Below are 226,170 nucleotides of genomic sequence, written 5' to 3' on the forward strand. Positions count from 1 at the left end.
CGAGAGGGCACGTGCCGGGCAGCGACGCACCACGGGGTAAGAGCTGAACGCATCTAAGCTCGAAACCCACTTGGAAAAGAGATACCACCGAGGCCACTCGTAGAAGACGAGTTCGATAGACTCGGGATGTACGCACCAAGGCAACGAGGTGTTGAGTCCGCGAGCACTAACTGGCCAAGCCACACACTCATATCGCATCTGGATCAGACCCGGAAACGGGTCCAGGCGCTAACTGGACTACACGTACAATCACGGTCACATACCACCGATATTGGTATTGCGGCGGTTCGATTCCGTCGATCGGCGTTGAGGCGGCCACAGCGGCGGGGTTCCACCCGTACCCATCCCGAACACGGTAGTTAAGCCCGCCTGCGTTTCGGTGAGTACTGGAGTGCGCGAGCCTCTGGGAGACCCGATTCGCCGCCACCCACTCATACTTCATCATCACGCCTCGCACAGCACCGGCTGTGTGGGGCTACTCGTATTTACCCAGTAGCCCTCGGAGAACCAATAGTAGTCTAACGGCGGTTCGATCCCGCCGATTGGTGTTACAGCGGCTCGTATAACAGGACCACTCAGAGTATCCTGAATCCGAGAGCGATCTCGCGTCCGTTTTGGGAGCGGTTAGGAGGGCTAGAGGAAAGCTTCCACGAGCACAATGGATGGCCATAGTCTCCATCACGAAGCTACCAGTCCATTCTCCCCTCGCTTTCAAATATTACTCACAGAGGTTAGAATTGCCGTCAATCGATGATCAACTCCGGTTCGTGAACCTGGTTCGATTCGAGCGAGTAGTCCAACCAATCGTCAGTCAAGCGCTCTAGGACAGAAGCCGTAATCGGACTTCTGAGCGTCGTCTTGACTGGGAAACGCTATTCGCGAGTGCAGTAGTCGCTTCAGCTACCGATCACGACAAGCGGGCACTACACGCACGTTCTTACAAGAGTGCAACTGGCATAGAGCGGTAACTGTGCTTCTCGAGCGGGAATATGGTCGAATGGTACCTGTCCCAGCACAGTCGGTCCGAAATCGACTACTATGGAAGCTGCCACGCTGATAAATATATAACCAGTCCGGTACAATGAGGAACATACTGTTTTTCAAACCACTGTAGCGATACGTGAGGACGAATTCCATCCGCGAGCTCTTCTCGAGTGCACACGACTATTGATCGGAGCTCGTAATGCGAGCAGTAGCTTTGCGTCTCTGCTACGTGACCCAGCTCGCGATGACTGCGAGACTCGAGACGATCGAGGACGAGGAATCGGAATATCGAACCGGCGCTCCGGAAACGTCGCGGATGCGAGAAGCCTCAGTCCGGTAGCGGCGACTCGGTTCCGCGGACGCTATCGATGACGACGTCGCCGTCGGATCGGGACGCGATCCAGAACAGTTTGTGGGCGTCGACCGATTGCTCGAACGAGATTTCCGGCGCGGAGCCGACGGCCACTTTTCGGAGCGTCCACGTGAATACCGTGTCTTGGGCCTTCCCCCGAACCAGTGGGTCGGGAAGCTCGGACGGGACGGCGAGCGCGTCGTTGACCGTTTTTGCGACGGTGTCCGTAGACACGTCGGCCCGAGCGGCGAGCCGACGGGAGCGGTCGGCGCTGATGACGTATTCGACGTCGCGGTTCGGAAGCAGCGGTCGTTCGATCGTCGCGACCGCATCGGAGACTCGAAACGGGTCTGCGACGCCGCCGACGCGTCCGGGGAAGCGACTTCCTCGCGGGCCACCGTCGGTTCGATGACGGTGAGGTCCGCGCGTTCGCGCGGCTCGCCGGTGATCACCGCGGGCTCGCCCGACTCCAACTGTCGACGCGTGTCACTCATTTACTCGTCACCCGTTTTCCAGTAGTCGCTGGCCGTAACGTGTGCGCGGATGTTGTCGGTTTCCGTGGCGGCCTTCGAATCGACGTCCTGGCCGCCGCCGGTCACATAATCGGGGGTGCCCGTCGGATCGTCGCTGCTCGAGAGGGCCGAGAGCGGTTTGTTGAAAGACCCGAAGTGCTCGTCGATGCCCTCCAAGGGCTCCGTGACGAGCGGGATGACGACGAGCGTGATCGTCGAGAAGGTGAACGCGGGGACGAGCCCGTAGACGGTGACGAGTCCCACGAGGAACGCCGACCCCTCGATAGCACTCATGAATCCGACGATTTCGAGGATGCCCGAAAGCTGGATCCAGACGATCACCGTTAGGATTCCAACGATCATACTCGCAACCGAGCCTTTGGTGGTGATGCGCTTCCAGCACAGCGACGCGATGTGCGTCGGGCCGATGGCCGCGCCGAGGCCGCCCCAGGCGTAGTCGAGAACGAGCGTGTAGATCGGTGTGTTCTGTACGAGGAAGGCGACGCTCGCTTCCCCGAGGCCGAGCGTGACGTACTGGTGAATTGCGAAGAGCGTCTCTTGGCTCGCGCCCGGGTGATGTAGCCGTGGTAGACGTCCTCGACGATCGTACTCGGCGCGACGAGCAGTTGCGAGTCGGCGCTAGACAGCATCGCGGCGAGTGCGACCGCTAGGTTGATCCCCGCCCCGCAATCGCGCTGGGTAGAATTCGAGCATGAGCAGCGGCATGGCGTTATTCGGGTCCTCGATGCCGCCCTGGCCGAAGACGGCTAGCGCGTACAGTCCGACGAACCCGGCGCCGATGTAGACGACGAACACTACTAGAACACTCGGAATAGTGGTCGTAATTCGTCGCCTCGAAAACCACCGGCTCGCAATCGTACGGACCAGCCGTCGATCAAGCGGAGTTGCGTGAGCCGATACATTTCCGAGCGTATCTGTCCAGAACTCAGCCGTTCCTGATACTCGTCACGAGTTGCTCACGGCCGTACTCGTCGGTCACATCGTTTCGATGAAACCGGACGTACATTGTCGGTCCACAGAACGACGAAGCGGTGATTGTGCTAGATCCCACTGAAATTCAGGGAATGTACGCGGCAAACGGCGTCAACACGAGTGGGCCGCTCCGGCGAGTGGCCGCTACATCACAGCAGATCGTAGCGCTCTTTTGTCACTCAGGATTGTGCGTGTCAGTCGACGATTCCGTATCGAGTGAGCTCTGCCTGAATCTCTTCGCGTTTCATCAGTGAGAACCCCGCAACTACGAGGAGGAACCCACCAACCATTGAGAACGTGATTGGCTCCCCAAACAGAAGCCACCCGGTAGTTGCAGCAACTACAGGAGACAGATACATCACAAGTGTCACCTCAAACGAGGGGCGACGCTGGAGTAGTGAAAAATAGAGCAGATACGCAACGACTGTCGAGATGATACCGAGATAGGCGACTGCCACGCCAGCAATCAGTGGCACCTCACCACTCCACGTCTCTCCAAATAGTGGGCTCAGGGCGTGTAAAAGGACCGCACCGAGGGCCGCTGACCAAGCTGTTTGCACTGAACTGGAGAGTGACATGTCGGCGTATCGAATCAGCACACTCGCCAGCGCGACGCCACCCGCGCCCCCGAATAGAATTGCCTTGCCCAGCAGGCTCTCGGTGAACGTAATCGCTCCGGACGGAACCAGCATAACCAGCACACCGACGAATCCAATCCCCAAGCCAGCGATCGAGAGAGGGCGAAGGCGCTCTTTGGGAAGGAGCACCCACGAGAACCCGGCTGTTAACACCGGAACGAGACTAGTCATTATGCCCGAGAAAACGCTCGTGGTCAGGGCCTGTCCGATGTACCAGACACCGTTGCCGATTACAGTCCACAACACGCCGCCAGCAACGATCGCAAGCACGTCGCCTCGTGAACGCGGCCTCCAGTCCTCACTCCGAAGGACGACGTACCCGATCATCAGTAGGCTGGCCACGTCGAATCGCAACGCCATCAACAGAAGCGGCGGGAACGTCGAAAGCCCGATTTCGGCGGCCGGAAAGATGGTACCCCATAATAGTGCGAGAAGCCCCAAATCCCGAACGTCTCTAACTGTCGACATTCTATACTCTCCGTGATTTTGTAACTGGATTGACTCTCCAGATGCTGATGATAGACTCCACACTGCGCCATTGTCCCGCGAGTTGTACTCGAGTCGCTAGCGTACTCATTCGATTGACAGCCATCTGTTGTCGTTGTCACACACGGTCTTGAAAATATCGAATTTGGCGAATTCGTTCCGGGATAACACTCGATCAGATGTGCAGTGTCACGTCTGGAGACCTATAACTTCTTCAACCGCTAGCCTTGTTCCCGAAACTCAGCCGAGCCCACGATATGTGTCGGGATGTCGAAACCCGCAGTACCGTCGAGAAGCCACCTTGCCGTCTCTGAGCGTCACCTTGTAGCCGAACCGACCGACGGTTCGATCAGTGCTTCGCATGGGTCCACTCGAACCCATGACTCGGTCTCACCGTCGTGTTCCTCGAGGAATCGACGGTTCGCCGTCGGTGGGTTCTGGGAAGGTGTTCATTGACCTCGGGATACTCCCCGCAGATCGTGCGGTCAGTTCTCATAAACGCGACGGGGAGGCCGCTGCCGGTGGTCTCGTCCATCCGACCACCGCAGTACGGGCAAACCCGGCTCGTGCTCCGACGGCTCCGCTGTACTGCGATTGATCATGACCGAGGATTTCAGTTGTCCGTCCGACGGACGCGAGTCAGCGAACGAGAGCTCGTAGGTGGGGAAGGCCAGCAGCGAAATCAGGACATAGCGGAGAATCCACCGCTACCGCGTGGGACAGTGGATTCGCTCGTTCTCTCGTAACTCGTTCCCCGCGACGCAACCCTCCTGGAGCAGGAAATTTTCGTTCTAGACAACCGAATCCTCTCCGATCCAACCCCTTCGACTTACTGACCCTTCCTAACGCCGTTTACTCCGAATTCCACAGTATTGGTATAATATCGAGTTTAGACACTAAAACATGGGACTGAGTCTTCAGGATCACGTAAGAACTTGTGGGTTGCGACGATATACGCGGATCCAGCAACCTCCGATGTCATTACGCGGATGCCGTCTCTGTCCTCATGGTCTTGGAGTTCCCCTTCGAAACGTGTTCCGATCACGCTTTCGTACTGGTATGCCTCGTTAAGGTCGAGTTCCTCCTTGTCGTGAAGAAGGGTCATTTTGGCACACGTCCCGGATCCGCACGGGGAACGATCGACTTGCCCTTCGCCGAAAATAACGACGTTTCGGTCGGCGTCGTTGTCTGACTCGTAGAACTCCGTGATGTCTACTGTCGTACTTTTTCCAGAAAGTGGGTCTTGAAGGCCGAACTCTCGGTTGATGGTCCTCCGGATTTCAAGGCCTAATTCCACGAATTTGTCCGTATTCTCTGTCGCGACTGCGAGGTCAACTGCGGACGCAGGGACAAGTGCGAATACATTACCAGCGTGGACAACGTCTACCGGAACTACGACCGTTCTGCCGCCAAGCGACAGGGTAACTTCGACGTTATCAACAATATACGAGGTGATGTTCTGGACCGCAACTCGGTCGACCCTCCCGTCCTCACTCATCTCTGGACGCGCTGAGACGACACCTGCTGGCGTTTCGATTCGTACCTGTGATTTCGCTTCTAGTCGTCCTGTTTCTATCAATGCGGTCACGACGCCTATAGTCCCGTGCCCACACATGTCGAGGTACCCCCCATTATCCATGAAGAATAATCCAAGGTCTGCGTCGTCACGAGAGGGTGGGACCGTAATCGCCCCGAACATATCGTCATGGCCCCGTGGCTCCTTCATCAAGAACTCACGTAAGTGGTCGAATTCTTCGGCAAACTTATCGCGTTGCTCTCGAACCGTTCCACCCTCGAACACTTCTCGGTTGAGGCCGCCAGTGATAATGCGAGTCGGCTCGCCACCTGTGTGCGTGTCGATCGACTCAATAAGCACGTCTGACTGCATATCCTACCATCCGCGAGTTCAAGTATAATGATTTCGCTCCAGAGGGGGTTTCAGTGCCACTGAAAAAGACGGTAGTCAGATCCGCAACGGCAACCTATAGTCTCTCTAAGTTGGATATCTGAGAGTCATTCCAATCGTAAAACGACTCGTCGGTCTTTTTCAGAGTCTCAACACACTCGTTGTACCGCTGGACCGCTATCTCACGATATGGGTCGTTAGGGTGGTTCTCGATCCACTCACGGAGTTCGAACAGAGCGCGTGGGGAGTAGCTCTCTATCGCCCCCTGTCGGGTGATTAACTCGGCTTTCTTGTCCTCTTCGGAAAGGGTTTTCCTGAGAGCCACTAGAGAAGCGCACCACAGAGTGATGATCATTGACAGCATGACGACCCAACCGAATGCAGTTAATGTCTCCGCCATTATCAGTCACCTCCTGGCGTCAGAGCAGGTTCATTCGTCTTTCCTCTCCGAATGAACTGCATGAGTAGGATACTCCCGATAGTAAGACCAACCATGAGGGCGAGACCGCTGATTGCCCGCGGGTCCTCGATATTGGTTGCGAAGTAATACCCCATAATGAAGACCATTACGGTCGGAATCACGTATTTGATGATCGGATCCCAATAAGAGCCAATATAGACGTCGCTGTTATGATTTAAGTCGAGGATGCGAGCGCGTTTCGAATCGATCACCCAGCCGACAAGGATGAGTATCATCAACGTCGCGAGCGGGAGTCCGAAGTTGCCGAACATGAAGTCCATCCAGCCGAGGAATTCGGAGGAATATGCGCTCGGAATTCCGAGCAGCCACCAAGCGCCGACAACTGCTATCACGGACTGAGTACGCGTCAGACGCGTCTCTTCTTTGACGGTCGTTACCCCGACCTCTGTGATACCGAGGCCGGACGAGTATGTAGCGAACAGGAAGCCAAGGAAGAACAGAAGGCCCCAGATGTAGCCGCCGGTCATACTCGGGAAGATAGAAACGAGCGAAACGAAGGTCAACTCAGCCCCTGTAGTCGGTTCTAGACCGAACGCGAAGACGGCAGGAAACACGGTAAAGATGGCAAGTAGACCGATGCTCGTGTTCCCAACCGCGGTGATCAGGCCGCCGCCGAGCGGGACGTCGTCGTTCTTTCCGAGGTAGCTACCGTAAGTGAGTGCAATACCCCATCCCAGCCCGGTTGAGAAGAGTGCCTGACCAAGAGCAGCAATCCACGTATTTGCATCGGTCATGTACTTCCACTCAGGATTGAACGCGAACGCGAGCCCTTCCATCGCTCCAGGGAGCGTTAGTCCTTTGATAGCGACTGCGGACAGCGTCACCACCAACGCCGGGATCATCCATTTGACGACTCGTTCAATACCATCCGAGATACCGAAAAGTAAGACGAATCCGACTAGAACTGCAACTAACGTGTGCAGTCCCACGACTAACAGTGGGGATCCGGAGAACGCGGCCCAGAACGCCGTGGGGTCGAATCCGGGTTGGTAGAACGTTCCCAGTACCGCGTGTGCCAGATAGTAGATTGTCCACGCGATTACCGGGGCGTAGTAAGACATCAACCCGATATTGACGATGACGACTACAAGGCCCAACCCTTCGGACCACCCCTCTCCGAGGAAGTTCTTAAACGCACCAATGACTCCCCTCTGCGTGTACCGTCCGAGAAGCGTTTCTGCCATTAATCCAGGGACGGCGATGAGGTACAGTAGGACGAGATATATAACCAGAAACGCCCCACCTCCGTTCATTCCAGCAACATACGGCATTCGCCAGATGTTGCCAGACCCCACCACAGCCCCGACCAGTGCCATAACGAAACCGAACCGTGTTGCCCACTGATCACGGGCGAGTCCTGTATCTTCTTCCATGCTACGAAAAAACATGAATGATACGATTGTATAAACCTTCCTGTTCTCGTATCGTGGACATCGGTACATCAAACCGCCTGCTCGAATGCTGTAACCAGGGTCGATCCTCCAGTAGTTGGTGATTCCAAAAATAGTTGTAGGGGTCGTGTAGACGACCAGCCAGCGCTCTGTGCTGGTCTGACTGTCATGCAATATCTCATGAAACCGTTCGATCCCCATCGTATCGGTCTCAAAATCGGTACATTCGAAGAACCCGTAGGGCAGCGTGGGGTTCTTCGATCTATCAGCGCTTCGCTGAGCAAACAGCAGATCGCGGTACTATACGATTATGCACAGACGTCTATATTGCCGGTGACTGGTGCGTTCAGCGATCAATGACTAAAACTGTGAACCCGTGTAGGCTGGGCGCGCGTACTCGGTGATTCGTGAACCGACAGGAATAGTCTCGTCTCTCGTCTGAAACGGATCTTATGCGCTGTCGTCAGTAGGAGCGGTTCCTCGGCGTTACTGACCTGCACTCGATCAGACGCCGACGACGGCGCGAAGCGCGAACAGCGCGTTCTCCTTCCGTTCGCGGACGCGGCGGTAGAAGTACTGCATCCACTTGTCGCCGTAGGGGACGTACTGGTTGACCTCGTAGCCCTTCTCGGCGAGTTCTCGCTGTGCGTCCTCGCGGACACCCATGAGCATCTGGATCTCGAATGGCGTGCCGTACTCCTTGTGGAGGTCGACCGCGGTCTTGAGCATCTTCGTGTCGTGGCTCCCGACCGCGACACCGTGATCGAACTCGCGGAAGAGGAACTCGAGGTGGTCCTCGTAGGCCTCGTCGACGGCTGCCTTCGAATCGAGCGCGACTGACGAGGGTTCGTCGTAGGCGCCCTTGACCATTCGGACCGCCGCGGGAACGTCGGCAAGTCGCTCGAGGTCATCGCGCGTCCGCTTGAGGTTTGCCTGAATCGCGACGCCGACGCCGTCCGGGTGGTCGCGGGCCGCGGATTCGACGGCGTCGAGCGTCGTGTCGGTCGTCGTGTGGTCTTCCATGTCACACCAGACAAAGACGTCTTCGGCCGCCGCGGCCTCGACGATTCGTTCGAAGTTCGCTGTGAAGACGTCCGGACCGACGTCGATCCCGATCTGGGAGGGTTTGACGGAGATGGTTCCGTTCAGGTCGCGCTCGGCCAGTTGGGAGGCGAGGTGGCAGTATTCGTCGGCGTCCTCGGCCGCGGGTTCGGGTTCGTGGTAGTGTTCGCCGAGGAGGTTCAGGATGCCGCCCACTCCGTCTCGATTACAGTCGGAAACGTGATCCAGTGCTCCGGATGCGGACGTGCCGGCGACGAACCGGCTCGCAATCGGGGGAATCATACCCAATCGCTGGTACGGAACCCCCCTAAATCGATACCCGACCAAAAGATTCTGCAGAGTGTATGTCGGAATAAACAGCGAAGGCGATCAGGCGTCGTCGGGATTGAGCAACTTCGCTTCGGCCTTCCGGAGGTGCTCGAGCAGCGTCGTCTTCGAAACGCCGAGTTCGTCCGCGAGTTCGCGCGTGCTGATCTCGCGGGGCCAGGCGTAGTAGTTCTGCTCGCAGGCGAGTTCGAACGCTTCGCGCTGGCGGGGCGTGAGACGATCCGTCCGGTCGGCGGTCTCGGACGGGCCGCCGTCGGGCGTGGCGACCCGGCTGATCGAGATTTCCGCGTCGGTCTCGGTCCGGATCGACTCGAGTCGGTTCCGGATCTCGTCGCGGCCGCCGGCGACGAAGACCGGCCAGTGTTCGACGCCGCCTTCGACGCGCACCGACGCATCGTGGATGAAGCCGTGGGAGACGAGCGCGTCGCTGATGCTGTGTTCGGGCTCGTACTCGACGAACAGTTCGCGGGTCGCGTTCCCCGGGTTCGGTGCCGTGCTGGTCGGTCGTTGTCCGAGTTCGACCGTCGAGTGGGTCAGCGGCGACTCGTCCGCGAAGGCGACGAACTCGTCGAGTTGGTTCGTCGTATCGGCGTACACGGTGAAGTGGCCTTTGACCGCGTCCTCGACGGTGCGGTGGACGGTGTGGACGAGCAGACCGGCGTCGACCGCCTCGGTCGCCTGCAAGCCCCAGCAATCCGGATGCCAGATCTCGAGTGTGAGTCGTGTGCCGTCCGGAGACCCTGTCGTAGTCGTCGTCGGACTCGTGCTGCTCATGGGTCGGCTCTACTCGCTAGTTCCGTGTGAGCACTATAAACATACTGAATAGCGATAACGCGCGTTAGTTCGCCGTCGATTGGCTCAGTTCCGCCGCGTTGGGGGCCGAAACACCGGTATAGGGGCGTCCCCTCGCACCGATCACCGGGGGAGGCGGGCGTTCCCGACCATGGGAGGCCGTGGTTATTCCGCGATGATCCATCATTCATACCGTATGAGTCAGCAGACGACAGCTCAGCCTGACCAGCACTACATCAACGGCGAGTGGACCGACGGGGACGGCGACGAGACCTTCGAAAGTGAGAACCCGGCGACCGGCGAGACCCTGCGGACCTTCCACCGCGGGACCCAGACCGACGTCGACGCCGCCCTCGAGGCAGCGGAAGAAGCGCAGGACGAGTGGTGCGAACTCTCCCACATCGACCGCGCCGAGTACCTCTGGGACATCTACCACGAGCTCCGCGAGCGGACGGACGAGCTTGGCGAGATCGTCACCAAGGAGTGCGGGAAGGAAATTTCGGAAGGGAAGGCCGACGTCGTCGAGGCCGCCCACATGGTCGAGTGGGCGGCGGGCAACGCCCGCCACCCCCACGGCGACGTCGTCCCGAGCGAGATCGGGAGCAAGGACGCCTACATGCGCCGCAAGCCCCGCGGTGTCATCGGCTGTATTACGCCCTGGAACTTCCCGGTCGCGATCCCGTTCTGGCACATGGCCGTCTCGCTGGTCGAGGGGAACACGGTCGTCTGGAAGCCCGCCGAGCAGACGCCGTGGTGCGCCCAGATCGTCGCCGAGATGTTCGAGGACAGCGGCATCCCGGACGGCGTCTTCAACATGGTCCAAGGCTTCGGCGACGCCGGCGAGGCCATCGTCGAGGACGAGCGCGTCGACACCGTCCTCTTCACCGGTTCGGCCGAGGTCGGCCAACAAGTCGGCCAGACCGTCGCCGAACAGCCCGGAAAGCTCGCAGCCTGCGAGATGGGCGGGAAGAACGCGGTCGTCATCACCGACGAGGCAGACCTCGATACGGCCGTCCACTCGGCTGTGATGAGTTCGTTCAAGACCACCGGACAGCGCTGCGTCTCGGCCGAGCGCCTGATCGTCCACGAGGACGTCTACGACGAGTTCAAGGAACGGTTCGTCGACGTCGCCGAGAACGTCGCCGTCGGCGACCCGCTGGCCGAAGACACCTTCATGGGCCCGCTCGTCGAGGGAGAACACAAGGAGAAGGTCCTCGAGTACAACGAACTCGCCCGCGAGGAGGACGTCGACGTGCTCGTCGACCGCGACGAACTGGGCGACGACGAGATTCCGGACGGCCACGAGGACGGCCACTGGATCGGCCCGTTCGTCTACGAGGCCGATCACGAGGCCGACCTCCGCTGTACCCGGGAGGAGGTCTTCGGCCCTCACGTCGCGCTCATGGAGTACTCCGGTGACATCGAGGACGCCGTCGAGATCCACAACGACACCGAGTACGGGCTCGCGGGAGCGATCATCTCCGAGGACTACCGCGAGGTCAACTACTACCGCGACAACGCCGAGGTCGGACTCGCATACGGCAACCTGCCGTGTATCGGCGCCGAGGTCCACCTGCCCTTCGGCGGCGTCAAGAAATCCGGCAACGGCTACCCGAGCGGCCGCGAAGTGATCGAGGCCGTCACCGAGCGCACCGCCTGGACGCTGAACAACTCGAAGGACATCGAGATGGCCCAGGGACTGTCTGCGGACATCACGACCGACGATGACTGAGCGGACCTGTCCGCTCTGCGGTCAGTCGACCGCCGTCTCGGCGGAGTGGTGTCGACACTGCGGCTGGATGGGACGCTGCGGCGCTGATTAGTCTCGATCGGGCGGCTCCCCGATCGACACTGATCACACTCAGTCGACGCTACCGAACGAACCGGGTCGACGATTCTCAGTTGCGACTCGTTCTCAGCAGTCTGTTTTGAATGTGTGAACGTTCGAGATTGATACTGATCTGTAGCGGATGATGATTCCCCGAACTTGATCGAAACGGTGGCCGGTCGCCACCATCTATTCACACATTTCGAACGCAGTCGCTGTTCAAGCGTCTTTCCGGTCGATAGCTGCTGAAGGGCCGACAGAAGACCTATCAATCGCACGATCGAATGTTAATATACGGACGAAATCAAGTTATTTTCCACCTTTATTAGAGAAATATACGCGAAAATTCGATACAATTTCCCCGACACGACAACGCCCGAATTCACACATTCCGAACGCTTATGTCGGGGCGCTCCCACGGTGGAGGTATGACGGACGACACACCTCGCCCGGTCAAGACGACGAAAACGTCGCTCGCAGTCGTTCGCACGGTTCGCGACAACGACGGCGCCACGTTGAGCGAGCTCGCCGACCAGCTCGAGGTGGCGAAGAGTACCATTCACAACCACCTTCACACGCTGATCGAGGAGGGATTTCTCGTCCGCGAGGGTGACACCTACCACGTCGGCCTCCAGTTTCTCCCGTTCGGCGAACACGCGCGCGATCGAAACCCACTGTACGCGGCGGCCCGGCGGCGAGTCTATTCCCTCGCGGAGAAGTCGGGCAACGAGGCCGACTTCATCGTCGAGGAGAACGGTCGCGCGTACTCCCTCGAGTACGCTATCGGCGAGTCGACCCCCCGGGGACTGTCGGAGTCGGGACCCTTCCGGGCTGGGAACCGGTTTTACATGCACAACTGCGCCTCGGGCAAGGCGATCCTGGCGTCGATGCCCGAAGCGCATGTTCGAGAGATCATCGGTCGCTGGGGACTCCCGGCGACGACAGAGGATACCATCACCGATGAGGCGGCGTTGTTCGACGAACTCGAGGCGGTTCGCGAGCGCGGGTATGCGACCAACAACGAGGAGCTGATCGAGGGGTATCGGTCCATCGGCGCGTCGATAACGAGTCCGGACGGCGAGGTCGTCGGCGCGTTCTCGATCGGCGGCCCGACGTACCGCATGGCGGTCGACGAGTCGACGACCGAGGAGATCGGTCAGCTGCTAGTCGACGAGATCGACGCGCTCGAAACGGAACTATTCTAACAGGACATTACATGCGTATGTGTGTAATAACGAATCGCTACTGGGGAGAACTTATGGCTAACAGCCGACTGAACGGCAGCTACAGGCGGTTCTGAGGAAAAGCAGCGGCTACGGGTGACTCCGTAACCGTCGGAGTCGTCCCCGGCCAGTCACCGCTTCGACGACCGTCGTTACGGTGGCCCGTCGCTGGCCAGCGAATCGAATCGCTCCTGGGGCGACGGCTCCGAAGCGCCCCGTCCGGGTCGTTTCGGGAGTTGCTTCGCCACGAGCAGATCGCCGTCCTTGAAAACGACGCGCAGGATATCGCCCTCTTCGACCGACTCGAGCGTCGATCGGGGCGCGACGTGCTGGTCGACGAGTTCGCCGTCATCCTCGAGCAGGAGAACGACGTGTCTCCCGCCGACGATTCGGTCGACGGCAGCGATATAGCGGTCCACGCCGGCCGATCCGCAATTGGCCGCGGCCGGCCTCGAGCGAGCGCCGTTCGCGGGCGGTGACGGGTCGGCCCCGTTGCTACTGCCGTCGCCGTCGGCACCGGCGGTCGCGGCGGCGGCGACCGATGCCAGTCCGAGCGAGCCGAGCATTCGAAGGACCGTTCGTCGCGTCGAGTGCTGTCGCGTCGACATACCCTCGTTGGCCGCGCGATCACTGATAAAGGTGTGGCGGCGGTGGCGGTCTCGATGTACGATCCATTCGTTCCGTATAGTGAAACCACACGGAGACGAAACCGAACGGCTGGCGGCGTTCCGGCTCGGTTCGGAGTCGCTACTGGCCCGTGCTCAATCGGGCTCTCGACGTAGAAATTCTCGAGGTGGCCGTCGCTTCGACGTCGTTTCGACGCCGCTTCGAACCGATAGCGGTCGGCTCGGTCGGACGCGGGAATCAGCCGTAGGCGAGCGTCACCCGAATCTCGTCGGCCTTGTCTCGGAGTCGGGTCGGCAGTTCCTCGTGGAGGGCCGCGTCTTTGAATCTGCTCGTCGGTCCGAACACGCCCAGCGCGCCCAGCAGGTCGTCGTCGGGCGTGTAGACGGGGACGGCGACCCCGCGGAGGCCGTCCATGTGTTCCTGGTCGTTCACGGCGTAGCCGCGCTCGCGGATCGCCTCGAGTTCGGCGCGGAGTTCGTCGGGGTCGGTGATGGTATTGTCCGTGATCGCCTCGAGGCCCGTCTCGGCGACGAACCGGGCGACGGCGTCGTCGTCCCACTCCGCGAGGATCGCCTTCCCCGAGGCCAGCGTGTGCAGCGGTCGCCGCTCGCCGATCAACGTGTTCGAGCGGCTTCCGTACCGGTGGAGGTAGACGGCCTCGCCGCGCTCTTCGACGGTGAAGACCGCTCGCTCGCCCGTCTCCTGCCCGAGTTCGAACACCGTCCGCTTCGCGGCCGCGTACCCCGTCTCCCGGTTGCGGGCCTGTTCGCTGATCTCGAGCAGTCGGAAGCCGATGTAGTGTTCACCGTCGCGTTCGACGACGTACCCCATGTCGGTCAGCGTCGCGAGGTGGCGGTAGACGGTACTCTTGCTCAGTCCCGTCTGACGGGTGAGTTCCGTGATCGTGAGTCCGTCCGTTTCCGCGAGTGCCTCGAGGATCGCGAACGTCTTCCGCGTGGTCGAGACGCCCGTGTCGGTTTCGTCGTCCTCGTCCGTCTCCATACGCGTATATCCGTCACTAACTAGTTCAATGTTCCGGAGAGTGAAACGCAGTTGCAAAACTGCGGAACGCTCGTCGCCGCTGTTGCGAGATGATTCGCTCTTTTTCGATTCCCGGGACGAATCTCCCGTATTACGGAATATGTATTTCAGATCGTGGGATAAGCGTCGCGAATCGCTCCCTGTTCGTAACGGGGTTTCCGTCTCGGACTCGTCTCGAGACGGGCGTCTCGCGTCGCTACTCGTAGGCGGGAATGCCCGTGAACTCCTCGCCGAGGACGAGCGTGTGGATGTCGTGGGTGCCCTCGTAGGTGTAGACCGTCTCCATGTTGGCCATGTGGCGCATCGGCGAGTAGTCGGTGGTGATGCCGTTGCCGCCGAGCATCTCGCGGGCGATCCGGGCCTGATCGCGAGCCGTCCGGACGTTGTTTCGCTTGGCCATCGAGACGTGCTGTGGTCGCATCTCGTCGCGCTCCTTGAGTTCCGCCAGACGGTAGGCGAGCAGCTGGGCCAGCGTGATCTGGGTCCCCATCTCCGCGAGTTTGCGCTGCTGGAGCTGGAAGCGTCCGATCGGGCCGCCGAACTGATCGCGGTCTTTAGCGTACTGGCGGGCCTCCTCGAAGCAGTCGCGCGCGGCGCCGACGGCACCCCAGGCGATCCCGTAACGGGCCTGCGTGAGACACGAGAGCGGTCCTTTCATCCCCGAAACACCGGGCAGAACGTTCTCCTCGGGGACGAAGACGTCGTTGAGGCTGATCTCGCCCGTGATCGACGCGCGCAGGGAGAGCTTCTCGGTGATCTTGTTGGTCGAGACGCCGTTGCGGTCGGTTTCGACGAGGAATCCGCGAACCGGCGTGTCGGTATCCGACTGGTCGCGCGCCCAGACGACCGCGACGTCCGCAATCGGCGAGTTCGTGATCCAGGTCTTCGAGCCGTTGAGGACGTAGCCGTCCCCATCCCGCTCGGCGCGGGTTTCCATCGCCGACGGATTCGAGCCGTGTTCGGGCTCCGTGAGGCCGAAACAGCCGACGGCCTCGCCCTCGCCGAGTTTCGGCAACCACTCTTCTTTCTGTGCCTCGCTTCCGTAAGCGTGGATCGGATACATGACGAGCGCGCCCTGGACCGACGCCATCGAGCGCAGCCCCGAGTCACACGCCTCGAGTTCCTGCATGAGGAGTCCGTAGGCCGTCTCGGAGACGTTCGGCGAGCCGTAGCCCTCGAGGTTAGGGGCGTAGAAGCCGAGTTCGCCCATCTTCGGGATGATCTCTTTCGGGAACGTCCCGTTCTCGAAGTGCTCGCCGATGTCGGGCCTGACGTGTTCCGTAACGAATTCCCGGGCCGTATCGCGGATCATGCGCTCTTCCTGGTCCAAATCCGCCTCGAGATCGACGAAATCCAGCATACGTGATACTCTACCAATGTCCGGATAGGTATTACGGTACGTTCCGTCCGACGAATGCGTCTCGAGGCGTACGGGAGAGAAGGACCGACAAGTCGCGGGCAGTCCGCTCGCGGGCTCGCCACTTCGCCGAGAGGATTAACAAGATTAGGTACACGACGGAGATACTTTACATCTGTTGAATATACCGAAGCTATTTTGGTTCCCGCAGTCGATCAGTGTGATATGGCATTTACGCTGTCCGACGAACACGAGGCCATTCGCGAGGCCGTCCGCGAGTTCGGGGAAAACGAGATGGCACCGGTCGCGGAGGAGCACGACCGGGAGCACAAGTATCCCGAGGAGCTTCGCAAGAAGGCCGCCGAATACGACTTCGTCGCGCCGAACATCCCGATCGAGTACGGCGGTGCGGGGATGGACAAGCTCTCGACGACGATCGTCACCGAGGAACTCTGGCGCGCGGATCCGGGGATCGGCTCGGCCGTCGGCAGCGCCGGCTTCGGTTCGAACATGATCGTCGAGTACGGCGACGAGTGGATGAAAGAGGAGTGGCTCCCGAAGATCGCCAACGGTGAGATTGCCTCCTGTTCGATGATCTCCGAGCCTGCCCACGGCTCGAACGTCGCCGGCATCGAGACCGTCGCCGAAGCCGATGGGGACGAGTACGTCCTCAACGGCAACAAGATGTGGATCACCAACGGCACCGTCGCCGATGTCGGCGTCCTGATGGCCAAGACCAGTCCCGACGAGGGCCACCGCGGTATCACCGCGTTCCTCGTCGAGATGGACCGCGACGGCATTACGACCGAGAAGATCACCAATAAGCTGGGCATCCGCGCCTCCGACCTCGCGGAGGTCGTCATCGACGACGTCCGCGTCCCCGAGGAGAACGTCATCGGCGAGGTCGACAAGGGCTTCTACCAGTTGATGGAGTTCTTCGCCGCCGGCCGCACCAGCGTCGCCGCCCAGGCCGTCGGCGCCGCACAGGGCGCCCTCGACGCTGCCGTCGAGTACGCCAACGAGCGCGAGCAGTTCGACCAGAAGATCAAGGAGTTCCAGGCCATCCAGCACAAGATCGCCGAGATGGCCACCAAGGTCGAGGCCGCCCGCTCGCTGACCTACCGCGCCGCCAGCCAGGTCGAACAGAATAACCAGGACGTCGCCGCGCAGTACTCGAGCATGGCGAAGCTGTTCGCCTCCGAGATTTCTGTCGAGGTCGCCGACGAGGGCATACAGGTCCACGGCGGCTCGGGCTACGTCACGGACTACCCCGCCGAACGGTACTACCGCGACGCCCGCATCACGAAGATCTACGAGGGCACCAGCGAGATCCAGAAGAATATCATTGCCGATCAGATCTTCTAGATCGTTCGCTCTCATCTGTTTTTCATCCGCCTTGCTGGCGAACAGTGACTGGCCGCCCGTATCTTCGCCGTAGCCGGTCGGTCCCGTCACTCGAGCGTAGCGATCAGGGCCCGATCGCATCCTCAAACAGTCGTTTCTCGCCCGGAAGCGGTCGTTCGAACGGGAACGCTTTTGACAGTTTCCGCTGTGAATTCGTGTATGCAAGTCGCAGTCCTCGGAGCGGGCAGTATGGGGCACGGAATCACACAGGTCTCGGCGATGGCGGGCCACGACGTCTTGCTTCGGGATATCGAGGCGGACCTCGTCGAGGACGGCCTCGAGGGGATCCGAACCAACCTCCAGGGTGGCGTCGATCGGAACAAGCTCACCGCGGAAGAGATGGAGGAGACGCTCGAGCGCATCGAGGGGACGACCGACCTCGAGGAGGCCGTCGAAGACGCAGACCTCGTCGTCGAGGCGGTGCCCGAGGAGATGGACCTGAAACAGGACGTCTTCGCGGACGTCGAGGCGGCGACCGACGAGGAGACGGTCATCGCCTCGAACACCTCCTCGCTCTCCGTGACGGAGATGGCTAGCGCGCTCGAGCACCCCGAGCGCGCGGTGGGACTGCACTTCTTCAACCCGCCCCACATCATGGACCTCGTCGAGATCGTGATCGCCGAGCAGACCGACGAACGCACCGAGTCGTTCGCCGTCGACTACGTGCGGAGTATCGAGAAGGAGGACGTTGTCGTCCGCGACACGGCCGGCTTCGCGACCTCGCGGCTGGGCGTCGCACTCGGCCTCGAGGCGATCCGGATGGTCGAACAGGGCGTCGCCAGCCCGGCCGACATCGACGAGGGGATGGAACTCGGCTACGGTCATCCGATGGGGCCGATCGAACTGACCGACCACGTCGGGCTGGACGTCCGCCTGCACATCGCCGAACACCTTCGAGAGGAACTCGGCGAACGGTTCAAGCCGCCACAGTCCCTGCGCCGGAAGGTCCGGGCTGGCAAGCTCGGCAAGAAGACCGGCGAGGGCTACTACGTCTGGGAGGACGGCGAACGCGTCGGCACGAGCGGCGACTGAGGTACGGACGAATGATCGGATTCACCGCGCTTGACGCCACTCTCAAAGCGGTCTTCTTCCCGGTTGGCGGGCACCCCGAGCGGTGACGACAGTCGCCATCGAACTCCTCGAGATGTCTTCACCAGCGGGTGGGATCGCGCGCGTTCGTTACCGGCGCAGACGTGATCGAGCTCCAAGACCGAGGGTGCCTCTCAGACGAACTCATCGCCGCGGCGGCGAAAGAGAGCAACCTCGTCGACGGAGACGAGCTCAATGGGGCCTACGAATTCGGGAGTTCGGCGGCGGCAGCGACGAATCCGATCGTCTCGAGCCGCGAAGAGCGCTCTGAAGGAGCGTTCGCGGACGGTGTTCGAGTCCGAACCGAACCGTTTGGCCGGTTGCGATCGAAGACGGCAACGAGAGAATCGGGGCGTTCCTCGAGAGCCGCGAACCGGAGTTCACTGGCGAGTAGTGAGACGACATAATATTCTATATAGATTAGAAGATCTCGTTCTATCCTGTTCTATTATTCTTTTAACGCTGTGCTACCGATTCCGATCGAGAACGTTACACATTCGCCGTTTAGGAGTCTGTATACGGGTATTATGGCAAAATTAAAACCGTACATGACTGACTCTGATTGCCAGCAGGATCCGACGATAAGATCGGCTTATTCGCCCATATTCCAACGCTTCATTCGTTTTACGATGTTTCGACGTGCGAAAGCCTCGTTGAAAAATATCTTTGAGAAATATATGACTGTTTTATGGTATTTCGGAAGATAAATTTGAGAGCGACGCCAGCCGCTCGCGGGACGGTCTTCGCGACACGACTCTCGCGGTCCGCCTCCCCAACCGGGTGGCCATCGCTAAATTCAGACAAATAGGTGCTCCCAACTGTTTATTTGCTGTATAATAATCCCAGAACGATTACTACGAACGGTCGATGGATCTGACCGGTCGGTCGTTACTCTCTCCGTTTCAGCGGTCGAACGTACGGCGTCTAGCGCACGCGAACGAGTTCGCCACCGTTTCCATCGACTGCGCGCGTCCGATCATCGCCGGTCGCTTTCGTTTCACCGTCGACGCGTCCAACCCGCAAGTCGGAGTCGGCGAACTCACGCCGGCGCTCGACACGCCGACCGAACCGATTACGCGCGGCACGGACGCCGCCACATCACGACGATTGCATTACGAGGCATGAAACGAAGCATCACGCGCGGTTTTCTCTCGATTGTCAGCATCAAGTTCCTCCTCATCGGTCTCGATTTCCTCTCGTCACCGCTGTTGACCCGGTTTCTGGGAGAGGGGTACGGCGACTACGCGATTCTGATGTCGATCTTTGCGGTCTACATGATCTTCGTCAGTTCGGGTGTCGGCGACGGCGTACGAAAGTACGTCGCGGAGGAACGCGACAGGGCCCACTGGGACGAACACGTTGTCGGCTTCTATCTCCGGATGGCGATCCTACTCGCGGCGATCGGGTGTTTAGGACTCGCTCTCGCGGCGCAAACGGGAATCGTAACGTCCCGGCTCGGGACGTCGTATCGGACGTACTTCTATCTCCTCTCGTTGCTCGTGTTCACCTCCCAGTTCCGCGAGTACACGCGGCGGACGCTCATGGGATTCGGTCTCGAGCGCTACTCCGAACCGCTGCTCTTCCTCGATAAAATCCTGTTCATCGTCGTCGGCGTCGGCCTCGCATTCCGCGGCCACGGCGTTCAGGGTGTACTGATCGGCCACATGACTGGCGCGGTCACAACCTCGATCGTCGGGCTCGCACTGATAAACCGAACGGTGTCGCTGCGAACCGCGCTCGCCAAGATTCCGCCGAAAGACTTTCCGCGCCGCGAACTGTTCACCTTCAATGCGCTCAGCATCATCTTGATCCTCTGTTTGACGTCACTGTACGAACTCGACGTCATGATGCTCGGGGTGCTCGGGACGACGCAGGAAACCGCCTACTACAAGATTTCGCTCACGATCGCGGAGTTCCTCTGGATCGTCCCGCTGGCGTTACAGAACGTGCTCTTGCACTCGACCTCGAATATCTGGTCGAATCGTAACTACGAGCGGATCAACTCGCTCGCCGCTCGCGTCACCCGGTACACACTGTTGTTTACGTTACTGCTCGGAATCGGCATCGGCACGCTCGCCCCGGTTGCGCTCCCGATCGTGTACCCCGACGAGTACATAGCGAGTTACGGTCCGATTCTCCTGTTGCTTCCCGGCTGTGTCGGGTTCGCGCTGGCGCGACCGATTCTCGCGATCGGACAGGGCAAAGGCGATCTTCACGTGCTGATCGCCTCGACCGGTGCAGCGGCGGTTGGCAACATCGTGCTCAACGCGCTGTTGATCCCCCAGTACGGAATGTACGGTGCAGCCGTCGCGACGAGCATCAGCTACGGGACGATGTTCGTGTTTCACGTCTGGAGCGCCAGAAAAATCGGATTCGACCCAGTCACCGGTGCGCGGATTCCGCAGGTCATTTTCGCGGGCGGAGTCGCTGCACTTCCAATCGGCCTACTGGCACGGCTTCTCGGGGATTCGGTCTTCTCACTTGTCATCGTCCCTCCGGTGGGTGCAGCGATCTTTCTCGTGGCCGCGGTCGTCGTCGGTGCGCTTGACGTCGAGGAAATTATCGCCCACCTCGAGACCGCACCGGACCCGATCGGTTCGTTCGGCTCTACCCTCCGTGCTAAATTCGACGGTGTCGACGATGACCGTGGAGCGGATGGCCACGAGTTCCCAGACGATGACGCGTCACCCGTCGGAGAGAGACAGCGACCGAAAGACGGAAACACGGCGGCAAAAAGTAACGCGGGCTCGAGTTCGGACGTTCGCGAGCGACTGGAGACCATCGAAACCAGGATCGAACGGCAGAGAGATCGCCTCGAGAGCCAACAGGAGACGATCGAGCAGTTGATCGACGAACTCCGACGAGGACGGTGACGGGTCGTTCTCGGCCTATCGCTCGGTGATCGAACGTACGAACGCGGTCACCGAAAACGAGGGTTCCTCACCCGCTATCGACCTCGCAGAACGCGAGTCGCCAGTTCGCGCTGTCCGCGAGCTGGGCTCCGGACAGCGTCCAGTCAAGCGGCGGTGTCCCGGCCGGTCTGACGACGTGCGTCGATGGCGAGGTTCCCCACTTCAGGGGCGCTCGCTGGTCGCTGTGAAAGCCCCGCGACCGCAACACTGACCGGGGGACTACCGACCCGGGAGCAGCGATGACGTCCGCATCGCCGGTTTCTCGAAGCACCGCGTCGAGAAGTGCAGCCAGTGTTGCCTGCCGAGACGGGGACGAACTCGTCCCCGCTGCGAGTGGGAGGACGTCGAGGATTCGGACGACCGTCGGACCGCTCGTTCGGTCCCGACGACCGTAGACGACCGCTGCGATGGGCGCTCCGTCCCGCGTTGCAACGATCGTGCGGTACGTCCAGAGCGGATTCGCGAACCGCCACTCGTAGAACGTTTCGTCGCGAGCGACGTGAAATTCCGGGATTGTCTCGGACGAAGCCAGCGTCGCGAGCAGCGAGGACGGCACGCGATCGTACCGCGAAAGTTCGACCGCATTGGTCGAATCGGCAAATCGATCCCGGATCGAGACGTATCCGCTCGCCAGCGATCGAGCGATCGGCTCGACCGGCTCGAGTTGGGGGAGCCACGCGGTCGGGTTTTGGATTCGGTAGTACGTCTCTCGCTCGCTCGCGACCCGCCAGCCGAGTTTGAGATTCCCCGGAAGTGAGCGGTGGTTTGGGAAGTTGAAGAACAGATCCGCGTCGTCGTATCTGTCGATCGCCCGCTCGGTCAGCCGCGTGAATAGTCCCCGACGCTGGTGCTCGGGACGGACCATCGAATCGCACGGCTGGAAAGCGCTGAACTCGTCGTCGCCCGCGGCGAGGCGGAGCGGGAAGAACGCCCGCGCGCCGACGAGTTCGTCGTCTCGCTGTGCAACCAGGATCGGAACGTGGTTGACGTACGGATTCCGTTCGTACTTCCACGTGAACCAGTCGTTGCCCATTTGCCCGCCCAGTACGTCGGCGAACAGGTCGAGAAACGCGTCCCTATCGGCCGATTCGTACTGTCGGATCTCGTACGGGTCCGAATTGGTCATCGATAGACGTTAGTTGTTCTCGAATGTAGATCCCGGTTGACTCTCGTTTCGCACCCTGTCTGCGACCTCGGCCATAGTTTCGACGCGTAGGCCGTCCGTGCTTCGACGACGGTCGATGTATCCCGCAATCGATTGAAGCCGTTGGTAGTGCGCCGGCGTTCGGAGGTTATGGGGGTGAAGCCACATGTGCAACACGCCGTCCGTTTGGGCAACGCGGTCGATCCCGGATTTCACTTGTTTGACTACCGGATCCTCACCGAACGCGGAAAACAGTTTTCTATACTTCGCTTCGAAGTTGAACAGGTAGATCGACGCCGGCACGTTGACCAAGCCGTGGTCGTCGACGTACGGGTTGACGATCGGCGGCGCCGGTTTTCCGACCGCCGCGCTCGATATCTTCGTTATCTGTCGCATCAGCGTACTCTGCGAGTCGCGGAGCGGGTTCGTACCGCGATAACAGTCGAAACCGTGTGCCGCGAGCGTGTCCCGGTGTCGGATCCTGTTGACAGGGAAGACGAACGATGACAGGTCGTGGCCGCGGCGCGACGCGGCATGAGCGCAGTTTTCGATCTCTCGAGTTGCGAACGCTTCGTTCATTCGATCGTGGTCGAAGTGAACGTGCGTGAACCCGTGACCGGCGATTTCGTGGTCGATATCGGCGGTCGCGATTTCGTCGACGAGTTCGGCCCCGTACCAGATATCGGTCGCGGGGAGGTCTTCGATCGATTTCTGGCAGCATCGCTCGCCGGCGGGGTGGTTCCGGTGTCTGTCAGTACACGAGCGCAAGAATAGGTGCCCGGTAACCGCCCATGTCGCCGGAATTTCGAACGCGTCGAATAGCTCTCGGAGGCGACGCCAGTTCTGGCGCGTGTTGCGAAGAAACGTCTCCGACACAGATTCGTCGTGGTGAAATCCCCAGCCGACTTCTGCATCGAGGGAAATGACGACCGATCCCATCTGATTACGTGCGCGATCCGTGCGCGATCGCCGATCGAAACCGAACTTGCGTCGTCTGATTGGAGTCGGACCGGATCCGTCGTGTAATTGATACGGAGTTCTGGCAATTCATGTCAAGTGAGTCATCGAGATTCTCGCCCATATTTTCCCGGATATTAAATTCGGTTGTCGCAGTTACACAGATACTTAGCGTCTAAATTGGATTGCTGTAGAGAAAGTCAACCAGAAGTGATCGAACCGCGTACCGTTTGTCGAACTCATAAACGAGAATCGCGGCCATCGTTCAGACCGCATCGCTCTCGTACGGTTGGGTGGCGGTGACCGGCCGAACGACGGGTTGACGATGCGATGATCACCGTAATCAGCGTCAGTTGCTCGTGGATCAAGTATTCCTGGCGACACCGCGGGCCAACGTTTTGGCTTTGAAACAGTTAACTACCGCAGATATCGCCGCTGATTTCGGACGCTTCGGAACGGACCATTCGAGAGCGGGGTTTTCCCGAGGGATGATCACTTAAGCGCCGCCGGACAATGGTCAACTATGTCACTGGAGTCGAGCGCCGACCCGGCCGCCGATGGACGTGCGAACTACGACTACCGAAGCGACGAGGTCGATCGGCCGGCACTGGTCGACGACCTCGAGCGACTCGTCGACTGTGACGTTCGCGGCGACTCTTACTCCCGAGAACTCTACGCGACCGACGCGAGCGCCTACGAGGTGACGCCGATGGCTGTCGCTTTCCCCGAGTCGACCGCCGACGTCGTCGGGATCGTCGAGTACTGCGCCGAACGGGAGATTCCAGTGCTCCCGCGGGGCGGCGGCACCAGCCTCGCCGGCCAGACGGTCAATCGTGCCGTCGTGTTGGACTTCACGCGACACATGAACGACATCATCGAGATCGATCCCGACGGGCGGACGGCGACGGTCCAGCCCGGGACGATTCTCGGGACGCTGAACGAGGCCCTCGCGCCCCACGACCTCAAGTTCGCGCCCGACCCCGCGTGGGGCGACAAGAGCGCCATCGGCGGCGCGATCGGCAACAACTCGACGGGCTCGCACTCGCTGAAGTACGGGAAAACCGACGCGTACCTTGAGGAAGTCGAGGCGGTTCTCGCCGACGGCACCGTGACGACCTTCGGCGAGGTCACCCTCGATGAGGTCGCCGACCGCGCCGACCCCGAGGGCGATCTCGAGGAGCGCATTTACGCGGAAGTCGGTCGGATCCTCGACGAGGAGGCCGATCTGATCGAGGAGACGTATCCCGACCTGAAGCGCAACGTCTCCGGATACAATCTCGATCGACTCGTTGCGGAGGCTCGCGGGAGCGAACTGCCGGGCGGCGAGGACACCGGCGAGCCCGGCACCGTCAACCTCGCGCGGCTGCTGGCCGGCAGCGAGGGGACGCTGGCGATCGTCACCGAAGCGACCGTCTCGCTCGAGTCCGTCCCCGAGACGAAGGCCGTCACCCTCCTGTGCTATCCGGACCTCCACGAGGCGATGCAAGACGTCGAACCGATCCTCGCACACGACCCCGCCGCGGTCGAGGTGCTCGACGACGTTCTGATCGACCTCGCGCGCGACACCGCGGAGTTCGGGCCGGTCACCGAAATGCTCCCCGAGGGGACCAACGCCGTGTTGCTGGTCGAGTTCTACGCCGAGGACGCCGACCACGGCAAGGAGCAGGTCGCGGGCCTGCTTGCCGATCGCCTGCCGTCGGCGACGCCCGCCGGCGAGCCGGCTTCGGACGCTCCGCGTTCCAACGCGGAGACGCTCGCCCTCGAGGCCCTCGAGGCCTACGAAAAAGAGGAACGCGCCCAGCTCTGGAAGCTCCGCAAGTCCGGGCTCCCGATCTTGCTCTCGCGGACGACCGACGAGAAGCACATCTCCTTCATCGAGGACACCGCGATTCCGCCCGAGAACTTGCCGACCTTCGTCGAGGAGTTCGAGGCGATCCTCGAGGCGCACGACACCTACGCCAGCTTCTACGCCCACGCGGGGCCGGGCGTGCTCCACGTGCGGCCGCTCGTGAACACGAAGACCGAGGTCGGCCTCGAGCAGTTACACGGGATCGCCGACGACGTGACCGATCTCGTCGTCGAGTTAGGGGGATCGGTCTCGGGCGAGCACGGCGACGGTCGCGCTCGCACCCAGTGGAATCACAAACTCTACGGCGACGAACTCTGGCAGACATTCCAGGACCTCAAGACCGCCTTCGATCCCAACTGGCTCCTGAATCCGGGCCAGGTCGTCTTCCGCGACGACGATCCGACCGACCTGCGCGAGCACCTGCGGTTCAACCCCGACTACGAGTTCGAGGCCGGCTTCGAGCCCGCCCTCGAGTGGGAGAACGACAATGGTATACAGGGAATGGTCGAGCTCTGTCACGGCTGCGGCGGCTGTCGGGGCGAACAGGAGACCACCGGCGGCGTGATGTGTCCGACCTACCGGGCGAGTCGCGAGGAGATCACCGCCACCCGTGGCCGGGCGAACGCGCTCCGGCAGGCCATGAGCGGCAACCTAGAGCCAGAGGAGGCCTTCTCCGATGAGTTCGTCGAGGAAGTGATGGGGCTCTGTATCGGCTGCAAGGGCTGTGCCATCGACTGCCCGAGCGAGGTCGACATGGCGAAGCTCAAGGCCGAAGTCACCCACGAGTACCACCAGCGCAACGGCGCGACGCTGCGGGATCGGCTCTTCGCCAACGTCGCCACCCTCTCGAAGTGGGGCTCCCAACTCGCACCGCTCTCGAACGCCCTACCGAAACTGCCGGGCGCCAGGAAAGCCCTCGAGGCGACCGTCGGCATCGCGTCCGATCGCCCGCTGCCGACGTTCCGCGCGACGACGTTTCGGGACTGGTTCGACTGGCGCGGCGGCGCGCGGATCAGCGAGCAGGACGCCGATCGGAGCGTCGTCCTCTATCCCGACACGTACACCAACTACAGCCATCCCGAAGCGGGGAAAGCCGCCGTCCGCGTCCTCGAGGCTGCGAACGTCCACGTGGCGGTTCCCGACGAACTGGGAGATACGGGTCGGCCGGCGTTCTCGAAGGGCTTCCTCGAGAAGGCCCGCGAAACGGCGCGCGAGAACGTCTCGAAGCTCGCGCCGCTCGTGGAGGAGGGACGTGACGTCGTCGTCATCGAACCCTCCGACGCGGTCATGTTCCAGCTGGATTACCTCGATCTGCTCTCCGACGAGCGCGCCGAGCGGGTCGCGGCCGCGACCTACGGCGTCTGCGAGTACATCGATTCGTTCCGGCTGGACGAGACGATCGCGTTCGATTCCGACGGGGCCGACGAGTCGTTGATCTACCACGGCCACTGCCACCAGAAGGCCGTCGCCAAGGACCACCACGCGGTCGGCGTCCTGCGCCGGGCGGGCTACGCCGCCGACCCGCTCGATTCCGGCTGCTGCGGGATGGCCGGCTCGTTCGGCTACGAGGCCGAACACGCCTCGATGAGCGACGGAATCGGCGAAATCCTGTACGAACAGGTCGACGCGAGCAAGGGCGACCGTGTCGTCGCCCCCGGGGCGTCGTGTCGCACGCAACTCGAGCATCGACCCGGCGCCGACGAGAACCCGCCGACGCCGATCGAACTCGTCGCCGAAGCGCTCGAGTAACGACACGCCAGTTTTCTGTTACCCTTCATCTCTCCCTCCACTCCCCTTCCTTACTCCCGTTCTCTCTATTCTTGTCCTCCCGCATTCCTCTTTCACTATCCTCATTCCTATCCCATTCTTGATGATACTCCCACACCCCAGGTGTCGAGTGTAGATGCGCGAAAGCGAGCGCTAGAGTCCGTATCTGGACAGAGTGTGAATAGACGGTGGTGCCAAGATCCTCGTGGTGGCAAATATAGTATATTAGAATAAAAAGTTTTATGTGGAATCAATGAAAACCAGATCCGTACTGGACTATCTAACGGTCGAACTACTGTTCGAACGGACGAACCGTTCGATCTTACTTCTCACCGAAATATCTCGCTCGTTACGCCCTGATTTAGCAATCTATACTGCCTCCTCTATTTCTAACACCCTTCTTTAGATCATTTACCGGTCGTTTTCGGCGATCTACATTCGACACCTGGGGTGTGGGCCTACTCGAGTACGGTCCTCCGTTACACCGAATTCGTCCTCGAACGCCCTTCGCGACTCCGTTCGATACTCCTCTCGTCCGATGGCTGGAACAAGGGGTGAGTTTCGCCGTTTCACGTGTTCCGGTTTCATTCGACGTGAGGACAACCACCATCCGACACAGATCTTCGATAGAATCCCCTTCGCCGCTGATTTCCGACACCTACATCCGACACTCGGTGGCTTCCAATCACTAGTCTATATGTGACCGTCCTCGATAGGTGGTGTGTATGGACGACGGCTCCGGTCACGAAAATGGATCTCTGGAGGATTTCTGGGCGACGGAGGACCCGATCTTTAGCCGCAAGGAACTTCTCGATATCGACCTCGTTCCGAACGAGGACCGGATCATCGGCCGGGACAGCGAAATTCAGAACGTCGCCTCGAGCATTCATCCCGCAGTGAAGGGCCAATCGCCGCGAAACACGCTTATCTACGGGAAAACGGGGACAGGAAAGTCGCTCGTCGCGAAACACGTCACCAGGAGCGCCCAACAGTATTCGGTCGAAAACGGGACCGAGATGGGGCGAGCGTACATCGATTGCACCCAGACGAAGACCGAGACTCGCGTCGTGATCAATCTAGCACAGGAACTGAACGATCCCGAAGAGACCGGCATTAGTATCCCCGTCACCGGACTCTCGACCGACGTCTACTACGAACGCTTCTGGTCGATCCTGGATCAGCTCTACGACGTCGCGATTATCATCCTCGACGAGATCGACAAGCTCCAGGACAACGAGATTCTCATGCAGCTGTCGCGAGCGGGGGAAGCCGGGAAGTTGGACGCCTGTAAGGTAGGGATCATCGCGATCAGTAACAAGATCTCCTTCAAGGAATCGCTCGACGAACGGATTCTCAGCAGTCTCCAGGACCGGGAATTCGTCTTCCCGCCGTACGACGCGAACCAGCTCCGCGAAATCATGTACAACCGGGAGGACGCCTTCAGAGAGGGCGTCCTCTCAGACGACGTCATCCCGCTTTCCGCCGCCTTCGCCGCACAGGAACACGGCGATGCGAGAAAGGCGTTGGACATTCTCCGAAACGCCGGCGAACTGGCGAAGGACGAAGACACCGACGAGGTGACCGAGATCCACGTCCGAAACGCTCGAGAGAAGGCCGATATCGATCGCTTCTCGCAACTCCTCGAGGGACAGCCGACACAGATCAAGGCGTCCGTGTACGCGTTGTCGATACTCGCGGACCGACACAGTGATCGAGAGGAGTTTGCGACCCGCGAAGTATACGAGATGTACAAGTCCATCACCTCGGACAGCGCCCTCGGGATCGAGACGCTCTCGCAGCGCCGAATGAGTGATAAACTCGACGAGCAGGTGTTCCTCGACATTCTCGGACGGACCGAACGAGTCGGCCGCGGATACAGTAGCGGTGTGACTAATTATTACTACCTGCTGGAGGATCCGTCCGTCGTTCAGGCCGTTATCCACAACGACGATCGCTTCTCCGAACTCGAGCAGCAATAGAAACTCGAGCAGCAATAGAAGTAGGTGTCCGATCGGAATTCACTCGACACCTGGGGTCTCGAGTCCGCCGTATACTCGACGTTCGACTCTCCGTGTACTCACCGCTCGACTCTCGGGACCTGATTTCACTCGACACGTGGGGTGTGCGGCAAGTCGGTCCGCGCGGACCGCTGTTCAACGAACGTGTCTCGATACCACATTTCACTCGACACCTGGGGTGGGAGAATTCGAAAATTCCGATGATAGCGTCTCTAGCTCGAGATATAGGGTTATTACACTCGACACCTGGGGTTACTGATTACACTCGACACTTCGGGTTACTGATTACACTCGACACTTCGGGTAGTGACTTCTCCGCGAGCTCGACTTCTCGAATCATGGGATTGCATTTCATTCGACACCTGGGGTGACTACTTCCGATAATTTCACTCGACGCCTGGGGTAGTGGGTTTTACGCACACTCGAGACTCGAGCCCTGAGTCCGACGGAGACGCGATACCCAGAATCTCGAAATCGATTTCACTCGACACTCGGGGTGTCAGATTCCTAAGTGTGTGATAGAAATCCGTTCCACTGCGAAATCGCCCTCGTTTCACTCGACACCTGGGGTGGTGGTACCGCACTGATTTCACTCGACATATGGGGTCGTAGTCCACGACCGGTTTCACTCGACACATGGGGTGGCAGTCCGTGACCGATTTCATTCGACACCTGGGGTGGTAGTCTCGCACTGATTTCACTCGACACCCGGGGTAATAGTCCATGACCGAGACTCGGCTACGAGTCAGGTCATTCGGCGACTGGTCGCCCGTGGATTCGGCGGTCACGCTCGAACGGCTGTTCGCCTCGCTATCGTATTTCATTCGACAGCCGGGGTGTCGAGTTTCGGAGTGGTGACGAGCACTGTTTCTCGCCGTGGAGATATCGGCTGATTTCGATCGATACTCCGGCTGTGAAGGCATAACGGCCGGACATCGTCGATCTCTCGATAGGACGTTTCCGATGAGACGACCGCGTTCGGACGCGACGACTGTCGCTCGTCCGTTCAGTTGATCAGCGAGTACCCCGCCCCGAATGTCGAAGTCGAAGGTTTGTTCGACTCGTTCGAGCGAGTCGCGAATCACGGTGGTCATAACGGGCAGGTGACGGACCCGATCGGGGCCAGTCTCGGCTTCCAGCGTTGCCTCAGGGACCGTTTCAGCCGCTCGACGAGCGGGAGCGACTCGCAGACAATCCTGTCTTCGGCGACGAGTTCCAGACTCGTTCCAACTTGTTGACCCCAAATATTCCGTCCGGCTTCGATCGTCGGATCAGCGAATCCATTCGGCGCACTGAGTCGAGAGTCGGGGACCTCCTCGTATCTCCGATGATACTGATCGTTCGCTTCAACGTCGGTTACTACGGGCGGACGCGCCGCGGTACGGGCGGCGTCGTCGACGAGCGCGACGTCCGGGACCTCGATCCCGCGCTGGCCGTCGTCGGTGTCGTCCTCCGTTGATCGATGGTTGGACTCTACGGCTGGTATGCGGTAAGCGACGCCACCGTTCCGCGGGAGATCGACGGTTTCGCCGCCGTCGGCATCGTCACGGTCTTGTTCGTCCTCGGTGCGACCGAGATTCGTCAGCGTATTTGACGTTCGAGCCCGATACTCGACCGAGCGATGGACAACGAACTCCGGGAACGGCGCGAGGAACACGGCCTCACCCAGCAGGAACTGGCCGACGAAGTCGGCGTGAGTCGCTAGACGATTTACGCGATCGAAAACTCGAAGTACGATCCGTCGCTGACGTTAGCGTTCAAGTTCGCCCGGTGTTTCGACTGTACCGTTGAGGAACTCTTCCATGCGAAGCTAGACGATTGACGGCACCTCGAATCACGAAAACCGTCTTCGTTCGGTCACCGTCCGACCAGATCCTCGTAGCGCGCGCCGGTCTGCTTCAGCGTCTCGGTCGAGTAGAGGCGCTCGTGCTCGACGGGGAGGTACTCCGCGGCCAGTTCGTCGACCTTCGCGTCGACGGCGTCCGAATCGCGGCCGTGGATCATCGTGAACAGGTTGTACGGCCACTCCCACTCGGGCCGACGGGGTCGGTGATAGCAGAGCGTGACGTACGGCAGCCCGCCTGCGCGTTCGCCCCACTCGTCGAGTCGGTCGTCCGGAACGTCCCAGACGACCATGCAGTTCGCGTTGAACCCCGTGATGACGTGGTTGATCACGCAGCCGATCCGCTTGATACAGCCCGTCGAGACGAGCCGTTCGACGCCCTCGAGCACGTCTTCGACGGCGTATCCGATCTCGGCGGCGATGTCGCGGTACGGCGTCGCCGACAGCGGGAACCCGTCCTGGATCGCGAGCAGCAGTTCGGCCTCGAGCGCGGAGAGGTCGCCCGTCGCTTCCTCGCTGATCCGCGTCGCGGAGGAGTCCAGTCGCTCCTCGAGCGATTCTCGCGCGAAGCGATCGCCGTTGACGACGGGGAACTCGAGGTCGATGTAGTAGTCGGTCAGCATCGGCAGGTTGAGCACGGGACAGCCCGTACGCGCCTCGATCTCCGCGAGGATCTCGTCGCGTCGGGCCCGCGAGCCGGCGGTGACGACGAACCACATGTTCCACTCGTGGTCGCGGGCGTAGTTGTGGTTGACCTGCCGGTACTCGTTGATGACGGCCGCGATCTCGTCGAACCGATCCGCGGGCGCCTGCACGGCGGCGAGGGTCGACGAGCCGATTACCGGCGGGTTGAGAACGGCGCCGAACCGCCGGGCGATCCCCGATTCGTGAAGGCGCGTCACGCGTTCGAGCGTCTCGTCCTCGGCGATACCCAGCGCGGCGCCGATAGACCGGAAGGGCCGCTCCTCGACGGGGACGCCGCTCTGGTAGCCGTCGATGATCGCTGCGTCGACGTCGTCGATCCCCTCGCGCCAGTCCCCCGAGAGGGTGCTCATTGCTGTCCCTAGGGAGAACGGCACCGTATTGCTTTCGGGTCCCTGCGGCCGGCGGGAATCAGCCCTCGTATTCGCGAAGATGACTGTCTCTCCTGTGGGACTATTGAAACGGTTATAGCAGTGGTGGACGTTATCATTATCCATGGCACTCACCGAACCGATCGCGATCGAAGGCGACGAGCGAGAACAGATCTACGCGTACGTCGAGACCCACGGCGCGGTCGATCGAGACCGGGCCAGAGAGGCGCTCTTCCCTGAGGATCCGCCGGGTGATCCCCAGTATACGCGAGCGTTCCGCCACAACGTCGCGATCCTGAAACGAGACGGGTATCTCGAGGAGGACGACGACGGAACGTTGCGTATCGCCATCGACGTCGATGACGAGCGCGAGGAGTTCTCGACCGAGGACGTCGACGTCACGATTCGGCCCGCCAGACAGGAGGACCTCTCGGGCATCGTCGGCGCGATGCGACGGCTCGTCGAGGGGATGACCTATATCGAGGCCGAGACCGTCGCCGACGAACTCGACCACGAGAACGTCCTGCTTCGGCACAACGAGTTCGAATCGCGGATGTTCTTCGTCGCGACCGTCGACGACGAGGTCGTCGGCTGGGCCCACCTGCACGTCCCCAACTTAGAGAAGCTTTCTCACACTGCCGAACTCACGGTCGGCGTCTTAGAGGAGTATCGCGGGATGGGGATCGGGAACGAACTGCTCGATCGCGCCCTCGAGTGGGTGCGCTCGCAGGGCCACGAGAAGGTCTATCAGAGCGTCCCCTCGACCAACGAGGCGGCCATCGAGTTCTTCGAGGGCCGAGGGTGGGTCGTCGAGGCCGTCCGGGAGGACCACTACAAACTCGAGGATGAGTACATCGACGAGGTGATGATGGCGATCGAACTGTGATCGCCTGACGGCCGCGGACCGTCGATCCCGCGTCAGACCCGCCCTCGACGGTCCGAGACAGCTTGAAATCGAGACGATTTCGCGGGGGAGCACTACCGGAAACGGGACCCTTTTGCGGGGCCCGTCCGAACGAACGCACATGGCACAGGCATCCCAGGAGTTCGGTGAATGGCCGCTGAAACGCCTGATGACGGACGTCGTCGGCTCCGGTCCCAAGTCCGCCGACGACATGAGTCGCGAGCAAGCCCGCGAGGCGTTCCAGCGGATTCTGGCCGGCGAACCCGACGCGACGACGCTGGGCGCGTTCTGGCTGGCCAACCGCTGGAAGCGCAACAACCCCGAGGAGCTGGCCGGCTACACCGACGTCATGCGCGAGGAGTCGGTCGTCACCGCCGAACCCGAGGCCGATCCGGTCGACTGCGGCGCGAACTACGACGGCAAACACAGTTCGGCCGTCCTCGGCGTCGGCGCCGGCCTCGTGGCCGCCGCCGCGGGCACGCCGGTCGTCGTTCACTCCGGCGACCGCGTCCCGACCCAGAAGGCGACAGCGTACAAACACGTCCTCGACGAACTCGGGATCCGGACCGACCTCGAGCCCGAAGAAAGCGCCAACATGGTCGACGAGACCGGGTTCGGCTTCTACTACCAGCCCGCGTTCAATCCCGGCGTCCACGACCTCTACGACCGGCGCGACCAGATGGGCGTCCGGACGTTCGTCAACACGATCGAAACCGTCGGCAACCCCGCGAACGCCGACGTTCACCTCGGCTCGTTCTACCACCTCGCGTTCGCGAAGAAGCTGACCGATCTCATCCGGGAGAGCGACCACCTCGACTACTCGCGAGCCATCTTCTTCCAGGGAATGGAGGGGTACGACGACATCCGCCCCGGCTACACCAAAGTAGCTGAGTGGAACGACGGTGCGGAGCTCGAGGACTACGAGATCGAGACCGCCGAGTACGGCATGGAGATGGAAAACGAAGACCTCGAGGTCGACGACGTTACCGCTGACTCCGCGACGATCACCGAGGCGGTCCTTGCCGGCGAGCGCGACGACCACTTCGCCGATGCCATCGCCCTCAACGGCGCGTTCCGGATGTACGCCCGCGAGGACGTCGACAGCCTCGAGGACGGCCTCGAGCAGGCCCGCGACGTGATCGCCGACGGCAGCGCCGAAGCGGTGCTCGAGGACCTGCGGGCGTTCTGAGACGCGTCGTCGATTTTGCGACTGACGAGCGCGCGGTCGTCACTGCGTCGGCTGTCAGAGACGCGCTCGTCCGCGAACGAAGCGCCGATTTCCTCGAGTCTCGTTTCCATCAGCGACGCCACCGACTGTTCGATGCCCATACTCTGCAATTACCACTGTTCTAATCTCGGCACATTCTATCGAACACTGGGTCTCTAATCTGCTAAAATAATGAACAAATTTATACCCCCAGCGTCCGATTCCGCGAGTATGCGACTCGAAGACAAAACCGTCGTTATCACGGGTGCGGGCGCGGGGATCGGTCGGGAGACGGCGCTGCGATGCGCCGACGAAGGCGCGCGGGTCATCGTCACTGACGTCGACGTCGAGGGTGGCGAGGAGACCTCCGACCTGATCGCCGAGGCCGGCGGCGAGGCCGAGTTCGCCGAACTCGACGTCACCGACAGCGATCGGTTCCACGACGTCGTCGACACCGTCGCCGAGGACTACGGGCTCGACGTGATGATCAACAACGCCGGCACCGGCCATCCCGGCGGTCCGCTCGAGGACGTCGACGAAGAGGTTCGGGACTTCGTGGTCGACATCAACATCAACGGGGTCTGGAACGGCTGCTCCGCGGCCTTGCCCCACATGAAAGAACAGGGCCAGGGCGCGATCGTCAACGTCGGCTCGCTGGCGAGCGTCCTCGGACTCCCGCATCAGGCCGCCTACGCGACGACCAAGGCCGCCGTGTTGAATCTGACCCGGACCGTCGCGGCGGAGGCCGGCCCCTACGGCGTCCGCGCCAACGCCGTCTGCCCCGGCTTCACGGAGACCCAACTACTCGACGACTATCTGGACCAGCAGGGCGATCCGGAGCAGGCCCGGGAGGCGATGGTCGAGGAATACCCGCTCAAGCGACTCGGCGAACCCGGGGAGATCGCCGACGCGATCCTGTTCCTCGCCAGCGACGAGGCCTCGTTCGTCACCGGCCACGGACTGGTCGTCGACGGCGGCTATTCGGCCTGAGAGACGCTTTCGGATCACCAATCGTACCGAACCGAAACGGCTTTTTCCACCGCGATAACATTTCTCTAGTAACATGTCCGCCCGTCGGACGCGGTCCCCATGACACTCGCTCCAGCACTCGTCGACGTCGGACACGCGCTCGAGGAAGCCACCGGCGTCGGCCGATACCTCCTCGTGTTCGCCCTCGCGATGATTCCGGCGATCGAACCGTTCGTCGTCATCCCGGTCGCGATCGGACTCGGCTTCGATCCGGCCGCCACCGGCGTCGCCGCCTTCGCCGGCAGCGCCACTGCGGTTGGCGCCATCGTGATCGCCCACGAACGACTCACGGCGTGGTGGACCCGCCGCCGAGGCGGCGGCGACCTCGACTCGAGCGATCGGTACGGTCGCGCGCGGCGGCTCTGGAAGCGCTACGGGATCGTCGGGCTCTCGTTCGCCGGTCCGATACTCGCCGGAATCCACCTCACGGCGCTGTTGGCGGTGGTCGTCGGGGAGAACACGCGACTGACCGTCGGTTGGCTCGCAGTCGGCCTCGCGGTCTGGACGGTCGTCCTCGTCGGCGGGTCGACCGCCGGAATCTCGCTGCTGGGGCTCCGCTGAACGGTCATTCCGCGGACTCTGCTAACCGATCACTCCTCGCGGACCAGCGCGACGCTCGCGAGCTGGTCGCCCGCGGTCACGGTCGCCTCTCGGGTGAGCGCGTAGAGAATCCCGTCGCGGTCCGCGACCGCCTCGTGGTGCGGTTCGTACGTCCGCGGATCGTAGACGGTCCCGAGCGGTGTCCCTTCGGTGATAGCCTGTCCGACCTCGAGCCCCGGCTCCGGGCGGAAGAGGCCGGAGCCGTCGGCGGTGACCTGTCCGAGATGGTTGCGCGCGACCGTCTGGTTTCGCTCCGGAACGTCGCCGGGGAGCAACCCCATATACCGGCAGACGCCGAGCAGTCCCTCGACGCCCTCCTCGACGGCGTCCTCGAGGATCTGCTTGTTGTGGGCGAGTTCGGGCGTGACCGAGGGAATCCCCTTCTCGGCGGCGGCGACGCGGAGTTTCCCGGCGAACCCCCGGCGGTGCCACTCCTCGGGGGCCTCGTCGTCGGCCTGCTCGGACAGCAGCAGGTCGGTCCCGAAGGCTTCGGCGAGCGCGCGCGAGCGTTCGTCGCCCTCCCGGTAGACAACGTGGGGGTACATGTCCGGGCTCCCCGTATGGAGGTCGACGATGGCGTCGGCGCGGCTCACCTCCGTCCAGAGCCGCGCGGCCATCTGCTGGTGGAGGCTCCCGTCCTCGTCGCCCGGCCAGATCCGGTTCATGTTCGGGTTGACGCTGTCGAACTCCTCGGGCGTGATGTAGGAGACCAGATCGAAGGTCACCGGGTTCGCGACGGGGACGGCGACGATCGTTCCCGACAGCTCCTCAAGTGGCAGTCGCTCGTGGAACCGCCGGAGCGTCTCGGTCCCGTTGATCTCGCGGCCGTGCTGGGCGGCCTGGACGTACAGTGTCGGTCCGTCTTCGGCGCCACGATACGTGTGGGCCGTCGTCGTCAGTTCGACGCCGGAGGGCATCCTCGCGAGCGTCACCTCCTCGACCGTGTGGGTCCCAGTGGACTGGCTCATGGCCGGCCGTTCCACCTCCGGCGGTATGTAGCTGCGGCCGCCTTTCGCCGACGTCGCTCGAGATGGTGTCTTTGGACTGGTCAGTACAGAAGAAGCAGTTACCCCAGTAGCCGCCGCCATTCGCGGGAACTGTCAAGAGCGGTGTGCTAACTCCAGAGGACACCTACTTCGTGAATTCGTATTCACGAAGCGCTCCAGTCTCGAGATCAACCCGGTATGTCCATCCCCGCCAGTTTCCCGTCCATAGCTCGCCGTCACGCACACGGAGACTCAGATACGGGTTATCTTCGGCGGAACTGTGTAGGCTTTCAGGAATCGTCCACCGTTTAGTTCCTGTCTTGTCGATTCCCACTACGTTTCGATTGTGAGTCTCTTCTGGTGGGATAACAAGTCGAACGACGATTACGCTGTCAAATTCAATAACGTCCCCGATTTCGTAGTCGAAGGCGATCTCAGTAGAGCCAACAGTGAGAATATTATCGTCAACCGACAGGTCTGACATGTATCGTACTTACAATCGACAAACAAAAGATTGCAGTGAAAGAAGACTGCTGGCTGAGACGTTCACTGTGACCCACCGACGGCATCACGGGATCGGTCGGCTGCTCGAGCGATGTAATCGGGCTTTCGACAGCGAAGACTCGCAGTGAGGGGGTGGAGCAACGCAGACCACTACCGTTTTCCGTAGTCCCGCCGTCTCGCTGGACATGGGAGACGTTACTGCCACCCTGCACACGAACCGTGGCGATATCGAAGTCGAACTCTACGACGAGCGCGCGCCGCGGACCGTCGACAACTTCGTCGGTCTCGCGACCGGCGGCAAGACCTGGGAAGACCCCGAGACGGGCGAGGAGGTCGAGGGCGAACCCCTCTACGACGACGTCGCCTTCCACCGCGTCATCGAGGACTTCATGATTCAGGGCGGCGACCCGACCGAGACCGGTCGCGGTGGCCCCGGCTACCAGTTCGACGACGAGTTCCACGACGAACTGCGCCACGACGACGAGGGCATCCTCTCGATGGCAAACTCAGGGCCGAACACCAACGGCTCGCAGTTCTTCATCACGCTCGACGCCCAGCCCCACCTCGACGACCGCCACTCGGTCTTCGGCAAAGTAATCGACGGCATGGACGTCGTCCACGAGATCGGTTCGGTCAACACCGACGCTAACGATCAGCCCCAGGAAGACGTCGTCCTCGAGTCGGTTTCCGTCGACTACGAGTAACCACCGGACTTCGGGGCCGCCACTGACGACGACGGCCATTCGGGTTCCGTCGCCGGCCCCTCAAACGACGGGCGAGCCGAGAACCACCGGACAAAGACGTTTTACCGCCTCCGCCACTGTATACCGGTGAATGGGATCGTCGTCTACCGACGCGGATCACCTCGCGCAGATTCGCCGGCAGGAGGTCGTCGCCGACCTCAGCCAACAGGCCCTCGAGACGGGGGATCTCGACGAGGTACTGGCCGATGCGTCGCTCGCTATCGCGGAGACGCTCAATGTCGAGTACTGCGCCGTCTTCGAACGCCAACGCGATCGAACGGCGGCCGTGTTGCGGGCCGGCGCCGGCTGGCCGACCGACCGACTCGGATCGACCACCGTGTCCGCGGACCGGTCCTCGTGGACGGGATACGCGGCTCACGCTGCCGAGCCGGTCGTCACCGACGATCTTGATACCGAGTCGCGATTTTCCATCCCGGAACAGTTCGCCGATCGCAACGTCGCCAGCGGCGCCGCCGTCCGTATCGGGCCGGACGAGCAGCCGTGGGGCGTCCTCGGCGCGTACGCGACCGAGAGCCACGCCCTTTCGGAGGCCGATATCGACTTCCTCGAGCGCATCGCGGACGTCCTCGGCTCGGCGGTCGAACACGCCCGCACGCGACGTGACCTCGAGCGGACGGAGCGACGGTTCGAAGCGATCTTCGAGGATCCGAACATCCTCGTGGGGCTGCTCGATCCGGACGGCACGGTACGGGACATCAACGGGACGGCGATGGAGTACATCGACGCCGACCTCGAGGACGTGACCGGCGTCCCGTTCTGGGAGACGCCGTGGTGGGGCGAGGGCGACGACGTCCGGGACGATGTCAAGCGGTGGACCGAACAGGCGGCCAGCGGCGAGTACGTGAATTTCGAGGCCGATCTCACCCGGCCCGACGGAGAGCGGTACTCCCTGAACGGCGCCTTCAGGCCGGTCACGGACGACGAGGGCGATGTCGTCTCGGTGATCGTCTCCGACCGCGACGTGACCGAGCGAAAGGAGCGCGAGCGAGAACTCGAGGAGTCCGAACAGCGCTACCGGACGCTGGTCGACCACTTCCCCAACGGCGCCGTCGCCCTCGTCGACGAGGACCTGACCTACCGGACCGTCGGCGGAAGCCCGACGGACACGGCCGACGCCACGGCCGATGAAATCGAGGGCGAACCGGTCGCCGAGGCCGTTCCGCCGTCGCTGGCCGACGAACTCGTCCCGCGCTACGAAGCCGCCCTCGAGGGCGAGTCGCGCGCGTTCGAGTCGCGCGCGAACGATCGCGTCTACGACTTCCGGATCGTGCCGGTCCGGGACGACGACGGCGAGGTGTTCGCCGCGCTCGGCATGTCCCAGGATATCACCGAGCGCAAGGAGCGCGAACGCCGACTCGAGGAGTCCGAGCAGCGCTATCGGACGCTCATGGAGTACTTCCCGAACGGACTCGTGACGCTGTTCGACCCCGATCTCCGGTACGAACTGGCGGCCGGGCAGGGATTCGATCGTATCCCCGTCGATCCCGAGGACTTCGAAGGCAGCCACGTCAGGGAGGTCTGGGACGATGAGGCCGCCGACACCCTGCAGCCGGTGTTCGAGGCCGCGCTGGACGGCGAGGCGCAGTCGATCGAATTCGAGTACAACGATCGGGAGTGGATCCTGCGAGTGGTCCCTATCACGGACGAGCGCGGCGACGTCTTCGCGGGCATGACCATGGCCCAGGACATCACCGAGCGCAAGCGACACGAGCAGTACCTCCGGGAGACGACGGCGCAACTCGAGGCCGCGACCGAGGCGGGCGCGGTCGGCACGTGGGAGTGGGACATTCCGGAGGACGAGATGGTCGTCGGGGCCACGTTCGCCGAGACCTTCGGTATCGATCCCGAGGCGGCGCGCCAGGGGGTATCGCTGGACCGCTTCATCTCGTCGATCCACGAGGACGACCGCGACCGCGTCGTGGCCGAAATCGAGGCGGCCGTCGAATCGGGCGACGAATACGAGGCGGAGTATCGCGTTCGGAACGCCGACGGCGAGATCCGATGGGTCGTCGCACGCGGCCACGTCGAGTGCGACGAGGATGGGAAACCGGTCACATTCCCCGGTGCGCTCACCGACATCACGGAACGCAAGCGCGCCGAGTTACAGCTCGAGCGGACCAACGAGCAACTCGAGACGCTGTTCGACGTCCTCCCCGTCGGTGTCGTCGTCGCCGACGCCGACGGTCGGATCCGCCAGGCCAACGACACCGCACGGGAGATCTGGGGCGGCGACGTGTTCGACACCGACTCCGTCGCGGAGTACGACCGGTATCCGGTGTGGGACGCCGATTCAGGCGAGCGCATCTCGCCGGAGGAGATGACGCTCGCGCGCGTCCTCGAGGGCGAGGAAGTGACCGATCCCGACATCTACGAGATCGAAGCCGACGATGGCGAGCGCCGCATCGTCCGCACCGAGGGCATGCCGGTCCGAAACGAGCGCGGCGAAGTGACTCGCGGCGTCGTCACCATCACGGACATCACCGAACGCCGGGAGTCCCAGCGCCGCCTCGAGGAGTCCGAGCAGCGCTACCGGACGCTGGTCGACCGCTTCCCCAACGGCGGGGTCGGGCTGTTCGACGAGGACCTTAAGTATCAGATCGCCGGCGGCGGGGCCTTCGACGAGATCAGCGCCTCCGCGAACGAGATCATCGGACAGACGCTCTGGGAGCGGTATCCGACGGAGCTGGCGGAGCGCCTCGAACCAAAGTTCAGAGCCGCGCTCGATGGGGAGACCAGTTCGTTCGAGATGGAGTTCCACGACCGGGACTGGATGGCGTACACGGTTCCCGTCACGGACGACGACGACGAGATCTTTGGCGGGATGGTCATGGTCCAGGAGATCACCGAGCGAAAGGAGCGCGAGCGGAAACTCCGCGAGCGCGAGCGCAGCCTCGAGCAGTACAAAGAGTACATCGACGAGATCCTCGACGCCATCGACGACGTGTTCTACATCGTCGGCGAGGACGGCTCGCTACAGCGGTGGAACCGGAGCGTGACCGACGTAACCGGCTACTCGGACGAGGAGATTGCCGCGATGGAACCGACGGATCTGTTTACGGACGACGACCGGGAGGACGCCCTCGGAGCCCTTCAGGAGGGATTCGAGACGGGCTCGTTCAACGTGGAACTGACGGTTCAGACCGACGACGGCGACACCGTCCCCTTCGAGTTCAACGCCTCGCGACTCGAGGACCCCTGGGGGAACACAGTGCTGGCCGGAATCGGACGCGACATCACCGATCGGCTCGAGCGCGAGAAACACCTCGAGCGATACGAGACCATCGTCGAGACGGTCAACGACGGCGTCTACGTCGTCGACGAAGACGGGCGCTTCACAATGGTCAACGAGACGTATGCGTCGATGCTCGGCTATGAGCCGGACGAACTCGTCGGAACCGACGCGTCGCAAATAGTCGACGACGACGTCACCGAACGGGTCGAGGAGCTGACGGCCGACGACGCCGAGCGGCCGACGATCGAATCCGAGGTTCGAACGGCCGACGGCGATCGGCTCCCCGCCGAAGGGACCTTCGCGATGCTGCCCGAGGACGACAGCACGTGGCACCGCGTCAGCATCGTCCGGGACATCAGCGATCGAAAGGAACGGGAACGCCGGCTCGAGGAGTCCGAACGCCGGTACCGGACGCTCGTCGAGAACTTCCCCGGCGGCGCGGTGGGACTGTACGACGAGAACCTTGAGTACATCGTCGTCGGCGGCGAGGCGTTCGACGATCTGGGGATTTCGGAGGACGAGGTCGCCGGCGCGACGCTCTACGAGCGGTATCCGGACGACCTCGTCGACGAGATCGAACCGTACTTCCGGGCCGTCTTCGACGGCGAGGCAAACACGTTCGAGTTCCGAGCCCGTGGACGGGACGTCTGGGCCCACACGATCCCCCTTCGAAACGACGACGACGAGATCTTCGCGGGCATGGTCATGGTTCAGGACGTCACCGAACGCAAGGAGTACCAGCGCAAACTCGAGGAGTCCAACGAGCGCTTAGAGCGGTTCGCCTACGCGGCCTCCCACGACCTCCAGGAACCGCTCCGGATGGTGACGAGCTACCTCATGCTGCTCGAAAACCGCTACGGCGACGCGTTCGACGAGGACGGCAAGGAGTTCCTCGAGTTCGCCGTCGACGGCGCCGATCGGATGCGCGAGATGATCGACGGCCTGCTCGAGTACTCCCGCGTCGAGACGCGGGGCGACCCGTTCGAGCCGATGGATCTCGACGATATCGTCGACGACGTCCGCGAGGATCTCCAGTTCCGGATCGAGGAGACGGACGCCGAGCTCACCGTTGAGGATCTCCCCTGCGTCGAGGGCGACGCCAGCCAGTTGCGGCAGGTGTTCCAGAACCTGTTGTCGAACGCGCTCACCTACAGCGGCGACGAGCCGCCGCGGATTCACGTCGGCGCCGAGCGCCGGGGGGACAAGTGGGTGATCTCGGTCGCGGACGAGGGGATCGGCATCGCCTCCGAGGACCAAGAGCGCGTGTTCACCATCTTCGACCGACTCCACAGTCGCGGCGAGTACGACGGCACGGGCATCGGGCTGGCCCTTTGCGAGCGGATCGTCGAGCGCCACGACGGCGAGATCTGGGTCGAGTCGGAGCCGGGCGAGGGCTCGACGTTTTCCGTCACCCTTCCCGCCTCCCGCGACCCGTAGTCGCCACGACAGAAGCCGGCGAACGCGAGGGGTACCCGACTCGTTTACCCGCAATGTCTCGTAGCGAGCCCATGAGCTGGACTGCCGCCGACATCCCCAATCAGCAGGGTCGAACGGTCGTCATCACGGGCGCCAACAGCGGTATCGGTCTCGAGGCGACGCGCGAACTCGCACGCAACGGCGCGACGGTAATCATGGCCTGCCGGAGCGCGGCGCGGGGTGCGGAGGCCGTCAGCGATATCCGCTCGGACGTCCCTGATGCCGACCTCCGCGTCGAGGAGTGCGACCTCGCGGACCTCGAGTCGATCCGATCGTTTGCCGACCGCCTCGACGGCGAGGACCTCGACGTGTTGATCAACAACGCCGGCGTCATGGCGATCCCGCGCTCGGAGACCGAGGACGGTTTCGAGACCCAGTTCGGCGTCAACCACCTCGGGCACTTCGCGCTGACGGGACTGCTGCTCGAGAACCTGTGGCTGGACGAGGCGAACGACTCGCGGATCGTCACCGTCTCGAGCGGCGTCCACGAGAGCGGCGCGATCGACTTCGACGACCTCCAGGGCGAGGCGTCCTATAATAAGTGGGACGCCTACGCTCAGTCGAAACTGGCCAACGTGCTGTTCGCCTACGAACTCGAGCGCCGGCTGCTGACGACGGACGCGAACGCGAAGAGCAACGTGGTCCACCCGGGCTACGCGAACACGCGCTTGCAGTTCCGCGGCCCGGAACAGAGCGGCAGCCGGGTCCGAAAGGCGGCGATGAAGGTGATGAACACCGTCCTCGCCCAATCGGCCGAGATGGGCGCGCTGCCGACGCTGTACGCCGCGACGGCGCTCGAGGCCGAGGGCGGCGCGTACTACGGCCCCGGCGGGTTCAAGAACATGCGCGGCACGCCCGAGCGCCAGGCCTCCTCGGACCGCTCCTACGACGAGGAGACGGCCCGCCGGCTGTGGGACGTCTCGAGCGAGTTGACCGGCGTGACCTACGACCGACTTCCCGAACCGGCGCAGTCAGCGGAACGGTAGCCCGCGTCCGTCTCAGCTACCGAAACGCGCCGATCGCCCGTGACGGACCTGTTCGAAACGCGTTCAGGCGGACAGTGCCAGCAGCACCCTTAGATACGCCTGATTCGAACACTGTGTGTGAGTACCACCCATGAAAAACGACAACGGCAGATCACTCGTCTCGCGTACCATCGAGGGGGCGGAGACGCTAGTGAGCACGGAACCCGGTGAGATCTTCGTCGACGTCCCCGCGGCGAACGCCCGCTACGTCCGCGTCGAGGAGGGCGATACGGTTCAAGAAGGCGACATCCGATCGCGGTCGGCGGAGGAACTCGCGTCCGAATCGCTGCGGAAATGGCGGATAGAGACGATCGGACCGGAGACGGTCATCGGAACGGATCGGGAGACGGACGAGCGACGCGAGTGGGACCGCGAGGAACTCGAGCAAAAGCTCGCAATCGGCGGGTTCAGCACGAACCTCAGCGGGTTCGAGCGGGCGACGGTCAGCGGACCGGGAGACGAGTCGAACGGGGAGTCCGTCACCGTGACCGTGTACGGAAACGACGGTCGAAAGTTCACTCAGACGTACCGACCCGTCGACGATACCGACCGCGACGAACGCCGGCTCGAACTGGCGGCGACCGACGAGCGCGTCGAGACGTTCGACGACGACGTGCGGGAGCGGTTCGAGAGCACGGTCGCGCTCGCGCTGCGAAACGAAGGCTACGCGGTCTGACCGACCGGCCGGCTCCGCGGCGTTCGAATCGCTTCGCGGACCCGTCGCGTTCCGGTCGGGGTAACCGTAACGCGAAAGGTCGCACGGACTAACGCCTAGCTAATGAGCGACGACGGCATTCAGCGCGCGAGCGACGTCGGCTCGTCGGACGCCCCGCCGGTCGAGGAGAAGCCCTACAAGATCGTCTTCGAGGCCAACAAATGCTTCGGCGCGGGCAAGTGCGCCGAGGTCAGCGACAACTGGGAGATGTCTCTCGCCTCCGGGATGGCCCAACCGAACGAGTACTTCTTCGGCGAGGAGGACCTCGAGCACAACATCCGCGCGGCGGAGATCTGCCCGGCCAAGAAGGACGAGGGCTGCATTCACGTCGTCGATCGGCGAACCGACGAGGAAATCTCGCCCGATCCCCACGGCGACGGGACGCTGAGCGTCGACTGGTAGCGATTCGCGGCGAGGGGCGGCGAGCAGGCCAACAGCGGTGGACATCTCACGTCGGACTCGTTTGCTGCGTTTCGCTCGGAAGCGCTCGCTCCATTTGCAAACTTTCACTCGAGGGTCGAAAAGACGGCTCTATATGCGTCCCGTTAGAACACACCCAGCACTCCGGCTCTTTTATCACGCGATAGGAATAAAATAAGTGAGTATCGGAAATATGGAAGACAGAACAAAACGAATCGTTGCAAGCGGAGTAGCACTTTCCGTCGTTGGATATGTGATTTGGCCGATGGAGGGAGTTCTGGGGCAGAACATGTGGCTTCCACTCGTTCCTGAATCGCTAGGCGACTACCAGATTACGCTCTTGGTCTTGGCCGTAACTGGCGTACTCGGTTTCGGGATAACGATAGCGAGTAGTATTCGTCTTTCTGAGCTCGCTATTGGTGGCGTTCTCGCCTACGTTTTCTGGATGGTGGTACTGTCTCTCGCGTTCTCCGAAATGCTGCTAGCGTATCTTGCATATGGATTGGTGCTCGTTGGCGTTCTCCTTGGGGCTCTTATCGGGACAGTAATCGCTCGCCAACCGAAGGTAAAGAGTCTAATTCTCTCATCCTGATCCGCTATTCTCCACTGGGACCGCTCTTGTCTCTCGTATTGTTCTGCTCACCAGACCCTTCTGTTCGAGGGTAGCCAAGCAGGCCAACAGCGGTTGGCTTCTCATACCGGGACCGTTTGCTTCGTTTCGCTCGCGAGCGCTCGCTCCACTTGCAAACTTTCACTCAAGGGTATCATCGACGATCGCAATGAGGACGGGCACACAGCGCGAGAAGATCCGTTATGAGGAGGTCGATTTCGCCACTCCCCAGATGAACAGACACGCCCCTATGATCACATAACCGTACCAAGGGACCTTGTATGTGGCAATACCCAGCGATCGAGCGATCCCATATCCGAGGAGGAGAACCCCGATTCCCAATTGAAGACCGACTGTAATACGATCGCTATTTTCGCCCTTAAAATCACTCATTGTAGGCGTAATAGCAGAACGAGAAATGTAGTTCTATTTATTGACAAACCGGTTCTCTACCGGGACCTCATCTTGTAGGGTCGAGGTCGCTTACGGCCGCACACCGAAACGCACATCCCGGCCCCGGGACAACGGACGAGTGCCTTCTGTGCGAGGGTAGCCAAGCAGGCCAACGGCGGTGGGCTTAAGACCCGCTCCCGTAGGGGTCCTTGGGTTCAAATCCCAACCCTCGCATGCCGACCCGAATGCCCTTGAGAGTCGTGTCTGCGAGACACGGAAATTTGAATCAGAGAGGTCACAGTCTCGCGAACAGGGTGAGCGGGAACGTCTAACCGTGGTTCAAATCCCTACCCTTTCCTGTCTCTTCGAATACATTGTGAACAGTGACTGTGTTGATGGAATGGAATCACGAAAGACACAGTCCTGTGAACGAAGTGAGCGAGAACCTTCGACCACGACCTGACCCGTCTCCCGAACGAATGATATCTGTGCCGAATCCGAGCATAGAAGGGACGGATGGTAAAATGAGGTCAGGACTAATACAAACACGGCCAATGGTTCGTGGTGCGGTCGACGATTGCACGGTGTTATCCGCCGGTATTTGCGATAATTGGCACCTTGTCCTCGTTGAGCACGTCGCCAAATAACTGGCCATAGGGCTGATCGGTCATCCTCTCGTCGTTGTACCGCCCAAGGTCTGTCTAATAATCTAATTTGAAGAACTGAAACTAAATTTAGGATAAGACTATGAAGCGTCTCTAGAGCTGTTGTTATTGAACGAAGCGACGGAGCTACAGAAGCCACACTACTGTTGTCGGATGGTTCGGACTCCTCTGAAAATGGTATATATTGGCGCAGCCGTCAAGATCTGCCAGATGAGTATCGAGATATCCCCACGAATTCTACTGTCAGCTACGTCGCTGGTAAGGGTGGGGACGCTCTCTTTCGAGCAGTGACCGAGAAAGAAAGGACTGCAATCGCTGAAGCAGTCGGTGCAAATACTGACTTGATCTTTGCCTGGACGTTCGACAAGGCACCTGGAATCCAAGTTATTGTCGGAGACAATGACGGTGATGAGGGAATCTCAAATTCAAAATATCAAATTCAGCCGGCTGGCGGTTCGACGGTTTGACTGCTTCCAGGCCGACTACTCCAAAAGCGGTAACAGAGACACTTGACCTAGATCAAATAACGAACGGTAAAGTGAACCAAGTCGGAAAAGGTGGCGCTACTACAGAAGGCGTCACGACTGCTGGACAATGGAACTTGAGTGATTGTGTAAAGACGTGTAGCTCATGTGTAGCCACTGCCTCATTAGGCTGCTACAAGTGCTACGGATTCTGTGCTTCCGGTGTCAGCGGAATTGGTGCCGTCGCTTGTGCAGTCTGTCTTGTCGGCTCTTGCAGTGCTACAGCAGCTAGCTGCGTTCTCTGCGCCGATAATGTTCTCATCATGTTCCGTATGTTTAAGACGCAAAATTAATTATTCTATAATTTAAAGATTTATATAAATGAATTTATTACTAAGGCCATTTTTCGTTTGGATATGAATCGGCGTTGGTTCGCTGTTCTCGGCGCAGGATTTCTCATTGTTCCAGTAAGCATCATTGTAGCACTTGGGACAGTTCCGACGAAGAATGCTATTGTTACTGCAGGTTTTGTTCTTGTCCCGCTTTCCGGTATCCTATCTGTTCTGGGGGGTCTCGGCGTCTCGAGGGGAAATTTCGAGTGGTACCAATTTGTCGGCCTATCTAACGATATGTTCGGTTTCTGGTTCGTTGCATATGCTATTTCGTCAATTCTGGCAGACCCATCCGAATTCAGTAGCGTCTTCTCTCTCGCCACCGTTGGACTGGGATGCCTCTCACTCGCTTTGATCGGCATTGACTGGCTTATCGGCGCACCCCACTTTGATATTGAAACCTATGAGGGCTGACCAATCTTTGGAAAATGGGCGTCATATTACGCTGAACTCTCCTCAGTGCGATTCACTGCAATCTGTTTCATCCCGCTGAAGGGGACGTGGGGTTCGTCGTCGATCGGCTGATCGGTAATGTGGATCATGCCGGTGTCGATCCTGCCCTCGATCCGACAGGCCTGCGCTCTGTCCTTACTGTGGACCGAGCCTGAGAAGCCGTAGATCGCGTCTCGTTTGCCAGTTCGAACGCTACTGTATCGCTCGAGTAGGATGTGATGGGCGCGATGGGCCCGAAGTGTTTGTTTGCCGCCGCGTCCATGGCGTTGCCGGCGTTCAAGAGCACGTCGGTTCGACGACGAGGTCGTCGTGTCGCCGCGCGTCTCGAGGTCGCGCCCTCGTCGATAATCGAGCCGATAATCGTGTCGTCGGCTGTCGGATCGCCAGTCGGCAGCGAGGCGGTCCGATCGGGGAGCACCTCCACGTAGTCGTCGTACAGCGACTCGTGGACGAGATAGTGGTTGATCGAAATGAAGGACTGGCCCTGTAGAGGAGCGAGCCAAAGACGCCGCTATCGGCGGTGCGATCCAGATTCGCGTTCTCCACGACGATGTAACCGTTGTTTCCCCCGATCTCGAGCCCGGATAATCGCAGTACCCTAACGGTAGCCACAGGACACGCAAGTACCAATTGCTTTAGGAAGAGGTGCTTTCCGGGTCGGTCCGCTTGCTCGAGGTAGGAACCGTTATGGAACAAACAGAGGCATTCCGCGTGCTCGCGAGCGCCGACCGTCAGCTCGTGCTCCACGAGCTACTCGAACACGACGGGGCGGCCGATATCGACGATATCTCGCGGCAGGTGGCCGCTCGGCGACACCGCCTCTCATCCGGCAAGATCGACGACGGGATGATCGAGCGCGCGCACGTCCGGCTCGTCCACGCTCACTTCCCGCACCTGCAGGCGCGGAATCTGATCGATATCGACTGGGATGACGAAGCGGTCGCGCTGACCGACGACGAGTGCGTCGACCAGCTCCTCGAGGCCGCCGACGAGCTGGACAGTTGGCCGCCGACCGATCTCCTCGAACAGCCGTCGCGCAGCCGGTGACGGAGTAGTTCGCGACAGGCAGGAATAGTGAACCGTACGGACTGCCTGAGAGTTGCAATTTTACCCTTGCAGCCGCATGCTCAGGTATGGCGTCAGCAGACGAGGCGGACGAGACCGATCTGGGGGAGCGGATTGATATTCTGTTGGTCGAACCCAACCCCGGCGACACCCGCCTCTTCGAAGAAAACTTTCGAGACGCGAAACTCATGAACGCCGTCCACGCCGTCACGGACGGCGAGGAGGCGCTCGACTTTCTCCACCAGCGCGGCGAGTACGCGGACGCGCCGCGACCGGACCTGATCCTGCTCGAGCCCCAGCTCCCGGGAACCAGCGGGATGGCGGTGCTCTCCGAACTGAAAAACGAGCCGCCGCTGGACGAGACCCGCGTCATCGTGCTCACGAGTTCGGAGACGGGCGAGGAGATCGTCCGGTCCCACGACATCGAGGCCGACGAGTACATCCGCAAGCCCGTCGAGACCGAGGAGTTCATCGCGTTCGTTCAGGAGGTCGAGGACTTCTGGTTCGCGATCGTCAAAAACGAGTCCGACGACTGAGCGGCGCGGCGCCGCTCAGAAGGGGTACTCCCGCGACTCGCGCTGGATAGAGATCACTTTCGTCGTCGTCAGTTCCTCGAGGATCGACTCGCCGTTGTACCGCCCCATGCCGGACTGTTTCATCCCGCCGAATGGGACGTGGGGTTCATCGTTGATCGGCTGATCGTTGATGTGAATCATGCCGGTGTCGATCCCGTCGGCGATCGTCTGCGCCTGCGCTCTGTCCTCGCTGTGGACCGAGCCCGACAGACCGTGGATCGTGTCGTTGGCCATCTCGATCGCCTCCTCGTCGCTCGAGTAGGGGATCACCGGCGCGACGGGGCCGAAGTGTTCGTTCGCCGCGGCGGCCATGTCGTTGTCGGCATCGGAGAGGACCGTCGGCTCGAGAACGAGGCCGTCGTGGTCGCCGCCGGTCTCGAGGGTCGCGCCCTGGTCGACCGAGGTCTCGATGTACTCGACGATCTGGTCGCGCTGGCCCTCGTCGATAATCGGACCGATAACCGTGTCGTCGTCGCGCGGATCGCCGGTCGGGAGGTTCGCCGCGCGGTCGGCGAGCATCCCGACGTAATCGTCGTAGACGCTCTCGTGGACGAGGTGACGGTTGATCGATATACAGGCCTGTCCCTGGTGGAGAAACGAGCCGAAGACGCCGCCGTCGACCGCGCGCTCGACGTCGGCCTCATCGGTGACGACGTGGACGTTGTTGCCGCCCAGCTCGAGGGCCGGGAGCGCGCAGTTGCTCGCCGCGTTTGCGGCGACGCGCTGGCCGATCTCCGTCGACCCGGTGAAGGCGAGCACGCGGGGCGTTTCGTGGTCGGAGATCGCGTCGCCGATCTCGGAGCCCCGTCCCGGGATGACGCTTAGCAGTCCCTCCGGGACGCCGGCGGCCTCGAAGATCCGCGCGAGCAGCAGTCCGCCGGTGATCGGCGTGCTCGAGGCGGGCTTGAGCACGACGCCGTTGCCGGCGGCGAGCGCCGGCGCGACCGCCCGCATCGAGAGGTGCAGCGGGAAGTTCCACGGCGAGATGACGCCGACGACGCCGACGGGCCGGCGTTCGGCGACGTTCTCCTTGCCCGGCGTGATCGAGTCCATCTGTTGGCCCGACATCCGGAAGGGGTAGCTCGCGGCCTGTTGCATCATGCCGCGGGCGGTCTGGATCTCGGCCTCGCACTTGACCCGCGTGCTGCCGGACTCGACGGCCAGCAGGTCGGCGATCTCCTCGCGGTTGTCGCCGACGAACTGGATGGCCGCCTCGATCATGCCCGCCCGCGCCTGCGGCGGTTGCTGGGCCCACGACTCCTGGGCCGCCGCCGCGGCCTCGTAGGCCCGATCGACGTCCGCCTCGGTTCCCGCCGGGACGGTCGCGATCTCCTCGCGCGTGTAGGGGTTTTCGACCGACATCGCGTCCCGGTCGCCGCCCTCGGTCCACTCGCCGGCGAGGTAAAGCGCGTTCCAGCCGTCGTCGGGCGCCAGTGGCAAGTCCGTCATAGCGAGTGGTAACCGTCGTGTGCGCAAAAGAAGCACACTCGCAGGCGCAACGTGCGAGCGTTCGCTCGAGTGAGCGCAGCCGAATTAGCTTCGGAGCTGTGCGTTCGGCATCGCGAAGCCGGCGACGAGATAGACGCCGACGGCCGCGACGATCGCCGCCGGAATACCGACGAGCGTGTCCAACTCACCGAACCCCGTCGCGAACACCACGATGCCCGCGGCCGAGAGCGCGAACCCTGCGGCGACTCGGTGGAAACCGCGCAGCGGCGCGGCATCGTCGGCGGGCATCAGGTCCTCGAGGTCACTGCCCTCTCCGGGCTGCATGAACACCGGGAGGAAACAGAAGACGCCGAGTCCGACCAGCAGGCCGGCGACGGCGCCGATCGCGACGTTGCCGAATGCGATATAGCCCATTACCGTGAAGGCGATGACGTCCATCATCCCCGCCGCTGCGCCGATACGCGTCGGCGTCAGCGGTCCGTCTCCAAACGGGTTCGACTCGGTTTCGCGTGCGGGTTACATACCCAAATAATATTACTGAATTAATTTACATCTGGATATAACTTATCGTCGAGAATAGCCCTTCGACGCCGTTCTCGCCGTACGACTAGTCTGACGGACCGAACGACGCCATCGCGATCCGCGCGAAACGGCGGCTCTATGCGCTCGCCGGGATCGCCGCGTACCTCGGCGTCGTGGTCTGGCTCTCACCGCTCGCGCCGTAGTCACGACTCCGTCGCGGGGATGTCAATGTACTCGGGCGCCACCGCGTCGGTCGTGTACGTCTCCCGGCCACGTTTGGTGATGCGCTGGCCGTCCGCGAGCATCGCCGCGGCGTCGACGACGAGCACGACGGGATCGTTCGCGTGGCGCTGCCCGACGCGGCGGGCCGCCTCGCGGCTCCCCGAGAGGTGGACCTGCTGGCGGGACATCGGTCGGAGTCCGTCCTCACGGATCGACGCTAGGTTCGCCGGCGCCGTGCCGTGATACAGTTCGTCGGGTACCGGCGCGTCGGTCGGCTCCGTCTCGTGGGTCGCTGCGCTCCCCACTCGACTGTCCGAGGCGTAAAGCGCCTCGCTCTCAAGCTCGACGTCGACAGAGTGACCGTACGACGCCCGAACGAGCCCGTTCCCGGGTCCGTCGTCGATCCCGCCGGCGCCCGTCCGCTCGAACCGCCCCTTCGGATCGGTCGCGATCACCGCCGGCACGTGGCGCGGTTCGGCCCAGTCGTACTTCCGTTCGACCGCGTCGGTGAGGGCCTCGTAGTCGGTCCAGCCGCGCTTGTCGAGTTCGAGACCGACGTCCTCAGGAAAGTGCCGGAGTGCACCGCTGACGAACTTCGAAAGCCGGCGGCGTTGCTCGCCGGAAAGCACCGTCTCTCCGCGGGCGTCGCAGACCGGACACCGCCCGTTGGCGCTCGAGTACGGCCCGTGCGCCGCGCAGGTTCTAATCGGCTCCGTCACGGGCGCCCGTACTCGCTCGAGCGAAACCAATCGCTCGGTCTACCGGCCGTCAGTCGCCCGTCCGGAACGAGAGATCCAGCGACGGCGCCGAGTGGGTCAGCGACCCCATCGAGATGACGTCGACGCCAGTTGCCGCGTAGTCGGCGACGGTCTCGAGGGCGATCCCACCGCTGGCCTCGGCGAGTGCGTCGTAATCGGCGAGTAGATCGACGGCCTCGCGCGTCTCCGCGGGACTCATGTTGTCCAGCAGGACGATATCGGCGCCCGCGTCGGCGGCCCGCGGCGCGTCCTCGACCGTCTCCACCTCGACGTCGAGTTTCGTCGCGAACGACGTCCGCGCCCGGAAGTGCTCGATCGCGCCCTCGAGGCCCATCTCGGCGACGTGGTTGTCCTTGACCATGACCATGTGGGAGAGGTCGAGTCGATGGGTGTCACCGCCGCCCGCGACGACGGCGCGCTTCTCAAGGCCGCGCAGGCCGGGCGTGGTCTTGCGGGTCGCGGCGATCCGAACGTCGTCGGACTCGGTGCGGGCGCGTTCGACGACGTCGTTCGTCCGCGTCGCGATTCCGGAGGCGTGGCCCGCGAGGTTGACGGCAACGCGCTCGCCCCGCAGGACCTCGCGTGCGGCCCCCTCGACGCGGAGCAGTTCGTCGCCCGGGTCGACGGCGGCGCCGTCCTCGAGTCGATCGGTCACAGCGATGTCGAGATACTCGAAGACGGCCGCTGCGGCCTCGAGGCCCGCGGCAACGCCCGACTCCTTGTCGACGAGTCGTCCGGTGGTCTCGCCGGGTACCTGATTGGTCACGTCGTGGTGGCCGACGTCTTCGCGGAGCCAGCGTTCGACCTGTGCGTTCGTAATCATCGGTGGTCAGTCGTCCGCCGGGGATTCGGGTTCTGCCGTCGCCTCGTCGCCGTCGCTCACGACGTAGTGACAGCCTACCGACTCGTCGTTCTCGCCGGCCGCCCGCGCGATCAGCAGCGCCACGACGCAGGCGTTTCGGAGTTCGTAGAGGTCCCGCGCCGTCCGCGTTCGGATGTAGGCGTCGACCTCGCCTTTGAGCCGCCGGAGGACGGCGCTCGCGCGAGCGATCTCCTCGGGGTCGCGCTCGAGGCCGAGATACTCGTCCATCGTCCGCTTCAGCCGGATGGATTTCTCGGCGGCGAACCGCTCGGGCAGGTCGGGATCGCTGTTGCGGAGGTCCGGCGCTTCGACGATTTCGGGTTCGGCGCCGGAGTCCACGGCGTCCTTGCCGGCCCGCAGCCCCCAGACGAGTCCCTCGAGCAGGCTCGTACTCGCCAGTCGGTTCGCACCGTGGACGCCCGTGCGGGCGCACTCGCCGACGGCGTAGAGCCGATCGAGCGACGTTTGCCCGTTCTCGTCGACTGCGATCCCACCACACAGGAAGTGCTCGCAGGGCGCGACCGGAATCACGTCACCCTCGATCCCGCGGTCGTGACACTTCTCGGCGATGGCGGGGTACTCCGCCTCGAACTCGGCCTCGAGCGTACTCACGTCCAGCACGACCTCGCCGGTTTCTTCGCGCTCCGTTTCGACGGCGCGGGCGACGACGTCCCGCGGAGCGAGTTCGGCGTCGGGGTGGTAGTCGCCCATGAACCGCTCGCCGTGTCCGTTCCGCAGTACTGCCCCTTCGCCGCGCAGGGCTTCCGAGAGCAAAAATGGATTCTCGCCAGCGTAGGCGGTCGGGTGGAACTGCACGTACTCCATGTCCTCGACCTCGGCGCCCGCGAGCGCGGCCATGGCGATCCCGTCGCTGGTCGCGTCGTCGGGGTTGGTCGAACGCGTGTAGAGCGCGCCGATCCCGCCGGTCGCGAGGACTGTCGTCCCGGCGAAGACGGGGTGGCCGTCAGACACCTCGTCGGTCAGCGCGCCGTGGACCCGCCCCTCGTGCGTGATCAGATCGAGCGCGGCGGTGTCCTGGCGGACCTCGATCCGGTCGTGAGCGTCGATATGATTCAGGAACGGCCGGAGGATGTGCGTGCCCGTCGCGGCGTCGACGTGGAGGATGCGATGGTCGGAGTGGGCGGCCTCCCGGGTATAGTCGAACTCGCCGTCGCCCGTCTCGTCGAACTCGATTCCGAGAGTCTCGAGCAGCACGTCTTCGACGGCGTCATCGGCGTGATCGACTAACACGTCGATCGCGTCGGGATCCGCGGTTTCGTCGCTGGCCGCGAGGATGTCGGCTTTCAGGCTCTCGGGATCGCCCCGCGTCGTCGAGATGCCGCCCTGGGCCCAGTCGGTGCTGGCGCCGTCGGGTTTCGCGGCTTTCGTCACCAGGAGGACCTCGGCGCCCTCCTGAGCGGCCGCGAGCGCGGCCGCACAGCCCGCGATCCCGCTGCCGACGACCAGGACGTCCGCGGTCTCCGTCGTTGCATCCTGCGTTGGGAGTTGTGTGTCGGTCATGGCTTCGGATTAGATCTCGAGCATGCGATCGAGCGCGACTTCGGCGAGTTCCTTCTCCTCGGGCGCGACTTCGATCACGTTGCGTTCCCGACCCTCGACGAGTTCCTCGAGCACCCAGGTGAGGTAGTTAGGGTCGATCTGGCGCATGGCGTTGCAGTCCATGCAGGCGTCGCCGCAGAGCGGCAGGACGTTCACCTCGGGATGCCAGCGCTGGAGGTGCTCGGTGAGGTGGATCTCGGTGCCAATGGCCCACGTCTCGCCGGGATCGGCGTTCTCGATCGTCTCGCAGATCGTCGCCGTCGAGCCTGCTTTGTCGGCAGCTTCAACGACCTCGCGGCGGCATTCGGGGTGGACGATGACGTTCGCCTCGGGGTGTTCCGCCCGGATGTCTTCGATGTGGTCCTCGCGGAACCGCTCGTGGACCTGGCAGTAGCCGTCCCAGAGGATGATGTCGCTCTCGGCGACCTCGTCGGCGTCCTTTCCTTCGGGATCCCACGGGTCCCACTCCGCGATCTCGTCTTCCATGTCCAGTCGGTGGGACGTGTTCTCCCCGAGGTGCTTGTCGGGGAGGAAGAGGACCTTGTCGCCCTTATCGAAGGCGTACTCGAACGCCTTGTGCGCGTTCGAGGAGGTACAGACGAGCCCGCCCTGGCTCGCGCAGAACGCCTTCAGGTCCGCGTAGGAGTTCATGTAGGTGATCGGGATGATGTCGGCGTCGGGCGCGGCCGCGGTGATCTCGGCCCACGCGCTGTCGACCTGCAGGGCTTCGGCCATCCCGGCCATGGGACACGAGGCCTCCATGCTCGGGAGGATCACCGTCTGCTCGTCGTCGGTGATGATGTCCGCGCTCTCGGCCATGAACGTCACGCCGCCAAAGATCACGTACTCGGCGTCCGCGTTCGCGGCCTCCTTCGAGAGTTGGTAGGAATCGCCGATGAAGTCGGCGTGTTCGACGATCTCCCGGCGCTGATAGTTGTGACCTAGGATCACGACGTCGTCGCCGAGTTCCTCGAGCGCCGCCTCGATTCGCTCCGTGCGCTCGTCTTCTTCGAGATCGCGGTATCGAGGCGGTAGTTGTTCGAGATTATCGTATTTGAACAGACTCAAATCGGTATCCAGCTCCGCCGTTTCCATTTTGACCATTTCACGTCACCTGTGGGTAACTCCACGTCACACCGCCCTGTTGAAGAAGTTTTTCCTTCGATACTGCACACCGGCGGAATACCATCGAGGGATATACGAGCCGAAAGCGGATCACCGGAGGTTCGATCTGATCTATAGGTTGCTTCCGCTGACAGTCACCGCTCCGTGCAGTGGTGCCTTTCCGCTTGCGTCCCTAGAGACAGTATGGCACTCGAGGAGGTCTTTTCCCACTTCACCCGGCGGGACTGGGAGGAGGAATCGCCCGACGGAACGGTTCGCCTCGCCGTCGTCGGCGTCGGGGGCTTCGCCCGGCAGCGCGCGCTCCCGGCGATCGCGGAGGGGCGGTACTGCGAGACGACGGCGCTGGTCTCCGGCTCGCCCGATCGCACGCGGACCGTCGCCGAGTCGTTCGACGTTCCCCACGTCCTCGATTACGACGGGTTCCTGGCCGGCGACCACGCCGACACCTACGACGCGGTCTACGTCGCGACGCCGAACGCCATCCACGGCGAGTACGCCGTCGCCGCCGCGGAGCGGGGCGCCCACGTCATCTGCGAGAAGCCCCTCGAGACGACCCGCGAGCGGGCCGCCGGCATCGTCGACGCCTGCGAGGCGGCCGACGTGACGCTGATGACGGCCTACCGGCTGCAGACCGAGCCGACGATTCGGCGGGCGCGGGAACTCGTCCGCAGCGACGTCATCGGCGACATCGTCCAGGTCCACGGCGGCTTCTCGCACCCGCTGCTCGAGGGCACCGGCCCCGACACGTGGCGTCTCGATCCCGGCCTCGCGGGCGGCGGCGCCCTGGTCGATCTGGGCGTCTACCCGCTCAACACGATTCGATTCGTCCTTGAGGACGATCCCGCGGGCGTCTACGCCACCACTCACTCGAGCGGCCCGCCCTTCGACGCGGTCGACGAGCACGTCGCCTTCCAACTCGAGTTCGCGAACGTCGCGACGGCCTCGTGTACAGCCAGTTTCGACGCCCACGCCAGCAGCCAGCTCGAGTTAGTAGGAACGGAGGGGAAGATCCACGTCGAGTCGCCGTTCGGCGGTGTCGTCCCTCAGGAGATGGTCGTCGAGAGCGGCGACGTCCGCATGGAGTACACGGGCCCGCGGGTCGACGAGGTCCGCGAAGAGTTCGACTACTTCGGCTACTGCGTGCTCACCGACACGGAACCGGAGCCCGACGGCGAGGACGGCCTCGTGGATCTCGAGGTTATCGAGGCCGCCTACGAATCGGCTGAGACCGGGTGTCGGGTGGAGCTCGAGTGACAGCTCGGACGGGAGCCGCTGAGCAATCGGAGTAGGAGGAACCGACGCTCGAGTTCGATCGCGGGTTTCGCACGTCGAGAAGAAAACGGCTGCAGCGGATCAGGTGGACGCTCCTTCCCACGGCGTCGACTCGACGTCGACCAGTTCGAACAGCTCGTCGAACTCGTCGGGGAACTGCGCCTCGACGTTGGCGATCTCGCCGCCGGGAACTGTCTCGGCGAGCAGGGCGGTCACCGCCTTGATCCGGAACACCGTTTCGGCTTCGTCGATTTCCGCGGCTTCCCGTAGCCGGTGTCGAGATCGAGGTCGTCGTAGTTCAGCCGCTCGCGGACCCGTTCGACGAACTCGTCGAAGTCGTACGGACGTCCGTGGTCAACCTGTAGGAGGGAGCGGTCGACCTCCATGGGCAGCGGGCTGGCGATGTCCGTCGCGCCGCCCTCGTCGACGCGCTCACCGATCGTCTCGAGGACGGCCTGCGTCGTCCGGACGGCCTCTACCTGGGCCCCGGCCTCGATGCAATGCTGTACCTCGCCGACGAAGTCCGTGTAGTTGGTCTTCTCCTGAGACATCGAGAATCAGAGGGGAGCCCTCGCCTGGTACTGTGGAGAGAACTGTCGAAAAGCGTCATCCCGGGATTGGCAAGGCCTGAGAGACGGTTCTCGATCGCCTCGAGGCGGGCGATCGACGCCACTCGAGCCGACCCGCTCAGAGCCGGTCGGGTGCGAGTTCGTCGATCGTCGTCTCGACGACGTCCCTCGAGGCCGGTTCCGGAACGACGACGATGGGGTGGTCGATCCCCGTCTCGGCGACGAGCGTCCGAAGCTGCTCGCGCGCGTCGTCCGGCGTGCCGGCGACGCCGAGGTCCGCCAGCATCGCGTCGGTCACCGCGTCGGCGGCCTCTCCCTTCTCTCCGCTGCGCCACGCGTCAGCGATGCGGTCCGCGCGCTCGGGGTACGCCGTCGCGACGGCTCGGCGATACCCTTCGCCGCTGCCGACGTAGTAGGCGATGTGCCGGCGCAGCGTCTCCCGAGCCTCGTCGGGATCCTCGCTGACCGCCGACGGAACGTAGGGCGCGATCGCGATCTCGCTCGGATCGCGGTCGCGCTCGCGGGCCGCGTCCGCGACTTCCTCGAAGGCCGCGTCGAGGTGTGAGAACGGAATATTGTGCGGGATCCAGCCGTCGCAGAGCCGGCCGACGACTCGCCGGTTCGCCGGCCCGAGGCCGGCGTGGTAGACCGGCACGGGGGCCTCGAGCGACGGGAAGTCGGCGGCCGCGAGCACCTCGCCGTCGTAGTCGACGCGACCCTCGCCGGCGGTGTACGCGCGGACGAGTTCGATCGTCTCGTGGGCCCGCCGGACGGGACGATCGAACGCCATCCCGTGGAGGTCCTCGACGGCTTTCGGCGTGCTGGTCCCGACGCCGAGCGTGAACCGGCCGTCCGAGGCCCGCTGCAGCGACGCGGCGGTCATCGCGAGCACGGCCGGCGACCGCGAGTAGACGTTCAAGATCGCGCTCCCGAGTTCGATCTCCTCGGTCCGACAGGCCATCTCGGTCAGCTGGACGACGCCGCTCTCGCCCCAGAGTTCGCCAACCCAGACGGCGTCGTAGGCCAGTTGCTCCGCGCGGACCGCAATGTCCGCGAGATCGAGGTCACCGAACGACGTTACCATGAGTCCGACATCCATGCTCCCGACAACGGGAGCCAGTGAGAAAAAATCGAGCTACCCGTCGAACGTGAACTCGAGGTCGTCATCGGACCCGTAGTCGCTGCTATCGCCGTAGACGAGGATCTCCCCGCAGTCGGTGACAACGATGTCGAACTCGTCGACACTGAACTCGAGGCCGACCGATGCCACGGCCCCCCGTGCGGCCGCGTGGTCGAGCAGCCGCTCGAGGGCCTCCGGATCGATCGCCTCCCACAGCGGGCCGATATCTCGTGGCGAGCGATCCGCGACGGTCGAGATTGCACAGACAATTGCACTCGAGAGCTGGCCAGAATTGGTCGGTTCGAAATGGACTCGATGGATGGGTGAACATTCGTGGTCTGAGAAGAGGCCGTTCATCACATGTTGTACGGCTGCCAGCCCGTTGAAGGAGCGGACGGTATATGCCCGGCTTTATAAGGATCACCGGACGAGCGAGTTCTCGATCAGCGCCTTCAGCCCGCGGCGGAGGCGTCCGCTGACGGCCGACGAGGAGATGCCGAGCGCGTCCGCGAGATCCTCGACCGAGGAATCCCGCGGATCCTCGAAGTAGCCGCGTTCGTAGGCGGTGACGAGCGTCTTCCGTTGGATGGGCGTCAGCCCGTAGCCCTGTCCCGTGCTCCGGTCGCCGTCCTCGGCGTGGTAGAGCCGATCGACGGTAAAGTCGACGTCCTTGGCCCGACAGTGCTCTCGAAACTCCTGTAACCGGCCGATCTCAGGCACCTCGAGGGTCGCGATCCAGCCGCCGCGACCGCTCGTGGCGTGGAGGACTCGCATCCCGAGTTCGGCTGCGCGGGGCAACACCAGCCGCTCCGCCGAAGTCAGCCGCATCCGGTAGACGCGGAACTCGCCGCCGTCGATGACGACCGTCGGCTCCGAGACCGTGGGATCGTCGGCGACGACACGGTCGAACGCATCGAAATCGCCGCCGTAGGTCTCGAAGAAGAGGTAGTACTCCCCCGGCCCGGCGATCGTCTGGTACTCGAGCTCGGCGGTCATCTCGGGCAGCGCCTGAATCGTCGGGGTGAGCACCAGCTCGGGGTGGACGAGCGTGATTTCGGCGATGACCCGCGCCTCACTCATGCTGGCTGGTTTGTTACCAGTACCCATGAACCTTGGAGTCCCCGGAGGTCGACGGGAACTCCCCGTCCCGTTCGGATCGCCGCCGTGCCGTCAGCCGTCGAACCCGTCGAAGACGATCTCGCCGTCGACCACCGTCATCGCTACGTCGATCTCGTCGATCCGCTCGACCTCCCACGGCGACGCTTCGAGGACGACCAGATCGGCCCGCTTCCCGACCTCGACGGTCCCGAGACGGTCATCGTCGAAGCCGGCGTAGGCCCCGCCGCGCGTGTAGGCCCGCAGCGCCTCGGTGACCGACAGCCGCTGTGCTTCAGTCGGCGCGTTGACCGCGTGGTGAACGCCGAGCAGCGGATCCAGCGGCATGCAGTCCGAGCCGAACGCGAGCGGGACGCCGGCCTCGAGCACCCGCCGGAACCGATTGGTCCGATTCCGCCGCTCGCGTCCCAGCCGCCGATCGTAGAGGCCGCCCTCGTCCGCCCAGCGGTGGAAGTTCGGTTGCATCGACGCGACGATCCCGGCCTCGGCCATGCGCTCTATCTGGTCGTCGGTCGCCAGTTCCGCGTGTTCGATCCGGTGGCGTCGTCCGCCGGAGTCGGCCGTCGACTCAAGGGCCGACAGCGTCTCCTCGATCGCCGCGTCGCCGATGGCGTGGATGCAGACCTGATACCCGCTGCCGTCGGCGCGCTCGACCAGCGCGGCGAGGTTCTCGGGGTCGACGACCCACTGGCCGCGGTCGTCGCCCTCGTCCGTCTCGTGTGCTGCGTCCGCTTCGTCCCCACTGGCGTCCGCGTACGGCTCCCGGAGCCGCGCCGTTCGACTCCCGAAACTCCCGTCCGAGAAGGACTTGATCGCGCCCGTCCGGACGCGGTCGCTGCCTGCATTCGTCGCCAGCCCGACCTCTTCGAGCGCCTCGAGGTGGTCGCTCCAGTAGTCGATCCGGACGCGCAGGGGCAGGTCGCCGTCGGCGGCCATGTCGCGGTAGACCCGGGGCGCGACCGAGCCGCGGACCTTGTCGTGGACGCCGGTAACGCCAAACTCGACCGCGCGTTCGGTCGCCGCGGCGAGGACCTCGCGCATCTCCTCGCGGCCGGCAGTCAGTTCTCGGCGGACGGCCTCGGCGGCGTCTTCGACGGCGACGCCGGTCGGCTCGCCGCCCGACCGCCGCAGATCGGAGGCGGGGAGGTCGTCCGCGAGCCGCTCGAGGGCGACCGCGTTCAGCGAGGCGGTGTGCAGATCGACGCGCATCGCGACGACGGGCCGCTCCTCGCTGACGCGGTCGAGTTCCGCGCTCGTGAGCGGGCGGCTCCGCGACGCCTCCCACTCGCTCTCGTCGTAGCCGAAGCCGAGAATCCACTCTCGCTCCGGTTCGTCGGCGGCGTGAGCCGACAGCGTCTCGAGGCAGTCCGCGACGCTCGTCGCGGTCGAGAGATCGGCGTGGACGAGGTGCTGTCCGAACTGTTCCATATGCGTGTGGGCGTCGATAAAGCCCGGCAGGACGGGGCGCCCGCCGCAGTCGATCACGTCGGTCTCGACCCCCTCGAGGAACGAGACCTCGTAGCTATCCCCGAGGCGGACGATCTCGCCGTCGCGAACGGCGACCGCCTCGTGGACGATGTCGGGATCGCCGAGGGTGTGGACCGCCGCGTTCACGAGCAGGCGGTCGGCGGCGTCGGTCATGCTCGAGAGGGTGTCGGCGAGGCCCAAAACCGTTCGGGGGAAAGCCCCTGCCGCGCTCGGCCTTTCTGGCCGAGCGCGGCAGCCCCTTTCAGTCCCACCCGAAAGCCCCGACCCGCTGGGCGCCCACGCCCAGCGAGTCGCCCCTTTCAGTCCCGCCCGAGATCGGTTGATCGACCGGCCGACACCCGTGGCAGCCCCATTCTTTTCGGACTTTTTCCGGATCGCCTGCCTAGGTGGCGAAGCTGGCCGGCCGACGTTCGCGATCGGGACAATCATCGAAACTGCGGTGGTGGGTTTGATCGGATTCCACGGGACGAACGGAACGCGGCCGGCTCGAGCGGAACCGTCGGCTCCGAACCGCTGCACGTGCAGTCCGGCGCAAGCTTAACCTGCTGGCTCGTGGACCGCCCGGTATGATCGATCGTGACGGCCGCATCGTCTTCGGCTCGCTCCTGGCGTTGGTCCTCGTGCTCACCGTATCGATCGTCGTCGAGGAGCAGTTCGGAGTCGGCTTGCGGGAGTATCCGGTCCCGTCGTTTCTGGTCTTTGCCGGCCTCGCACTGGCCGCTCCCCAGCTGTATCTCGCCGCGACCGACGACGAGACCGCGGACGACGACCCGACGCGGAGCCGCGTCCAGTTCGCCGCCGTCGCGACGGCGGTCTTCGCGCTCGCCTTCGCCGACGACGCGTCGGGGGTCAGCTACCTCGTGATCGCGGGCATCGGCTCCAGTGCGGTCATCGCGCTGGTCTGCTACGAGGCGCTGCGCTGGCACCACGGCTCGAGCGAAGGGAGCCTCTTGCAGGTTCGGTGATCGGCCTCGCGTGCGAAATCAGCAATCCTTAGGACCGACCGCCGTTTTGGGCAACGCATGACAGACCCCGAGGACCTCGTCGAGCGAGTCCGCGACGGCGAGTTGCGCCTGCACGAACTCGAGGACTACGCCGATCACGACACCGCGGCCGAAGCGCGCCGGCTGCTCCTCGAGCGCGAGACGGAGACGGAACTCGAGGCGATCGGCGACTACGCGTTCCCCGCCGAGGCCGCGGAGCCGAACATCGAGAACATGATCGGCGCCGCGCAGGTGCCGATGGGCGTCGTCGGTCCCGTGCCGGTTTCGGGCGGCGCGGCCACCGGCGATCACTACCTGCCGCTGGCGACGACCGAAGGGGCCCTGCTGGCGTCGGTCAACCGCGGGCTGGGCGTGATTCGCTCGGCGGGCGGCGCGGACGCCCGCGTGACGAAAAACGGGATGACCCGCGCGCCGGTGTTTCGGGTGGCCGGCGTCGCCGAGGCGGCCGAGACCGTCGAGTGGGTCAACGAGAACGGCGACGCGTTGGCCGAGGCCGCCGAGTCCACGACGAGCCACGGCGAACTGATCGACGTCGAGCCGTACGTCGTCGGTGACTCCGTCTACCTGCGCTTCGCCTACGATACTAAGGACGCCATGGGGATGAACATGGCCACCATCGCGACCGGCGAGGCCTGCGAGATCGTCGAGGCCGAAACCCCGGCCGACCTCGTCGCGCTCTCGGGCAACCTCTGTTCGGACAAGAAACCCGCCGCGATCAACGCCGTCGAGGGCCGCGGCCGCTCGGTGACGGCCGACGCCGTGATCCCCGGCGAGCTCGTCGAGGAGCGACTCCACACGACCCCTGAGGCCATCGCCGAGGCGAACACGCGCAAGAACCTCACCGGCAGCGCCAAGGCCGGCAGTCTCGGGTTCAACGCCCACGCGGCCAACGTCGTTGCCGCCGCCTTCCTCGCGACCGGCCAGGACGAGGCCCAGGTCGTCGAGGCCGCGAACGCGATCACCACCATGGACGCCCGCGAGAATGAGGACGGTACCACCGACCTCTACGCCAGCGTCTCGCTGGCCTCCCTCGAGGTGGGCACCGTCGGCGGCGGGACGAAACTGCCGACGCAGGCCGAAGCGCTCGAGGTGCTGGGACTGCGCGGCGGCGGCGATCCGCCGGGCTCGAACGCCGACGCCCTGGCCGAGATCATTGCCGTCGGCGCGCTGGCCGGCGAACTCTCCCTGCTCGGCGCGCTGTCCTCGCGGCATTTGGCGAGCGCACACGAGGATCTCGGTCGCTGAGTCCCGACTCCTGACTCGGTTCACTGCGGATCGCATTCGACGTCGGGACGGTTCGGTTACGCGTTCTCTGAGGCGGTCTCGCGCTCTTCCGTCGCTTCGTCCCGAGCGCGAATCGTCGTTCGCGCGGTGTAACTGCCGGCGCCGACGAGCAGCACGAGCCCGACGAGCATCGGTAGCAGGCTCGAGGCCAGCACGACCAGCCCCAGACCGACGGCCGAAACCGCGTGCGAGACCGCGAAGTCACGCCGCCCGTACGCGCCGTGGAGGAGGGCGACGGCGGCGAACGTCGCGGCGAAGGCACCCAGCCCCAGCGTCGTCGCGTCGACGCCGAACAGCGTTTCGTTGATGAACCGACCATATGCGACGAGCGCGAGCGCCGCTATCGATCCGGCACCGATCGCCTGCTCCTGGACGTCTATCGTCTCCGCCATTCACTCGCCGTTAGCACCCGCGGTGCAAAGCAGTGCCGTTCCGGCGCGTCGCTCGTCTCTGAGTCCTCGTCGCCCGAACGGCCGCTACAGCCGTCGATACCGACCGCGGCTCTCGCTCACCTCGCCGCGGCGAACGAGCTTTTCGAGTGCGTCCTGTACGTACTCCGCTGAGACGCTGCGTTCGCCGGCATAGTCGACGATCTCGTCCTCGGTCGGCTGGTCGAGGTCCTCGAGTGCTCGTTCGACGATCTCCTTCTTGCTGCCGCTGCGAGTCGGACCCCGCGGATCGCGCTCGCCGGCGGCCGAGACCTCATCGACGTCGAGGCCGGATTCCTCGAGGTACTCGTCGTCGTCGACGACGCCGTCGGCGACCTGGTCCTCGAGGGCGTTAAACGAGTCCAGTTCGGCGAAGGCCTCGCCCTCGCCCTGCCGGTTCGCGAGCATCGACGCGCGAACGTCGCGAGCGTGGCCGGCGTCGTCGGTCTCGACGAACTTCTTGCGCTTCTCGTAGGCCTTCCGCGCGCCGCAGCGGGGACACTGGGTCGTCTCGGAGCGACCCTCGATGATCCAGAGGTTCGAACACTCGCTACAGCCGACGACGGCGTACATGGCTCGCAGTCGGGGCGCCTGGCAGTTTAAGGTTCGGCAAGCGCGGCGGAAGTGAAACGACGAGGCGGGTTCCGATCGTCTCGAGTCGACGGGCCGAATCGACGTGCGAGCGGGGTCTCGAGCCCGTGCTCGCAGTTGACGGTCGGTAGTCGGCGCCCGGCGGTCGTTCGCCGGGACCGGCGGATCTATGTGGATCGTCACCTGTTCCCTTCGTATGGAACGCGTTTCGATCGACAACTGCGAGCCGTCGGAAGCCGCCGATGGTGTCCACCTGGCGCTGCTGGCCGGCACCGACTCGATGAACGTCCAGCACTTCGAGATCGAACCCGGCGCGACCGTCGACGAGCACAGCCACACCCACGATCAGACGGGCTACATCGTACAGGGGGAACTCACGTTTCTCGTCGAGGGAGAGGAGACCGTCTGCGGGCCCGGTGACTCCTACGCGATTCCGGGCGACCAGCCCCACGCGGCCGAGAACCGCGGCGACGAGACCGTCCGCGGCGTCGACATCTTCAGCCCGCCGCGGGAGAACCCGAGTTGGCAGTCGGAGTAGTCGCCGTTTTCACCGCCGAAGGTAGCTTTCGAAGACAGTTGTCCCGGCGAATACCACACCGTTATATCATCGAGTGCATAGGGTGGGGCAATGGCAACCGAGTCACAGTCATCGAACTCCCGGGGTATCGGACGCATCGGAACGCATCTCGAGCGATTGGGCCCGACGTGGCTCGCCGGCGCGATCGCGGCGGGGCCGGCGACGATGGGGAGCCTGCTGGTCGCGGGAGCGAGTTTCGAGTACGCGCTGCTGTGGGTCGTCGTCCTCTCGGCGATCCTCGGCACCGTCGGTCAGTACCTCGCGATGCGGCTGGGGCTGCTCACCGAGGCGGGGATCGTCTCGGTCGTCGAACGACACCTCGGCTCGTTCTGGGCGTGGGTGCTCGTCGTCGACGCCGTGCTCGCCGCGGGGTTAGCCCAGATCGTGATCATGAAGACGCTCGCATCGGTCAGCGCGACGATAGCCGCCGAAGCGGGCGTCGGCGTCGCCGCGCTGACCGATCCGCGACTCTGGGGAGTCGCGTGGGCCGTCCTCCTCGCGCTGGGACTCGCTGGCGGCGGCTACCGCTTTGCGGAGGTCGGGGCCAAGGTGCTCGTCTCGATCGTCGTCGTCGCGTTCCTCGCGGCCGCGTTCGTCGCGCCGATCGATCCCGGCGCGGCGGCGACCGGGCTCGTCCCCGCGATTCCAGCCGGCGTCGACGGCGCGCTCGTCGCCGCTGGCATCCTCGGCGGCGCGGTCCACATCACGCTGCTGACGATGCAGAGCTACACGATGCGCGCCCGCGGCTGGACCGTCCGCGACACGGACACCGCGCTCGTCGACGTCGCGAGTTCGATGCTCCTCGCGTTCGGTGCCTTCAGCCTCGCGGTCTTTCTCGTCGCGGCGAGCGTCCTCCCGTCGGCCGGCGTCGACCCCGCGACGATCGACGGCGTGGGCGCCGCACAGACGCTGGGCCCGGTCGCTGGCGAGTACGCCACCTGGGTGTTCCTCGCCGGCCTCCTCGGGGCCGCGGTGTCGACCCTCGGCGGGAATACGATCGTCCCGCCGTACCTGCTCGCCGACAAGTTCGGCTGGGAGCGCTCCACCGACGATGGCCGCTACCGGGCCGCGATTGCCGCCTTCGCGCTCGTCTCCGCCGTCGGTGCGTTCCTCGGCGGGACGTTCTTCCAACTCCTCGTGCTCACGCTGGCGTTCGGACTCGTCGGGACACCCTTCGCTATCGCCGTGCTCCTCGTGCTCCTGAACGATCCCAACGTCGTCCCCGAGACGAACTCGCTGCCCGTCAACGTCGGCGGACTCGCGCTGTTCGCCGTCGCCGCCGTCCTCGCGGGCGAGTTCGTCCAGGGCGAACTCGAGACGGTTACCGAACCGGCCTCGGCCTTCGTCGTCGTCTTCGCCGCCGCGATGGCGCTGGCGATCGTTGGCCTGGCCGGCAAGTACGGTCGCGAGCGACTCGCGAAGTAGGGCGGACCCCGTTTCCGGTCCGCAGACCAATTTTCAAGCCGTTCGGGATCGACACTCAGCGCATGCCAGCGTTAGCGAACGACGTCATCGTCGTCACGGGCGCGAGCCGCGGCCTCGGCCGTGCGATGGTCGAACGGTTCGCCGCGGAGGGCGCCCGCGTCGTGCTCACCGCCCGCGACGAGGAGCGCATGACCGAAATCGTCGCCGACCTGTCCGGCGAATCGCTCGTCGTCCCCGCGGACGTCCGCGACGCCGACGCCGTCGAACGGGTCGTCGACCGAGCGATCGACGAGTTCGGCCGGGTCGACGCGTTGGTCAACAACGCCGGCGTCAGCCTGCTCGGGATGTACGACGGGCGCACCCCGCTCGAGGAGATCAACGAGGACGACTGGGATACCGTCCTCGAGGTCAACCTCAAGGGCATGTTCCTCTTTACTCGCGCTGTGCTGCCCCACATGTACGAGCAGGGCCATGGCAACGTTATCAATATCTCCTCGGGACTCGGTCGAAACGCCATCGGCGGCGCGGGCCCCTACGTGAGTTCGAAGTGGGGCCTCGAGGGACTGACCCGGACGACCGCGCTCGAGGCCGAGGACCGCGGCGTCAACGCCAACGCGCTCGACCCGGGCGGTCGAGTCGACACTGACATCTGGGCGCACCTCCCCGACGAGGAACGCGAACGGATCCTCGATCCCGACGTGATGAACGACGCGGCCGTGCTCCTCGCGGCGCAGGGACCCGACGGCGTCAGCGGCGAGTCGATGCCCGCCGAGGAGTGGGAGCGGCGACTCGGGTAACGCGTTCGGATTCCGTTGCTATCAATCGCGCAACTACTATGCCGACGGCCGATTTTTCATCACTGGATGGCACGGGAATTAGAACCGCTCGCTCGAGAGCTGTCGATTCCGTACTACGAAGCTGCCCTCCCCGCACACGATAGCTTCCACGCCAATCGCGTCCGCGATCTCTCGCTTCGATTAGCGGACGAGTGCGAGGACGCCGTCGATCGAGACGTGCTATCGGCGGCCGCCTGGCTGCACGACATCGGGCGTCCGTTAGAGCGAACGGGCGAGATCGACGATCACGACGAATGGGGTGCGAGCGAAGCGGCGGACCTGCTCGCGGCCGAAGACGTCTCTCCCGACCGAATCGCCGCGGTCGAACGCTGCGTTCGGGCGCACAGTATCCGGGCCAGTTCCCCGGAGCCCGAAACCCTCGAGGCGAAGTTGCTCTTCGACGCGGACAAGTTGGACGCGACCGGCGCGGTCGGGATCGTCCGGCTGGCCTGTATCGTCGGCGAGCGCTCGGGTCGAACGGGCGAGAAACACGCGGTGATCGACGACTCGTCAGGGCTGCGGGCGGCGACGGCGGACCGTCCGGACGTCTCGCTCCTCCACGAGTGGGCGAGAGAGCGGCTGGACGAGTTGTACACGGACCCCGGCCGTCGGCTCGGAGCGTCCCGATGGGAGTTCATGGAGTCGTTTTTCGCCCGCTTCGCCGACGAACTCGGGGTCGAGGGAGAACGGTAACGGTCTCGAGCGAGACGGCGTCTACTCCGACCCCCCGAGCGATTTCCGCATCTCGACGTGGGGGATCCCGGCTTCCTCGAACTCCTCGCCGTACCGTTCGTAACCCAGACTGCGGTAGAAGCCGGCTGCCCGCGTTTGCGAGTGCAGTTTCAGCGACTCGAGTCCGTCCGCTCGAGCCCGGTCTTCGACGGCGGTCATCACCGCACGACCGACGCCGTCCTCCCGGCGGGACTCGAGGACAGCGACGCGTTCGACCTTGCCGACGCCGTCCGCGTACTCCCGGAGGCGGGCGGCGCCGACCGGCTCGTCGCCGTCGTAGGCGACGAAGTGCGTCGCGGTCTCGTCGTGTGCGTCGTACTCGAGTTCCTCGTCGACGCCCTGTTCCTCGACGAATACCGTCTGCCGGACGGTGAAGGCGTCCTCGCGCGTGCGTTCGGTGTCGGCGACGCGTACCTCGGTCATCGGCCGCGAGTATGCGCGGCCGCGACGAGAACGTTACGGGGACCGGCTTCCGTCCCGACCCGCGGCGCCGACTCAGTACCGCGTCTGGAACTGTCGCACCGCGTCGAAGAACTCCCGGCGCTCGCGCTCGAGGAAGATGAAGTGCGTTCCGCCGGCGATCTCGACGTACCGCTTCCGGTCGTCGGTTGCGCCGACGGCGTCGTACAGGTTCAGCGCGCCCTCCCGGGAGATGATGCCGTCGCTCGAGGCGCGGATCACGAGCGTCGGGTCGTCGATCTGCCGCGGGTGGTACTCGCTTTCCTGGCGGACTAACGGGGCGATGATCGTCTCCTCGTCGGCGGTTTCACTGCCTTCTCGAGATGTCTCCGACGCCTCGCCGTCGTCGATCGCCTGGTTCGTCTCGTAGATCGCCTTCCAGACCGCGGCCTGGACCTCGTCGGCGGTGTACTCCGCGCCGCCGATCCAGTAGTCGCGGTCGGCGCCTTCGGGGAGTTCCGCGTTCCACCGCTCGATGAACCCCGAGCGCTCCTGGGTCGCGTACGCGGGCCCCTCGGGATCGGCGCCGATCTCGAGCGTCCCGAACGAGCCGCCCGCGAGCGTGACCGTCGCGTAGTCGGGGTCGCCGACTTCGTATACCGCGCGGCCGCGCCAGGTCCCGCCGGAGAGGCTGACGTAGTGAACGCGATCGAAGCCGCGCTCGTCGCGGAGCCAGCGGGTCACCTCGAGGATGTCGAGCGCCTCGCGTTCGAACGACAGCGGCGGCGCGTTCGCCTCCGGCGGCTCGTCGTACTCGGCGGGCGGTTCGCTGTGGCCGTAGCCGCGCATATCGGGAGCGAACGTGGCCTGTCCCTGCGCCGCGGCGGAGGGGAGCCAGCCGAACTCGTCGCCGAGGGGCGGATCGAACATCGAGACGGCGCCGTAGGTCGAACCGTGGACGAAGATGACGGCCTCCTCGGGTTCGTCGACGGTCGTCCGCTCCCAGACCCGAAGGCGGTGGCCGTCGTCCATCGTTAGATCGTGGGCGGTCGGCAGCCGCGTGTCGGCGCCGCTTCGCTGTCCGTTACAGCTGTTACAGTGCTTCCGTCCGTTCTCGCCGGCGTTATCATCGTCTCCGACTGCGCCCGCGGCGGTTCCGACTAGCGCCGTTCCGACGGTTCCCGCGAGAAACGCTCGTCTGGGCGTCGCCGATGGATCGCGATCGTCCGTCATGTGTCAACTGACCAATCTTATGCGTCGGCGAATAAGGGTAGTTGATGGTTTCTGGAACGCCGATTTCGGGTTGTAGAACGGTATTCGACGGTGAACTGTCTCGACCGTCGTAATCGATCCCGCGGGTCAATCGGCGACCGGGTCGTCCGCCGTTTCGATGCTACGCCGCCGACCGCTCGAGGACCGCCTCGATGTCGGCCGCGATCGCGCCGGACGCGTCCTCGGGGACGTGATCGAGCCAGACGAGGTCCGTCACGTCCTCCCCGGCGACCGTCGGCTCGTCGGCGACCGGCCGGCCCGGAACCGACGCCGTCCGGGCGAGCACATCGTAGGTCGTCCGCCGGCGATCCGCGTCACCGTCCCGCTCGAACTCGACCCGCCGGACGCGAATCGGCTCGGCGATGCCGGCGTCGACGCCGGTCAGCGACTCGAGGGTACGGCGGGCGACGGCGTCCCAGTCTTCGTCCGGGCCGACCGGCGCGCCGGGGAGCGTCCAGCCGCGGATGCCGTCGGCGACCAGCAGCACCTCGCCGGCGTCGTTCGCGACGCCGATCGTCAGGTGGTCCTCGAGGTCGCGGGCGGTCTCAAACTCCGTTCGAGTGAGTGTCCGCGTCTCGGTCTGCACGTCGACGTCGTCGCGCTCACAGAGGGATTCGGGCTCGAGGGTCGGACTCATGGGTAACACGCGTCGACACCGCCCCGAAAAGCTACTGATCCTGATCGAGACGGCGCTTCCGACCCGTTCCGGACGGTCTCGAGTCCGTTCGGTTTCTGTCGACCGTTGTCAACAGTGTGAGCGGCGGGCCAGTGCGTCTTTACCTCGGCGCCGTTTCGGGTAGTTTACGCAGCGATGAGCGCCGAGTCACACGCCGATGTCTCCGATCCCCCGACCGTCGAGTCGGAAGGCGGGTCGAGCGCGCCGTTCCAATTGGGTCCCCGCCAGTTCCGACTGGCGTGGATCGTCGCGGGACTGTTCGTCCTCGGATCGGTCGGCTTGATGCGCCTGATGGGCCCCCGTGGAACCCTCCTCTTCTCGAACGTTATCCTCGTCGCCAGCGCGGCCGCGGCCGCCGTCGCACTGGGACTGCTGGCCCGCCGGAGCGAGCCGCCGGACGCGCTCGGCTGGGGGATCGTCGCGGTCGGTACCGGCCTGTTCGCGACCGGCGAGTTCGCGTGGATGTGCTACGAACTGTGGCTGAGCGGCGTCCCGTTCCCCGGCGTGCCGGACCTGTTCTATCTCGCCGACTACCTCTTTCTCGGGGCCGGACTGTTGGTGCTCGCCGCGTCCCAACACCGTCTGGGTTCGATCCTCCGCATCACCCTCGACGGGTTCCTCGTCGCGGCCGCCTTGCTCGCGATCAGTTGGCAGTTCGTGCTCGCTCCGATCCTGGCCCACGGCGACGCTGGCGGCGCGACGCTGTGGTTGTCCGCCGCGTACCCGTCGCTCGACATCGTCCTCGCCGCGGTCGCGTTCGTCGTCGCGGTCCACGCCCGCGGGTCGCGGCGCGTCCCGATCACGCTCTTCGCCGCGGGCAACCTCGTCTGGGCGTTCGCCGACAGCGCGTTCGCCTACCTGTCGATCACGGGAGGCTACATCTACAGCGAGTTCGACGTGATCTGGCTCGCCGGCAATCTGATCGTCGCGCTCGCCGCGCTCCATCCGTCGGCGGCGACGCCCCCGCCCGAGGTCGACCGACGCCGGTACGCGTTCCGAGAAACGGTCGCCCCCTACGTCCCCTTCCTGCTCGCGATGGCCGTCATGGGCTACGCCGCCTTGACCGGGACCCTCGACCCGGTCGGGCTCGCGCTCGGCGCGCTCGTGTTGCTCGCGCTCGTCGCCCGGCAGACCTACGTCTTCTTCGACGCGGCGGCGTTGAGCCGGCGCCTCGAGCGCAACGAGGAAACGCTGTCCCGCCGCAACGAGGAACTGCTGCTCCTGAACCGGATCGTCCGCCACGACATCCGCAACGACATGGCGGTCGTCCTCGGCTGGGGCGAGGAACTGAACGACCGCCTCGACGGCGAGGACGAGCGCGCGATGCTCGAGCGGATGCTGGGCACGACGCGACACACGATCGAACTCACCGAGACGCTCCAGGCGTTCACCGAACTCTGGGACGACGACGGCGACCACGGCGCGGAACCGGTCTCGCTCGAGGCGACGCTCGCCGAGACGCTCGAGCGGCGACGCGAGGCGTACGCCGACGCCGAGTTCGTCGTCGACGGATCGATTCCGACGGCGACCGTCAGCGCCGGGCCGCTCCTGTCGACCGTGTTCAGGAACCTCCTGAACAACGCGGTCCAGCACAACGACGCGGCCGAGCCGCGCGTCGTTATCACCGCCGACGCCGGGCCGGAGACGGCCACCGTCCGAATCGTCGATAACGGCCCGGGCGTTCCGCTCGACCGACGCGACACCCTCTTCGGCCGCGGCGAGAAGGGCCTCGAGAGCGAGGGCTCGGGAGTCGGCCTCTACCTCGTCGACACGCTCGTCTCGCAGTACGGCGGCGACGTGTGGATCGAATCGAGCGAGCTGGGTGGGGCTGCCGTCGTCGTCGAACTGCAGCGCTATCGAGCTTGATCTCGAGGACGGGGAGACGACGGACTGGCTACCGGACTCGAGTCCCGTAGCGATCGACTCGCCGTGATGAAACGAGAGAAGCGCAGAAAAACGGTTCCGAAGCCGCAAGCGGACGAGAAGGTCTCTACGAGAGCTTCTCGATGGTGTCGACGATCTCGTCGGTGTACTCGCTGGTGCCGAGCTTCTCGGCGTCCTCGAGCTGGCGCTCGAGGTCGTAGGTGACCTTGCCGGAGGAGATGGTCTCCTCGACGGCGTCGCGGATCAGGTCGGCGGCGTCGTCCCAGCCGAGGTAGTCGAACATGAGGCGGCCGGAGAGGATCATCGCAGTCGGGTTGGCCATGTTCTGGCCGGCGCGCTTGGGCGCGGAGCCGTGGACGGGCTCGGCGAGCATGCGGCCCTTGCCGAAGTTGCCACCCGGAGCGATGCCGAGGCCGCCGATCTGGGCGCCGGCGGCGTCGGAGAGGTAGTCGCCGTTGAGGTTGGGCATCGCGAGGACGTCGAACTCGTCGGTGCGCAGTTGCATCCACTGGAGCATCGCGTCGGCGAGGCGCTCCTCGACCATGACGGCGTCCTCCGGAATGTCGACCTCGTCCTGGGTCTCCCACAGCGAGTCGGGTGCGGCGAAGACCTCATCGTCGGGGTACTCCTCGTCGGCGACCTCCATGCCCCAGTCACCGAACTGACCCTCGGTGAACTTCATGATGTTGCCCTTGTGGACGAGCGTGACCTTGTCTCGGTCGTGCTCTAAGGCGTAGTCGATGGCCTCGCGAACGAGTCGCTTCGAGCCCTTCTCGGTGATCGGCTTGAGGCCGATACCGATGGGGCCGTCGTGCATCGTCTCGTCGAAGCCCATCTCGTCCTCGACGAACTCGCGGACCTGCTCGACCTCGTCGGTGCCGGCCTCCCACTCGATGCCGGCGTAGACGTCTTCGGTGTTCTCCCGGAAGGTCACCATGTCCATCTCCTCGGGCGCCTTCATCGGCGACGGGACGCCGTCGAGGTAGTAGGTCGGACGGACGTTAGCGTAGAGGTCCAGCGTCTGTCGTAGCGCGACGTTCAGCGAGCGGAAGCCGGCACCGACGGGGGTCGTCAGCGGACCCTTGATGGCGACGCGGTGTTCCTCGATCGCGTCGACGGTTTCGTCGGGCAGGTTAACGTCCTCGCCGTACTCCTCCCGGGCGGACTCGCCGGCGTAGACGCGCATCCAGCTGATCTCGCGACCGGTCGCCTCGGCGGCGGCCTCGAGGACCTTCTGTGCGGCGGGACCGACGTCCTTCCCGATACCGTCGCCGTGGATGATCGGGATGATCGGATTGTCGGGCACCTCGATCTCGTCCTCGGAACCCTCTTTCAGCGTGATCTTCTCCCCCGCGTCAGGGACCTCGATCTTGTCGTAGCTCATCTCGTCTGTACGGTTACTCGATAGGGGTAAAAGGCCTACCATTTCCATCGACGGCCGGCAAAAATTGAACGATTCCCGATAGGGTCTTTCGGCATATCAACTCCGAGAGCCGCTGAGCTGGGGGCATGTGTTCGAATTCGGAAATTCGGCGTATATAAACATTCGTCTTATGACGGGTCTATGAGTGGACAAAACGCAATTTTGTCTCGACGGCAAGGGTGACGGGTATCGACGAATGTGGAACTCTCGAGGCGAGGGCATCGCGGCGTAATGCAGATCGCTCGCGGACGGGAAATCGAGTCGCGAACGCCCTCGAGATCGACGGGTCCACCCGCCGGGTCCGTCGCCGTCGCCCCGAGGGCGGTTCACGACGCTCGCCGACCGTCCGAACCGACTCGCTCGGCAGTGGCGTCTCTCACGCCGGCGGCATCGACGCGAGCGATCGACAAAACGCCGGTGACTGTTTCTGACAGCCCACTAATGTTATCGGCGATTTCCGCCAAAATGACAGCCGAGACGGTTCGAGTAGACGGTTGGCGACCGACCGCCGGCCCGCGATCGGCGACGAGGGTTCGACGATTGACGTCGAGTAGTTTTATCATCGTCGTTGCCGTGGTCGAACCCATGCTGGAAACACCACACTACGCGGCGCGACACTGCCCTCACTGTGCGACGACGCTGTCGAACGTGCAGGGGGTCGCCGCCTGTCCGGAGTGTCAGTGGATCGATAGCGACTGACGCTCGCCGGTAGGTCGGGTTCGGCCGTCGTCGCCTCCCGGTCGGGTTCGGCCGTCGTCGCCTCCCGGTCGGGTTCGGCCGTCGTCGCCTCCCGGTCGCGTTCCTGAGTCCCGTCGCCGAGGCGGAACCTCTTTTTGTCGACCGGTACAACCCCGGTGCATGGCCGAATCCGAGGTGGACTTAGAGTCCGAGAAGTACGAGAAGCACCGCGAGGCGGGGAAGATCCTCGCACAGGTGCGCGAAGAGGCAGCCGAGCGCGTCGAGGTCGGCGCGAGTCACCTCGAAGTCGCCGAGTTCGCCGAGGATCGAATTCGGGAACTCGGCGGCGAACCCGCCTTCCCGGTCAACATCTCGATCGACGAGGAGGCGGCCCACGCGACGCCCTCGATCGACGACGACACAACCTTCGGCGAGGAGATGGTCAATTTGGACATCGGTGTCCACGTCGACGGCTGGCTGGCCGACACCGCCATCACCGTCGACCTCTCGGGCAACCCCGAACTCGCCGAGGCCTCCGAACAGGCCCTCGAGGCGGCCCTCGATATCATCGAACCGGGCGTCGACACGGGCGACATCGGCGCCGAGATCGAGGACGTCATCGACGGCTACGGCTACAACCCCGTCGTCAACCTGACCGGGCACGGACTGGGCCACTGGGAGCAACACACCAGCCCGAACATCCCCAACCGCGCCGTCTCGCAGGGGACGACGCTCGAGGTCGGCGACGTCGTCGCCATCGAACCGTTCGCGACCGACGGCGGCGGCAAGGTCAGCGAGGGCGCCAGCGAGGAAATTTTCGCCCTAGAGCGCGAGGGCTCGGTGCGCAACCGGCAGGCCCGCGACGCGCTGGAACAGATCACCGAGGAGTTCCGCACGCTGCCGTTCGCGACGCGGTGGCTCGAGACCGACCGGCCGGAGATGGCGCTACGCCGACTCAAGCGCAACGACATCGTCCACGGCTACCCGGTGTTGAAGGAGGACGACGGCTACCTCGTCAGCCAGAAGGAGCACACGATCATTATCACCGAGGACGGCTGCGAAGTCACGACGGCGTCGGACTGATCGTCGAACCCTCGACTCGAGCGGATCGCTATCGCTGACGTGCGGTCGCGTCGAAAAGGGGGTGTAGGGGGGTTCGCGGGAGACCGGCAACGAGGGCGGTTCGTAGCGCGGTCGTCGGTCGGTCGTTCTCAGGCGTTGTTCATCCGCTGGCTCGAGCGGTTGCCACACCGCTGGCACTCGGCCACGCGGTAGGGTTCGCGCGAGAACTGCGCGTTCTCTTTCTTCAGGCTCTCGGTTCGGATCTGGACGGACACTTCGTGGAGTGTCTCGAGGTCGCAGTCGGGGCAGTGCTCGGTCATCCCGTTGAAGGAGTCGTCAGTCGTTGCCATTACCGGGACCTTTCCGTAGTACAAGCTTAAATCCCTGTTTCATTTCGAGAACTGAGTCGAAAAATCGCAAGACAGCGTTATGGTGCTGATAAAAAGCTTCGAGAGCGTTCTATATCGTTTATCGACCGCTCTCGTACGGTTGTACTGTTCACCGATCCCTCTCGAAACAGACACGAAGTATTAGATTTGAAGATAATCCTGAATAATTGCCGGAGTGAAACGCTTTAGGCTCTCCCACTCTTGTGTCAGGTATGGATCAGGTGTTTGCACCCTGGCGGATCGACTGGATCAAGCGCGACGAGGGAAACCCCGACGTCGAGGACTGCGTCTTCTGTGAACTGCCCGCCCTCGAAACTGACAGGGAGAACCTGATTGTCGCCCGGAGCGAGCACGCGTTCGTGATGTTCAATAATTACCCGTACAATCCGGGTCACGCGATGGTTATTCCTCACGCTCATACCGGCGACTATACCGAACTCGACGGCGAGCAACTGCTCGATCACGCCCGCTTGAAACAGCGCACCTTCGACGCGCTCGAGGCCGGCCTCGAGCCGGACGGTTTCAACGCCGGCTTGAACCTCGGCGACGGGGCCGGCGGCTCCATCGACGACCACCTCCACACCCACGTCGTGCCCCGCTGGGAGGGCGACACCAACTTCATGCCCGTCATCAGCGACACCACGGTGATCGTCGAGGCGCTCGAGGAGACCTACGACCGCGTCCGCGACGCCTTCGCCGACCAGCCGGGTGCGACCGTCCCCGACGAGGACGGCGCCGTTGTCTTCGAGTTCGAGTAGCGACGTCCGGCCCGTTTTGTGACACCCCGGCGCGACTGCCGGCCGAATCCTTGTGCGCGTTCCCGTCGAACGCCGAACGCGTGTACGTGCTGAACAGACTCGAGGGACTCCTGCAGCGGTACCTCACGCTGCTGGACAACGTCGCGACCTTTCTGCTGACATTCCTGCTGGTGTACGCGATCGGTCGGTACGTCGTCCTCCCGCTCGTCGCCCTCGCGCTTGAGTCCCGGGATACCGAACGGACCCTCCGCGAGGGCCTCGAGCGCGTGGCCGCCTTCGGCGTCGTCGTCGTCGCGATCGTCTTCGGGCTCTGGATCGCCGGCCTGAACTTCATCCTCGAGCGGGCGGCGATCCTCGTGGCCGGGCTGACGGTCGCGCTCGGTTTTGCCGCCCAGAACGTCGTGGGGAATCTAGCCAGCGGGGTCTACATCGTGACCGATCCGAACTTCAACATCGGCGACTGGATCCGCTGGTCGGATCAGGAGGGTATCATCGAGGATATCCGCTTTCGCTCGACGCGGGTCCGCACCTTCGACAACGAGGTGATCACGGTCCCCAACTCCGAGCTGACGGCGAATGCGGTCACCAACGCTGTGGTCAACGATCGACTCCGAGTGACCGTCCCCGTGCAGATCAACTTCGACGACGATATCGACGCCGCGATCCGGGTTCTCGCCGAGGCGGCCGCCGACCATCCCGACGTCCTCGACGATCCCGAACCCGTCGTCCGCGTCGCTGAACTCAACGAAACGGTTCGGATCGAGGCCGCGCTGTGGATCGCCGACCCCGACCGGGACACCTACAGCCGGATTCACTCGGAGTACGCCCGCGAGATCGTCGAGCGATTAGCGCGCGAGGGGATCGACCTCGGTCGGGCAAATCCGCAGGCGCTCGAGGGGGAAATCGGCGTCGTCCCGGAGGCGGCGGCCGAGACCGAGGTCGGTACCGACGACACCGACGTCTGATCGGTCGCTTCGAACGCGCCGTCGGTATCCGGACACTTTTGGTGGTTGTTATCGTTTCGCACTCCTGTATGGAGTACGAAGTCGTTCACACCGACGACGTCCCGATGACGGATCTCTCCGAGAGCGACGAGGTCCCGCCAGACCTGCGGATCCGCGCGCTCGACGAGGTTCTGGGAGCCGACGATGTCCACCTTAAACTCTGGTACTTCGACCCCGGCGAGGAAATTCGATACCACGCCCACGCCGAACAGGAGGAGCTCTACTACGTCCTTGAGGGCGAGTTCTCGCTGAAACTCGGCCGCTCGGGCGACGAGGAGTACGTCGAGGCCGGTCCAGGAACGTTCTGGATCGCCAAACCCGAAATCGGCCACGGCCACCGCAACGTCGGCGACGAGGAGGGCGTCGTGCTCGCCATCGGCGCCCCCGCGGTCGAGGATCCAGGGTTGGATCCCCACGGGCTCGACGCGGAGGACGGGTAGCTGACGCCTGTACGCCGTCGCCAGTTCAGGCGTATGTCTGCTCGAGGTAGTCGACGATCCGTTCGGACTCGGCCATCGTGACGCCGTACTCGTCGTCGACGATGACCGGCACCTGCCGCTGGCCGGAGATCCGCTTGACCTCGTTGCGCTTCGAGTGTAGTCCCTCGACCCAGACGCTGTCGTAGTCGACGCCGAGCTCGTCGAGGCGGTCGGCGACGAGTTCGCAGTACGGACAGCCCTCGAGTTGGTACAGCGTAACCATATCCGCGTATTCGGTGCGGATCGCCAAAAGGGTGGGTGGCGCTCGCTCGCAGTCGCCCCAGGGCCGCTCGTCGTCGCCGTTCTGCCGGGGCACGGGGACTTTTGTCGCTGCCCGAAGCAGTCCGGGTATGCCACCGACTGAGGGCGACGAACTCCCCGACTTCGAGGCACTGCTGTGCGACGGCGAGACGTTCCGTTCGACGGCGCTGTCCGCGGCGCTCGGCGAGCGCGGCGGCGTCGTGATCTGTACCGGATTCGCGTTCAGCGCGATCGCGCAGAACTGGTGGACGCAGTTCGTCCGGGCCGGCTGGGACGGGTTCGAGGACGTCGCGGTGCTGGGCGTCAGCCGAGACGGTCCCTACGCGCAGAACGCGTTCCTGCGCTGGCTCGGGTCCCCCGGGTTTCGCTTCTTCGCGGACGTCAACGGCGAGGTGAGCGAGTCACTCGATCTGCTGGCCGATCGCGATCACATGGCGAACGTCTCGACCCCGTGGCGCTCGGCGTTCGTCGTCGACGCCGACCGCGAGGTGCAGTACGCGTTCGTCGCCGACGACTGGATCTCGCCGTTACCGCGCGAGGAGATCGAGGACGCAGTCGCGAGTCTCTAAACCGGACGGCGACGGGCGAAAAATCAGACCGGCTCGCCGAACGCGTACATCGTCTCGTGGGCCGTCACCTCGAGGTCGACGAAGTCGCCGGGCTCGAGGCCGTACTCGCTCGCGTTTTGCACGATAACCTGCCGGTACGCCGAGTCGCGACACTTCACGGAGTCGGCTGTTCCCTGCTCGACGACGAGACAGTCCTCGCGGACCTCGCCGACCATGTCGGCGTAGGCGTCGGCGACGATGTCGCGCTTGACGTCGCTCATCTCCTTCGAGCGTTCCTTCTTGACCGTTCCGCCCAGTCCCTTCATCTCGGCGGCGTCCGTGCCGGGGCGCTTCGAGAAACGGGTGACGTTGATCTTTTCGGGCCGGGTCTCGCGAAGTAGCGCCATCGACTGCGCGTGGTCGTGGTCGGTCTCGGTGGGGAAGCCGACGATGAAGTCCGTCGAGAGCGTCCAGTAGTCCAGGGCGTCGTCGAAGGTCTCGACGACCTCGACGTACTCGTCGACCTGGTGCTGGCGGCGCATGTCACCGAGCACGTCGTTCGAGCCGGACTGGACGGGCGCGTGCAGGAAGTCGTAGAGTTTGTCGTTCGCGGCGAAGACCTCGGCGAGTTCCTCGCGGATGCCGTGGACCCCTTTCGGGTTGGCCATCCCCACGCGCACTCGGAAGTCGCCCTCGATCTCGCAGATTTCAGAGAGCAGTCGGTGGAGCTTCCGCTCGCCCTCGTCCCAGCCGTAGACGCCGGTGTCCTGGCCGGTGATGCGGATCTCCTTGGCGCCGGCGTGGATCAGCGCACGGGCCTTTTCGACGTTTTCCTCGATCGGGGGCGAGTCGATCTTGCCCGTCGCCTGCTTCGTGATACAGTACGAACAGTCGGACATGCAACCCCGGGCGATGGGGAGGATGCCGACGACGCCGTCCAAAATCGGCTCGGCGTCGGGGGTCGTCGTCGGACACTCACCGTTGGTGACCGCCTCCGGCACCTCGTCCCAGTGGAGCACCTGGCCGTCGACGTCGGCCGCGCGGAACTCCTCACCCTGCGCGAGGGCCATACAGCCGGTGATAAAGAGGTCCGCGGTCTCCTCCGAGAGCTCCTCGGCCCGCCGGAGCATGTTCCGCTCGGTCTTCTCGACGACGGTACAGGTGTTGAGGATGGCGACGTCGGCTTCGTCCGGTCCGTCGACCCGGTAGTGGCCCGCATCGCGGAGCCGGCGCTCGATCTCGCGGCTTTCCCCGCGGTTGGACGTACAGCCGTAGGTTTCGATGTGATACCGGGCCATTCGCTTGAACGTGTTTCGGGCCCGGGACGGCAAAAGCGCGACGAATCCGGCCCGTCCCGTTCGTGCCATCGCTCTCGAGGGGCGGTTGCGAACGATGTCTACTGATAGCGGACGCGGAACTCACACGGCTACAAGAATTGAAACACTGCCGTTTACCGGCCGTCAGCGGCGCAGACTGTCGATCGCGAGTTCGATGTATTCGGTGAACGAGACGGTGGGCGTTCCGGGCAGGTAGACCGGGAGATCGGGCTCCTCAAGTCGAACGTTGGTGACTGGGTCTCTGGGTTCGGTTGCGTCCATGTCTCGGTTTCGAGTCGAAGCGGTTTAACGAATTCGGAAATATTGTTCTCACATCTGTGCATAATGATCGTCATTGAGTAAACATCGCACGGTACGAACGCCACGGAATCTCAGGGCTCGTCCTCGGCGAGCGCCTCGAGGGCCTCCCGGCCGACGTGAATCGTCCGCCGGCCGGTCGGCGCCGCCGTGATGAGGACGCCGGGAGCAAAGTCGGGCTCGCCGTTGTCGTTATAGAGTTCGTCGGGAGCCGTCCCGATCCGGACCGACTCGCGGATCGCGAACATCGCCTCCCGGACGGCGTCGCTCCGATCGTCTGCGTCGGCGACGTCCAGGGACTCGAACTCCTCGTCGCGGGTCGCGAGTCGTTCGCGGACGCGGTCGACGTGGTCGGCGGGAGCCGTGGAATCGTAGATGTAGGATTGGACGCGCATACTCGCGGTACGGCCCGGACGGCCTTGAACGCTGGCGAACGCCCGGACGCAGCCGCGAAGGTCGAGCCGACTCAGCCGCCGAACTTCTCTCTCTCGAGGCGTTCGTAATTGTCGTGGAAGACGGTCAGCGTGGCCCGGAGCGCGCCGAGGATCACCGGCCCGAAGAACAGCCCCATGAAGCCGAAGGCGTAGGCGCCGCCGAGGACGCCGACGATGATGACCGCGGGGTTCAGTTCGGCGTAGCGGTCGACGACGAGCGGCCGCAGGTAGTCGTCCGAGAGGCCGACGATGACGGTGCTGTAGACGAACAGCCCAACGGCCAGCAGCGGCTCGCCGGTCGCCAACAGGAAGATGACGGCGGGCCCCCAGACGAGGAAGGTGCCGATGATCGGAATCAGCGCGAGGACGACCATGATGACTGTCCAGAACGCGGCGTTCGGAATCCCGGTGGCGATCAGCCCGATCCCCGCGAGCAGGCCCTGCACGAGGGCGATGAGGACGTGGCCGATGAGGACGGCCTGCATGACCTCGTCGAGTTCTTCGTAGAGGTCGTCCTGCACGTCGTCCGGGAGCGGCGTCCGCTTCCGGATCCAGCTGATGAGATTGTTCCCGTCCTTGAGCAGGTAGTACAGCAGGAACAGCGCCAGTCCGAAGCCGATCAGCGCGTGGGTGAGCGCGCTCAACCACGCGGTCGACTGCTCGAGTACCATCTGGCCGCCCTGCCGGGCCGCGTCCATCAGCGAGGACATCAGATCGACGCTCACCCCCGTCTGCTCCTGGATGAACGATTCGACTTCCGTGAGGCTGACGGAGTCGGTGTTGAGGTTTTCCACGATCCTCGTGGCGTCCTGGATGACGACCGTGAGGATGATCGCGAGCGGGATCACGAAGCCGGTGATCGTCAGTAAGACGAGCGCCATCGCGGCGATCATCGGCGAGGTCCGCTGCTCGAGGCGGCGCTGGAGCGGGCGGAGAATGTACGCGAGGAGCACGGCGATGAGAGCGTACTGGAGAAACGGCGCGATGAGCAGCCACGAGAGGAAGGCCAAAACTGCGACGAGTGCCAGGAGAAACCCCTTGCTGATGTTCACACGAATAGTTTCCGCGAACGCCGAAATAAAGGTAGGGGCAAATCGCTGGCATGCGCAACGGACTCTGCCGTTCGCGAGGGACCGAGCCGACCTATTCGCGCCGCGGACAGTCGCGATCGCTCTCACACGGCTTCAAGGTGCTGGTTCGCTTACGTCGGAGGGAATGTCGACCCAGCTCGATCCCCTCTCCCTCTCTGCCGATCTGCTCTACGCGGTCAAGACCGAGGGTGATACCGACTGGTTGCGAGACCACCTCGCGACGCTCGAGCGATCGTGCCTCGACCGGGCCCTCGAGCGCCGGACCGCGAAATTGGCGTTCTGGCTCAACTGTTACAACGCCTACACCCAATTGCTCCTCGAGGAGGGGGACGAACTCGACGGCGAGGCGGGTCGCCTCGAGCGCTGGAAGTTCGTCTCCCGGGATCGGATCCCGATCAGCGGCGTTCTCCTCAGCCTCGCCGACATCGAACACGGTATGCTTCGGCGGTCGAAACATCCCTGGGGGCTCGGCTACGTCCCGCGGCCGTTTCCCTCGTCGTTCGAACGGCGGTACCGCCTTCCCGAGTGCGACCCGCGGATCCACTTCGCCATCAGCCACTGCGCCGAGCCCTCGCCGCCGATCACGACATACTCGCCGCCCGATGTGGACGCGGAACTGGACGTCGCCGTCGAGTGGTTCCTCGAGGAGACCGTTACGTACGACGCCGACGCCAACGCCGCCACCGTCCCGCGACTCTTCCGTCGCTACCGTGGCGATTTCGGCGGCAAACGCGGGATCGTCTCGTTTCTCCGGACGTACGACGCGATCCCGGCGGAGCGACGCCCGTCGCTCGAGTACGAATCGGCGACCCGGACGCCGGACGTCGACTTCGACGCCGATTCGGACGCGTTTCGTCCGTAGCCGCGACGCGACGGTCGGACTCGAACTCAGTCCTCCCGATCCTCGACGGTCGCGGTCGGCGCCGCCCGCATGACGCTTCGGGCCGCTCGCTTCGCGTTCGACCGCGAGGTATACCCTTCGCCGCTGTCGGCGACGATGTTCCCGTTCCAGTGGACGAGCCGCCAGCGCCACTCGCCGCCGCGGTCCTCGTAGACTTCGAACCGGCTGGTTCGGCCGTCCTGTTGTGGTTGAGTTTCCGATTCAGCGTCCGCGGGCACCGACTCCGACTCCGAGCGCGAGTCGCCGTCCGTCGACGCGTCGTCAGCGTCCGGACCGCCGGGAACGGCCTCCGGCGGCATCGTCGCCGCCGCGGGGTCGGTCTCGGGTTCGCCTTCGGCGGCTGCGTCGGCGCCGACGACACCGGGCGTTCCGCGCTCGCTGTCGCCGAGCCGTATCGTCGAGCCGTCCGGATCGTCCCACTCGAGTTCCAGTTCCAGTTCGGCGACGGGCGGTTCGTCGTCCTCGCGTTCGGCCTCCAACTCGGCGACGACCCGCTCCGGAATCGACACCGTCGCGGTCCGCTCGCCGTCGTCGATTTTCAGCGGTCGGTCCTCGGCCAGGGCCGCCCCGAACTCCCGGAAGACGGCGGCGAGTTCCTCGCGGTCGTACGCGCGCTCGAGTTCGAACTCGACTTCGGTTGGTGAGTCGTCCATACTCCCCCGTACGTCGCCCAGCGAGTTAGGGATTGGTCGGATTCCGACCAGAATCCGGGGAGCCGGTGCGTTTTTGTCGCCGCGCTGTCTTCGCTCGTCCGTGACTTCCCGCGACTGGCAGGCCGACCGACGCGCCGTTTTCGACCGCGACGACCGCGCGTGTCGCCACTGCGAGACGACCGGCGACGACGCCGACACGACCGCCTTCCGAACGTACCCCGTCGGCGCCGTCCCCCTCGAGGGAACGGTCCACAAGAGTTCCCTTGCGACCGTCTGTCCTGACTGTTTCGAGACGCTCCGGTTCGCTTCCGACGGCTCCGCTTCGCCCGCCGAATCGGTCTCGAGCGAGGAACTGTTCCAGCTCGTCCGCGAGACGACCCGCGTGCAGGGCGGCGCCATCTCCGACGTCGCCTCCTTCGCCTCGCTCGCGACGTCGCTGCCGACGACGCTCGCGGCCGTCGGAACGACCGCCGACGCGGGGGACGACTCCGAGTCGACGGTCGCCGAGACCGCCGCGGCGTACCGCGACGGCCGCCGCGAGGCCCTGCTCGCGCTCGACGTCGCCGACGCGCGCCTCGAGCGCGTCCGGGCAGTCGACGGAACGGCGTTCGACGCCGACGTCCGCTCGTCGCTGTCGACGGTCGCCGAGACCGCGACCGACCTGCAGTCGACGCTGCGCGAGGCCGTCGTCCGCTCCGAGATCGTTCCCGTCTGCCTCGAGCGCTGTCACGGCTGTTTCGAGCCGCTCGAGGGCGAGACCTGTTCGACCTGCGGCCTCGAGGCCCGCGAGACGGTCGACTGGCGCGGCGATGAGGGCGAGATCGCGTTCGAACGGCTGTTCTCGTCGATCAACGACAGCCTCCAGGGTGCCTCGACGACGACGGAGACGCTGACCGATCACACGATGACGCTGGCGAGCCAGTTGACGGAGTCCTGACTTACTCCGCCGCGTTGTCGGCGTGGAACACGTCGATCGTCTCGTCGGCCACGCCGTCGCGGGCGAACAGCGTGACGATGTCGTCGGGGCGGATCACGGTGTCGCCGTGGGGCGTCACGACAGCGTCGTCCCGCTCGATCGCGACGACGAGGGAATCGTCATCGAGCACGTCGCGCTGAGCCGCCTCCTGCAGGCTCATGCCGGCGATCCGGGCGTCCCGGTCGACCGTCACCTCGGCGACCTCGGCGTCGCCGGAGAGGCTGATGAAGTCCGTCAGCATCGCCTCGTGGGTTTCGTCCGTGGGACCGAACGGCGAATACGGGCGCGCGGTCTCGTTTTGGACTAACACCTCGTCCTCGATCTCGATGCCGAGATCCGAGAGCGCCCGCGCGATGCGCCGCAGATCGCCCGTGTCTTCGCCCACCGCGAGCACGTGCAGGTTCCGCCGGCCGGTCAGCAACTCACGGACGTTGATGACGCCGGGGATCACCTGCGCACGCTGAGCCATCGATTCGCGCTCCGAAACCGGCGCGTTGCACATGAAGAGGTTCGCGAGGTGTCCCGCCGCCCGTTCGAAGTCCACGTTCGCGTGGTAGCCGGTGATGATTCCCCGCTCCTCGAGTTGGTCGATCCGGTTTCGAACCGTTCCGGGAGAAACGCTCACGTCCGCGGCGATCGTCGGAGCCGAAACGTTTCGGGCGTCGTCCATCAGCGCGTAGATGATTCGACGATCGATCTCGTCGAGCCGGTGATCCATGCTTCCCGGTATTACGGCATTGATATACACAGTTCTGATCTTCCGCGGACAGAATGATAAACAAGCCATCATTTCTGCCGATACGGCAATTTTACCCTCTCCAAAATGAGTAATCATCAATGGCTTCGGATCATTTATGGTCTAGTCGGGGAAAGGCACCAGATAATGACCGAGCAATCGTTTGGGGAAGGAACGCACAGTTCCTGCGATCGACCGCCGACACGCACGCGCCGGCGATCGCCGACGGAGGGATGCCCATGAGCGACGAAGAGCTCGCCAAGGACCTCGGCCTGCTGTCGGCGCTGGCGATCGGCATGGGGACGATGATCGGCGCCGGCATCTTCGTGCTGCCCGGCGTCGCGGCCCAGGAGGCCGGGCCGATCGTCGTCGCCTCGTTCGTCATCGGCGGCCTCATCGCGATGGTCAACGCCTTAGCGGTGAGCGAACTCGGGACGGCGATGCCGAAAGCCGGCGGCGGCTACTACTACATCAACCGCGGGCTCGGGCCGCTGTTCGGATCGATCGCGGGGATGGGCGACTGGATGGGGCTGGCCTTCGCCTCGGCATTTTACTGCATCGGGTTCGGCGGCTACCTCACCGACCTTCTGTCGGGAACGATGCTCGCGTTGCCGACCCTCGAGCTCGGCCTGTTCGCGCTGACGGACGTCCAACTCGGCGCGCTGATCGCTGGCCTGCTGTTCGTCGGCGTCAACTACGTCGGCGCGAAGGAGACCGGTGGCGTCCAGACGGTGATCGTCGCGATTCTGCTTGGCATTCTGACCGTCTTCGCGGCCTTCGGATTCCTCCACTTCGAGTGGTCGACACTGACGACCGACGGCCTCGCGCCGACCGACGCGGGCTACGGCGCGATCCTGCCGGGGACCGCCCTCGTGTTCGTCTCCTTCCTCGGCTACGCGAAGATCGCGACCGTCGCGGAGGAACTGAAGAACCCCGGCCGGAACCTGCCGATCGCGGTCATCGGCAGCGTCGGTATCGTGACGGCGATCTACGCGGTGCTCGTCGGAACGATGCTCGGGATCGTCCCGTGGCACTCACTGCACGGGAAGGTTCCCGTCTCGCAAGTCGCCGAGATCACGTTCGCCGGCATCCCCGTCCTCGACGCCGTTGGCGTGACGCTGATCTCGCTCGCGGCGATGCTGGCGACCGCTTCCAGCGCCAACGCGTCGATCCTCTCCTCGGCCCGGATCAACTTCGCGATGGGCCGCGATAAGATCGTCACGGACGAACTCAACGAGATCCACCCGAAATACGCGACGCCCTACCGATCGATCATGCTGACTGGCGCGGTCATCATCGTCTTCATCGCCGCGCTCGGGCAGGACCTCGAGATCCTCTCGAAGGCGGCGAGCGTCCTCCACCTGATCGTCTACGCGCTGATGAACGTCGCGCTGATCGCGTTTCGTGAGGCCGACGTGCCCGAGTACGAACCCGACTTCCGGGTGCCGTTCTACCCGGTGACGCCGATCCTCGGCGCGGTGCTCTCGTTCGGACTCGTCGCCTTCATGGCGCGGATCGAGATCGCGCTGAGCCTCGCGTTCGTCGCCGTCGCAGTGCTGTGGTACGCCTTCTACGCCCGCACGAAGACGCCCCGACAGGGCGTCCTCGGCGAGTACATCCTCGACCGCTCCGAGGAGATGCCCGACGTCGCGGTTTCGGCGGCCAGCGTGGCCCGACCCGACGGCTCGAGCGAGTACCGCGTTATGGTGCCGCTGGCCAATCCGCGCACCGAACAGCACCTGATCGAACTGGCCAGCACGCTCGCCGCCGCAAACGACGGCGTCGTCCACGCGGTCCACATCGTCGAGGTCCCCGACCAGACGCCGCTGGATCGCGGCGCCGATCAGGTCGATCGGCTCGACGACGAGTCCGCGAAGCTACTCGAGCGGGCCCGCGAACACGCCGAAGACTACGGCGCCAAGATCGAGACGACGACGATCGTCTCCCACCGCTCCTTCGAGGAGGTGTTCGACGCGGCCCGCGAACGCGATATCGACCGCGTCGTGATGGGCTGGGGCGGCGACCGGCCGTGGTCCGCGGGTCGGGCCGAGCGCCCGCTCGACGAACTCGCCCACGACCTCCCGTGTGACTTCCTGGTCTTGAAGGACCGCGACTACGACCCGTCCCGGCTCCTTCTGCCGACCGCCGGGGGCCCGGACTCCGATCTCAGCGCGGAGGTCGCGCGGACGCTTCGCTCGGCGACGGGCGCGTCGATCCGCCTGCTCCACGTCGTCGACGACGAGAGCGAACGCGAGGCCGGCGAGGCCTTCCTCTCGGAGTGGGCGTCCGAGCACGACCTCGCGGACGCCGAGGCGAGCGTCGACGCGTCGGGCGACGTCGAGGGCGCCATCGCCCGCGCCACCGACGATCGAACGCTCGTGATCATCGGGGCCACCGAGCGCGGCCTGCTCTCGCGGCTCGTCCGCGGCTCGCTGGTCTTCGACGTCGTCGACGAACTCAACTGCTCCGTCCTGCTCGCCGAACGGCCGACGAAGCGGTCGCTCCGCGAACGGCTGTTCGGCAAATCGGAGTGAGGAGGGAACCGGTTATAGGTCGGTGACGGCCTCGAGCGAGATGTCGATCGCGCGACCGACGTTGTTCTTCGCTTTCTCCGGCAGTTCGTCGTCCTCGGTGTCGGTACCCTTCTGGGTGCCCTCGACGAGGTTGCCGTCGACGGTACAGATCGCCCCCGCGCGCAGACCTCGGCGGCGGGCCAGCGAGAAGATCGCGGCGGCCTCCATCTCGACCGCCAGGAGGCCGGCCTCCTCCCAGTCGGCAACGTGCTCGTCGGTCTCGGCGTAGTAGGCGTCGTCGGAGACGACCGGGCCGACCTGCACGTCCTCGTCGTTGGCCTCGGCCGAGTCGACCAGCGCCGACAGCACGTCGTAGTCGGGGACGGCCGGATAGGAGACGTCCTCGTAGCGCTTGGTCGTCCCCTCCGCTTTCGCGGCGCCGGTCGCGACGACCATGTCGCCGATCTCGATGCCCGACTGGAGGGCGCCGGTCGTGCCGACGCGGATGATCGTCTCGACGCCGACGTTGGCCAATTCCTCGACGGCGATCGCCGCCGACGGACAGCCGATACCGGTCGAGCAGATCGTCAGCTCCTGTCCCTCGTAGGTCGCGTTGACGACCTTGTACTCGCGGTTCTGGGCGATGGTCTCGGAGTCGTCGCAGTGGTCGGCGATGCGATCGACGCGACCGGGATCGCCCGGGACGAGCACGCGATCGGTCAGGTCGCCGTCGTCGACCAGCAGGTGTGGCTGCGTTGCCATACCCGCCGATTCCAGTGGCGGCGAGAAAAAAGATTCGAGGACGGGTCCCGAGCGTCCGTCGGTTCGGCGACCTGCGACCGTCCCCCGTCCCCACCCCACCGCCGAGTGCGATCGGCCGCGGAGTGTGTTCGACCCGGTCGTTCAGTCAGCAGTCGGGGGAAACCTCCACTCGTTCGGGCGTGACCGTCACCGTCGCGTCCTCGACGCTGAATTCGACGGTCCCCTCGGCCCGACTCGTCCCTCGGTGCGTGTCCGCAAAGAGGGAGTCGAGTGCGTCCGGGTCGATATAGTCGTACAGCCGGGTGCTGGTGGAACCGATATCGTCGTCGAAGTACCGCGCTAGTGCGGTTGCAGTAGCTATACTCGGCGGTTCGTCCGTGTCTCGATCGTACTGAATGCAGCGTTTAAACTCGCATCCAGATGACTCTCTGATCCTTCGTTCCGTCATGTCTCTCCGTCACGTCTCCGTGACCGTCTAGCTGAGTGACCAACGTCCCAGCCCATATACTTACCGTCAGACAACACCGGGTGAAAACTGCACGACGGCGGCCGGATCGCCCGGTCACGATTCACCCCGTTAGACCACCTTTGGTGGGGCGATCGCCACCCCGTTCGAGCACCGAGCGCCGACCGGACTCGAGCACGGACCAGCGCCGATCGTGGATCCCCGATTCAATCCGCGCGCCCGTCCAGAAACTGTTCGACCTCGGTCGCCATCGGTGCGCTACGTGCACCCTCCCGGCTCGCCGTCAGTGCGCCGCAGGCGTTGGCGTACTCGAGGGCGTCCTCGATCGACGCGCCCTCGAGTCGGCTCGCGAGAAAGCCCGCCGCGAACGAGTCGCCGGCGCCGGCCGTGTCGACCGAGTCGACGTCGAACCCGGGATGTGCGTAGCTGCCGTCGGGAGTCCGGATCTCGGCGCCATCGCCGCCGGACGTGACCGCGACGATCCGTTCGGTCGGCTCGGAATCGACGGCGGCTGCGTCGGCCAGCGCCGCGGCTTCGCGCTTGGTGACGAACAGAACGTCGGCCGCGGCGACGGTCTCGTCGTACGCACGGTCGCCGAATCGACGCCCGGGATCGAAACTGACGGTGACGTCGGCCGCCGCGGCGATCGAGGCGATCCGCGCGGCGGTCTCCGGGCGCTGGCTCGTGAGGTGGACGTGATCGGCCGCCCGAACCCGGTCGCCGTCGATATCCGCCGGCCGAACGGCCTCGTTGACGCCGTCGTTGCCCAGAATGGAGACCGCGCCCTCGTCGTCGACCAGCAGGTACTTGACCGCCGTCTCGGCTCCCTCAACGACCTGGATCCCCGACAGCGAGACGCCGGTCTCCTCGAGGCCGCGCCTGGCCAGCAGACCGTTGTCGTCGTCGCCGACGCTGCCGATCAGTTCGGCGTCGACCTCGAGGCCGGCGAGCGCGGCGGCGACGTTGGCTGCGCTGCCGCCGCCGGACTGGCGCTGTGAGCGGATCGTCGCTTCGCCGTCGGCGGCGGGGAGTCGGTCGACGCGCAGCGTCACGTCCCAGTTGACGTGACCGGCGGTGAGTACGGTAGGGGACATCCGATACGACCGGGAAGAAGGGACCGTCGGAAAAAAAAACCTAGGTGGCGATGAAGAGCAAGACGTTGTGGACGCCGGGGCCGAGCCCGATCGCGGCGATCCCGGCGAGGACGATCCGCGCCTGCTGGGGCGCGTCCTCAACGTACTCCTTGAACAGTCCGAGGATCACCAGCGCCAGCGCGGCCTTCACCAGGACGAACAGCCAGCCGGCGCCGACGTACTCAGCGATCGGCAGCGACCCGCCGGCCTCGAGCAGCAGCGCCGACAGGGGAACCGTCTCTTCGACGCCGATGACGTCGTAGCCGACGGCCGTCGAGACGCCGTCCAGGGTGTGCCCGAAGACGACCAGCGCGCCGGTGTAACTCGTCGTCGCCGCGACGTCGGTAAACCACAGGCTCAGCGCGACCCACACGATCGCGGTGACGATCCCGGCGGCGATGACGGCGATGACCGGCCAGAAGAGGTTGAACGTCTCTTCGCCCCAGCTCACGTTGAGGATGATCGATGCGAAGACGGCGAAGAAGGCGGTCCCGGCGATGCCGAAGAACCGCGAAATCGTCGGTTGGAGTCCCCCGGCGTACAGGAAGATCGCGACGATCCAGGCGGCGCCCGCGACGGCCGCCGCGACCAGGTAGACAGTCGGCGTCGCGAACAGCGTCTCGACGTTCTCCGGATAGGCGTCGAGTTGATAGAGGACGTGCAGGGCGGAGCCGAACATCATCCACGGCGCGAACGCCAGCACGGTCCGATCGGTTACCGGTGGCTCGAGAACCCACAGCAATGCGATGATCCCCGCCAGTATCACTAGCAGCGGGACGAGGAGGTACCACGGTGGGAGCACGAACCCCTCGGGTAATACCATATCCGTACTCGCACACACCAGCGACAAACACTTTCCGATTGCTAATCATTCGCGGAAATGACGGTTTTCCTTCGTCGTCTCGTTCGACGAGAAACGTCGCGGCGCTAACCCGTCATTTCCTACAGCTCCCAGGGTTCGTCGACCGTCTCGCCGAACAGCTCTCGCATCAGCGTGACGATAGTTTCCGGCGGGAACTGGCCGTGCTCGGTGACGATCGCGTCGACGTACCGCGGCGGGGTGACGTCGAAGGCCGGGTTTTCGGCCGTCAGTCCGTCGTCGACGCCGTCGGCGCCGTCGGTGATCGCGGCCCGCGCCTCCTCGTCGAGCACCTCCCGCTCGTCGCGGCGTTCGATCTCGACGGTGTGACCCGTCATGGTATCGGGGTGGAGCTTGATCGTCTGGGCGGCGACGGTCACCGGCACGCCGCGCTCGCGGGCGAGCACCGCCAGCCCGCTGGTGCCAATCTTGTTGATCACGCTTCCGTCGGCCGCGATGCTGTCGGCCCCGACCAGGACGTGGTCCGCCCGATCGAGGTACCGGCGGGCCGCCCCGTCGACGATCACCGTGACCGGGACGCCCCACTCGCGTAACTGGCCGGCCGTGATGTGGCCCTGCATTCTGGGCCGGGTCTCCTTGACGATCGCCTCGATCTCGGTGCCGTCCTCGACGGCGGCCTCGAGACAGGCCAGCGCGTCCGTCGAGTGGCAGTGGGTCATCACGATGTCGCCGTCGCGCAACCGGTTCGCGCCGACCGATCCCAGCTTCGACTGCGCCCGGTCCAGATCGCGGCGGAACTCCGCGGCGCGGTCGACGATCGAGGCGCGCAGCTCCGCGACGGTCTCGCCATCCATTCCGGCGAGGACGTACCGGAGCGCGTTGGGCAGGCTCACCGCCGTCGGGCGCGTCTCGTAGAGCGTCTTCGCGGCCGCACGCAACTGCTGTTCGAACGCGTCGGGACGGTCCGCGTCGGAGCGTTCGGCCTGGATCGCCAGCGCCTCGGCAGCCGCGTCGGCGATCGTCGCGGCTCCGCGGATCTCCATCGCGGCGATCTCGTCGGCGGTCGTTTCGACGGCCGGCGCGACGTCGTGCCCACGATCGTCCATGCTAACACGTTGCCCGCCGGACGGCAAAAGTAATCGGGCGGGGTTTTTGCCCGTCGGGCGATTCCCTCCCCGTATGGACCGCAGCGAACTCGCCCCCCTGATCGATCACACCGTGCTCGGCCCCGAGACGTCGATCGCCGACGTCCGCCGCGTCCTCGACGAGGCCCGGGAGTACGGCATGAACGCCTGCATTCCGCCCTACGCCGTCGAGGCGGCCGCCGACTACGCGCCCGACGTGACCCTCGTGACGGTGATCGGCTTCCCCCACGGCCAGCACAGCGCCGCGGCGAAGCGACGGGAGGGCGTCCTCGCCTGGAAGGCCGGCGCCGACGAACTCGACGTCGTGATCAACGTCGGCCGGCTGAAAGCCGGCGAGGACGACGTCGTCCGGGCCGAACTCGCGGAGCTCACGGCTGCGGTCCCGATCCCCGTCAAGGTGATCATCGAGACGGCGCTCCTGACCGACGAGGAGAAACACCGCGCCTGCGAGGCCGCGGTCGCGGCCGACGCGGCGATGGTCAAGACTTCGACCGGGTTCGCCGACAGCGTTGTTTCGGAGAAACAACGTGCGAACGGCGAAGCCGTGAGCGGCGGCGCGACCGTCGCGGACGTCGAACTCATGAGCGACTACCTCCCCGTCAAGGCCAGCGGCGGCGTCGGCGGCTACGACGAGGCGGTGGCCATGCTCGAGGCCGGCGCCGAACGGATCGGCGCCTCGAGCGGCGTCGCGATCCTCGAGGGCGCGCCGGAGTAACGCGGCGCGCTGGGCTTCGTTGGGCCGGCGATCACCGTCACGAACGCGAACACTTTTCGTCGGGGGTCGTCCAACGGAGCCTATGCTCGAGTCGGTGTTGGCGCGGCTCCGCGCGACGCGACGGCGACTGCGGCGGCTGGAGCGACGCGAATTCGACGCCTTCATCCGCTGGATCGAACGCACCGGGAACCTGATCCACCTCTCGGTGTTGCTCTTCGTCCCGCTGCTCATTGCCGCGGTGACCTGGCTGGCGAACGTGACGGCCGCCGTCTCCTTCCTCCTGTTTCCGCCGCTGGCCTCCGGAACGTACACCCTCTTCGCCGATCCCGAGGGCCGGTACTCGACGCCGACGAAGTTCGTCGGCGGGATGACCGCGGGAGCACTCTGCGGCTGGCTCGCGATCGCCCTCGTCGACGCCGCGGGCGTCGACGGCGCCACCGGCGTCAGCGCGATCGGCGCGGCGCTCGGCATCTTCCTCACCGGCGCCGTCACCTGGGCGCTCGACCTGGAGGAACCCACCGCGTTCTCGACCGCGCTGCTCGTACTCGTCACCGGTAACGCGCAGGTCGTCTACGTGCTCGGAATCGTCGTCTCGAGTTCGTTCGTCGCGGCCGTCTTCGTCGTCTGGCGGAACCGATTCTACGAGCGCCGAGCGCAGTACCTCTACCGGACGACGGACGGCGACGACCACGTCCTCGTCCCGCTGGACGAGAGTTGGGACGAGGACGGCGATTCGGAACCGGTCGCCCGCTTCGCCGCCGAACTCGCGAGCGCTCACGACGCCGGGAAGATCGTCCTCCTCGACGCCGTCGACGACGCCGCCGACATCGCCGAGGACGAACCAGGGCCCGCGGCTCGCCGCCTCGAGTCCTTCGCGGCCGATCTCTCATCGGCGTACGACATTCCCTGCGAGGTCGTCGTCGCGGCCGGCGACCGCACGTCGTCGCTGGTGCTCCGGACGGCCAGAGAGCACAACTGCGATCTGATCGTCACGCCGTACGCCGAGCGTGAGGGGGGCGGCCTCTCGCCGTTCATCGTCGACCTGTTCGACAGCGAGATCGACGTCATCGCCTTCCGTTCCGCCGAAAACCGCCAGCGCTGGCAGCACGCGCTGGTCCCGGTTCGGGGCGCCGGTGACACCGCCCGCGCGATGGTCGATTTCGCCCAGCGGATCACCGGCTCCTGGCACCCGACCAGCGTCTGTACCTGCATCGACCGCGAGTCCGAGCGCCGCTCCGCGGAGACCACCGTCGCGGACCTCGTTGACGCCTTCAACGGCCGCTTCGAGACCCACGTCGTCACCGAACCCGTCGAGTCCTACCTCGAGCGCGTCTCGTCCCAGTACGACGTGATCTTCGTCGGCTCGAGCACCGACCGCTCGGCCGCCTCGCGGTTCGTCTCGCCGCCGACGTTCGAGCGACTCAGCGACCTCGAGACCGACGTCGCGATCGTCCACCGCGGTCGCCATCAGTAGTACCCGATTTTCGCTGTCCCACTGGCTCAGGCGCTCCCACGGAGCAGTACGACCGTCCCGATGCCGGCGACCAGCGCCAGCGGGAGCCGCTCCGTCTTCCAGACGACGAGCGCGACCACGGCCGCTCCGAGCCACTCTTCTGGACCGCCCTCGACCAGTTCGCCGGCGACGATCGAAACGACGATAACGCCGGGGAGCACCTCGAGCGCGGTTTCGGCCCGTTCGGTGAGTTCGAGTCGTCCAACCAGCCACAGTCCGCCGGCCTTCGTCGCGTAGGTGACGACGGCCATCGCGAGGACGACGCCGACGGTTGTCGGCTCGAGCGCCGTCGCGGGGCTCGAACTCATCCGCCCACCCCGCGCGAGTCGACCCCGACGTCGGCGCGGCGGACGCCGACCAGACCGCCCGCCAGCGCGCCGGCGAGCAGATACCAGCGCCCGGGCACGGCGACGGCGGTCGCCAGTGCAGCGGTGAAGGCGGCCGTCCACGGCAGCAGGTCGGTCCGCCCGTCCCAGAGGTCGACGGCGATCGCGACGAAAACAGCGAGGAACGCGGCGTCGAGGCCGTACCGTGCTGGATCGGCGACGCCGTCGCTCGCGAAGACCCCGACGACTGTTGCAGCGACCCACAGGAGCCAGATCGCGAGGCCGCTTCCGAGGAGGTACGCGGCGTCAGTCGGTTCGCTTCCGTCCGCGCCGTCGGTAGCGCCGGCGTCGACGAACGCGCGCATCGTCAGCGCCCAGTTCTCGTCGGCGGTGAAGAAGGCGCTCCCGTAGGTCTCGAGCGCGGACCGGTCGGCGAACCACGGCCGGAGCGTCGCACCCAGGAGCAGGTATCGGAGGTTGACCGCCGCCGTCGCGAGGACGATCGTCGCGACCGAAGCCGACGCCGCCCAGAGGTCGACCGCGAGCAACTGCGCGGCCCCGGCCAGCACCGTCGCGCTCATCAGCGTCGCCTCTGCGGCGCTCAACCCCGCCTGCGACGCGAGCACGCCGAAGGCGACGCCATAGCCGGCTACGCCGACCGCGACCGGAAGACAGTCCCGAAACCCCCGTCGCGCCCCCGATCGCGAGAAGGCTACCCGGCGCGTCGACGTCGCGTCCGCGGTCGGTCGTCCGTCGGTCTCGCTCTCGTCTCCGTCCGCGGTCGTGACGCTCCGGCCGCGGTCGCCGCTCGAGTCCGTTTCCGTCATCGTCAACTCCATAGAGCGGGCCCTAAACCCCTAAAATCTCGGAGAACGCGCGTTCTCTACTCTCGGTGACACGACGCGGCGACGGCGCCGTTAGCGGGTGCCGACGGGCTCGGCTGCCGTCACGAGAGCGACAGTCGGTCCAGCAACCGCCGACCGCGAGGCGTCAGTTCGTAGCCGGCACCGCCATCGTCGCGGGCACCGTCGTCGTTACCGCTACTACCGTTCTCGTCGTCGTTACCGTCGCCGCCGGAGACGTACGGCTCGAGTCGCCGAAGGTGATAATTGAGCTTGCCGTTATCGTCGATCGACGTCGCCGCCCGGAGGTCGGTGTAGCGCAGCGGCGTCTCCCGGTCGGCCAGCGCCAGCAGGATCTCGAGTCGGATCGGACTCGCGAGCAGTTCGAACTCGTCGGCGGTCCGCGACAGATCCGCCGCGGTCTCGCGGTCGTCCGTCTGCTCGTCGGCGCCGACGACAGCCAGCGATCCCTCCTGCGCGCGTTCGGCCCACGTCCACGTCGGAATCGCCATCGCTGGCGACTTCGCGTCGGCGATCCAAAACGATTCCGCCGCTCGAATCTCGAGGTCAGTCGCCGCCCATGATGTGCTCGATCAGCGGACTCTCGTCCTCGCCGAGCGCCGACTGAACCAGCAGGTGTCCGCCGAGCACCGACGGGCTGATCACCGCGTCCGCGCCGGCGTGCTCGAGCTTTCGCGTGTTCTCGCGGTCGGTCGCGGCCGAGACGATGCGGGTCTCGGGGGCGAGTTGGCGCGCGGTGAGGATCGCCAGCGCGTCTTCGGCGTCGTGATTCGTGGCGACGAGGATCGCGCTCGCGCGGTCGATCTTCGCTCGCTGGAGCGGCTCCTCGTCGCTGGGGTCGCCCCGTATCACCGCCAGGCCGCGGTCGGTCAGCGTCTGTGCGGCCTCGCGGTCGCCGGTCACGACGACGAACTCCCGGTTGTTGGCCGCGAGTTCGTCGACGATCGGTTCCGTCAGTTCGCCGTAGCCGAGCACGAGGACGTGGTCCTCGAGTAACTCGAGTTGTGAGTCGGTCATCTTTCCGAGTGTCTTCGTGATGCGAGATTGGATCGCCGGTCCGACGAGCGCCCCGATGGCGATACCGAAACTGGCCACGCCGAGCACGAGCACGGACATGGTGAACAGCATCGCCTCTGTCGACGTCTGGTCCGGCGTGATGTCGCCGTAGCCGACCGTGCTCGAGGTAATCAGCGTGAAGTAGAAGGCGTCTAAGATGTTGTTGATCCCATCGAAGTCCTCGCGGAGCGCGTAGGCGCCGAAGGTTCCGTAGGCTTGCACGCCCAGCAGCGCGAAGCCGGCGGCGATCTGTGTCGTGCTCAGCGAGAGCGCCTTGTCGAAGCGCCCGTGACTGACCAGCAGCATCGGAATCGCGAGCAGCGAGAGCGCGACCAGCGGCAGCGAGTACTGACTCGACTGGAGCAGTCCCTGGGCGGCGGTCAGCGGGAGCAACAGCAGCGTCGCCCACCAACCCGCCCGCAGCCCCCGCCGAAGTGCGAGCGCGCTACCGACCATCAGGAACCCCGTGATCGCCCCGGTGAACGCCGCTGCGCTTTGAATCGCCTCAGGGACGTACTCGCTGAGCGGCCCGCCGACGGCGTTCGTGCCGATGTTGACGATCGCCGTCGCGACCGAGAGCCCGGCGACGATCAGCGCCAGCGCGACGGCTGCCCGCATCGAGAGGACCCGATGCCAGTTGTCGGGCAGCCGCGATCGAAGCGACCGGTCGTCGGCCATACGCCTCGATCCGCGTTGGGGTCAGTTAAACGCCTCTGTTGACGGACGTTCACAGCTACCTATCGCTTGTCAGCTCGTCAATTAGTCGTGACCCGATCGTCCCGTCCGCCCGTCGCGACTCGAGGCAGTTAGCGGCCCCTCGCTACCCGTAGGGACCGATCGCGCGCCGGCGAACGCACCGCCGCTGTCGGTGGAGATTTAACGATTCCGTCCCACTCGCCCACAATGGCGCTCCCGGTCGAAGTCCTGCTCGGCATCTATCTCGGTCTTCTGACGGGTATCGTCCCCGCGTTCGTCGCCGGCTCGCTCGGCTTTCTCGTCCGCTACTTCACCGGCGTGACGCTGCCCGGCTTCGGTGTCGTCGTCCTCGCGCTCTCGATCGCCAGCGTGCAGGGCGGCCTGCTCGGCCTCATCGAGCCCACCATCGCCCAGTCGCCGCGGCTGCTGGTCGCCGTCCTCGTCGTCCTCATGCTCGCGCTCTACGCCCACAATCAGGGGGACAAGCTCGGCGCCGAACTCCCTCGGCGGCTCTCGCTCACCTCGATCCGCCAGCGGACGCTGTCGACCGACGTCGTCGAACTCGTCGGCACCATGGGTCGGGTCACGGTCCGTCCGACCGGCGAGATCCACGACATGGAGGGCTACCCGCCGCTGTCACCGGACCTCCGCCGGTCGCTGAAGAACGGCTCGTGGCGACTCCCCGCGGATCTGCCGCTGTCGGAACTCGAGTCCCGCCTCGAGGAGCGGCTGCGGACCGACCACGATCTGGCCGACGTCAGCGTGACGATCGACGAACGGGCCCGCGCGGTGATCACCGCGGCCCCGCCCTCGGGCGGCCTCTCGAAGCGAATCCCCGACGGGCGTCGCGCCGTCTCGATCGCGACGCTGGTCCCGACCGGGCTCGCGCGCGGCGACGAGGTGTCGATCCGCGCCGGTGAGCGAACGCTCTCCGCCACGGTGTTGAGCGCCCGGACGGAGATCGACGACGAACACGCGGCCGACGAGTCGGTCGTCCCCGACGACGAGACGCCGGTCCCCGACGGCGGCGATCCGGCGGCCGACGCCGTCCCCGCTCCCAAACCGAGCGCGGCCAGCGCCGGCGGAATCGGCCGCGTCACCGTCGCAGTCGCCCGCCGAGACGTAAAGTCGCTGCTCGAGACCGAGACGCCGAAGTTAGTCGTCCGGTCCCGTGGGACCAGCCGGGAGTTCGAGGCCTTCGCGCTGGTCAGGCGGGCCGAGCACGCGATCCGGCGACTCACCGTCGGCTCGAGTGCGGACGCCGACGCCCGCGACGCGGCGGACGTGACGGTGCTGGCCGCCCGCCGACAGGGCAGCGAGACCGGCGGCCGTCGCAGCGGCTGGGTGTTCGCCCCCGGCATCGAACGGTCGCTCGAGCCCGGCGACGAGGTGTTCGTCGCGGGGCCGGAGGCGGCGACCGACGAGTTCGTGGAGGCGGTCGCCAGATGACGCTGCCGGCCGCCCTCGGACTCGAGCCGATCCTCGCACAGGCGGTTTCCACGGAGGCGCTGTTCGACGCGCTCGTCGGGATCGCGGGCTTCGCGCTGCTAGCGGGCGGGACCGCCGCCGGCGTCGCCTTCGTCTTCCGCTGGTACAGCGCCGACGGGATCCCCGAAGGGGTCGCGATCTTACTCGGCGTGTCGATGGTCGCGATCTGGCTCAACGCTCAGTCGGCGCTCCAGCAGGTGATCAGCGGCGACGCGGAACTCCTCGAGCTGAGTACGGTCGCGTTCACCGTTGCCGCGTTCGTCGCGAGCGCGATCGCCGCCGACGGCGGCCGGCGGCTGGGCGATCACCTCGCGACGGACGTCTTCGCCGTCGCGACGCCGCGGACGATCACCGAGGTCGGACAGCTGGTCCGATCGGCTGGCCGCGTCGTCGCCGTCGAACTCCCGGAGGAGATCGCGGACGTCGACGGCTACGACCCCGTCGAGGAGTCGACCAAGATCGAACTAACCGGCCACACGCTGCTGTTCCCGCGCCGGCTGTCGACCGACGACCTCCGCGAGCGACTGATCGCCCGCCTCGAGCGCGACTACGGGATCGGCCACGTCGATGTCGAGTTCGGTACCGATCGGACGATCGACTACCTGGCCCTCGGGAGCCGGCCAGCGGGCATCGGGTCGACGCTCGCGCCGGGTACCGTCGCCGTCGCGATCCGCGGCGATCCGGCGCCCGACGCCAGCCCCGGCGACGCCGTCCGAATCTGGCACCGCGACGACGACTCGCTCCGGCGGGCCGCGGGCGGGGAGCTCCGCGGGGTCGCCGACGACGTGGCCACCGTCGCCGTCGACGCCGACGACGCGGGGACGCTCTCGACCGACGAGGAGTACCGACTCGTCACGCTCCCCCGCGACCCCGGCGCCGAGCGGGACCTCGTCTCGCTGCTCCGGGCGGCCGACGAAACCGTGACCACCCTCCCCGTCGACGCGGACGATCCGCTCGAGGGCGCGGCCGTCGGCTCGCTGCCGGTGTTCGTCCTCGCGGTCGACCGCGGCGCGGCCGGCGCCGACCCGCTCGCGCTGCCGTCGGGCGAGACGCGACTCGAGGCCGGCGACGTCGCCTACGTGCTCGGCCGTCCGGACGCCCTGCGGCGGATCGGTGACCTCGAGCGGCCGCTGACGGCCGATCTCGAGTCGGATTCGGACGTGGACGCGGATGCGGGTGCAAGTGCGGGTTCCGAGGCGAATTCCGACGCAGACTCGGATCCGGAGACCGATCCGACCGCGGACGACGAGACGGAGTCGGTCGACGACGCCCCGCCCGAACGCACCCGGGAGCGGTAGCTACTTGCCGTCGGCACCGATACCGCCACGTATGGCCACCGAGTGGAAGCTCTTCGCCGACCTCGCCGAACGCGCGGGCGACAAACACGTCACCGTCGACGCCGACGCCGGCGACACCGTCGGGGACGCCCTGGAGCAACTCGTCGCCGACCGGCCCGACCTCGAGGCGCGGGTCCTCGAGGACGGCGAGTTGCGCTCGCAGATCAACGTGCTCCGCAACGGGACGAACGTCTTAGTCGAGGAGGAGGGCCTGGAGACGGTGCTCGAAGAGGGAGACGAATTGGCGCTGTTCCCGCCGGTCAGCGGCGGCTAACGGACCGTTACGCGCTGCTCGGTGTTTTGCGACCTCGCTCGACGGGATCCCGGCGCTCGTCGGCGACGCGATACCGGTGGGCGACGGCCGCGCCTTTCGGGTGAATCAACACGGTATCGTCGTCGCAGTAGGGTTCCTGGAACCACTCCGCGGCGGCCGGATAGCACTCGAGCAGCGACGTGTCTTCGGTGACCGCGTCTACGGGCCTTACGTGGCGGCGGACGTCCGGAGCGACGACGACGAGGACGCCCTCGAAGCCGACGTATCGCTCTGGCGTCTCGAGACCGTCGTCGGTGAACGCGAGGTCGCCGTCGTCGACGACCTCACCGGATTCGTACGAGGGGTTGTACATGAGTTCTTCACCTGACTATTCTCGGATACGAATATGAACGCTCGGGAGGATGTTCTGATCCGGAAAACGCGCCGTCACTCGCCCGTCAGGTCAATCCCGAGCACGAAGTCCGGCTCCTCGGAGATGTCGGCACCGGCGTAGGGCACGTCGGTGACGTGACGGGGCGTCTCGGGGATCAGCACGCGCGTTTCGTCGGCCCCGAGATCGGCGGCGTCGCGGGCGATGGCCGCGAACAGCGCGCGGGCGGCGTCGACGCTCTCCCACGCACCGACGCCGTATTCGGCCCACGTCTCGGTTTCCGTCTCGGATTCCGTTCCGGTCTCGTCGTCGCTCGAGTCGCCGTCGACCTCGCGCTCGTACATCCGCGACCGATACGCCATTCCGGCCAGCCCGTCGGGACCCTCGACGGCGAAGACGGCCGTCTCGTCGGCTGCGAGATCCGCACGGGTCAGTTCTCGGACGGCCCACGACTCCTCGGGGGCCATCGCGAGGCCGTCGAGGTGCTCGCGCGCGTCGCTGTGGGTCCAGTAGCGCCACGCCGCGGTGGGATCGCTCGAGACGCGGTAGGCGTCGTCGACCTCGGCCTCGAGGCCCGCGGCGGCGTTGGGATCGGGGTCCGGGTGCGCGAAGCGAAACTCCGTAATCGGCTCGAAGCCGCTAGTCCGCGCGGCGCCGAAGGAGGCGGCGTTCCACGAGAAGATCATCACCCGGCCGACCGTCGCACCCTGCTCGCGGGCCCACTCGAAGGTCGCCTCGTTGAGTCGCCGACTGACGCCTCGTCGCCGATAGTCTGCCGCGACGCGCAGGCTCTGGAACCAGGCTTCGTCGTCGGTGAGCATGACACCCTGCACGATGCCCGCCGGTTCGCCGTCGACCTCCGCGAGGAACGTCTTTTTTCCCTGTCCGGGTTCGTCCTCGAGCCACTCGTGGTAGACCCGCGGGATGTAGTCGCCGCCGCGGTCCGGCCAGATATCGCCCGTGAAGTCGGCCACGGCCGCGTAGTCGTCGTGGGTCGCCCGTCGGATCTCGAGGCCGAAATCGGAGACTGAGTCGAGTACCATCGTCGATCGAACAGGGCTATCTCACGCGGTGGCGGGGGAAAGCGTTTCGCAGACGCGGTCGCCCCCGGTGGCGTCTAGACTCGGATTCGAGTCCGAGTCGGGCTACCGTCCGTAGTACCAGTACGAAATCGCGAGGAATGCGAGCAGCGCGCCGCCGACCGTCCCGATCCCGCCGCCGTACGGAACCTCGAGCATCTGTAACATCATCGCGCCGACCGTCCCCGCCAGCGAGAGGACGAAAAGCAGGGCGAGGCCGAGCTGCCACTGCTGGAAGCTATCGAGCATGGGGTCGTCGGTCCGTTCGTTGGCCATACAACCCAATCGAACAGCCATTTGATAAGTTCTCGGTCGAACTACTCGGCGCGCTATCGAACGGTCGAGCGCGTCGTGGCCTTATTCCCAGGGAACCGACCGCTCCTGGATCTCGCCGGCCAGCGACGTCCCCATCGCCTCCTCGACGTCCTCGCTGTTCTCGAGGGCCCACATCAGCTTCACCGTCGCCGTTCCCGGCAGCGTGTCGCCGGCCTCGACGACGCCGGCCTCGAGCAGGTCCCGGCCGGTGTCGTAGACCCGGTCGCAGACCCGGCCCTCGAGACATTGGCTGGTCATGACGACCGTCGTCCCGTCCTCGACGAGCTCCTCGATGCGGGGGATCAGATCGGTGTGGACGTGGCCGAGTCCGGTGCCCTCGAGGATCAGCCCCTCGCTACCCTCGACGACGTCGAGAAACGCGGGATCCATCCCCGGGGTGAACTTGAGCAGCTCGACGTCGTCCGCGAGCTCCTCGCGGAGTTCGAGATCGGCCTCGCCGCGCTGCTGGTAGTCGCGGCGGAACCCGATCTCCTCCGTGTCGTAGTCGATCTCGCCCAGCGGTGCCGCACCGACCGTCTCGAAGGCGTCCCGGCGCGAGGTGTGGTTCTTCCGGACGCGGGTGCCCCGATGGAGCGCGCAGACGTCGTCCGATTCGGAGGCGTGCATGCAGACCATGACCTCCGCGCAGTCGCTCTTGGCGGCCTCGACGGCCGAGACGGCGTTCATCACGTTATCGGAGGACGGCCGGTCCGCCGAGCGCTGGGAGCCGGTGAAGACGATCGGTACGGGCGTCTCGAGCATGAACGAGAGCGCCGACGCGGAGTACTGCATCGTGTCGGTGCCGTGCATGACGACGACGCCGTCGGCGCCGGCCTCGATCTCCTCGTACACGGCGCGGGCGAGGTCCTGCCATATTGGCGGGTCCATATTCTCCGAGAGGATGTTCGCGACGACGCGGCCGCGGTAGTTCGCGCGACCCGCCAGATCGGGCACCGCGCGCAGGACGTCCTCGGCGTCGAACTGGGCCGTCACCGCGCCCGTGCGGTAGTCGACCGTCGAGGCGATCGTTCCGCCCGTCGAGAGCAGCGAGATCGTCGGCAGGTCGTCGTCGAACTCGATCTCGGAGTCGGCGCCCTCGTCGCTGGCGTCGCCATCTTCCGGCCCCGTCGCGTCGGTCCCGTCGATTTCGTAGATGTCCTCCTCGAGCGTCTCGATCTCGGCCTCGGTCCGGTCGACGCCGACGTTGTAGCCGCCCTCGAGTTTCACCACGAGGTGGTCGTCCGTACTCGAGGGGAGCAACACGCCTTCGTACGTGCGATCCGCGCGGTCGACGCGAACGCGATCGCCTGGATTCATGCGTGGGCGTTGCGCGGCGGCGGACTTGAAGGCACGCTTTCCGGGATCGATCCGTCGTCTATCGGCTCGAATCTGGTCGACGACTCGAGTACGGTGCACAGTGACTACGCTGCGACCATGGCAACGGGGAGTGCCCACCCTCCCCAGCCGATTCGCTCACTCCGAAGTCGCTCGCTCATCCCTCGCGCAATGTCGCTGCGCAGTTCGCTGTTCGCTCACTGCGCCGAAGCGCGCGCCACAGTATCTACTTCCGTACCAGCGTTCCGTTCGCCGGATAACCGCGCGAAACCCCCTCTGACCTCGAGCCGCTCAGCTGAACAACCCGATCAGAACCAGCCCCAGCCCGGTCAACAGTAGCACGCCCGCGATCATCGCGGTCAGCAACTGCAGCGTCGATGCGGCGTCCTCGGGAACGTCGAGCCGCGGATAGAGCCGTCGGCCGGCTATCAGCACCCCGATCCCCAGGGCGAGCGCACTGACGCCGAACGCGACCAGCTCGGTGCTCATCCATGGGTGGTACCGCGGCCAGCGTGAAAAGGGAGGGCCCCGCGACTCGAGGGTCGAGAACGTCCGTTGCCGGCTGAGAAGCGAAGTCGATCGACCGACTCAGGCGATGTACGCACTCGCAGCGGCCCGCAGGAAGACGGCGCCGATCACGAGTCCGCAGAGCGCGATCCCCAGCCCGAGCAGCCGGGCCAGATCGGTCATCAGCTCCGGATACTCCGGTTGGGGCTCCAAGTTCGCGACGAGAACGTAACAGAAGACACCGCCGCCGGCCGCGATGAGGCCGAACGTCGCGGGCGCGAGCCAGCTCATACCCCCGGTGGGTAGCCCGCGGTCGTATATCCTGTGGCCGATGGGAAAGACCCATGCTGTCGGCTGCCCAACGAGAACGTATGAGCGATCGCTCGGACGAGGTCACCGAGAGCCGGGACACCGACGACCTCTTAGAGGAGACCGAGAGCCTGCTCTCGGGGTCGGACGTCGAGGCCGATTCCGGGACCGGAGCGGCGTCGACGCCGGAGGATCGGCCGGAGGCTAGCGGGGACGTCGGGGCGATCGACGACCCGCTCGGCTCCGGCACGCTGCAGTCGTCCGACGAACCCGCGCCGTCGACGGCCGCGCCCGCGGAGTCGTCTAGCTCGTGGCTCGGACGGTTGCGTGACCGACTTACGCCGGGGCGCTCGCCAGGCGACTACTTCTCGCCGCGGGCGTTTCTCGCGCTGGTGCTCCTCGTCGGCGCCGGGCTGGTCGGCGGCGGGATGCTGATCCCGTTCGCCGGCCGAATGCTCGGCATGCTCGGCGTCGCCTTCGTCGTCGGTCTGCTCACCTCGAAACGGCGCTACCTCGAGATGGGCGCCGCCGGGACCGCCGTCGGCGGCGTATCGGCCGTGCTCAGCCACGCTGTCCTCGCGATCGCCGGCTCCACGCAGGCCGTCCTCGCCGTCGGCGTGACGATCGGGCTGGTCGGCTGTCTGCTGGGCTACTACTTCGGACGCGATCTGCGAAACGGGCTCACCCAGGATATCGAATAATTGTGCTCGGCGGCCTAACCCGTCGTCAGCTCCCAGCCGCGTTCGGTGCGGCGGACGATTCCTTCGTCGGCCATCGACTCGAGGAGGTCGGCGACGACCTCGCGGGGCGCGTCGACGTCCTCGCTGAGTTCCCCGACGGATTTCGGTTCCGTTCGGATGCTCGCCAGTAGATCGGCGTAGATACGGCTCTCAGGACCGGTACCGACGCTCTCTGAGATACGATCGAGGACGTCACAGAGTCGCCCCTGTACCCACCGTTGGGCGAGCGAGAGTTCGTTCTCGAGCTGTTCTAAGTCCTCGAGGGCCCGCAGGAGGTCGTCGAGTCCGTCGGCATCCTCCCAGGCGACGTCTAACGAGAGGTGGCGACAGGTCGTCAAGTCGAAGCTGCTGCTGGCGGGATAGGCGCTCTTGCTCGCGAAGCCGTACGGTGAGACGTTCACCTCGAGGCGGACGTTGCGCGCGATATGAAAGTATTTCCGGCGCTGGTCGTCGACTCGACTCTCGATCAGTCCCGCCTCCTCGAGTTTGCGCAAGTGTTCGATGACCGCCTTCGGACTCACGCCGAGGTAATCAGAGATTTCCGTGACGTAACAGGGTTTGCGGGCGAGCAACCGGAGAATACGTCTCCGATTTTCGTTCCCCAGCAAATCCAGTAATGCGGCGGAGTCCATCGAACGATGATTGGGGGTCGCCGCTGAAAAGCGTGTCTGCTCGGTACGACGATGCCGATCGGATCCTTCCCCGCGCGGAACTGTGTCCCGTGTTCCCGGTCGCTACGCCGGCTCCGACTCCGTGTCAGCGTCGCTTCCCGCTTCGTCGTTCGGCGGATCGGCATCCGTATCCGAGCCCGTATCGGCGTTTCCGGACCGGTCGGCCGGCGTGCCGCTCTCACCCGGCGGCCCGGGATCGGAATCCGAGCCGTCGGCCGCGTCGGACGGACCGCGCTCGGTTCCGTCCGGCGCCTGCTCATTACCTTGGCCCTGTCCGTTATCCGGCGTCTCGGCGTCGCGATCGGCTGGCGGGCCATTGCCGGGTCGATCATCGGACTGCCCGTTCCCGGGGCGATCCTCGGGTGGTCCCCGTCCCGGGACGTTGTCGGGGCCGCCGAGTTGGCGGACGGTTTCCGCCACTTCTTGGTCGCTGAGATTCTCGGCGTTGGTTCGGAGTTCGTCGAGACGATCGGTGTCGGCGCCGGTCTCGTTTGCCCGCTGTCGGGTCCGTTCGATCTCGCGTTCGAGGGAGCGGATTTCGACGGTGAACTTCGCCATCCGCGCTCGGTACGCGCCGCGGTCGAGTTCGTCCTGGCGTTCGCGCAGTTCCTCGCGTTCGGTCTCGAGCGTCTCGAGGCGCTCGACGAGTTCGTCGGTCCGATCGAGGACGAGCGCTTCGCGGCTCTCGTTGCCGGCCGCCTCGTACTGCTTGGTGAACAGTTCGGCGTCGACCGTGTTCTCAGTGTCGGCCGCACTGGATTGCATGTGCGTCGAAACTGAGGCGGTGCTGTTCGACTCAGCCCCGTTCTCGTCGGCGGCGAAGGTAGTGACGACGGCGCCGCTTGCGATCGGGGCGATCGTGAGCCCGAGGAGGGCGACCAGTGCGAAGAACGCAACCGACCGAGAGGTCATCACTGCCTCCGTTCGAACGAATGTCCTAAAAAGACAGACCTTCGTTCGAACCGTTCAATCCCGTCCGTGGCCAGCAGAGCAACGGCTCGAACGTTTACGCCCGACAGAAACGCTATTAGCATAGTTCAACTACCGTTTGAACTGCGTGAACTGTTGATTCCGGCCGGCGGCCCCGAACCGCCGCCCGTCGGCGGGAGTCAGACGAGCGCCGTGTTATCTCGCCGCGCGAGGATCGTTTTGTGTTTCGTGACCGAAGCGGTTCCCGACGCTCACAACAGTTGATGGCTGTGCATTCAATGGAAAACAACTCTTACCGCGTACCGTCTATTCACCTGCGAACGGGCCTGAGATTGTATTCTTCACTGAAAGTCCGACGACTTAAATCTATCCGAAAATAGTTATATTCCGCCAGCCCTTGTGTACTAGTACCATGTTCGAGGTGTTTTCGCGGAGCTACTATCTCGGACGACTCTACGTGACCCCGACCGACGGGGACCGCGCACTCATGCACAGCGAGCAACACGAGCGGATCAACGAGGAGGTGTACGCGACCGGTGACGGTCTCGAGCGCCTCGACGCGCCGCTCGTGATGAAACTCGAGTCCACTCACTTCCCGGTCCACGGCGACGACGCCGTGCCGACGAACACGCTCGCCGTGCCCGAACCGATGCTCGAGGACACCGACGTGCGCAACCCACCCTCCCTGCGCGAGGTCCTGCTCGCCCGCCGCGAGCGCGCCGAGCAGTTGCTCTCGTGGATCGGCGGCTGGCCCGGCTCCGACGCCGGTTCAGGCGACGATTACCCCGCTGCCGGAACCTAAAAGTAGCCGCGCTGCCCCCTTCCGTTCGGACCAGATGCTGGACGCGTTACTCGGCCGTGCCTCGCTCAAGGAGCGCATCGACGAACTCGAGGAGAAAAACGAGCGGCTGCGAAACCGGTACGAGGCCGAATCCGAGCGCCGATCGGAGGCGGCCACCGCCCGACAGGACGCCGAGGAGCGGGTCAACCGCCTCGAGGACCGCATCGCCCAGCTCGAGGGCGAACTCGAGCAACTCGAAGGCGACGAGGCCGGCCTCTCCGTCCGCCGTCGCGAACGGCTCCGAGGAAGCCGACTCGAGGCGGTCGTCGACCGCCTGGCGTCGTTTCGCACCGGCCCGGAGGGCGCGCTGACGGCGATTCTCCGCGAGGACGAGAGCAGCGAGACGCTCGCCGAGGAGTTCGACGTCGACCTCGAGACGCCGCTTGGCGACCGCGCCGCGCTCGTCGACGAAGCCGCCCCGTGCGTGCTCTGTCTCGACGATGCCGGGCTGATCGCCGCCACGCTCGAGCCGCCGGCGATGCCCGACCGCGCCCTCGAGGACGACTCGCGAATCGCCTGGGACGATCGCTTTCGGTTCGAGCGCGAGTGGTTCCTGCCGACCGGCCGGTACGCGCTCGCGCTCGTCCGGACCGACCTGTTCGCCCTCGGCACCTACGAGGACGGCGACCGCGTCGACTACCGCGGCTTCGAGAGCGACGTCAAGGGGAACCACTCGAAGGGCGGCTTCTCGCAGGCCCGCTTCGAGCGCATCCGCGACGATCAGATCGACGACCACCTCGAGCGCTGCCGAGAAGCGCTGTCCGAGCGCGTCGACGACGGGGACCGGTTATACCTCGCCGGCCAGCGCGGCGTCGTCGAGACGCTCGCCGAGGACGCGAGCCTCGAGCCGGCCGGGACCGCCGCCGTCGACGCGACTGGCGATCCGAAATCGGCCCTCGAGGACGCCCACCGGTCGTTCTGGACGGCCGAGTTTCGGGCGTTCTGAGGCGTCGCCGTCGTCGTTTTGCGTTTGAGCTGGGTTTCGCGTCGACGTTCGAACTGCCGTCGCTCGAGCCGAACCGCGGCCATTTTTGGTCGATGCGGACGATTCTCCGAGTGAGCTATGTCCGACTTCGAAACCGTCAGCTGCAGCAGCTGTGGTAACGAATTCAAGGCATATCCGGACGCGAACGCGGCCCAGCGCGGGTTCTGTTCGCCCGCGTGCGCACTCGAGGAGAACTAAACTGACAGGCGCGACCCCCGATCGCGATCCGGACGCGCTCGAGGGCGCGACTCGAGCGTGTTCGAGGACGACTTTTTGCGCGGGCAGACAAGTCGCTGTCCGAGTGGGCAGACTGCAGTATCTCCGCTCCACTGCGTTCTGTGGAAGACTAGTCGTTTGTCCTCCTCATGCTGGCAACGAGGAATTGCCACGCCCTCCCCAACCGCTTCGCTCACCCGCACATCCACTGTCAGAACGAGTTCTGACACGCCTTCGTTCGCTCCGATCACGAAGACCTCGCGCAGTGTCGTCGATCGGTCCGTCGCCTTCGCTCACAGGTCACTTCGTTCCCGTTCGCATCGAGGTGCTCCCTTCGGTCGCCTCTCGTCCCGCCCGATCGACAGTGCGCGCCACCGCGCGTCAGTGGAGTAATCGCTTCGGCCTCGATATCGACCGCTTAAGTACTCCCTCGGCGATGATCCGGTATGCGCGTCGCGATTCTCGCCCACGAGAAGTTTCCCGACCGAGCCAAGACCGCCCTCGGCGTCCTCCGGTACGCCGACTACGAAGCCGCGGCCGTCCTCGACCGCGAGTCGGCCGGCTGCCGCGTGAACGACTTCGTCCCGGACGTTCAGGACGCACCGATCGTCGACGGAATGACCGACCTCGCTGCCGACGACGTCGACGCCCTGTTGATCGGCATTTCCCCCATCGGCGGGGCGTTCGACGAGAGCTGGCGAGACGACGTTCGGACGGCCCTCGAGTACGGCTGCGACGTCGTCTCGGGACTGCACTACTTCCTCGCCGAGGACGAGGAGTTCGCCCGCCTCGCGGCCGAAAACGACTGCGAACTGCGGGACGTCCGCAAGCCGCCCGAAGACCTGTCCGTCGCCGAAGGCGTCGCCGGCGAGGCCGACGCCGAGATCGTCCTCACCGTCGGCACCGACTGTTCGGTCGGCAAGATGACGACGACGATGGAACTCGCGCGGGCGGCCGAAGAAGCCGGCCACGACGCGGCCGTGATCCCGACCGGCCAGACGGGGATCATGATCGAGGGCTGGGGGAACCCGATCGACCGCGTCGTCAGTGACTTCACCGCGGGCGCGGTCGAGGAGATGATCCTGGAAAAGGGCGACGACCACGACTACCTCTTCGTCGAGGGCCAGGGCTGCATCGTCCACCCGGCGTACTCGGCGGTCACCTGCGGGATCCTCCACGGGTCGATGCCGGACAAACTCGTCCTCTGTCACAACGCCGGCCAGGAGGCGATCCACGGCTACGAATCGTTCGCGCTCCCCGACCGACGGACGTACGTGGATCTCTACGAGTCGCTGTTGGCGCCAGTTTCGGGCGGCGAAATCGTCGCGGGCGCGCTGAATACTAGCGACCTCGAGACCGACGCCGACGCGCACGAGGCGATCGACGAGTATGCGACCGAGATCGACGCGCCCGCGACCGACGTGATTCGCTTCGGGACCGACGATGTTCTCGAGGCCATCGTCGAGTGATCGTCGATGACGCTCGAGACCAGCTTCGAACGCCGCGCGTTGTCTCTCGAGTACCCGTTCGGGATCGCCCGCGGGACGACGAGCGAGCGAGACGTTGTCACGGTCCGCATCGAGGACGACGACGGGACGGTCGGTATCGGCGGCGCCGCGCCCGCGTCCCACTACGGCGAGACCGTCGAGACGGTGACGGCCGTCCTGCCGGACCTGCTCGCGATCGTCGAGGAAACGGGCGATCCCCACCAGCTCGAGCGCATCGAACGCGAGATGCGCGAGACCGTCCGGCGGAATCCGGCCGCCCGCTGTGTGGTTAGCATCGCGCTCCACGACCTCGCCGCCAAGCGGTTCGACGTTCCGCTCTACCGCTACTGGGGACTCGATCCTGGCGAGACGCTCGAGACCTCCTACACCATCGGGATCGACGACACGGAGACCATGCGCGAGAAGACCGAAACCGCCCTCGAGCGCGGCTACGGAACGCTGAAGGTCAAACTCGGGACGGATCGGGACCTCGAGATCGTCGAGACGATTCGGTCGGTCGCGCCCGACGTCCGCCTGTTCGTCGACGCCAACGAGGCCTGGGAGCCGAAGGAGGCCGTCCGCAAGATCGAGCGACTGGCGGCGCACGACCTCGCGTTCGTCGAACAGCCAGTCCCCGCCGAGAATCCCGAGGGACTGCGATACGTCTCCGAGCGCTCGCCGCTACCGATCGCTGCCGACGAGTCCTGTGTGACGCTCGAGGACATCCCACGGATTGCGGACCGCTGTGACATCGCGAACCTGAAACTGATGAAGTGCGGTGGCCTGCTCGAGGCGAAACGCATGATCCACGCCGCACGCGCCCACGGCCTCGAAGTCATGTGCGGCTGTATGACCGAGTCCAACGCCTCGATCGCTGCGGCCTGTCACCTCGCGCCGCTGCTGGACTACGCCGATCTGGACGGCTCGCTGCTGCTCGCCGACGACCCCTACGACGGCGTCCCGATGCCCGGCGGTCGGATCGATCTGGCGGGCCTCGAGCGGCCGGGGACGGGCGCGGTTCGCGAGTAGTCGTCTGGCTGCCGATCAATCACGTGCGCTGACTGTCTCCCCGGTCGTCAACGGGGGTTTACAACGGTCGTCGGTGGAGAACTGCTGGTATGTCTGACGGTGACGACGACGTGACCGTCTCTCGGCGAACGCTCTTGCGAGCGTCGGCGGGGACGGCCGCGTTTTCGACAGTCGGTGTCGGGTCGGCGGGAGCGAGCGGGAGCAACGCCGCGGGGACGCCGTGGTTCGACGACCGCTGTCCCGACGCGACCCTCGAGCCGAACATGGGCCACTGCGTCGAGAACGGGATAGAGGGCTGTGCGGACGACCACCCGACGACGACCGAACTCCGATCGGGGGTGCAAGCGGTCCTCGAGGAGCACTACCCCGACGTCGGCGCGCTCGTCGATGCGGGATACCAGCCCTACTTCGACACGCTCGAGCGGGAGGACGCCAGCTACTCCCATTGGATCAACCCGGAGTACGTCGGCGACGACGCGGTGCTCGACCCCGAGCGACCCGAGTCGGTGCTGGTCGACGACGAGTCCTGGCGATCGATCGGTGTGATGTTCATCGCGACGCGAAACGGCGAGGAGATCGATCCGCCAGCGGTCTACGGCGGCGAAGCGAGCGACGCCCAGCCGGCGGACGACGCCCCCATCGGCGCCACTGCGGATCCGGAGACGCCCTGTTCTCCCTGGCACTACCACTCCGGTCTCCCCGGACGGTTCGCGTGGTGGTACTACAAGCAGGCCTACGAACACGACTTCGCCGACGGGGATATCGACCTCCCGTGCCGGACGCCCTGCATGCTCCATGTCTGGGCGATCGACCACCCCGAAAGCGTCTACGCCCACAACGCGCCGCCAGCGGAGTCTCGTGAGCAGGAGCCGGCCGCCGAAGCCGGCTTCGAGACCGACGCCGAACCCGGGACTGACGAACTCGGCTGGGACGTGCTGCCCGACGACCTACAACCGGAACAGCGGCCCGAGGATCTCACGGCGCTGGTCCCAGGGTTATAGTATCGCGTTGGCGCGTCTACCCCATCACTGACGGGACGGATCTCACAACGCGCTCGCGACCAGCCGCCGAAACGGGCGCCCGACTCGCCGTGGGAGCCAACCCAGAAACCGGACGACGGGAGTCAGTCGGCCCCATCGATGCAGAATCGCGCGATATCGGTCCCCAACCCGTTCGACGTGGCCCTCGTGGGCCAAGTACTCGAGCGTGCTCTCGACGCGCGATTCGGTGAGATCGACCTCGGTAGCGAGTGCTGTGACCGTTCGGGGACCGGAAGCGTCTCGGAGCGCCTGAGACACCACGTTCGCCGTCTGAACGCGGAGCATCATCTCGCCGGCGTCGTCCTCGAGACCGGTCACGTACTCGTGGCGCGTTCGAGCCGGCCCGTATCGAACGGTCACCGCGCCGTCGAGGACGAACCAGAGGCCGGCGAGCACCATGACCGCTCCGAGCGACGCGCTCGACAACCGGGCCAGACAGCCGCCTGCGGCGGCGACCCCGGTTCCGTAGATGAGCCAGTTCGTCCCGGCTGGGAGGTCGTAGATGTCGTCCGCGACCTCGTGGACCGTCGAGGACGCGAAGATGACGAATACCGGCGCGATCTCTCCGAGCGTCATTCCGCTGAGTCCGAGTACGGCGATCAAGGCGGCGGTACCGACGATCGATCGGAGGGGCTTGCTCTCGCGGAGCGACGCGAGCCGGCGGAACATGGACGTTCCAACTGACGGTTCGTTTCCATATATCTGTTACGAGTCCGAAATTTCAACGGTCGGGTCGACCCTCAGAAAAGCGAGTACTCGGTTTGGACTCACTCGGCCCGATCGGTCAGCCAGCCCCACGACTCGAGCGCGCCGACGATCCGATCGACCGCGTCACCGACGCTCGTCTCGTCGGTATCGATCTCGAGGGCGTCCTCGGGCGCGTCGAACTCCCGGTAGACTACGTGGACGCCCTGTTCCTCGATCGGCTCCGCGCGGGTTCGATTGCGCTCGAGGCAGGTCTCGAGGCTCGCGGTAACGGTGACGAAGCGAATCTCCTCGCGGAAGTCGAGCGTCCGGAACTGCGTCTGCCACTCGCGCTCGTAGAAGGTGCCGTCGACGATCGTGAGCGCCTCGCGGTGGTCGTCGCGGGCCCGCTCGAACAACTGCTCGTAGGTGCGACTCGAGAAGTCGTCGGAGTGATGGAGTCGGACGGGAACGGATTCGTCGCGGGCCTCGAGGCGATCCCGAACCGCGGTCGCGATGGTGGTCTTGCCCGCTCCCGGCGGCCCGCAGACGACGAGGATCACACCCGTCAGTAGGCGTTCGGTCCCTAACAGTCGTCGGATTCGGTCTCTAGGGATCTCGCAATCAGGCCGCGACGTATCGACCGGATTCGGATCGTCGATCACTCTCGGGGTGGGGGATTCCCGCCCTCGCCTCGACACTTCGTCATACGCAATTCGCCGCTCAGCACGGCTATCGTGGAATTTACTTCACTGCCGAACGTATAATCTTCTATGATGGAGGGACCAGCAACGTACGCGATCAAACGAGGGAGCAGAATAACAGTCGCCTTCGTTATGATTGCGTTCGGGTTCTCCGCTATGCAGCCGTCAAAATCACTGAACTGGCCGGTATCTTTCGCCGGGTCACTTGGACTAGGAATCGCCTACGCTACCTTCGTTTACTTCGAGGTTGGTCCGATCCAGAACGCTCGAAGGAACTGACGCGAAACGAAGCGCTCTGCTCTCGTAGCAACGGGGAGGTGCCACACCCTTCCTCAATCAATTCGTTCGTTTCAGTCGTTCACGGACGCTTCGTGCCCTGCTTCTTTCCGAGGCGGTCACTCCGTCCGTGCCTCGCGTCCGCTCACCGCGGCCACCTCACGCACGTGCCGCTTCCCCCATCGATTTACACCCCGCCCACGAACGACCGCGCATGGGCTACGACACTGCCAGTAAGACCGATCCGGAGTCGATTATCGACGACGAATCGGGCGACATGTGGTTCCTCAAGGGCGAACTCGACAGCGACCACGTCGGCATCTCCGTCCTCGAGCTCGAGCCCGACGGCAAGGGGATGGAACACGACGAGGCCGACCGCGGCCAGGAGGAGATCTACTACGTGGTCAGTGGCACCGCCGAGGTCGAGCTGACCGATCGCGACGAGACGGTCACGCTCGAGGAGGACGATGCGATCCGCCTCGACCCCGAGGAGACCCGCCAGATCTTCAACCGCAGCGACGAACGCGTGAAGCTGGTTCTCGTCGGCGCGCCGCTCTGAGCGGTCGCGCCTTCTCGAGTGCGGGTGCCGTCGATCCGCCGTCGTCTCGTCAGATGACGTCGTCGGGGTCGTGAACCTCGGCCATCCGCCGGGCCTCGGCGGCGTACTGTTCTCGCAGTTCGGGATCGTCGACGGCGCCGAGATTGTCCGACTCGACGTCGACGCCCGCGGTCGTGTCGCGAACGTCCGTAAACGAGGTGAGCGCGCGCTCCTTCCGGAAGTAGCGCTCGCCGTCGGTCGTCGCGTAGGTGAGGATGATCAGGTTCTGTTCGTCGTCGGAGTAGGTCCGTTCGACCAGCCAGACGCGAACGGTATCAGTGGCAGCGCTCGCCATGGTCGGTTCTTTGACGGCGAGATACAAGAAGCCCGGCGCGGCGAGCGCTCCTCGTCGAGGCTGTCGGAGCGCGGTCTCACTCCCAGTTGATCTCCTCGCCGCGACTCGAGTCCCGCAGGATGAAGGGACCGATCGCCAGTGTTCGTTTCGCCATCGTCGCGATCCGCAGGATGAATGCGACCAACAGCAGGAACGGGGCGACGGCGACGGTCGCCGCCGCCGCGACGATCCAGACGAGGACGTCGACGCCGAGGTAGGTCCCGACCACGGCGTTCGCGTCGAAAAAGAGCAGCATCCCCATCGTGACGACCAGCGCGGGAACGGCGACGTACATCATCGCTCGTGAGAGGTTGATCAACTCCCACTGGAAATACAGCGTCTTGAAGTGTTCGCGGGCGAGGCCGAACAGCTTCAGCGACTCGAGGAGGTCGTCGTAAGCGGCCTCGGCCTCGTCGGTGAAGGAGTCAGCGTGGGAGTTCTTGATCCGGCGGGCCCGGAATATCTTCCAGGAGTAGTTGTAGTCCAGCGCGGCCTTGACGACCTCGTAAGTGCCGAAATCGGCGTCCTCGAGGTCCTCACGGATCGAGTCGGCGTGGGTCGTGACGTTGTCGACGAAGTCGTCGACGCGCTCTTTGAGTTCCTCGTCCTTGCTCTCCGAGACGGCCTCGCGGAAGTCGGTCGCTCGATCCTCGGAGGCCGCGATGATCGCCTGGACGAACGACGCCGGCTCCGGTGGGCTGATCGGCGCATCGATGGACTCCTCGATGTCGGTCCGAAACTCGAGGGCACCGTCGAGTCGTTCGCGCTGGTCCTCGACGGCGCCGAGTTCCTGTGAGAGCACCAGCGAATTGATCGTGACAACGAGCGTGACGCCGGTGATCAGTGCAGTGGTTAGGGCCTGAAAGAGCGTCTCGACCGGATCAGCGGTCCCCATGAGCGCCCTGAGCGAGACGGGACTGACGCGGGCGACGACGAGCAGGCCGACGAAGACGAACAGCATGAGTACCGCGGTGATCAGCCATCGGTTCGCGTTCAGCAGGAGCCAGTGTTTCGCGGTCGGTGACGCGCTGCGCTTGGCCATCGTGTCGCTGGGCTGGGAGCCGTCGCCGCTCATTGCTTTGGCACGAGGGTACGACGATGGTTCGGAAATAGTTACGGCAGGACTGCCGTCGGCGAGTCAACCCAGATCCTCGTCTCGATCGGACTCCCGCAGGATGAAGGGCCCCATCGCGAGCGTCCGCTTCGCGACGGTGGCGATCCGCAGGATATAGACGATGAAGATGACGAACGGCGCGATGCCGATCACGAACCCCGCGCTGGTCACCCAAACGAGGTTATCGATCCCCAGAAACGTCCCCGGGAACGCGGTGCCGTCGATGTACATCATCAGCAGCGCCATCACCGTGAGGGCGGGGACCGAGACGTACAGCAGCGCCCGTGAGAGGTTGATCAGTTCCCACTGGAAGTACAGCGTCTTGAAGTGCTCCCTGGCCGGTCCGAAGAATTTCAGGATTTTGATCATCTCGTCGATCTCGTCGTCCGCATCCTCCGACAGGTCGTCGTCGTGGTCCGCGCGGATCTTCCGCGCGTCGTAGATCTTTCGCGAGTAGTTGAAGTTCAGCGCGTTCCAGATCACGTCGAACGTGCCGAACTGGGCGTCCTTGAGGTCGTCCTTGACGACGCGTGCGTTCTCGGTCGTATCGTCGACGTAGTCGGAGACTTTCTCCTGAAGCTCGTCGCTGTGGTCGTCCGACACCGCCTGCTCGAAGTCCTCCGCTTCCTCCTCGACGCCGTCGACGAGTTCGTAGAGGAACGCCGCGGGTTCCGGCGGGGTCACGTCCTCGTCCTCGAGCGAGTCCTCGATATCCCGACGGAAATTCATCGCCTCCTGCATCCGATCCCGCTGTTCGCCGACGGCGCCGAGCTCCTGCGAGAGCACCAGCTGGTTGATCGTGACGACGATCGACGTGCCCGTGATAATCGCCCCGATGAATCCAGAGAAGATCCAGAAGGTCGCGTTGTGTCGTTCGACGAGTACACGGTGGGGCGCGAGCCCGAACAGATTGGCCCCGACCAGCACGGCGAACACGATCACCAGCACGGCCGCTGTGAAGAGCCAGCGGTTCAGCCGAAGCAACACCCACAGCCGCGGGCCGCCGACGCCGGCCCGTTGGCCCAACACGCCGCTCGAGTCCGAGTCGCTCATTGACTGTGTCGAAGGGACCACGCCGTCGGGTAAAAGACTCATCCGGGCGAAAGCAACCCCGACGTCGACGGCCGCACTTCGTTCCCCGAAGCGGCTACCGCTGACGGCCAAAGGCTTGTAGGAGGGGCCATGGTACGACCGCATCCATGAGGAAGTCCGGCGAGAGTGCCAGCGATGAGACGTCGAACACCATGGTCGACCGCGTTCGCGGCGGTCGACCCATGCTGTGGTTTCTGGTCGAGGGGAATCGCGTTCTCGTCGCCTGCGTGATGCTCGCCGTTTCCTACGCTCTGCTCGTCGTTCTCGGGACGTTCGGCCCCGGCTCCATCTCGAAGCTGTTCGACCCCGCTCCGATCGCCTCGACGTTCACCCCGACCATCATCGGGATCATCATGGGCGTCACCCTCATCTTGACGTTCAACCAGTTCGTCCTCGCCGAGGAACTCGGCCCGGTCGGCGATCAGCGCGAGCGCATGGCCGGCGCGATGGAGTTCCGCCGAGATACCGAAGACGCCGTCGATCGAACTACCAGCCCGCCGGAACCCTCCGCGTTCCTCCGCGGCCTCGTCGACGCGACCGGGGACCGGGCCGACGAACTCATCGCGACGCTCGAGTCCGACCCGGATCTCGACGAGGCGGTCCGTCAGGACGTCCGCGAGTACGCCGAGGGGATCGCCGCCGACGCCGAGCGGGTCGCCGACAAACTCGAGGGTAAACAGTTCGGCCAGTTCGAGGTCGTCAAGGCCGCGTTGGAGTACAACTACTCCTGGAAGATCTACACCGGAAACCGTGTGCGAAATCGCCACGAGGAGACGCTCCCCCACGACATCGACGCGCAACTCGAGGAGTTGCTCGAGGTCCTCAGCTTTTTCGGCCCCGCCCGCGAGCACTTCAAGACGCTGTACTTCCGGTGGGAGATCATCACCCTCTCGCGGTCGCTGGCGTATCTCGCCCTGCCGGCGCTGGCGGTTTCGGCGTACATGATCCTCGTCTTCGAAGTCGGTGACGTGGCCGGGGTGATCGCGGGGTTCGATCAGGGACTGTTGTTCGTCGGCCTCGCCTTCGCCGTCGGTGTGACGCCCTTCGCGATCTTCCTGTCATACATCCTTCGGGTCGTCACCGTCGCGAAGTGGACGCTCGCGATCGGCCCGTTCATCCTCCGAGAGACCGACCGTGGCGAGGACGTCGGCTGGGAGTAGTCAGGCGTCCTCGCCGTACGTCACGTCGAACGGCCCTTCGTCGGGGTCCTTCTGGGGGACCATCGGCCCGACCGAGGCGCTACGGCGCGTGACGGTCGCCGTCCGGAGAATGTAGGACACGAGGAGGGCGAGCGGTGTGAGGCCGACGACGATCAGCCCCATAGTGACGGACGGGAGCACGGCGGCGCTGACGCTCGGGCCCGTGAAGTCGGCGTACAGGAGTCCGATCAGGATCGCGGACAGGATCGACGGCACGCCGCAGTAAATCGTCAGCTGCGAGAACCGGGTGAGCTCCCGCTGCAGGTAGGTCGTCTTGAACTGCTCGCGGGCCACGCCGAACAGCTTCAGGGAGTCGATCAACTCGTCGAGGTGCTCCGCCGCCGTCGGCGACAGTTCGTCGCCGTACTCGCCGCGCAGATACGTGGCGACGTGCAGGTGCCACGCCTCGTCGTAGTTGATCGCCGCGGAGATGGCCGTGAACGAGCCGAACTCCCCCTCTTCGAGGACCTCGTCGACGCGCTCGGTCCGTTCCTGGATCGCGTTCGTGTACCGCGTGATGGGCTCGCGGACCTCGTCGTCGCTATTTTCGACCGCGTTCGCGAGGTCGGCGGCGTCGTGACGGATCGATTCGGTGAGCAACTCGAGGACCCGCGTCGGCGTGGGCGGACTCGCCGGAACCATCGTGGTCGTCGCGACGTCCCGCCGAAAGTCGATGACGCCCTCGAGTCGATCCCGCGCTCTACCGGCCGCGCTGAACTCCTGAGAGAGAATGAGCTGGTTGACCGAGACGACCAGCGTCACTAGCGAGAACGTTCCGGCGATCATGCCGCTGGCGACGCGCGTGACGGAGTTGGGATTCGTAAACGCGATGATTCTGAGCCAGCGGAGGACGACCAGCAGTGCGAGTACGACGCCCGACAGGAGCACCGCGACCGCCACGCGGTCCCCCTCGACGACGAACCACTCTCGGAACCCGGACAGTACGCCCGATTTCGATCCGACATCTGCTCCGAACGACTCGAGCGAATCGTCCGTCTCGGAGGGACTCATGGCGCCACGTTCCACGGACCCGACAATAAGGTCCTGCGTTGCACACCGCCACGCCGCACTCGGACCACGGCGGCCGCGACGTGGGTCCGGGCGCAGGTAGCCGACAGTGTTTGATGGTGGCAATTCACTCGGACGCGTCCCCTCGGCCTCGAGAATTGCCCCTTCAGGGACTACACTGAAATGTGTCGGCGGTGTCAATCAGATACATGCTCGGTGACGGAACCCACTCGCGGAGGGGGACGCGAGGACGATGACCCAGCAGGAGTCGACGAGCCGACGCCGCCTCCTCGCGGCGGTCGGTGCGGGCGTCTCGGCCGCGGTCGCCGGCTGTACCGGCAGCGGGGGCCTCGCCGGCGAACCCTCCTACGAGGACGGCAACGGCGTCGAAATAAACGCCAGCAACGTCTCGAGTCGAAACACCTCGGAGATGTCCACGGCGGCGGCGCTCGCCAATCAGCAGCCCTCGCAGTCGGTGACGCCGCTAGACCCGCTCTCGCTGACCGACCACGAGTTTATCGTCGAAGACGGCTATCTCGGGTCGACCGTGCAGGGAACCGTCGAGAACACGGGCAGCGATCGGCTCCAGATCGTCGAAGTGCGAACTCGGATCTACAACGACGCCGGCAACGTGATCGGTCAGTATCTGACCACGACAGGAGACCTCGGGGGCGGCGAAACCTGGGAATTTCTGGTGGTCGTCCTCGAGGCGCCGTCGGACGTCGCCGACTACGACATCGCGGTGTTGGGAACGCCGTCCTAGCGGCTCTCCGGCCGCGACCTGACGCACCGGCTCCCCTCAGTCGGTGGACTCAAGGAGTTCGTCGGCGACGCCCTCCTCGACGATTTCGGGGGCGACGTTGAGCGCGTACGCGGGGCGTCCCTTCCCAGTCGGCGACGTCCCTTCGGTTTCGATCTCCTCGACGAACCCCTCGTCCTCGAGTCGGTAGAGCGATCGCATTACGTCTGCTTCAGTGAGCGTCCCGATGACGCCCACATTGACGCCCTCGAGTTGCGTCCTGCAGACGCGTCGCAGCACGTGGGTCTGGGCCGGCGTCTCGTCGCGTCGCTGCAGTTCGGCGACGCCAAGTAAGACGACTTGGTTGGTCAGCGAAATCTCGTCGAACGCGTCCGTATCTGTCTCCGTATCCGTGGCCATACTCGGCGTTCAACGTCGACTGTGGTAGTCGTTACCCCACTGACCACTGCGAGAAAACGATCGCGCGGGATCCGACAGGGACCGGTCGCCGCTCGCTTCGCTATCGGGGCGCTTTCGACGGCGAACTCAGGCGTTCTCCTCGTCCTGAAGCTCCGCGAGTTCGGCCTCGACTTCGCTGTCGTCGACCTCCGCCTCCATGTCCTCGATGTCCTCCTCGACGGCCTCGTTCTCGACGTCGCCGGCCGGTTCGGCCTCGGTTTCGCTGCTTCCGTCCCCCATCTCGGATTTCAACGTCTCGAGTTCGGCCTCGACGCCGCTGTCGGTCTCCAGTTGCTCGAGTTCGCGATCGATGTTGTCCTTGTCCGAGAGGACGTCGTCGAACGCGCCGGACTCGTGGAGTTCGTCCATCGCGGCGGCTCGGGCTTCCATGTCTTCGGTCTGCTCCTCGGCGCGATCGATCGCTCGACCGACGTCCTCGAACTCCTCGCCGGTGGCCGTTATCGCTTCGGACACCGTCGAACTCGCCTTCGCGGCCTCGTGGCGGGCCTTCATCGTCTCCTTCTTGGTGCGGAACTCCTCGATGCGGCTCTGGAGCTCGTTCTTCTGGTCGATCAGCTTGTCCTGCTGGCTCTGTAAGTTCGTTATCTGGCGCTCGAGATCCTCGATCTGGTTCATCTTCGTCTTCTTCTTCTCGAGTGCGCGCCGCGCCAGATCCTCCTGGCCCTGCTGGACCGCGGTTCGGGCCTGATCGTTGTGTTTGTCGACGTTCTCCTCCAGGCGCCGTTTCTGCATCTCGAGGCGCTTTTTCTGCGTGGTCAGATCCGCGATGCCCCGTTTGACGTCCTGGAGCTGGTCGCGCATCTGCTCGTAGGAGTAGTCGAGCGTCTCCGTCGGATCCTCGGCGCGGTTGAGCACCGAGTTGAGCTTCGACCGGATGATGTAGGAGGTCCGAGAGAGGATGCCCATAGTCGTACGTATCGCTCGTCGCCCTTAAAAACATCACATCGTCAACAGTCTGCGATGAACGCGGCCGCCACCGGGGCGATCGCTCGACGCTGGTTACCGGCCGCCTACTCGCTCGAGCGACCCGAAGTTGGCGCGAGGTTCGCGGGCCTCGAGGCGCTACGAACCGACGGTGACCGAGCGGACCGCGAACGCGTCGTCGACGACGGCCGTCACCGAGCCGTTCCCCTCGTCGCCGTCGACCTCGAGCGCGATCCGCGTCGGCTCTCGAGACTCGACTCGCACCGTCGGAGCCGGCAACTCCCAGTCGTAGCGCTCGAGGTCGAAGCCGGCATCGGCGAGCGCGCCCGCGGCCTGGGCGTCGGTCAGCAACGCCGTCATCGGCCGTACGCCCGCGAGGAACGTGCAGTCATCGCAGGTGATTTCGACCCAGGGATCGCGCCCGCAGTCTGCGATTTCGGCGCCACCAGCGTCGCCGTTGCCGTCGCTGCCGCCGTCGTTGTCGCTCTCGAGGGCCTCGAGACGGAGGGTGACGGTCGTCGCCCCCGCACAGAACGGACACTGACCGGCGCGGGCCAGTCCGATGTCGCGTCTGGCGCGACGGGCGACCGTGCGGGCGATCGCGCCCGCGTCCTGCTCCTCGAGGCCGTTCTTCGGGAACGGATAGGTGAACCCGTCCCACTCCTCGCACGCCGGGCAGTCGACGGTCGCGAATCCGCGCTCGTAGCACAGGACCAGCGCCGCCTCACAGCGGGGACACGCCGACTCGATTTCGCTCGACTCGAACTCGCGGCGCTCGGTCGGCCGGTGAGCGAGCACGGTCCTGTAAAGCGCGGTCACGCTCGCCGTCGGCACGTAGCCGTCCTCGACTTCGCGGACGTAGACGCCCCGAAGCTTGTCGAGGTGGTAGTTGAACTTCCCGCTGTCACGCATCCCGACCGCGTCCATCAGCTCGGCGTAGGACTTCGGCTCCGTGTAGACGGCGTCCCAGTCCTCGAGCAACGCCAGCAGGATCTCGAGGCGGATCTCGTGGTTCAGTATGGAGAATGCCTCCCGAACGGTGGGCTCCGGTGCGTCGTCCGTCGTCATGGGCGATCGTTCTCCCAACGGTGCATTGATCGTTCCGGACGGTCGGGCGTGGTGCGTGACGTGTCATCACGCGTTGTGAAATTGACTTCGCAAAGCGATTACATACTGACCGGACCGATACTGTCCTATGACCGAACGCTCGACCGCCGAACAGATGCCAATCGCCGCTCGCCTTCGTCGGGGGATCCGGTCGTTCGAGCCGATGTACCTCGCGCTGCTGGGGCTGCTTGCGATTCCGAGCTACGTCTTCGAATCGCTCGCGGTCCTGGAGCTCTTCGAGATGTTCTTCTTCTTTTTCCTCTGGCCGTTCGTCGCGCCGCTCGTCGAACTGGTGGTCCGACGCGGGACCGACGAGGACGAGACGGTCGAGCCGACCGACTGGATCTACATGGGGAACTGGCGGGAGTACGCCGCGTGGTTTCTCATGCTGCCGCTGGGATTTCTCAATCCGTTCGTCCTTGCACAGGACGCGATGCAGTGGCTTGGTAGCGCCGTCGCGTTTGCGCGCCACCGCGGCTCCCTCCCCGACGCAGAGGGCTACGACCAGCGGGTCTCCTACCGACTCCCGTTCGATAGCGCCTGGACCGTCGTGAACGGCAGCTACGACCACGACTACTCGCACTCGTGGTTCCCGGCGACCCAGCGGTACGCGTACGATTTCGTCATCACCGACGCGGAGGGACGGACCGCCCCCGAGGCGTCGGGCGCGGACGTCGAGGGCTACTACTGCTACGACGAACCGATCCTCGCCCCCGCCGCCGGCGTCGTGGTCGACGTCCTCGACGACGATCTCGAGCCGTCCCGCGGCGGCGGCGTTGCCCACCCTCTGAAGCGGGACATCCGCGGGAACTATGTGGTGCTCCAGCACGCCGCCGACGAGTACAGCTGTCTGGCCCACCTCGTCCCCGGCAGCGTGACGGTCGCACCCGGGGACCGCGTACAGCGCGGCGAGGAGATCGGTCGCTGTGGTCACTCCGGGAACTCCTCGGAACCCCACCTCCACTTTCAGCTGCAGGATCACCCGAACTTCGTGGTCGCGGCCGGGCTCCCGATCGCCTTCGATGACGTTGCGATCGAGTGGCCCGGCGACGAGGCGCCGATCACCGACCCCCTGTCCGATGCCGAGGCAGATGACGCGAACGAGCGCGAACGCGAGGCCATACCGAACCCTATCGAGACCATAGCGAATCTTGAGGACGGCACCTACCGCCCTCGAGCGCACCTCACCGCCGGGCAGCGCGTCACACACGTCGACCGGGATGACGGCGACTCGAGTCGAACCCACATCGACGATTCCGACCCCACGATCGTCGCCGACAAGGCGGGTGCCACGCGGGCCTCGAGCCAGCACCGGACCGGACTCGCGTCTCTCCAGCAGGTCGGTTTCGGGGCGTGTGTCAGCGGCGTGACCACGTTCTTCGCGTCGATTTTCGTGTCCTCGCTCACCGTCGCCGCGCTGCTCGGCGCTGTGGCAGCTGTCGGCGTGAGTTATCGAGCGGGTGCCACGTTCCTGCGCAGGGACGGCTCCAAACACCGCTCGAGTTCGATCGGGACCGCCGTCGGCATCGGTATCGTTGCCGCCGTCGTCGGGTGGTACGGCGTGACCGGGCCGGCCATCGGGATCGGCGTACAGGGCCTCGGAATTTCTGTGCTGCTGCTCGGGTTCGTCGGCTACGCCGTCCTCGGCGAATACGAGCGGCTGCGGCTGCGCGAGTCGTTCCCCGACCGTGGCGGTTCGCGATCGCGCCCATCATCGCCGACCGAGTGACGAGCCTTGATTACTGCTCGCAGCCAACTGCTGTCCATGAGCGACGTCTTGATTCCGGGGGGTCGCGACGTCCGCGGGACGCTCGAGGAACCGCCAGATGGGACCGATGCGATCGTCGTCGCCTGTCCACCCCATCCCCAGCAGGGGGGATCGCGCAGCGACGGGCGCCTCGTGGCGGTCGCAGCGGCGCTTCGCGGGTTGGGAATTGCCAGCCTCCGGTTCGATTACGGCCCGTGGGACGAGGGGTATGGCGAGCGCGAGGACGTGCGCAATGCCGTCCGCTGGGCTCGTAAGAAATACGACGGTGGGGGTTGTAAATCGGCCGACGACGGTGAAACGGACGCTGACGCGCTCCCAGTCGGCGTCTTCGGCTACAGTTTCGGCGCGTCGCTGGCGCTACTCGCCGCAGCGGATGTCGACCCCGACGCTGTCGTGGTTCTCGCGCCGACAGCGCGACTTGGCAACGATCTCGACACACTGGCCGCGCTCGAGGCCCTCGAGATGCCGATCCACGTCCTGTACGGCGAGCGGGACACGACTGTCGACTGGGAACCGGTGGCCGAACGCGCTCGTGAACGCGGCGACACGGTCACCGCGCTGGCCGGCGACCACTTCTTCCTCGGCAAACGCGACGCCATCGCGAGCGAGGTTGCGACGTTCTTCGCGGAGGCGTTTCGCGAGACGACGTAAGGTGGTCGCGTGTACGGTTGCTGCTCGTCGACTAGTTCACACACGCAACGATGCGGTCGGCGCCCGTCGCCGGCCGATCGAACGTGAGCGGTGTGCTGATCTGATTACTGACTTCGATCACGTTCGCGCCGTTTCTCTGCCAGGGACCGCTGTTCCTGGTGATCTTGCTGGCGATCCTGCTGTTGCTCGCGGAGCCAGCCCTCGGCGTCGGGCCTGTTATCGAACATGTGCGACGTGACGTTCGAGCCGACCTCCTGGACGAGGTCGTCGACGGAGAGGTTCGTAATAACGCTCGTTGGCTGAACGATAGCCATGTACGAGAGGTCGGTCTCGAACGCTCGCGGGTGCCAGTTCTCTTGCGTCCACTGCTGGTCCTCCTGCGAGACGGTCCCGAGGTCCCTGAGATCGGCGAGCCAGTAGCTGGCGTTTTTCTCTTTCACGAGCGCCAATCCCTTGTCCAGCCCTTCGCGATACTGCTCGCTCCGAGCGAAGTCGTGCCAGTTCATCGTGACCGCTTGCAGTTCTTCGTCCCACTCGATCGTGAGGACGGGAGATTCGTAGTACTCCATTGTCTCTTCGTGGTAAGTCGCACTATGTAACACTTTCCGCTTCCAGTAAATATAATTATATTCTAACAACTTGCTGAGAGGAATAATTTCATTCCTATATGAATTTCAGAATATCTGGGGTGAATCAGTGCACATATCTGTAGACGGGACGACGGCTTTGATAATGAAATTAGTCGAGGACCGAGTTGCGGTCGTTACGGGAGCGGCATCCGGAATCGGACGGACGACGGCGAAGACGTTCGCGGACCACGGCGCGTCGGTCGTTGTCGCCGACGTGGACGCCGACGCCGGCGCGGAGACGGTCGCGGAGATCGCTGACGACGGCGGTGAGGCGACGTTCGTTCAGACGGACGTGTCCGACCCCGACGACGCCAAAGCGATGATCGAGACCGCGGTCGACGAATTCGGCGGCATCGACGTCCTCTACAACAATGCCGCCATCGAAGGCCCCGTCGCGCGACTCGACGAGTACGAGAACGACGCCTTCGAACAGGTCATCGAGGTGAACCTGAAAGGCGTCTGGTACGGGATGAAGTACGGTATCGAGGCGATGCTGGCCGACGGCGGCGGATCGATCATCAGCGCCTCCTCGATCGGCGGCGAGGTCGCGGTTCCGCAGTACAGCGGCTACGGGGCGGCGAAAGCAGCCGTCAGCCACCTCACGAAGTACGCGGCAATCGAGTACGCCGAGGACGGCATCCGCGCCAACGCCGTCGCCCCAGGGATCGTCCGTACGAACATGATCGAGCGGACGATCGAGGAACACCCCGAGATGGAAGCACAGTTCCTGGAGACCGAGCCGATGCCCGGCCTCGCGGACCCCCAGGAAATCGCGAACGCCGTCCTCTTCCTCGGTTCGGACCTCTCGTCTCGAGTCACCGGGACCACGCTGCCCGTCGAGGGCGGCTACCTCGCCCAGTGACGCGACGACGGGTCGGATCGACGCCGAAGACAGTCTCGAGCGAGCGATCGTCGACCCCGGCGATGCGGATAATCGTTTTCCCCGCTCGCGGATAAGCCATCGACGTGGCACTGATCCACGACCGAGGATGGCGCGGCCGCACGCATCGATGACCACCGACAACTCGCTGTCGACCGTCCGCGCCGAATCGTGGGCGGACCTGCAGGAACTGGTCACCGCGGAGATGTGGATGCCCCACATCGGCCGGCACCGCTCACCGTTCGTGTTTCGGGGGGTCCCCTCCCAGGACCACACCCTCGAGACCTCGATCAAGCGGTTCGTCGGGGAGTCGGGGAAGTGGAAACTCGAGTCGTTGCTGTTACGGAACTTCCACCAGTACGCCGTCAGCGAGATCGAGGAACCCGACTCGGTCTGGCACCTGCTCTCGATCGCCGAACACTACGGCCTGCCGACCCGGCTATTGGACTGGTCGTTCTCGCCGCTGGTCGCGACCTACTTCGCGGTCCGGGACGGCGACACCGCCCACGACGGCGCCGTCTGGGCGGTCGACTACCGGCAACTCCACGACACGCTACCGGAGCACTACCACCGCGTCCTCGAGCGGACCGAGACGGACATGCTCGACGTGCATCTGCTCTCGAACGCGACCCTTGAGTCCGACGCGGAGGCGGCCGACGCCGCCGACGAGGCGCCGATGCGCGACCTGAACGACGTCTCCCGGCTGGACGATCTCTGGAGCGAGCGCTGGGGCGTCGACGCCGACGAGGCGGCCGACGACCAGTACGTCGTCTTCTTCCGGCCGCCGGCGATCGACGACCGCATCGCCAACCAGTCGGCCGTCTTTTCGTTCCAGTCCGATCCCCGACTCGCCCTCGACCGGTGGCTCGAGGATCGCCCGGACTGCTACCGAAAGATCGTGATTCCGGGCGAGCGTAAACTCGAGTTCCGCGACAAGCTAGATCAGATGAACGTCAACCACCGGACGCTGTTTCCCGACCTCGAGGGGCTGACGACGTGGCTCAAGCAGTACTATCAGCCGCAGGGGTGAGTGGTTCGGCGAACGGATTCGACAACGCGCCGGTTTCAATCTCGGCCGTGTCGGGTCAGACACTTCGGGAGCCCGATCAACTCGACGGGTTCGGAGTTATCCGGCGAGTAGACGACCATCTGTCCCTTCTCCATGTAGGGCACCTTCGACTCGAGGTTGCTCGGGATGTTGACACTCTTAATGGCGTCTTCGTCGCCGAGATTGAGGACGACGGTAGTGTTGATCTGCTTGAAGACGGCGTCGTGGATGTCCTGCGGGTCCTGGGTAATCAGGAAGAGGCCGAGTCGCTCCTTGCGGCCCTGCTTGGCGGCCTCGGTGAACTTGTTGATGACCTTCCCGGCCTGGACGCTGTCGGCGTCGGTCAGGAAGTTGTGGGCCTCGTCCATCCCGAGGACGATCGGCGTCTCCTTGATCCGGTCGTAGAACGGGTCGTTCGAGAGCTTCTGGTCGATGATCAGCGACGAGACCGCGAGCACGATCGCCTCTGTCGCCCGACTGTCGTTGATGTGGTAGGTCGGAACGACGGTCAGCCCGCCGGGACGGACGAACTCGTGGACGAGGTCAGTGATCGGCCGCGCGTCCTGATCGAAGACGTGACCGAAGCCGAGCACGCGCCGGCGGACGGCGTCGAACGTCGCCTCGTGGACCCGGCCGGACTCGTCGAGTTCCTCGCGGAGCGCGGGGTCGTCGAGGAACGTCGTGAACTCCTCGTAGGTGCCGTCGTCGCCGTACTGCTTGCGAAAGCGCGGCAGGAGGACGCTGACCAGCGCGCCGTACTGGTTGTCGTTCAACCCGCTGCCCGCGACCAGCCACGGGTTGTCGTAGACCATCGAAAACGGGATCGTGAACTCGACCTGGCGCGCGCGGTGGTGGCCCGCGGCGTACGACGCCGACCCCACCTTGGGGACGAACGCCGTCGTGTCCTCGTGGCCGCCGTAGGCGATCCCCTCGCGCTCGAGGCGCCGACCGAACTCGTCGTCTAAGTCGGGGTTGTCGTCATGCATCTGGGCGTACTCGTCTTGCGGGTCGAACTGGACCACGGCGGGACGGACCTCGCGGCCGTCGTCCATGGGGTAGGCGCGGTCCTCGGCGAGGTACTGGCGGAGGATGTTCTTCGCGCCGTGGGTCTTCCCCGACCCCGTCCCGCCGGCGATCAGCGTGTGGCGGAAGACGAGCGGATCGCCCGAGTCGTAGTCGTCCTTGAGTCGGTAGTCGATCGTCGGCGGGGTGGCCGCGGTCCGGACCTTCTCGCCGCCGACCGAGAGGTGTCCGAGGAAGACGCCGTCGTCGGGCATCTTCAGCCCGGTCTTGATCTGTTCGGTGTCGTCGGCCTTCCTGACGACCGTCTGGGGTTTGGGGACGCGGTCGGTCATCCGCCGTTTCAGTTCGCCGTCATCATCATAAAGGACGGCCACCGGCTCGAGCTCCGCGACGAACTTGTAGTCAGCCTCGTCGACCCCGTCGGTCCGCATCGCGCGCCGGGCGTGGATCTCCGTCGCGTCGTCGGCGTGGTACTGCTGGGCGTACTCGAGGCCGATGATACGGCAGAAGAGGGTCTCGCCGTCGGGGTAGGGTGCCAGCAGATAGCTCCCGATGCGGATCGAGGAGCGGTTGCCGCGGGTGATATAGGCGCGCAGCGTCGTTTCGTCGCCGTCCTCGGCGACGCGCAGTCCCTGGGAAACGCAGATCGCGCCGATGCCGACGTCTTCGCCCCGCGGTTCGACGGGCGTCGGCTCGAAATCGTCGGTCGTTCCGCCGTCCGTACCTGTCGACCCGCCGGCACTCGACGGGGAGGTCCTCGTCCCGTCGGAACCGGCCGCAGCGTCGTCTCTCCCGCCGGAATCGGCGTCGGACTCGGCGTTGAAATCGCCGAAGTCACCCAGATCGGTCATATCAGGTCCATCAGGCCGGCCCCACAACTACTTTTCGAGGCGACACACTCGAGCGTCGACGCGGGAACGCGCAACTGAGGACAGAACAGAACGGCCGAGAACTGCAAAATCGATTCGGTTCAGGTGGAGGACCGAGCGAGCCAGCGGTAGACGGCGGCGAGTTCGGCGGTGACGGCGATCGATCAGTGGAGGACCGATGTCGTCTGTTCGCCTCGCGTGACCAGGTTGGCGTCGGCGTCGAACTCCAGGGCGCCCGCGTCGGCCAGCACGGGGAGGTGAGCGTGGTAGAGGGAAATCTTCGCCCGCTCGCGGTCGTCCGCACCGACGTCGCTGGCGACGAGTGCCGACGCGAGCTGCTCGACGGAGACGGTGTGTTCGACGCCCGAGAGCATCCCGAGGACTCGCATCCGGACGGGGTGGACGATCGCCTCGAGCATCCGCTCTCCCTCCGGACCCTCACAGAGCTCGAGCAGGCCCGCGAGATCCGCGGGGTGGACCGGCGGTTCGTCGACCAGTTCGGCGCCGGTCTCGGCGTCGAACTCGACGAGGCCGTACTCGGCCAGTCGGGGAAGGTGGTTGTGGACGAGACTGATGCGGACGTCGTGACGGGCCTTGCCGGTCGGAACGTCCAGGTCTTCGTTCTCGACGATCATCGTCGTTAGCTCCATCAGCGACAGCCGCGTGCGGCGGGCGCCGAGCGTCGCGAGGATGCGAATCCGGCGCGGGTGTCGGAGGACGTCGTAACACTCTTCCGGGACGTCTGTCAGTGGATCCCGCTCGCTGTCACCGCCGATGGACGCTTTCGAACTCATTACTAAGAAGCACTGGTGGAACGGGGTTAAGCCCATTTCCAAAAGGATTTGGCTCGGGAACGAATGCTTACTCTCGTAATATTCGGATTACTGGCTAATCCCCCTCGAAACCCCCTCGAGCGGCAAGAATACCTGCTACTTGACGGTAGGATAATCGTGAAATTCGCCGGTACTAACGGTGTGTCGACGCTAATCGCCGGGTCGATCGACTCGGGTGACCGCGCGGCGAATTCGATCCGATCTCGAGTCCGAATCCCTGGAAAATCCGACCGCTCGTCCCGCTGTCTTTTTGCGCGTACGCGCCGAAAGAACGGTATGATACTGATACGCGGTCGTGCCGGCGGCACCGAACTCACCGGCACGCTGTACGAACGGGGCGAACGAGCGCCCTCGTTTCGCGGCGCGCCAGACGAAGACGCCGCCTACGTCTGGGTCTGCGACGAGTTCTACGAGGTCGATAGCGGCGGCTCGACCCAGCTGGTCGACGGCCGCGAAGTGAACCTCGCCTTCGAATCGCCCATGCCCCGCGGCTTCGACACCCGCGAACAGGCCCTCGAGGGCGCCAAAGAACACGTCCGGACGCAGTTCGCCCGGATCGGGGTCGACCCGAGCAACGTCGAACTCGAAGTCGAGAAAAACGGCGAAACTGACGAGTAACTGACGACTAATCCCGGTCCGAGCCGGCTCGAACGCCGGTACCGTCGCGCAATCGGCGGGCGACGAGTACCGTTCCGACGACGATCCACGCCGCGACAGGCGTCGAGAGTCCCGGGACGGCGTCCCCGTCATCTCGCTTCGTTCCGCCATCTCCGCTCTCGCCGTCGGTCTCCGCCGCTGCGTCGTCTTCTCCCGGCGATTCGGATTCCGACCCCGGTTCGGCGCCGGTAGTTTCGTCGCCGGCGACGGGCGTCGTCTCGAGACCGTCCGGGTCCGGGTGGTCGAACGCCGGCGCCTCGTCGCCGCCGCCGTCAATCGCGACGGTAGCGCCCATATCGAAGATCGGGATCGGCATCTCGCGGAGGAGTTCGGCGCGGCTCTCCGCGAAGGAAATCGTCGCCTCCGACGGCGGGGCGTCTTCGGCGACCGCAACCGTGAGCGTCGCGAGTCTCGCGTTCCCTGTTGCGCCGTCGGCGGGCGGATCGCGCCGCTGCTCGAGGACGGCGGTGCCGTCGTTGTGTGCGATCGCCCGCTCGGCGCGGACGTCCGTTTCCGCGCCCTGCTCGAGCCAGGGGCCTCGTTTGACGTCGGTAATCTCGAGATACTCGGGATTGTACTGAGCGACGAGGGTAATCGACTCGATGCCTTCGCCGCCGTAGCCGCCGTCGCTTTGCATGACGACGTCGACGGTGATCTCCTCGCCGGGCTCCGCGTCGATCGTCTGCGTCGACGGGAAGACGGCCGCGGTTCGATCGCCGGCAACGGCCGTCTCGGCGGCGAGGCCGAGCAGCGAGACCGTTAGCAGCGCGAGGACGGCCGCTCCCAGCAACAGGCTGCGTCCGGCGGCGGCCGTCCGTCGTTCCGTTGCGGGGCTCATTGTGCGGTCACACTCGTCGCGCTCATCGACACTCGATCGTCGCGTAGGTATGAACGGCAGGTCATGGGTCGCGTCGTTCGATCAGTCGTCGCCGTCGGTCGAGGACTCGGACGTCTCGGCCGGTTCGTCGCCGGCGGAGCGACGGCGCGAGTAGAGGTAGCCGCCGGCGCTCCCGCCGGCGAGCGCGCCGAGCGGACCGAAGCCGGGCATTCCGTCGTCCGAGCCGTCATCATCTGACTCGTTGCCGCCGCCGTCCGACTCGTTGCCGTCGGAACCGTTCGAACTGTCGTCACCGGTGAGAGCGGTTGCGCTCACGTCGGCGCGGAGTTGGAAGTACTCGTAGCCGCTCGAGGTCGGCACGTCGAAGCCGTAGTCCCAGTACTCCTGATCGGGATCGTAGCCGCCGAACAGCCGCAGCGCCGGCTCGTCGACGTCCGAGACGAGACCGCACAGGTCGTCGGTAGCGAACGTCACGCCGACGCTGTCGCCGTCAACGGTCGCCGAGGTCGCCTCGAGGTCGGCGCCGGTTCGGATCACGGCTCGGAAGGTGTCCGGCCGAATCGCCGCGGCGCCGTCCGGAACGTCGACGGTGAGGGTGGTCTCGCCGTCGCCGACGGCGACCGACGCCTCGCCGACCGTCTCGTCGACCCGGAGCAGCCGGTTCTCGCGCTCGGGCGCGACGGTGTCTCGCTCCTCGAGGCGCTCGAGGACGTAGGGGCCCTGGAACTGGCCGGAGGCGAGGACGACCTCGGCCTCCGAGAGGACGTCGGAGTTTTCGATCGAGTAGTCGTTGTGCGCGAGGGAGTAGGTCTCGTCGGGGTCGACGGGTTCGCCGCCGACGAAGACGTTCTTCACCCGGCTCTCGCCGTCGTGGCCCCACCACTCGTAGGAGAGCCCCGAGACCTGGATCGCCGGCTGCGCGCCGTAGTTCTCGGACGGATGGGGGCGGATCGCCTCCTCGAGGTACGCGACGACGTCCTCGCCGGTCAGTTCGACGACCTGGATCTCGTTGGGGAACGGAAGGATGTTCATCACGTCGGCGCCCGTGACTGGGCCGGGGCCGTAGGTCGATCCGCTGCGGATGCCGCCGGCGTTCTGGGCCGCGATGTCGACCTCGATGTCGCCGACCTCGCCGACGGTTCGCATCGCGTCGGTCATGAGGTTCCCCCAGTTGGTCTCGATCGCGTAGTTGTCGAACGTCGCGTTCAGTTCGACCTCGGTTTCGAAGGCCGTCTGCTCGAGCTCCGCCTCGAGTTCGGCGGTCCACTCCTCGGCGATAGCGGCGAGGGTCTCGTCTTCCGGGATCTCGTCGGCGTAGCGAACCTCGATCTCCTCGTACTCGTCGGCGGCCGGCGCGGGATCGGCGTCGGGGGCCAGGAGGTCGGTCCGTCGCCAGTCGACGAGGCTCCCGTCGGCGTCGAGGGTGAGCGAGCCGACGTGGTCGAACTCGTCGCCGAACTCGCTGATGATCGTCCCGTCGACGACCTCGGGTTCGTCGAAGACGACGTTGGAGTGGGAGCCGACGATCGCGTCGAGGCCCTCGACGCCCTCGGCGAGCGTGTAGTGGACGCCCGTCGAGACGTGGGAAGCGCAGACGACGACGTCGGCGCCCGCTGCGCGGAGCGCGTCGACGGCTTCCTGTGCTCCTTCGACGTAGTCCAGCACCTGCCACTCCGCGGGATAGTCGGTCAGCGAGTGGAAGTTCGTCGAGACGAGGCCGAAGACACCGACCGTCAGGTTCCCCTCCTCGAACGTCGTCCACCGCTCGGTTCCGGGAACCGGGTCGCCGGCGTCGTCGAGTAGGTTCGCGACGACCCACGGGAACTCGCTCTCTTCGAAGCGCTCCGTCGCCACGTCGGCGCCGAAGTCGTACTCGTGGTTGCCGACGCCGTCGACGTCGATGGCCGTCTCGTTTAACGCCTCGATCACGTGTTCGCCCTCGTACTCGAGGCCGAGCATCGACGGGGCGAGGTCGTCGCCGTTGCCGACGAACAGCGAGTTCGCGGCCGACTCGAGGTGCTCCTCGACGACCGCGTGGTAGCGGGCGAGGCTCAGTTCGGCCGCCTCGGCGTCCTCGAACCGCCCGTGGAAGTGCGTGTCGTGGACGATCGTAACGGTCTCGTCGTCGGAGTTCGCTCCGACGCTCCCGGTCGTCGGGAGCACGGCGGCGGCCGACGCTCCCGCGGCCATACCGAGCACCCGACGGCGGCGCGAGTCGATTCCCGGGTCTGTCCCGTCACTGTCGTCACGTCCGGACGTTCGTGTCACAGTGACAGACAGCGAAAGGAACCGCCACTATCGTTGCTATGTGCTGCCCGATTCAGTACGTTTGTCACAGTAACCGACCGATCCGCCGGCGCTAGTACTCCTCCTCCTCCCATCGGTGGTCGTCGTAGGTCCGGTCCTGGCTCGTATCGAACTGCGTCTCGAGGGTCTCGCGCAGCGACGCCTTCTCCGAGCGGCTGATCCGGGCGAGTTCGTCGGCCTTCTCGACGATCGTCGGCGGACCGTGCGCGACGGCGATATCCTGCAGGACCTGCATCGTCATCGCCCGCCGCCGTTCGGGCTCTCGAGTGAACGCGTAGGGGGCCTCGATTCGGTAGATCAGATCGTCGCGCGGGTCGTAGACGACGAAGAACGTCACCTCGTAGGCCTCGAGCGAGAGGTCGCGCTCAACGCCGAGGGCGTCGCCCTCGACCGAGAGCGGGCGATCGACGCCGCCACGGGAGCGAAACCAGTTCGTGTAGGTCAGCGCCTCGGTGTCGCGCTCCCAGCGCTGGCCGTCGATATCGTCGACGTACTCGCCGCGCTCTAAGAGCCGCGTGAACAGCGCCGAATCGTCGTTCCACGGGGTGGCCACGTCGACGTTTCGCTTCTGCTTCAGCGTCCGCGTGATGACCCGCGTCGCCGGGTTCTTGACGAAGCCCACGAGCGGCACGTCTCGCTCGACGAACCGCTCGACCAGTCGGACGTAGTTCTCGAGCACCGTCGTCGGCCGGGGATCCTCGAGCAGGAAGTCCGCGAGATCCGGGTGTTGATCGGCCCAGCGGAGGAGCCCGCGGGGGTAGATCGGTCCGTCCAGAACGAGCAGGTCGTCGACCACGTCGGCGTTCTCGAGGGCGTGTTTGCTCTCGGCGAGGTAGAGCGCCAGCGCGTGGACGACCCCCTCGGCGAAGCGGGGCAGCGGCGGGATCTTGACGGCGCGGCTCCGGCTGTACCCCTCGTCGAATTTTCCCCACGACTCGTTGACGGTCATCGTCTCGTCGTTGGAGTGGACCGTCATCACGGTGGTCCGCGACCGATGGAGGTCGAGGTCGCTCGGCGTGGCGGCCATCGCCGCCTGCGCGATGTCGATGACGAGCCCGTTTTTGAACGTCGTCGGATTGATGGTTCCCGCATCGAGCCCGTGCTCGCTCGCGAACGGTCGATCGTGGAGCGCGACGTCCTCGCAGTCGACGTGACGACGATGCTGCTCGCCGACCGGCTCGAGGACGGTTCGGCTATCGTCGTCGACGAGCGGATCGAGGAACTCCGCCCAGACCGTCTCGGCGAAGGCGCGGCGATCGCGCTCGTCGGCCCCGTGATCGATCCGCCTCGCGAGTTGCGCGATGCCGTCGAAGTGGACCGGATCGAGAGTCACACTCGGTGGCTCCCGTCCCATTCGCAAAAAGACGACGGTCGGCTCGATCGCGCCGGTAGGAATGCATTAACTCGAGGCCGGGTAAAATATTATCAGAAAAATTATATGTGGTCGGAGGTTGAATCCGGATATCCCGATGTCCAAGCGAGGTCTGGAAGCGGTCGACACCGACGAGGACCCGATCAACTGGCGCCAGGATGGCGCCGACGTGACGCTGTACGACGAGACGAACCGCGACGCCTGGATTCAGGTCACGTTCGAGGCCGGCGTCCCCCCGGAACGGCGTCTCTTTATGATCTGCGACGACTGCGGCGCCGTTTTCGCACAGCGAACCAAACCCGGCCACGGCACGGTCTGTGGCGACTGCGGCGCGACCTTCGACCACTGACGCGCCCCGTTACGACGCCGTCGTTGGAGGCTGCTGACTCGAGTCCGGTTCGGTAACGCGGGCCGCCGGACTAGCGTCGACCATCGATCGCTACAGAATTATCAAAACCAATTCATAATGGCGACGTGGTTATATTTACCGCTGTCTTCGGAACCCTGTGGAGGAACAGCGTTGCGCCGGCGCCCACCACTCGCCGCACGTGTCAGCCCTCCCGCTAAGATACCATGGCATCCGACAGCGGACCCTCCGACTCCGACGTAACTGCGGCCTTCGAACGCGATCTCGAGGCGCTCGTGACGACCGCTTTCGGCCGCGGAGCCGTCATCGACGGCGTCTGGGACGTTTCGTCGCCCGTTTCCGCCGCCCCCGAATGGACGATCACGATCGAGCGACGGGATCCCGATCCGGACTCCGATTCAGCCTTCGAACCGGAGTTCCTCGAAGACTGACCGGTAAAAGATCCTTCCGGATTCATTTCTAGTATAAGTCGATTACAACAAAGGTTATGTGGACCCCCTACACACTGACACGTGTACTCTGCTGAAGTCGGCCTGCGAGACCCGGTCGGGGAGAGAGCGTAGGTACAGTACGCCCCATTATGACGCCGAAAACACGAAATTCCCAGGGAGCCGAGATCGACGACGCGGACGTTTCCCCGACGCGACTGTTCAGGGCCTTCGCGGAGACGCGACGACAGTACGCGCTCACCTATCTTGCCCAGAAGCCGGCGGCGATCCATCTCGGCGATCTCGCCGAGTACATCGCGCTCAAAGAGGCCGCCCCGACGTACGACCAGTACCAGCGGATCCTCGTCGACCTGCACCACCAGCATCTCCCCCATCTCCAGGATGCGGGTCTCGTCCGATACGACGAGGCGGCCGAACGCCTCGAGCTGGCGGTCGATCGCGACGTGATCGCGCCGTACTTGGACCTCGTCGAAGCCGGACAGTAAGGTCGCCGATCCGATCGACGCCTCGACCTGGAGCCCCGCCCCTACTCGAGAAACCGGTCCCGAACGTTCCCGGTCGGCAGCATACACTGTTCTTTCTGCCCGAACAGCCGGTAGCGGTGGCGCGCGACGAGGTCGTACGCCCAGTCCCGAAGCCGGCGAGGGAAAAACCGGCACGGCCCGAGCAGTCGGTAAACGCCGCCCAGTCGCTGGCCGATCCGGATCACCGCGTCGGATTTGACGTACGTGTCGTCGCCCTCGAGCAACACGACCGAGTCGAGGTCGTGGTCGGCGAGGCCGTGCTCGGCCAGCAGCCGCTGGCCGACGTCGGACTGCAACGACGCGAAGTGAAACTGGCCCTCGGTATCCCGCGGAACGAGAAACTGTACGAATCCGTGACAGAGGTTGCAGACGCCGTCGAAGAGCACGATCGGATCCTCCTGCGGTACGTCCGTGGCCATCGTGATAGCTTCAGTTGGGAGCCCGACGTGTTCAGCATTCCGGTCGCACGCGGCCGCGGGTCCACAGCACCACGCCTCAGGTCGCCGAACACGCCGTTTCGACTCGAGTGACGTTCCCCGTCGTCGGTTCGCCCCCGTCGGGTTCGATCGATCGGTAGTGGTAGGTGACCTCGATCCGCTCGACGGGCGCGTCGAACTGGTCGGCGGCGCGGTCGCACATGTACGCTCCGAACCGGTCGGCCCGAGCCTCGTCCTCGTCCAAGGCGTTCATGTACTTGCGCCAGCGGAAGCTCGGAAGCGTGTCCGACGCCTCCGCCGGCGGTCCGTCCCGGACCGCCCCGTTTCGCAGGACGTCCATCTCCTCGCCGGACTCGAGGTCTGCCTCGACCACGTACCAGCCGTAGCTCGTCGACGGGTTCGGGGCGTACATCGTCCACTGGTTGTCGTCGGGATCGACGGCGTCGACCGGTCCGAACGCGTCCGCGTAGCCCAGCAATCCGACGGTCCAGAGGACGACGACGATCAATACGCCGCCGAGGAGGATTGTCCGGAGCTGGTGCCGGCGGTTCCTGACCTGCGACGGGAGCGCCGAACGGAGGCTGCGGGGCGGACCGAGCCGTGACGCGAGCGCGCCGATTCGCGTCCGCAGGCGCTCGAGCGGCCCGATTCGTTCACAGCACACCGCGCTGAGTGCCTCGAGGCGGTCCCAGACGAACGAGGGCAGGAACAGCACCAGCACCGCCGTCAGCACGGCGGGGAACAGCCCCACGGCCATGCTCAGCCCCAGCCCGGCGACGGCGCCGAGGAACGTCCCGACGTAGGCGGTCCGGAGCCGCCCGGTCAGCACCAGCAACAGCGGGGCGCCGACGACCATGGCCAGCCAGCCGTAGGTCCCGATCTCGAGGAGCACCGGGTAGTCGACGACGTAGTCGGCGGCCAGGATCGTCATGTGGTCCTGCCGGAGGGCGTACCCCAGCGCCTCGCCGGTGGTCCAGGTGTCGCCGAGTCGCTTGTGCTGGCCGTTGTTCGCGAAGAAGCCGACGACGTAGACGAGCACGGCTGCCGTCGCGGGCGTCACCACCTGATTCTCGGCTCTCGTTCTCGTTCCGTTCCCGGGTTCACGGTCCTGATGGTCGGCACCTTCCCGGTCGTCGCCGAGCGCGTCGACGGCCCACCGCCGCCCGAGCGGCAGGAACAGCCCCAGCAACAGCACCTCGCGCAATAGCCTGTCGGCGCCGTTGAGGACCAGCGGGTTGCGGAAGTGGACGGAGACGAGCAGGACCAGCGAGAGGCCGGTGACGAGCCGCGTTCGGTAGCCGACGATCAGCGCGAGCGCGAGCAGCGCCGCGAGGCCGAAGAGCACGGCCTGCACCCACGGCTCGCCCGAGAGCATGTGCAGCGAGTACCGGCCGGTCGAGTCCCCGACCGCGAGGCGCAACGCCCGCGGGTACGCGCCGGCGTCGGCGTAGAACGCGACCAGCTCCCGCGACCGGTGGAGGACGTCGAACAACAACGTACAGCCGAGGAGGATCCGAAACGCCGCCAGCGCGCGGGCGTCGATGCCGAATCGGCGATCGAGCGCGTCGCGGAGCCGAGCGCGGTCGGGCAGCGTCGTGAGGGAGAGACGACCGGTCATGATCGAGCGGTGGGACGCCGTCGTCGCGGCGACCCGATAGCTGCGCCACATTCTCTAGTTGCGTTGTATATACTTTCCGTCTGCCACTGGCGTCGGGTCGTCGATCCTCGAGCGGGTCCGGGTGCGAGAACGATCCGCAGTTCGGGACGCCCGTCCGCGAGGCTGCGAGACAACGACAGCTAGTTACGAGCGGCTGGCGACCCGTCGCACATGGACGCTGCGCTGATCATCCTCGATGGGTGGGGACTCGGCGACGGAACAAGCAGAGACGCCGTAGAAGCTGCCGACACGCCGAACTTCGATCGGCTCGCCGACGAGGGCGCGTACGGGACGCTCGAGGTCGCGGGCCGGCGCGTCGGCCTCCCCGACGGCCAGATGGGCAACAGCGAGGTCGGCCACCTCAATATCGGCGCCGGACGCGTGGTCCACCAGGAGTACACCCGAATCTCGGACTCCATCGCGGACGGCTCCTTCCGGGAGAACGACGCGATCAACACCGCGTTCGACAACGCCCGCGCAAACGACGGCAAAGTGCACTTCGTCGGCCTCGTCAGCGACGGCGGGGTCCACTCCGACCACGAGCACCTCCATGCGCTGATCGAATTGGCGGGCGACCACGACGTCGATGCCGTCACCCACGCGATCACGGACGGCCGGGACACCTCGCCGACCGGCGGCCGGGACTACCTCTCGACGCTCGAGGACGTCGTCGACGAGCACGGTACCGGCGACGTGGCGACGGTTACGGGCCGGTACTACGCGATGGACCGCGACCAGAACTGGGAGCGGACGAAGCGGACCTACGACGCGATGGTCAACCGCGAGGCCGATCACGAAGCCGAGACGGCCGTCGATGCGGTCGAGCAATCCTACGACCGCGACGTCACCGACGAGTTCGTCGAGCCGACCCTCGTTGCGGGCGGGCCGGCCCTCGAGGACGGCGACTCGGTCGTCTGGTTTAACTTCCGCTCGGACCGCGCGCGCCAGCTCACGCGAATGCTGGCCGACATCCGGTCCGAGGACTGGGCCGATCAGTTCGAAACCAGCCCGCCGGACGCGGAGGTCGTTATGCTGACCCAGTACGACAAGACGTTCGACCTCCCGGTCGCCTACCCGCCGAACCAGCCCGAGCAGGTGCTCGGCGAGGTGCTGGCCGACGCGGGCCGAACCCAGTTGCGGATCGCCGAATCCGAGAAGTACGCCCACGTCACCTATTTCCTCAATGGCGGCCGCGAGGTCGAGTTCGACGGCGAGATCCGCGAGATCGTCGAGAGCCCCGACGTGCCGACCTACGACCAGCAGCCGGAAATGAGCGCGCCCGAGGTGACCGACACCGCCGTCGATGTGACCGACTCCGACGACCCGGACGTGCTCGTGCTCAACTACGCAAACCCGGACATGGTCGGCCACACGGGCGACTACGAGGCCGCCATTGAGGCCGTCGAGGCCGTCGATTCCCAACTCGGCCGCCTCGCGGAGACGCTCCGGGACGCCGGCGCGCACGTCCTCGTCACCGCCGACCACGGCAACGCCGACGACATGGGCACCGAGGAGGATCCTCACACCGCGCACACGTACAATCTCGTCCCGCTCGTCTACGTCGCCGACGACGGAACCGACGGCGGACGGACCGTTCGGGAGGGCGGCACGCTCGCCGACATCGCGCCGACGATCCTCGAGTTGATCGACCTCGAGCAGCCCCCAGAGATGACCGGCGAGTCGCTGCTCGAGTAAGCGGGTCTCCGTTCTCTCGTCTCACAGCAGGTTCAACAGCGGGACGACGCCGAACCAGACCAGAAACGAAAGCGCGGCGGCCATCAGCCCGTCGATGCGAGCGGGCGTCGTTCGATCCCACAGCCGATCCCGCAGGAGCCAGCAGAGCCCGAGCGCGTGCGGGACGCTGAGGGCGATCAGCGGGTCGTAGGCGCCGCCGCCGACGTCGAACGCCACCCAGACGAGCGCCGCTAGACAGGCCAGGCCCGCGGTCGCCGTCGCCACCCTCGCGGCACCGTCGACGCCGAACCGAACCGCGATCGTCTCCTTGTCGGCGGCCCGGTCGGCCTCGCGGTCCGGCACGCCGGCCAGCGTGATCGACGGGAGCACTGATAGCAGGAACGGGATCGACAGCAGCCACGGGAGCGGGTCGGTCGCACTTCCCCCGAGCAGGACGTACCCGACCAGCAGAACCCCGGTGCTGTGGGTGACGGCCACGTCGAGTTCGCCCAGCGTCCGGTAGGATAGCTCGAGCGGCGGCAGCGTGTAGCCGAGCGCCAGCACGCCCAGCGTGGCCATGACGGCCGCCCCGGCCACGGGCGAGCCGGGACCGATCGCGAGCGCGGCTGCGCCGGTCCCGACGGCAAGCAGGAGCGCGACGGCGATCCCCCGTCTGAGGTCACTGAACTCGAGAACGCCGTCGACCAGCACCTGCGAGCCGCCGGTGAACGGGCCGGCGAACGCGTTTTCGCGGTCCGTCGGGTAATCGACGTACTCGTTCGACAGCACCGTCGCCGCCTCGAGGAAGAAGAGGAAGGCGAAGCCCAGCCAGTAGGCGGTCGACGAGCCGACGCCGCTCGACCCCGCGGCCGCCAGCGCGCCGATGCTGTAGGCCACCCACGCCATCGGGTAGAACTGCAGCCGCAGCGCCTTCAGCCACGCCGTCGCCCGCCGGCGGACGCGCGTCGACCGCGAATCGGGCCCGCTGGCGAGACTCTCGCCAAGTCGAGTCGCCTTCTCGAGCCACCCCCCGCGTTCCTCGGCGGTCGACTCCTCGACGGGGCCGAGATTGGTGATCCGCGTAGTCCGGATTCCCGCATAGCCGAGCGTCGCGCGCTTGACGGCGTTGTTGCCCGGCTGGCGGTAAATCCAGCGGTAGACCCACGGCGGCATGTCCATCGTGACGATCAGCTCGGCGGTTTTGTCGTCCAGTAGCCCCTCGTGTCCCGCGCCCTCTCCCTCGTCGTACTCGACGAACGCGAAGCCGGGCGTGAAGACCCGATCAAAGAAGCCCTTGAGCCGCGCCGGCATCGTCCCCCACCAGTTCGGGTAGACGAAGACGAGGTGGTCGGCCCACTCGATCGAGTCCCGGGCCTCCCGCAGGTCAGGCTCCAGTGGCTGGTCGGTCGGCGAGACCTCGCGAACGTCGGGATCGAACTCGCAATCGGCGACGACGAGCTTCCGCACCTCGAGACCGGCCTCGAGCGCCCCGTCGCGGTAGGCGTCGGCCAGCGCGCCACAGAGGCTGTCGGTTCGGGGGTGCCCGAGGACGATCAGGACGTTCATCCGGAGTCGTTGACGGTCGTAACGACGACGGCGGCCTAAAAAGCGCGGCCTGAGGCCGGCGGACGATCGCGGGGAAACCCGAGACCGACCGCGCCGGTATCCCAGTAGCCCTACCGACCGCTCACGAGCGGACAATAGTCCTCATATCAACGTTCAATACTGTTTCAGCCTCGAATGGATCCACGGAAATGTCCACGTCCGACCCCGCCCCCGAAACAGCCGATCGGGTCGTCGAGGAGTACGTTCTCGACGTCCGTATCGTCGACGACGACACCGACGAGCGCTACCGGTTCGAAGCGCCCGAACACACCGATATCGCCTTCGACAGTCTCACGGATGCCCGCCTGTACGCCGACGTCTACTTCGACGTGAACGGCTTCGTCGAGGAGGGTACCGGCGAGCGCGGCGTCCCGCCGGAGGTCGTCCAGGCGGGCAAGGACACTCTCGCCGCCTACCTCATGACGCTGCCGTGGGCCGACCGTGACTGGGTCGCCTCCTTCTTCGGATCGACGCCGACGGAGATCGAGCGCTACCTCACGTGGGTCCGTGACCGTGCCGACGAGGTCCGGACCGAAGTGAAGACGCACGGTCTCGACTGACGACCGCTCGGATCGCCGCTGCCGTTCGACACCCTTGTTCCCTTTTCTTCGGCAGTTCCGCCGTCCGCTGCCGGAGCTGTGCTGACGCCGTGATCGGCGCGTTCCTGTCTCGAATTACTCGACCCACGCCCCGTCGGGTCTTCGACTCGTCCCGCGACGCCGGGTCGGCTATGTACTCTCCCTCCCGTCTGCGTATCAATCAATAGACGTCAGAGTGCTATGTTCGGTATCTTTCCGTTAATTTCGATTTGTTATCTACAATATCTCACTTCCATCTATTATAAATTCTCATTACTTCCTCGAATATTGATTCTACTGCATGGTCGAATTTACCAGGCGGAATCTGATGGCATCGTCGGCGGCAGCGGCAGTCGGCGCGGGGACAGTTGGTCTCGTGGGGGCGGACGAGGATCCCGAGGAACACGACACGCTCGAGGCGCCGTACGTCAAGGGGAACATCGATCGGTTTTCGACGACGGCCTTCGGCGCTGAAGTAACGGGACCATTCGTCTTCGATACGGGGGAACTCCTTTACAGTCTCCAAGGCCCGCACGATGACAACCTCGAGCCCTTCAACGCGGGCGGGGTCGGCATCTTCGACGACTTCCGGTTCACGTTCAACGGCAAGAACGACGAGTTCGACGAGCTCGAGCCGCCGCGAACGGACCGCGAGGAACAGCAGGTCCTCTCGGCGGCCGGCGAGTACCGGCTGCTCGTCCAGACGGGCGACGAGATCAACGGCGGGACCGAGCGGTTCGGCCACCCGCAGACGCCGGACGGGCAGGAACTCGTCGACGTTTCCGAGGACGGGTACGACGGTATCGGCGACCAGGCCGACATGAACTTCTTCGTCTCGACGGACGAGGAGGGGCTTGAAGGCTACCTCTTCACCAACAACGAGATCCGACCGGGCGGAATCACGCGAACGCCCCTCTACCGGGACGAGGACGGCTACCTGCAGGCCGATCTCGAGAACGCGATGGAACTCGAGAACACCGAACCGTTCCGCGAGATTGGCGGGACGAAGGTCAACTGTTACGGCGACCTGAGTCCGTGGGAGACGCCATTGTCGGCTGAAGAGGAGTACGGCCATCCGCGCGTCAACGGGCTCGCGACGGTTAGCGATATCGTCGAGCAGGGGAGCGGCGTCGGTCTCCGCGGCGGCAGCGAGTTCTGGAATCGACCCAACATTCTCGAGGTCGACTCCTCGCTCCAGGAGCTATTCGGCGACGAGCACGAGTACCCGATGGGGCTGCACAACAACCGGAACACCGAGAAACACGCCTATCACCTCGGCGTCGAGCCGATCGATCAGAACGAGGTCGAGGGCGAGGATGGGCTCGAGACCGCGAACACGCCCCGTCCCATCGGCGACGAGGCGTTCCCGAACCGCTACCGCTACGGTAAGATCGTCGAGGTCACCGAGCCGACCGCCGACGTGCCGACCCCGGTCAAGCACCATGTCTTCGGTCGCGCCGCGTGGGAGTGCCCCGAGGTGTTGCCCGACGAACGGACGGTCTATCTCGCCTCCGACGGCGGTGCGAAGGGCATCTACAAGTTCGTCGCCGAGAAGCCGATTTCGGAGTGCGACGACCGGATGGACGTCCGCGGCACGCTGTACGCCATGAATGCAACCGAGGTCAGCGAGGGACCGGTCGCCGAGACTGATCTCGACATCGAGTGGCTCCCGCTCGGAACGGCGAGCAACGCCGAAGTCGAGGCCTGGATCAGCGACTACGACGACGTCACGCAGGTCGACTACCTCGAGACCCACGCCGAGACCGACTGGGCCGACGACCTCGACCAGGCACTGATGGAAGCGGACGAGGAGGTCGCCATCAACGGCAACCAGGATTACATCACCGACGAGGAGATCGTCGAGTGGGCTGAGCAGTACGAGGAACGCGGCCCCGACGGCGTCGACGAGGATCTGCGTCGCGTCCCCTTCCTCGAGACCCGCGCGGCCGCCAAGGAGATCGGCGCCAGCATCGAGTTCAACAAGGCCGAAGGGATCGACGCCCACGACGAGGCCGAACCCGGCGACTTCATCTACTTCGGCATCTCCTCGCTCGGCGGCTCCATGGCCGACGAGCACGGCGAGCTTCGGTTCGACGAGGTCCAGACCGGCGTCCTCTACCGGGCCGAACTCGAGGAGGATTACAACGTCTCCCGACTCGAACCGGTTGTCGTCGGCCCGAACGAGAGCGATCCCACGTCGATCCTCGACGAGTCGCTGATCAACGTCGACAACGTGATGGTCATGGACGACGGTCGAGTCATCCTCTGTGAGGACAAAGGTACCTTCGGTCGCACGTACGAGAACGACGCGCTGTGGGTCTACGAGCCGCCGGCGGTCCTGCGCGCCGACTCGGTCGCCGTCAGCCACGGCGCGACCGGCGAGGTCGACCTGACGCTCTCGTCGATCCCCGACGGCCTCGCAGGCGGTCGCGTCACCGTCTCTGTAGAGCACGCCGACGTCGCTGAGATCACCGACGCCAGCTACCACGACGCGCTCGAACTGACCTCGGGGCCGTCGATCGACGGTGACGGCTCGAGCGTCGAGTTCCGCTTTGCCGACCTCGAAGACGAGATCGGCGCGACGCTGGACGACGTCACGCTCGCGACGCTCGAACTCGAGGGCGTCGGGACCGGGACGACCGATATTACGATCGAGGTCCACTCGCTGGACGACGACGACGGGATGGCGATCGACACCCAGCCTCGCCCGGGCGTCGTGGTCGTTGGTCCGTCGCCGGTCGGCGAGGGCCGCGCTCCGACGGACCTCGACGGCGACGGACTCTTCGAGGACGTCAACGGCAATGGCCGACTCGACTACCAGGACGTTACCCTGCTGTTCGAGAACCTCGAGGGTGACGCCGTCCAGCTCAACGAGGCGGCGTTCGACTTCAACGACAACGGTCGCATCGACTACGACGACGTCGTCGCCCTCTACGACGAACTATAACTGATGGTATATGACGCCGACACGTCGATGTCCGGAACCGAATCGCGCCGTCGAGTACGGGACCGCTCGGCTCTCCGCAGGCGCGCGTTCCGAGCGCTCGCCGTCGCACTCGTGATTGCGACGGTCCTCGGAACGGTCGCGCTCGGTTCGGCCGGCGCCGCGACGACGCCCGCCGAGGAGCCGCCGACGACCGAACCGAGTCCGGCGATGACCGACGGGGCCGCATCGGCCGACAGTGCCGCACCGGCCAACGGCGCCTCGAGCGGCGATGAGCCCGCGCTGGTCGTCTCCGACACGACGGTCGAGCCCGATTCGACCGGGAGTCTCCGCGTCTCGCTGACCGACGCCCCCGACGGACTCGCCGGGTTCAAGATCGCACTTGCCGTCGACGACGGCGACGTCGCGACCGTCACGAACGCCAGCTACCCGGATCACTTCGGGCTGACGACCGACCCCGCCGTGGGCGCCGACGGGGAGACCATCACCGTCGAAGCCGCCGACCTCGACGACGCGGTCACGGCCGGCGATGCGAACGTCACGCTGGCGATGATCGACGTGGCCGGCGCCGACGCCAGTCAAACGGACCTGCGCGTTACGTCGATGCAGGTCGACAACGACGACGGCGGCGCCGTCGACCCGTCGCTCGAGGCGGGAACGCTGACCGTCGGCGACGACGCCGGTATCGAGGACTCGGATCCCAACGGCTCCGAATCCGGCGGTAACGACTCCGAACCCGGCGGCAACGACTCCGAATCCGACGACGACGGCTCCCCGTCAGACGACGGGGCGGACGGCGACGGCTCGGACGACGGGATGCCCGGCTTCGCCGCCGGCTCCGCGCTCGCCGCGATCGCCGTCCTCGTGGCCGCCGTGCTCGCGCAACTCCACTAACCACTCCAACTCGGTTCGTTTTTTCGCTGCGCGGCTCGTGCGTCGGAATCCCGAACATGATCGTCTCCCAGTTTTACCTTCACGGCTGCCAATGGGTCGGGTATGGGAGACACTCCTGACGAGAACAAGTTCGCCACGAACAGCGTCCACGCCGGCCAGGTAGCCGATCCGACGACGGGTGCCCGAGCGCCGCCGCTGTATCAGACCACCTCCTACGAGTTCGAGGACACCGAGCACGCCGCCGCCCTGTTCGGCTTAGAGGAGACCGGAAACATCTACTCGCGGATCATGAACCCGACGAACGCGATGCTCGAGGAGCGCATCGCGACGCTCGAGGGCGGCGTCGGCGCGCTCGCCACGTCGTCGGGGATGGCCGCGTTCGACCTCGCGACGTTCATCCTCGCGGACGTCGGCGACAACATCGTCTCCTCGTCGTCGCTGTACGGCGGCACGTACACCTACCTCACCCACACCGTCGCGAAGCGGGGTATCGAGACGAACTTCGTCGACACCCTCGATTACGAGGCGTACGCAGAGGCGATCGACGACGACACCGCGTTCGTCCACCTCGAGACGATCGGTAATCCGGCGCTCGTGACGCCGGATATCGAGCGCATCGCGGACATCGCCCACGACCACGACGTGCCCCTGTTCGTCGACAACACGTTCGCGACGCCGTACCTGTGCCGCCCGCTCGAGCACGGCGCCGACCTCGTCTGGAACTCCACGACCAAGTGGCTCCACGGCGCGGGATCGACGGTCGGCGGCGTACTGGTCGACGGCGGCTCCTTCCCGTGGCCGGAGGGCGACTATCCCGAGATTACGGAGCCGAATCCCGCGTACCACGGCGTGAACTTCTTCGAGACGTTCGGCGAGGCGGCCTTCTCGGTCGTCGCGCGGACTCGCGGGCTGCGCGATCTGGGCAACCAGCAGTCGCCGTTCGACGCCTGGGTCACCCTCCAGAAACTCGAGTCGCTGCCGCTGCGGATGGAGAAACACTGCAAGAACGCGATGGCCGTCGCGGAGTACCTCGAGGACCATCCGAAGGTCTCCTGGGTTAACTACCCCGGCCTCGAGAGCCACGAGACCCACGAGAACGCCCGGGAGTACTTGGAGGGCGGCTACGGCGGGATGATCACGTTCGGCCTCGAGGACGGGTACGACGCCGCAGAAACGGTCTGTAACGAGGTCGACCTGACGAGTTTGCTGGCGAATGTCGGCGACGCGAAGACCCTGATCATCCACCCCGCGAGCACGACCCACCAGCAGCTCACCGAGGAGGAGAAACTGGCCAGCGGCGTCACCGACGACCTCGTGCGACTCTCGATTGGCATCGAGGACGTCGACGACGTGATCGCGGATCTCGATCGGGCGATCGACGCGATCTGATCGCTCGCCGTCGTCGCGTCAGTGACGGCGCTCGAGGACAGAACGACGTTTGGTAGTAGAACAGCGTTCGACGGTGAAACAGCGCTCGGCGGTGAACGCCGTTTTCAGCGAGTCGAACCAGCCCCTTGTCGTTAAGGTCACCCGGTTCGATTTATCCGGTATGCCTACCGGGTTGCTCACGGACGAGGCTGCGGAACAGATCGTCACCACCTGTCGGACGGCGATCGGCGACAGCCTCCGTTCTGTCACCTACTTTACGCGCGACGACTTCGAGCAGGTGTACCTGCGCGAGGACTTAGAGCGCGACGCCGATCTGTCGACCTTTATCGGCCACGAGTGGCGCGGCTTCAAGACGGCCCAGACGGCCTACGACAACTCCGAACTCGGCGACTACAACTACACCATTCGCGTCTTCGACAACGGCTTTCTCGTCAGAGTAACCAGCGACAGCGACGGGATCTTCGTCACGACCGACGGACTCACCGTCAAGGATTTCGAAGAAGTCGCGACGGCGATCAACGTGTTCCTCAACGATCGCGAGATCGAGTAGCGGGTTCCTCGTCGGGCGATCGGTCGGCATCCCGTTCGCGATGATCGCTGTCGTTCTTCTCCTCGGTCCGACTCGAGGGCGTTCCGATCGGCAGCCCGGAGCCGAGTTCCCCGTCGATGCCGAGGAGGCGTGCGAACCGGCGGCGTTCGGCGGCGTGTCTATCGAGACTCATGCCGTCGAAAAACGGCAATATCCGTTGTAGTAATGCATGTCATTTATCGTGGAAACGGCTGATTACGTTCGTGAAACAATCCCGCCGCACTCGGGCGATTACCTGCCTGTAACGGTCCCATTCAATAGTCAACGACCGTGACAGACTGCGCGACAGCGTAACACCCTTTTCGCTCACCGCCGTTCGAAGGAACGATGACCGATCTTCCCGATCCCGTCGCCCGCGAACTCGAGTCCCACGACGCATTCGTCCCGCGCGAGGACGGCGCCGGATACGACCTCGAGACGACCGTCTTCGACGCCACCGTCACCGCCGACGACGCCGAGGGGAAACGGGACGGCGAGTTTCACATCACCGTCACCCTCCCGACGCTCGACGCCGCCGTCGCCGACGAGACCGTCGCCTCGGTCGTCGAGGACGGCTGGTTTGAAACCCTAGAGCGCCGTCTCGAGGACACCTTCACAGTGGCCCACACGAGCACCCACGAGGGCCCCGCCGTCGACCGCAGCGCCGCCACTGTTACCGTCACACTCGAGTACATCGCCTGGGACGCCGCAGAGGGCGTCGAAGACGCCAAGGCCCTCATCGAGTTCGTCGAGGGGACGTTCGCCCAGGGGATCATCCCCGGCTACGAGTACCAGGGCGCGGCCGCGACGCTGCTCGAGAACGCCCAGAACCGCGGCCAGCAGGCCGCAGACAGTAATGATGGGAGCAGCGGCGGAATGCCCCTATAGAACGAAGTTTTGCGCTGCGTGCGGTCGCGTAGGACCACACTCGGCAAAAATTCGATTAAAAGCACTCCTCCCTCCGTTTCGGCCTCTTCGAGGCCTCCACATCGGTCGTCGGCCCGCTCGCTCGGCCTTCGGCCTCGCTCGCGGTCAATGACAGGGGGACGGCCTGCCCTTCCCCGGGTCGCGCGACTCTCACATCTGCTCGAGTCGCGCTTCCGGCCATCTTCGTAGTTTGGGAACTTCGAACGAACGATCGGGATGATACCCGGAGACCATTTCACCGGCGTAGCATCAGCGAGCGAGCGGTTCGAAGAACCCGAGCGATGCTGTTCACCGAGCGCTTCGCGCTCGGGCCGACGACTGACATGGAACGAACGAAGTGAGTGAAATGGAAGGAGGAGTGCTTTTCATCCAAGTTTTGCCGAGGGCCAGCTTGCTGGCCCGCAGCGCAAAAGTTGGGTTCTAGTCCATTGCGATGTACGTCTGGGTGTTCTCGACGCCGTCGATACCCTGGATCTTGGTGGCCGCGATTTCCTTTACGGCGGCGGGAGTTTCGACCTGCGCTTTGGCGATGATGTCGACGTCGCCGGCGACGATGTAGGCCGACTGAACGCCGTCGATCGTCTCGATGCTGTCTTGGAGTCGATCCGCCTCGCCCGTGTTCGCCTTGATCATGATGAATGCCGTAACCATCAGTTGACACCTCCGGTATCAGTCTCCGACGACAGGTCCGTCGCCGCGGAACTCGAGCCCGTCCCCGCGTTCGTGGCCGCCTGGGCCGCCGATTCGCCGACCAGGAGCTGGCGGACCTCGCTCAGGACGTCGAAGTCCGCGAGGACGATGAGCCGGTCGCCGTCCTCGAGCGAGAGGTCCGCGTCGGGGAGCCCGAGGTCCCGGCCGCGCTTGCCGAACGCGAGGACGGTCGCGTCGGCGGGGAGTTGCAGTTCGCTGATCGTGTAGCCGTTGACGGGGGCCGCGTCGGTGATCGTGAGTTCGACGACCTGCAGGTGGGGGGCGATGTCCGCGATCGCGCGGATCGTGCCGCCCAGCAGGGCGTTTTTCGCGCCGATCGCGCCGAGGCGCTCCGGGTAGATCACCTCGTCGACCTGATCGGCGTACTTGCGGTAGATCCCCTCGCGGTAGGCCTCGTCGATGCGCATGATCGTCCGACAGTCGTAGTGTTTGGCGATCATGCAGGCAGTGAAGTTGACGTTCAGATCGCCCGTCAGCGCGCCCAACGCGTCGGCGTCGCGGATGCCGGCGTCCTCGAGGATGTCCTCACGAGAGCCGTCGCCCTCGACGACGGGGAACTCCTGGTCGCGAGCGCGGCGAACTCTCGCCTCGTCGCGTTCGATCATCGTTACCTCGTGGCCCTCGTCGCGCAAGACGCGCGCCGTGCGCAGGCCGACCCGTCCTGCCCCGATAATCACGAACCGCATGAACAGGGGTACGCTCGCCCCCGTGAATAAGTTTGTCCCCGAGTACCATGGTAGTTGTTCGATAGCCGCAACCGCGGGACTACGCGTTCGTCACTCTGGCTCGGGCAATCGACCGCGGCGAGCGATGGTCGGAGACGGCACGCCCCCGTACGGAAACGGGCTGTCGTCCTGCCGGGTTCGAGTCGCCGTCGCGCGGCTCGGCCGCTCGTCTCACCCCATCGCGATGTACGTTTTCGTGTCGCTGACGCCGCCGAGTCCCTGAACGCTCGAGGAAACGGTCTCGAGAACATCGTAGACCTCCTGGCCGTCGACCTCCGCGATGATGTCGTAGTTGCCGGCGACGATGTGGGCGTCGATCACCGACTCGAGGCCCCTGATCTCCGCGAGTAGCCCCTCGGACTCTCCGGCGGCCGTCTTCACCATGATGAACGCGTGGACCATCGATAGTGTGGTACTCTATGGCACGACTAAAGCCTTTGCCCGACGCCGACTCGAGCTTCCTTTGCACCCGATGGACGGCGAACGCGCGGTCGGCGCCGGAGATGAAGACGCAATGACGGGAGGCAGCCGCCGTCGCTCGATTCGCACCTCCGAATCGGGAGCTTCAAGCGGGGTCGGTCGAGAGTCAGGGACGTCAACCGTGTTCGGTCAGGTTCTCCACAGCGACGGCGTCGTTGGACTGCCCGCTCAGACCGGCGGGCTCGGGGTGACGCCCGAGATGGTGGTCGTGTTCGGGATCATTCTACTTGCGCTCGTCCTCTTCGTTACCGAACTGCTGCCGATCGACGTGACCGCGATCCTCGTCATGGTGCTGTTGATGGTACTCGGCGCCGATGGCGTGGTGAACTTCACGCAGATCTCGACCGCGGAGGGAACCTCCGGGTTCTCGAACTCGGCGACGATCACCGTGCTGGCGATGTTGATCCTCAGTTCGGGGATCAGCCGCACCGGCGTCGTCCAGATCGTCGGTCGGAAGATGTCGGCGTTCGCGGGTGAGGATCTCGACAAACAACTGCTCGCGACGATCGGCGTCAGTGGTCCTATCTCCGGGTTCATCAACAACACACCGGTCGTCGCCATCCTCGTCCCGGTCGTCTCGGACATCGCTCACAAGGGGAAGACGTCGCCCTCGAAACTCCTGATTCCGCTCTCCTACGCGTCGATGTTCGGCGGGATGCTCACCCTCATCGGGACCTCGACGAACATCCTCGCGAGCGACGTCTCCGCGCGCCTGCTCGACCACCCGTTCTCGATGTTCGAGTTCACCAAGCTCGGCATTATCGTGCTGCTCGTCGGCAGCGCCTATCTCATGACCGTCGGCCACCGACTGTTGCCCGAGCGCGTCCCCGTCGAGGAGGACTACGTTCAGGAGTACGCGATCGAGGAGTACCTGACCGAGGTCGTCGTCAACGACGACTCGCCGATTGTCGGGACGACCGTCGAGGAAGCCATCGATCACGTCGAGTTCGACGCCGACATCCTGCAGGTCGTCCGCAACGACGAGGAGTTCATCGAACCCATCGGCCAGAAGACGATCCGAGCCGGCGATCTGCTCCGGTTGCGCGCCGACCGCGACACCGTCCGGCAGTTCGTCGACCGGGAGACGCTCACACTCTCGGGCAGCCCCGAGACCGCCGCCGAGTTAGAGCCCGACGAAGTACCGGATCGGACCCTCGTCGAAGTGGTCGTCCCGCGCGGCTCGTTTCTCGTCGGCGAGTCCCTCGAGAGTTCGACGTTTCGACAGCGCTACGACGCGACCGTTCTGGCGTTCCGCAGTCGGGGCGAGACGGTTCGCGAGGACATGGACGAGCGCCGGATCCGCGTCGGCGACACGCTGCTGGTCCAGGCGGCGCCGGACAGCGTCGATCGTCTCTCGAAGAACGACGACTTCATCGTCGCACACGAACCCGAGGAACCGGACTACCGGAGCGAGAAGATCCCGCACGCGGTCGCGATCATGGCCGGCGTCGTCGGCTTCGTCGCCGTTCCCTGGGGGGCGGTCGGCGCCGCCCTCGCCGGCGCAACCGGCGTCGCGGCGTTCGAGGTGATGTCGGCCCTTTCGCTCCCGATTCTCGTGACCGCGCTCGCGGGCGTCGTGGCGATGGTCGCGACGGGCGTCCTCAAGCCGACCGAGATCTACGACGCCGTCGAGTGGGACGTGATCTTCCTGCTCGCCGGCATCATCCCCCTCGGGATGGCCTTAGAGCAAACCGGGGGTGCGGATCTGCTCGGGAGTCTCGTCGCCGCGACGGGCGCCTATCTGCCGGTTCTCGGCGTCCTCTGGGTGTTCTACCTCGCGACCGGGCTCATAACGGGGGTCATCTCCAACAACGCGAGCGTCGTGTTGATGCTTCCCGTCGCCGTCGAGACCGCGAATCAGATCGGTGCGAACCCCTTCGCGTTCGTACTCGCGGTGACCTTCGCGGCCTCGACGGCGTTTCTCACGCCCGTCGGCTACCAGACGAATCTCTTCGTCTACGGTCCGGGCGGCTACAAGTTCACCGACTTCGTCCGCGTCGGCGCGCCGCTGCAGTTGCTGCTCTCGGTGGTGACGGTGCTCGGCATCGAATTCTTCTGGGGCGTCGCCTGATGCGGGCTCGTCCGGTTCCGGACCGACTGATACGGCCGGAACCGCTGGCTTAGAGCGACTCGAGGTCCGAATCCTCGAGCGCCGATTCGAGCGTGGACAATACCGCTTCGAGAACCGCGTCCGGCTCCTGGGTCGCGTCGACGCGGACGAATCGATCGGGCTCGCGCTCGAGAAGTCGCTCGTAGTTATCGCGGACCGACTCGAGGTAGTCAGCGCGTTCGAACTTGTTCGTCGCGCCCGCGCGTTCGGCGGCCGTCTCGGGATCGACGTCGAGGTAGATCGTCAGGTCCGGCGGGATCGAGAACGGTTCGTGGACGTCGACGACGTACTCGAGCGGGTCGTCGACGGCGAGGCGGTCGGACGCCTCGAGGGTCGCCCCCTGATAGGCGAACCGGGAGTCGGAGTACCGATCGGAGATCACGAGGTCGTCCCGCTCGAGGGCGGGTTCGATCACCCGCGAGAGGTGGTCGGCGTGGTCGGCCGTGTAGAGGAACAGTTCCGCCAGGGAGTCGGCATCGTCGTCGCCGATCGAGCGGTAGACCGCGTCGCCGTACCAGGAGTCGTTCGTGGGCTCCCGCGTGAAGACCGCGTCCGGATAGCGCTCCTGTAGCGTCTCCCAGACCGTCGTCTTGCCGCTCCCGTCCAGTCCCTCGAGCGTGACCAGCATACGTCCACGTCGTCGGGTGGGCTATTACAATCCATCGAGACCGACCGCCAAACCACGGAGGCGATCAATTATTTATCGCTGCGGCGTCATCTTTCGGGCATGAAGATCCTCGTCGCCGGCGGTACCGGTTTCATCGGCACGCCCCTCTGTACGGAGCTCCACGAGCGGGGTCACGAGGTGACGGCGCTGTCTCGCGATCCCAGCAACGCCGATCTTCCCGCAGGCGTCGATCGGGTCGCGGGCGACATCAGTGCTTACGACTCGATCGCCGAGACGGTCGCGGGTCACGACGCCGTCGTCAACCTCGTCTCGCTCTCGCCGCTGTACCAGCCTCCCGACGAGGACGCCCACGAGCGGGTTCACCTCGGGGGCACGGCGAATCTCGTCCGGGCGGCCGAAGACGGCGGCGTCAATCGATTCCTCCAGATGAGCGGGCTCGGGGCCGATCCGGACGCCGACACCGAGTTCCTCCGCACCAAGGGTGCTGCCGAGGACGTCGTCACCGAGTCGCGGCTCGCGTGGACCATCGTCCGTCCCTCCGTCGTGTTCGGTGACGACGCCGAGTTCCTCGAGTTCACGAAACAGTTGACGACGCCGTACGTGACGGGGCTTCCCGGCGGCGGAAAGACGCGGTTCCAGCCGATCTGGGTCGGCGATCTGGTTCCGATGCTCGCCGATGTCCTTGACGACGATACCCACGTCGGCGAGACCTACGAGATCGCCGGTCCCCAGATCGTCACGCTCGCGGACGCGACCGAACTGTCCTACGCGGCTGAGGGGAAATCCGTCTCCATCGTCTCGATCCCCATGTCGCTGGCGAAATTCGGACTCTCCGCGATCGATCCCGTCCCGTTCCTCCCGTTCGGCGCGGATCAGGCCCGGTCGCTCGAGATAAACAACACCGTCGTCACCAACGACGTCTCCGCGTTCGGCGTCTCCGAGGACGAACTGACAACGCTCGGGTCGTATCTCGGCGTCGACGCGGCCGGCCGACGGCAGGCGTCCCGACCGTCGCCGTGATCCGCGCCCGAGCCGAGATCGCCGTCCGGCGATTGCCCCCCTGATTTACGGCTGGACCAGTCGGCCCAAACATTTAATATAAAACACAGTCGCTTCATCGCTCACGATGCGTTTCTCTCGTGAAAACTCGCAGTCGAGACCGACGCCTGCTTGCGATTTTCGCGAACCCCGAAGAAGAAGAGAAATTCAGCTCAACAAAAGACTTATGTCCTTAATCACTCTGTACCAATTCAACGGAGCCCCCTGACAAACTATGAAGCTGGCGATGATCGGATTCGGACAGGCTGGTGGCAAGATCGTCGATCGATTCCTCGATTACGACGATCGGACGGGTAGCGGAATCGTCCGCGCGGCGATTGCCGTTAACTCCGCGAAAGCGGACCTCATGGGCCTGAAGAATATACCACAGGAGAATCGAGTACTCATCGGCCAGGCCCGGGTAAAGGGCCACGGCGTGGGTGCAGACAACGAGCTCGGCGCGGAAGTCGCCGAGGAAGACATCGACGAGGTGCAAAACGCCATCGACGCGATTCCGACCCACGAGGTCGACGCGTTTCTGGTTGTCGCCGGGATGGGCGGCGGAACCGGATCCGGCGGCGCCCCGGTGCTCGCGAAACATCTCAAGCGAATCTACACGATCCCCGTCTACGGACTCGGCGTCCTGCCGGGTACGGACGAAGGCGGCATCTACACGCTCAACGCGGCCCGTTCGTTCCAGACGTTCGTCCGCGAGGTGGACAACCTCATGGTCTTCGACAATGACTCGTGGCGACAGACGGGCGAGTCCGTCGAAGGCGGCTACGAGCAGATCAACGAGGAGATTGTCCGGCGATTCGGCATCCTCTTCGGCGCCGGCGAGGTCGGCGACGGCCAGGAGGTGGCCGAATCCGTGGTCGACTCCTCCGAGATCATTAACACGCTCTCGGGCGGGGGCGTCTCCACGGTCGGCTTCGCCAGCGAAGAAGTCGACCTGAACACCGGCGGAGGCCTGCTCTCCCGGTTTACCGGCGACGGCGGCGGCGACGACAATCTCGACGCCGCGAACACGACCAACCGCATCACGAGCCTCGTCCGCAAGGCCGCACTCGGACGGCTGACGCTGCCCTGCGAGATCGAAGGCACCGAGCGAGCGCTGCTCGTACTCGCCGGCCCCTCGGAGTATCTCAACCGGAAAGGCATTGAACGCGGGCGGAAGTGGCTCGAAGAGGAAACCGGCAGCATGGAAGTCCGCGGCGGCGACTACCCCCGCGAGGAGCCGGAGGTCGCCGCGGCGATCCTGCTCTCGGGCGTGACGAACGTTCCCCGGATCAAGCGCCTCCAGCAGGTCGCCATCGAGGCCCAGGACAACATCGACGACATCCAGCAGGAAAGCGAGGAGAACTTAGAGGAACTCGTCGAGGACGACGAGGACGAACTCGAGCCGCTGTTCTAGGCTCGCTTTTCTTTCGACACTCGACGGCGCCAGCGATCGCACTCGTGTCGGGGGGCACGACGGGGGACACTGGCCCCGTCGGCGCGCTCGACCCGAGCCGGACTCGAGCCCGAGTTCGACGTGCTTTTGCCTCCGTCCGGCCTAGCGACCGTCGATGCAGGTCGTCGTCCCGTTCGCCGCGACGGAGCCGAAGACCCGGCTCGCCGACGTCCTCACGCCCCCGGAGCGGTCGGCGTTCGCGCGCGCCATGCTCGCGGACGTTCTGACCGCGGTCGTCGAGGCGGGCCACGAGCCGATGGTCCTCGCGACGGCGCCGCTCGACCCCGCGACGCTCGACCTCGAGGCCGACGTCCGGGACGCGGTTGCGGTCGCGGTCGACGAACGGCCGCTCACCGAAGCGGTCAACGCGCGGCTGCCCGAGCGCGGTGACGATGACCCCGTGGCCGTCGTCATGGCCGATCTCGCGCTGACGACCGCCGTCGCGCTCGAGGCGCTGTTCGCCGTCGCGGCCGACGTCGCGGTCGTCCCGGGTCGGGGCGCCGGGACGAACGCGCTCGTCGTCGACCACCCCGAGTTTCGCGTCGACTACCACGGCGCGTCCTACCTCGATCACCGCGAGATCGCCCGCGACGTCGGGGCGACCCTCGAGACGGTCGATTCGTTCCGGCTGGGGACCGACGTCGACGAGCCCGCGGACCTCGTCGAGGTGCTCGTCCACGGGACCGAGACCGACCGCGCGCCCGCCCGGCTCCGCGAGTTCGGGTTCGAACTCGAGCGAACCGACGGCCGCGTGACCGTCGCACGACTCGAAGAATCCTGTCCAGAGTAACGCAGTCGACGGACGGCGTTGCTACTCGGTGACGGATAACACTCGAAAATAGACGACCGAGACGGCCGTCACTCGGTCGTCGGCTCGGTTTCGGGACGGAACCGCGCACGGATCCGATCCGAGTACGCGCTGAGGCCGAGCCCCGAGATAAACGTCAGGAGGCTGGGAACGAGGATCCACAGGAGGTCGGGATGTTCTGTACCGGTGTGAAGTGCGATATCGAGCATACGGATCTCCCTTTGCTGGACCACTGACGTAATACAATCGATTGCCGCCCTTCTCGCCGCCTGCAACTGCGATCGGTCGACGCCTCTACCCTCGCCGGCTCGGTGAGCCGTCCGGAAGTGAAGAGCTTATGTATCGAGCGCCGGGATTCGGAGGTAATGTTCCCCGGGGCGAGCGAGTACGGCGTCGACATCGCGGTCGACGACGCGGCGGTCGAGGACCTCCTCGAGGTCACGCCCGCCGACGTCGACGCGCCGCCCGCGCTGACCTTCTCGCGAAACGTCTTCGTGCCGCTGACGACGGCCTGCCGCTACACCTGTACCTACTGCACGTACTTCGATCCACCCGGACAGGCCTCGCTGCTCTCGCTCGAGGAGGTCCGCGAGATCTGCCAGCGGGGGGCCGACGCGGGCTGTACCGAGGCGCTGTTCACCTTCGGCGACGACCCCGACGACCGCTACACCGAGATCCACGCGCAACTCGAGGAGTGGGGCCACGACTCGATTCACGGCTACCTGCGCGAGGCCTGCGAGGTCGCCCTCGAGGAGGGGCTGCTTCCCCACGCCAATCCGGGCGATCAGACCCGCGAGCAGATGGCCGAAGTGGCGGACGTCAACGCCAGCATGGGTGTGATGCTCGAGACGACCACCGAGGTTCAGGCCCACGGCGGCCCGCGCAGCAAGGAACCGGGCCAGCGCCTGCGAACGATCGAGAACGCCGGGAAACTCGACGTCGCCTTCACGACCGGCATCCTCGTGGGGATCGGCGAATCGTGGCGCGACCGAGCCGAGAGCCTGCTCGCGATCCGCGAACTGCACGAGCGCTACGACCACATCCAGGAAGTGATCGTCCAGCCCGTCGTCGACAACGAGCGCTGGTCGGAGGGCTCGCCCGACCTCGCGACGATGCGCCACGTGACGGCGATGGCTCGCGTCGCCCTCCCCGAGGAGATCTCGGTTCAGGTGCCGCCGAACCTCGCGCCCGCAAAGGAACTGATCGACTGCGGCGTCGACGATCTGGGCGGGGTCTCGCCCGTGACGGACGACCACATCAACCCCGAGTACGAGTGGCCCGCCCTACGCGAACTCGAGGAGATCGCCGACTCGGCGGAGCTGCCGCTGGGGGAGCGACTCCCGGTCTACGAGCGGTTCCTGCCCGAGGAGCTTCGAACCGACGAGTTCGACGGCGTCGCCGCCGACGGGACCGCGGGCGCCGCGGGCGACCGCGATCCGAACGCCGATCGCGAGTGGATCTCGCCGACGATCCGCGACGCCCTCGCGGCCGACGACGAGGCCGGACGGCGGTATCGGGCGGTGCTCAAGTCGGCCGTCGGCCGCTGATTGTCGCCGCGGCGAACGCCGCGCCGACGCTCGAGAGCGATTCGACGCCGAATCCCGGTTACGAACAGGAGAAGCCGCCGTCGACGACCAGCGCCTGGCCGGTGATCCAGTCGGCCTCGTCGCTCGCCAGGAACAGCATCGCGTTGGCGATGTCCTCGGGTCTCCCGAGGCGCTTGAGCGGATAGTAGCGAGCCATCTCTTCCTTGGCGGTCTCCCACTCAGCCTCAGTGCGGTTCTTCCGGGGCATCGCCGTATCCGTCACGCCCGGACAGACCGCGTTCGCCCGGACGCCGGCCGGGCCGACCTCCGCCGCGACCGTCCGCGTGAAGTTGACGACCGCGCCCTTCGACAGCGAGTAGGCGCCGAGTTCCGGCGCGCCGATGACGCCCGCCAGCGACGCGGTGTTGACGATCGCGCCCGACCCCTGCTCCTTGAAGTGCGGAATCGCGGCGTGACAGCCGTTCCAGACGCCCTTGACGTTGACGTCGATGACCCGATCGCGCTCGCTCTCGTCGATCTCCTCGATCTTCGTGCGCTGGTGGCTCACGCCCGCGTTGTTGACCACGATATCGAGGCCGAACTCCTCGACCGCCTCGTCGACGGTCGCGTGGACCGCGTCCGCGTCGCGGACGTCTAGTTCGACGGCGGCTCCGTCCTGGCCTGCTTCTTCCACTTGATCAACTGTCTCCTCGGCGCTCTCGAGGTCGATATCGGCGGCGACGATCGTCGCTCCCTCCTCGGCGAACCGCGTCGCCGCTTCGCGGCCGAGGCCGGATCCCGCGCCCGTGATAAATGCCGTCTTGTTATCGAGTCGCATACGGGCGCCACACCGAGACGGAAAATAAGTGCTGTGCCGCGCGCAGTCGGCGGTCGAGTCGTCGACTCAGTCGTCGGCCGGTAGCGCCCGCTCGGCGCGTTCGTCCGCGGTGAGCAGTGGCGTGCCGTCGGCCTTCGGCCCGAGTTGCGGACCGAACGGCGGGTCCTCGGGGTCGATGACCCGTCGCGTCTCGTAATCGGTCGATCGCTCGACCGGGACGCGGCCGATCGAGGTGATCATCTCGACGTAGTCCTCGAACGAGCGGAACTCGCCGTGCTCGCCGCCGGCGCGGGTCGTGATCTCCTCGGAGAGGATCGTTCCCATGTAGTCGTCGGCGCCGCAGGAGAGCATCTTCAGCCCCTGTTCGTCGCCGTACTTGACCCACGAGGACTGGACGTGGTCGACGTTGTCGAGGAAGAGCCGCGAGACGGCGATCATCAGTTCGTCCTCGTCGATGCTCGCGCCGCTCGAGACCACGTCGTGTTCGAACAGCGGCGTGTTCTGGTGGATAAAGGAGAGGGGGACGAACTCGGTGATGTTCCCCGTCCGGTCCTGCAGATCGCGGATCCGTTTCAGGTGCAGGGCGCGGTGGGCTTCGTTCTCGACGTGGCCGTACATGATCGTCGCCGTCATTCCGAGGCCGACGTTGGCGGCGGCCTCCATCGCCTCGAGCCACTCCTCGGTGCCGATCTTGCCGGGACAGATGACGTCGCGAACCTCCTCGACGAGAATCTCGGCGGCCGTCCCGGGAACGGTGTCGAGGCCGGCGTCTTTCAGCCGTCGGAAGACCTCCTCGTAGGACCAGTCGGTCCCGCGGCGGGCGTGGTAGGCCTCTTCGGGGGTCATCGAGTGGACGTGGACGCCGTCGACGCTCATCGCCGCGATCTGGTCGGTGTAGGTGCCGGGGCTCGTGTCGTAGCGTTCGGGCGGCTTGTAGTTGATCTCCTTGGGCTCGGGGTGGGCCTCGAGGATCTCGCGGTGTTCCGCGTCGAGCGCGAATGCGGGGTGGAGACCGGAGACCGAAGTGACCTCGTAGATGCCTCGATCGACGGCGTCGGCGACGATTTCACGGGACTCGTCGGGCGTCTTCGTGAAGCCGGCGGTCTCGACCTCGGCGTCGCTCTCGAAGGTGTGGGCGGCGTCCTTGAAGTTACAGAACAGACAGCCCACGTTGCAGGCGGTCGTGACGTTGTTGTTCAGGTTGGCGACGAAGGTAACCTCCTCGCCGACGACCTCGGCGCGCCGGCGGTCGGCGGCCTCGAGGACTCGCTCCTTGCGCCGCTGGTCGATGCCCTCGCTGTCGGTGCCAGTCGTGAACAGCTCGATGGCGTCGTCGACGGTGAGCCGGTCGCCGTCGCGGGCTTTTTCGAGTGCGTTCTCGAAGGACTGGTCGGTCTGGGGGACGTGGTCGAACGTGAGGTCGGCCTCGGTCACCGGTCGCTCCATCGGCGTATGAATGCCGGTACAGTGAGAAAAACATGATGGATTCGCGAATCGGTGGGAATTCGAACCGGCGCTCGCGTCGTTTCGCTACCACCGGGAGTCGAGTCGATCGTCATCGGCTGCCGCGAGCCGGGTACTCACGTCGTTTCGTTCAGCGTCGAGCCGGAAGCCATTCCGTCCTGACTCTGTGTCCTTCGATATCGCCGCTTCGTCGACCCCCAATCCGTCGAACGCAGGTCGCGTTCTTATCGGCGGCGACCGCGAAGGGCGCCCATGAGCTCACGGACACCGACGGAGTGCGTCGAACTCGCCCTCGACGACGGCGCCGACGAGGAGCGCCGCGCCGGTGCGATTCGCGAACTGAAAACGGCGAACGAGTGCGACGAACTCGCGGCGCTCGCCCGCACGGAGCGCATCGCCGATCGGTACCGGCGACAGGCGCTCGAGGCGCTGGCGACGTCCCAGTGCGATTCGGCCCTTCGCGGCCTCGTCGAGGAGGAGGGCCTCGAGGAACCGCTCCAGCAGACGGCAACAGAGTTGCTCGCGACCGTCGACGGTGACTGAGCGGACCCTCGACTCCCGCTCCGGACGCCGGTTTGAAACCGCAGCGTCATCGACCGCGGATCTCCTGCCCGATACTGAAACCTTCTTAGGGGCCGACCACGGCAACTGGGATATGAACTGCGGCGGCGGACACGTCCTGAGGTGTCGCGTATGACTACTCTCACAGCGAAGCTGTTCGAACGTCACGCTCGCCACCATCGGAGGTGTCTCACGTGACGAGCGTCAAGGAGTTCCGGATCGAGGAGGAAGCGACCGACGAGGAACTCGGCGCGGGGTCGTTTGTCTTCACCGACGCCTACTCCGTCTTCGACTGGGGCCAGATGCCCGATCGCATCCCCGACAAGGGCGCCAGCCTCTGTACGATGGGCGCCTTTAACTTCGAACTGCTCGAGTCAGAGGGCGTTCCGACCCACTACCGCGGAGTCGTCGAATCGGGCGAGGTCGTCCCGCTCGAGGAGACCTCGAGCCCACCCTGGGAGATGGCCATCGACCTCACGCAGGTCCCCGATCTCCCCCACGAGGGCCGGAGCTACGACTACGACAGCTACCACGACGCCGCGGGATCGAACTACCTCGTCCCGCTTGAGATCGTTTTCCGGAACCGCGTCCCCGTCGGCTCGAGCCTGCGCCGCCGGACCGAGCCCGCGGACCACGGCCTCGCGTTCGACGAGTGGCCAGACGAGGCCGTCGACCTCGAGGAGCCGATCGTCGAGTTCACGACGAAGTACGAGGAGAGCGACCGCCAACTCGACCGCGCCGAGGCCGACGAGATCGCCGGCCGGGCCGATATCGAGGAGCTCGAGTCCCTCGCCCGCGAGGTCAACCGGATCGTCACCGAGCAGGCTGAATCGGCCGGACTGACCCACGAGGACGGCAAGATCGAGTGTCTCTACTACGACGGCGAGATCCGCGTGGGCGACGTCGTCGGCACGTTCGACGAGAACCGCTTCAGCTACGAGGGTACCCAGCTCTCGAAGGAGGTCCTCCGGCAGTACCACAAGCGTACCCAGCCCGACTGGGTCGAGGCCGTCGACGCCGCCAAGGCCGAGGCCAAACGGACCGACGTCGCCGACTGGAAGTCCCTGTGCGACGAGGAGCCCGAACCGCTCGACGACGGCGTCATCGAGACCGCCCGCGACCTCTACTGCGCCGGCGCGAACGCGTACACCGGTCGGGAACTGTTCGACGCGCCGCCGCTCTCGAGCGCGATCGGCGCGGTCAGGCGGCTCTGAGTCGTCGTCGTTCGGCGGCCGTCGATTCGATTGCGACTCGGTACTCTCTCGACTACGTCCCTCGATATCGTTTCACATTCGCCGGACGACAGAGCAACCCTCATATGCCGGGACGAGTAACCTCCGATTGTCCGTCAATGAGCCTCGCTACCAGCGGTATCGTCGCAAGTATCGTCCCGTCCGGACTGACCGGTAGTATCGCGACCGTCGCGACCGGGATGCTAGCCGTCTTCGTGCTCGCGATCGTCGCCTTCGCCGTCGCATCGATCGTCTCCTCGTCGTGGACCGGCCAGTCGACCGCGACGTCGTCGACGCCCGCCGCCAGCGGCGCCGAACCCGGCGACGACTGATTTTCCAGCCGTCACCCGTTCTGTTTCTTCGACTCGAGTCGGATCCCTCGTCCGCCAGCCGTTCGCAATTCTCGAGCGGACGCGGCGGAAGCGGCTTTGTCGGTTCGCGTCCATCGTCGAACCATGGAGATCACGGTGTACGGTCCGGTGCGGAGCGCGACCGGCGCGAAGACGGTTTCGCTCGAGTTCGACGGCGGGACCGTCGCCGACGCCGTCGCGGCGTTCGTCGACGCCTACCCGCGGGCGGAACCGCACCTCTACACTGACGGCGACGAACTGCGCTCGAGCGTCAGGGTGACGGTCGACGGCGAGCGTGCTACGATGGAGGATCGGGTTCCGACGGACGCGTCGCTGACGCTGATGCCCGCGGTACAGGGCGGTTCTCGGTAGTCAATCGCGCAGGTTCGATAGAGCCCGGCCGCCTCGTGTGCTTGACTACCGTGAGCGGAAACGAGCGTTTCCTCGCGTGGCAACGAAGAGAGCCACTCCCTCCCCAACCGATTCGTTCGGTCACTTCGTTCCTTCACTCATCCCTCGCGCGATATCGAATCGGGGTTCGTCGTTGACTCACCCCGTTCAGCACGCGCCATCGTGGGATGACTGGCGAGTCGATTTGTCGTCGTCACTACAGCCCGTACTGATCGCGCACCAGGTGGGACATCCCGCGGTCCTCGAGCACGTCCATCGGCGCGAGCATGTCCAGTTGGACGACGCCCGGCAGACGTCCGATCTGGACGCCGCCGGTGAACGTACACCGCGAGCGGACCTCGCCCTCGCTCATGTCCAGCAGTTTCGTGGCGCGGTCGAAGGCGTTCTGCGTGGCGTCGTTGACCGTCGCGCCGGAGCCGATCACCTGGATCGGGCCCATGTCGTCCTCGATATCGACGCCGTGTTCGGTGCCGAGTTCACGACCCGCCTCGCGTTCGTCCTCGCTGTAGGGTTTGCTGATAAAGGGCAGGTCCTCCTCCGGTGGGAGCAGGACGGGCCCGTCTAACTCGAGGTCCTCGATGACTTCCACGTCCATCGTGACGTTCCCGCTCACGTCGGTCGTGTGCAGGGAGAGTTCGCCGTCGCCCTGATTCGCGTGGAGGTCGCCGACGTAGACCCCGGCGCCGTCGATCTTGACGGGACAGATCAGAGTCGCGCCCGGGCGCACTTGGGGGATATCCATGTGACCGTCCGTACGGGCCTCGAGTTCCTCCTCGCTCTCGACGCCGTAGTCGTGTTCGGCGCCGATGAGGTACTGGCCGAAGTCGCCCGCGTTGTGCGAGTCGGGCATCGTGATCGACGGCGTCGTCCCGACATTCCCGATGAACGGCCGCAAGCGACCCAGCGTGCCGGGCATCTCGCCGGGCTCGTACAGCAGGATGGGATGTTGGCGGGAGTTCTCGGGGATGTCCATCACTTCGTCGGCGTTCTCGGCGAGTTCGTGGGCGGCGTCCTCGTCGAGCGTGATCCCGACGCTGTGGTCGTCGTCGAAGGCGACGGTGTAGCCGTACTCGAAGCCGAAGGAGGAGGCGTTCGCGCCGCACTCGGCGCACTTGATCGCCTCCTCGCCGGTGCCCTCGACGACCGTCTCCGGCCACTCGGTGCCACACTCCGGACAGCGGTGGTCGACGAATGGGTCGTCGTAGAAGGCGTCCTCGCGTTCGGCCATCGACCCCGTGCTCGTCGCCATGCTCGTCACCTTGACGTCCCGGATGTGCAAGGCGACGGCGTCGCCGACTTCGGCGCCCTCGACGCGGATCGGTCGCGTGACCTCGTGGCCGCCCCGGAACTCGGGTGTCACCATGGGTCCCCAGCAGCCCGGCGGCGTGTACGTCTCGATCGTCCCCCCGTCCGCGACGGTCCCCGCCCACTCCTGATCGGGTCCGACGAGGCCGAGCGTGTACTGGTCGACGGACAGTTCCTCTCGGACTTCTCGCTCGTCTTGTTGTGACATACCATACAAAACTACGACGGAGACCGCGATAAGCCTACTGTCGCCGGAAGCGGCATTTCGGACCCGTTACTCCTTGATTTTGATAGTCTCGGCCCACGCTCGCAATCCATGGCGGGACCACATCACTAGCGGTCGGGGTGACCAAAATGGACGAATTCGACGTTCGTGAGCGCCGCCGCGACGCTCGGCGAGACGCTGACCGGCGGCGAGGCCGAGGACGTCGCCGCCCAGTTGCCCGACGAACTGGCGTGGGTCCTCGAGGACGCCGACCACGACGGCGCCGGCTATGACCGCGGGGCGTTCGTCGACCGCGTCGGCGAACATCTCCGCGACATCGACGTCGAACCCGACGACGCCGAGCAGTTCGCCGAGGCGGTCACCGACGCCGTCGCCGCCGCGCTCACGGGCGGCGAGGTCCGGGATCTCATGTCCCAGCTCGATGACGACCTCCACCCGCTGTTCGAGGACGTGACGGTCCATCCCGACCAGCTCTGAGCGGTATTTTCGCCGTTAGATGGCTTCAACGGACGGATCTATCGGCCGGTGGCCGTATCAGCCGCGATAGGTGCGTTCAAGTGGGTCTTGTCCCTTCAGTCACCTAATGGCTGATTCGACGGACGAGGACTCACAGGAGTGTCGAGTGTGTGGCGACACCGTTGCATCGTCTGCTAACCACCGCGTCGTGACCGCCGTCGAGGACGGCGAGACGGTCTACGAACACTTCTGTAGCGACGACTGCCTCGAGATCTGGGAGTCGTAGCTCGCGGACTCGAGAACGAAACCTGAATCGGACTGCGGACGGATGGGGGTGGGGAACGTCCCGTCGACTTCCACCCGATCCGACTCGCTACTGTTCCTTCGCGACGACGTCGCCGATGCCGTCGACCGGTCGGTCCGGCGTGACCTCGTCGATCTCCTCGGGGAGGCCGAGCTGGTACTCGCTCCCGTTCTCCCGGACCGAGGTCCGGCCGCGGTGGACCGAGACGTCGCCGTTGAGGTGGAGTTTCACCGCCTCGAGCAAGGCGTCGGCTTCGAGGGGCTGGCCGCGGCGTTTCATCTCGTCCAGATCGGCGTCGTCGGGGACGTCGAACGCGCGCTGGGTGATGATCGGCCCCTGGTCTAAGTCGGTCGTCACGTAGTGGGCGGTGACGCCCGCGACACGAACGCCCCCCTCGAGCGCCTGCCGGTACGCTTCGGCCCCGGGGAACGCGGGCAGCAGCGAGGGATGGACGTTGATGATGCGATCCTCGTAGCGGAAGACCACGTTAGGAGAGAGGATGCGCATGTACCGCGCGAGCACGATTAGGTCGACGTCGTACTCGGCGAGCACGTCGAGCAGTTCGTCCTCGTTTTGCTGGCCCTTCTCGTCGCCGATGTCGTGGAAGGGGACGTCGTAGTGTTCCGCGAGCGGCTGGAGGTCGTCGTGGTTGCCGATGACGACCCCGATGTCGGCGCCGAGTTCGTCGTTGGCCCACGCCTCGAAGATCGCCTCGAGACAGTGGCTCTCTTTCGTGCCGAGAACGGCGATCTGCTGGGTCTCGCGGTCGGCGGGGAATCGGACCTGAACGTCGAGTCCAAGGTCGTCGCCAAGTTCGTGGAGGTCCTCGCGGAGCGTCTCCTCGGTACAGACCATCTCGGAGGTGTCGACGGCTATATACATCCGGAAAACGCCGTCGCGAACCGCCTGATCGAGGTCCTCGATGTTGACTCCGCGCTCGAACAGGAGGCTGGTCACGTTGGCGACCAGTCCCGTATCGTCGTCTCCGATCACGGTGATTTCGGTAATGTCGGTCGTCATCGGGACCACCTCCGCTCGAGCGAAATTGGATTCATCACTACGTGCTTCAGTCTACCTGTCGCCAAAAGTCCTGCTTTCCGTGGATGTGTCTGAGAACGACTGCATAATATATTGCCCATCATAGTTGTGGCTAGTTAGCAGAATATGAACCAATATTATTAACACCGTGGCGGCGAGTACTAGGCTCGCATGACGTTACCAGGAACGCTCGACGTCGCGATCGTTGGTGCCGGCCCCGCGGGGATCGGTACCGCAGTCGCGCTCGAGTCCCTCGAGATTGAGTACGCCGTCCTCGAGCGCGATTGCATCGGTTCGTCGTTCCGACAGTGGCCCGACGAGATGCGACTGCTGACGCCGTCGTTTCCCGCCACGGCCTTCGGCACCCGCGATCTGAACGCGATCACGCCCGACACCTCGCCGGCACTGGCGCTGGACCGCGAGCATCCGACCGGCGAGCAGTACGCCGACTACCTCGAGGCCGTCGCCGCGTTTCACGAGGTGCCCGTCTACGGCGACGTCGACGTCGACCGCGTCGTCCCCGGTGACGCTACGGAAACTGAACCGGGCGAGACGGACGTCGAGACCGACGGTTTCTCCCTCCAGACCAGCGCTGGCCCGCTCGAGGCCGACTACGTCGTCTGGGCCGCGGGCGAGTACCAGTATCCGGCGGACGGCTCGTTTCCGGGCGCGGAGCACTCGGTCCACGTCTCGACGGTGGACTCGTGGGTGGCCTACGCCGACCGGTGGTCGCCGGACGGCGCCGAGACGGCCTTCGACCGCGAATCTTCGGACGCCGACGCAGAGCCGTCCGCACGCGTCGCGGCCGACGGCGCCGGCTCGACCGGCCCCGTCACGGACGACGTCGTGATCGTCGGCGGCGCCGAGAGCGGCATCGACGCGGCGCTCGGTCTCGCCGATGCCGGCTGCTCGGTCGCCGTGCTCGACGCCGACGGCCCGTGGCAGTACCGCAGTCCCGACCCCAGCGAGGTGCTCTCGCCGCGGACGAGCGAGCGACTCGAGCGAGCGCTGATCGAGGGACGCCCGATCGATCTCGTTACCGACGCGCGCGTTGCGAGTATCGAGTGCGTGCAGGCGGGCCCGGTACGCGCCGACGACGGCTACGTCCTCCGGACGACCGACGGTGATCGATTCCGCTCGCGGGCGCCGCCGCTGCTCGCCACCGGGTTCGAGGGGAGTCTCGCCGTCGTCGACGACCTGTTCGCGTTCGACGGCGACGCGCCAGCGTTGACCGACCGCGACGAGTCGACCGAGACGCCGGGGCTCTTCCTGGTCGGCCCGCAGGTCGCCCACGATGGGCAGCAGTTCTGCTTCATCTACAAGTTCCGCCAGCGCTTCGCCGTCGTCGCCGAGACGATCGCCGACCGACTCGGCGTCGATACCGACCCGCTCGAGGCCTACCGGGAACGAGGGATGTTCCTCGACGACCTCGAGTGCTGCGAGCCGGCGTACTGCGACTGCTGAGGCGCGACCGGACCGGAACCCTCTCGACGGCGTTCAGTCACGCGTCCACGTTCGAGACAATGACTCGAGTGAACGTATTCGGGGAGTTCGTCGGTCTCGTCGACCAAACCGTCACAGACGGCACCGGTATTGTGATCGAGCGCGACGCGCTGGGTGACGCTGGCCGCGGACTGGACCGACTCGTCGCAGTTCGAACTCGAGCGACCGTCGGACGTGATTCCGGCCCACGTCCGCGGGTAGTTACGCAGGTCGTGGCCGGAGTTTCTCGGGTATCGGTCGAATCGATCGGCACGATCGGTCACCGCGCATCGTCTCGAGAGACGAATGCTGCACCGATCGCGCGAACCCACGTCTCTTCGAAGTCGCCCGTCGTCACGTCCGAGTAGATCGTACAGACGTCCGGGCGGTCGTCGTTGCGCTCGACGTAGGCCTTGTAACACGGCGAGAGTTCGCTGTCCGCCGGTTGCGAGTCCGGCGACGCGGCTTCTTCGGCGAGCGTCTCGACGTCGATATCGGCGTCGGTGTCGGAATCTCGTTCGGTCACGGTAGTCAATCCGCGATCCCGAGTTCCGTCGCGTGATCGCGATCCTCGTCGGCGTCGTCCGTCTCCTCGTCGTCCGTCTCCTCGTCGTCCTCGAGTTCCTCTTCGAGCGGCTCGAACCGCGGGAATCGATCCCCGAGCGTTTCGGGGTCGGCTTCGAGATCGGCGTCGGTCGCCAGACACGACTTCAGGTCGCTGCGCAGCGACTCGCGGTCCATCTCGGTGCCGATCAGGACCAGCCGGACGTTCCGGTCGCCCCATCGGTCGTGCCAGACCGCCTCGAGTTCGGCGTCTTCGGTGAGGTGCTCGCGGCGTTCGTCTTCGGGAAGCGCGGCGACCCACGTCCCGCCGGGACCGACGCGAACCGACTGACCGGCGACGTTGAGTGTGAACGCCTCGTCGCGGCGGGTGGCGATCCAGAAGTGGCCCTTCACGCGGACGACGGTGTCGGGGAACTCGTCGAGCAGGTCGGCGAACCGTTCGGGGTGAAACGGGCGGCGCGCCTCGAAGACGAACGAAGAGACGCCGTGTTCCTCCTCGGCCGACTCGTGGGGCTCCTGAAGTTCCCGAACCCAGCCCGCAGATCGCCTGGCCGCCTCGAAGTCGAACCGATCAGTGTCGACGACGTCGTCGGGATCAACTCGACCGTGTTCGGTACGGACGATCTCGGCGCGGGGCTGGAGCACCTCGAGCGTCGCTTCGATCTCCGCGAGCGTCTCCTCCTCGACGAGGTCGCACTTGTTCACCAGGAGGACGTCGCAGAACTCGACCTGTTCGACGACGAGATCCCCGAGGTGTTTCTCGGTGCCGTCGTCGTCGAGCAGTTCGTCGGATTTCATCGCCGTCCGGAACTGGTGGGCGTCGACGACCGTAACGGTCGTATCGAGGTGACAGCCCTCGAGCGGTTCGATTCCGGTTTCCGCGTAGAACTCGGTGGGGTCGAGATCGGCCTGATCGAAGCCGAGCGTCAGGGTCTGAGCAACGGGTAGCGGCTCCGCAACGCCGGTCGATTCGACGACGATCCCGTCGAACTCCCGATCCGACGCGGTGAGTTCGCCGACGGCGTCGAGCAAGTCGCCCCGCAGTTCACAGCAGATGCAACCGTTCGAGAGTTCTATCAGTTCCTCGTCCTCGTCGGCGATGTCCGAGGACTCGGCGACGAGTTCGGCGTCGATATTGACCTCGCCCATGTCGTTAACGAGGACGGCGAGGTCGCGGTCAGTCTCTCGCAGCACGTGGTTGAGCGTCGTCGTCTTCCCAGCGCCGAGGACGCCGGAGAGCACCGTGACGGGAATCGAGCTATCGGGCATTCTGTTAACAATATGAACTCAATCATAATAGTAGTTATTATCTGACAAAGAAAAATTATTAAAACGGTGGCGCCATAGCCAACTCGAGCATGCGAACGTCATCGCTGTGGCCGACACAGAGGGGATCGTCCGCTGACCGAACCGCGCGACGCGACAGGGTGATCGGCGCCGAATGACCGACGCGGAACCTGCTCGGCGCTACTCGGAGCCCAACCGTGCCGTCTTGATCGGCAAGGAGAGCGTCGGGAAGTCCGCCCTCGCGGCGGGACTCACCGGCGCGGCGCCGGCCGCCGAGAACGTCGACGGCGCGACGGTCTCGAACGAGGTCTACCGGGGCGGCGACCTCGAGGTGATCGACACGCCCGGGATCACTCTCGAGGCGGACACCGAGACGACCCGCGAGGCGCTGGCTGCGCTCGAGGGTGCCGAAACGGTCGTCCTCGTCGTTCCGGCGTCGGCCATCGCCCGTGACCTCGGCGACCTCTTGCCGCTCGTCCGGGGTCGGACCGGTGCGGTGATTGTCACTCATTGGGACCGCGTCGAGGCGATCGACGAGACCGAGCGACGTCGCGCTGTCGCCGACCTCGAATCGGACCTCGGCGTTCCCGTCGTCCCGGTCGACGCGCGCTCCCTCGAGCGCGATCGGGTCGCGGCGGACGGCGGTCCCCGAGGCGGAACCACCGGCACGGACGGCGACCGTTCGATGACCCCGGCCGACGGCCGTGCGGTTCGCGCCGCGCTGGCCCACGCGGCTGAGTTGCCCGGCGACACCGCAGTGGAAATCGACTGGGATCTCGAGCCGCCCGAACGCGTTTTCGACCGGCCGTATCTCGGTCCCGTGGCGAGCGCGCTCGTTCTTCTGCTTCCCGCAGTCGTCGCCGTCTGGTTCGCCAACGCCGTCGCGGCCGAGCTGGATCCGCGCGTCGGCGCCGCCCTCGAGCCCGCCGTTCGCTGGACGACGTCGCTTCCCGGACCGCTCGCGGCCGTGCTCGGCGGCGACTACGGCCTGCTCGCGATGGGGCCGTTCCTGTTCGTCTGGGCGCTGCCGACGATGCTGATCTTCGCGCTGTTCACGGGCGCGTACGCGGCGAGCGGGCTGACGATGCGCGTGACGACGGCGCTGCATCCGATCGTGCGCCGCGTCGGACTCACCGGCCGGGATCTCGTCCGGGTCGTGATGGGCTTCGGCTGTAACGTCCCCGCGGTCACGAGCACGCGGGCTTGTTCGGACTGCACCCGCTGTACGACGATCTCGGCCGTCTCCTTCGGCGCGGCCTGCTCCTACCAGTTCCCCGCCACGCTGGCGGTGTTCGCCGCCGTCGGGATGCCGTGGCTCGTCGGCCCCTACCTCGCCGTTCTCGTCGCGACGACGCTGCTCTACGTCCGCCTGATCGCGCCGCCCGAAGCGCGCACGGCCGCCCTCGCCGTCGACCGACGCACCCGCCTCGAGCGGCCCCGTCCTCGTGCCATCTGGCGAGAGGCCCGCAGTTCGCTCGCGAGCTTCGTCACGACCGCGCTCCCCGTCTTCGCCGCCATCTGCGTCGTCGCCGCGCTGTTCGAGTACGTGGGCGCGCTCGAGCGCCTCGGCGCCGTCCTCGAGCCGGCGATGGCCGCCTTCGCCCTTCCAGCCGAGGCGGCGCTGCCGATCGTCCTCGCGGCGATCCGGAAGGACGGGATCGCACTCCTGACGGCCGAGTCGGCCGCGCTCGAGGCCCTCTCGCCGGTCGAGGTGCTGGTCGCCGTCTACCTCGCCGGCGTCTTGCTGCCCTGTCTCGTCACGGCGATTACGGTCGCCCGCGAGGTTTCGGTGCGGTTCGTCGCCGGGATGCTCGCGCGACAGGCCGCCGCAGCGGTTGGATTTGCGTTCGCTATCGCCTGGACGGGACGGCTCCTGTTCTGATCGCAGTCGTCCGGTTTCGACGGTCGCTCGAGAACCAGTTGCTCGGGTATCAGCGGCGGGCGGTTCTATGAATATTGGATGTCTCGATAGCATTTATTAATAATACGAAGAACTAAAGTAATAATATGGCGTATCGCGGTTCGATGTACGACTGTGTCATCGTCGGCGGCGGCGTCCACGGCACCTACTGCTGTCAGCGGCTGCTCGAGGACACCGCCCTCGAGAGCGAGGACCTCTTGCTCGTCGATCCGCACGACCGACTACTCGCGTCGTTTCGTCGGAAGGCGGCGGCCTGCGGGATGGCGGAACTCCGATCGACGTTCGTCCAGCACGTCGGTACCGAGCCGTTCGGTCTGGAGTCGTTCGCCGAGAGCCGCGGCCGCGAGGGCGAACTCCGGCCGACGCCGGGGTATCCGCCGCGGCCGACGCTGTCGCTGTTTCTGGACTTCGCCGACTACGTGATCGAACGCAAGGGACTCGCCGACCGCCACCGGCGGGCCGCCGTCGAGTCGATTCGCCGTTCGGCCGCAGGCGACGGCTCGCTGGTCCTCGAGACGGCCGCGGGCGACGAAGACGAAACCGGAATCGAGAACAGAACCGGCGACTCGAGCGGAGGGCAAATCCGAACGCGGACCTGCGTGCTGGCGATCGGTCACGGCGGTCGCTACCGGTATCCGCCGTGGGCCGACGGCGTTGACGCGATCACGCACGTCTGGGACGGGTTCGCTCCCGAGCGCCGCGCCGAGGAGACGGTCGTCGTCGGCGGCGGGATCACCGCGGTCCAGCTCGCGACCGCGCTGGCCGAGCGCGAGCGGGTGACGCTGTGTCCGCGCGACGGCTTCGAGGAAGCGACGATCGAGGCCGATCCGCGCTGGATCAACTGGAACCACATCGAAAAACACCTCCATCGCCACCCGCCCGGATCGCGAGCGCGCGCCGAGACGGTCAGCGAGGCGCGCAACGACGGCACCGTTCCGCCGCGACTGCTCGAGCACCTCGAGCGGGACGACGACGGCGACCTCTCCGTCCGTCGTAGCGACGTCCGCTCCGCCCGCGAGATCGACGATCGCGTTCGGCTGCTGCTCGAGAACGGCGGCTGTTGCTCGGCCGAGCGTGCCGTTCTGGCGACGGGGTTCGCTCCCGTCTTCGAGCACCCGTTCGTCGACCGCGTCGCCGCGTCGCTCGACCTCGAGCGCGGCTACCGCGGGATGCCGATACTCGACGACGAGACGCTGGCCTGGCGCGACGCGACCGGGTCGGAGACGCCGCTGTTCGTTATGGGCGCGCTCGCGGCGGGAACCGTCGGTCCGCTGGCGGGCAACGTCGCCGGCGCGCGGCGCGCGGCCGACCGGATCGTACGCGCGATCGAGGCGCGTCGACCGACCGTTCCGGCCTGACGCGAGCGGGTATCCACAAACGTGTATTACGAATCCGAGTCGAAAGCGTTTTTGAGCACGGATACGGGGATTCAGGTAATGACCGCCTACACCGCGACGGTGACCGTTCGGCTCAAACACGGCGTCCTCGATCCCGAGGCCGAGACGACCCAGCAGGCCTTAGAGCGACTGGGCTTCGACCTCGAGGACCTGCGTTCGGCGGATCGCTTCGAGGTCGATCTCGAGGCCGAATCGGCCGAGAGCGCCCGCGAACGCGCGGACGAGATGGCAGAGCGACTGCTGGCGAACCCGACCATCCACGACTACGACGTGGAGGTCGACGAGCGGTAGATGACGGTTTCGATCATCCGATTCGGCGGCTCGAACTGCGACCGAGACGCCGAGCGAGCCCTCGAGCACCTCGAGATCGACGCCGAGATCGTCTGGCACGAGGACGGCCTGCCCGCGGACACCTCGGGGATCGTCCTGCCTGGCGGGTTCTCCTACGGGGACTACCTGCGCGCGGGAGCGATGGCCGCGCGCTCGCCGATCATGGCCGAGGTCCGCGAGGCCGCGGCCGAGGGCACGCCCGTCCTCGGCGTCTGTAACGGCGCCCAGATCGGCTGCGAGTCGGGGCTCACCGAGGGCGCCTTTACCACCAACGAGAGCGCCCGCTTCCAGTGCGAACACGTCTACCTGCGCGTCGAGCGCGACGACACGCCGTGGACGGCGGCCTACGACGAGGGCGACGTCATCGAAATCCCCATCGCCCACGGCGAGGGCCGCTACGAGATCGACGACGACCGCCTCGACGAACTCGAGGACGAGGATCGGATCCTCTTTCGCTACTGCGACGAGAACGGCGAGACCGGGCCGGACGTGAATCCGAACGGCTCGAAACACAACGTCGCGGGCGTCCTCGGCGAGAGCGAGGCCGTCGCCGTGTTGATGCCCCACCCCGAGCGGGCGACGCTGCCCGACGTCGGTCCGACCGACGGACAGGGGATCCTCCGCGGCTTCGAACTGGCCGAGACGGAAGCGTAGACGTCCGCTGGCTCGTCTTCTCGTTTTTGCGACCGTCCCCGCAGAACCGCCGATCGCGTCACGACTCAATTCGTGAGTCGAGTCAAACAGTAATGACATGGCAGTTCGTTGAAGTCGGTGTATCCAACTGGAGGGGACGAGCGCATGGGATCTGAAACGGGGGTCGTCTACGTCTGCCCCGCTGCCGACGGGACCGTCCGGGAACTGCGCGAACGCGTCGGTCGAGTCGCGGCCGGCGACAGCGTCGCGGACCTGACAGCCGCTTGCTCGAGTGCCGACTGCGCCGTCGTCGGCGACGGGTCGCCCGACGCCGATCCGGTCGAGTGTTGTCGCCGACTCCGGACCCGGTGGCCCGATCTTCCGGTAATCGTCTTTCCGGCCGACGGCAGCGAGTCGCTGGCCGGCGCGGTCGTCGCCGCCGGCGCCGACGGCTACGTTCCCCGCGCCGACGGCGTCGACGCGCTCGCGAGCCGCATCGACGCCCTCCTCGCGGACGACGGAATCGAGGCGCCGCCCGCCGACTCCTCCGGATCCGATTCGGCGACCGCGCTCTCGAGTCAACTCGAGTCGTTGATCGACCAATCGCCGTTCGCCATGATCGAGTGGTCCCTCGAGTTCGACGTCGTGAGCTGGAATCCGGCGGCGACGGAGCTATTCGGCTACGCGGCGTCAGAGGCCCGCGGTCGGTCCGCGACCGAACTGATCGTTCCCGCCGACATTCGAGACGAGATCCGCGAGCACTGGGAGCGCCTACTCGACGGGGAGTTCGACGGGAACTCCACGTGGCGGACCGACGAGAACGTTCGCAAGGACGGAACGACGATCACCTGCGAGTGGGTCAACACGCCGTTGACCGACGCCGACGGTGCGGTCGTCAGCGTCCTCTCGTTCGTTCGGGACGTCACCGCCGAACGCAAGCGCGCGAACGCCCTCGAGGCGCTTCAGAAGACGACCCGCGAACTGATGCGCGCCGAGTCGCCCGACGAGATCGCCGCGATCGTGACCGACGCGACCGAACACGTTATCGACCGTCCGCTCGCCGCGGTCCGAATCTACGACGCGGACCGCGGGACGCTCGAACTCGCGGCGGTCAGCGAGTCCCTCGACGCGATCACGAGCGACATCTCCTCGATCGCACCGGACGAGGGAGTGCTCTGGAAAACCTACGCGGAGGGCGATCCGTCCGTCATCGAGGACGTCAGGTCCGAGCAACTCCCCTACGATCTCAGGATCGACGTCGGGAACGCCGTCGTCCACCCGCTCGGTGACCACGGGTTGCTGACGGTGGCGTCGGCGGACGACGCCGACCTCGATACCGCGGAGATCCACCTCGTTCACGTCCTCGCCGCGACGGCCGAGGTCGCGCTCGACCGAGCGACCCGGCAGCGCGAACTCGAGCGGACCCAGACGATCGTCGAGACGGTCGGCGACTGCGTCTATCAGCTCGACACCGAGGGCCGGTTCGTCGCCGTCAACGACACGATGGCGAATATGTGTAACTACGGTCGCGACGAACTCGTCGGTGAGCACATCTCGACGGTCCTCACCGACGAGAGCGTCGAGCGCGGATGGCGCCGCGTTCGCCGCCTCCTCTCGGACGACCGACGCGTTGCGACCTACGAGGTGACGCTGGTGGGGCGCGACGGCGAGCGCACACCGGCCGAGGTCAACACGGCCCTGTTGCGCTCGGACGGCGAAATCGCGGGCTCGGTCGGCATCATTCGCGATATCAGCGAGCGCAAGCGGATGGAACGGGAACTGGTCGAACGGAAGGCGAAGATCGAGCGCCTCCACGAGGTCGCCTCCCGCCTCGAGAACTGCCGGACCCGACGGGAGATTTACGACTGCACCGTCGAGGCGGCCGAAGACGTCCTGAACTTCGACGTCTGCGTCGTCAAGCGCCTCGAGGGCGATCACCTCGTCACGGCGGCCCTCTCTTCGAAACTCGATGCCGAGTTCGACCGGCGGATGGGAATTGACGAGGGGATCGCCGGCAAGACGTATCGAACGGGGGAGACATACCGGATCGACGACCTCCGGACGGCGCCCGACGCCGCGCCGGTCGACGGCACGCTGCGCTCCGTGCTGTCCGTCCCGATCGGCAAACGGGGCGTGTTTCAGACGGTCTCGACGGCGGTCGGCTCGTTCAGTCGGGAGGACGAGGAGCTGGCGGAGCTCCTGTTGTCACACGTCACCGACGCGCTCGATCGACTCGCGTTCGAGGAGCAGTTGCGGGCGGAACGCGACCGGTTCGCGGCGCTGTTCGAGAACGTCCCCGACGCCGTCGTCAGCGCGCGCCAGACCGCCGGCGACGCAATCGTCGAGGCGGTCAATCCGGCGTTCGAACGGACGTTCGGCTACGAGGAGTCGGCGGTCGTCGGTCGGTCCCTCGATCAGATCATCGTACCCGCGAACAGGAGCGCGGAGGCGGAAGCGCTCACCCGCCGCGGCGGCGACGGCGAGACCGTCGAGACCGAGGTCAAGCGGCGGACCGACGACGGGCTGCGCGATTTCATGATGCGGATCGTTCCCGTCGACCGTGGCGAGTCGACCGACCACACGTTCGGCCTCTACACCGATATAACCGACCAGAAACAGCGCCAGAAGCGCGTCGAAATTCTAAACCGCGTCCTGCGCCACGACATGCGAAACGGCATGAACATCATCGACGGCTGCGCCGAGATGCTCGCCGACGCCGTCGGCGACGACGCTATCGAGTACGCGACGACCATTCAGCAGCGGGCCGGCGAACTCGTCTCGCTCGCCGAGAAGACCCGCACCGTCGAGCGCGTTCTGGAGCGCGAGCCGACGACGACGGGCCCGACCGACGTCGCCCGGACGATCGCGGCAACCGTCGATCGCCTCGAGGCCGAGTACCCCGCTGTCACCGTCTCCTGTTCGGTTCCCGACCGGCTGTTCGTCCGGATCGACGCCTCGCTCGAGACCATCCTCTACCAAGTGCTCGAGAATGCCGTCGAACACCACGACGGGGCGGCGCCGACGATCGAGGTCTCGGTCTGCCACCGGAGCGACGACGGGATGCTCTCGCTGTCGGTCGCCGACGACGGTCCCGGAATGCCCGACGAGGAGCGGGAACTGCTCCAGGGCGACCGGGAGATCACGCAACTGCGCCACGCCAGCGGGCTCGGTCTCTGGCTCGTCAACCTCGTCGTCACGCAGGCCGGCGGCCAGCTGTCCTTCGACGCGAACGAGCCGCGGGGGACCGTCGTCACGCTCGAGATTCCGCGCGCCGACACGGAATCGGTGCGACCGACCGGCGATGAGGCGGCTACCGGCGACTGAACACCGAACTTTTTCCGCCTCGTGTTCGCTCGCGCTCACGGCTTCGCCGTTCGCATTGGCGCGGTTCTCGCTCACTCCGTTCGCTCCGAACCGCGCGACGCTCACTCACCGCTCGTTCTGCTCACGGGCGCGAAGCGCCCTCTGCTTACGGCCTCGGGCCGTTCGCATGGTATGCGAGATCAGAGGTCTCGCACTATTCGCACGGCTCGCGGGACCGCTGGTCGCGCGCTGGCGCAAAAACGCCCTCAGAAATCTTCGATTTCTGATGAGCCCGCGAGAGCTCTGCTCTCGCGGACTTCGATGAAAAAGGCCGACAGTTCGGCCGTTAGCCTCGCCGTCGGTCAACCGCTCGCTTCGCGAACGGATGCTATACCTGTTCGGAGGGGACGTTCGGCCCTCGACTGAGCGGAGACTCGAGTCCGTTCCGCGCTCGAGACGATCGTCGCTACCGCGTCAGCGGCTGGTTGAAACTGCGATCGCGCTCCATGACGGTCTCCCAGGTCAGTTCGCACTCGCAGGAGACCTGCTCGAACACGGAGGGATCCTGCCGGAGGTCGAAGTCCTTGATCGCCTTCTGGACGAGGTCGTCACACTCCGTGCAGTTGTGCGGGCCGCGATCGGAGCCGTGGCCGACCGGATCGGAGACGACGATGGCGTCGGTGTCGGCGGTCTCCTCGAGGACGTGGGCGACCGACCAGAGCCACGGCGGGCGGTAGCCGTCGTTGAAGTAGAGCTCGTCGACCATCGTGTAGCGCTGGACGTTACAGGGGTTCATTGAGACGGTGTGACAGCCCTCGACGTCGGCGCAGCGCTCGATCGAGGAGATCATGTCCTCGACGGCCTCGGACTCGGTGAGGAACGGCGGCTTCATCAGGAGGTAGGCCTTGATGCCGGCCTCGGCGTCGTCGGCCTCGGTGTCCGCCGTCGCGGCCTCGGTACAGGCGTCCTCGAAGTCCGCGAAGTCGAAGTACTTGTTCACGCAGTCGTGGCGGACGCGGTCGGTCGCCGTCTCGAGGCCGATCGCGATGTCCGTGTCGATCCCGTGCCCGGTGAAGTCGCCGATTTTCTCCCGGTCGACGAAGTCAGGCAGGGACTCGAGGACGATCCGGTCGCGGTCGGCGAACGTCTCGGCGATGGCGCGGCGGGTCTCGGCGCCGACCTCGCGCTCGTCGAGGAAGGAGCCGGAGGTGTAGATCTTGATGAGCTCGGCCGGCTCGTCAGCATTTTCGTTTTCGTGTTCCAGACAGACGTCGATCTGGTCCATCAGGGCCCCGTGGGAGACGCTGCCGCCGTCGACGCTCTCCGCGACGTAGCCGCACATCGTACAGCCGCCGGCGCGGGCCCACCGGCAGCCCCCCGTGTTCAGAATGATCGTCAGGCTCCGCTTGACGCCGCCGGGAGTGTTGTCCTCGTCGAGCCAGACGCGGGTGGGCTCGTGGGGATCGTAGCTGGCCTCCTTGCGCGAGCGGATCTCGCGCATAACCTGATTGTGGGCGTCCATGCCCTTGCCCTGCTCGTAGACATCGGGGCTCGGTTTGCTCATTACGAGGGGCAAGCAGTCCGGCGCGTAAAGCGCCTTCGTCTGGGGTGGGTCGTGACGGCGTTCGCACCGACCGGTTTCGGGACGTCGTTAGGACTCGACGACGATATCGCCGTCCGCGTCGACGCGGACGTCGTAACCGTAGTACGTGAACTGTACCGCCCCCGTGGTCTGCGGGCCGTCGGTGCTCGAGGACTGAAAGAGGGAATCCAGCGCGTCGGGATCGACGGCGTCGTACAGCGGCGGCAACGATAGCGGATCCGTTCCGTCCAGCGCGGCGACTCGTTCGATGATCGCTAGGCTCGGCTGTCCCTCCGAAACCGATGTGACGCTGCTTGGTTCATGCATTACCAGACTAGCACGCATCGACGGCTTCGAACCTATCGTCGTACTCTTCTCCCCTTCATATGGGGGAACGTATCTTCGGCGGACGATCGCGGTGCCGGCGATCGGTTTCAACCGTCGAACAGGTGTCGAAACACTTTGGCCATAATCCGCCGCAGATGTGTCGACAGCGTCGACTGCGAGATTCCGAGTTCGTCGGCGACGGCCGCCGCGCTGGCACCCTCCGGTTCGTAGTATCCCATCCGGGCCGCGGTCCGAGCGACCTCCCGCTGGCGGTCGGTAAGGGGGACCTCGGCGTCGTCGTCGTAGATGGACTGCGCTTTCGGTCCGGTGCTGTACAGTTTCACGAGGTCCCAGCGAATGCCCTCCTCGCGACAAAACTGCCAGTAGTCGCCGAGGCGCTCCCGATCGGGGGCGTGTAGTCGCAGGTGCCAGCCGCGGTCGGTGTTCCGAATAGAGAGCACTCGCAGCCCGAGATCGGCGATCTCCGGGGTCGTGAACTTTGCGGCCGAACTGAGGTAGATCTGATACGCGCGACGGTCCGAGAACTCCATCGTCACGTCCCAGTCGTCGACCGTGTGATCGTCCTCGAGGGCAGATTCGAACGCCGGAAAACTGCAGTTCGAAACCGAATAGAACATGATCGGCCCGGCCCGATCGGACGACCGTAACGGTTGTGACTCCGCGGTCAGGTCCACGTCCTCGAGCGTTCGGATCGTCGGTGTCAGCGGGAGATCCGCGTGGGAGATGTTCATCTCGGCGACGAAGCTTCGCGTCATCGGTCTTGCCTCGTTGTATCGGGCGCGGGACGGGAACGTGCCGGGCCGTCGCGTCGAGACGCGGCGATGACACTCGGGTTCCCGAAGCAGCCTCCGGCTGGCCGTCCGTCGGCGACCGTCCTAGCCGAGTCGCATCTCCCGGGTTTCGATCGCGTCACAGGCCGGACAGACGAACTGGTAGGTGACGCGGCTCCCGGTCGTCCGGACGCGCCAGCCCCCTTCCGTGTCCACATAGCCACACGCCGGACATTTAGGGTCAGAATCGAACTTCGCCTTGAGTTGTTCGAAGGGTGACCGATAGGTAGACATGTGTTTATCTATGCCGTGGCAACACATAACAACCTAGGGTAGCAGTCCGATCGTTGAACCGTCGGGCCGAGCACCGCGGTTCTTACGGCGTTGCCGTTCGAAGGAGGGCTATGAAGAACGCCGATGCGGCGGAGAACGAGGGTCGAGTCGCGCCCGCAGTCGCTGCGCTCGAGGCCGTCGTCGACCCCGTCGTCGCCGTCGTCGACGGGACGATCACGTACGCGAACGACGCGGCGCGGACGGCGCTCGACTTGACGTCGTCCGAGGGCGAACGCGGGGCCGGCGAGTGGGACGCGGCGAGCGCGCTCGAGTCGTGGCCGCGACTCGAGGCGGCCGTCGACGAGACGACCGTCGGGACGGTCCGCCGGGTCCCGCTCGAGGACGAGCCGTATGACGCGCACGTTCACCGGGACGCCGATGTGGCGACGATCACGTTCGACCGCGAGCGGGAGGACGCCGCAACCGGCGGATCGGAGGGGGAAACCGACGGGACGGCGCTCGGCGAGCGCGACCGGACGGTTAAGGATCGCGCGATCAACGAGGCGCCGGTCGGGATCACCATCTCCGATCCGGACCGCGAGGACAACCCGCTCGTCTACGTCAACGACGCCTACCAGAAGATCACCGGCTATCACTACGACGAGGTCGTCGGCCGGAACTGCCGGTTCCTGCAGGGCGAGGACTCTCAGGAGGTCGCCGTCGCCGAGATGGCCGCGGCCATCGACGAGGAGCGACCGGTCACCGTCGAACTGAAGAACTACCGCAAGGACGGCACCGAGTTCTGGAACGAAGTGACGATTGCCCCCGTCCGCGACGAGGACGGGACGGTCACCAACTACGTCGGCTTCCAGAACGACGTCACGGCGCGCAAGGAGGCCGAACTCGCCCTCGAGCGCCGCACCGAAGAGCTCGACGACCTCCTGGAGCGCGTGGAGGGGCTAATCCAGGACGTCACGGACGTCGTCGCAAGCTCGACGAACCGTTCGGAACTCGAGGCCGCGGTCTGTGAGCGGATCGCCGCGGAGGCGGGCTACGACGGCGCGTGGATCGGCGAGCGCAACCCCGCAACGGGATCGATCGACGTCCGGGCGAGCGCCGGCGCGTGCGACGACCCAGACGGCCCGCCGATCGACGCCGACCACCCCGCCGCCGCGGCCCTCGAGGAGCGCGCCGCCACGACCGACGCGCACGAGGGGCGGACTCGCGCCGCGTTCCCGTTGTCGTACAACGGCATCGAGTACGGCGTGCTCACCGTCCGCACCGACCGGGACCGCGAGATCGACGAGCGAGAGCGGGTAATTCTCTCGGCGCTGGCCCGCGCGGTCGCCAGCGGTGTCAACGCCCGCGAGACCAGCCGCGTGCTCGAGACCGACGCTGTCGTCGCCGTCGAACTCACGCTGACCGATCGCTCGGTCGCGCCCGTCGCGCTCACCGCGGCTGCCGATTGCCGACTCGAGTACCGCCGGTCGGTCCACCGGACTGACGACGAGACCGCGTCGCTGTGTACTGTTACGGGCCCTGAGGCCACCGCGTCCGACCTCGTCGCGGCGGCCGACGCCGCCGACTTGGACTGCCGGGTCGTCCTCGAGCGCGAGGGGGAGTGTCTGGTCGAACTCGCCGGCGGCGACGACCTCGTCGGCTGGCTCTCCGAGCGGGGTGTTCGCCTCCAGTCGATCGAGAGCGAGGACGGCCGGGCCCGCGTCACCCTCGAGATCCCGCGCTCGGCCAACGTCCGGTCGATCGTGGAGGCCCTCGAGGACCGCTACCGCGGCACCGACGTCATCTCCTTCCAGCAGCGCGAGCGCGAGGGCGAGACCCGCCAGGAGTTCGCGGCCCGCCTCGAGCGGGACCTGACCGAGCGTCAGTTCGCCGCGCTGCAGCGGGCGTACCTGAGCGGTTATTTCGAGTGGCCGCGCCCGACGACGGGCGAGGATCTCGCCCAGTCGATGGGTGTCTCCCGGCCGACGTTCCACGAACACCTCCGAACGGCCGAAGCGAAGCTGTGTCGGGCGTTCTTCGGAGACACTGAGTCTTCGGGCTGACACTGCAGGGCTGAATGCCCGTCTTAACCGACTGTAGCCCGGCGCTAGCGGTTGGACGGTCGCCGAGGTTTATCTGTCCCTTCGTGATAGACCGGCGTATGTTCCACCTCGTAACGTCGGTACCGCTTCAGGCTGGCGGCGGGTTCCTGTACTGGGCAGTGATCTTCTTCGTCCTGGCGATCGTCGCGGCCGCCGTCGGCGCTCGCGGTGTCGCGGGGATCTCCATGGAGGTCGCGCGGATCTTCGTGCTGATCTTCATCATCCTCGCGATCGTCTCCTTGCTCCTGTAGCGGGCGTCGGGCGCCGCGAAATCGGCGGTTCCGGCCGCCGACTCGAGTAGTGTCAGTTACGACGCCGCAGTATTTGCGACCGCCGATCAATCCGGTACGGTAAGCACGTTGTCCGGACGGCTCCTGACCGCTCGAGCGACGTCGCGATCGAGCACGTAACCAAATCTGGTTATATTGGGGTGAGAACGACTAACACTGTAGGCGACTAATTGAACGGTGTGGAGTTATCATGACTGATATCGGTGGATTCCAGGACCACGTCGCCCGCATCGATCTCTCGGAGGAGTCGGTCGGCTACGAGCCGATCGACGACGAAGACGCGGAGAAGTATATCGGGGCGCGCGGCCTCGGTGTGAAGTACGTCTTCGAACAGGGACCGGACGTCGACCCGCTCGGGCCGGACAACCTCCTGGCCTTCATGAACGGGCCGCTGTCAGGAACCCAGACGACGATGAGCGGTCGGATCGCCGTCTGTACGAAGTCGCCGCTGACGGGCACCGTCACGGACAGCCACCACGGCGGCTGGTCGGGAGCCCGGCTGAAGTGGGCGGGCTTCGACGGGCTGCTGGTCGAAGGGGAGGCCGACGAGCCGGTCTACGCCTATATCGAAGATGGCGAGGTCGAACTCCGGGACGCCTCCCACCTCTGGGGCGAGGGCTTCCACGACACGCGCGACGCGATCGAGGAGGAGGTCGAGGGGGCCTACGGGAAGAACCTCTCGATCATGGGGATCGGTCCCGGCGGCGAGAACGGCGTCAAGTACGCCTGCATTATGAACGAGGACGACCGGGCCTCCGGCCGCGGTGGCACCGGCTGCGTCATGGGGTCGAAGAACCTCAAGGCGATCGTCATCAAGTCCGGGACGAAGATGCCCAAACCGGCGGACAAGGAGACGTTCATGGAGGGCCACCAGCAGGCGATGCAGGCCATCCAGGAGTCGGAAGTCACCGCGCCCAACGAGGGCGGCCTCTCGATGTACGGGACTAACGTCCTCATGAACATCGGCGAGGAGATGGACGGCCTCCCGACGAAGAACGGCCGGTACACCTCGACCGAGAGCATGCGCGACGCGGAGGGCGTCGACATCGACGCCGAGCGCGTCTCCGGCGAGAACGTCCGCGAGAACATCCTCGTCGACGAGCCAACCTGTCACTCCTGTCCGGTCGCCTGTAAGAAGGAAGTCGAGGTCACGGCGATGCACAAGGGCGAGGAGATGAACGTCCGCACCGAGTCCTACGAGTACGAGTCGGCCTACGCGCTCGGCCCGAACTCCGGGCACACCGAGCGCGACGACATCGCCCTCATGATCGACCGGTGTAACGACATGGGCGTCGACACCATCGACACCGGGAACATGCTCGCGATGGCCATGGAGATGACCGAGGAGGGCAAACTCGAGGACGAAGGCGGACTCGACTGGGGCGACTCCGAGACGATGATCGAGATGATCGAGCGGATCGCCCATCGCGAGGACGACCTCGCGGACCTGCTCGCCGAGGGCCCGAAGCGCGTCGCCGACCGCAAGGACGCCGAGGAGAACTCGCTCGCGGTCAAGGGCCAGACCATCGCCGCCTACGACCCCCGCTGCATGAAGGGGATGGGAATCGGCTACGCCACCTCGAACCGCGGGGCCTGCCACCTGCGCGGGTACACGCCGGCCGCCGAAATCCTCGGGATCCCCGAGAAGGTCGACCCCTACGAGTACGAAGGGAAGGGCGAACTGACGGCTCAGTTCCAGGACCTGCACGCGATCTCGGACAGCTTCGACATCTGCAAGTTCAACGCCTTCGCCGAAGGCATCGAGGAGTACGTCACCCAGTACAACGGGATGACCGGCCGCGACGTCACCGAGGACGAACTCCTCCAAGCCGGGGAACGGGTCTACAACTTAGAGCGCTACTACAACAACCTCGTGGGCTTCGACGGCAGCGACGACTCGCTGCCCGAGCGCTTCCTCGAGGACGGCATCCCCGGACAGGGCGCCTCGGAGGGTGAGTACTGCGAGCTTGAGGAGATGAAAGACGAGTACTACGACCACCGCGGCTGGGTCGACGGCGTCGTCCCCGACGAGAAACTCGACGAGTTGGGCATCGACATCGGCCCCGGCACGGGCGTCTCCGCGGGCGACTCGCCGGCACCGGCTGACGACTGACCGCCGACGAAAGCCAGTCGGCCCGGTCGTCGGGTCGTTCGGACGACGGCTTTTCGGCGGTAGCGGTTCGGACGATGGCTTCGCGATACAACTTCGGCGTCTATCACTGGCGGCGACGATTCCGTTCGATAGCCGCCGCGCTCGTCGCCGCCGTCCTCGGCGTCGCCGTTCGACGGCGGACGAACGACGCTCGAGTTCGGCTGACCGCGGCCGGAGCGACAATCGGCGCGGCCGTTTACGCTGTCCGCGTGCTGCGACGCCTCCTGTCGCCGCCACCGTGGGCGCTCGAGCGAGCCAAGTACGACGCGCTGGCGGTCCGCCTCCCCCTCGCCGACGCCGATCGGGTGCTCGACGTCGGCTGTGGCACCGGCCGGTCGCTCGTGGGTCTCGCACCGTACGTCTCGCCCGACGCGGACGTGCTCGGGTTCGACGTCTTCGACGATCGAGTCATCCTCGGGAACGGCCCCGTGCTCGTCCGCCGGAACGGGACCCGCGCCGGCCTCGCGGTGACGCCGGTCGCCGGCGACGCGGCGGCGCTGCCGTTCGCCGACGACTCGATTCCAGTCGTCACCGCCTGTCGCGTCCTCCACGATCTCGAGGCGCCGGCTGCGGATCGAACGCTACGCGAGATCCGACGCGTCTGCGACCCCGACGGCGCGCTCGGGGTGCTCGAGTTGCCGTTGACTCCCGACGGCGTTTCCCGTCACCCCGAGTCCTACTGGACGGATCGCATCACCGCGGCGGGCTTCCGGATCGAGTCGCTCGAGCGACTCGAACGCGATACCGGGAACCACTATCTTGTGATCGTCGCGACGCCGCGAATCGGGAGCGACGGGTAGCCCGCCCGCCGTCGGCTCCCGTCGGCCGGACCGCCGGCAGGCATCGCCTCGAGACGGTCACCGGAAACGGACTACTTAACGGAACGTACAAATCCTTTATTCCGGGGTTCGTGGTTAGCACTCGTTGTGGGAGATAATGCCAAACACATGCTGCGATCGCCGCCGGTTCCTCGCTGTCGCGGGGGGCGTGACTGCGACCGTCGCAGGCTGTCTCGGCGGTCCGGGTGGGAGCGACTCGGGCGATACCGCCGACGGCGAGCCCGCCGTCACCGACGTCTCGCTGCTGCTCAACTGGCGGATCAGCGGGCTGCACGCGCCCTACGTCGCGGCCCGTGAGAACGGATTTTACGCGGACGAGGGGTTCGAGAGCGTTGATATCGAGAGCGGGGACGGCTCGGACTTCGCCGCGAACCAGGCCGGACTGGGGAACGTCGAGTTCGCGATCACGAGCGCCGATCAACTGTTGAACGTCAACAGCCGCGGGCTCTCACCGCGCTGCGTCGCGGTCGTCATGCAGCGCAACCCGAACGTCGTCTTCGCGACCCGCGACGGATTCGGCGAGCTAACCGACCCCGAACAACTCGAGGGCGCGACCGTCGGCAGCGGTCCCGGCATGGTCCGCCAGATGACCGAGGCGTACCTCGAGCACCACGGCGTCCTCGAGAGCGTCGACTACGTCGACGCCGGCTTCGACACCGTCCAGCAGTTGCTCGCGGGTGACCTCGACGCCGTCGGCGGCGTCTTCGGCGACGTCGTGGATGCCGAGCACCAGGGCGCGACCGTCGATGTGCTCTCGATCGACGAGACGATTCGCTCGTACGGCCACCTCGTCGCGACCGACGCGAAGTTCGCCGAATCGAACGAGACGACCGTCAGTTCGTTTCTCCGCGCGACCGCGAGAGGCGCCGTCTGGGCGAGTACCAACCCCGCTGACGCGATCGCTCTCCTCGTCGACGCCCAGCCCGAACTCGAGGAGGTCCGCGAGAACCAGACCGACAAGTGGGACCGGATGCACGCTGAGTACATGTTCTCAGAGACCGTCCGCGAGCGCGGCTGGGGATACAGCGAATCGGGACCGTGGGCGGAGACCTACGAGACGCTCGCGGCGGCCGACGTCTTCGAGGACGACGTCGATCCCGAAACGGTGTGGACGAACGACTACCTCGACGATGAGTCCGAATACATCGCCGACTACGCGGCGCGGGTCGAGTCGTAACCGCCCGCGCGTCTCGAGGCGAACTGTGAACTGGCGGCCGACCGAGGAACGGCGGATTCGACGGCGCCGACGGAGCGCCAGCGAACCGATGTCGAGAAGGGAGCGAGATCGATGACCGATCGCAGTACGGAGTCAGTGGCCGACGGCGGGACCGAATCGATGCCCGACGGGGAAACGGGAGCGGGAGCGATGCCCGACGACCGGACCGATACCCACCATCGCCCGATCCGTACGCCGTCGATCGGGAGCCCGCGGTCCGTGCGCGATCGCGTCGGTCTCGTCGGGAAACGCGTCGGACCGCCGGCGGTCGTCCTCCTCGCGCTGCTCGCCGCGTGGCAGGCGGCCGTCGTCGTCACCGGGCTCCCGACGCTGATCCTTCCGTCACCGACCGACGTCGCGACCGCGCTGCTCGAGACGTATCCGACCTTGCTCGGCGATGCGGTCGTGACGGGCGTCACCGCCGCAGCGGGGCTGCTCGCCGGCGGTCTCGTCGGCTTCGCGCTCGCGTTCGCGATGACCTACTCGCGGACGGCGACGCGGACGCTGGTGCCTTACGTCGTCGCCTTACGGATCGCGCCGCTGATCGCCGTCGCGCCGCTGCTGTTCCTCTGGTTCGGCCGCGGAATCCCGGCGCGGGCGCTGCTCGTCGCGACGTTGACCGTCTTCCCGATGACCATCGCCGCGCTCGACGGACTGCGGGAGACGCCGGCGGCGTACCTCGACCTCGCCGACTCCGTGGGCGCGTCGCGGCTCGAGACCTTCCTGTTCGTCCGCGTGCCGGCCGCCGCGCCGAGCGTCGTCGCCGGGTTCAAAATCGCGGCCACGCTGTCGGTCATCGGCGCGGTCGTCGCCGAGTTCGTCACACTCCGGGCCGGACTGGGCTACCGGGTGTTCGACACGGCGACGTACCTCGAGACGGCCGAGACCTACGCCGCGCTGGTCGTCCTCTCGGCGCTGGGTGTCGGGTTCTATCTGGTTCCGGTGGCGCTCGAGCGGCTGTTGTGGTCGACTTCGGAACGATAGTCGCGAACGGTAGCGGGTCTCTCAGATGCGCGTGCCGGTTTCGACACCGCGAATGGAACGCGCGTTACGGCTCCTAACTCATGCGTTCGTACACGCCCTGGACGACGTTGATCCGGTCTTCTTCGAGGTTCCGGACGACGTTCGCCGCTTTGACCGGCGTTTCCGCTCCCAGCAGGAGGTTTAGTCCGAGCGGTGGCGGCGCGTCCGCTGGCCGCGATCGCATCGACTCCACCACATTCCGGAACCACTCGAGGCTCGGCTCCGTGACGTCCCTCCAGGCGATCTCGTCGAAGCCGCGATCGAGGACGATCTCCCGGAGTCGCTCGGGCGGATCGAGGTAGCTGAGGGATGCATCCGACGCCCAGGGGACCGGAAACACCGGTTCGCCCCGCGGCCCGGCACAGATTTCGTACAGTGCGAGCGTACCCCCTGGTCTGCAGACGCGTCCCGCTTCCTCGACCGCCGCTCCCGTGGCCTCGATGTTCAACAACGCGTGCTCGAACCAAACGACGTCGAACGTCTCATCCTCGAACGGCAGGTCGAGGGCGTTCCCGCGCTGGAAGCGGACCTCGTCGGTCAACCCCACTCGATCGGTAAAGAGCGTCGCAGCCCGACAGTACTCCTCGACGATATCGATTCCGACGACGTCGCAACCGAACTCGGAAGCGAGGGTGCGAGCGGGCCCACCGATCCCACACCCGATGTCGAGGACACGAGAGTGGGCTTCGACCGCCGCGAGGTCGGCGACTTCTCGGGTCGCCTCGCGGCCGCGGATGTGGAACTCGTCGAACGATGCGATATCGTCCCGAGTGAGCGCATCGACGTCTTTCCCGGCGGCTTCGAGGGCGGCGAGGATTTCGTCGCCGAGGTCGGTCACTCCATAGTGTTCGTTCAAGGCCGCTTCGTCGGGGCTGTCCGCTTTCGATTCATCGTTCGTCATGTCTGTACCCTCCCTCGGCAGGAGACGTCACAGTGGCCGGCCACCGCGTTGCTCCCGTCGTCTCTCGAGTCGGCCATCATCTTCGGTTCCCTGGCACGACATCGACTAAGTGCGGTGAGTTCCTGCGACAGGACATCTTGATTTTCCGTGGACGTCGTTCGTATGGTTCCATTCTAGATGGCTATGGCATCAGGCACCATAGCGTTTACACGACCGTCGCTGATTCGCGGTTGATTTCGTCTCAGCAGGATCGGCGCGAGATCTGCCCCTCTGTATGCAGCAGGCGGTTTTCGGCAGACGGCTGGTTATCGATAGTCGGTCCGGTAACTGCTTCGCCCGTACTCGTCGCGGGATTTGCGAGTGACGACGAAGAAGGAACATCGACGACTATCTGTCGCGATCAACCCGCCACTTCGAGCCCCAGCCACCGCTTCACACCGCGCTGGACGAGCACCACCGCCCCGTACAGCGCCAGCCCCAGCGCCAGCAATACCGCGAGCGCCGCGAGCATGACGTCCGGGCGGACGTTCTCCGAGCCCATCTGGATCAGAAAGCCCAGTCCGCGGTCCGCGATCACCCACTCCGCGACGACCGCGCCCACCACCGCGAGGGTCACTGACTGCTTGAGCCCCGCGAAGACGTCCGGCAGCGCGTACGGGAGGTCGACGTAGACGATCCGCTCGAGCGGGCCGGCGTCGACCGACCGCAACAGGTCGCGGTGGGCCGACGGGGCGCGCTCGAGGCCGGCGGCGGTGCTCAGCACGAGCGGAAAGAAGGTGATGAGTGCGACGAAGACGACGGCGGTCTCCGTTCCCGTCCCGAGGTAGATCAACAGCAGCGGCGCGACGGCGATCTTCGGCAGGACCCTGACGGCCACCAGATAGGGGTAGATCGCCGTCCGGAACCAGGGGAGGTAGGCGACCAATACCGCCAGCAGGAAGCCGGCCGCGATCCCGACGCTGCCGCCGTAGAGGACTTTCTCGAGGGTGTACCACGCGTTGTGGACGTACAGCGTCGGGTTCCCGACCAGTCGGGCGACGACGGCGCCGGGCGCGGGCAGGACGAACGCCGGCACGTCACCGACGACCGTCACCGCCCACCAGCACAGCACGGCGACGGCCAGCGCGGCGGTCGGGAAGAAGACGTCACCCGCGAGCGTCCGGATTCGCGTCGTCATCGGTCTCGCTCCAGATCCCGCTCCCGGTCTCGGTCGTGGGTCTCGTGAAGCGTCCGTCGGACGGTCGCGACCTGTTCCTGGAACGCCCGCGAGCCGAAGACGTCCGTGTCCCGCGGTTCGGGCAGGTCGATCTCGTAGGCGGCCTCGATCCGGCCCGGTTGCCCGCAGACGACGAGACAGCGATCGGCGAGGAACACCGCTTCGGGGACGCTGTGGGTGACGAAGACGACCGTCTTCCGCTCGCGGCGCCAGACGTCCCGGATCTCGACGCCGAGTTCGTCGCGCGTGATCTCGTCGAGTTCGCCGAACGGCTCGTCCATCAGGAGCACGTCCGCGCCGAGGTGGAGCGCGCGGGCGATCGCAACCCGCTGGCGCATTCCACCCGAAAGCTGCACCGGCCGCGCGTCCGCGAACCCCTCGAGTCCCATCGTCTCCAGCAGCGCCCGCGCGTCGGCCTCGTCGGGCTCTTCGCCGGCCAGCCGCCGGAGGAACGTGACGTTCTCGAGCGCCGTTTTCCACTGGAAAAGGGTGTGGCGCTGGAAGACGAAGCCGAGGTCGGCACCGGCCTGTGCAGCCGCGGGCGGCTTCCCGTCGATGCGCACGCGGCCGGTCGTCGGCTCCTGGAGGCCGCCGATCGTCCGCAGCAGCGTCGTCTTCCCGCAGCCCGACGGGCCGACGACCGTGACGAACTCGCCGTCGTCGATCCGGAGGTCGACGTCTTCGACCGCGGTGACGTCGTCGAACCGAACCGTGACGTCCGCGAGGTCGATCACGCCGCATCACCGAGCAGGGCGCCCTGCGCTAAGGCCGTCCGGAGGCGGTCCCACATCTCGGCTCGGTGCCAGCCCCAGCCGCGTTCGCGGACGGCGTCGCTGGTACCGAAGTCGGCCGCTGCGCAAGCGAACGTTCGCCGAATTCGCTCCGGCGGGTCGTCGCTCTCCGCGGCGATCCGCTCGGCCGCCGGGCCGGGATCGCGACGCGCCGCGGCCCAGCCGCCGGTCGTCCCCGCGAGGACGTTCCCAATCTCCCGCGCCCGCTCGTCGAGCGTCCGCTTGTGGGCGATGATCGTCGGCCCGTAGATCGGGAAGTGATCGGTGACCGGCAGCACGTCGACGGTCGCTCCCTCTCGCTCGAGCTCTCGCGGATCGGCGATCGAGCCGGTCACGACGTCGGCCTCGCCCCGACGGAGGGCGTCGCGCTCCTCGCCGTTCGTATCGACGACCGCGACATCCTCGTCGAACGTTATCTGCGAGAGAAAGAGTCGTCCGAGTAGGCGCGTCTCGGCGTTCGGCGGCATGCCGACTCGTCGGCCCTCGAGCTGATCGACGCTTCGCAGGGGCTCGCCGAACGCCTCGCGGACGGTGTAGAGGACGGTCATCGCCCGCTGGTAGAGCGGCGCGACCGGGACGATCGGCTCGCCGGCCTCGCGGGCGCGGACGACCGTCGCGGCGCCGGCGAGGGCCAACTCCGCCGTTCCCGAGACGACGCGCTCGAGCGCTCGCCGGGAGCCGTCGCGGTGCTCGAGCCGGACGTCGACCCCGAACGCGTCGTACCACTCGGCCGCGATCGCCGCGTAGATCGGGACGTGGAGGGCGTTCGGCCGCCAGTTCAGCGCGAATTCGATCGGCGAGTCGGACGGCGCCGCCGCCTCGGCCCGCGGTTCCGTCGCCGCGCCGCCGCGGAAGCTCTCGGCGAGTTCGAGCAGCGCCCGTGCGTGACTCTCGTAGGTCGTTTCGATCGTCGGCTCGATGCCGGCGGCCGGTCGCCACGCGGTCCGCGGTCGACCGCCGGACGCGGCCGCGCTGACGGTCGTCCGCTCGACCAGGTCGCGGGCCTCGAGTCGCGCCATCGCCTCGCTGATCGTCGTTCGGTTCGTCCCGGTGCCGATCTGCAGGTGAACGTTCGTGGTCAGATCGGTCTCTCGCTCGGCCCGCAAGAGTAGATACGCGAGGAGTCGGGCCGGCGTTCGCCCGATTCCGGCTGCGATGCTGTCGACGATCGGATCGTCCTCGTCGTCGAGTACCCAGACGGAACGCGTTCGCATTGGGATGTGGTATCAATCCACTCCCTACTGCATAAGGCTAGCACTACGCGCGGGAAGTGAAACCGAACACGGCGCGCCGGGTGTGCGTTCGGATGCGCCGCCAGTGACTGGCCTCCGCGGGGTTCGGTCACCTTACGGAATGGCGAATTCGATTAGATATTCATTTCTTCTGTTTCCATATTAGTTTAGATATTATATTTTGATGCCGATTCCATTGATAAGTATTATCCAAACACGTGGTGTCATCTATGTGTGGTGGTAACATGAGTCAGACACCAACTACGTCGAACACGAAACTCGCAGAACGAGGCGATCTGGCGACAGTGCTCGGCGTCGATACGGCAGGTGAGGAGGACATAACGTGGACGACCCTCGCGGGGCGGGTCGAACCGCGGTCCGATTCGACGTTCGCCTCGAGCGGGGCGACGATCCGGGCCGACCTCGGCGACCGGCTCGATCCCGACCTGCTCGAGCGCGAGCGCGAGCGGATCGCAGACGAGATCGGTCGCTTGCCGGACGTCCGCGAGGCGGGCGTTCCGGACGGGCCCGAGGGACTGTATACGGAGGTCGCCAAGCCCGGTTGGCGCCTCTACGATCACCTTCTCGAGGCGGGATTCTTCGAACGCCTCGACGAGACCCTGCCGCGGTTCTCGGCCGAGCACGTCGAGACCACGGCGCGCGAACTGGTCCTGACGGATCGGCTCTCGTCGGCGCTCGACGACGCCGGCTTCGACGAGGTGGAGAAGACGGCGCTGCTTTCCGCCGTCGCCAACGACAGCGAACGGCTCTCGCGGTGGGTGCCGGCGAATCAGATCCCGGACGACGTCGAGTTCGAGACGTCGACCGTCCCCCCGTTACATCAGCGGGCGATGGGCGGAGCGCTGCTGTGGATCCGCGGTCTCGACAGACACCTCTGGCAGAACGAGGTGCTCGTCACCGAGGAGATCCTCGACGACGCGGCGTGGTACGTGAAGGCGATGCTGGGCGGCCTGTTCGTCACGGCGACCGCCGCCCACGACCTCGCCGCGGCGGACCGATTCACGGACGAACAGCTGACCGCCGCGCTCACCGCGGGGACGGCCGTCCAGATCGTCAGTCAGGAGGAACTGCTCCACGCCGTCTTCTACATCACGGACGAGATGCGCGCGCCGAGCGAACTGAGGTGATATCCCATGGCACTTCGCAACGATAAGGCCGTTCAGGCCGCACGCGACATCGAACTGAAGGAGATCGAGGATGGCTATACGCTGGTCGGCGGTCCCGAGGAATCGATCACGCAGCAACACGACACCGACCGAATCCCGGAGGGCGACGTCGACCAGGAGATGCTGAGCAACTCCGGCGAGGACCCGAAATCGTGGCTGATGTACGGCGGCAACTACGAACAGCACCGAGCCACGACCGCCGACGTCATCACGCCCGACACCGTCTCCGACCTCGAGCTCGAATACGAGCTGTCGGTCGGCACCGGCTCGAGCATGGAGGGGACACCGATCGTGGTACCGGGCGACCCGCCGGTCATGTACCAGACCAACGGGCCGAACCACATGAAGGCGATCGACCCCCGCGAGGGGGAGGTCCTCTGGAGCTACACCTACGCACCGCCGATCGGCATCGAGCTCTGCTGTGACGACAACAACCGCGGCGCCGCCGTCTGGGGCGACAAGGTGTACATGACGACGCTCGACTCGGGCGTACAGGCGCTCGACCGCTACACGGGCGAGGAGGTCTGGCACACGAGTACGGCCAACCACGAAGTCGGCTACTCCGCGACGTGGGCGCCGGTGATCCGCGACGGAACGATCTACACCGGCAGCGCCGGCGGCGAGTACGGCGTCCTCGGGTTCGTCGCTGCGCTCGATGCCGAGAGCGGCGAGATGCTCTGGAAGACCGATACGCTACTGGAGGACGAGTGGGTCGGCCAGAGCCGCGAACACGGCTGCGGGACCAGCTGGATGACTCCGACGATCGACGAGGAGCGCGAGGTCCTCTACACGGCGGTCGCGAACCCCGGCCCGGACTTCGACGGGACGGTGCGACCGGGGCCGAACTTCCCCACCTGCGGCACGGTCTCGCTGGACTTAGAGAGCGGCGAGTTCCAGTGGGGCTTCCAGAGCAGTCCCCACGACGTCTGGGACTACGACGCTGTGGCGCCGCGCGTGTTGCTGCGCGACGTGGACGTCGACGACGGACCGTCGGAGATGGTCGTCGGCTCCGATAAGACCGGCTGGGTGTACATGATGGACGCCGAGTCGGGGCAGCTTCACGAGCGCAGCCAGGAGATCTGCCAGCACATCAATATGTGGGAGATGATCCCCCACATCAGCGAGGACGAGCGGGTCCCGTTCGTCCCCGGCGCGCCGGGGGGCAACGACTGGCAGCCACCGTCGTACAACCCCGACACCGGGTACGTCTACGTGGTGCACCAGAACTTCCCGCAGGACCTCTACTGGCGCTACGAGGAGTACAGCGAGGGCAACCCCTACTGGGGCGGCGGGCTGGACGACCCGGCCTCCGAGATGCCCGACGAGTGGAACGAGTCGATCACGGCCTTCGCCGCGGTCGATCCCGCGACGGGCGAGCGCGTCTGGCGCGACTGGATCGAGAGCGAGGACGAGTTCTACATGTGGGGCGGCTCGATGTCGACGGCGACGGGACTGGTCTTCAACGGGACCCAGAACGGGAACCTCGTCGCGTACGACGGAGAGAGCGGCGACCGCCTCTGGGAGCACGAGTTCGACGTCCCGATCAGCGCCTCGCCGATGAGCTGGTACGACCCCGGCGAGGAGAAGCAGTACGTCGCGGTCCAGGTCGGCGGCAGCGGCTGGCTCCGTCAGGGAACCCGCGGCGACACGCTCGCCGTGTTCTCGATGGCAGCCTGAATCGCACTGACAACTGAAATCATTCACACGATACACAATGACGAACGAACAACCCTCACGCGAGGACGTGTCCCGTCGCGGCGTGCTGAAGGGGACCGCTGCGCTCGCGAGTACGGCCGCACTCACCGGCGAGGCGGGCGCCTATCGCGACGCGTTCGATTTCCCCCTTCCGGTCGCGCAGAACGACGGGATGGCCCGGACGCTCACGCTGGTCGGCATCGTCGGCGGCTGGCTCGGCGTCGCACCGCACTCGATCGACGGCAAGTCCAACCCGCCGCTGCGGCTGGTCGAAGGAGAAGAACACGAGGTCGTCTGGATCAACGGCGACGGATCGACCCACAACTTCAACATCGCCGCCGGGAGCGCCCTCGGCGACGACGTCGAGGTGCTCGAGGTCACGGATACGGTGTCCGAACAGGGCGAGTTCACCACCCTCCAGTTCACCGCCACCGAGGAGATGGAGGAGTACTTCTGTCAGCCACACCCGGCCCAGATGCGCGGTCCGGTCGAACTGATCGACCCTGGCGACGTCAGCGAACTCGTGGTACACGTCGAAGACGAGAACGGCGAACCCCTCGGTGCCGAGGTTTTCGTCGACGACATGCATTCGTACTCGGACCTCGCCGCCCGGCCGGACCCGTTCGCGGAGGAGGGACAGAGTCAAGAGTCGGAATCGCGGGAGCCGGGTAACGCCAGCGACGGCAACGTCAGCGACGGTAACGCCAGCAATGGTAACGTCAGCGACGGCAACGCCAGCGACGGTAACGTCAGTGACGGTAACGCCAGCGACGGTAGCGGCGACGTCCAAGGCCAACAGACGCAGCCGCCCGCGGTCGCCCGCTTCGACCTCCTCGAGGACGGCGAGTACGACCTCGAGGTCTGGACGTACGGCCACGAGCGGGTCACCGATACGGTCCAGATCGACGGCGAGGATCAGCAGATCACCGTCACGTTGCCGGAGGTCGACCCCGGCGAGCCGACCGAAACGTATTCGATGACCCTCGAGGACGGCCAGTGGGTCGGTAACGAACCCGAAGCGATCGCCGACCAGGAGAACCCGACGCTCGAACTCCAAGCGGGCGATACGTACGCGATCGAGTGGGAGAACGCGATCGGTCGCGGCCAACCGGACGGGGAGAACATGACCTTCGAACCGCTTCCCGGCCACAACCTCGCGATCGCCAGCGACGGCGAGACCAACCAGTGGAACACGTACGTCCGGTCGGATTTCACCGCCGAGGAAGGCGCGACTCAGACCGTCGAGTTCGTCGCCACCGAGGAGATGGGCGTCTACCTTGACCAGTCGCAACTCGACGCCGTCGGTGAGATCACCATCGACGGTGCGACAGGGACCGGCGACGGAGCGGCGGCGGGCAACGAGACGACAGGCAACGAAACGATGATGGACGACGGGATGATGGGAAACGAGACGATGAGTAATGAGACGATGGACGGTGGGATGATGGAGAACGAGACGGAAGGCAACGAAACGACGGACAACGAGTCCGACGCGTCCTGATCGCTCCGTCTCGAGGCGTTCCGCCTCGAGTCGCAATTTTTCGGCGGAGCTCGCTCACGCGTAGTTGGCGATCCAGTAGCCGACGTAGAGGAGCAGCAGGACGCCGCCGCCGAACCGCGTCACGCGGCCGCGAGCGAGCATGACGGCGACGACGAGCAATCCGGCGGCGAAAAACGGCCAGTGGACCGCCAGCACCGCGCCGGTGGTATCGACCGGACGCAACAGCGCGATGACGCCGACGTTGGCCGTCACGTAGAACACCGTGCTCCCGACGACGTTCCCGACTGCGAGGTGTGCCCGTCCCTGCCGCACCGGTTCGACGGTCAGCGCCAGTTCCTCGATCGAGGCGATGAACGAGAGCACCGTTGCGCCGAACGCCAATCCCGAAATCCCGAACGCGACGAAGATCCCCTCGGCGCTGACCACGGTGATCCCCGACCCGACGGTCATCCCGACGATCGCGAGGACGGCGACGGCGAGACTGAACCGCCCGCTTTTCCCCTCGAGGTCGGGAACGAACTCGTCGAAATCGAGGTCGAGGTCCAAATCCAGGCCCGAGTCGGAACCCCGGTCGCGAGCGCGTCGCTCATCCCGTTCGTCGCCGCCCCGGCCGAGCGCAGGCGCGGCGCCGCCGTTCGACTCCGCTGCCGCGGCGCCACCCTCCGGGTCCGTCTCCGACGCCGCGTCCGGATCGTCCTCGAGGTCGACGACCTCCTCGACCTCTCCCGAGAGCAGGTACGTCGTCTCCGAGCGGCGTTCGCGCCAGAAGATGCCGGCGAGCAGCGGGACGAACAGGACCGTCAGGATCGCGCCGTCCGTCCAGTCGAGCGTCCCGTCGAGCGAGAGCGCGAACGCCGGGAGCGGAACGAGGACGAGCAGGAACAGATAGAGTCGCGGGACGTCCATCCGAAATGGGACGGCGAGCCCCGCGACGCCGACGGCGACCGCGAGGACGAACAGCGACTCGCCGAACACCGTTCCGAGCGCGAGATCGGGGAGGTCGACGAACGCCGCCGTGACGCCGAGGATCGCGTTCTCGAGGTCGACGCCGGCGAGCACGACCGCGAGGAAAAACCCGGAGATGCCGAGCGAGACGGCGCTGCGGGCGACGGCCGCGATGAAGACCTCGACGCACCAGATCACAAGCAGGACGCCCCCCAGGAAGAGGGCGACGAGGCCGACGAGCGCCGCGCTGTCCATACGCGGTCCCGAACCACGGCAGCGCACTTAATTCCGGGCGTCGATTCCGCAGCCCCGTCTCGTCGGCGCTCGCGGCCCTATCCGGGGATCGGAACGCCGCCGAACGCGAAGATCGCGACGAGCCAGTAGGCGACGTACAGCCCGGCGAGGGCGTACCCGTGGCCCCGTCGGAGCCGGCCGCTGGCGATCACGGCTGCAGCGACGGCGGTCAGGACGATCACCGCGGGCAGGTGGAAGACGAGCACGGCCGGTGGAATCGTCACCTCGGCGACGAACGCGATGACCCCGACGTTGGCCGTGACGGAGAAGATCACGCTCCCGACGACGTGGCCGATGCCGATCTCCGGAATCCCCCGGCGGACCGGTTCGATCGTCAGCAGGAGGTTCTCGAACGTCAACACCAGCGTCAGCACCGTCGCCCCGAAGACCGTCTCCTCGATCCCCCACGACTCGACAAGTACCTCCGAGCTCGCCTGCAGCATGATCGATCCGACGACGAGTCCGCCGAGCGCGAGCACCGACAGCCCGAGCCAGAAGGCAGCCTCGTAAGCGGCGTCCGTGACGAAGCGGTCCTCGGGAATCTCCTCGAGGACCGTTCGACTGTCGAGCTCCGCGAGGCTGACCTCCTCGAGCGGGACGCCGCCGTCGGCCTCGATGCGCTCGGCGATCTCCGAGTCCCGGAACACCGGGACGTCGCGCTGGGATTCCCGGACGACGACGTAGCCCAGCAGCGCGGCGAACGCCGCGACGAGGAGGAGCCCGTGGACGGTGGTGAGCGTTCCCGCGAGGACGAACGGGACCAGAAGAAGCGGCGAGAGCGCGAACAACACGAGGTAATCGCGGGGGACGTCGACTGGAAACGGCCGCGCGATCGCGGCGACCGCCAGCGTGATTCCGGTGATCGCCAGCGCGGTCCCGAGCGCGGTCCCGAGCGCCGCGTCTTCGAGGCCGCCGGCGCTGAAGACCAGCGCGACGGCGGTGTCGTCGAACTCGAGGCCGGTGAAGACGATCGCCAGCGCGAAGATGGAGACGCCGAAACCCATCGCCGCCCGCGTGAGGTAGCTGATGAGTTTCTCGACGCTGTAGGTGAGGACGACCGCCCCGACGACGAGCACGACGACCGCGAACCACGTCCCCTGTCCCTCGATGACGCCCTCGAGGAGGTCTTCGACCATAACCCACTGCATGTGGGCCGTCAACATATAGCTAACAACCCGGAGAGAGAATTCCGTTGGAAATCTATACACGCGTCGCGGATCGACCGACGGGACAACCCGCCGGCCGTCGAGTACACGCCCGTCGTGGGACCGGTTCCGTACGTTTTCGATGCGAAAATCGGTTGTTCGGGTCGGAGCGCGACGACCGCCGCACGCCGTCGTTACGAAGAGTGTTCGTCGAATCTGTCGACGCCAGACTCCGCGACGTCCATGTCTTGCTCGACCTCGCCGCCGCTAACGCCGATCGCCCCGACGATGTTGCCGTCCCGCTCAAGCGGGTAGCCACCGCCGAAAATGACCATCTTTCCCTGGTTGGTGTTCTGCAGGCCGTACAGCGATTCGCCCGGCCTAGTCGGATCGGCCAGATCGTGCGTCGGCATGTCCAGAGCGGCCGCCGTGTAGGCCTTGTTCCGCGAGATATCGACCGACGCGAGCCACGCGCCGTCCATCCGGTGTTGGGCGATAAGGTTGCCCTCGGAATTCGAGACCGCGATCACCATCGGATTGTCGATCTCTTCCGCTCGCTGTTCGGCCGCGTCGATGATCTCCTTCGCCGTCTCGAGTCGCACTGACTCAACCATGCGAGGAACTACCACCCTTCGAGGTGGCATAAATACCCACCGTGAAAATCCCACGATATACCGTCGGCGAGAGCCGCGAACGTAACCGGCGAGACCGTCGATCACGCTGGTGATTCTCCGACGACCACCGAACGTGGGCCTCGTATCGCGACGGCGATCGCGCCACGGCGGGGAGAACGCGCCGATCGTCCGACGGCTCCAGTTCTCGGTGGAGCGGGCGTGCGAGCACGGTTTCCACGGACCGAACGGGCGCTACCGAATCCGACTCGAGCGCAGCGACCACACGAAGGTTTACAACGGAGTTCGTCGTCCGTTCATCGAGGTTTGATAACTAATGTCAATGGACGCCGTCGTCTATCAGGGACCGCAGGAGGTAGCCGTCGAGTCGGTCGACGAGCCCGAAATCGAACACGAGAACGACGTTATCGTCGATATCACGACGACGTGCATCTGTGGATCGGACCTCCACATGTACGAAGGGCGGACCTCGGCCGATCCGGGGATCGTCTTCGGTCACGAGAACATGGGCAACGTGATCGAGACCGGCGACGCCGTCACGTCGCTCGAGGAGGGCGACCGCGTCGTGATGCCGTTCAACGTCGCCTGCGGGTTCTGTCGCAACTGTGAGAACGGGTATACCGGGTTCTGTACCAACGTCAACCCCGGCTTCGCCGGCGGCGCGTACGGCTACGTCGCGATGGGACCGTACAAGGGCGGACAAGCCGAGAAACTCCGGGTCCCCTACGCCGACTTTAACGCGCTGAAACTGCCGGAGGGAGACGAGCACGAGGACGCCTTCGCGCTCCTCGCGGACATCTTCCCGACGGGGTGGCACGGCACCCGACTCGCGAACCTGCAACCCGGCGAATCGATCGCGATCTTCGGGGCCGGTCCCGTCGGCCTGATGGCCGCCTACAGCGCCAAGATCCAGGGCGCGTCGGAGATTTACGTCGTCGACCGCGTCGAGAGCCGCCTCGACCTGGCCGAGGACCACTGCGACGCCCGCCCGATCAATTTCGAGGAGAGCGATCCAGTCGAACAGATCAAGGACGCACACGGCGGCGGCGTCGACAATGGCGTCGACGCGGTGGGGTATCAAGCGATCGACCCCGAGACGGATCCGGGTGACGACGCATACGATCCGGCCCGAGAAAACCCCGCGGTCGTGCTCAACCAGCTCATCAAGGCCGTCCGACCGACCGGCGAACTCGGGATCCCGGGGTTGTACGTCCCGTCGGATCCCGGCGCGCCCGACGAAATGGCGGCCCAGGGGCGACTCGGTATCGACTTCGGCAAACTCTTCGAAAAGGGGCTGAAGTTGGGCACCGGCCAGTGTAACGTCAAGGAGTACAACCGGGAGCTACGGGACATGATCATCGAGGGACGCGCCGACCCAAGCTGGGTCGTCTCCCACCGCGTCGACCTCGATCGTGCTCCGGAGATGTACGAGAAGTTCGACGAGCGCGAGGAGGGCGTCATCAAGGTCTTACTCGAGCCGTAGCCGTCTCACCGTCGGTTCCGGTCGGTAGCGCTTGTCTCGAAGCGTCCGATCGGACCGGGCCCTCGCCGCGGTCCGCGGGTGAGCCCCGACGTCAGCTTCGCAGCCACGCCACCGGATGCTCCTCGCGGAGGTGATCCTGATACCGTTCGATCAGATCCGGATAGGATCCCGCGATCACGTGCCACTCGCAGTGCTCGCACGCCCGTTCGACCGTATCGTCCGCGCTACTGACGTATCCGCCCTTCCGATTCATGGTTATCGTCGTTCCCTCGCGATCGCATAGCGCTCCCGGCTCATCCGACGGTCACTCGCGTTCGATGCCGCCGTGAGTTCGATCCGTTGCTTGCCGACCGGCCGGAGCCACCTCGAGCGGAGAAACGGGTATACCGCCGACCGGCGTAGATCGACGCATGTGCCAGTACTGCAGCTACTCCCTCCATGACGGCTGGACGCGGCTGCTCGAGTACGACGACGTCTACCAGAACGCCCTCCCCGACCGAGCGACGGACCAGTCGACTCACGGCTTCCACGAGTCCTGGGAAGAACTCAGTGACCAACTGGAGTCGTAGGGATCGGGGAGCGGTCATAGCGGAAACGGATTGACCGACGGTTCTATCTCCGCCGCTTCGTCGCCCTCGATCACGCATGCCTCGAGTTCCTCGCGAATCCGCTCTTCGTCCATCTCTCGGCCGATGAACACCAGTTGGGTGCGCCGGTCGTCGTCGGGCCGCCACTCGCCGATCGGTCCGGCCCTGACGGACGGGCCGGCCTGACTGACGCCGATCACGTCCTCGCGGTCCGCGACGTAACAGACGCCCTTGGCGCGGACGATCGCGCCGTCCCAGTCCTCGAGCCAGGCCGCGAGTCGCTCCGGGTGAAACGGTCGGTCGGACCGGAAGACGAACGACGAGACGCCGTGCATCTCGGCAGCGGTGCGCTCTCCGTTGTGGGCGTCCGGCCCGTCTCCGTGATCGTGGCCCTCGCCACGCAGGTGACGTTTCCAGCCCTGCGAGCGCTTGGCCGACTCGAAGTCGAACCGACCGGTGTCGAGGACGATGTCCGGATCGACCTCGCAGTAGCTCGTTCGGAGCCGTTTCGCTCGCGGCTGGAGGGTCTCGACCACCGCTTCGATCTCCTCGAGGACGTCCTCGGGGACCATATCGGACTTGTTGAGCAGCAAGACGTCGCAGAACTCGATCCCCTCGACGAGGACCTCGCTCAACGGCCGGTCGGCGTCGGGTTGTGCCTCCTCCGGAAGCCGCTCTCCGGCGTCGAACTCCTTCCAGAACCCGTACGTATCCAAGACGGTCACCATCGTGTCCAGCCGAAACAGGGTCGTCGGATCCACGTCGCTGTCGTCGGTCCCTTCGGTGAACACCTGCGCCACGGGAATCGGTTCGCTGATCCCTGAGGACTCGACCAGCAGATAGTCGAACGTTCGGCGCTCCGCCAGCCGCCGTGCTTCCTCGAGGAGATCCCCCTGTAACCGACAGCAGATACAGCCGTTCGAGAGGTCCACGATCCCGTCCTCGTCGTTTTCCCGCGCGATGCGGTCCGCGTCGACGTTGATCTCTCCCATGTCGTTGACGATCACCGCCACCCGCCGTCCGCCCGGGTTCGACAGCACGTGATTGATCAGCGTCGTCTTTCCAGCACCGAGGTAGCCGGTGACGACGGTGACGGGAATTAGGCCGTTCTCTGTCATACGGTATCTCCTATCACGTCTGGAGCGCTACTAAGTGACCGGTCGGACGCCGCCGACAGTATCGAACGCGGGACTGTTAGACATCGATCGGGCGAGCCTCGGGACGACCGCGTCGAGTCGCGGCTCGCGGCGACCGCTGCCGCCGCGACGGCGAGCGCAACCGTGCCGGTGGTTCACTCACCGATCGGGCGGATCCGACGCGTCAATCTCGTCGGCCTGGAGGACGAACGTCCGCTCCGGCGGCGGCGCGATCCGCAACTCGAGCGACCGCGTGAGTCGGTAGTACTTCCGGTTGCCGCGCATGTACCACTCGACTAAGTCGGCGTCCTCGAGCGTCGAGAGGTGGTGGATGGCGCTCGTTCCGTCCATGCCGACCGCCTCGGCGAGTTCGGAGACGTACTTCGGCCCCCGGGAGAGTTCGCGCAGAATCTCGAGTCGGGTCCCGTTGCCCAGTACCTCGATCAGGGACATAGAGTCACGTGGGTCGCCGACCCAAGAAGGATTTCGCCGGTACGCTCCCCCTACATACAGGATTCGAAGGACGTTGGTTCAGGTTTATGCCGGTCAGTGTGGTACCAAACACCATGTCCGATCGAGTCACGCTCCCGGAGGATCGCGACCGCGACCGGCGGACGATCACCGACGGGTTCTTCGAACGAGAGGTGTACCTCTCGCGGGAGGAAACGGCCGCCTTCCTCCGGGAACTCGCCGATCAGCTCGAGGCCGACACGCGGGTGACGGTGGCGGGGTCGACGTGGGAGATCCCCTTCGAGTACCGCGACCCGGTCGAGGTCGAGATCGAGTTCGCGAGCAAGCGCGAGCGCGAACTCGAGATCGAACTCGAATTCACCGAACGTGGCGAGGGATCAGACCTCTCCGTCCGCTGACCGCCGGCGAGGATCAGTCCCGGTCCTTCCACAGCCGCCAGAGCGCGCGGTATAGCGCCCACATATCACAGTCGAATTGGTCGCCGAGCGAGCGACAGGTCTCGAGGTACGTCTCGTAGTCCGCAACCGACGGCGGCTCGGGATATGGTTCGGACAACTCCCCAGAGTCGGCGAGTACGGTCCACTCGCGTTCGCCGACGACGATGCACCGCTGGGGGTCGGCAAAGAACAGGAACGCCGACGCTACCGGGACATCGACGCCCTCGAGGGCGGTCAGTCGGTCGATTCGATCAGCGGGATCGGTCGCTGCGGCGACGTCGGTGATCGCGTCCCGGACGGTCTCGAACTCGTTTCGTCCGAACCGCTCCTCGCGCTCCCGACGGCGGGCGTCGGGGATCGCACCGAGGAGGCGCCGGTAGTACCACTGGACGACCCACTCGGCGTCACGGCGGCCGAACTCACCCGCGGCGAACGCGTCCGGAAGCGTCTCGACCGACTCCCGTTCGACGGGATAGAGGGGTTCGCGCTCGCGGTACTCGTCGGCGTTCGCCTCGACCAGCGATCGGGTGAGTTCCATCGCCGTGGTATAATTTGGCACGCGCGGCCGTGAGCGTTCCCCCTCTTGGCCTCGCTACGGCGATGGACGTCGAAGTCGACCTGACGCCGTCCGAAACGGGTCGCGCCCGTCCGGTAATCGGTATCGATTTTCGTGATATATGCTAGAAAGACTCATGGATGCGGACGGAGTCCGTCTACGTGGCACCGAACCGCAGGCCGACAGCTAGCAACTCAGACCAATGTCCAGCGATCAGCAAGAGCACCACGATCCGGTCAAGACGATCTGCCCGTACTGCGGCGTCGGGTGTGGCATTCAAATTCAACAGGGCGACGATCCCGGCGACGTCCAGTTCATGCCGTGGGGCGACGCGCCGGTCAACGAGGGCCGTATCTGCATCAAGGGCGGCGCGGCGACGGAAGTGATCGACCACGAAGACCGGCTCACCGAACCGCAAATCAAGGAGGACGGTGAGTTCCGGGAGGCGACGTGGGAGGAGGCCTACGAGTACGTCGTCGACGAACTCGAGCGGATCCGCGCCGAGTACGGTCCGGACGCGACGGGCTTCTTCGGCTCCTCGAAGACGATGAACGAGGAGAACTACCTCCTCCAGAAGCTCGCGCGCCGGTACGGCACGAACAACGTCGACAACTGCACGCGGATGTGTCATGCCTCGACGGTCTGGGCGCTGCGGACCAGTCTGGGCGCCGGCGCGATGACCAACAGCATGCGCGACCTCCGCGAGGAGTGCGACCTGTTCTGGATCCAGGGCGCGAACCCCGGCGAGCAACACCCCATCGCTAACAGCCAGTACTTCCGGCAGGCCGTCCTCGAGGGCGCGACCGTCATCCAGGTCGATCCGCACGCGAACAAGACGACGCGGTCGTTCCAGATCGACGAGACGGAGCGCCACCAGCACCTTCAGTTGAACCCAGGCACCGACATTCCACTGCTGAACATCGTCCTGAAGACGATCCTCGAGCACCACGAGGAGAACCCCGACGACGGCTGGATCGACGAGGCGTTCGTCGAGGAGCGCACGGAGGGGTTCGACCACCTGAAGGAGACGCTCGAGGACTTCGACAAGGAGGCCGCGGCCGAGGAGTGCGGCCTTCCGCTCGAGGCGATCGAACTCGCGGCGGAGAAGTACGCCGCGGCCGACAACGCGGCCATCTTCACGGGGATGGGGATGAGCCAGCACGCCTGCGGCGTCGACAACGTCCAGAACGAGATCAACCTGGCGCTGATCACCGGAAACATCGGGCGTCCCGGGACCGGCGTCAACCCGCTTCGCGGCCAGAACAACGTCCAGGGGACCTGCGACGTCGGCGCGATGCCGAACGTCCTCCCGGGCTACCAGCTGGTCGACGACGACGAGGCCCGCGAGTCCGTCGAGGACGTCTGGGGGTTCGAGATTCCGGACGAGCCGGGACTGACGAACGTCGAGATCTCCTACGCGGCCGGCGACTCGATCCACGGACTGTACGTCATGGGCGAGAATCCCGTGATGAGCGAGCCCGACGCCAACAGCGTCGCCGAGCGGCTGAAAGAACTCGAGTTCGTCGTCGTCCAGGACATCTTCCCGACCGAGACCGCCGAGTACGCCGACGTGCTCCTCCCGGCGACGACCTGGGCCGAGCGCGGCGGCACCGTCACCAACACCGACCGCCGCGTCCAGCGCATGCGCGGCGTCGAGAAAGTTCACGAGAACACGAAGCACGACCTCGAGATCCTCTCGGAAGTGGGAACGCGGCTGTTCGACGAGGGATTCGACTTCGACGACCCCGAAGACGTCTTCGAGGAACTCCGCCAGGTCTGCCCGAGCTACCACGGGATGACCTACGACCGCCTCGGCGATGAGGGCGTCCACTGGCCCTGCTACGAGCCGGGCGACGAGGGCGATCCGTTCCTCTACGAGGAGGAGTTCGAGACCGAAAGCGGGCTGGGCCACATCGAGGGCGTCGATCACACCCCGCCCGCCGAAACCCCGGACGACGAGTACCCGCTGATCCTCACGACCGCGCGCCTCGAGGAACACTACAACACGGGGACGATGAGCACCCGATCGCCGACGCTCAACCGCCAGACGCCGGAGAACTTCGTCGACGTCCATCCGGCCGACGCCGAGCGCTATGGGATCGGGGACGGCGAGTACGTCCGGTTGCAGTCCAGGCGCGGCGAGATCACGCTCGAGGCCCATGTCACCGAGGACACCAAGGAGGGTGTCGTCTGGACGACGCCGCACTTCGCGGCCGCTTCCGCGAATCGACTCACCAATCACGTCCTCGACGAGCGGGCGAAGATCCCCGAGTACAAGGCCGCCGCCGCCGAGATCGAGGTCGACGTCGAACCGCTCGGCGAGACGGCCGATCCGGCGGCCGACGACTGACCGTCGGCCGTCGCCGGTCGCTCCTCGTCGTCAGGCCGGACTCGAGGTCGCCGTCGCTGTCAACAACAGGTCTCCTCGAGTCGGAGCCGATCCAGGTCGCCGCCGGCGGTCACGCGACGGCATCCTCCGTCGGCACCCACTCGAGGAGCGGATTCGACTCGCCGACGGCGAGCGCGGCGATCGATCGCCCGCAGGTCTCGCAGTCGCTCTCGAGGGCCACCCGCGGCCGTCGGCAGCAGTGTTCGACGCGCTCGCGGCGCGTCTCGAGACGCCCGTCGCAGGCGGGACAGCGCTCCCGGAGGAGTCGCAGCCCCGTGAGCACGTCGCGGCGATCCGCCGGCTCGAGCGTCTCCCAGCCGTCCAGGCGGGTTCGGAGTTCTCGGTCCGCGGCGACGTCGGCCGCGAGCGCCGCGTCCGACTCCCATCGGAACTGCTTCGTCCCGTCGAGTTCGACGGTGGCCTCGCCGTACGAGTCGATCTCGTCGGCGTCGACGAGGGATGCGACGGCGTCGGCGGGAGATTCCACCGCGCTGCCGGTCGGCAGGCGGTCGGTCCATCGCTCTTGGAAGTCGTTAGTCAAGCGGAGCCCGTTACCGTTCGCCGCCGAGCGCACTACGTCGGCCGTCGAGAGGGTCTCGACGGCGTCCTCGAGGTCGGCCGTCTCGATCGTCGGCCGTCGTTCGGGCTTCGGGGTGTCGGCTTTGCCGAACCATGAGAGAACCCGCTCGGGGAGGTAGCGCCGCGTGAGCGTCGGCGTGCCCGGAATCAGATAGCCCCGGAGGTAGACGAGGAGCAGACAGCACGCGAACGCGAGCGCGCCGACGAGCGCGGAGCCCGCGATGCCGATTCCGACCGCGAGGACGAACGCGATCGCGACGTTCACTACCGTGCACGGGAGACACCGATTCTCGCCGGTGTACTCCGGTCGCTCAAGTCGCGCGAACGCGTCGGGGACGTCGATCACCGTGACTCACCGCCGACGACTACGCGCCGAACGGCGAAAAAAGGCCGCCGCTCGACTCCCGTCTGCATCGACTCGCGGCGCCGTCTTTCACTTGTTTCAACGGATCTCGAGTATGATTTCGGAACCGATCGTTGTTGCTCGTTCCACGACTTTCGGTCGTTCGTAACGAATGTGTGGCAACAACTAACACACTTCGGCGGGAAGAGCCGAGTGTGAACGACGATGACTGAACTCGGCGGATTCCAAGACAACGTCGCACGTATCGATCTGAGCGATGGGGAGGTGAACTACGAGTCGATCGACGACGAAGACGCGGAGAAGTATATCGGGGCGCGTGGCCTCGGCGTAAAGTACGTCTTCGAACAGGGCCCCGACGTCGATCCGCTCGGTCCCGATAATCTACTAGCGTTCATGAACGGGCCGCTTTCGGGGACGCAGGTGACGATGAGCGGTCGGATTGCCATCTGCACGAAATCGCCGCTGACGGGCACCGTCACGGACAGCCACCACGGCGGCTGGTCGGGCGCCCGGCTGAAGTGGTCCGGCTTCGACGGCCTGCTGTTCGAGGGACAGGCCGACGAGCCGGTATACGCCTTCGTCGAGGACGGTGAGGTCGAACTCCGGGACGCCTCCCACCTCTGGGGGAAGGGCGTCCACGAGACCCGCGATACAATCGAGGAGGAGGTCGAAGGGGCCTTCGGCAAGAACCTCTCGATCATGGCGATCGGTCACGCAGGCGAGAACCTCGTTCGCTTCGGGAACATCATGAACGAGGACGACCGGGCCTCCGGTCGCGGCGGCACCGGCTGTGTCGCCGGCTCGAAGAACCTCAAGGCGGTGGTCGTCAAGTCCGGGACGAAGATGCCTAAACCGGCGGACAAGGAGACGTTCATGGAGGGCCACCAGCAGGCGATGCAGGCCATCCAGGAGTCGGAGGTCACCGCACCGAACGAAGGCGGCCTCTCGATGTACGGGACCAACGTCCTCATGAACATCACCGAAGAGATGGACGGTCATCCGACGAAGAACGGGGTCTACACCTCGGGGAACGCCTACAACGAGAGTGAGGCCGATCGACCGCACGACCTCGACGCCGACCGCATCAGCGGCGAGAACGTCCGCGAGAACATCCTCGTCGACGAACCCACCTGTCACTCCTGTCCGGTCGCCTGCAAGAAGGAGGTCGAAGTCGACGTGATGCACAAGGGCGAGGACATGAACATCCGGATGGAGTCCTACGAGTACGAGTCCGCCTGGGCGCTCGGGACGAACTCCGCCAACGACGACCGGGATCAGATCGCCCTCATGATCGACCGCTGCAACGACTTCGGGATGGACACCATCGACACGGGCAACATGCTCGCGATGGCCATGGAGATGAGCGAAAAGGGGTACGTTGACGAGGACGTCAACTGGGGCGATACCGAACAGATGGTTGAAATGATCGAGCGCATCGCCCACCGCAACGGCGACCTCCCCGACGGGCTCGCGGAGGGCGCCGAGGGCGCGGCCGAGCGGTTCGACGCCCACGACTGCCGACTGGACGTCAAAGGCGAGACCATCGCCGCCTACGATCCCCGCTGCCTGAAGGGGATGGGCATCGGCTACGCCACCTCGAACCGCGGTGCCTGCCACCTGCGCGGGTACACCCCCGCTGCAGAGATTCTGGGCATCCCCGAGAAGGTCGATCCCTACGAGTGGGAGGGGAAGGGCGAACTCACCGCCCAGTTCCAGGACCTCCACGCGATCTCGGACAGCTTCGACATCTGCAAGTTCAACGCCTTCGCGGAGGGCATCGAGGAGTACGTCACCCAGTACAACGGGATGACCGGCCGCGACGTCACCGAAGACGAACTGCTCGAGGCGGGCGAGCGCATCTACAACTTAGAGCGCTACTACAACAACCTCGTCGGCTTCGACGGCAGCGACGACTCGCTGCCCGAGCGCTTCCTCGAGGACGGCATCCACGGTCAGGGCGCTTCGGAAGGCGAGTACTGCGAACTCGAGGAGATGAAGGCGGAGTACTACGACCACCGCGGCTGGGTTGACGGCGTCGTCCCCGACGAGAAACTGGACAATCTCGGCATCGATATCGGCCCCGGCACGGGCGTCTCCGCCGGCGATAGCGGCGCTGCGGCACCGGGCGACGACTGAGGAGCGTCGACCCTCGAGCGGTTCTTTTGTGGAACGCGGATAGCGTGGTCAGTACAGGCGAACGAGCGTGCACTCTCCGTAAGCGAACGACGTGAGCGAGCGGGCCACGGAACCCTCGAAGCCGCGCCAATGGCGCGGCTGAGGGGGTAACGTGTTCGAAAGACGCTATGCGTCTTCCGTCAGCGAGACCCTCGGTCTCGCGGACCTCGCGAATCGAAGATTCGCTCAGTCACGAGACGGCGAAGCCGTCTCGAACGACCGCGCAAAAGGGTGGCGAGCAACGTAGGTAGCCCCCAGTATCAAACCGGCGCGAGTGGAACGGTTCACATGGCGACCGAACGGTCCGATGTCAGGATCCACGAGCCGCGGGGTGACAACCAGTGGCTCACCGGACTCGTGTTTTTCGCGCTCGCGGCGCAGTTCATGACCGTCAGCATGCTCGCCGCGTCGATGGCGCCGGGCTACGACTTCACGCAGGGAGCGATCAGCGATCTCGGCGTGATCGATGAGACGGCGCCGCTGTTCAACGCGTCGCTGGTTGCCGCCGGCGCGCTGAACCTCGTCGGCGGCGCCCTCTTCTACCGGGCTCACGGGGCGCGGTGGATTCTGGCCGTCTACGTCCTCGCCGCCATCGGGGCGACCGGCGCGGGCGTCATCCCGCTCGACAGCGGGGATCTCCACGGGCTGTTCGCGCTCGCGGCCTTCCTCGGGTTCAATCTCGAGGCGATCGCCAGCGGGACTCGCATCGCCGGCCCGATGAAGGCGATTTCGGTCCTCGCCGGACTCGTCGGAATCGCCTTCGTAACGGTGATGGCGGTCGGGGACGCCGGCAATCCGGCCGTCTTCGGTCCGATCGGCCACGGCGGCGCGGAGCGGCTGATCGTTTACCCGCCGATGCTGTGGCTGCTGGCCTTCGGCGGCTATCTGCTTGCCGAGCCGTCGATTGACGCTGCCGCGGACTGACTCGAGGACGGCCCCGCTCGAGGATGTGCCGGCTACTCGCTCGAGGCGTGATCCTTGAGAGAACTGACTGTGTATCCGGCAGGGACTGTTGGTTGCGGTACAACACACGGTTTTCGTGATCACCGTCGCTGTGAGGTCAGTTCGAGTTAGCGCTCGTATCCTCGTGAAGGTGAGGTGGCCGTCCTGCCAACCGTGGCAACGGGGATTTCCACGCCCTCCCCAGCCGATTCGGTCGCTCCTTGCAGTCGCTCGCTCATCCCTCGCACAACATCGAGCCGCGGTTCGTCACGGGCTCACGGGTCACTTCGTTCCCCGTTCGCTTCGCGAGGCGATCCCTTCGGTCCCGCCTCGCGGACCTCACCGCGGCTCAGCGCGCGCCACGGCACACCGGATAGCCAGTTCGAGACGGGACTGATCCGATTGCGAGCGCCGACGAACGTATCCCTGCTCCGTTCCTACGGCGGCTACCATGATGGCCACGACCCACGTCTTCGCGGGACTCGCGCTCGCTGCCGCCGTCGCTGTCGTCGCGCCGCAGTTCGCGGTCGTCGTCGCGAGCGCGGCGATCGTCGGGGGACTGTTCCCCGACTTCGACCTCTACGCGGGCCACCGGAAAACGCTCCACTTCCCCGTCTACTACGGCGCGCTCGCGGTTCCCGCGAGCCTCGCCGCCGTCCTCGTCCCGACCACTGTGACCGTCGGCCTCGCCGTCTTCCTGCTGGCCGCCGGATTGCACTCCGCGAGCGATCGGTTCGGCGGCGGCCTCGAGCTAAAACCCTGGCGGGCGACCTCCGAGCGGGCGGTCTACAGCCACTACCACGGCCGCTGGCTCGCGCCCCGTCGGTGGATCCGCTACGACGGCGCGCCGGAGGACCTCCTCCTCGCGAGCGCCCTCTCGGTCCCCGCTCTACTGGTCTTCGAAGGATCGATTCGGACGGCCGCGCTCGTCCTTCTCGCTATTTCAGTGGGCTACACGTTCGTGCGAAAACCGCTCGTCAGCGTCGCCCAGCGGCTCCTCGAGCGCGCGCCGGACGCCGTCCTCTCGGTCGCGCCGGACCGGTTGCTCCCGCTCGAGGACGAGTCCGAGCGGACGGCCGATTGAGCCGTCGAGCCGTCGCTACCGGTCACATCGGGCAGTTCAAAAGATCGATCCGCGGGCCGTCGGGACGTCCGCTACGACGTGATCCGAGCAGTGGTATTCCCAGCGGCTCGTCCGGTCACGTCGGGGACGTTCAGTCGTCGGCGACGGCGTAGTTCGCGCTGGCGTCGGTTTCGGCTTCCGGCTTCGTCAGCTCGATCGCGACCTCCCCGTCGTCGATCGAGACGTGCACGTCGTCGAAGGACTTGCGGTACTCGGTCGCGTGCTTGCCGGAGGTATTGATCCGGACTCGTTCCTCGACCAGTTCGGCCTCCGTTAGCTTCTCGACCTTCCGGTAGGCCGTCGACATCGGGATGTCGCACTGCTCGGACAGTTCCGTCGCGGTCAGCGACTCCTCGCTCGTCGCCTCGAGGATGGCTCGGCAAGCGTCGTCGTCGAGCGCGCCGAGCACGGCGCCGGCGTCGATCGAGTCGTCGGTTGCGGGCCATCCTTGCTTAGGTGAGTTCGTAGCGGACATCGTCTTCACTCTCTACTATCGGCCGGACCCCCTCCAAATGAGTCCCACTAAATCTGGGTCCTTTATATACGGGTTCGAAAACAGCCGCGTCGAGTGCTATCGGGCTGGTTTCGCGCGGGGACGAATGGCGGGTTCCGTGGTATCTATCAGCATTCCCCTCGAAACGGCGGGTGTCGCCGGCGAGCGAGACAGGACAGAGGGTTTACGAGGCCGGCTCCCCCAGCAGTAGCTATGCCTTCGGGGATTCGAGCGGAGATCAAAATCGACGATCCGGCCGGCTGCGTCGTCACGGCGGCCTCGGCGGCGGTGAGCGGCCGCGTCCTCTCTGTCTCGAAGAGCGCGAATCCGGACGCGCCAGAGCGCGTGACCGAGGAGTTCATGCTCGAGGCGGAGGAGTACCCCGACGAGTTCGACGTGGAGGCCGACGTCGACATCGAACCCGTCTTCTCCTACGGCTCGAGCGAGGTGTATCGGTTCGGCCGCGAGCTGGGGTGGGGCTGTCCCTGCGAGTGTATCGAACGCCACGACTCGCCGCTGGTCGACGTCCGCACGAAGGGGGCGTCGCTGTATCTGACCTTCCACGCGTCGGATATGCACGGCCTGCAGGCGATCATCGGCGACTTGAAGGAGCGATACTCGAACCTCGACGTCCAGCGCCTGCTGCAGTCACAGCAGGACCACGACGAGCGGAACCTCGTCTTCGTCGACCGGAGCACGCTGACCGCCCGCCAACTCGAGGTCCTCGAGACGGCCCACCAAATGGGCTACTTCGAGCACCCGAAACGAGCCAACGCGGGCGAGGTCGCCGAGGAGCTCGGAATCACCAGCACGACGTTCACCGAACACCTCGCGGCCGCGCAAACGAAACTCCTCGACGCGATCCTCGAGTACGACGACTGATCGCACCGACCGGTCACTCATGATCCAAAAACGCTTCGGGACCTACTGCGGGTCGGCGTCGAACCGCAACCCTATATATAGTGGACGCACAGCTATGAACGTAGACGACCCACGAGACACACGGACTACGCCCATCTCATGAGCAGATACGAATTTACCTGTCCAGAATGCGGCCAAGCGATCGAGGTCAACGAGGAGATGCGCGAGGCCACGCTTGAACACGGGTGTCCGGTCTGCGGTGCCGACGTCACGTCCGCGGACTTCGCCGCCGAGCAACAGACGAACTGAACGCTCGATCGCTCCCGTACCGATGGCCCCTCCCGACCGACGTTACTCCTCGCGATCGACTTCGGTTCGCCGTCCCTCGAGGCTGTCCGGATCGAGTCGGTAGAGTTCGATATCCAGCTCTTCCTTACCCTGCGCCCAGATTTCGAACAGCGGTCGCTTCGCCTCGCCGTACTGGGCGATCTGGTCCGGCGTCAGCTCCGAGGGCGAAATGTCCTCTAACTGCCCCGTCGCGATGACGCTCCGATAGGTCGAGTCCCGCTCGTCGTAGACGACGAGCCGTGCCGCCGGGGAGGACTCGAGGAACGCCCGCTTCTCGCTTTCCGGCGTCGATACCAGCCGCATATAGAACACGCGCTCGTCGTCGTCGTACCCGTACGAGATCGGAATCGCGTAGGGGTCGTCGGTACGCGCGAGCGATAACACCCCCGTCTCGTGGTCGCCGAGGAAGTCGTCGATCTCCGCGTCGGCCATGTCGGTCTCCTGATCGATAGCCATCGTCTCAGTGCATTGAGCAAGGGCGAACACGCTCTTTATAGTTGCCATCGGCGTCGACCGCCGGTTTGAGCCGGCACCGGCAGGTCGGCGTTACGGTCCGTCGTCGGTCGCGCCGTTCGGTTCGCCTCCGTTCGCGTCCGCGCCGTTCGTCCCGATACAGACCGGTTCTCGAATCTCGAGGGCCGTCTCGAACGTCTCCTCGCGGTCGGTTCGGCGCCCGATCCGCAGCAGTTGCTCCTCGTGTGCGCGACGGACGGCCGACCGCTCGCGGTCGGTCATGTCGAGCTCCTCGCCTACTGCTTCCCAGTGGCCCCACTCGACCAGAAACGCCTCGCGCAGGTCGTCCGCGTGGACGCGCTCGTACTCCCGTCGGTAGCGCTCGCGGTCGGCCGCCAGACGGCGCTGTGCGCGGTCGACGAGGTCCGGCAGCCGCGTCGGCGCGACGCTCGCCTTCGCCGCCGTGAGCACGAGGATCTGGCCCTCGATCGGCTCGCCCGACATCAGCCACCCGCGCGCATCGCCTTCTGGGCGAACTTCTCGACGAGCGGCTCGAGGCGGTCCTCGTCGCCCTCGAAGACGACGGTTACCTCTGTCAGTTGCAGCGACGGACCGATCCCGACCTTCTCGGAGGAGAGCGTCGCCGTCCAGTCCTCGCCCGCGACGGTATCGTCGTCGACCTGCTCGCCGCCGAGGTTCGTCAGATAGCGGATCGCCAGTCGTTCGGAGATACCGCGAAAGGAGCGTTCGACGCGCGTTGCCATGGTCGTCGATACGGCGGCCGATCGGATAAACTCGAGCGTGGCGGCAGCGCCGCGTCCGGACTCGCGATGATCAGAACAGTCCCCTGAGGGAGACCACGGCGACGACGCCGGTCACCAGTGCGAGGATGATGCTCTCGGTCCGCCACATCACCGCCAGCACGAGCGCGGTCGCGCCCCACTCGGCCGGCCCGCCGGCCGCCAGCTCCGGCCCGAGGACGGCGATCACGATTGCGCCCGGCAGGACGTCCAGCCCCGCCTGCAGGCGCTCGCTCACCTCGACGTGGCGGACGAGCCAGATGCCGCCGACCTTCGCGACGACGGTGACGACGGTCATCGCGAGGATGACGCCGACGACCAGCGGATCCAGCGAGAGGACGTCAGCCATCGTGTCTCACCACCTCGACGACGGCCGCGGCGAACCCGCCGAGGGGAATATACCACTGCCCCGAGAGGACGTTCGCGGCGAGGACGCTCGTCGCCAGCGCGACGAGCCACGGTACCAGCGTCGACCGGCCGTCCCACAGCTCGACGGCGAGCGCGACGAAGACGGCCGCGAGGATGAAGTCGACGCCGTACTGCGCCGGATCGCCGACGGACTCGCCGGCGAGGACGCCCAGAACCGTCGACGCGACCCAGCACAGCCAGAGCGCGACGCCGCTGCCAAGCAGGAAGGAACCGCGGCGACTCCCTGACGCGAGCTCCTGCATCGACAGCGCCCAGTTCTCGTCTGCCATGAGTACGAGACTCGAGTAGATCTTGCCCGGCGAGAGGTGGCGAAACCACGACTGCAGCGCCGCGCCCATCAGAGCGTAGCGCACGTTGACCGCGAACGTCGTGGCGACGATCGCCGCGATCGGGAGCGGATCCGCCCACAGTTCGACGGCGATGATCTGGGAGGCGCCCGCGAAGACGGTCATGCTCATTAGCGCCGCCTCCGCGAGGCTCAGCCCCGCCTGATTCGCGAGGACGCCGAACGCGACCCCGTAGCCGCCGACGCCGACGGCGACGGGCAGACAGGCCAGAAAGCCGGCCCGCAGCCCGTCCCAGCCGAACGTGACGGACTCGCCGTCCGGCACCGGTGTTGTCGCCGTTGTCGACGAATCCGTCGGGTTGTCGTCGGAAGCAGCAGTAGCGTCGCTGTTGCCGCCGTTCGATGACTCCGACGCTTGAGCGGACGGGTCGTCCGAGTCGAAATTCCTTGCCATCGCGACCTCTAGTTCACCCTCCGATCACCGCCGCGTAAAGCGTTCTCGAAAGCGGCGATGGGACCGCCGTGCGATGGCGGGTCCGATCGCGGCGTTCGATCAGTCACAGACGTACGCTCCGTACAGCCACAGGCCGCCGCCCGCGACTGCGAGACCGAAACCGACCACCGGCTCGCTCGAGACGGCGATCCACGCGCCGAACAGCAGACCGAGCAGTCCCAGATAGCTGCAGACCTGCTGGAGCCGCGTCCGTCCGTCCGGACGGTCGGAGACGGCGGCAGCAAGATCGAGAAGCAGATCGAGGACCATTCTCGACCGTAGCTATTCCAGCTCCGTTTATAGCTTTTTTCTAACAAGTCTCGCGTACGTCGTTCGCTGACCGTCGGCCGTCGATCGACCGATTTCTGCCGCCGCCGACCACCGCGGACCGCTCCCGTTAGCCGCCGGCGACCGGCGGAAACACCGAGAGCCGATCGCCGTCCTCGAGGGGCGTCTCCGGGCCGACCATGTGGGTCACGTCGCGGCCGTTTTTCAGCACGCTCAACTGCGGCCTGATCGCCCGTCCCGACTCGTCTTCCTCGAGCAACTGGCCTTCGAGACCCTCGTACTCGGCCTCGAGGGCGGCCAGCACGTCGCCGACCGCGGCGTCGTCCTCGAACGTTTCGGTCCGTTCCTTCTCGCCGACGGCCTCCCGAAAGGTCGCGAAAAACCGCAATTCGAGATCCATATCTATCGATAGTCGCGGAATCGCATAAGTTCGGGTGGCTCCCGCCGCCGACCGGCTCGCGGATCGATCAGGCAGCCGAGGCCGCCGCCGAAGACGTGTAGCTGACGGCGTCGAAATCGGCGGTTTCGAGCGCGTCGTCGATCGCGCCGGCGCCGTGATCCGTCGCCGCGTCGGCGTCCTCGGCGTCGACGACGACGGTCACGGAGAACTCGAGGACGATCGTGTACGGATCGAAGGGCGCGGTCGGATGCTCGTACACCTCGGCGTCGTCGATCTCCCAGTCGGCGATGGTTCCCTCAGCAGCGAGGTGCTTGAGGCTCTCGGCCAGTTGTTCGGTCGCCTCGTCGCAGGCGGTCGTGTCGCTTCCCCCGTGAAGGGTGACGCGGGTCGTCCCGGCCCGCGAAACTGCAAACTCCATACCGTTTCCTATCAACTGCGCGAATTTGAAGCCTTGGTCTGTATTCACACGCCGCCCGCGACGGTCCGTCCGACGCGCTCCCGAATTAGTCGTCGCGAATCGCGTCGTACAGCCCCGCCAACTGCTCGAGGGAGTGATCGACCGCGAGCATGTTCCGGCGACGCCGACAGAGGTCCGAGAGCCGCTCGCATTCGGCCAGCGTCCGGCGGATCGCCCACCGAAACGCCTCGCGGTCGCCAGGCGCGTACCGGTAGCCGGTCTCGCCCTCGATGATGCCGTCCGCTAACGCCCCGGCGTCGGCGGCGACGACCGGCGTCCCGCAGGCGGTCGCCTCGAGCGCGACCAGGCCCTGCGTCTCGACCGGACTCGGGAAGACGAACGCGTCGAGCGCCGAGTAGAACGCCGGCAGTTCTTCGCGCTCGAGGAAGCCCAAAAACCGGACGTCGGCGTCGGTCGCCGCGGCGCGAGCCTCGAGGTCGTCGCGGGCGGGTCCGTCGCCGGCGATGACGAGCGTCCAGTCGGTACCATCGACGGCGTCGATCGCCTCCTCGAGGTTCTTTTCGGGACCGTGTCGACCCGTGTAGCCCAGCAGCGGCCCCTCGCTCGAGAGGCCGTAGCGCTCCCGAAGGGGCGTCGCCTCGACCGGCCGGAAGAAGTCGACGTCGATGCCGTTCGAGACGATCGTCGCGTCGACGTCCGCACCGACGCGCTCGAGCAGATGCCATCGGGCGAACGACGTCGGCACGGTCACGTGATCGACGCGCTCGAAGAACGCCCGCTCGTAGGCGCGGCAGGCGCTCTTGAGCGGTTCGACCGCCACCTCGGGGACGTGCTGGTTCACGCGGTCCTCGAGGAGCGTGTGGTAGGTGGCGACGACGGGAACGTCGCGATCGCGTGCGAACCGGACGCCCGCGAACCCGACCGTGAAGGGCGTGTGGACGTGGACGATGTCGGGCGTGCCGAGGCCGTCGGGAGCCACCGGCACTCCGAGGCGGTAGCGCGGGTACAGCGGCGCGCCGACGCTCGGGAGCGCGTACTCCCCGTCGCCGGGTTCGTACCCGGCCATCTCGGGGAAGACGATCGCCATCGATCCCCGACGGCGGCCCCATCGCTCGCGCCACAGCGCAACCGTGTAGGTGACGCCGTTGACCGTCGGTCGGTAGAGGTCGGTGAACGCGGTGACGACGTTCGTCTTCGCCATCGCTCGACGCTCCACCGCCGCCCGTCAAAGCCGTTGCGAAAGTGACAGCTCCGCTCGAACGGCGATTTCTGGCTCGCGACTCGTCGTCAATCGTCGGCCGCGACGGAGTCGGTGGTACCGGACCGTCGGCGATCGACCCGGAACGTCACGTCGTGGTCCGCGAGCAGCGATCGCACTCGCTTGACGCCGCCCTCGGTATCCCACCCCTCGCAGGTGTAGTGTCTGTACGGGTGGCGCAGCCACGAGTACTCGCGGTGGGCGAACACGTCGACGGCGCCGGCGCCGTCCTGAAACAGCGCGACGTGGAGTTGCCACGTCGCCAGCGGCGATCGCCGCCGGGCCCAACTCCCGGCCGACAGCCGGCCGTCGCGGTGGATCTTCAGGGAGGCGATCGGTTCCGGTTCGAACGCCATCGCCTCGAGGTCCGCCCGGAACGTCTCGAGCCCGTACGGGATCGTCCCGACGTACTCGTCGGGGTGCTGGAGACACTGGGCGAACCCGCCGAACGGTTCCTTGATGCGGTGAAGCGTCGGGAGAACGCGACGGCGCACGCGCGTCGTCAGGTCGATCGCGTCGGCGGCGTCGCGGTCGTCGGTCGAGGCCACGGATAGTCCACTAGTCACGGGCGAGCGCAAAACCGTTGTGGCTCCCGGCGATCCGGCGTCTGGTATCCGTCGACGACCGTGAATTCCGCTCCCGGAGGAATATATAGCACTCCGGAACGAGCGCCTCGAGGGAGCCGATCGCCGGTGGCTGCCGGCGCCTGCTATAGATCCTGGAGTCGAATGCCGTCCTCGACCAGCCGGGCGTTGCGCTCGCGCTCGAGGTGGTCAGCGAGGTCGTCGTGGTCGTAGAGTTGGGCGATGACGTCGGCGTACAGCGTCCGCCACGCGATCGCGTAGATCGGCGACTGGCCCCACGCTCGCAGCTCCGGCACGAGGTCGTCGTAGGTGTCGCGGCGCTCCTCGAAGCGCTCGATTGCCTCGAGGACGCGACCGGCCGCCTCGCGGTCGTCGTCGGCGTCCTCGATCGCGCGGTTGAGTCGCTGTTCCCAGCCGGCGACGGCCTCCTGCATGTCCGCCGCGGCGGCTTCGTCGTCCTCCGGCAGTCGTTCGAGAACAGGTTTGGGCACACCGAGTGAGAGTTCGTCCATACTGTGAGTATGGAACGCGGTCGGCAAGAAACTACGGCTAGATAGCTGTGTGCTGTTCGCTCTAGTCATTAGAAGAAATAACTAAATGCGGTAAAATGGGTATCTACGGCAAATTCACTCGCCGTTTGTCAATATAACGTTCTTTACTTCTTCCAATAACAAACTACCATCAATATTTAGGTACCATCTCGGTAGCACAATAAACAGTAATAAGATCAACATGCTAACAGTAGCCCTTTGATTGAACCGGCCTACTGCCTCCAGACGTGGCAATGAATCAACTATCGAAGTAAACCAGGCCGGGGTAAGACCGACGATGCCGCTGATACTGATGGCACTGAGTAAAATTCCACCGACAATCATCAACATGAGCGCAACTATTGAACCGACTTGTCTCTCCGTCTGGGATAATATAGCATCAGAAAACGCTGATATTCCGGCGACACCAATCACGATATAAAATCCCGTTTGTAGTATTGATCCCTGGCTCATCAACCAAATATAGATGCTTGATCTACTTAAATATTATCCAACCATTAATAATCTATCTGTATTATCATACTTAAAAGTATTATATCAGTAAGAATGTTGGGTGTTATTATAAATACAGAGATCAATAGAGCGATTAGATCCAGCTATTATTAGGGTTGTCCTGTGGATCCACTTTTGGACCTACCCCCGGGTAGAGTGTGATACTAACACCGCATCCTTCATTGTTGGCACAAATGACAGCTGCAGAGACACCTGCCGCTGCTGCGACCACCCATGCGGGAACAGCACCAGGGCCAGAAATCACACCCGCACCAGATAGCGCTGCTATGATCCCTGTACCTGCACAGACACGACCTGACCAGTAGTTATTTAAATACACTGTCGCGCTAGGAGGGAGTGTATTAGCACTAAAATCGTTTTTACCACAATCAGAAGCCGCCGGAGTTACGATCGTTGATCGTTGAGCACGGGTAGCCGCGGCAAGATCTCCTTCGATGTACACAACTCCATCTTTTTCATCGAATTCCAGATGGCTATTATTAACGAGGTCGTTTACTTCCTCTATTCCGTCTTCCAGATTATACCTTTTCGCTGCTTCTGTAGCAGGTTCAATTTCGGTCCTAACCTTTCTATTGCTTGAGTTTCCAGCTAATTCCAGTTCTCCATTGTCGTTCAATACGATTTCTTCTGAACCTAATGCAGAACGTTGACTGTTACTTTCTTCAGCCGATGACACCGCGGGTATCACGCCCAAACCAGCGGCTGCAAAGGCACCTGATTTAATTGCTTTTCGTCTATTCAGCTTATGATCTTCTGTATTATTATCCTTCATGATGCATCTTATAATAAGTGCTTGCCAATTAAAAATATTACTAATTTAATCAGCTTAAGTATATGGGAAATTACTGGGAAGTATAGTCGGATTCAGCATATATTGATGAACCAGTCTACCTGGGACCTATATACAGGAACGCACCTATATACAGTAAATAAACATCATGATGGGTTCCACGATTCGATATCAATTGCTATTAATGGACGGAGGAGTTGCGCACGTTTCTCCGGTAAGTCAGTAACCAATATCTCAAGTGTTTCTTGCCAACCTGAAATCAGCTCTCTCACCTCTTCTTCGGGGAGAAGATTCCAAGCGTTCCACGGATCCGGATCACCAGCCTTGTACTGTTCTCCATCTAATATGAATTGGTCGAATTTAAAGTACACATCTCCAAACTTTTCTGCCTTTTCCAAACCAAATTCTCCTGATTCAGATATTATTGACACAATACCGGCGATAGTGCTGAATATATTTGCTTGCTTTCCAACTATTTCTAAATACCTTTTTCGACTTGGTTTAGATCTTAATTCTTCCATATCTCCTCCCCACATAGGCATAATATTTCTACAATAGTAATCAATAACACTATCCTCCAGCCTAGTGAGTTGTTGGACAAGTAGTGATTGAAGCAGTTCTTTGCCGATTAAAACGTTCTTTTTATAGCTATCAATCACATCTCCATCAATCAGATCATCTACTATATCATAATACTCTATAAATGTAAGTGTAAATGACATTAATTCACTGAGCAACTCTCCGTTAGAATGTGACAAATACAACTGTTTAGTGATAAAGGGGAATGTAAGCATTGGTTTGTAATTTCTTTTCGGGAATATATCGCTAGAAGAAAAAGCCAACGATCTAATGTATTCTCTCTTCTCTTTCCGGTCGATCTCACTGAGGATATCTTCTATATAATAATCGATTTCGCTTTGAAAAGCAGTTATCTCTTTCTGGAATTGGTATAGATCTTCTTCTGACAAATATGTTGGTTTCCTGTACATCGGAATAGGATTTATTTGCTGCTATATTATATCTTACTGTATGAGGTAAGTAAAAAATACTAAGTAATGTATCTCACCACGTGGTCTAAGTACTATGTGTTAATTTATTAAATTAATATATAAAATCAGTCATGCTGGTGGTAATTCCCGGATATGTGAACTTGGCTACTGATGAAGTCGGTGTCGGGCTATCATCACCTCGTCGACGTACTCGTCGTCGATGCGGTACTGCTCCTTGTGGACGCCCTCGCGCTGCCAGCCGTTCTCCTCGAGGAACTCGATGGCGGTTTCGTTGGTCGCCGGCAGGTTCTGGTAACACTTCCGGTACCCGGCGTCACTGGCCCACTCGAGGCCGTACTCGAGGAGGCTCGAGCCGATCCCCTTGCGGCGGAACTCGGGCGCGACGCCGAGCGTGAGTTCGGCGGTGTGGGAAAGCGACGGCAGTTCGTGGGTGTCGACGTGGAGCCAGCCGACGACGCCGGATTCGGTCTCTGCGTCGTCGTCGTCCGATTCGTCGGTCGCCTCGTCGGCCGCCGACTCGAGACTCGCGACGAAACAGACCCGCGAACGCTCCTCGTTGGCCCGCACGAGCGCCGAGTCGCGCTCGAGTCGCGTCGCGACGTTCTCGGCGACGATGTAGGGCCCTTTGTCGGCGACCTCGCGCATCGTCTCGACGATCCCCTCGCGGTCTTCTTCCCGCGCCGGTCGAACCGTGACGGTGGCGTCCTCGAGGGCCAGTTCGGTCGCCGTTCCGCCGAGCGCGAGGCGGACCTTGCCGTCGGATTCGGTCAGATACCCCCGGTCCGTGAGCCTCTCGATGCAGGACTCGAGGTCCTCGGCGGGCGGACAGACCGATTCGGTGTAGGTGCCGGATCGGGCCGGTTTCGAGTGGGTCGTTCCCGATTCGATGCGGATCGCGCGCGCGAGTTCGGCCGGTTCGACGGCCCCGTTTCGTTCGACGTACTCGTAGACCGTCCGTTCCAGTTCGTCGTCGAGATCCTCGGGCGACATCCGCGGCTGGGCGCTCATACCCCCACAACCACCAACGGGCGGTATTATTATGGACGCCGTATCGCTCCGCAATCGGTCATGACGCCGATCGAAATCCGTCGTTCCTCGCGGCCGCAGACCGCTAATTGCTCGTTGGATTCGGCCACGGAGCAGCGTTGGTCCCCGTTCGCGGCGGGGAAACCGGGTTACATCTCGAGTGACCGAACCGAGGCTGCTGAAACCGTCAGCAGTAGTTCGGCCACGAGTCGCTGATTGTTACCGTCGGAAGCGACATTCTATATCGCGCTATGTAATTTATTGGGTGCTAATCGGGCTGTGACTTCACTCGCGGCGACTCGTCGTAGACTCGGAAAAAACGGACTGCGAACGGATTCTCGAGTCGATTCCCTCAGCATGGCCGTTCGTCGTTCTCGTCTCCTCCATACACGGGCGATTTCACCGGTGTATTCGGTTCGGATCAATACAGGATCGGTATCGAGCGCGGGAATCGAGTCCATACCACTCGCCGACGGGCAGACAGCGTCGCCGCTGTGCAAGCGAACGCGACCGATCGTCCGAACCACGCTGTCGACCAGATCCTGGGCGGTCACCGATCGGCCGATCGACTAGAGAAGCGACATGCGGTTAGAATTATGATACTATGCCGTTCCGACGGGATTGGTTGCCCGGCAGCCCTATCGCTTCGGTCCGACGAGTACGCGAGACGCGACATCGGGTGTCTCCCCTCGAGGGCAATTCTAACGCCTCGAGCACCGGGGTTCGAGGGCCGAATTGACCGTCGCTCGCCGGCGGTTCTCGAACCGAGCGCTGTCGGTCGCGATCCGCCGGTTCTGCATGGTTCGGTGCCGGATGACAGGTCAGTTCGTCGACCGCGGTTCGACGACCGTTCGCGTATCGATCACCGCGCAATCGAGTGGGTCGTCGAACTGCCGGTATCCATCTCGAGTGATGGACGGATCGGCCGGTCAGTGGTCACTGCTATCAGACGACGGTTCACGTCCGTCGGTCGGCCGGACTCGCATCCGTCGAACGGCCGCGTTCGCATCCACGAGCGACCTACTGTCCGATAGACTACCCAACACAGCGCCGCTCGAGTCTGTGGCTATCGGCCCGTAACGAGCTAAAACAACCTCCATAAACCACATGTGGGGATATGGAATCCCCGATCGTTTCGGAAATTTCGGAATCGGGACGGCATCGTTTACAACGGCCGACGTGTAACCGGGTCGGTGTGATCGTCGACGGTCGCGTCCTGCGCGAGGATTTCGTGCCCAGCGAGGTGGTTCACCGCCACGACGAGGTAAACCTCCTCTCGGAGTCCCTGGAGCCACTGCTGTCCGATCGGCGGGCCGACCCCGCGTTCCTGTTCGGCCCCACCGGCGTCGGAAAGACCTGCATCGCCAGGTACGCGCTCGGTCAGTTGCGCGAGCAGGAGCCGTCGATCGACGTCGCCTACGTCAACTGCTGGCAGGAGTACACCCGGTTTCGAGTGCTCTACGGCGTCCTCGAGGCGGTCGGCCGGACCGTCGATATCCACCGCTCGACGCCGAAGGACGAACTGTTCGATCGGTTGCGCGAGACGGACGCCCGGCCCGTGGTGGTTATTTTAGACGAGGTCGACCAACTCGAGGAGACGACCGCGCTCTACGACCTCCACCGGCTGGGGCACGTCTCGCTGGTGTTGATCGCTAACCGCGAGGAGGAACTGTTCGCGAGCTTCGACGACCGGGTCCGCTCGCGGCTGCGGGCGGGGACCCGCGTCCGGTTCGACCGCTACGGGACCGACGAACTGGCCGGGATCCTGGCCGAACGGGCGGAGAAGGCCCTCGAGCCCGGCGCCGTGAGCGACGGCCAACTGCGGACGATCGCCGACGCCGCGTCGGGCGACGCCCGCGTGGGGATCGGCATCCTCCGGTCGGCTGCCCGTCGGGCGAGCCGACGGGGACTCGAGTCGGTGACCAACGGCGTCCTCGAGGCGGCGATTCCGGACGCGCGGACGGCGATCCGGCGCAAGACCGTCGAAGGACTGATCGAACACCAGCGCGTGCTGTACGACGTCATCGCCGAGGCCGGCGAGATCGATCCGGGCGACCTCTACGAGGAGTACGAGCGTCGCGTCGACGACCCCAAGACCGAGCGGACGCTGCGCAACTACCTGACGAAGATGGTCCACTACGACCTGATCGAGGCCGTCGGCGAGCGCCGCGGACGGACCTACCGGCTCGTCGGCGACGACGCGGTCGGCCGCGAGTAGCGGCCGCGTTCGCGTTCGAGGACGTTCGTCGCGACGACACGTCACGACCGGTGAGTGTACGCACCACATTTATGCCCGGCACTCGACTTGTACTGTACTACTTGTATGGGGTGTTCTGACCAGCTGACGGGCCAGTTCCGGTCCCGCGTCCGC

Annotated in this window: 221 protein-coding genes, 1 tRNA gene, 2 rRNA genes and 5 pseudogenes; 108 read left to right on the forward strand and 121 right to left on the reverse strand. The window is 65.2% G+C overall.

Annotated elements, in window-relative coordinates; genetic code table 11:
• Together EH209_RS24395 and rrf are read left to right on the forward strand one after the other, a co-directional pair.
• Positions 1-190, forward strand: a 23S ribosomal RNA gene (locus EH209_RS24395); the annotation flags it as partial.
• Between the two features lie 117 nt (positions 191-307).
• Positions 308-429: ribosomal RNA gene (gene rrf, locus EH209_RS08775) — 5S ribosomal RNA — on the forward strand.
• A gap of 883 nt (positions 430-1,312) precedes the next feature.
• On the opposite strand, the pseudogene EH209_RS25090 reads toward rrf, so the two are convergent.
• The 8 genes and pseudogenes from EH209_RS25090 to EH209_RS08820 form a co-directional block, all read right to left on the reverse strand.
• Positions 1,313-1,830: pseudogene (locus tag EH209_RS25090) on the reverse strand (hypothetical protein).
• Positions 1,831-2,670 (reverse strand): annotated as a pseudogene (locus EH209_RS25095) (sodium:solute symporter family transporter); the annotation flags it as partial. It lies immediately after the preceding pseudogene.
• A 365-nt stretch (positions 2,671-3,035) separates the two neighbouring features.
• On the reverse strand, positions 3,036-3,947 hold the full coding sequence (locus EH209_RS08790) for a DMT family transporter (RefSeq protein WP_126662556.1): 912 nt from the start codon (positions 3,945-3,947) through the stop codon (positions 3,036-3,038).
• Between the two features lie 907 nt (positions 3,948-4,854).
• The gene (locus EH209_RS08800; RefSeq protein ID WP_126662557.1) at positions 4,855-5,853 is read right to left on the reverse strand and encodes a proline racemase family protein; all 999 of its coding nucleotides are present in this window, start codon (positions 5,851-5,853) and stop codon (positions 4,855-4,857) included.
• Between the two features lie 94 nt (positions 5,854-5,947).
• Positions 5,948-6,271, reverse strand: coding sequence for a hypothetical protein (locus EH209_RS08805; RefSeq protein WP_164722023.1), 324 nt, complete (start codon positions 6,269-6,271; stop codon positions 5,948-5,950).
• Between the two features lie 2 nt (positions 6,272-6,273).
• Positions 6,274-7,725, reverse strand: a complete 1,452-nt coding sequence (locus tag EH209_RS08810; protein ID WP_126662558.1) for a sodium-dependent transporter — start codon at positions 7,723-7,725, stop codon at positions 6,274-6,276.
• Between the two features lie 522 nt (positions 7,726-8,247).
• Positions 8,248-9,087 carry a proline dehydrogenase family protein gene (locus EH209_RS08815; RefSeq protein WP_126662559.1) on the reverse strand — a complete coding sequence of 280 codons (840 nt, stop codon included), beginning with the start codon at positions 9,085-9,087 and terminating at the stop codon, positions 8,248-8,250.
• Positions 9,088-9,174: 87 nt separating this feature from the next.
• The gene (locus EH209_RS08820) at positions 9,175-9,906 is read right to left on the reverse strand and encodes a helix-turn-helix domain-containing protein (RefSeq protein ID WP_126662560.1); all 732 of its coding nucleotides are present in this window, start codon (positions 9,904-9,906) and stop codon (positions 9,175-9,177) included.
• A gap of 214 nt (positions 9,907-10,120) precedes the next feature.
• On the opposite strand from EH209_RS08820, the gene EH209_RS08825 reads away from it, so the two are divergent.
• Positions 10,121-11,656, forward strand: coding sequence for an aldehyde dehydrogenase family protein (locus EH209_RS08825; protein WP_126662561.1), 1,536 nt, complete (start codon positions 10,121-10,123; stop codon positions 11,654-11,656).
• Between the two features lie 524 nt (positions 11,657-12,180).
• A complete protein-coding gene (locus EH209_RS08830) occupies positions 12,181-12,957 on the forward strand; it encodes an IclR family transcriptional regulator (protein ID WP_126662562.1) in 777 nt (258 codons plus the stop codon).
• 170 nt (positions 12,958-13,127) lie between these two features.
• Here the strand turns inward: EH209_RS08830 and EH209_RS08835 are convergent, their stop codons facing one another.
• The 3 genes from EH209_RS08835 to EH209_RS08845 form a co-directional block, all read right to left on the reverse strand.
• Positions 13,128-13,583, reverse strand: coding sequence for a DUF3006 domain-containing protein (locus EH209_RS08835; RefSeq protein WP_126662563.1), 456 nt, complete (start codon positions 13,581-13,583; stop codon positions 13,128-13,130).
• A gap of 256 nt (positions 13,584-13,839) precedes the next feature.
• Positions 13,840-14,604 (reverse strand): IclR family transcriptional regulator, encoded by a 765-nt coding sequence (locus tag EH209_RS08840; protein WP_126662564.1) that lies wholly within the window; start codon positions 14,602-14,604, stop codon positions 13,840-13,842.
• A 235-nt stretch (positions 14,605-14,839) separates the two neighbouring features.
• A complete protein-coding gene (locus EH209_RS08845; protein ID WP_126662565.1) occupies positions 14,840-16,003 on the reverse strand; it encodes an acyl-CoA dehydrogenase family protein in 1,164 nt (387 codons plus the stop codon).
• A 222-nt stretch (positions 16,004-16,225) separates the two neighbouring features.
• Here EH209_RS08845 and EH209_RS08850 point away from each other — a divergent pair, with 222 nt between their 5' ends.
• The 3 genes from EH209_RS08850 to EH209_RS08860 all read left to right on the forward strand — a co-directional run bounded on the left by EH209_RS08850 (position 16,226) and on the right by EH209_RS08860 (position 21,366).
• The gene (locus EH209_RS08850) at positions 16,226-17,365 is read left to right on the forward strand and encodes an acyl-CoA dehydrogenase family protein (protein WP_126662566.1); all 1,140 of its coding nucleotides are present in this window, start codon (positions 16,226-16,228) and stop codon (positions 17,363-17,365) included.
• A 198-nt stretch (positions 17,366-17,563) separates the two neighbouring features.
• The gene (locus EH209_RS08855) at positions 17,564-18,436 is read left to right on the forward strand and encodes a 3-hydroxyacyl-CoA dehydrogenase family protein (RefSeq protein ID WP_126662567.1); all 873 of its coding nucleotides are present in this window, start codon (positions 17,564-17,566) and stop codon (positions 18,434-18,436) included.
• Positions 18,437-19,614: 1,178 nt separating this feature from the next.
• A complete protein-coding gene (locus EH209_RS08860) occupies positions 19,615-21,366 on the forward strand; it encodes an oligosaccharide flippase family protein (protein WP_126662568.1) in 1,752 nt (583 codons plus the stop codon).
• A 67-nt stretch (positions 21,367-21,433) separates the two neighbouring features.
• On the opposite strand, the gene EH209_RS08865 is transcribed toward EH209_RS08860, so the two are convergent.
• Positions 21,434-22,531: a GNAT family N-acetyltransferase gene (locus EH209_RS08865; protein ID WP_126662569.1), complete on the reverse strand. Its 1,098-nt coding sequence runs from the start codon at positions 22,529-22,531 to the stop codon at positions 21,434-21,436.
• Positions 22,532-22,540: 9 nt separating this feature from the next.
• Entirely contained in the window at positions 22,541-23,488 is a 948-nt protein-coding gene (locus EH209_RS08870; RefSeq protein ID WP_126662570.1) for a polysaccharide deacetylase family protein, read from the reverse strand.
• 541 nt (positions 23,489-24,029) lie between these two features.
• Here EH209_RS08870 and EH209_RS08875 point away from each other — a divergent pair.
• The 5 genes and pseudogenes from EH209_RS08875 (at position 24,030) to EH209_RS24400 (ending at position 30,962) form a co-directional block, all read left to right on the forward strand.
• Positions 24,030-27,104, forward strand: a complete 3,075-nt coding sequence (locus EH209_RS08875) for an FAD-binding and (Fe-S)-binding domain-containing protein (protein WP_126662571.1) — start codon at positions 24,030-24,032, stop codon at positions 27,102-27,104.
• 743 nt (positions 27,105-27,847) lie between these two features.
• On the forward strand, positions 27,848-29,101 hold the full coding sequence (locus tag EH209_RS08880; RefSeq protein WP_126662572.1) for a Cdc6/Cdc18 family protein: 1,254 nt from the start codon (positions 27,848-27,850) through the stop codon (positions 29,099-29,101).
• Positions 29,102-30,467: 1,366 nt separating this feature from the next.
• Entirely contained in the window at positions 30,468-30,599 is a 132-nt protein-coding gene (locus tag EH209_RS24950; RefSeq protein WP_267878312.1) for a hypothetical protein, read from the forward strand.
• Positions 30,600-30,602: 3 nt separating this feature from the next.
• On the forward strand, positions 30,603-30,734 hold the full coding sequence (locus EH209_RS24955; RefSeq protein ID WP_282957088.1) for a hypothetical protein: 132 nt from the start codon (positions 30,603-30,605) through the stop codon (positions 30,732-30,734).
• A gap of 27 nt (positions 30,735-30,761) precedes the next feature.
• A pseudogene (locus EH209_RS24400) lies at positions 30,762-30,962 on the forward strand (helix-turn-helix transcriptional regulator).
• 35 nt (positions 30,963-30,997) lie between these two features.
• Here EH209_RS24400 and ahbB read toward each other — a convergent pair.
• Positions 30,998-32,038, reverse strand: coding sequence for a siroheme decarboxylase subunit beta (ahbB, locus tag EH209_RS08890; RefSeq protein WP_126662573.1), 1,041 nt, complete (start codon positions 32,036-32,038; stop codon positions 30,998-31,000).
• A 142-nt stretch (positions 32,039-32,180) separates the two neighbouring features.
• Here ahbB and EH209_RS08895 point away from each other — a divergent pair, with 142 nt between their 5' ends.
• The 4 genes from EH209_RS08895 to EH209_RS08910 all read left to right on the forward strand — a co-directional run bounded on the left by EH209_RS08895 (position 32,181) and on the right by EH209_RS08910 (position 35,757).
• The gene (locus tag EH209_RS08895; protein WP_126662574.1) at positions 32,181-32,942 is read left to right on the forward strand and encodes a GNAT family N-acetyltransferase; all 762 of its coding nucleotides are present in this window, start codon (positions 32,181-32,183) and stop codon (positions 32,940-32,942) included.
• A gap of 139 nt (positions 32,943-33,081) precedes the next feature.
• Positions 33,082-34,149, forward strand: coding sequence for an anthranilate phosphoribosyltransferase (locus EH209_RS08900; RefSeq protein WP_126662575.1), 1,068 nt, complete (start codon positions 33,082-33,084; stop codon positions 34,147-34,149).
• 249 nt (positions 34,150-34,398) lie between these two features.
• Positions 34,399-35,157, forward strand: a complete 759-nt coding sequence (locus EH209_RS08905) for an SDR family NAD(P)-dependent oxidoreductase (RefSeq protein WP_126662576.1) — start codon at positions 34,399-34,401, stop codon at positions 35,155-35,157.
• Positions 35,158-35,256: 99 nt separating this feature from the next.
• Complete coding sequence (locus EH209_RS08910) at positions 35,257-35,757, forward strand: small multi-drug export protein (protein WP_126662577.1); 501 nt, start codon at positions 35,257-35,259, stop codon at positions 35,755-35,757.
• A 29-nt stretch (positions 35,758-35,786) separates the two neighbouring features.
• Here the strand turns inward: EH209_RS08910 and EH209_RS08915 are convergent, their stop codons facing one another.
• Together EH209_RS08915 and EH209_RS08920 are read right to left on the reverse strand one after the other, a co-directional pair.
• Positions 35,787-36,764, reverse strand: coding sequence for a succinylglutamate desuccinylase/aspartoacylase family protein (locus tag EH209_RS08915; protein ID WP_126662578.1), 978 nt, complete (start codon positions 36,762-36,764; stop codon positions 35,787-35,789).
• Positions 36,765-36,927: 163 nt separating this feature from the next.
• Entirely contained in the window at positions 36,928-37,266 is a 339-nt protein-coding gene (locus tag EH209_RS08920) for a hypothetical protein (RefSeq protein ID WP_126662579.1), read from the reverse strand.
• Positions 37,267-37,471: 205 nt separating this feature from the next.
• On the opposite strand from EH209_RS08920, the gene EH209_RS08925 reads away from it, so the two are divergent.
• From EH209_RS08925 to EH209_RS08965, 9 genes are all read left to right on the forward strand, one after another.
• On the forward strand, positions 37,472-37,990 hold the full coding sequence (locus EH209_RS08925) for a peptidylprolyl isomerase (RefSeq protein WP_126662580.1): 519 nt from the start codon (positions 37,472-37,474) through the stop codon (positions 37,988-37,990).
• A 130-nt stretch (positions 37,991-38,120) separates the two neighbouring features.
• Positions 38,121-42,719: a PAS domain S-box protein gene (locus tag EH209_RS08930; RefSeq protein WP_126662581.1), complete on the forward strand. Its 4,599-nt coding sequence runs from the start codon at positions 38,121-38,123 to the stop codon at positions 42,717-42,719.
• A 71-nt stretch (positions 42,720-42,790) separates the two neighbouring features.
• Positions 42,791-43,744, forward strand: a complete 954-nt coding sequence (locus tag EH209_RS08935) for an oxidoreductase (RefSeq protein WP_126662582.1) — start codon at positions 42,791-42,793, stop codon at positions 43,742-43,744.
• Positions 43,745-43,874: 130 nt separating this feature from the next.
• A complete protein-coding gene (locus EH209_RS08940) occupies positions 43,875-44,459 on the forward strand; it encodes a hypothetical protein (RefSeq protein ID WP_126662583.1) in 585 nt (194 codons plus the stop codon).
• A 102-nt stretch (positions 44,460-44,561) separates the two neighbouring features.
• Positions 44,562-44,900 (forward strand): ferredoxin, encoded by a 339-nt coding sequence (locus EH209_RS08945; RefSeq protein WP_126662584.1) that lies wholly within the window; start codon positions 44,562-44,564, stop codon positions 44,898-44,900.
• Between the two features lie 211 nt (positions 44,901-45,111).
• Complete coding sequence (locus tag EH209_RS08950) at positions 45,112-45,510, forward strand: hypothetical protein (RefSeq protein ID WP_126662585.1); 399 nt, start codon at positions 45,112-45,114, stop codon at positions 45,508-45,510.
• A gap of 561 nt (positions 45,511-46,071) precedes the next feature.
• Positions 46,072-46,155 (forward strand) — tRNA-Leu (locus tag EH209_RS08955).
• 718 nt (positions 46,156-46,873) lie between these two features.
• Positions 46,874-47,053 (forward strand): hypothetical protein, encoded by a 180-nt coding sequence (locus EH209_RS08960; RefSeq protein ID WP_126662586.1) that lies wholly within the window; start codon positions 46,874-46,876, stop codon positions 47,051-47,053.
• Between the two features lie 413 nt (positions 47,054-47,466).
• Entirely contained in the window at positions 47,467-47,856 is a 390-nt protein-coding gene (locus tag EH209_RS08965) for a hypothetical protein (protein WP_126662587.1), read from the forward strand.
• Positions 47,857-47,903: 47 nt separating this feature from the next.
• Here EH209_RS08965 and EH209_RS24605 read toward each other — a convergent pair.
• Positions 47,904-48,483, reverse strand: a pseudogene (locus EH209_RS24605) (aldehyde dehydrogenase family protein); the annotation flags it as partial.
• 99 nt (positions 48,484-48,582) lie between these two features.
• On the opposite strand from EH209_RS24605, the gene EH209_RS08975 reads away from it, so the two are divergent.
• The gene (locus EH209_RS08975; protein ID WP_126662588.1) at positions 48,583-48,942 is read left to right on the forward strand and encodes a DUF7344 domain-containing protein; all 360 of its coding nucleotides are present in this window, start codon (positions 48,583-48,585) and stop codon (positions 48,940-48,942) included.
• 86 nt (positions 48,943-49,028) lie between these two features.
• Positions 49,029-49,496 carry a response regulator gene (locus EH209_RS08980; protein WP_126662589.1) on the forward strand — a complete coding sequence of 156 codons (468 nt, stop codon included), beginning with the start codon at positions 49,029-49,031 and terminating at the stop codon, positions 49,494-49,496.
• Positions 49,497-49,511: 15 nt separating this feature from the next.
• On the opposite strand, the gene EH209_RS08985 is transcribed toward EH209_RS08980, so the two are convergent.
• The 6 genes from EH209_RS08985 to nadA all read right to left on the reverse strand — a co-directional run bounded on the left by EH209_RS08985 (position 49,512) and on the right by nadA (position 56,012).
• Complete coding sequence (locus tag EH209_RS08985) at positions 49,512-50,984, reverse strand: aldehyde dehydrogenase family protein (RefSeq protein ID WP_126662590.1); 1,473 nt, start codon at positions 50,982-50,984, stop codon at positions 49,512-49,514.
• Positions 50,985-51,068: 84 nt separating this feature from the next.
• Positions 51,069-51,422, reverse strand: a complete 354-nt coding sequence (locus EH209_RS08990; RefSeq protein ID WP_249038776.1) for a hypothetical protein — start codon at positions 51,420-51,422, stop codon at positions 51,069-51,071.
• Between the two features lie 287 nt (positions 51,423-51,709).
• Positions 51,710-52,447, reverse strand: coding sequence for an RNA 2'-phosphotransferase (locus EH209_RS08995; RefSeq protein WP_126662591.1), 738 nt, complete (start codon positions 52,445-52,447; stop codon positions 51,710-51,712).
• Positions 52,448-52,496: 49 nt separating this feature from the next.
• Complete coding sequence (nadC, locus tag EH209_RS09000; RefSeq protein ID WP_126662592.1) at positions 52,497-53,309, reverse strand: carboxylating nicotinate-nucleotide diphosphorylase; 813 nt, start codon at positions 53,307-53,309, stop codon at positions 52,497-52,499.
• 6 nt (positions 53,310-53,315) lie between these two features.
• Positions 53,316-54,869 carry an L-aspartate oxidase gene (locus EH209_RS09005; protein WP_126662593.1) on the reverse strand — a complete coding sequence of 518 codons (1,554 nt, stop codon included), beginning with the start codon at positions 54,867-54,869 and terminating at the stop codon, positions 53,316-53,318.
• A gap of 9 nt (positions 54,870-54,878) precedes the next feature.
• A complete protein-coding gene (nadA, locus tag EH209_RS09010) occupies positions 54,879-56,012 on the reverse strand; it encodes a quinolinate synthase NadA (RefSeq protein ID WP_126662594.1) in 1,134 nt (377 codons plus the stop codon).
• A gap of 204 nt (positions 56,013-56,216) precedes the next feature.
• Between nadA and gfo6 the strand changes: the two genes are divergently transcribed.
• The gene (gene gfo6 / locus EH209_RS09015) at positions 56,217-57,287 is read left to right on the forward strand and encodes a D-xylose 1-dehydrogenase Gfo6 (protein ID WP_126662595.1); all 1,071 of its coding nucleotides are present in this window, start codon (positions 56,217-56,219) and stop codon (positions 57,285-57,287) included.
• A 99-nt stretch (positions 57,288-57,386) separates the two neighbouring features.
• Here gfo6 and EH209_RS09025 read toward each other — a convergent pair.
• The 5 genes and pseudogenes from EH209_RS09025 to EH209_RS09045 all read right to left on the reverse strand — a co-directional run bounded on the left by EH209_RS09025 (position 57,387) and on the right by EH209_RS09045 (position 61,751).
• A pseudogene (locus EH209_RS09025) lies at positions 57,387-57,856 on the reverse strand (DUF2267 domain-containing protein).
• Positions 57,857-57,992: 136 nt separating this feature from the next.
• Positions 57,993-58,973, reverse strand: coding sequence for an LLM class flavin-dependent oxidoreductase (locus EH209_RS09030; RefSeq protein ID WP_126662598.1), 981 nt, complete (start codon positions 58,971-58,973; stop codon positions 57,993-57,995).
• Between the two features lie 36 nt (positions 58,974-59,009).
• Positions 59,010-59,351, reverse strand: a complete 342-nt coding sequence (locus EH209_RS09035; RefSeq protein ID WP_126662599.1) for a HalOD1 output domain-containing protein — start codon at positions 59,349-59,351, stop codon at positions 59,010-59,012.
• Between the two features lie 63 nt (positions 59,352-59,414).
• Positions 59,415-60,074: a helix-turn-helix domain-containing protein gene (locus tag EH209_RS09040; RefSeq protein ID WP_126662600.1), complete on the reverse strand. Its 660-nt coding sequence runs from the start codon at positions 60,072-60,074 to the stop codon at positions 59,415-59,417.
• A 90-nt stretch (positions 60,075-60,164) separates the two neighbouring features.
• Positions 60,165-61,751, reverse strand: coding sequence for an amidohydrolase (locus EH209_RS09045; RefSeq protein ID WP_126662601.1), 1,587 nt, complete (start codon positions 61,749-61,751; stop codon positions 60,165-60,167).
• Between the two features lie 413 nt (positions 61,752-62,164).
• Here EH209_RS09045 and EH209_RS09050 point away from each other — a divergent pair, with 413 nt between their 5' ends.
• Positions 62,165-62,563, forward strand: coding sequence for a hypothetical protein (locus tag EH209_RS09050; protein WP_126662602.1), 399 nt, complete (start codon positions 62,165-62,167; stop codon positions 62,561-62,563).
• A 57-nt stretch (positions 62,564-62,620) separates the two neighbouring features.
• The gene (gene hmgA, locus EH209_RS09055; protein ID WP_126662603.1) at positions 62,621-63,847 is read left to right on the forward strand and encodes a hydroxymethylglutaryl-CoA reductase (NADPH); all 1,227 of its coding nucleotides are present in this window, start codon (positions 62,621-62,623) and stop codon (positions 63,845-63,847) included.
• Between the two features lie 56 nt (positions 63,848-63,903).
• Here the strand turns inward: hmgA and EH209_RS09060 are convergent, their stop codons facing one another.
• The gene (locus EH209_RS09060) at positions 63,904-64,278 is read right to left on the reverse strand and encodes a hypothetical protein (protein ID WP_126662604.1); all 375 of its coding nucleotides are present in this window, start codon (positions 64,276-64,278) and stop codon (positions 63,904-63,906) included.
• Positions 64,279-64,362: 84 nt separating this feature from the next.
• A complete protein-coding gene (locus EH209_RS09065) occupies positions 64,363-64,887 on the reverse strand; it encodes a DUF5817 domain-containing protein (RefSeq protein WP_126662605.1) in 525 nt (174 codons plus the stop codon).
• 214 nt (positions 64,888-65,101) lie between these two features.
• Between EH209_RS09065 and EH209_RS09070 the strand changes: the two genes are divergently transcribed.
• From EH209_RS09070 to EH209_RS09085, 4 genes are all read left to right on the forward strand, one after another.
• Positions 65,102-65,443 (forward strand): cupin domain-containing protein, encoded by a 342-nt coding sequence (locus EH209_RS09070; protein ID WP_126662606.1) that lies wholly within the window; start codon positions 65,102-65,104, stop codon positions 65,441-65,443.
• A gap of 90 nt (positions 65,444-65,533) precedes the next feature.
• The gene (locus tag EH209_RS09075; protein WP_126662607.1) at positions 65,534-66,907 is read left to right on the forward strand and encodes an NRAMP family divalent metal transporter; all 1,374 of its coding nucleotides are present in this window, start codon (positions 65,534-65,536) and stop codon (positions 66,905-66,907) included.
• Positions 66,908-66,969: 62 nt separating this feature from the next.
• Complete coding sequence (locus EH209_RS09080) at positions 66,970-67,704, forward strand: SDR family oxidoreductase (RefSeq protein WP_126662608.1); 735 nt, start codon at positions 66,970-66,972, stop codon at positions 67,702-67,704.
• A gap of 66 nt (positions 67,705-67,770) precedes the next feature.
• The gene (locus EH209_RS09085; RefSeq protein ID WP_126662609.1) at positions 67,771-68,436 is read left to right on the forward strand and encodes an HD domain-containing protein; all 666 of its coding nucleotides are present in this window, start codon (positions 67,771-67,773) and stop codon (positions 68,434-68,436) included.
• Positions 68,437-68,457: 21 nt separating this feature from the next.
• Here EH209_RS09085 and EH209_RS09090 read toward each other — a convergent pair whose 3' ends face one another.
• The 3 genes from EH209_RS09090 to EH209_RS09100 form a co-directional block, all read right to left on the reverse strand.
• Positions 68,458-68,898, reverse strand: coding sequence for a GNAT family N-acetyltransferase (locus EH209_RS09090; protein WP_126662610.1), 441 nt, complete (start codon positions 68,896-68,898; stop codon positions 68,458-68,460).
• A gap of 72 nt (positions 68,899-68,970) precedes the next feature.
• On the reverse strand, positions 68,971-70,107 hold the full coding sequence (locus EH209_RS09095; RefSeq protein WP_126662611.1) for an alpha/beta hydrolase: 1,137 nt from the start codon (positions 70,105-70,107) through the stop codon (positions 68,971-68,973).
• A gap of 160 nt (positions 70,108-70,267) precedes the next feature.
• The gene (locus EH209_RS09100) at positions 70,268-70,783 is read right to left on the reverse strand and encodes an NUDIX domain-containing protein (protein WP_126662612.1); all 516 of its coding nucleotides are present in this window, start codon (positions 70,781-70,783) and stop codon (positions 70,268-70,270) included.
• 174 nt (positions 70,784-70,957) lie between these two features.
• On the opposite strand from EH209_RS09100, the gene EH209_RS09105 reads away from it, so the two are divergent.
• Complete coding sequence (locus tag EH209_RS09105) at positions 70,958-72,688, forward strand: sensor histidine kinase (RefSeq protein ID WP_126662613.1); 1,731 nt, start codon at positions 70,958-70,960, stop codon at positions 72,686-72,688.
• Between the two features lie 124 nt (positions 72,689-72,812).
• Here the strand turns inward: EH209_RS09105 and icd are convergent, their stop codons facing one another.
• A complete protein-coding gene (gene icd / locus EH209_RS09110; RefSeq protein ID WP_126662614.1) occupies positions 72,813-74,090 on the reverse strand; it encodes an isocitrate dehydrogenase (NADP(+)) in 1,278 nt (425 codons plus the stop codon).
• A gap of 897 nt (positions 74,091-74,987) precedes the next feature.
• Here icd and map point away from each other — a divergent pair.
• Positions 74,988-75,890 (forward strand): type II methionyl aminopeptidase, encoded by a 903-nt coding sequence (gene map / locus EH209_RS09115; protein ID WP_126662615.1) that lies wholly within the window; start codon positions 74,988-74,990, stop codon positions 75,888-75,890.
• A 128-nt stretch (positions 75,891-76,018) separates the two neighbouring features.
• Here map and EH209_RS09120 read toward each other — a convergent pair whose 3' ends face one another.
• Positions 76,019-76,219: a DUF7835 family putative zinc beta-ribbon protein gene (locus EH209_RS09120; protein ID WP_012941769.1), complete on the reverse strand. Its 201-nt coding sequence runs from the start codon at positions 76,217-76,219 to the stop codon at positions 76,019-76,021.
• 251 nt (positions 76,220-76,470) lie between these two features.
• Here EH209_RS09120 and EH209_RS09125 point away from each other — a divergent pair, with 251 nt between their 5' ends.
• The 3 genes from EH209_RS09125 (at position 76,471) to EH209_RS09135 (ending at position 78,460) form a co-directional block, all read left to right on the forward strand.
• Positions 76,471-77,016, forward strand: coding sequence for an HIT family protein (locus EH209_RS09125; RefSeq protein WP_126662616.1), 546 nt, complete (start codon positions 76,471-76,473; stop codon positions 77,014-77,016).
• 80 nt (positions 77,017-77,096) lie between these two features.
• Positions 77,097-77,981, forward strand: coding sequence for a mechanosensitive ion channel family protein (locus EH209_RS09130; RefSeq protein WP_126662617.1), 885 nt, complete (start codon positions 77,097-77,099; stop codon positions 77,979-77,981).
• A gap of 68 nt (positions 77,982-78,049) precedes the next feature.
• Positions 78,050-78,460, forward strand: coding sequence for a cupin domain-containing protein (locus EH209_RS09135; RefSeq protein ID WP_126662618.1), 411 nt, complete (start codon positions 78,050-78,052; stop codon positions 78,458-78,460).
• Between the two features lie 25 nt (positions 78,461-78,485).
• Here EH209_RS09135 and EH209_RS09140 read toward each other — a convergent pair whose 3' ends face one another.
• Positions 78,486-78,722, reverse strand: a complete 237-nt coding sequence (locus EH209_RS09140) for a glutaredoxin family protein (RefSeq protein WP_126662619.1) — start codon at positions 78,720-78,722, stop codon at positions 78,486-78,488.
• 127 nt (positions 78,723-78,849) lie between these two features.
• Here EH209_RS09140 and EH209_RS09145 point away from each other — a divergent pair, with 127 nt between their 5' ends.
• Positions 78,850-79,329, forward strand: a complete 480-nt coding sequence (locus tag EH209_RS09145; protein ID WP_126662620.1) for a redoxin domain-containing protein — start codon at positions 78,850-78,852, stop codon at positions 79,327-79,329.
• Positions 79,330-79,352: 23 nt separating this feature from the next.
• On the opposite strand, the gene EH209_RS09150 is transcribed toward EH209_RS09145, so the two are convergent.
• From EH209_RS09150 to EH209_RS09160, 4 genes are all read right to left on the reverse strand, one after another.
• A complete protein-coding gene (locus EH209_RS09150; RefSeq protein ID WP_126663562.1) occupies positions 79,353-80,606 on the reverse strand; it encodes a tRNA (N(6)-L-threonylcarbamoyladenosine(37)-C(2))-methylthiotransferase in 1,254 nt (417 codons plus the stop codon).
• Positions 80,607-80,768: 162 nt separating this feature from the next.
• Positions 80,769-80,906, reverse strand: coding sequence for a hypothetical protein (locus EH209_RS23980; protein ID WP_164722024.1), 138 nt, complete (start codon positions 80,904-80,906; stop codon positions 80,769-80,771).
• 110 nt (positions 80,907-81,016) lie between these two features.
• A complete protein-coding gene (locus EH209_RS09155; RefSeq protein WP_126662621.1) occupies positions 81,017-81,337 on the reverse strand; it encodes a hypothetical protein in 321 nt (106 codons plus the stop codon).
• Between the two features lie 71 nt (positions 81,338-81,408).
• Positions 81,409-82,428, reverse strand: coding sequence for an AI-2E family transporter (locus EH209_RS09160; RefSeq protein ID WP_204748759.1), 1,020 nt, complete (start codon positions 82,426-82,428; stop codon positions 81,409-81,411).
• 163 nt (positions 82,429-82,591) lie between these two features.
• Here EH209_RS09160 and EH209_RS09165 point away from each other — a divergent pair, with 163 nt between their 5' ends.
• A complete protein-coding gene (locus EH209_RS09165; RefSeq protein WP_126662622.1) occupies positions 82,592-83,329 on the forward strand; it encodes a DUF547 domain-containing protein in 738 nt (245 codons plus the stop codon).
• 26 nt (positions 83,330-83,355) lie between these two features.
• Here EH209_RS09165 and EH209_RS09170 read toward each other — a convergent pair whose 3' ends face one another.
• Positions 83,356-84,021: an amphi-Trp domain-containing protein gene (locus tag EH209_RS09170; protein WP_126662623.1), complete on the reverse strand. Its 666-nt coding sequence runs from the start codon at positions 84,019-84,021 to the stop codon at positions 83,356-83,358.
• Positions 84,022-84,121: 100 nt separating this feature from the next.
• On the opposite strand from EH209_RS09170, the gene EH209_RS09175 reads away from it, so the two are divergent.
• On the forward strand, positions 84,122-84,958 hold the full coding sequence (locus EH209_RS09175; RefSeq protein WP_126662624.1) for an HNH endonuclease: 837 nt from the start codon (positions 84,122-84,124) through the stop codon (positions 84,956-84,958).
• A 1-nt stretch (position 84,959) separates the two neighbouring features.
• Here the strand turns inward: EH209_RS09175 and EH209_RS09180 are convergent, their stop codons facing one another.
• On the reverse strand, positions 84,960-85,715 hold the full coding sequence (locus tag EH209_RS09180; RefSeq protein WP_126662625.1) for an Lrp/AsnC family transcriptional regulator: 756 nt from the start codon (positions 85,713-85,715) through the stop codon (positions 84,960-84,962).
• 257 nt (positions 85,716-85,972) lie between these two features.
• Between EH209_RS09180 and EH209_RS09185 the strand changes: the two genes are divergently transcribed.
• On the forward strand, positions 85,973-88,267 hold the full coding sequence (locus EH209_RS09185) for an amino acid permease (RefSeq protein ID WP_126662626.1): 2,295 nt from the start codon (positions 85,973-85,975) through the stop codon (positions 88,265-88,267).
• A gap of 12 nt (positions 88,268-88,279) precedes the next feature.
• Here EH209_RS09185 and EH209_RS09190 read toward each other — a convergent pair whose 3' ends face one another.
• From EH209_RS09190 to EH209_RS09210, 5 genes are all read right to left on the reverse strand, one after another.
• Positions 88,280-89,008, reverse strand: a complete 729-nt coding sequence (locus EH209_RS09190) for a nucleoside phosphorylase (RefSeq protein WP_126662627.1) — start codon at positions 89,006-89,008, stop codon at positions 88,280-88,282.
• A 145-nt stretch (positions 89,009-89,153) separates the two neighbouring features.
• On the reverse strand, positions 89,154-89,456 hold the full coding sequence (locus EH209_RS09195; protein ID WP_126662628.1) for a HalOD1 output domain-containing protein: 303 nt from the start codon (positions 89,454-89,456) through the stop codon (positions 89,154-89,156).
• A 224-nt stretch (positions 89,457-89,680) separates the two neighbouring features.
• Positions 89,681-90,568, reverse strand: coding sequence for a carbohydrate kinase family protein (locus EH209_RS09200; RefSeq protein ID WP_126662629.1), 888 nt, complete (start codon positions 90,566-90,568; stop codon positions 89,681-89,683).
• A gap of 40 nt (positions 90,569-90,608) precedes the next feature.
• Positions 90,609-91,430, reverse strand: coding sequence for a DUF63 family protein (locus tag EH209_RS09205; RefSeq protein WP_126662630.1), 822 nt, complete (start codon positions 91,428-91,430; stop codon positions 90,609-90,611).
• Between the two features lie 119 nt (positions 91,431-91,549).
• Positions 91,550-92,533 (reverse strand): ribose 1,5-bisphosphate isomerase, encoded by a 984-nt coding sequence (locus EH209_RS09210; protein WP_126662631.1) that lies wholly within the window; start codon positions 92,531-92,533, stop codon positions 91,550-91,552.
• Between the two features lie 73 nt (positions 92,534-92,606).
• On the opposite strand from EH209_RS09210, the gene deoC reads away from it, so the two are divergent.
• Positions 92,607-93,287: a deoxyribose-phosphate aldolase gene (deoC, locus tag EH209_RS09215; RefSeq protein ID WP_126662632.1), complete on the forward strand. Its 681-nt coding sequence runs from the start codon at positions 92,607-92,609 to the stop codon at positions 93,285-93,287.
• 82 nt (positions 93,288-93,369) lie between these two features.
• Complete coding sequence (locus tag EH209_RS09220; protein ID WP_126662633.1) at positions 93,370-94,761, forward strand: HPP family protein; 1,392 nt, start codon at positions 93,370-93,372, stop codon at positions 94,759-94,761.
• Between the two features lie 26 nt (positions 94,762-94,787).
• Here EH209_RS09220 and EH209_RS09225 read toward each other — a convergent pair whose 3' ends face one another.
• The 4 genes from EH209_RS09225 to EH209_RS09240 all read right to left on the reverse strand — a co-directional run bounded on the left by EH209_RS09225 (position 94,788) and on the right by EH209_RS09240 (position 97,723).
• Positions 94,788-95,108 carry an AzlD family protein gene (locus tag EH209_RS09225; RefSeq protein ID WP_126662634.1) on the reverse strand — a complete coding sequence of 107 codons (321 nt, stop codon included), beginning with the start codon at positions 95,106-95,108 and terminating at the stop codon, positions 94,788-94,790.
• Positions 95,105-95,953 carry an AzlC family ABC transporter permease gene (locus tag EH209_RS09230; RefSeq protein WP_126662635.1) on the reverse strand — a complete coding sequence of 283 codons (849 nt, stop codon included), beginning with the start codon at positions 95,951-95,953 and terminating at the stop codon, positions 95,105-95,107. The genes EH209_RS09225 and EH209_RS09230 overlap by 4 nt, the downstream gene beginning before the upstream one ends.
• A gap of 119 nt (positions 95,954-96,072) precedes the next feature.
• Positions 96,073-96,480 (reverse strand): DUF7347 domain-containing protein, encoded by a 408-nt coding sequence (locus EH209_RS09235; protein ID WP_126662636.1) that lies wholly within the window; start codon positions 96,478-96,480, stop codon positions 96,073-96,075.
• A 55-nt stretch (positions 96,481-96,535) separates the two neighbouring features.
• Positions 96,536-97,723 (reverse strand): NAD-binding protein, encoded by a 1,188-nt coding sequence (locus tag EH209_RS09240; protein WP_126662637.1) that lies wholly within the window; start codon positions 97,721-97,723, stop codon positions 96,536-96,538.
• Between the two features lie 225 nt (positions 97,724-97,948).
• Between EH209_RS09240 and EH209_RS09245 the strand changes: the two genes are divergently transcribed.
• From EH209_RS09245 to EH209_RS09255, 3 genes are read left to right on the forward strand one after another with little or no spacing between them, the layout of a single operon-like run.
• The gene (locus tag EH209_RS09245) at positions 97,949-99,190 is read left to right on the forward strand and encodes a potassium transporter TrkA (RefSeq protein WP_126662638.1); all 1,242 of its coding nucleotides are present in this window, start codon (positions 97,949-97,951) and stop codon (positions 99,188-99,190) included.
• Positions 99,187-100,527: a TrkA C-terminal domain-containing protein gene (locus EH209_RS09250; protein ID WP_126662639.1), complete on the forward strand. Its 1,341-nt coding sequence runs from the start codon at positions 99,187-99,189 to the stop codon at positions 100,525-100,527. Before EH209_RS09245 ends, EH209_RS09250 begins: the two co-directional genes overlap by 4 nt.
• Before the next feature lie 31 nt (positions 100,528-100,558).
• Positions 100,559-100,840: a ubiquitin-like small modifier protein 1 gene (locus tag EH209_RS09255; RefSeq protein ID WP_126662640.1), complete on the forward strand. Its 282-nt coding sequence runs from the start codon at positions 100,559-100,561 to the stop codon at positions 100,838-100,840.
• A 7-nt stretch (positions 100,841-100,847) separates the two neighbouring features.
• Here the strand turns inward: EH209_RS09255 and EH209_RS09260 are convergent, their stop codons facing one another.
• The 6 genes from EH209_RS09260 to EH209_RS09285 all read right to left on the reverse strand — a co-directional run bounded on the left by EH209_RS09260 (position 100,848) and on the right by EH209_RS09285 (position 104,737).
• A complete protein-coding gene (locus tag EH209_RS09260; RefSeq protein WP_126662641.1) occupies positions 100,848-101,192 on the reverse strand; it encodes a hypothetical protein in 345 nt (114 codons plus the stop codon).
• Positions 101,193-101,266: 74 nt separating this feature from the next.
• Positions 101,267-102,253 (reverse strand): GNAT family N-acetyltransferase, encoded by a 987-nt coding sequence (locus tag EH209_RS09265; protein WP_126662642.1) that lies wholly within the window; start codon positions 102,251-102,253, stop codon positions 101,267-101,269.
• 102 nt (positions 102,254-102,355) lie between these two features.
• On the reverse strand, positions 102,356-102,565 hold the full coding sequence (locus EH209_RS09270) for a hypothetical protein (RefSeq protein ID WP_126662643.1): 210 nt from the start codon (positions 102,563-102,565) through the stop codon (positions 102,356-102,358).
• Positions 102,566-102,646: 81 nt separating this feature from the next.
• A complete protein-coding gene (gatD, locus tag EH209_RS09275) occupies positions 102,647-103,921 on the reverse strand; it encodes a Glu-tRNA(Gln) amidotransferase subunit GatD (protein WP_126662644.1) in 1,275 nt (424 codons plus the stop codon).
• 309 nt (positions 103,922-104,230) lie between these two features.
• Positions 104,231-104,428, reverse strand: coding sequence for a hypothetical protein (locus EH209_RS09280; RefSeq protein WP_126662645.1), 198 nt, complete (start codon positions 104,426-104,428; stop codon positions 104,231-104,233).
• 99 nt (positions 104,429-104,527) lie between these two features.
• Positions 104,528-104,737 carry a hypothetical protein gene (locus EH209_RS09285; RefSeq protein WP_126662646.1) on the reverse strand — a complete coding sequence of 70 codons (210 nt, stop codon included), beginning with the start codon at positions 104,735-104,737 and terminating at the stop codon, positions 104,528-104,530.
• 80 nt (positions 104,738-104,817) lie between these two features.
• Here EH209_RS09285 and EH209_RS09290 point away from each other — a divergent pair, with 80 nt between their 5' ends.
• On the forward strand, positions 104,818-105,456 hold the full coding sequence (locus EH209_RS09290; protein WP_126662647.1) for a DUF456 domain-containing protein: 639 nt from the start codon (positions 104,818-104,820) through the stop codon (positions 105,454-105,456).
• Positions 105,457-105,470: 14 nt separating this feature from the next.
• Here the strand turns inward: EH209_RS09290 and EH209_RS09295 are convergent, their stop codons facing one another.
• Together EH209_RS09295 and EH209_RS09300 are read right to left on the reverse strand one after the other, a co-directional pair.
• Positions 105,471-106,127, reverse strand: a complete 657-nt coding sequence (locus tag EH209_RS09295) for a metalloregulator ArsR/SmtB family transcription factor (RefSeq protein ID WP_126662648.1) — start codon at positions 106,125-106,127, stop codon at positions 105,471-105,473.
• Positions 106,128-106,229: 102 nt separating this feature from the next.
• A complete protein-coding gene (locus tag EH209_RS09300) occupies positions 106,230-107,078 on the reverse strand; it encodes a hypothetical protein (protein ID WP_126662649.1) in 849 nt (282 codons plus the stop codon).
• A 430-nt stretch (positions 107,079-107,508) separates the two neighbouring features.
• Here EH209_RS09300 and EH209_RS09305 point away from each other — a divergent pair, with 430 nt between their 5' ends.
• The 5 genes from EH209_RS09305 to EH209_RS09325 all read left to right on the forward strand — a co-directional run bounded on the left by EH209_RS09305 (position 107,509) and on the right by EH209_RS09325 (position 112,655).
• Positions 107,509-107,898 (forward strand): DUF5802 family protein, encoded by a 390-nt coding sequence (locus tag EH209_RS09305; protein ID WP_126662650.1) that lies wholly within the window; start codon positions 107,509-107,511, stop codon positions 107,896-107,898.
• Between the two features lie 34 nt (positions 107,899-107,932).
• Entirely contained in the window at positions 107,933-108,883 is a 951-nt protein-coding gene (locus tag EH209_RS09310; protein WP_126662651.1) for a Vms1/Ankzf1 family peptidyl-tRNA hydrolase, read from the forward strand.
• 701 nt (positions 108,884-109,584) lie between these two features.
• Positions 109,585-110,607 carry a DUF1611 domain-containing protein gene (locus EH209_RS09315; RefSeq protein ID WP_126662652.1) on the forward strand — a complete coding sequence of 341 codons (1,023 nt, stop codon included), beginning with the start codon at positions 109,585-109,587 and terminating at the stop codon, positions 110,605-110,607.
• A gap of 6 nt (positions 110,608-110,613) precedes the next feature.
• A complete protein-coding gene (locus EH209_RS09320) occupies positions 110,614-111,654 on the forward strand; it encodes a dipeptide epimerase (RefSeq protein ID WP_126662653.1) in 1,041 nt (346 codons plus the stop codon).
• A gap of 89 nt (positions 111,655-111,743) precedes the next feature.
• Positions 111,744-112,655, forward strand: coding sequence for a hypothetical protein (locus EH209_RS09325; RefSeq protein WP_126662654.1), 912 nt, complete (start codon positions 111,744-111,746; stop codon positions 112,653-112,655).
• A gap of 42 nt (positions 112,656-112,697) precedes the next feature.
• Here the strand turns inward: EH209_RS09325 and EH209_RS09330 are convergent, their stop codons facing one another.
• Both EH209_RS09330 and EH209_RS09335 read right to left on the reverse strand, forming a co-directional pair.
• On the reverse strand, positions 112,698-113,363 hold the full coding sequence (locus EH209_RS09330) for a hypothetical protein (RefSeq protein ID WP_126662655.1): 666 nt from the start codon (positions 113,361-113,363) through the stop codon (positions 112,698-112,700).
• Positions 113,364-113,461: 98 nt separating this feature from the next.
• Positions 113,462-113,941: an ATP-binding protein gene (locus EH209_RS09335; RefSeq protein ID WP_126662656.1), complete on the reverse strand. Its 480-nt coding sequence runs from the start codon at positions 113,939-113,941 to the stop codon at positions 113,462-113,464.
• A gap of 631 nt (positions 113,942-114,572) precedes the next feature.
• On the opposite strand from EH209_RS09335, the gene EH209_RS09340 reads away from it, so the two are divergent.
• Complete coding sequence (locus tag EH209_RS09340) at positions 114,573-114,917, forward strand: cupin domain-containing protein (protein WP_126662657.1); 345 nt, start codon at positions 114,573-114,575, stop codon at positions 114,915-114,917.
• A 49-nt stretch (positions 114,918-114,966) separates the two neighbouring features.
• Here EH209_RS09340 and EH209_RS09345 read toward each other — a convergent pair whose 3' ends face one another.
• The 3 genes from EH209_RS09345 to EH209_RS09355 all read right to left on the reverse strand — a co-directional run bounded on the left by EH209_RS09345 (position 114,967) and on the right by EH209_RS09355 (position 117,457).
• Entirely contained in the window at positions 114,967-115,251 is a 285-nt protein-coding gene (locus EH209_RS09345; RefSeq protein ID WP_126662658.1) for a hypothetical protein, read from the reverse strand.
• Positions 115,252-115,327: 76 nt separating this feature from the next.
• On the reverse strand, positions 115,328-116,365 hold the full coding sequence (locus tag EH209_RS09350; protein ID WP_126662659.1) for a hypothetical protein: 1,038 nt from the start codon (positions 116,363-116,365) through the stop codon (positions 115,328-115,330).
• 63 nt (positions 116,366-116,428) lie between these two features.
• On the reverse strand, positions 116,429-117,457 hold the full coding sequence (locus EH209_RS09355) for a hypothetical protein (RefSeq protein WP_126662660.1): 1,029 nt from the start codon (positions 117,455-117,457) through the stop codon (positions 116,429-116,431).
• 146 nt (positions 117,458-117,603) lie between these two features.
• Between EH209_RS09355 and EH209_RS09360 the strand changes: the two genes are divergently transcribed.
• Positions 117,604-118,656, forward strand: a complete 1,053-nt coding sequence (locus tag EH209_RS09360; RefSeq protein ID WP_126662661.1) for a hypothetical protein — start codon at positions 117,604-117,606, stop codon at positions 118,654-118,656.
• On the opposite strand, the gene EH209_RS09365 is transcribed toward EH209_RS09360, so the two are convergent.
• Positions 118,657-119,706: a hypothetical protein gene (locus EH209_RS09365; protein WP_126662662.1), complete on the reverse strand. Its 1,050-nt coding sequence runs from the start codon at positions 119,704-119,706 to the stop codon at positions 118,657-118,659.
• 250 nt (positions 119,707-119,956) lie between these two features.
• Between EH209_RS09365 and EH209_RS09370 the strand changes: the two genes are divergently transcribed.
• Positions 119,957-120,466, forward strand: coding sequence for an FxLYD domain-containing protein (locus tag EH209_RS09370; RefSeq protein ID WP_126662663.1), 510 nt, complete (start codon positions 119,957-119,959; stop codon positions 120,464-120,466).
• Positions 120,467-120,502: 36 nt separating this feature from the next.
• Here the strand turns inward: EH209_RS09370 and EH209_RS09375 are convergent, their stop codons facing one another.
• The 3 genes from EH209_RS09375 to EH209_RS09385 all read right to left on the reverse strand — a co-directional run bounded on the left by EH209_RS09375 (position 120,503) and on the right by EH209_RS09385 (position 122,914).
• The gene (locus EH209_RS09375) at positions 120,503-120,862 is read right to left on the reverse strand and encodes a hypothetical protein (protein WP_126662664.1); all 360 of its coding nucleotides are present in this window, start codon (positions 120,860-120,862) and stop codon (positions 120,503-120,505) included.
• A gap of 126 nt (positions 120,863-120,988) precedes the next feature.
• On the reverse strand, positions 120,989-121,828 hold the full coding sequence (locus EH209_RS09380; protein WP_126662665.1) for a PspA/IM30 family protein: 840 nt from the start codon (positions 121,826-121,828) through the stop codon (positions 120,989-120,991).
• 156 nt (positions 121,829-121,984) lie between these two features.
• Positions 121,985-122,914 carry a winged helix-turn-helix domain-containing protein gene (locus EH209_RS09385; protein ID WP_126662666.1) on the reverse strand — a complete coding sequence of 310 codons (930 nt, stop codon included), beginning with the start codon at positions 122,912-122,914 and terminating at the stop codon, positions 121,985-121,987.
• 127 nt (positions 122,915-123,041) lie between these two features.
• On the opposite strand from EH209_RS09385, the gene EH209_RS09390 reads away from it, so the two are divergent.
• Together EH209_RS09390 and EH209_RS09395 are read left to right on the forward strand one after the other, a co-directional pair.
• The gene (locus EH209_RS09390) at positions 123,042-124,682 is read left to right on the forward strand and encodes a M23 family metallopeptidase (protein WP_126662667.1); all 1,641 of its coding nucleotides are present in this window, start codon (positions 123,042-123,044) and stop codon (positions 124,680-124,682) included.
• A gap of 36 nt (positions 124,683-124,718) precedes the next feature.
• Entirely contained in the window at positions 124,719-125,372 is a 654-nt protein-coding gene (locus EH209_RS09395) for an alpha/beta hydrolase (RefSeq protein WP_126662668.1), read from the forward strand.
• A gap of 104 nt (positions 125,373-125,476) precedes the next feature.
• Here EH209_RS09395 and EH209_RS09400 read toward each other — a convergent pair whose 3' ends face one another.
• Positions 125,477-125,941 (reverse strand): hypothetical protein, encoded by a 465-nt coding sequence (locus EH209_RS09400; RefSeq protein WP_343132685.1) that lies wholly within the window; start codon positions 125,939-125,941, stop codon positions 125,477-125,479.
• Between the two features lie 163 nt (positions 125,942-126,104).
• Here EH209_RS09400 and EH209_RS09405 point away from each other — a divergent pair, with 163 nt between their 5' ends.
• Both EH209_RS09405 and EH209_RS09410 read left to right on the forward strand, forming a co-directional pair.
• Positions 126,105-126,863, forward strand: a complete 759-nt coding sequence (locus EH209_RS09405) for an SDR family NAD(P)-dependent oxidoreductase (RefSeq protein WP_126662669.1) — start codon at positions 126,105-126,107, stop codon at positions 126,861-126,863.
• 148 nt (positions 126,864-127,011) lie between these two features.
• The gene (locus EH209_RS09410; RefSeq protein ID WP_049914665.1) at positions 127,012-127,911 is read left to right on the forward strand and encodes an FRG domain-containing protein; all 900 of its coding nucleotides are present in this window, start codon (positions 127,012-127,014) and stop codon (positions 127,909-127,911) included.
• Between the two features lie 35 nt (positions 127,912-127,946).
• On the opposite strand, the gene EH209_RS09415 is transcribed toward EH209_RS09410, so the two are convergent.
• Positions 127,947-129,803 carry an ATP-binding protein gene (locus EH209_RS09415; RefSeq protein ID WP_126662671.1) on the reverse strand — a complete coding sequence of 619 codons (1,857 nt, stop codon included), beginning with the start codon at positions 129,801-129,803 and terminating at the stop codon, positions 127,947-127,949.
• A gap of 182 nt (positions 129,804-129,985) precedes the next feature.
• Positions 129,986-130,615, reverse strand: coding sequence for a DUF7344 domain-containing protein (locus EH209_RS09420; RefSeq protein ID WP_126662672.1), 630 nt, complete (start codon positions 130,613-130,615; stop codon positions 129,986-129,988).
• Between the two features lie 315 nt (positions 130,616-130,930).
• Between EH209_RS09420 and EH209_RS09425 the strand changes: the two genes are divergently transcribed.
• Positions 130,931-131,272, forward strand: a complete 342-nt coding sequence (locus EH209_RS09425; RefSeq protein WP_126662673.1) for a DUF7113 family protein — start codon at positions 130,931-130,933, stop codon at positions 131,270-131,272.
• Between the two features lie 7 nt (positions 131,273-131,279).
• On the opposite strand, the gene EH209_RS09430 is transcribed toward EH209_RS09425, so the two are convergent.
• The 3 genes from EH209_RS09430 to EH209_RS09440 all read right to left on the reverse strand — a co-directional run bounded on the left by EH209_RS09430 (position 131,280) and on the right by EH209_RS09440 (position 135,789).
• Complete coding sequence (locus EH209_RS09430; RefSeq protein WP_126662674.1) at positions 131,280-132,149, reverse strand: cohesin domain-containing protein; 870 nt, start codon at positions 132,147-132,149, stop codon at positions 131,280-131,282.
• An 81-nt stretch (positions 132,150-132,230) separates the two neighbouring features.
• Positions 132,231-134,417: a bifunctional metallophosphatase/5'-nucleotidase gene (locus EH209_RS09435; RefSeq protein WP_126662675.1), complete on the reverse strand. Its 2,187-nt coding sequence runs from the start codon at positions 134,415-134,417 to the stop codon at positions 132,231-132,233.
• A gap of 91 nt (positions 134,418-134,508) precedes the next feature.
• Positions 134,509-135,789 (reverse strand): DNA double-strand break repair nuclease NurA, encoded by a 1,281-nt coding sequence (locus EH209_RS09440; RefSeq protein WP_126662676.1) that lies wholly within the window; start codon positions 135,787-135,789, stop codon positions 134,509-134,511.
• Positions 135,790-135,925: 136 nt separating this feature from the next.
• Here EH209_RS09440 and EH209_RS09445 point away from each other — a divergent pair, with 136 nt between their 5' ends.
• From EH209_RS09445 to EH209_RS09455, 3 genes are all read left to right on the forward strand, one after another.
• The gene (locus EH209_RS09445; RefSeq protein WP_126662677.1) at positions 135,926-136,177 is read left to right on the forward strand and encodes a hypothetical protein; all 252 of its coding nucleotides are present in this window, start codon (positions 135,926-135,928) and stop codon (positions 136,175-136,177) included.
• A 224-nt stretch (positions 136,178-136,401) separates the two neighbouring features.
• Complete coding sequence (locus EH209_RS09450; RefSeq protein WP_126662678.1) at positions 136,402-136,626, forward strand: hypothetical protein; 225 nt, start codon at positions 136,402-136,404, stop codon at positions 136,624-136,626.
• A gap of 149 nt (positions 136,627-136,775) precedes the next feature.
• Entirely contained in the window at positions 136,776-137,129 is a 354-nt protein-coding gene (locus EH209_RS09455) for a DUF7344 domain-containing protein (RefSeq protein WP_126662679.1), read from the forward strand.
• Positions 137,130-137,170: 41 nt separating this feature from the next.
• Here the strand turns inward: EH209_RS09455 and EH209_RS09460 are convergent, their stop codons facing one another.
• Both EH209_RS09460 and EH209_RS09465 read right to left on the reverse strand, forming a co-directional pair.
• Positions 137,171-137,587 (reverse strand): thiol-disulfide oxidoreductase DCC family protein, encoded by a 417-nt coding sequence (locus tag EH209_RS09460; protein ID WP_126662680.1) that lies wholly within the window; start codon positions 137,585-137,587, stop codon positions 137,171-137,173.
• Between the two features lie 76 nt (positions 137,588-137,663).
• Positions 137,664-139,274, reverse strand: a complete 1,611-nt coding sequence (locus tag EH209_RS09465; RefSeq protein WP_164722025.1) for a hypothetical protein — start codon at positions 139,272-139,274, stop codon at positions 137,664-137,666.
• A 159-nt stretch (positions 139,275-139,433) separates the two neighbouring features.
• Between EH209_RS09465 and gpmI the strand changes: the two genes are divergently transcribed.
• On the forward strand, positions 139,434-140,957 hold the full coding sequence (gene gpmI / locus EH209_RS09470; RefSeq protein ID WP_126662681.1) for a 2,3-bisphosphoglycerate-independent phosphoglycerate mutase: 1,524 nt from the start codon (positions 139,434-139,436) through the stop codon (positions 140,955-140,957).
• A 21-nt stretch (positions 140,958-140,978) separates the two neighbouring features.
• Here gpmI and EH209_RS09475 read toward each other — a convergent pair whose 3' ends face one another.
• The gene (locus EH209_RS09475) at positions 140,979-142,502 is read right to left on the reverse strand and encodes an NAD(P)H-dependent oxidoreductase (protein WP_126662682.1); all 1,524 of its coding nucleotides are present in this window, start codon (positions 142,500-142,502) and stop codon (positions 140,979-140,981) included.
• 188 nt (positions 142,503-142,690) lie between these two features.
• On the opposite strand from EH209_RS09475, the gene EH209_RS09480 reads away from it, so the two are divergent.
• The 5 genes from EH209_RS09480 (at position 142,691) to EH209_RS09500 (ending at position 148,896) form a co-directional block, all read left to right on the forward strand.
• Complete coding sequence (locus EH209_RS09480; protein ID WP_126662683.1) at positions 142,691-143,101, forward strand: hypothetical protein; 411 nt, start codon at positions 142,691-142,693, stop codon at positions 143,099-143,101.
• A gap of 319 nt (positions 143,102-143,420) precedes the next feature.
• Positions 143,421-146,066 (forward strand): alkaline phosphatase PhoX, encoded by a 2,646-nt coding sequence (locus EH209_RS09485; protein WP_126662684.1) that lies wholly within the window; start codon positions 143,421-143,423, stop codon positions 146,064-146,066.
• Positions 146,067-146,069: 3 nt separating this feature from the next.
• The gene (locus tag EH209_RS09490; RefSeq protein ID WP_126662685.1) at positions 146,070-146,957 is read left to right on the forward strand and encodes a hypothetical protein; all 888 of its coding nucleotides are present in this window, start codon (positions 146,070-146,072) and stop codon (positions 146,955-146,957) included.
• Between the two features lie 102 nt (positions 146,958-147,059).
• The gene (locus tag EH209_RS09495) at positions 147,060-148,346 is read left to right on the forward strand and encodes an O-acetylhomoserine aminocarboxypropyltransferase/cysteine synthase family protein (RefSeq protein ID WP_126662686.1); all 1,287 of its coding nucleotides are present in this window, start codon (positions 147,060-147,062) and stop codon (positions 148,344-148,346) included.
• A 160-nt stretch (positions 148,347-148,506) separates the two neighbouring features.
• A complete protein-coding gene (locus EH209_RS09500) occupies positions 148,507-148,896 on the forward strand; it encodes a DUF7522 family protein (protein ID WP_126662687.1) in 390 nt (129 codons plus the stop codon).
• On the opposite strand, the gene EH209_RS09505 is transcribed toward EH209_RS09500, so the two are convergent.
• Positions 148,874-149,068 carry a hypothetical protein gene (locus tag EH209_RS09505; RefSeq protein ID WP_126662688.1) on the reverse strand — a complete coding sequence of 65 codons (195 nt, stop codon included), beginning with the start codon at positions 149,066-149,068 and terminating at the stop codon, positions 148,874-148,876. The genes EH209_RS09500 and EH209_RS09505 overlap by 23 nt on opposite strands.
• A gap of 194 nt (positions 149,069-149,262) precedes the next feature.
• Here EH209_RS09505 and EH209_RS09510 point away from each other — a divergent pair, with 194 nt between their 5' ends.
• Positions 149,263-149,802 (forward strand): DUF5813 family protein, encoded by a 540-nt coding sequence (locus tag EH209_RS09510; protein WP_126662689.1) that lies wholly within the window; start codon positions 149,263-149,265, stop codon positions 149,800-149,802.
• 459 nt (positions 149,803-150,261) lie between these two features.
• Here EH209_RS09510 and EH209_RS09515 read toward each other — a convergent pair whose 3' ends face one another.
• The 3 genes from EH209_RS09515 to EH209_RS09525 all read right to left on the reverse strand — a co-directional run bounded on the left by EH209_RS09515 (position 150,262) and on the right by EH209_RS09525 (position 151,679).
• On the reverse strand, positions 150,262-150,492 hold the full coding sequence (locus EH209_RS09515; RefSeq protein ID WP_126662690.1) for an Lrp/AsnC family transcriptional regulator: 231 nt from the start codon (positions 150,490-150,492) through the stop codon (positions 150,262-150,264).
• The gene (locus EH209_RS09520) at positions 150,492-151,238 is read right to left on the reverse strand and encodes a potassium channel family protein (RefSeq protein ID WP_126662691.1); all 747 of its coding nucleotides are present in this window, start codon (positions 151,236-151,238) and stop codon (positions 150,492-150,494) included. Before EH209_RS09520 ends, EH209_RS09515 begins: the two co-directional genes overlap by 1 nt.
• 210 nt (positions 151,239-151,448) lie before the next feature.
• Positions 151,449-151,679, reverse strand: a complete 231-nt coding sequence (locus EH209_RS09525; protein ID WP_126662692.1) for an Lrp/AsnC family transcriptional regulator — start codon at positions 151,677-151,679, stop codon at positions 151,449-151,451.
• A gap of 277 nt (positions 151,680-151,956) precedes the next feature.
• Here EH209_RS09525 and EH209_RS09530 point away from each other — a divergent pair, with 277 nt between their 5' ends.
• Positions 151,957-153,828, forward strand: a complete 1,872-nt coding sequence (locus EH209_RS09530; RefSeq protein ID WP_126663565.1) for an SLC13 family permease — start codon at positions 151,957-151,959, stop codon at positions 153,826-153,828.
• Between the two features lie 49 nt (positions 153,829-153,877).
• Here EH209_RS09530 and tmk read toward each other — a convergent pair whose 3' ends face one another.
• Positions 153,878-154,495: a dTMP kinase gene (tmk, locus tag EH209_RS09535; RefSeq protein ID WP_126662693.1), complete on the reverse strand. Its 618-nt coding sequence runs from the start codon at positions 154,493-154,495 to the stop codon at positions 153,878-153,880.
• A 99-nt stretch (positions 154,496-154,594) separates the two neighbouring features.
• On the opposite strand from tmk, the gene EH209_RS09540 reads away from it, so the two are divergent.
• From EH209_RS09540 to cofC, 3 genes are all read left to right on the forward strand, one after another.
• Entirely contained in the window at positions 154,595-155,515 is a 921-nt protein-coding gene (locus tag EH209_RS09540; protein ID WP_126662694.1) for a complex I NDUFA9 subunit family protein, read from the forward strand.
• Positions 155,516-155,768: 253 nt separating this feature from the next.
• Positions 155,769-156,947: a tubulin/FtsZ family protein gene (locus EH209_RS09545; protein WP_126662695.1), complete on the forward strand. Its 1,179-nt coding sequence runs from the start codon at positions 155,769-155,771 to the stop codon at positions 156,945-156,947.
• Positions 156,948-157,101: 154 nt separating this feature from the next.
• Positions 157,102-157,776: a 2-phospho-L-lactate guanylyltransferase gene (gene cofC / locus EH209_RS09550; protein WP_126662696.1), complete on the forward strand. Its 675-nt coding sequence runs from the start codon at positions 157,102-157,104 to the stop codon at positions 157,774-157,776.
• Between the two features lie 68 nt (positions 157,777-157,844).
• Here the strand turns inward: cofC and EH209_RS23985 are convergent, their stop codons facing one another.
• Positions 157,845-158,003, reverse strand: a complete 159-nt coding sequence (locus tag EH209_RS23985; RefSeq protein WP_164722026.1) for a hypothetical protein — start codon at positions 158,001-158,003, stop codon at positions 157,845-157,847.
• A gap of 156 nt (positions 158,004-158,159) precedes the next feature.
• On the opposite strand from EH209_RS23985, the gene cofG reads away from it, so the two are divergent.
• Positions 158,160-159,341 (forward strand): 7,8-didemethyl-8-hydroxy-5-deazariboflavin synthase subunit CofG, encoded by a 1,182-nt coding sequence (cofG, locus tag EH209_RS09555; RefSeq protein WP_126662697.1) that lies wholly within the window; start codon positions 158,160-158,162, stop codon positions 159,339-159,341.
• Between the two features lie 58 nt (positions 159,342-159,399).
• On the opposite strand, the gene EH209_RS09560 is transcribed toward cofG, so the two are convergent.
• Both EH209_RS09560 and cofH read right to left on the reverse strand, forming a co-directional pair.
• Positions 159,400-160,158 (reverse strand): SDR family NAD(P)-dependent oxidoreductase, encoded by a 759-nt coding sequence (locus EH209_RS09560; RefSeq protein WP_126662698.1) that lies wholly within the window; start codon positions 160,156-160,158, stop codon positions 159,400-159,402.
• 66 nt (positions 160,159-160,224) lie between these two features.
• Positions 160,225-161,604, reverse strand: coding sequence for a 7,8-didemethyl-8-hydroxy-5-deazariboflavin synthase subunit CofH (cofH, locus tag EH209_RS09565; RefSeq protein WP_126662699.1), 1,380 nt, complete (start codon positions 161,602-161,604; stop codon positions 160,225-160,227).
• A gap of 270 nt (positions 161,605-161,874) precedes the next feature.
• Here cofH and EH209_RS09570 point away from each other — a divergent pair, with 270 nt between their 5' ends.
• The 4 genes from EH209_RS09570 to EH209_RS09585 all read left to right on the forward strand — a co-directional run bounded on the left by EH209_RS09570 (position 161,875) and on the right by EH209_RS09585 (position 164,137).
• Complete coding sequence (locus EH209_RS09570; protein ID WP_126662700.1) at positions 161,875-162,165, forward strand: hypothetical protein; 291 nt, start codon at positions 161,875-161,877, stop codon at positions 162,163-162,165.
• 212 nt (positions 162,166-162,377) lie between these two features.
• A complete protein-coding gene (locus EH209_RS09575; RefSeq protein WP_126662701.1) occupies positions 162,378-163,397 on the forward strand; it encodes a phosphoribosylaminoimidazolesuccinocarboxamide synthase in 1,020 nt (339 codons plus the stop codon).
• 137 nt (positions 163,398-163,534) lie between these two features.
• Positions 163,535-163,747 carry a hypothetical protein gene (locus tag EH209_RS09580; RefSeq protein WP_008896024.1) on the forward strand — a complete coding sequence of 71 codons (213 nt, stop codon included), beginning with the start codon at positions 163,535-163,537 and terminating at the stop codon, positions 163,745-163,747.
• A 123-nt stretch (positions 163,748-163,870) separates the two neighbouring features.
• Positions 163,871-164,137 carry a MoaD/ThiS family protein gene (locus tag EH209_RS09585; RefSeq protein ID WP_126662702.1) on the forward strand — a complete coding sequence of 89 codons (267 nt, stop codon included), beginning with the start codon at positions 163,871-163,873 and terminating at the stop codon, positions 164,135-164,137.
• Between the two features lie 235 nt (positions 164,138-164,372).
• Here the strand turns inward: EH209_RS09585 and EH209_RS09590 are convergent, their stop codons facing one another.
• Complete coding sequence (locus tag EH209_RS09590) at positions 164,373-165,689, reverse strand: acetamidase/formamidase family protein (RefSeq protein WP_126662703.1); 1,317 nt, start codon at positions 165,687-165,689, stop codon at positions 164,373-164,375.
• 165 nt (positions 165,690-165,854) lie between these two features.
• On the opposite strand from EH209_RS09590, the gene EH209_RS09595 reads away from it, so the two are divergent.
• Entirely contained in the window at positions 165,855-166,184 is a 330-nt protein-coding gene (locus EH209_RS09595) for a DUF2267 domain-containing protein (protein WP_126662704.1), read from the forward strand.
• 106 nt (positions 166,185-166,290) lie between these two features.
• Positions 166,291-166,449, forward strand: a complete 159-nt coding sequence (locus EH209_RS23990) for a DUF7576 family protein (RefSeq protein ID WP_164722027.1) — start codon at positions 166,291-166,293, stop codon at positions 166,447-166,449.
• A gap of 87 nt (positions 166,450-166,536) precedes the next feature.
• Here the strand turns inward: EH209_RS23990 and EH209_RS09600 are convergent, their stop codons facing one another.
• Positions 166,537-167,487 carry a formyltetrahydrofolate deformylase gene (locus tag EH209_RS09600; RefSeq protein WP_126662705.1) on the reverse strand — a complete coding sequence of 317 codons (951 nt, stop codon included), beginning with the start codon at positions 167,485-167,487 and terminating at the stop codon, positions 166,537-166,539.
• A gap of 189 nt (positions 167,488-167,676) precedes the next feature.
• Here EH209_RS09600 and EH209_RS09605 point away from each other — a divergent pair, with 189 nt between their 5' ends.
• Entirely contained in the window at positions 167,677-168,969 is a 1,293-nt protein-coding gene (locus EH209_RS09605; RefSeq protein WP_126662706.1) for an NAD(P)/FAD-dependent oxidoreductase, read from the forward strand.
• Positions 168,970-169,267: 298 nt separating this feature from the next.
• Here the strand turns inward: EH209_RS09605 and EH209_RS09615 are convergent, their stop codons facing one another.
• The gene (locus EH209_RS09615) at positions 169,268-169,513 is read right to left on the reverse strand and encodes a DUF7511 domain-containing protein (protein ID WP_126662708.1); all 246 of its coding nucleotides are present in this window, start codon (positions 169,511-169,513) and stop codon (positions 169,268-169,270) included.
• A gap of 5 nt (positions 169,514-169,518) precedes the next feature.
• Positions 169,519-170,820: a GTP-binding protein gene (locus EH209_RS09620; protein WP_126662709.1), complete on the reverse strand. Its 1,302-nt coding sequence runs from the start codon at positions 170,818-170,820 to the stop codon at positions 169,519-169,521.
• A gap of 172 nt (positions 170,821-170,992) precedes the next feature.
• On the opposite strand from EH209_RS09620, the gene EH209_RS09625 reads away from it, so the two are divergent.
• The 5 genes from EH209_RS09625 (at position 170,993) to EH209_RS09645 (ending at position 178,443) form a co-directional block, all read left to right on the forward strand.
• Positions 170,993-172,720, forward strand: a complete 1,728-nt coding sequence (locus EH209_RS09625) for a nucleoside recognition domain-containing protein (RefSeq protein WP_126662710.1) — start codon at positions 170,993-170,995, stop codon at positions 172,718-172,720.
• A gap of 143 nt (positions 172,721-172,863) precedes the next feature.
• Entirely contained in the window at positions 172,864-174,117 is a 1,254-nt protein-coding gene (locus tag EH209_RS09630; RefSeq protein ID WP_126663566.1) for an FAD/NAD(P)-binding protein, read from the forward strand.
• Positions 174,118-174,195: 78 nt separating this feature from the next.
• The gene (gene purS, locus EH209_RS09635; protein ID WP_012941873.1) at positions 174,196-174,447 is read left to right on the forward strand and encodes a phosphoribosylformylglycinamidine synthase subunit PurS; all 252 of its coding nucleotides are present in this window, start codon (positions 174,196-174,198) and stop codon (positions 174,445-174,447) included.
• The gene (gene purQ, locus EH209_RS09640) at positions 174,448-175,140 is read left to right on the forward strand and encodes a phosphoribosylformylglycinamidine synthase I (RefSeq protein WP_126662711.1); all 693 of its coding nucleotides are present in this window, start codon (positions 174,448-174,450) and stop codon (positions 175,138-175,140) included. It abuts the gene before it with no gap.
• 144 nt (positions 175,141-175,284) lie between these two features.
• A complete protein-coding gene (locus EH209_RS09645; RefSeq protein WP_126662712.1) occupies positions 175,285-178,443 on the forward strand; it encodes a PAS domain S-box protein in 3,159 nt (1,052 codons plus the stop codon).
• Between the two features lie 445 nt (positions 178,444-178,888).
• On the opposite strand, the gene EH209_RS09650 is transcribed toward EH209_RS09645, so the two are convergent.
• The 4 genes from EH209_RS09650 to EH209_RS09665 all read right to left on the reverse strand — a co-directional run bounded on the left by EH209_RS09650 (position 178,889) and on the right by EH209_RS09665 (position 181,416).
• Positions 178,889-179,986: an archaeosine biosynthesis radical SAM protein RaSEA gene (locus tag EH209_RS09650; protein ID WP_126662713.1), complete on the reverse strand. Its 1,098-nt coding sequence runs from the start codon at positions 179,984-179,986 to the stop codon at positions 178,889-178,891.
• A gap of 87 nt (positions 179,987-180,073) precedes the next feature.
• The gene (locus tag EH209_RS09655; RefSeq protein WP_126662714.1) at positions 180,074-180,331 is read right to left on the reverse strand and encodes a HalOD1 output domain-containing protein; all 258 of its coding nucleotides are present in this window, start codon (positions 180,329-180,331) and stop codon (positions 180,074-180,076) included.
• Positions 180,332-180,438: 107 nt separating this feature from the next.
• Positions 180,439-181,107, reverse strand: coding sequence for a helix-turn-helix domain-containing protein (locus EH209_RS09660; protein WP_126662715.1), 669 nt, complete (start codon positions 181,105-181,107; stop codon positions 180,439-180,441).
• A gap of 120 nt (positions 181,108-181,227) precedes the next feature.
• Complete coding sequence (locus tag EH209_RS09665; RefSeq protein WP_008896042.1) at positions 181,228-181,416, reverse strand: HVO_0649 family zinc finger protein; 189 nt, start codon at positions 181,414-181,416, stop codon at positions 181,228-181,230.
• 110 nt (positions 181,417-181,526) lie between these two features.
• Here EH209_RS09665 and EH209_RS09670 point away from each other — a divergent pair, with 110 nt between their 5' ends.
• The 6 genes from EH209_RS09670 (at position 181,527) to EH209_RS09695 (ending at position 188,978) form a co-directional block, all read left to right on the forward strand.
• On the forward strand, positions 181,527-183,458 hold the full coding sequence (locus EH209_RS09670; RefSeq protein WP_126662716.1) for a bacterio-opsin activator domain-containing protein: 1,932 nt from the start codon (positions 181,527-181,529) through the stop codon (positions 183,456-183,458).
• A gap of 98 nt (positions 183,459-183,556) precedes the next feature.
• Entirely contained in the window at positions 183,557-183,748 is a 192-nt protein-coding gene (locus tag EH209_RS09675) for a DUF1328 family protein (RefSeq protein WP_008896044.1), read from the forward strand.
• A 229-nt stretch (positions 183,749-183,977) separates the two neighbouring features.
• Positions 183,978-185,900 carry an aldehyde ferredoxin oxidoreductase family protein gene (locus tag EH209_RS09680; protein ID WP_126662717.1) on the forward strand — a complete coding sequence of 641 codons (1,923 nt, stop codon included), beginning with the start codon at positions 183,978-183,980 and terminating at the stop codon, positions 185,898-185,900.
• Between the two features lie 74 nt (positions 185,901-185,974).
• A complete protein-coding gene (locus EH209_RS09685; protein ID WP_126662718.1) occupies positions 185,975-186,739 on the forward strand; it encodes a class I SAM-dependent methyltransferase in 765 nt (254 codons plus the stop codon).
• A 136-nt stretch (positions 186,740-186,875) separates the two neighbouring features.
• Entirely contained in the window at positions 186,876-187,955 is a 1,080-nt protein-coding gene (locus tag EH209_RS09690) for an ABC transporter substrate-binding protein (RefSeq protein ID WP_126662719.1), read from the forward strand.
• Positions 187,956-188,066: 111 nt separating this feature from the next.
• Positions 188,067-188,978 (forward strand): ABC transporter permease, encoded by a 912-nt coding sequence (locus tag EH209_RS09695; RefSeq protein ID WP_249038778.1) that lies wholly within the window; start codon positions 188,067-188,069, stop codon positions 188,976-188,978.
• 73 nt (positions 188,979-189,051) lie between these two features.
• Here the strand turns inward: EH209_RS09695 and EH209_RS09700 are convergent, their stop codons facing one another.
• From EH209_RS09700 to EH209_RS09715, 4 genes are all read right to left on the reverse strand, one after another.
• Positions 189,052-189,918 (reverse strand): SAM-dependent methyltransferase, encoded by an 867-nt coding sequence (locus EH209_RS09700; protein WP_126662720.1) that lies wholly within the window; start codon positions 189,916-189,918, stop codon positions 189,052-189,054.
• A gap of 400 nt (positions 189,919-190,318) precedes the next feature.
• Complete coding sequence (locus tag EH209_RS09705) at positions 190,319-191,095, reverse strand: ABC transporter permease (protein ID WP_126662721.1); 777 nt, start codon at positions 191,093-191,095, stop codon at positions 190,319-190,321.
• Positions 191,092-191,868, reverse strand: a complete 777-nt coding sequence (locus EH209_RS09710) for an ABC transporter ATP-binding protein (RefSeq protein ID WP_126662722.1) — start codon at positions 191,866-191,868, stop codon at positions 191,092-191,094. The genes EH209_RS09705 and EH209_RS09710 overlap by 4 nt, the downstream gene beginning before the upstream one ends.
• Entirely contained in the window at positions 191,865-193,139 is a 1,275-nt protein-coding gene (locus EH209_RS09715; RefSeq protein ID WP_126662723.1) for an ABC transporter substrate-binding protein, read from the reverse strand. Before EH209_RS09715 ends, EH209_RS09710 begins: the two co-directional genes overlap by 4 nt.
• A gap of 263 nt (positions 193,140-193,402) precedes the next feature.
• Here EH209_RS09715 and EH209_RS09720 point away from each other — a divergent pair, with 263 nt between their 5' ends.
• Genes EH209_RS09720 through EH209_RS09730 form a run of 3 tightly spaced genes read left to right on the forward strand, consistent with a single transcriptional unit; the run spans position 193,403 to position 197,540 of the window.
• The gene (locus EH209_RS09720) at positions 193,403-194,305 is read left to right on the forward strand and encodes a hypothetical protein (protein WP_126662724.1); all 903 of its coding nucleotides are present in this window, start codon (positions 193,403-193,405) and stop codon (positions 194,303-194,305) included.
• A gap of 6 nt (positions 194,306-194,311) precedes the next feature.
• Positions 194,312-196,021 (forward strand): pyrroloquinoline quinone-dependent dehydrogenase, encoded by a 1,710-nt coding sequence (locus EH209_RS09725; protein WP_126662725.1) that lies wholly within the window; start codon positions 194,312-194,314, stop codon positions 196,019-196,021.
• 37 nt (positions 196,022-196,058) lie between these two features.
• Positions 196,059-197,540 carry a cupredoxin domain-containing protein gene (locus EH209_RS09730; protein WP_126662726.1) on the forward strand — a complete coding sequence of 494 codons (1,482 nt, stop codon included), beginning with the start codon at positions 196,059-196,061 and terminating at the stop codon, positions 197,538-197,540.
• Positions 197,541-197,594: 54 nt separating this feature from the next.
• Here EH209_RS09730 and EH209_RS09735 read toward each other — a convergent pair whose 3' ends face one another.
• The 3 genes from EH209_RS09735 to EH209_RS09745 form a co-directional block, all read right to left on the reverse strand.
• Entirely contained in the window at positions 197,595-198,740 is a 1,146-nt protein-coding gene (locus EH209_RS09735) for a sodium:calcium antiporter (protein ID WP_126662727.1), read from the reverse strand.
• A gap of 77 nt (positions 198,741-198,817) precedes the next feature.
• On the reverse strand, positions 198,818-199,915 hold the full coding sequence (locus tag EH209_RS09740) for a sodium:calcium antiporter (RefSeq protein ID WP_126662728.1): 1,098 nt from the start codon (positions 199,913-199,915) through the stop codon (positions 198,818-198,820).
• Between the two features lie 203 nt (positions 199,916-200,118).
• Entirely contained in the window at positions 200,119-200,538 is a 420-nt protein-coding gene (locus EH209_RS09745; RefSeq protein WP_126662729.1) for a GlcG/HbpS family heme-binding protein, read from the reverse strand.
• Positions 200,539-200,878: 340 nt separating this feature from the next.
• On the opposite strand from EH209_RS09745, the gene EH209_RS09750 reads away from it, so the two are divergent.
• Entirely contained in the window at positions 200,879-202,039 is a 1,161-nt protein-coding gene (locus EH209_RS09750; protein ID WP_126663568.1) for a glutathione-independent formaldehyde dehydrogenase, read from the forward strand.
• 91 nt (positions 202,040-202,130) lie between these two features.
• Here EH209_RS09750 and EH209_RS23995 read toward each other — a convergent pair whose 3' ends face one another.
• Positions 202,131-202,292, reverse strand: coding sequence for a hypothetical protein (locus tag EH209_RS23995; RefSeq protein ID WP_164722028.1), 162 nt, complete (start codon positions 202,290-202,292; stop codon positions 202,131-202,133).
• Positions 202,293-202,449: 157 nt separating this feature from the next.
• On the opposite strand from EH209_RS23995, the gene EH209_RS24000 reads away from it, so the two are divergent.
• Positions 202,450-202,608 carry a hypothetical protein gene (locus EH209_RS24000; RefSeq protein ID WP_164722029.1) on the forward strand — a complete coding sequence of 53 codons (159 nt, stop codon included), beginning with the start codon at positions 202,450-202,452 and terminating at the stop codon, positions 202,606-202,608.
• 14 nt (positions 202,609-202,622) lie between these two features.
• Here EH209_RS24000 and EH209_RS09755 read toward each other — a convergent pair whose 3' ends face one another.
• Both EH209_RS09755 and EH209_RS09760 read right to left on the reverse strand, forming a co-directional pair.
• A complete protein-coding gene (locus tag EH209_RS09755) occupies positions 202,623-203,744 on the reverse strand; it encodes a CobW family GTP-binding protein (protein ID WP_126662730.1) in 1,122 nt (373 codons plus the stop codon).
• 177 nt (positions 203,745-203,921) lie between these two features.
• Complete coding sequence (locus tag EH209_RS09760) at positions 203,922-204,215, reverse strand: ArsR/SmtB family transcription factor (protein WP_126662731.1); 294 nt, start codon at positions 204,213-204,215, stop codon at positions 203,922-203,924.
• Between the two features lie 113 nt (positions 204,216-204,328).
• On the opposite strand from EH209_RS09760, the gene EH209_RS09765 reads away from it, so the two are divergent.
• A complete protein-coding gene (locus EH209_RS09765; protein WP_126662732.1) occupies positions 204,329-204,631 on the forward strand; it encodes an amphi-Trp domain-containing protein in 303 nt (100 codons plus the stop codon).
• A 13-nt stretch (positions 204,632-204,644) separates the two neighbouring features.
• On the opposite strand, the gene EH209_RS09770 is transcribed toward EH209_RS09765, so the two are convergent.
• Complete coding sequence (locus tag EH209_RS09770; protein ID WP_126662733.1) at positions 204,645-205,208, reverse strand: hypothetical protein; 564 nt, start codon at positions 205,206-205,208, stop codon at positions 204,645-204,647.
• 220 nt (positions 205,209-205,428) lie between these two features.
• Between EH209_RS09770 and fdhF the strand changes: the two genes are divergently transcribed.
• A complete protein-coding gene (fdhF, locus tag EH209_RS09775) occupies positions 205,429-207,576 on the forward strand; it encodes a formate dehydrogenase subunit alpha (protein ID WP_126662734.1) in 2,148 nt (715 codons plus the stop codon).
• 109 nt (positions 207,577-207,685) lie between these two features.
• Here the strand turns inward: fdhF and EH209_RS09780 are convergent, their stop codons facing one another.
• Positions 207,686-208,540, reverse strand: a complete 855-nt coding sequence (locus EH209_RS09780; RefSeq protein WP_126662735.1) for a hypothetical protein — start codon at positions 208,538-208,540, stop codon at positions 207,686-207,688.
• 222 nt (positions 208,541-208,762) lie between these two features.
• Here EH209_RS09780 and EH209_RS09785 point away from each other — a divergent pair, with 222 nt between their 5' ends.
• From EH209_RS09785 to EH209_RS09795, 3 genes are all read left to right on the forward strand, one after another.
• Complete coding sequence (locus EH209_RS09785) at positions 208,763-210,694, forward strand: aldehyde ferredoxin oxidoreductase family protein (RefSeq protein WP_126662736.1); 1,932 nt, start codon at positions 208,763-208,765, stop codon at positions 210,692-210,694.
• A 327-nt stretch (positions 210,695-211,021) separates the two neighbouring features.
• The gene (locus EH209_RS09790; RefSeq protein ID WP_126662737.1) at positions 211,022-211,657 is read left to right on the forward strand and encodes a DUF998 domain-containing protein; all 636 of its coding nucleotides are present in this window, start codon (positions 211,022-211,024) and stop codon (positions 211,655-211,657) included.
• A gap of 469 nt (positions 211,658-212,126) precedes the next feature.
• Positions 212,127-212,759 carry a metal-dependent hydrolase gene (locus EH209_RS09795; RefSeq protein WP_126662738.1) on the forward strand — a complete coding sequence of 211 codons (633 nt, stop codon included), beginning with the start codon at positions 212,127-212,129 and terminating at the stop codon, positions 212,757-212,759.
• A 130-nt stretch (positions 212,760-212,889) separates the two neighbouring features.
• Here EH209_RS09795 and EH209_RS09800 read toward each other — a convergent pair whose 3' ends face one another.
• A complete protein-coding gene (locus EH209_RS09800) occupies positions 212,890-213,273 on the reverse strand; it encodes an ArsR/SmtB family transcription factor (protein ID WP_126662739.1) in 384 nt (127 codons plus the stop codon).
• A gap of 231 nt (positions 213,274-213,504) precedes the next feature.
• On the opposite strand from EH209_RS09800, the gene EH209_RS09805 reads away from it, so the two are divergent.
• Both EH209_RS09805 and EH209_RS09810 read left to right on the forward strand, forming a co-directional pair.
• The gene (locus tag EH209_RS09805; protein WP_126662740.1) at positions 213,505-214,173 is read left to right on the forward strand and encodes a helix-turn-helix domain-containing protein; all 669 of its coding nucleotides are present in this window, start codon (positions 213,505-213,507) and stop codon (positions 214,171-214,173) included.
• Between the two features lie 138 nt (positions 214,174-214,311).
• On the forward strand, positions 214,312-214,461 hold the full coding sequence (locus EH209_RS09810; RefSeq protein ID WP_126662741.1) for a DUF7560 family zinc ribbon protein: 150 nt from the start codon (positions 214,312-214,314) through the stop codon (positions 214,459-214,461).
• 42 nt (positions 214,462-214,503) lie between these two features.
• Here EH209_RS09810 and EH209_RS09815 read toward each other — a convergent pair whose 3' ends face one another.
• The 15 genes from EH209_RS09815 to EH209_RS09885 all read right to left on the reverse strand — a co-directional run bounded on the left by EH209_RS09815 (position 214,504) and on the right by EH209_RS09885 (position 223,781).
• Positions 214,504-214,956: a pyridoxamine 5'-phosphate oxidase family protein gene (locus EH209_RS09815; RefSeq protein WP_126662742.1), complete on the reverse strand. Its 453-nt coding sequence runs from the start codon at positions 214,954-214,956 to the stop codon at positions 214,504-214,506.
• 90 nt (positions 214,957-215,046) lie between these two features.
• Positions 215,047-215,457, reverse strand: a complete 411-nt coding sequence (locus EH209_RS09820; protein ID WP_126662743.1) for a hypothetical protein — start codon at positions 215,455-215,457, stop codon at positions 215,047-215,049.
• Positions 215,457-215,717 carry a hypothetical protein gene (locus EH209_RS09825; RefSeq protein WP_126662744.1) on the reverse strand — a complete coding sequence of 87 codons (261 nt, stop codon included), beginning with the start codon at positions 215,715-215,717 and terminating at the stop codon, positions 215,457-215,459. Before EH209_RS09825 ends, EH209_RS09820 begins: the two co-directional genes overlap by 1 nt.
• Positions 215,718-215,787: 70 nt before the next feature.
• The gene (locus EH209_RS09830) at positions 215,788-216,102 is read right to left on the reverse strand and encodes an AzlD family protein (RefSeq protein ID WP_126662745.1); all 315 of its coding nucleotides are present in this window, start codon (positions 216,100-216,102) and stop codon (positions 215,788-215,790) included.
• The gene (locus tag EH209_RS09835; RefSeq protein ID WP_126662746.1) at positions 216,095-216,922 is read right to left on the reverse strand and encodes an AzlC family ABC transporter permease; all 828 of its coding nucleotides are present in this window, start codon (positions 216,920-216,922) and stop codon (positions 216,095-216,097) included. The genes EH209_RS09830 and EH209_RS09835 overlap by 8 nt, the downstream gene beginning before the upstream one ends.
• Positions 216,923-217,021: 99 nt before the next feature.
• Complete coding sequence (locus EH209_RS09840) at positions 217,022-217,231, reverse strand: hypothetical protein (protein WP_126662747.1); 210 nt, start codon at positions 217,229-217,231, stop codon at positions 217,022-217,024.
• 127 nt (positions 217,232-217,358) lie between these two features.
• Positions 217,359-217,649 (reverse strand): ubiquitin-like small modifier protein 1, encoded by a 291-nt coding sequence (locus tag EH209_RS09845; RefSeq protein ID WP_126662748.1) that lies wholly within the window; start codon positions 217,647-217,649, stop codon positions 217,359-217,361.
• Positions 217,650-217,716: 67 nt separating this feature from the next.
• Positions 217,717-218,067 (reverse strand): hypothetical protein, encoded by a 351-nt coding sequence (locus EH209_RS09850; RefSeq protein ID WP_126662749.1) that lies wholly within the window; start codon positions 218,065-218,067, stop codon positions 217,717-217,719.
• Between the two features lie 85 nt (positions 218,068-218,152).
• A complete protein-coding gene (locus tag EH209_RS09855; RefSeq protein ID WP_126662750.1) occupies positions 218,153-219,268 on the reverse strand; it encodes a glycosyltransferase in 1,116 nt (371 codons plus the stop codon).
• A gap of 86 nt (positions 219,269-219,354) precedes the next feature.
• Positions 219,355-219,873, reverse strand: a complete 519-nt coding sequence (locus tag EH209_RS09860) for a hypothetical protein (RefSeq protein WP_126662751.1) — start codon at positions 219,871-219,873, stop codon at positions 219,355-219,357.
• A gap of 161 nt (positions 219,874-220,034) precedes the next feature.
• Positions 220,035-220,421, reverse strand: coding sequence for a hypothetical protein (locus EH209_RS09865; RefSeq protein ID WP_126662752.1), 387 nt, complete (start codon positions 220,419-220,421; stop codon positions 220,035-220,037).
• A gap of 114 nt (positions 220,422-220,535) precedes the next feature.
• A complete protein-coding gene (locus tag EH209_RS09870) occupies positions 220,536-220,913 on the reverse strand; it encodes a hypothetical protein (protein ID WP_126662753.1) in 378 nt (125 codons plus the stop codon).
• 133 nt (positions 220,914-221,046) lie between these two features.
• Positions 221,047-221,745: a hypothetical protein gene (locus EH209_RS09875; protein ID WP_126662754.1), complete on the reverse strand. Its 699-nt coding sequence runs from the start codon at positions 221,743-221,745 to the stop codon at positions 221,047-221,049.
• A gap of 164 nt (positions 221,746-221,909) precedes the next feature.
• Positions 221,910-222,731, reverse strand: coding sequence for a hypothetical protein (locus EH209_RS09880; protein ID WP_211338343.1), 822 nt, complete (start codon positions 222,729-222,731; stop codon positions 221,910-221,912).
• 186 nt (positions 222,732-222,917) lie between these two features.
• A complete protein-coding gene (locus EH209_RS09885; RefSeq protein WP_126662756.1) occupies positions 222,918-223,781 on the reverse strand; it encodes a GNAT family N-acetyltransferase in 864 nt (287 codons plus the stop codon).
• 1,213 nt (positions 223,782-224,994) lie between these two features.
• Between EH209_RS09885 and EH209_RS09890 the strand changes: the two genes are divergently transcribed.
• Entirely contained in the window at positions 224,995-226,017 is a 1,023-nt protein-coding gene (locus tag EH209_RS09890) for a Cdc6/Cdc18 family protein (protein ID WP_126662757.1), read from the forward strand.
• The last annotated feature ends 153 nt before the right edge of the window (positions 226,018-226,170 follow it).

The organism is Haloterrigena salifodinae, from assembly GCF_003977755.1.
GTDB classification, from domain to species: Archaea; Halobacteriota; Halobacteria; order Halobacteriales; family Natrialbaceae; genus Haloterrigena; species Haloterrigena salifodinae.

Coding starts and splice junctions, on each gene's coding strand:
- EH209_RS08790 (WP_126662556.1), bottom strand. CDS start 3,947: ATGTCGACAGTTAGAGACGTTCGGGATTTGGGGCTTCTCGCACTATTA.
- EH209_RS08800 (WP_126662557.1), bottom strand. CDS start 5,853: ATGCAGTCAGACGTGCTTATTGAGTCGATCGACACGCACACAGGTGGC.
- EH209_RS08805 (WP_164722023.1), bottom strand. CDS start 6,271: ATGGCGGAGACATTAACTGCATTCGGTTGGGTCGTCATGCTGTCAATG.
- EH209_RS08810 (WP_126662558.1), bottom strand. CDS start 7,725: ATGGAAGAAGATACAGGACTCGCCCGTGATCAGTGGGCAACACGGTTC.
- EH209_RS08815 (WP_126662559.1), bottom strand. CDS start 9,087: ATGATTCCCCCGATTGCGAGCCGGTTCGTCGCCGGCACGTCCGCATCC.
- EH209_RS08820 (WP_126662560.1), bottom strand. CDS start 9,906: ATGAGCAGCACGAGTCCGACGACGACTACGACAGGGTCTCCGGACGGC.
- EH209_RS08825 (WP_126662561.1), top strand. CDS start 10,121: ATGAGTCAGCAGACGACAGCTCAGCCTGACCAGCACTACATCAACGGC.
- EH209_RS08830 (WP_126662562.1), top strand. CDS start 12,181: ATGACGGACGACACACCTCGCCCGGTCAAGACGACGAAAACGTCGCTC.
- EH209_RS08835 (WP_126662563.1), bottom strand. CDS start 13,583: ATGTCGACGCGACAGCACTCGACGCGACGAACGGTCCTTCGAATGCTC.
- EH209_RS08840 (WP_126662564.1), bottom strand. CDS start 14,604: ATGGAGACGGACGAGGACGACGAAACCGACACGGGCGTCTCGACCACG.
- EH209_RS08845 (WP_126662565.1), bottom strand. CDS start 16,003: ATGCTGGATTTCGTCGATCTCGAGGCGGATTTGGACCAGGAAGAGCGC.
- EH209_RS08850 (WP_126662566.1), top strand. CDS start 16,226: ATGGCATTTACGCTGTCCGACGAACACGAGGCCATTCGCGAGGCCGTC.
- EH209_RS08855 (WP_126662567.1), top strand. CDS start 17,564: ATGCAAGTCGCAGTCCTCGGAGCGGGCAGTATGGGGCACGGAATCACA.
- EH209_RS08860 (WP_126662568.1), top strand. CDS start 19,615: ATGAAACGAAGCATCACGCGCGGTTTTCTCTCGATTGTCAGCATCAAG.
- EH209_RS08865 (WP_126662569.1), bottom strand. CDS start 22,531: ATGACCAATTCGGACCCGTACGAGATCCGACAGTACGAATCGGCCGAT.
- EH209_RS08870 (WP_126662570.1), bottom strand. CDS start 23,488: ATGGGATCGGTCGTCATTTCCCTCGATGCAGAAGTCGGCTGGGGATTT.
- EH209_RS08875 (WP_126662571.1), top strand. CDS start 24,030: ATGTCACTGGAGTCGAGCGCCGACCCGGCCGCCGATGGACGTGCGAAC.
- EH209_RS08880 (WP_126662572.1), top strand. CDS start 27,848: ATGGACGACGGCTCCGGTCACGAAAATGGATCTCTGGAGGATTTCTGG.
- EH209_RS24950 (WP_267878312.1), top strand. CDS start 30,468: ATGATACTGATCGTTCGCTTCAACGTCGGTTACTACGGGCGGACGCGC.
- EH209_RS24955 (WP_282957088.1), top strand. CDS start 30,603: ATGGTTGGACTCTACGGCTGGTATGCGGTAAGCGACGCCACCGTTCCG.
- ahbB (WP_126662573.1), bottom strand. CDS start 32,038: ATGAGCACCCTCTCGGGGGACTGGCGCGAGGGGATCGACGACGTCGAC.
- EH209_RS08895 (WP_126662574.1), top strand. CDS start 32,181: ATGGCACTCACCGAACCGATCGCGATCGAAGGCGACGAGCGAGAACAG.
- EH209_RS08900 (WP_126662575.1), top strand. CDS start 33,082: ATGGCACAGGCATCCCAGGAGTTCGGTGAATGGCCGCTGAAACGCCTG.
- EH209_RS08905 (WP_126662576.1), top strand. CDS start 34,399: ATGCGACTCGAAGACAAAACCGTCGTTATCACGGGTGCGGGCGCGGGG.
- EH209_RS08910 (WP_126662577.1), top strand. CDS start 35,257: ATGACACTCGCTCCAGCACTCGTCGACGTCGGACACGCGCTCGAGGAA.
- EH209_RS08915 (WP_126662578.1), bottom strand. CDS start 36,764: ATGAGCCAGTCCACTGGGACCCACACGGTCGAGGAGGTGACGCTCGCG.
- EH209_RS08920 (WP_126662579.1), bottom strand. CDS start 37,266: ATGTCAGACCTGTCGGTTGACGATAATATTCTCACTGTTGGCTCTACT.
- EH209_RS08925 (WP_126662580.1), top strand. CDS start 37,472: ATGGGAGACGTTACTGCCACCCTGCACACGAACCGTGGCGATATCGAA.
- EH209_RS08930 (WP_126662581.1), top strand. CDS start 38,121: ATGGGATCGTCGTCTACCGACGCGGATCACCTCGCGCAGATTCGCCGG.
- EH209_RS08935 (WP_126662582.1), top strand. CDS start 42,791: ATGAGCTGGACTGCCGCCGACATCCCCAATCAGCAGGGTCGAACGGTC.
- EH209_RS08940 (WP_126662583.1), top strand. CDS start 43,875: ATGAAAAACGACAACGGCAGATCACTCGTCTCGCGTACCATCGAGGGG.
- EH209_RS08945 (WP_126662584.1), top strand. CDS start 44,562: ATGAGCGACGACGGCATTCAGCGCGCGAGCGACGTCGGCTCGTCGGAC.
- EH209_RS08950 (WP_126662585.1), top strand. CDS start 45,112: ATGGAAGACAGAACAAAACGAATCGTTGCAAGCGGAGTAGCACTTTCC.
- EH209_RS08965 (WP_126662587.1), top strand. CDS start 47,467: ATGAATCGGCGTTGGTTCGCTGTTCTCGGCGCAGGATTTCTCATTGTT.
- EH209_RS08975 (WP_126662588.1), top strand. CDS start 48,583: ATGGAACAAACAGAGGCATTCCGCGTGCTCGCGAGCGCCGACCGTCAG.
- EH209_RS08980 (WP_126662589.1), top strand. CDS start 49,029: ATGGCGTCAGCAGACGAGGCGGACGAGACCGATCTGGGGGAGCGGATT.
- EH209_RS08985 (WP_126662590.1), bottom strand. CDS start 50,984: ATGACGGACTTGCCACTGGCGCCCGACGACGGCTGGAACGCGCTTTAC.
- EH209_RS08990 (WP_249038776.1), bottom strand. CDS start 51,422: ATGGACGTCATCGCCTTCACGGTAATGGGCTATATCGCATTCGGCAAC.
- nadC (WP_126662592.1), bottom strand. CDS start 53,309: ATGATTACGAACGCACAGGTCGAACGCTGGCTCCGCGAAGACGTCGGC.
- EH209_RS09005 (WP_126662593.1), bottom strand. CDS start 54,869: ATGACCGACACACAACTCCCAACGCAGGATGCAACGACGGAGACCGCG.
- nadA (WP_126662594.1), bottom strand. CDS start 56,012: ATGGTCAAAATGGAAACGGCGGAGCTGGATACCGATTTGAGTCTGTTC.
- gfo6 (WP_126662595.1), top strand. CDS start 56,217: ATGGCACTCGAGGAGGTCTTTTCCCACTTCACCCGGCGGGACTGGGAG.
- EH209_RS09030 (WP_126662598.1), bottom strand. CDS start 58,973: ATGGATGTCGGACTCATGGTAACGTCGTTCGGTGACCTCGATCTCGCG.
- EH209_RS09035 (WP_126662599.1), bottom strand. CDS start 59,351: ATGAACGGCCTCTTCTCAGACCACGAATGTTCACCCATCCATCGAGTC.
- EH209_RS09040 (WP_126662600.1), bottom strand. CDS start 60,074: ATGAGTGAGGCGCGGGTCATCGCCGAAATCACGCTCGTCCACCCCGAG.
- EH209_RS09045 (WP_126662601.1), bottom strand. CDS start 61,751: ATGACCGACGCCGCCGACCGCCTGCTCGTGAACGCGGCGGTCCACACC.
- EH209_RS09050 (WP_126662602.1), top strand. CDS start 62,165: ATGATCGATCGTGACGGCCGCATCGTCTTCGGCTCGCTCCTGGCGTTG.
- hmgA (WP_126662603.1), top strand. CDS start 62,621: ATGACAGACCCCGAGGACCTCGTCGAGCGAGTCCGCGACGGCGAGTTG.
- EH209_RS09060 (WP_126662604.1), bottom strand. CDS start 64,278: ATGGCGGAGACGATAGACGTCCAGGAGCAGGCGATCGGTGCCGGATCG.
- EH209_RS09065 (WP_126662605.1), bottom strand. CDS start 64,887: ATGTACGCCGTCGTCGGCTGTAGCGAGTGTTCGAACCTCTGGATCATC.
- EH209_RS09070 (WP_126662606.1), top strand. CDS start 65,102: ATGGAACGCGTTTCGATCGACAACTGCGAGCCGTCGGAAGCCGCCGAT.
- EH209_RS09075 (WP_126662607.1), top strand. CDS start 65,534: ATGGCAACCGAGTCACAGTCATCGAACTCCCGGGGTATCGGACGCATC.
- EH209_RS09080 (WP_126662608.1), top strand. CDS start 66,970: ATGCCAGCGTTAGCGAACGACGTCATCGTCGTCACGGGCGCGAGCCGC.
- EH209_RS09085 (WP_126662609.1), top strand. CDS start 67,771: ATGGCACGGGAATTAGAACCGCTCGCTCGAGAGCTGTCGATTCCGTAC.
- EH209_RS09090 (WP_126662610.1), bottom strand. CDS start 68,898: ATGACCGAGGTACGCGTCGCCGACACCGAACGCACGCGCGAGGACGCC.
- EH209_RS09095 (WP_126662611.1), bottom strand. CDS start 70,107: ATGACGGACGATCGCGATCCATCGGCGACGCCCAGACGAGCGTTTCTC.
- EH209_RS09100 (WP_126662612.1), bottom strand. CDS start 70,783: ATGAGTCCGACCCTCGAGCCCGAATCCCTCTGTGAGCGCGACGACGTC.
- EH209_RS09105 (WP_126662613.1), top strand. CDS start 70,958: ATGAGCGCCGAGTCACACGCCGATGTCTCCGATCCCCCGACCGTCGAG.
- icd (WP_126662614.1), bottom strand. CDS start 74,090: ATGAGCTACGACAAGATCGAGGTCCCTGACGCGGGGGAGAAGATCACG.
- map (WP_126662615.1), top strand. CDS start 74,988: ATGGCCGAATCCGAGGTGGACTTAGAGTCCGAGAAGTACGAGAAGCAC.
- EH209_RS09120 (WP_012941769.1), bottom strand. CDS start 76,219: ATGGCAACGACTGACGACTCCTTCAACGGGATGACCGAGCACTGCCCC.
- EH209_RS09125 (WP_126662616.1), top strand. CDS start 76,471: ATGGATCAGGTGTTTGCACCCTGGCGGATCGACTGGATCAAGCGCGAC.
- EH209_RS09135 (WP_126662618.1), top strand. CDS start 78,050: ATGGAGTACGAAGTCGTTCACACCGACGACGTCCCGATGACGGATCTC.
- EH209_RS09140 (WP_126662619.1), bottom strand. CDS start 78,722: ATGGTTACGCTGTACCAACTCGAGGGCTGTCCGTACTGCGAACTCGTC.
- EH209_RS09145 (WP_126662620.1), top strand. CDS start 78,850: ATGCCACCGACTGAGGGCGACGAACTCCCCGACTTCGAGGCACTGCTG.
- EH209_RS09150 (WP_126663562.1), bottom strand. CDS start 80,606: ATGGCCCGGTATCACATCGAAACCTACGGCTGTACGTCCAACCGCGGG.
- EH209_RS23980 (WP_164722024.1), bottom strand. CDS start 80,906: ATGGACGCAACCGAACCCAGAGACCCAGTCACCAACGTTCGACTTGAG.
- EH209_RS09155 (WP_126662621.1), bottom strand. CDS start 81,337: ATGCGCGTCCAATCCTACATCTACGATTCCACGGCTCCCGCCGACCAC.
- EH209_RS09165 (WP_126662622.1), top strand. CDS start 82,592: ATGTCGACCCAGCTCGATCCCCTCTCCCTCTCTGCCGATCTGCTCTAC.
- EH209_RS09170 (WP_126662623.1), bottom strand. CDS start 84,021: ATGGACGACTCACCAACCGAAGTCGAGTTCGAACTCGAGCGCGCGTAC.
- EH209_RS09180 (WP_126662625.1), bottom strand. CDS start 85,715: ATGGATCACCGGCTCGACGAGATCGATCGTCGAATCATCTACGCGCTG.
- EH209_RS09185 (WP_126662626.1), top strand. CDS start 85,973: ATGAGCGACGAAGAGCTCGCCAAGGACCTCGGCCTGCTGTCGGCGCTG.
- EH209_RS09190 (WP_126662627.1), bottom strand. CDS start 89,008: ATGGCAACGCAGCCACACCTGCTGGTCGACGACGGCGACCTGACCGAT.
- EH209_RS09195 (WP_126662628.1), bottom strand. CDS start 89,456: ATGACGGAACGAAGGATCAGAGAGTCATCTGGATGCGAGTTTAAACGC.
- EH209_RS09200 (WP_126662629.1), bottom strand. CDS start 90,568: ATGTCCCCTACCGTACTCACCGCCGGTCACGTCAACTGGGACGTGACG.
- EH209_RS09205 (WP_126662630.1), bottom strand. CDS start 91,430: ATGGTATTACCCGAGGGGTTCGTGCTCCCACCGTGGTACCTCCTCGTC.
- EH209_RS09210 (WP_126662631.1), bottom strand. CDS start 92,533: ATGGACGATCGTGGGCACGACGTCGCGCCGGCCGTCGAAACGACCGCC.
- deoC (WP_126662632.1), top strand. CDS start 92,607: ATGGACCGCAGCGAACTCGCCCCCCTGATCGATCACACCGTGCTCGGC.
- EH209_RS09220 (WP_126662633.1), top strand. CDS start 93,370: ATGCTCGAGTCGGTGTTGGCGCGGCTCCGCGCGACGCGACGGCGACTG.
- EH209_RS09225 (WP_126662634.1), bottom strand. CDS start 95,108: ATGAGTTCGAGCCCCGCGACGGCGCTCGAGCCGACAACCGTCGGCGTC.
- EH209_RS09230 (WP_126662635.1), bottom strand. CDS start 95,953: ATGACGGAAACGGACTCGAGCGGCGACCGCGGCCGGAGCGTCACGACC.
- EH209_RS09235 (WP_126662636.1), bottom strand. CDS start 96,480: ATGGCGATTCCGACGTGGACGTGGGCCGAACGCGCGCAGGAGGGATCG.
- EH209_RS09240 (WP_126662637.1), bottom strand. CDS start 97,723: ATGGCCGACGACCGGTCGCTTCGATCGCGGCTGCCCGACAACTGGCAT.
- EH209_RS09245 (WP_126662638.1), top strand. CDS start 97,949: ATGGCGCTCCCGGTCGAAGTCCTGCTCGGCATCTATCTCGGTCTTCTG.
- EH209_RS09250 (WP_126662639.1), top strand. CDS start 99,187: ATGACGCTGCCGGCCGCCCTCGGACTCGAGCCGATCCTCGCACAGGCG.
- EH209_RS09255 (WP_126662640.1), top strand. CDS start 100,559: ATGGCCACCGAGTGGAAGCTCTTCGCCGACCTCGCCGAACGCGCGGGC.
- EH209_RS09260 (WP_126662641.1), bottom strand. CDS start 101,192: ATGTACAACCCCTCGTACGAATCCGGTGAGGTCGTCGACGACGGCGAC.
- EH209_RS09265 (WP_126662642.1), bottom strand. CDS start 102,253: ATGGTACTCGACTCAGTCTCCGATTTCGGCCTCGAGATCCGACGGGCG.
- EH209_RS09270 (WP_126662643.1), bottom strand. CDS start 102,565: ATGGCCAACGAACGGACCGACGACCCCATGCTCGATAGCTTCCAGCAG.
- gatD (WP_126662644.1), bottom strand. CDS start 103,921: ATGAATCCAGGCGATCGCGTTCGCGTCGACCGCGCGGATCGCACGTAC.
- EH209_RS09280 (WP_126662645.1), bottom strand. CDS start 104,428: ATGAGCACCGAGCTGGTCGCGTTCGGCGTCAGTGCGCTCGCCCTGGGG.
- EH209_RS09285 (WP_126662646.1), bottom strand. CDS start 104,737: ATGAGCTGGCTCGCGCCCGCGACGTTCGGCCTCATCGCGGCCGGCGGC.
- EH209_RS09290 (WP_126662647.1), top strand. CDS start 104,818: ATGAGCGATCGCTCGGACGAGGTCACCGAGAGCCGGGACACCGACGAC.
- EH209_RS09295 (WP_126662648.1), bottom strand. CDS start 106,127: ATGGACTCCGCCGCATTACTGGATTTGCTGGGGAACGAAAATCGGAGA.
- EH209_RS09300 (WP_126662649.1), bottom strand. CDS start 107,078: ATGACCTCTCGGTCGGTTGCGTTCTTCGCACTGGTCGCCCTCCTCGGG.
- EH209_RS09305 (WP_126662650.1), top strand. CDS start 107,509: ATGTTCGAGGTGTTTTCGCGGAGCTACTATCTCGGACGACTCTACGTG.
- EH209_RS09310 (WP_126662651.1), top strand. CDS start 107,933: ATGCTGGACGCGTTACTCGGCCGTGCCTCGCTCAAGGAGCGCATCGAC.
- EH209_RS09315 (WP_126662652.1), top strand. CDS start 109,585: ATGCGCGTCGCGATTCTCGCCCACGAGAAGTTTCCCGACCGAGCCAAG.
- EH209_RS09320 (WP_126662653.1), top strand. CDS start 110,614: ATGACGCTCGAGACCAGCTTCGAACGCCGCGCGTTGTCTCTCGAGTAC.
- EH209_RS09325 (WP_126662654.1), top strand. CDS start 111,744: ATGTCTGACGGTGACGACGACGTGACCGTCTCTCGGCGAACGCTCTTG.
- EH209_RS09330 (WP_126662655.1), bottom strand. CDS start 113,363: ATGTTCCGCCGGCTCGCGTCGCTCCGCGAGAGCAAGCCCCTCCGATCG.
- EH209_RS09340 (WP_126662657.1), top strand. CDS start 114,573: ATGGGCTACGACACTGCCAGTAAGACCGATCCGGAGTCGATTATCGAC.
- EH209_RS09345 (WP_126662658.1), bottom strand. CDS start 115,251: ATGGCGAGCGCTGCCACTGATACCGTTCGCGTCTGGCTGGTCGAACGG.
- EH209_RS09350 (WP_126662659.1), bottom strand. CDS start 116,365: ATGAGCGGCGACGGCTCCCAGCCCAGCGACACGATGGCCAAGCGCAGC.
- EH209_RS09355 (WP_126662660.1), bottom strand. CDS start 117,457: ATGAGCGACTCGGACTCGAGCGGCGTGTTGGGCCAACGGGCCGGCGTC.
- EH209_RS09360 (WP_126662661.1), top strand. CDS start 117,604: ATGAGGAAGTCCGGCGAGAGTGCCAGCGATGAGACGTCGAACACCATG.
- EH209_RS09365 (WP_126662662.1), bottom strand. CDS start 119,706: ATGAGTCCCTCCGAGACGGACGATTCGCTCGAGTCGTTCGGAGCAGAT.
- EH209_RS09370 (WP_126662663.1), top strand. CDS start 119,957: ATGACCCAGCAGGAGTCGACGAGCCGACGCCGCCTCCTCGCGGCGGTC.
- EH209_RS09375 (WP_126662664.1), bottom strand. CDS start 120,862: ATGGCCACGGATACGGAGACAGATACGGACGCGTTCGACGAGATTTCG.
- EH209_RS09380 (WP_126662665.1), bottom strand. CDS start 121,828: ATGGGCATCCTCTCTCGGACCTCCTACATCATCCGGTCGAAGCTCAAC.
- EH209_RS09385 (WP_126662666.1), bottom strand. CDS start 122,914: ATGACGACGGACGACGCACCGGAGCCCACCGTTCGGGAGGCATTCTCC.
- EH209_RS09390 (WP_126662667.1), top strand. CDS start 123,042: ATGACCGAACGCTCGACCGCCGAACAGATGCCAATCGCCGCTCGCCTT.
- EH209_RS09395 (WP_126662668.1), top strand. CDS start 124,719: ATGAGCGACGTCTTGATTCCGGGGGGTCGCGACGTCCGCGGGACGCTC.
- EH209_RS09400 (WP_343132685.1), bottom strand. CDS start 125,941: ATGGAGTACTACGAATCTCCCGTCCTCACGATCGAGTGGGACGAAGAA.
- EH209_RS09405 (WP_126662669.1), top strand. CDS start 126,105: ATGAAATTAGTCGAGGACCGAGTTGCGGTCGTTACGGGAGCGGCATCC.
- EH209_RS09410 (WP_049914665.1), top strand. CDS start 127,012: ATGACCACCGACAACTCGCTGTCGACCGTCCGCGCCGAATCGTGGGCG.
- EH209_RS09415 (WP_126662671.1), bottom strand. CDS start 129,803: ATGACCGATCTGGGTGACTTCGGCGATTTCAACGCCGAGTCCGACGCC.
- EH209_RS09420 (WP_126662672.1), bottom strand. CDS start 130,615: ATGAGTTCGAAAGCGTCCATCGGCGGTGACAGCGAGCGGGATCCACTG.
- EH209_RS09425 (WP_126662673.1), top strand. CDS start 130,931: ATGATACTGATACGCGGTCGTGCCGGCGGCACCGAACTCACCGGCACG.
- EH209_RS09430 (WP_126662674.1), bottom strand. CDS start 132,149: ATGAGCCCCGCAACGGAACGACGGACGGCCGCCGCCGGACGCAGCCTG.
- EH209_RS09445 (WP_126662677.1), top strand. CDS start 135,926: ATGTCCAAGCGAGGTCTGGAAGCGGTCGACACCGACGAGGACCCGATC.
- EH209_RS09450 (WP_126662678.1), top strand. CDS start 136,402: ATGGCATCCGACAGCGGACCCTCCGACTCCGACGTAACTGCGGCCTTC.
- EH209_RS09455 (WP_126662679.1), top strand. CDS start 136,776: ATGACGCCGAAAACACGAAATTCCCAGGGAGCCGAGATCGACGACGCG.
- EH209_RS09460 (WP_126662680.1), bottom strand. CDS start 137,587: ATGGCCACGGACGTACCGCAGGAGGATCCGATCGTGCTCTTCGACGGC.
- EH209_RS09465 (WP_164722025.1), bottom strand. CDS start 139,274: ATGTGGCGCAGCTATCGGGTCGCCGCGACGACGGCGTCCCACCGCTCG.
- gpmI (WP_126662681.1), top strand. CDS start 139,434: ATGGACGCTGCGCTGATCATCCTCGATGGGTGGGGACTCGGCGACGGA.
- EH209_RS09475 (WP_126662682.1), bottom strand. CDS start 142,502: ATGAACGTCCTGATCGTCCTCGGGCACCCCCGAACCGACAGCCTCTGT.
- EH209_RS09480 (WP_126662683.1), top strand. CDS start 142,691: ATGTCCACGTCCGACCCCGCCCCCGAAACAGCCGATCGGGTCGTCGAG.
- EH209_RS09485 (WP_126662684.1), top strand. CDS start 143,421: ATGGTCGAATTTACCAGGCGGAATCTGATGGCATCGTCGGCGGCAGCG.
- EH209_RS09490 (WP_126662685.1), top strand. CDS start 146,070: ATGGTATATGACGCCGACACGTCGATGTCCGGAACCGAATCGCGCCGT.
- EH209_RS09495 (WP_126662686.1), top strand. CDS start 147,060: ATGGGAGACACTCCTGACGAGAACAAGTTCGCCACGAACAGCGTCCAC.
- EH209_RS09500 (WP_126662687.1), top strand. CDS start 148,507: ATGCCTACCGGGTTGCTCACGGACGAGGCTGCGGAACAGATCGTCACC.
- EH209_RS09505 (WP_126662688.1), bottom strand. CDS start 149,068: ATGAGTCTCGATAGACACGCCGCCGAACGCCGCCGGTTCGCACGCCTC.
- EH209_RS09510 (WP_126662689.1), top strand. CDS start 149,263: ATGACCGATCTTCCCGATCCCGTCGCCCGCGAACTCGAGTCCCACGAC.
- EH209_RS09515 (WP_126662690.1), bottom strand. CDS start 150,492: ATGGTTACGGCATTCATCATGATCAAGGCGAACACGGGCGAGGCGGAT.
- EH209_RS09520 (WP_126662691.1), bottom strand. CDS start 151,238: ATGCGGTTCGTGATTATCGGGGCAGGACGGGTCGGCCTGCGCACGGCG.
- EH209_RS09525 (WP_126662692.1), bottom strand. CDS start 151,679: ATGGTCCACGCGTTCATCATGGTGAAGACGGCCGCCGGAGAGTCCGAG.
- EH209_RS09530 (WP_126663565.1), top strand. CDS start 151,957: ATGGTGGTCGTGTTCGGGATCATTCTACTTGCGCTCGTCCTCTTCGTT.
- tmk (WP_126662693.1), bottom strand. CDS start 154,495: ATGCTGGTCACGCTCGAGGGACTGGACGGGAGCGGCAAGACGACGGTC.
- EH209_RS09540 (WP_126662694.1), top strand. CDS start 154,595: ATGAAGATCCTCGTCGCCGGCGGTACCGGTTTCATCGGCACGCCCCTC.
- EH209_RS09545 (WP_126662695.1), top strand. CDS start 155,769: ATGAAGCTGGCGATGATCGGATTCGGACAGGCTGGTGGCAAGATCGTC.
- cofC (WP_126662696.1), top strand. CDS start 157,102: ATGCAGGTCGTCGTCCCGTTCGCCGCGACGGAGCCGAAGACCCGGCTC.
- EH209_RS23985 (WP_164722026.1), bottom strand. CDS start 158,003: ATGCTCGATATCGCACTTCACACCGGTACAGAACATCCCGACCTCCTG.
- cofG (WP_126662697.1), top strand. CDS start 158,160: ATGTTCCCCGGGGCGAGCGAGTACGGCGTCGACATCGCGGTCGACGAC.
- EH209_RS09560 (WP_126662698.1), bottom strand. CDS start 160,158: ATGCGACTCGATAACAAGACGGCATTTATCACGGGCGCGGGATCCGGC.
- cofH (WP_126662699.1), bottom strand. CDS start 161,604: ATGGAGCGACCGGTGACCGAGGCCGACCTCACGTTCGACCACGTCCCC.
- EH209_RS09570 (WP_126662700.1), top strand. CDS start 161,875: ATGAGCTCACGGACACCGACGGAGTGCGTCGAACTCGCCCTCGACGAC.
- EH209_RS09580 (WP_008896024.1), top strand. CDS start 163,535: ATGAGCCTCGCTACCAGCGGTATCGTCGCAAGTATCGTCCCGTCCGGA.
- EH209_RS09585 (WP_126662702.1), top strand. CDS start 163,871: ATGGAGATCACGGTGTACGGTCCGGTGCGGAGCGCGACCGGCGCGAAG.
- EH209_RS09590 (WP_126662703.1), bottom strand. CDS start 165,689: ATGTCACAACAAGACGAGCGAGAAGTCCGAGAGGAACTGTCCGTCGAC.
- EH209_RS23990 (WP_164722027.1), top strand. CDS start 166,291: ATGGCTGATTCGACGGACGAGGACTCACAGGAGTGTCGAGTGTGTGGC.
- EH209_RS09600 (WP_126662705.1), bottom strand. CDS start 167,487: ATGACGACCGACATTACCGAAATCACCGTGATCGGAGACGACGATACG.
- EH209_RS09605 (WP_126662706.1), top strand. CDS start 167,677: ATGACGTTACCAGGAACGCTCGACGTCGCGATCGTTGGTGCCGGCCCC.
- EH209_RS09620 (WP_126662709.1), bottom strand. CDS start 170,820: ATGCCCGATAGCTCGATTCCCGTCACGGTGCTCTCCGGCGTCCTCGGC.
- EH209_RS09625 (WP_126662710.1), top strand. CDS start 170,993: ATGACCGACGCGGAACCTGCTCGGCGCTACTCGGAGCCCAACCGTGCC.
- EH209_RS09630 (WP_126663566.1), top strand. CDS start 172,864: ATGTACGACTGTGTCATCGTCGGCGGCGGCGTCCACGGCACCTACTGC.
- purS (WP_012941873.1), top strand. CDS start 174,196: ATGACCGCCTACACCGCGACGGTGACCGTTCGGCTCAAACACGGCGTC.
- purQ (WP_126662711.1), top strand. CDS start 174,448: ATGACGGTTTCGATCATCCGATTCGGCGGCTCGAACTGCGACCGAGAC.
- EH209_RS09645 (WP_126662712.1), top strand. CDS start 175,285: ATGGGATCTGAAACGGGGGTCGTCTACGTCTGCCCCGCTGCCGACGGG.
- EH209_RS09650 (WP_126662713.1), bottom strand. CDS start 179,986: ATGAGCAAACCGAGCCCCGATGTCTACGAGCAGGGCAAGGGCATGGAC.
- EH209_RS09655 (WP_126662714.1), bottom strand. CDS start 180,331: ATGCATGAACCAAGCAGCGTCACATCGGTTTCGGAGGGACAGCCGAGC.
- EH209_RS09660 (WP_126662715.1), bottom strand. CDS start 181,107: ATGACGCGAAGCTTCGTCGCCGAGATGAACATCTCCCACGCGGATCTC.
- EH209_RS09665 (WP_008896042.1), bottom strand. CDS start 181,416: ATGTCTACCTATCGGTCACCCTTCGAACAACTCAAGGCGAAGTTCGAT.
- EH209_RS09670 (WP_126662716.1), top strand. CDS start 181,527: ATGAAGAACGCCGATGCGGCGGAGAACGAGGGTCGAGTCGCGCCCGCA.
- EH209_RS09675 (WP_008896044.1), top strand. CDS start 183,557: ATGTTCCACCTCGTAACGTCGGTACCGCTTCAGGCTGGCGGCGGGTTC.
- EH209_RS09680 (WP_126662717.1), top strand. CDS start 183,978: ATGACTGATATCGGTGGATTCCAGGACCACGTCGCCCGCATCGATCTC.
- EH209_RS09685 (WP_126662718.1), top strand. CDS start 185,975: ATGGCTTCGCGATACAACTTCGGCGTCTATCACTGGCGGCGACGATTC.
- EH209_RS09690 (WP_126662719.1), top strand. CDS start 186,876: ATGCCAAACACATGCTGCGATCGCCGCCGGTTCCTCGCTGTCGCGGGG.
- EH209_RS09695 (WP_249038778.1), top strand. CDS start 188,067: ATGACCGATCGCAGTACGGAGTCAGTGGCCGACGGCGGGACCGAATCG.
- EH209_RS09700 (WP_126662720.1), bottom strand. CDS start 189,918: ATGACGAACGATGAATCGAAAGCGGACAGCCCCGACGAAGCGGCCTTG.
- EH209_RS09705 (WP_126662721.1), bottom strand. CDS start 191,095: ATGACGACGCGAATCCGGACGCTCGCGGGTGACGTCTTCTTCCCGACC.
- EH209_RS09715 (WP_126662723.1), bottom strand. CDS start 193,139: ATGCGAACGCGTTCCGTCTGGGTACTCGACGACGAGGACGATCCGATC.
- EH209_RS09720 (WP_126662724.1), top strand. CDS start 193,403: ATGAGTCAGACACCAACTACGTCGAACACGAAACTCGCAGAACGAGGC.
- EH209_RS09725 (WP_126662725.1), top strand. CDS start 194,312: ATGGCACTTCGCAACGATAAGGCCGTTCAGGCCGCACGCGACATCGAA.
- EH209_RS09730 (WP_126662726.1), top strand. CDS start 196,059: ATGACGAACGAACAACCCTCACGCGAGGACGTGTCCCGTCGCGGCGTG.
- EH209_RS09735 (WP_126662727.1), bottom strand. CDS start 198,740: ATGGACAGCGCGGCGCTCGTCGGCCTCGTCGCCCTCTTCCTGGGGGGC.
- EH209_RS09740 (WP_126662728.1), bottom strand. CDS start 199,915: ATGGTCGAAGACCTCCTCGAGGGCGTCATCGAGGGACAGGGGACGTGG.
- EH209_RS09745 (WP_126662729.1), bottom strand. CDS start 200,538: ATGGTTGAGTCAGTGCGACTCGAGACGGCGAAGGAGATCATCGACGCG.
- EH209_RS09750 (WP_126663568.1), top strand. CDS start 200,879: ATGGACGCCGTCGTCTATCAGGGACCGCAGGAGGTAGCCGTCGAGTCG.
- EH209_RS23995 (WP_164722028.1), bottom strand. CDS start 202,292: ATGAATCGGAAGGGCGGATACGTCAGTAGCGCGGACGATACGGTCGAA.
- EH209_RS24000 (WP_164722029.1), top strand. CDS start 202,450: ATGTGCCAGTACTGCAGCTACTCCCTCCATGACGGCTGGACGCGGCTG.
- EH209_RS09755 (WP_126662730.1), bottom strand. CDS start 203,744: ATGACAGAGAACGGCCTAATTCCCGTCACCGTCGTCACCGGCTACCTC.
- EH209_RS09760 (WP_126662731.1), bottom strand. CDS start 204,215: ATGTCCCTGATCGAGGTACTGGGCAACGGGACCCGACTCGAGATTCTG.
- EH209_RS09765 (WP_126662732.1), top strand. CDS start 204,329: ATGTCCGATCGAGTCACGCTCCCGGAGGATCGCGACCGCGACCGGCGG.
- EH209_RS09770 (WP_126662733.1), bottom strand. CDS start 205,208: ATGGAACTCACCCGATCGCTGGTCGAGGCGAACGCCGACGAGTACCGC.
- fdhF (WP_126662734.1), top strand. CDS start 205,429: ATGTCCAGCGATCAGCAAGAGCACCACGATCCGGTCAAGACGATCTGC.
- EH209_RS09785 (WP_126662736.1), top strand. CDS start 208,763: ATGACTGAACTCGGCGGATTCCAAGACAACGTCGCACGTATCGATCTG.
- EH209_RS09790 (WP_126662737.1), top strand. CDS start 211,022: ATGGCGACCGAACGGTCCGATGTCAGGATCCACGAGCCGCGGGGTGAC.
- EH209_RS09795 (WP_126662738.1), top strand. CDS start 212,127: ATGATGGCCACGACCCACGTCTTCGCGGGACTCGCGCTCGCTGCCGCC.
- EH209_RS09800 (WP_126662739.1), bottom strand. CDS start 213,273: ATGTCCGCTACGAACTCACCTAAGCAAGGATGGCCCGCAACCGACGAC.
- EH209_RS09805 (WP_126662740.1), top strand. CDS start 213,505: ATGCCTTCGGGGATTCGAGCGGAGATCAAAATCGACGATCCGGCCGGC.
- EH209_RS09810 (WP_126662741.1), top strand. CDS start 214,312: ATGAGCAGATACGAATTTACCTGTCCAGAATGCGGCCAAGCGATCGAG.
- EH209_RS09815 (WP_126662742.1), bottom strand. CDS start 214,956: ATGGCTATCGATCAGGAGACCGACATGGCCGACGCGGAGATCGACGAC.
- EH209_RS09820 (WP_126662743.1), bottom strand. CDS start 215,457: ATGTCGGGCGAGCCGATCGAGGGCCAGATCCTCGTGCTCACGGCGGCG.
- EH209_RS09825 (WP_126662744.1), bottom strand. CDS start 215,717: ATGGCAACGCGCGTCGAACGCTCCTTTCGCGGTATCTCCGAACGACTG.
- EH209_RS09830 (WP_126662745.1), bottom strand. CDS start 216,102: ATGGCTGACGTCCTCTCGCTGGATCCGCTGGTCGTCGGCGTCATCCTC.
- EH209_RS09835 (WP_126662746.1), bottom strand. CDS start 216,922: ATGGCAAGGAATTTCGACTCGGACGACCCGTCCGCTCAAGCGTCGGAG.
- EH209_RS09840 (WP_126662747.1), bottom strand. CDS start 217,231: ATGGTCCTCGATCTGCTTCTCGATCTTGCTGCCGCCGTCTCCGACCGT.
- EH209_RS09845 (WP_126662748.1), bottom strand. CDS start 217,649: ATGGATCTCGAATTGCGGTTTTTCGCGACCTTTCGGGAGGCCGTCGGC.
- EH209_RS09850 (WP_126662749.1), bottom strand. CDS start 218,067: ATGGAGTTTGCAGTTTCGCGGGCCGGGACGACCCGCGTCACCCTTCAC.
- EH209_RS09855 (WP_126662750.1), bottom strand. CDS start 219,268: ATGGCGAAGACGAACGTCGTCACCGCGTTCACCGACCTCTACCGACCG.
- EH209_RS09865 (WP_126662752.1), bottom strand. CDS start 220,421: ATGGACGAACTCTCACTCGGTGTGCCCAAACCTGTTCTCGAACGACTG.
- EH209_RS09870 (WP_126662753.1), bottom strand. CDS start 220,913: ATGAGCCAGGGATCAATACTACAAACGGGATTTTATATCGTGATTGGT.
- EH209_RS09875 (WP_126662754.1), bottom strand. CDS start 221,745: ATGAAGGATAATAATACAGAAGATCATAAGCTGAATAGACGAAAAGCA.
- EH209_RS09885 (WP_126662756.1), bottom strand. CDS start 223,781: ATGAGCGCCCAGCCGCGGATGTCGCCCGAGGATCTCGACGACGAACTG.